Annotated in this window: 211 protein-coding genes, 1 rRNA gene and 7 pseudogenes (1 of these 219 only partly in view); 129 read left to right on the top strand and 90 right to left on the bottom strand. The window is 66.0% G+C overall.

What is annotated here, in order from left to right; all coding sequences use genetic code 11:
* The 7 genes from AC1RQK_RS07610 to AC1RQK_RS07580 form a co-directional block, all read left to right on the top strand.
* Positions 1 to 607: the 3' portion of a PelD GGDEF domain-containing protein gene (locus tag AC1RQK_RS07610; RefSeq protein WP_492808310.1), read on the top strand. It extends 839 nt beyond the left edge of the window; the window shows 607 of its 1,446 coding nt (coding positions 840-1,446); the start codon falls outside the window, past its left edge; it ends in the stop codon at positions 605 to 607.
* Entirely contained in the window at positions 600 to 1,586 is a 987-nt protein-coding gene (locus tag AC1RQK_RS07605; RefSeq protein ID WP_492808308.1) for a tetratricopeptide repeat protein, read from the top strand. The genes AC1RQK_RS07610 and AC1RQK_RS07605 overlap by 8 nt, the downstream gene beginning before the upstream one ends.
* A complete protein-coding gene (gene pelF / locus AC1RQK_RS07600; RefSeq protein ID WP_492370550.1) occupies positions 1,583 to 3,184 on the top strand; it encodes a GT4 family glycosyltransferase PelF in 1,602 nt (533 codons plus the stop codon). The genes AC1RQK_RS07605 and pelF overlap by 4 nt, the downstream gene beginning before the upstream one ends.
* 1 nt (position 3,185) lies before the next feature.
* The gene (gene pelG, locus AC1RQK_RS07595) at positions 3,186 to 4,556 is read left to right on the top strand and encodes an exopolysaccharide Pel transporter PelG (RefSeq protein WP_492370549.1); all 1,371 of its coding nucleotides are present in this window, start codon (positions 3,186 to 3,188) and stop codon (positions 4,554 to 4,556) included.
* 202 nt (positions 4,557 to 4,758) lie between these two features.
* A complete protein-coding gene (locus AC1RQK_RS07590) occupies positions 4,759 to 5,532 on the top strand; it encodes a response regulator transcription factor (RefSeq protein WP_492808306.1) in 774 nt (257 codons plus the stop codon).
* Positions 5,533 to 5,536: 4 nt separating this feature from the next.
* Positions 5,537 to 7,279 (top strand): FecR domain-containing protein, encoded by a 1,743-nt coding sequence (locus tag AC1RQK_RS07585; protein ID WP_492808304.1) that lies wholly within the window; start codon positions 5,537 to 5,539, stop codon positions 7,277 to 7,279.
* A 52-nt stretch (positions 7,280 to 7,331) separates the two neighbouring features.
* The gene (locus AC1RQK_RS07580; protein WP_492808421.1) at positions 7,332 to 9,713 is read left to right on the top strand and encodes a CHASE2 domain-containing protein; all 2,382 of its coding nucleotides are present in this window, start codon (positions 7,332 to 7,334) and stop codon (positions 9,711 to 9,713) included.
* Between the two features lie 15 nt (positions 9,714 to 9,728).
* Here the strand turns inward: AC1RQK_RS07580 and AC1RQK_RS07575 are convergent, their stop codons facing one another.
* Positions 9,729 to 9,941, bottom strand: a complete 213-nt coding sequence (locus AC1RQK_RS07575) for a hypothetical protein (RefSeq protein ID WP_492370546.1) — start codon at positions 9,939 to 9,941, stop codon at positions 9,729 to 9,731.
* Between the two features lie 229 nt (positions 9,942 to 10,170).
* On the opposite strand from AC1RQK_RS07575, the gene AC1RQK_RS07570 reads away from it, so the two are divergent.
* Positions 10,171 to 11,148 (top strand): helix-turn-helix domain-containing protein, encoded by a 978-nt coding sequence (locus AC1RQK_RS07570; protein WP_492808302.1) that lies wholly within the window; start codon positions 10,171 to 10,173, stop codon positions 11,146 to 11,148.
* A gap of 147 nt (positions 11,149 to 11,295) precedes the next feature.
* On the opposite strand, the pseudogene AC1RQK_RS07565 reads toward AC1RQK_RS07570, so the two are convergent.
* Positions 11,296 to 11,532 (bottom strand): annotated as a pseudogene (locus tag AC1RQK_RS07565) (GPW/gp25 family protein); the annotation flags it as partial.
* A gap of 71 nt (positions 11,533 to 11,603) precedes the next feature.
* On the opposite strand from AC1RQK_RS07565, the gene AC1RQK_RS07560 reads away from it, so the two are divergent.
* Positions 11,604 to 11,873: a type VI secretion lipoprotein TssJ gene (locus AC1RQK_RS07560; RefSeq protein ID WP_492370544.1), complete on the top strand. Its 270-nt coding sequence runs from the start codon at positions 11,604 to 11,606 to the stop codon at positions 11,871 to 11,873.
* Positions 11,874 to 11,981: 108 nt separating this feature from the next.
* Positions 11,982 to 13,163 carry an XAC2610-related protein gene (locus AC1RQK_RS07555; RefSeq protein ID WP_492808299.1) on the top strand — a complete coding sequence of 394 codons (1,182 nt, stop codon included), beginning with the start codon at positions 11,982 to 11,984 and terminating at the stop codon, positions 13,161 to 13,163.
* Between the two features lie 78 nt (positions 13,164 to 13,241).
* Here the strand turns inward: AC1RQK_RS07555 and AC1RQK_RS07550 are convergent, their stop codons facing one another.
* The 7 genes from AC1RQK_RS07550 to AC1RQK_RS07520 all read right to left on the bottom strand — a co-directional run bounded on the left by AC1RQK_RS07550 (position 13,242) and on the right by AC1RQK_RS07520 (position 18,900).
* Positions 13,242 to 14,687 (bottom strand): amidase, encoded by a 1,446-nt coding sequence (locus tag AC1RQK_RS07550; protein ID WP_492808419.1) that lies wholly within the window; start codon positions 14,685 to 14,687, stop codon positions 13,242 to 13,244.
* 300 nt (positions 14,688 to 14,987) lie between these two features.
* A complete protein-coding gene (locus AC1RQK_RS07545; RefSeq protein ID WP_492370542.1) occupies positions 14,988 to 15,473 on the bottom strand; it encodes a cytochrome C in 486 nt (161 codons plus the stop codon).
* 1 nt (position 15,474) lies between these two features.
* The gene (locus AC1RQK_RS07540; protein ID WP_492370541.1) at positions 15,475 to 15,930 is read right to left on the bottom strand and encodes a c-type cytochrome; all 456 of its coding nucleotides are present in this window, start codon (positions 15,928 to 15,930) and stop codon (positions 15,475 to 15,477) included.
* Positions 15,927 to 16,448 carry a methylamine dehydrogenase light chain gene (locus AC1RQK_RS07535; protein WP_492808297.1) on the bottom strand — a complete coding sequence of 174 codons (522 nt, stop codon included), beginning with the start codon at positions 16,446 to 16,448 and terminating at the stop codon, positions 15,927 to 15,929. Before AC1RQK_RS07535 ends, AC1RQK_RS07540 begins: the two co-directional genes overlap by 4 nt.
* Before the next feature lie 19 nt (positions 16,449 to 16,467).
* Complete coding sequence (mauD, locus tag AC1RQK_RS07530) at positions 16,468 to 17,055, bottom strand: methylamine dehydrogenase accessory protein MauD (protein WP_150984382.1); 588 nt, start codon at positions 17,053 to 17,055, stop codon at positions 16,468 to 16,470.
* A gap of 7 nt (positions 17,056 to 17,062) precedes the next feature.
* Positions 17,063 to 17,686 (bottom strand): MauE/DoxX family redox-associated membrane protein, encoded by a 624-nt coding sequence (locus tag AC1RQK_RS07525; protein WP_492808295.1) that lies wholly within the window; start codon positions 17,684 to 17,686, stop codon positions 17,063 to 17,065.
* Positions 17,683 to 18,900 (bottom strand): amine dehydrogenase large subunit, encoded by a 1,218-nt coding sequence (locus AC1RQK_RS07520; protein WP_492808294.1) that lies wholly within the window; start codon positions 18,898 to 18,900, stop codon positions 17,683 to 17,685. The genes AC1RQK_RS07525 and AC1RQK_RS07520 overlap by 4 nt, the downstream gene beginning before the upstream one ends.
* 445 nt (positions 18,901 to 19,345) lie before the next feature.
* Between AC1RQK_RS07520 and AC1RQK_RS07515 the strand changes: the two genes are divergently transcribed.
* Positions 19,346 to 19,522, top strand: a complete 177-nt coding sequence (locus AC1RQK_RS07515) for a hypothetical protein (protein ID WP_170301757.1) — start codon at positions 19,346 to 19,348, stop codon at positions 19,520 to 19,522.
* Between the two features lie 62 nt (positions 19,523 to 19,584).
* Here AC1RQK_RS07515 and AC1RQK_RS07510 read toward each other — a convergent pair whose 3' ends face one another.
* The 4 genes from AC1RQK_RS07510 to AC1RQK_RS07495 all read right to left on the bottom strand — a co-directional run bounded on the left by AC1RQK_RS07510 (position 19,585) and on the right by AC1RQK_RS07495 (position 23,661).
* Entirely contained in the window at positions 19,585 to 19,947 is a 363-nt protein-coding gene (locus AC1RQK_RS07510) for a translation initiation factor Sui1 (protein WP_492370536.1), read from the bottom strand.
* Positions 19,948 to 20,078: 131 nt separating this feature from the next.
* Complete coding sequence (locus AC1RQK_RS07505) at positions 20,079 to 20,945, bottom strand: isocitrate lyase/PEP mutase family protein (RefSeq protein ID WP_492808292.1); 867 nt, start codon at positions 20,943 to 20,945, stop codon at positions 20,079 to 20,081.
* 882 nt (positions 20,946 to 21,827) lie between these two features.
* A complete protein-coding gene (locus tag AC1RQK_RS07500) occupies positions 21,828 to 22,526 on the bottom strand; it encodes a YceH family protein (RefSeq protein ID WP_492370535.1) in 699 nt (232 codons plus the stop codon).
* Positions 22,527 to 22,695: 169 nt separating this feature from the next.
* Entirely contained in the window at positions 22,696 to 23,661 is a 966-nt protein-coding gene (locus AC1RQK_RS07495) for a LysR family transcriptional regulator (protein WP_492370534.1), read from the bottom strand.
* Between the two features lie 91 nt (positions 23,662 to 23,752).
* Between AC1RQK_RS07495 and AC1RQK_RS07490 the strand changes: the two genes are divergently transcribed.
* The 3 genes from AC1RQK_RS07490 to AC1RQK_RS07480 all read left to right on the top strand — a co-directional run bounded on the left by AC1RQK_RS07490 (position 23,753) and on the right by AC1RQK_RS07480 (position 27,687).
* Positions 23,753 to 24,757, top strand: a complete 1,005-nt coding sequence (locus AC1RQK_RS07490; RefSeq protein WP_492370533.1) for a Bug family tripartite tricarboxylate transporter substrate binding protein — start codon at positions 23,753 to 23,755, stop codon at positions 24,755 to 24,757.
* 7 nt (positions 24,758 to 24,764) lie between these two features.
* Positions 24,765 to 25,877 (top strand): CaiB/BaiF CoA transferase family protein, encoded by a 1,113-nt coding sequence (locus AC1RQK_RS07485; RefSeq protein ID WP_492370532.1) that lies wholly within the window; start codon positions 24,765 to 24,767, stop codon positions 25,875 to 25,877.
* Positions 25,878 to 26,073: 196 nt separating this feature from the next.
* On the top strand, positions 26,074 to 27,687 hold the full coding sequence (locus AC1RQK_RS07480; protein ID WP_492808290.1) for an alpha/beta hydrolase family protein: 1,614 nt from the start codon (positions 26,074 to 26,076) through the stop codon (positions 27,685 to 27,687).
* Between the two features lie 70 nt (positions 27,688 to 27,757).
* Here AC1RQK_RS07480 and AC1RQK_RS07475 read toward each other — a convergent pair whose 3' ends face one another.
* Positions 27,758 to 29,110, bottom strand: coding sequence for an MFS transporter (locus AC1RQK_RS07475; RefSeq protein WP_492808288.1), 1,353 nt, complete (start codon positions 29,108 to 29,110; stop codon positions 27,758 to 27,760).
* 147 nt (positions 29,111 to 29,257) lie between these two features.
* Here AC1RQK_RS07475 and cyoA point away from each other — a divergent pair, with 147 nt between their 5' ends.
* The 5 genes from cyoA (at position 29,258) to AC1RQK_RS07450 (ending at position 34,302) form a co-directional block, all read left to right on the top strand.
* Positions 29,258 to 30,337 (top strand): ubiquinol oxidase subunit II, encoded by a 1,080-nt coding sequence (cyoA, locus tag AC1RQK_RS07470; RefSeq protein ID WP_492808286.1) that lies wholly within the window; start codon positions 29,258 to 29,260, stop codon positions 30,335 to 30,337.
* A 78-nt stretch (positions 30,338 to 30,415) separates the two neighbouring features.
* Positions 30,416 to 32,419, top strand: a complete 2,004-nt coding sequence (gene cyoB / locus AC1RQK_RS07465) for a cytochrome o ubiquinol oxidase subunit I (RefSeq protein WP_492808285.1) — start codon at positions 30,416 to 30,418, stop codon at positions 32,417 to 32,419.
* Positions 32,412 to 33,068 (top strand): cytochrome o ubiquinol oxidase subunit III, encoded by a 657-nt coding sequence (gene cyoC, locus AC1RQK_RS07460; RefSeq protein WP_492370527.1) that lies wholly within the window; start codon positions 32,412 to 32,414, stop codon positions 33,066 to 33,068. The genes cyoB and cyoC overlap by 8 nt, the downstream gene beginning before the upstream one ends.
* A complete protein-coding gene (cyoD, locus tag AC1RQK_RS07455) occupies positions 33,065 to 33,478 on the top strand; it encodes a cytochrome o ubiquinol oxidase subunit IV (RefSeq protein WP_492370526.1) in 414 nt (137 codons plus the stop codon). Before cyoC ends, cyoD begins: the two co-directional genes overlap by 4 nt.
* Positions 33,475 to 34,302 carry an SURF1 family protein gene (locus tag AC1RQK_RS07450; protein ID WP_492370525.1) on the top strand — a complete coding sequence of 276 codons (828 nt, stop codon included), beginning with the start codon at positions 33,475 to 33,477 and terminating at the stop codon, positions 34,300 to 34,302. Before cyoD ends, AC1RQK_RS07450 begins: the two co-directional genes overlap by 4 nt.
* 15 nt (positions 34,303 to 34,317) lie before the next feature.
* On the opposite strand, the gene AC1RQK_RS07445 is transcribed toward AC1RQK_RS07450, so the two are convergent.
* The 6 genes from AC1RQK_RS07445 to AC1RQK_RS07420 form a co-directional block, all read right to left on the bottom strand.
* Positions 34,318 to 35,502, bottom strand: coding sequence for a dipeptidase (locus tag AC1RQK_RS07445; RefSeq protein ID WP_492808282.1), 1,185 nt, complete (start codon positions 35,500 to 35,502; stop codon positions 34,318 to 34,320).
* 156 nt (positions 35,503 to 35,658) lie between these two features.
* Positions 35,659 to 36,012, bottom strand: a complete 354-nt coding sequence (locus AC1RQK_RS07440; protein ID WP_492808280.1) for a copper-binding protein — start codon at positions 36,010 to 36,012, stop codon at positions 35,659 to 35,661.
* A 35-nt stretch (positions 36,013 to 36,047) separates the two neighbouring features.
* Positions 36,048 to 39,191: an efflux RND transporter permease subunit gene (locus AC1RQK_RS07435; protein WP_492808279.1), complete on the bottom strand. Its 3,144-nt coding sequence runs from the start codon at positions 39,189 to 39,191 to the stop codon at positions 36,048 to 36,050.
* Positions 39,188 to 40,756, bottom strand: coding sequence for an efflux RND transporter periplasmic adaptor subunit (locus AC1RQK_RS07430; protein WP_492808277.1), 1,569 nt, complete (start codon positions 40,754 to 40,756; stop codon positions 39,188 to 39,190). The genes AC1RQK_RS07435 and AC1RQK_RS07430 overlap by 4 nt, the downstream gene beginning before the upstream one ends.
* A complete protein-coding gene (locus AC1RQK_RS07425) occupies positions 40,753 to 42,054 on the bottom strand; it encodes a TolC family protein (protein WP_492808275.1) in 1,302 nt (433 codons plus the stop codon). Before AC1RQK_RS07425 ends, AC1RQK_RS07430 begins: the two co-directional genes overlap by 4 nt.
* A gap of 71 nt (positions 42,055 to 42,125) precedes the next feature.
* Entirely contained in the window at positions 42,126 to 42,656 is a 531-nt protein-coding gene (locus AC1RQK_RS07420) for a copper resistance protein (RefSeq protein ID WP_492808274.1), read from the bottom strand.
* Between the two features lie 136 nt (positions 42,657 to 42,792).
* Between AC1RQK_RS07420 and AC1RQK_RS07415 the strand changes: the two genes are divergently transcribed.
* Positions 42,793 to 44,094 (top strand): UDP-N-acetylglucosamine 1-carboxyvinyltransferase, encoded by a 1,302-nt coding sequence (locus AC1RQK_RS07415; protein ID WP_492370521.1) that lies wholly within the window; start codon positions 42,793 to 42,795, stop codon positions 44,092 to 44,094.
* Positions 44,095 to 44,166: 72 nt separating this feature from the next.
* On the opposite strand, the gene AC1RQK_RS07410 is transcribed toward AC1RQK_RS07415, so the two are convergent.
* Complete coding sequence (locus AC1RQK_RS07410) at positions 44,167 to 44,886, bottom strand: Crp/Fnr family transcriptional regulator (protein WP_492370599.1); 720 nt, start codon at positions 44,884 to 44,886, stop codon at positions 44,167 to 44,169.
* Positions 44,887 to 45,096: 210 nt separating this feature from the next.
* Positions 45,097 to 45,456 carry a hypothetical protein gene (locus tag AC1RQK_RS07405; protein ID WP_492808273.1) on the bottom strand — a complete coding sequence of 120 codons (360 nt, stop codon included), beginning with the start codon at positions 45,454 to 45,456 and terminating at the stop codon, positions 45,097 to 45,099.
* Positions 45,457 to 45,553: 97 nt separating this feature from the next.
* On the opposite strand from AC1RQK_RS07405, the gene AC1RQK_RS07400 reads away from it, so the two are divergent.
* Positions 45,554 to 45,769 (top strand): hypothetical protein, encoded by a 216-nt coding sequence (locus AC1RQK_RS07400; protein ID WP_492370519.1) that lies wholly within the window; start codon positions 45,554 to 45,556, stop codon positions 45,767 to 45,769.
* A 108-nt stretch (positions 45,770 to 45,877) separates the two neighbouring features.
* Here the strand turns inward: AC1RQK_RS07400 and AC1RQK_RS07395 are convergent.
* Positions 45,878 to 46,078, bottom strand: a pseudogene (locus AC1RQK_RS07395) (PRC-barrel domain-containing protein); the annotation flags it as partial.
* A 164-nt stretch (positions 46,079 to 46,242) separates the two neighbouring features.
* On the bottom strand, positions 46,243 to 47,538 hold the full coding sequence (locus AC1RQK_RS07390; protein WP_492370598.1) for an NRAMP family divalent metal transporter: 1,296 nt from the start codon (positions 47,536 to 47,538) through the stop codon (positions 46,243 to 46,245).
* A gap of 196 nt (positions 47,539 to 47,734) precedes the next feature.
* Here AC1RQK_RS07390 and AC1RQK_RS07385 point away from each other — a divergent pair, with 196 nt between their 5' ends.
* The 3 genes from AC1RQK_RS07385 (at position 47,735) to AC1RQK_RS07375 (ending at position 50,170) form a co-directional block, all read left to right on the top strand.
* Complete coding sequence (locus AC1RQK_RS07385) at positions 47,735 to 48,682, top strand: DnaJ C-terminal domain-containing protein (RefSeq protein WP_492370518.1); 948 nt, start codon at positions 47,735 to 47,737, stop codon at positions 48,680 to 48,682.
* Positions 48,683 to 48,686: 4 nt separating this feature from the next.
* Positions 48,687 to 49,004 carry a chaperone modulator CbpM gene (locus AC1RQK_RS07380; RefSeq protein WP_253930597.1) on the top strand — a complete coding sequence of 106 codons (318 nt, stop codon included), beginning with the start codon at positions 48,687 to 48,689 and terminating at the stop codon, positions 49,002 to 49,004.
* Between the two features lie 164 nt (positions 49,005 to 49,168).
* Complete coding sequence (locus tag AC1RQK_RS07375; RefSeq protein WP_492808270.1) at positions 49,169 to 50,170, top strand: tripartite tricarboxylate transporter substrate binding protein; 1,002 nt, start codon at positions 49,169 to 49,171, stop codon at positions 50,168 to 50,170.
* A gap of 45 nt (positions 50,171 to 50,215) precedes the next feature.
* Here AC1RQK_RS07375 and AC1RQK_RS07370 read toward each other — a convergent pair whose 3' ends face one another.
* A complete protein-coding gene (locus tag AC1RQK_RS07370) occupies positions 50,216 to 51,397 on the bottom strand; it encodes an MFS transporter (protein WP_492808269.1) in 1,182 nt (393 codons plus the stop codon).
* 213 nt (positions 51,398 to 51,610) lie between these two features.
* On the opposite strand from AC1RQK_RS07370, the gene AC1RQK_RS07365 reads away from it, so the two are divergent.
* Positions 51,611 to 52,096 carry a cupin domain-containing protein gene (locus AC1RQK_RS07365; RefSeq protein ID WP_492808268.1) on the top strand — a complete coding sequence of 162 codons (486 nt, stop codon included), beginning with the start codon at positions 51,611 to 51,613 and terminating at the stop codon, positions 52,094 to 52,096.
* On the opposite strand, the gene AC1RQK_RS07360 is transcribed toward AC1RQK_RS07365, so the two are convergent.
* Positions 52,093 to 52,593, bottom strand: coding sequence for a GAF domain-containing protein (locus AC1RQK_RS07360; protein ID WP_492808266.1), 501 nt, complete (start codon positions 52,591 to 52,593; stop codon positions 52,093 to 52,095). The genes AC1RQK_RS07365 and AC1RQK_RS07360 overlap by 4 nt on opposite strands.
* 76 nt (positions 52,594 to 52,669) lie before the next feature.
* Between AC1RQK_RS07360 and eno the strand changes: the two are divergent.
* Positions 52,670 to 52,969: pseudogene (gene eno / locus AC1RQK_RS07355) on the top strand (phosphopyruvate hydratase); the annotation flags it as partial.
* 42 nt (positions 52,970 to 53,011) lie between these two features.
* On the opposite strand, the gene msrA reads toward eno, so the two are convergent.
* The 3 genes from msrA to msrB form a co-directional block, all read right to left on the bottom strand.
* Complete coding sequence (gene msrA, locus AC1RQK_RS07350; RefSeq protein ID WP_492808264.1) at positions 53,012 to 53,752, bottom strand: peptide-methionine (S)-S-oxide reductase MsrA; 741 nt, start codon at positions 53,750 to 53,752, stop codon at positions 53,012 to 53,014.
* 88 nt (positions 53,753 to 53,840) lie between these two features.
* Positions 53,841 to 55,658 carry a cytochrome c biogenesis protein DipZ gene (locus AC1RQK_RS07345; RefSeq protein ID WP_492808262.1) on the bottom strand — a complete coding sequence of 606 codons (1,818 nt, stop codon included), beginning with the start codon at positions 55,656 to 55,658 and terminating at the stop codon, positions 53,841 to 53,843.
* 47 nt (positions 55,659 to 55,705) lie between these two features.
* A complete protein-coding gene (gene msrB / locus AC1RQK_RS07340) occupies positions 55,706 to 56,218 on the bottom strand; it encodes a peptide-methionine (R)-S-oxide reductase MsrB (protein ID WP_492808261.1) in 513 nt (170 codons plus the stop codon).
* 225 nt (positions 56,219 to 56,443) lie between these two features.
* Here msrB and AC1RQK_RS07335 point away from each other — a divergent pair, with 225 nt between their 5' ends.
* Both AC1RQK_RS07335 and AC1RQK_RS07330 read left to right on the top strand, forming a co-directional pair.
* The gene (locus AC1RQK_RS07335) at positions 56,444 to 57,166 is read left to right on the top strand and encodes a response regulator transcription factor (protein ID WP_492370597.1); all 723 of its coding nucleotides are present in this window, start codon (positions 56,444 to 56,446) and stop codon (positions 57,164 to 57,166) included.
* The gene (locus AC1RQK_RS07330; RefSeq protein ID WP_492370509.1) at positions 57,163 to 58,680 is read left to right on the top strand and encodes a sensor histidine kinase; all 1,518 of its coding nucleotides are present in this window, start codon (positions 57,163 to 57,165) and stop codon (positions 58,678 to 58,680) included. Before AC1RQK_RS07335 ends, AC1RQK_RS07330 begins: the two co-directional genes overlap by 4 nt.
* A gap of 12 nt (positions 58,681 to 58,692) precedes the next feature.
* On the opposite strand, the gene AC1RQK_RS07325 is transcribed toward AC1RQK_RS07330, so the two are convergent.
* On the bottom strand, positions 58,693 to 59,592 hold the full coding sequence (locus tag AC1RQK_RS07325) for a LysR family transcriptional regulator (protein WP_492808260.1): 900 nt from the start codon (positions 59,590 to 59,592) through the stop codon (positions 58,693 to 58,695).
* 189 nt (positions 59,593 to 59,781) lie between these two features.
* On the opposite strand from AC1RQK_RS07325, the gene AC1RQK_RS07320 reads away from it, so the two are divergent.
* Positions 59,782 to 60,234 carry a DoxX family protein gene (locus AC1RQK_RS07320; RefSeq protein WP_492370507.1) on the top strand — a complete coding sequence of 151 codons (453 nt, stop codon included), beginning with the start codon at positions 59,782 to 59,784 and terminating at the stop codon, positions 60,232 to 60,234.
* Here the strand turns inward: AC1RQK_RS07320 and AC1RQK_RS07315 are convergent.
* The 3 genes from AC1RQK_RS07315 to AC1RQK_RS07305 are packed head-to-tail and all read right to left on the bottom strand — an operon-like array spanning position 60,231 to position 63,203.
* Entirely contained in the window at positions 60,231 to 61,574 is a 1,344-nt protein-coding gene (locus tag AC1RQK_RS07315; protein WP_492808258.1) for an MFS transporter, read from the bottom strand. The two genes, AC1RQK_RS07320 and AC1RQK_RS07315, sit on opposite strands and share 4 nt — an antisense overlap.
* Positions 61,571 to 62,668, bottom strand: a complete 1,098-nt coding sequence (locus AC1RQK_RS07310) for an MBL fold metallo-hydrolase (RefSeq protein ID WP_492808256.1) — start codon at positions 62,666 to 62,668, stop codon at positions 61,571 to 61,573. The genes AC1RQK_RS07315 and AC1RQK_RS07310 overlap by 4 nt, the downstream gene beginning before the upstream one ends.
* 31 nt (positions 62,669 to 62,699) lie before the next feature.
* Entirely contained in the window at positions 62,700 to 63,203 is a 504-nt protein-coding gene (locus AC1RQK_RS07305; protein ID WP_492808254.1) for an ester cyclase, read from the bottom strand.
* Positions 63,204 to 63,615: 412 nt separating this feature from the next.
* Here AC1RQK_RS07305 and AC1RQK_RS07300 point away from each other — a divergent pair, with 412 nt between their 5' ends.
* On the top strand, positions 63,616 to 64,785 hold the full coding sequence (locus tag AC1RQK_RS07300; RefSeq protein ID WP_492808252.1) for a collagen-like triple helix repeat-containing protein: 1,170 nt from the start codon (positions 63,616 to 63,618) through the stop codon (positions 64,783 to 64,785).
* Between the two features lie 236 nt (positions 64,786 to 65,021).
* Here AC1RQK_RS07300 and AC1RQK_RS07295 read toward each other — a convergent pair whose 3' ends face one another.
* Positions 65,022 to 66,341, bottom strand: coding sequence for a DUF2325 domain-containing protein (locus AC1RQK_RS07295; protein ID WP_492370502.1), 1,320 nt, complete (start codon positions 66,339 to 66,341; stop codon positions 65,022 to 65,024).
* A gap of 223 nt (positions 66,342 to 66,564) precedes the next feature.
* Between AC1RQK_RS07295 and AC1RQK_RS07290 the strand changes: the two genes are divergently transcribed.
* The 3 genes from AC1RQK_RS07290 (at position 66,565) to AC1RQK_RS07280 (ending at position 68,026) form a co-directional block, all read left to right on the top strand.
* Positions 66,565 to 66,921, top strand: a complete 357-nt coding sequence (locus AC1RQK_RS07290; protein WP_459374363.1) for a gamma-glutamylcyclotransferase family protein — start codon at positions 66,565 to 66,567, stop codon at positions 66,919 to 66,921.
* Positions 66,922 to 67,059: 138 nt separating this feature from the next.
* Positions 67,060 to 67,488, top strand: coding sequence for a TOBE domain-containing protein (locus AC1RQK_RS07285; RefSeq protein WP_492370501.1), 429 nt, complete (start codon positions 67,060 to 67,062; stop codon positions 67,486 to 67,488).
* Between the two features lie 211 nt (positions 67,489 to 67,699).
* Positions 67,700 to 68,026: a winged helix-turn-helix domain-containing protein gene (locus AC1RQK_RS07280; RefSeq protein WP_492808417.1), complete on the top strand. Its 327-nt coding sequence runs from the start codon at positions 67,700 to 67,702 to the stop codon at positions 68,024 to 68,026.
* A 23-nt stretch (positions 68,027 to 68,049) separates the two neighbouring features.
* On the opposite strand, the gene AC1RQK_RS07275 is transcribed toward AC1RQK_RS07280, so the two are convergent.
* Positions 68,050 to 68,547 carry a hypothetical protein gene (locus tag AC1RQK_RS07275; RefSeq protein WP_492808250.1) on the bottom strand — a complete coding sequence of 166 codons (498 nt, stop codon included), beginning with the start codon at positions 68,545 to 68,547 and terminating at the stop codon, positions 68,050 to 68,052.
* A 188-nt stretch (positions 68,548 to 68,735) separates the two neighbouring features.
* Between AC1RQK_RS07275 and AC1RQK_RS07270 the strand changes: the two genes are divergently transcribed.
* From AC1RQK_RS07270 to arsH, 7 genes and pseudogenes are all read left to right on the top strand, one after another.
* Positions 68,736 to 69,239, top strand: a complete 504-nt coding sequence (locus AC1RQK_RS07270) for a GyrI-like domain-containing protein (RefSeq protein WP_492370499.1) — start codon at positions 68,736 to 68,738, stop codon at positions 69,237 to 69,239.
* Between the two features lie 31 nt (positions 69,240 to 69,270).
* Positions 69,271 to 69,666 carry a hypothetical protein gene (locus tag AC1RQK_RS07265; RefSeq protein WP_492370498.1) on the top strand — a complete coding sequence of 132 codons (396 nt, stop codon included), beginning with the start codon at positions 69,271 to 69,273 and terminating at the stop codon, positions 69,664 to 69,666.
* A gap of 147 nt (positions 69,667 to 69,813) precedes the next feature.
* Complete coding sequence (locus AC1RQK_RS07260) at positions 69,814 to 70,194, top strand: VOC family protein (protein ID WP_416051034.1); 381 nt, start codon at positions 69,814 to 69,816, stop codon at positions 70,192 to 70,194.
* A 106-nt stretch (positions 70,195 to 70,300) separates the two neighbouring features.
* Positions 70,301 to 70,654: an ArsR/SmtB family transcription factor gene (locus AC1RQK_RS07255; RefSeq protein ID WP_492370497.1), complete on the top strand. Its 354-nt coding sequence runs from the start codon at positions 70,301 to 70,303 to the stop codon at positions 70,652 to 70,654.
* Positions 70,641 to 71,736, top strand: a pseudogene (gene arsB / locus AC1RQK_RS07250) (ACR3 family arsenite efflux transporter). The gene AC1RQK_RS07255 and the pseudogene arsB overlap by 14 nt, the downstream one beginning before the upstream one ends.
* A gap of 6 nt (positions 71,737 to 71,742) precedes the next feature.
* Positions 71,743 to 72,168, top strand: coding sequence for an arsenate reductase (glutaredoxin) (gene arsC, locus AC1RQK_RS07245; RefSeq protein ID WP_492370495.1), 426 nt, complete (start codon positions 71,743 to 71,745; stop codon positions 72,166 to 72,168).
* Positions 72,165 to 72,956 (top strand): arsenical resistance protein ArsH, encoded by a 792-nt coding sequence (gene arsH / locus AC1RQK_RS07240; protein WP_492808246.1) that lies wholly within the window; start codon positions 72,165 to 72,167, stop codon positions 72,954 to 72,956. The genes arsC and arsH overlap by 4 nt, the downstream gene beginning before the upstream one ends.
* A 50-nt stretch (positions 72,957 to 73,006) precedes the next feature.
* On the opposite strand, the gene AC1RQK_RS07235 is transcribed toward arsH, so the two are convergent.
* The 7 genes from AC1RQK_RS07235 to AC1RQK_RS07205 all read right to left on the bottom strand — a co-directional run bounded on the left by AC1RQK_RS07235 (position 73,007) and on the right by AC1RQK_RS07205 (position 78,714).
* Complete coding sequence (locus tag AC1RQK_RS07235; protein ID WP_492370493.1) at positions 73,007 to 73,444, bottom strand: ester cyclase; 438 nt, start codon at positions 73,442 to 73,444, stop codon at positions 73,007 to 73,009.
* A 98-nt stretch (positions 73,445 to 73,542) separates the two neighbouring features.
* Entirely contained in the window at positions 73,543 to 74,520 is a 978-nt protein-coding gene (locus tag AC1RQK_RS07230; RefSeq protein WP_492808243.1) for a Bug family tripartite tricarboxylate transporter substrate binding protein, read from the bottom strand.
* 63 nt (positions 74,521 to 74,583) lie between these two features.
* Positions 74,584 to 75,390: an SDR family NAD(P)-dependent oxidoreductase gene (locus tag AC1RQK_RS07225; RefSeq protein ID WP_492808242.1), complete on the bottom strand. Its 807-nt coding sequence runs from the start codon at positions 75,388 to 75,390 to the stop codon at positions 74,584 to 74,586.
* Between the two features lie 224 nt (positions 75,391 to 75,614).
* A complete protein-coding gene (locus AC1RQK_RS07220; RefSeq protein WP_492808240.1) occupies positions 75,615 to 76,712 on the bottom strand; it encodes a LacI family DNA-binding transcriptional regulator in 1,098 nt (365 codons plus the stop codon).
* 92 nt (positions 76,713 to 76,804) lie between these two features.
* The gene (locus AC1RQK_RS07215; protein WP_441636324.1) at positions 76,805 to 77,425 is read right to left on the bottom strand and encodes a flavodoxin family protein; all 621 of its coding nucleotides are present in this window, start codon (positions 77,423 to 77,425) and stop codon (positions 76,805 to 76,807) included.
* A 132-nt stretch (positions 77,426 to 77,557) separates the two neighbouring features.
* Positions 77,558 to 78,085 (bottom strand): Rv1443c family protein, encoded by a 528-nt coding sequence (locus AC1RQK_RS07210; RefSeq protein ID WP_492370489.1) that lies wholly within the window; start codon positions 78,083 to 78,085, stop codon positions 77,558 to 77,560.
* An 83-nt stretch (positions 78,086 to 78,168) separates the two neighbouring features.
* Positions 78,169 to 78,714, bottom strand: coding sequence for a P-loop nucleotide/nucleoside kinase family protein (locus tag AC1RQK_RS07205; RefSeq protein ID WP_492808237.1), 546 nt, complete (start codon positions 78,712 to 78,714; stop codon positions 78,169 to 78,171).
* A gap of 344 nt (positions 78,715 to 79,058) precedes the next feature.
* Between AC1RQK_RS07205 and AC1RQK_RS07200 the strand changes: the two genes are divergently transcribed.
* The 10 genes from AC1RQK_RS07200 to AC1RQK_RS07155 all read left to right on the top strand — a co-directional run bounded on the left by AC1RQK_RS07200 (position 79,059) and on the right by AC1RQK_RS07155 (position 91,288).
* A complete protein-coding gene (locus AC1RQK_RS07200; RefSeq protein ID WP_492808236.1) occupies positions 79,059 to 80,339 on the top strand; it encodes a S1 family peptidase in 1,281 nt (426 codons plus the stop codon).
* A 125-nt stretch (positions 80,340 to 80,464) separates the two neighbouring features.
* Positions 80,465 to 82,885, top strand: a complete 2,421-nt coding sequence (locus AC1RQK_RS07195; protein WP_492370486.1) for a penicillin-binding protein 1A — start codon at positions 80,465 to 80,467, stop codon at positions 82,883 to 82,885.
* Between the two features lie 305 nt (positions 82,886 to 83,190).
* Complete coding sequence (locus AC1RQK_RS07190; RefSeq protein WP_492808235.1) at positions 83,191 to 83,859, top strand: CDP-alcohol phosphatidyltransferase family protein; 669 nt, start codon at positions 83,191 to 83,193, stop codon at positions 83,857 to 83,859.
* An 8-nt stretch (positions 83,860 to 83,867) separates the two neighbouring features.
* On the top strand, positions 83,868 to 84,710 hold the full coding sequence (locus tag AC1RQK_RS07185; RefSeq protein WP_492370484.1) for a HalD/BesD family halogenase: 843 nt from the start codon (positions 83,868 to 83,870) through the stop codon (positions 84,708 to 84,710).
* Entirely contained in the window at positions 84,707 to 85,714 is a 1,008-nt protein-coding gene (locus tag AC1RQK_RS07180) for an HpnL family protein (protein ID WP_492370483.1), read from the top strand. The genes AC1RQK_RS07185 and AC1RQK_RS07180 overlap by 4 nt, the downstream gene beginning before the upstream one ends.
* A 32-nt stretch (positions 85,715 to 85,746) precedes the next feature.
* Complete coding sequence (locus tag AC1RQK_RS07175) at positions 85,747 to 86,511, top strand: phosphocholine cytidylyltransferase family protein (protein ID WP_492370482.1); 765 nt, start codon at positions 85,747 to 85,749, stop codon at positions 86,509 to 86,511.
* Positions 86,512 to 86,564: 53 nt separating this feature from the next.
* Positions 86,565 to 88,214 carry a phosphoenolpyruvate mutase gene (gene aepX, locus AC1RQK_RS07170; RefSeq protein ID WP_492808415.1) on the top strand — a complete coding sequence of 550 codons (1,650 nt, stop codon included), beginning with the start codon at positions 86,565 to 86,567 and terminating at the stop codon, positions 88,212 to 88,214.
* A complete protein-coding gene (gene aepY, locus AC1RQK_RS07165) occupies positions 88,211 to 89,392 on the top strand; it encodes a phosphonopyruvate decarboxylase (protein ID WP_492808233.1) in 1,182 nt (393 codons plus the stop codon). The genes aepX and aepY overlap by 4 nt, the downstream gene beginning before the upstream one ends.
* Positions 89,393 to 90,457 (top strand): 2-aminoethylphosphonate aminotransferase, encoded by a 1,065-nt coding sequence (locus tag AC1RQK_RS07160; RefSeq protein ID WP_459374330.1) that lies wholly within the window; start codon positions 89,393 to 89,395, stop codon positions 90,455 to 90,457.
* Between the two features lie 318 nt (positions 90,458 to 90,775).
* Positions 90,776 to 91,288: an MlaC/ttg2D family ABC transporter substrate-binding protein gene (locus tag AC1RQK_RS07155; RefSeq protein ID WP_492370595.1), complete on the top strand. Its 513-nt coding sequence runs from the start codon at positions 90,776 to 90,778 to the stop codon at positions 91,286 to 91,288.
* A 38-nt stretch (positions 91,289 to 91,326) separates the two neighbouring features.
* On the opposite strand, the gene AC1RQK_RS07150 is transcribed toward AC1RQK_RS07155, so the two are convergent.
* The 5 genes from AC1RQK_RS07150 to AC1RQK_RS07130 form a co-directional block, all read right to left on the bottom strand.
* Positions 91,327 to 93,411: a putative bifunctional diguanylate cyclase/phosphodiesterase gene (locus AC1RQK_RS07150; protein WP_492808231.1), complete on the bottom strand. Its 2,085-nt coding sequence runs from the start codon at positions 93,409 to 93,411 to the stop codon at positions 91,327 to 91,329.
* 201 nt (positions 93,412 to 93,612) lie between these two features.
* Positions 93,613 to 94,938 carry an MFS transporter gene (locus tag AC1RQK_RS07145; RefSeq protein WP_492808229.1) on the bottom strand — a complete coding sequence of 442 codons (1,326 nt, stop codon included), beginning with the start codon at positions 94,936 to 94,938 and terminating at the stop codon, positions 93,613 to 93,615.
* A gap of 101 nt (positions 94,939 to 95,039) precedes the next feature.
* Entirely contained in the window at positions 95,040 to 95,255 is a 216-nt protein-coding gene (locus AC1RQK_RS07140) for a DUF2783 domain-containing protein (RefSeq protein WP_492370477.1), read from the bottom strand.
* A gap of 35 nt (positions 95,256 to 95,290) precedes the next feature.
* Positions 95,291 to 97,024, bottom strand: coding sequence for an FAD-dependent oxidoreductase (locus tag AC1RQK_RS07135; RefSeq protein WP_492808227.1), 1,734 nt, complete (start codon positions 97,022 to 97,024; stop codon positions 95,291 to 95,293).
* Between the two features lie 54 nt (positions 97,025 to 97,078).
* Complete coding sequence (locus AC1RQK_RS07130) at positions 97,079 to 98,038, bottom strand: MBL fold metallo-hydrolase (RefSeq protein ID WP_492370475.1); 960 nt, start codon at positions 98,036 to 98,038, stop codon at positions 97,079 to 97,081.
* 350 nt (positions 98,039 to 98,388) lie between these two features.
* Here AC1RQK_RS07130 and AC1RQK_RS07125 point away from each other — a divergent pair, with 350 nt between their 5' ends.
* Both AC1RQK_RS07125 and AC1RQK_RS07120 read left to right on the top strand, forming a co-directional pair.
* Positions 98,389 to 99,177, top strand: coding sequence for an IclR family transcriptional regulator (locus tag AC1RQK_RS07125; protein ID WP_492808225.1), 789 nt, complete (start codon positions 98,389 to 98,391; stop codon positions 99,175 to 99,177).
* A gap of 11 nt (positions 99,178 to 99,188) precedes the next feature.
* On the top strand, positions 99,189 to 100,070 hold the full coding sequence (locus tag AC1RQK_RS07120; RefSeq protein ID WP_492808223.1) for an IclR family transcriptional regulator: 882 nt from the start codon (positions 99,189 to 99,191) through the stop codon (positions 100,068 to 100,070).
* Between the two features lie 7 nt (positions 100,071 to 100,077).
* Here AC1RQK_RS07120 and AC1RQK_RS07115 read toward each other — a convergent pair whose 3' ends face one another.
* The gene (locus AC1RQK_RS07115) at positions 100,078 to 101,073 is read right to left on the bottom strand and encodes a LysR family transcriptional regulator (RefSeq protein WP_492808221.1); all 996 of its coding nucleotides are present in this window, start codon (positions 101,071 to 101,073) and stop codon (positions 100,078 to 100,080) included.
* A gap of 290 nt (positions 101,074 to 101,363) precedes the next feature.
* Between AC1RQK_RS07115 and AC1RQK_RS07110 the strand changes: the two genes are divergently transcribed.
* From AC1RQK_RS07110 to AC1RQK_RS07100, 3 genes are all read left to right on the top strand, one after another.
* Positions 101,364 to 102,401 carry an aromatic ring-hydroxylating dioxygenase subunit alpha gene (locus AC1RQK_RS07110; RefSeq protein ID WP_492808219.1) on the top strand — a complete coding sequence of 346 codons (1,038 nt, stop codon included), beginning with the start codon at positions 101,364 to 101,366 and terminating at the stop codon, positions 102,399 to 102,401.
* Positions 102,402 to 102,407: 6 nt separating this feature from the next.
* Positions 102,408 to 103,367, top strand: coding sequence for a PDR/VanB family oxidoreductase (locus AC1RQK_RS07105; protein ID WP_492370470.1), 960 nt, complete (start codon positions 102,408 to 102,410; stop codon positions 103,365 to 103,367).
* A gap of 84 nt (positions 103,368 to 103,451) precedes the next feature.
* On the top strand, positions 103,452 to 104,609 hold the full coding sequence (locus AC1RQK_RS07100; protein ID WP_492808217.1) for an ABC transporter substrate-binding protein: 1,158 nt from the start codon (positions 103,452 to 103,454) through the stop codon (positions 104,607 to 104,609).
* Between the two features lie 124 nt (positions 104,610 to 104,733).
* On the opposite strand, the gene AC1RQK_RS07095 is transcribed toward AC1RQK_RS07100, so the two are convergent.
* Entirely contained in the window at positions 104,734 to 105,576 is an 843-nt protein-coding gene (locus AC1RQK_RS07095; protein WP_492808216.1) for a transporter substrate-binding domain-containing protein, read from the bottom strand.
* A 74-nt stretch (positions 105,577 to 105,650) separates the two neighbouring features.
* Positions 105,651 to 106,670 (bottom strand): succinylglutamate desuccinylase/aspartoacylase family protein, encoded by a 1,020-nt coding sequence (locus AC1RQK_RS07090; protein WP_492370467.1) that lies wholly within the window; start codon positions 106,668 to 106,670, stop codon positions 105,651 to 105,653.
* A gap of 292 nt (positions 106,671 to 106,962) precedes the next feature.
* Here AC1RQK_RS07090 and AC1RQK_RS07085 point away from each other — a divergent pair, with 292 nt between their 5' ends.
* The 3 genes from AC1RQK_RS07085 to AC1RQK_RS07075 all read left to right on the top strand — a co-directional run bounded on the left by AC1RQK_RS07085 (position 106,963) and on the right by AC1RQK_RS07075 (position 109,378).
* The gene (locus AC1RQK_RS07085) at positions 106,963 to 107,775 is read left to right on the top strand and encodes a MetQ/NlpA family ABC transporter substrate-binding protein (RefSeq protein WP_492808214.1); all 813 of its coding nucleotides are present in this window, start codon (positions 106,963 to 106,965) and stop codon (positions 107,773 to 107,775) included.
* Between the two features lie 72 nt (positions 107,776 to 107,847).
* Complete coding sequence (locus AC1RQK_RS07080; protein WP_492808212.1) at positions 107,848 to 108,741, top strand: methionine ABC transporter ATP-binding protein; 894 nt, start codon at positions 107,848 to 107,850, stop codon at positions 108,739 to 108,741.
* The gene (locus AC1RQK_RS07075; RefSeq protein ID WP_150984309.1) at positions 108,722 to 109,378 is read left to right on the top strand and encodes a methionine ABC transporter permease; all 657 of its coding nucleotides are present in this window, start codon (positions 108,722 to 108,724) and stop codon (positions 109,376 to 109,378) included. The genes AC1RQK_RS07080 and AC1RQK_RS07075 overlap by 20 nt, the downstream gene beginning before the upstream one ends.
* Before the next feature lie 60 nt (positions 109,379 to 109,438).
* Here the strand turns inward: AC1RQK_RS07075 and AC1RQK_RS07070 are convergent, their stop codons facing one another.
* Positions 109,439 to 110,260: a class II aldolase/adducin family protein gene (locus AC1RQK_RS07070; RefSeq protein ID WP_492808210.1), complete on the bottom strand. Its 822-nt coding sequence runs from the start codon at positions 110,258 to 110,260 to the stop codon at positions 109,439 to 109,441.
* Between the two features lie 216 nt (positions 110,261 to 110,476).
* Here AC1RQK_RS07070 and AC1RQK_RS07065 point away from each other — a divergent pair, with 216 nt between their 5' ends.
* A complete protein-coding gene (locus tag AC1RQK_RS07065; RefSeq protein WP_492808209.1) occupies positions 110,477 to 111,442 on the top strand; it encodes a tripartite tricarboxylate transporter substrate binding protein in 966 nt (321 codons plus the stop codon).
* A 95-nt stretch (positions 111,443 to 111,537) separates the two neighbouring features.
* Here the strand turns inward: AC1RQK_RS07065 and AC1RQK_RS07060 are convergent, their stop codons facing one another.
* Positions 111,538 to 112,587: a DUF418 domain-containing protein gene (locus AC1RQK_RS07060; RefSeq protein ID WP_492808207.1), complete on the bottom strand. Its 1,050-nt coding sequence runs from the start codon at positions 112,585 to 112,587 to the stop codon at positions 111,538 to 111,540.
* Positions 112,584 to 113,159, bottom strand: coding sequence for a TetR/AcrR family transcriptional regulator (locus AC1RQK_RS07055; RefSeq protein WP_492370461.1), 576 nt, complete (start codon positions 113,157 to 113,159; stop codon positions 112,584 to 112,586). The genes AC1RQK_RS07060 and AC1RQK_RS07055 overlap by 4 nt, the downstream gene beginning before the upstream one ends.
* Positions 113,160 to 113,283: 124 nt before the next feature.
* Here AC1RQK_RS07055 and AC1RQK_RS07050 point away from each other — a divergent pair.
* A pseudogene (locus AC1RQK_RS07050) lies at positions 113,284 to 113,397 on the top strand (DUF2274 domain-containing protein); the annotation flags it as partial.
* Between the two features lie 5 nt (positions 113,398 to 113,402).
* On the opposite strand, the gene AC1RQK_RS07045 reads toward AC1RQK_RS07050, so the two are convergent.
* Positions 113,403 to 114,638: a multidrug effflux MFS transporter gene (locus tag AC1RQK_RS07045; RefSeq protein ID WP_492370460.1), complete on the bottom strand. Its 1,236-nt coding sequence runs from the start codon at positions 114,636 to 114,638 to the stop codon at positions 113,403 to 113,405.
* Between the two features lie 82 nt (positions 114,639 to 114,720).
* On the opposite strand from AC1RQK_RS07045, the gene AC1RQK_RS07040 reads away from it, so the two are divergent.
* Complete coding sequence (locus tag AC1RQK_RS07040) at positions 114,721 to 115,590, top strand: LysR family transcriptional regulator (RefSeq protein ID WP_492370459.1); 870 nt, start codon at positions 114,721 to 114,723, stop codon at positions 115,588 to 115,590.
* Positions 115,591 to 115,910: 320 nt separating this feature from the next.
* On the opposite strand, the gene AC1RQK_RS07035 is transcribed toward AC1RQK_RS07040, so the two are convergent.
* From AC1RQK_RS07035 to AC1RQK_RS07025, 3 genes are all read right to left on the bottom strand, one after another.
* Entirely contained in the window at positions 115,911 to 116,921 is a 1,011-nt protein-coding gene (locus AC1RQK_RS07035; RefSeq protein WP_492808205.1) for an AraC family transcriptional regulator, read from the bottom strand.
* Between the two features lie 161 nt (positions 116,922 to 117,082).
* Positions 117,083 to 118,138, bottom strand: a complete 1,056-nt coding sequence (locus tag AC1RQK_RS07030; protein WP_174427523.1) for an alkene reductase — start codon at positions 118,136 to 118,138, stop codon at positions 117,083 to 117,085.
* Positions 118,139 to 118,210: 72 nt separating this feature from the next.
* Positions 118,211 to 118,507 carry an ArsR/SmtB family transcription factor gene (locus tag AC1RQK_RS07025; protein ID WP_174427524.1) on the bottom strand — a complete coding sequence of 99 codons (297 nt, stop codon included), beginning with the start codon at positions 118,505 to 118,507 and terminating at the stop codon, positions 118,211 to 118,213.
* Positions 118,508 to 118,820: 313 nt separating this feature from the next.
* On the opposite strand from AC1RQK_RS07025, the gene AC1RQK_RS07020 reads away from it, so the two are divergent.
* The 3 genes from AC1RQK_RS07020 (at position 118,821) to AC1RQK_RS07010 (ending at position 123,121) form a co-directional block, all read left to right on the top strand.
* Complete coding sequence (locus AC1RQK_RS07020) at positions 118,821 to 119,975, top strand: MFS transporter (protein WP_492370594.1); 1,155 nt, start codon at positions 118,821 to 118,823, stop codon at positions 119,973 to 119,975.
* A 178-nt stretch (positions 119,976 to 120,153) separates the two neighbouring features.
* Complete coding sequence (locus AC1RQK_RS07015; protein WP_492808203.1) at positions 120,154 to 121,740, top strand: DUF1800 domain-containing protein; 1,587 nt, start codon at positions 120,154 to 120,156, stop codon at positions 121,738 to 121,740.
* Positions 121,741 to 121,768: 28 nt separating this feature from the next.
* Complete coding sequence (locus tag AC1RQK_RS07010) at positions 121,769 to 123,121, top strand: DUF1501 domain-containing protein (RefSeq protein WP_492808201.1); 1,353 nt, start codon at positions 121,769 to 121,771, stop codon at positions 123,119 to 123,121.
* Between the two features lie 26 nt (positions 123,122 to 123,147).
* Here AC1RQK_RS07010 and AC1RQK_RS07005 read toward each other — a convergent pair whose 3' ends face one another.
* The gene (locus AC1RQK_RS07005; RefSeq protein WP_492370455.1) at positions 123,148 to 123,732 is read right to left on the bottom strand and encodes a gamma carbonic anhydrase family protein; all 585 of its coding nucleotides are present in this window, start codon (positions 123,730 to 123,732) and stop codon (positions 123,148 to 123,150) included.
* 246 nt (positions 123,733 to 123,978) lie between these two features.
* On the opposite strand from AC1RQK_RS07005, the gene AC1RQK_RS07000 reads away from it, so the two are divergent.
* The 6 genes from AC1RQK_RS07000 (at position 123,979) to AC1RQK_RS06975 (ending at position 128,403) form a co-directional block, all read left to right on the top strand.
* Positions 123,979 to 124,707 (top strand): SAM-dependent methyltransferase, encoded by a 729-nt coding sequence (locus AC1RQK_RS07000; protein ID WP_492808199.1) that lies wholly within the window; start codon positions 123,979 to 123,981, stop codon positions 124,705 to 124,707.
* A 151-nt stretch (positions 124,708 to 124,858) separates the two neighbouring features.
* Positions 124,859 to 125,377 carry a BON domain-containing protein gene (locus AC1RQK_RS06995; RefSeq protein ID WP_492370593.1) on the top strand — a complete coding sequence of 173 codons (519 nt, stop codon included), beginning with the start codon at positions 124,859 to 124,861 and terminating at the stop codon, positions 125,375 to 125,377.
* 160 nt (positions 125,378 to 125,537) lie between these two features.
* Positions 125,538 to 126,413 carry a hypothetical protein gene (locus AC1RQK_RS06990; protein ID WP_492808198.1) on the top strand — a complete coding sequence of 292 codons (876 nt, stop codon included), beginning with the start codon at positions 125,538 to 125,540 and terminating at the stop codon, positions 126,411 to 126,413.
* A 45-nt stretch (positions 126,414 to 126,458) separates the two neighbouring features.
* On the top strand, positions 126,459 to 126,863 hold the full coding sequence (locus AC1RQK_RS06985; RefSeq protein ID WP_492370452.1) for a nuclear transport factor 2 family protein: 405 nt from the start codon (positions 126,459 to 126,461) through the stop codon (positions 126,861 to 126,863).
* Between the two features lie 224 nt (positions 126,864 to 127,087).
* Positions 127,088 to 128,017, top strand: a complete 930-nt coding sequence (locus AC1RQK_RS06980) for an alpha/beta hydrolase (protein WP_492370451.1) — start codon at positions 127,088 to 127,090, stop codon at positions 128,015 to 128,017.
* On the top strand, positions 128,014 to 128,403 hold the full coding sequence (locus AC1RQK_RS06975) for a RidA family protein (RefSeq protein ID WP_492370450.1): 390 nt from the start codon (positions 128,014 to 128,016) through the stop codon (positions 128,401 to 128,403). Before AC1RQK_RS06980 ends, AC1RQK_RS06975 begins: the two co-directional genes overlap by 4 nt.
* Positions 128,404 to 128,523: 120 nt before the next feature.
* Here AC1RQK_RS06975 and AC1RQK_RS06970 read toward each other — a convergent pair whose 3' ends face one another.
* Positions 128,524 to 129,240, bottom strand: coding sequence for an FCD domain-containing protein (locus tag AC1RQK_RS06970; RefSeq protein ID WP_492370449.1), 717 nt, complete (start codon positions 129,238 to 129,240; stop codon positions 128,524 to 128,526).
* Positions 129,241 to 129,671: 431 nt separating this feature from the next.
* Here AC1RQK_RS06970 and AC1RQK_RS06965 point away from each other — a divergent pair, with 431 nt between their 5' ends.
* From AC1RQK_RS06965 to AC1RQK_RS06890, 16 genes and pseudogenes are all read left to right on the top strand, one after another.
* Positions 129,672 to 130,661 carry a Bug family tripartite tricarboxylate transporter substrate binding protein gene (locus tag AC1RQK_RS06965; protein ID WP_492808196.1) on the top strand — a complete coding sequence of 330 codons (990 nt, stop codon included), beginning with the start codon at positions 129,672 to 129,674 and terminating at the stop codon, positions 130,659 to 130,661.
* Between the two features lie 45 nt (positions 130,662 to 130,706).
* Positions 130,707 to 131,666, top strand: coding sequence for an NAD-dependent epimerase/dehydratase family protein (locus AC1RQK_RS06960; protein WP_492808194.1), 960 nt, complete (start codon positions 130,707 to 130,709; stop codon positions 131,664 to 131,666).
* A gap of 275 nt (positions 131,667 to 131,941) precedes the next feature.
* Positions 131,942 to 133,009 carry a porin gene (locus AC1RQK_RS06955; protein WP_492808192.1) on the top strand — a complete coding sequence of 356 codons (1,068 nt, stop codon included), beginning with the start codon at positions 131,942 to 131,944 and terminating at the stop codon, positions 133,007 to 133,009.
* A 103-nt stretch (positions 133,010 to 133,112) separates the two neighbouring features.
* The gene (locus AC1RQK_RS06950; RefSeq protein ID WP_492370445.1) at positions 133,113 to 133,328 is read left to right on the top strand and encodes an EthD domain-containing protein; all 216 of its coding nucleotides are present in this window, start codon (positions 133,113 to 133,115) and stop codon (positions 133,326 to 133,328) included.
* Between the two features lie 18 nt (positions 133,329 to 133,346).
* Entirely contained in the window at positions 133,347 to 133,568 is a 222-nt protein-coding gene (locus AC1RQK_RS06945) for an SDR family oxidoreductase (RefSeq protein ID WP_492370444.1), read from the top strand.
* 134 nt (positions 133,569 to 133,702) lie between these two features.
* A complete protein-coding gene (locus AC1RQK_RS06940; RefSeq protein WP_253931624.1) occupies positions 133,703 to 134,200 on the top strand; it encodes a MarR family winged helix-turn-helix transcriptional regulator in 498 nt (165 codons plus the stop codon).
* 185 nt (positions 134,201 to 134,385) lie between these two features.
* Positions 134,386 to 134,811 carry an organic hydroperoxide resistance protein gene (locus AC1RQK_RS06935; protein ID WP_492370443.1) on the top strand — a complete coding sequence of 142 codons (426 nt, stop codon included), beginning with the start codon at positions 134,386 to 134,388 and terminating at the stop codon, positions 134,809 to 134,811.
* A gap of 145 nt (positions 134,812 to 134,956) precedes the next feature.
* A complete protein-coding gene (locus AC1RQK_RS06930; protein WP_492370442.1) occupies positions 134,957 to 135,883 on the top strand; it encodes a LysR substrate-binding domain-containing protein in 927 nt (308 codons plus the stop codon).
* A gap of 133 nt (positions 135,884 to 136,016) precedes the next feature.
* Positions 136,017 to 136,391 (top strand): CzcE family metal-binding protein, encoded by a 375-nt coding sequence (locus AC1RQK_RS06925; RefSeq protein WP_492808188.1) that lies wholly within the window; start codon positions 136,017 to 136,019, stop codon positions 136,389 to 136,391.
* A gap of 112 nt (positions 136,392 to 136,503) precedes the next feature.
* Positions 136,504 to 136,875, top strand: a complete 372-nt coding sequence (locus tag AC1RQK_RS06920; RefSeq protein ID WP_492808186.1) for a helix-turn-helix domain-containing protein — start codon at positions 136,504 to 136,506, stop codon at positions 136,873 to 136,875.
* 2 nt (positions 136,876 to 136,877) lie between these two features.
* Positions 136,878 to 137,812, top strand: a pseudogene (locus tag AC1RQK_RS06915) (HipA N-terminal domain-containing protein).
* Between the two features lie 204 nt (positions 137,813 to 138,016).
* Entirely contained in the window at positions 138,017 to 139,021 is a 1,005-nt protein-coding gene (locus tag AC1RQK_RS06910) for a tripartite tricarboxylate transporter substrate binding protein (RefSeq protein WP_492370439.1), read from the top strand.
* Between the two features lie 52 nt (positions 139,022 to 139,073).
* Positions 139,074 to 139,463, top strand: coding sequence for a Zn-ribbon domain-containing OB-fold protein (locus AC1RQK_RS06905; RefSeq protein ID WP_492370438.1), 390 nt, complete (start codon positions 139,074 to 139,076; stop codon positions 139,461 to 139,463).
* Positions 139,460 to 140,659, top strand: a complete 1,200-nt coding sequence (locus AC1RQK_RS06900) for a thiolase family protein (protein WP_492808183.1) — start codon at positions 139,460 to 139,462, stop codon at positions 140,657 to 140,659. Before AC1RQK_RS06905 ends, AC1RQK_RS06900 begins: the two co-directional genes overlap by 4 nt.
* A complete protein-coding gene (locus tag AC1RQK_RS06895; RefSeq protein ID WP_492808181.1) occupies positions 140,656 to 142,812 on the top strand; it encodes a 3-hydroxyacyl-CoA dehydrogenase NAD-binding domain-containing protein in 2,157 nt (718 codons plus the stop codon). The genes AC1RQK_RS06900 and AC1RQK_RS06895 overlap by 4 nt, the downstream gene beginning before the upstream one ends.
* A gap of 218 nt (positions 142,813 to 143,030) precedes the next feature.
* Positions 143,031 to 144,104 (top strand): FUSC family protein, encoded by a 1,074-nt coding sequence (locus AC1RQK_RS06890; RefSeq protein ID WP_492808180.1) that lies wholly within the window; start codon positions 143,031 to 143,033, stop codon positions 144,102 to 144,104.
* A 95-nt stretch (positions 144,105 to 144,199) separates the two neighbouring features.
* Here the strand turns inward: AC1RQK_RS06890 and AC1RQK_RS06885 are convergent, their stop codons facing one another.
* The gene (locus AC1RQK_RS06885) at positions 144,200 to 145,021 is read right to left on the bottom strand and encodes a CPBP family intramembrane glutamic endopeptidase (RefSeq protein WP_492808178.1); all 822 of its coding nucleotides are present in this window, start codon (positions 145,019 to 145,021) and stop codon (positions 144,200 to 144,202) included.
* 294 nt (positions 145,022 to 145,315) lie between these two features.
* Between AC1RQK_RS06885 and AC1RQK_RS06880 the strand changes: the two genes are divergently transcribed.
* Complete coding sequence (locus AC1RQK_RS06880) at positions 145,316 to 145,603, top strand: hypothetical protein (RefSeq protein WP_492808176.1); 288 nt, start codon at positions 145,316 to 145,318, stop codon at positions 145,601 to 145,603.
* A gap of 440 nt (positions 145,604 to 146,043) precedes the next feature.
* Positions 146,044 to 148,623 carry a penicillin acylase family protein gene (locus AC1RQK_RS06875; RefSeq protein WP_492808174.1) on the top strand — a complete coding sequence of 860 codons (2,580 nt, stop codon included), beginning with the start codon at positions 146,044 to 146,046 and terminating at the stop codon, positions 148,621 to 148,623.
* A 440-nt stretch (positions 148,624 to 149,063) separates the two neighbouring features.
* Here AC1RQK_RS06875 and AC1RQK_RS06870 read toward each other — a convergent pair whose 3' ends face one another.
* From AC1RQK_RS06870 to AC1RQK_RS06855, 4 genes are all read right to left on the bottom strand, one after another.
* Complete coding sequence (locus AC1RQK_RS06870; protein ID WP_492370431.1) at positions 149,064 to 150,155, bottom strand: porin; 1,092 nt, start codon at positions 150,153 to 150,155, stop codon at positions 149,064 to 149,066.
* A 166-nt stretch (positions 150,156 to 150,321) separates the two neighbouring features.
* Positions 150,322 to 151,098, bottom strand: a complete 777-nt coding sequence (locus AC1RQK_RS06865) for an enoyl-CoA hydratase (RefSeq protein ID WP_492370430.1) — start codon at positions 151,096 to 151,098, stop codon at positions 150,322 to 150,324.
* Positions 151,099 to 151,107: 9 nt separating this feature from the next.
* Positions 151,108 to 152,079 carry a Bug family tripartite tricarboxylate transporter substrate binding protein gene (locus AC1RQK_RS06860; protein ID WP_492808171.1) on the bottom strand — a complete coding sequence of 324 codons (972 nt, stop codon included), beginning with the start codon at positions 152,077 to 152,079 and terminating at the stop codon, positions 151,108 to 151,110.
* 47 nt (positions 152,080 to 152,126) lie between these two features.
* Entirely contained in the window at positions 152,127 to 153,308 is a 1,182-nt protein-coding gene (locus tag AC1RQK_RS06855; RefSeq protein ID WP_492370428.1) for a CaiB/BaiF CoA transferase family protein, read from the bottom strand.
* Between the two features lie 316 nt (positions 153,309 to 153,624).
* On the opposite strand from AC1RQK_RS06855, the gene AC1RQK_RS06850 reads away from it, so the two are divergent.
* Together AC1RQK_RS06850 and AC1RQK_RS06845 are read left to right on the top strand one after the other, a co-directional pair.
* The gene (locus tag AC1RQK_RS06850; RefSeq protein WP_492370427.1) at positions 153,625 to 154,050 is read left to right on the top strand and encodes a phasin family protein; all 426 of its coding nucleotides are present in this window, start codon (positions 153,625 to 153,627) and stop codon (positions 154,048 to 154,050) included.
* A 159-nt stretch (positions 154,051 to 154,209) separates the two neighbouring features.
* Complete coding sequence (locus AC1RQK_RS06845) at positions 154,210 to 154,356, top strand: DUF3096 domain-containing protein (protein WP_174426797.1); 147 nt, start codon at positions 154,210 to 154,212, stop codon at positions 154,354 to 154,356.
* Between the two features lie 191 nt (positions 154,357 to 154,547).
* Here AC1RQK_RS06845 and AC1RQK_RS06840 read toward each other — a convergent pair whose 3' ends face one another.
* The 6 genes from AC1RQK_RS06840 to AC1RQK_RS06815 form a co-directional block, all read right to left on the bottom strand.
* Positions 154,548 to 155,105: a phasin family protein gene (locus tag AC1RQK_RS06840; RefSeq protein WP_492370426.1), complete on the bottom strand. Its 558-nt coding sequence runs from the start codon at positions 155,103 to 155,105 to the stop codon at positions 154,548 to 154,550.
* Between the two features lie 369 nt (positions 155,106 to 155,474).
* Positions 155,475 to 155,798, bottom strand: a complete 324-nt coding sequence (locus AC1RQK_RS06835; RefSeq protein WP_492370425.1) for a putative quinol monooxygenase — start codon at positions 155,796 to 155,798, stop codon at positions 155,475 to 155,477.
* Between the two features lie 76 nt (positions 155,799 to 155,874).
* A complete protein-coding gene (locus AC1RQK_RS06830) occupies positions 155,875 to 156,624 on the bottom strand; it encodes an SDR family oxidoreductase (RefSeq protein WP_492808169.1) in 750 nt (249 codons plus the stop codon).
* 224 nt (positions 156,625 to 156,848) lie between these two features.
* A complete protein-coding gene (locus AC1RQK_RS06825) occupies positions 156,849 to 158,498 on the bottom strand; it encodes an acyl-CoA synthetase (RefSeq protein WP_492808168.1) in 1,650 nt (549 codons plus the stop codon).
* 159 nt (positions 158,499 to 158,657) lie between these two features.
* Entirely contained in the window at positions 158,658 to 159,236 is a 579-nt protein-coding gene (locus AC1RQK_RS06820) for an SH3 domain-containing protein (protein WP_492808166.1), read from the bottom strand.
* 76 nt (positions 159,237 to 159,312) lie between these two features.
* The gene (locus tag AC1RQK_RS06815; protein ID WP_006164149.1) at positions 159,313 to 159,480 is read right to left on the bottom strand and encodes a hypothetical protein; all 168 of its coding nucleotides are present in this window, start codon (positions 159,478 to 159,480) and stop codon (positions 159,313 to 159,315) included.
* A 194-nt stretch (positions 159,481 to 159,674) separates the two neighbouring features.
* Here AC1RQK_RS06815 and AC1RQK_RS06810 point away from each other — a divergent pair, with 194 nt between their 5' ends.
* Together AC1RQK_RS06810 and AC1RQK_RS06805 are read left to right on the top strand one after the other, a co-directional pair.
* The gene (locus tag AC1RQK_RS06810) at positions 159,675 to 160,229 is read left to right on the top strand and encodes a YbhB/YbcL family Raf kinase inhibitor-like protein (protein WP_492370421.1); all 555 of its coding nucleotides are present in this window, start codon (positions 159,675 to 159,677) and stop codon (positions 160,227 to 160,229) included.
* 434 nt (positions 160,230 to 160,663) lie between these two features.
* The gene (locus AC1RQK_RS06805) at positions 160,664 to 161,869 is read left to right on the top strand and encodes an NAD(P)/FAD-dependent oxidoreductase (protein ID WP_492370592.1); all 1,206 of its coding nucleotides are present in this window, start codon (positions 160,664 to 160,666) and stop codon (positions 161,867 to 161,869) included.
* A gap of 39 nt (positions 161,870 to 161,908) precedes the next feature.
* Here AC1RQK_RS06805 and AC1RQK_RS06800 read toward each other — a convergent pair whose 3' ends face one another.
* The 3 genes from AC1RQK_RS06800 to AC1RQK_RS06790 form a co-directional block, all read right to left on the bottom strand.
* Complete coding sequence (locus AC1RQK_RS06800; protein ID WP_492808164.1) at positions 161,909 to 162,448, bottom strand: RrF2 family transcriptional regulator; 540 nt, start codon at positions 162,446 to 162,448, stop codon at positions 161,909 to 161,911.
* Between the two features lie 121 nt (positions 162,449 to 162,569).
* A complete protein-coding gene (locus AC1RQK_RS06795; protein WP_492370419.1) occupies positions 162,570 to 163,364 on the bottom strand; it encodes an SDR family NAD(P)-dependent oxidoreductase in 795 nt (264 codons plus the stop codon).
* Between the two features lie 1,140 nt (positions 163,365 to 164,504).
* Positions 164,505 to 165,542: an OmpA family protein gene (locus tag AC1RQK_RS06790; RefSeq protein ID WP_492808162.1), complete on the bottom strand. Its 1,038-nt coding sequence runs from the start codon at positions 165,540 to 165,542 to the stop codon at positions 164,505 to 164,507.
* Between the two features lie 214 nt (positions 165,543 to 165,756).
* On the opposite strand from AC1RQK_RS06790, the gene purT reads away from it, so the two are divergent.
* Positions 165,757 to 166,962, top strand: coding sequence for a formate-dependent phosphoribosylglycinamide formyltransferase (gene purT / locus AC1RQK_RS06785; RefSeq protein ID WP_416050970.1), 1,206 nt, complete (start codon positions 165,757 to 165,759; stop codon positions 166,960 to 166,962).
* 44 nt (positions 166,963 to 167,006) lie between these two features.
* Here the strand turns inward: purT and AC1RQK_RS06780 are convergent, their stop codons facing one another.
* Together AC1RQK_RS06780 and AC1RQK_RS06775 are read right to left on the bottom strand one after the other, a co-directional pair.
* Positions 167,007 to 167,399: a type II toxin-antitoxin system VapC family toxin gene (locus AC1RQK_RS06780; RefSeq protein ID WP_150984262.1), complete on the bottom strand. Its 393-nt coding sequence runs from the start codon at positions 167,397 to 167,399 to the stop codon at positions 167,007 to 167,009.
* Positions 167,396 to 167,638 (bottom strand): antitoxin, encoded by a 243-nt coding sequence (locus AC1RQK_RS06775; RefSeq protein ID WP_150984261.1) that lies wholly within the window; start codon positions 167,636 to 167,638, stop codon positions 167,396 to 167,398. The genes AC1RQK_RS06780 and AC1RQK_RS06775 overlap by 4 nt, the downstream gene beginning before the upstream one ends.
* Before the next feature lie 158 nt (positions 167,639 to 167,796).
* Here AC1RQK_RS06775 and AC1RQK_RS06770 point away from each other — a divergent pair, with 158 nt between their 5' ends.
* Positions 167,797 to 168,495 carry an aspartate/glutamate racemase family protein gene (locus tag AC1RQK_RS06770; RefSeq protein ID WP_492808160.1) on the top strand — a complete coding sequence of 233 codons (699 nt, stop codon included), beginning with the start codon at positions 167,797 to 167,799 and terminating at the stop codon, positions 168,493 to 168,495.
* 67 nt (positions 168,496 to 168,562) lie between these two features.
* Entirely contained in the window at positions 168,563 to 168,943 is a 381-nt protein-coding gene (locus tag AC1RQK_RS06765) for a DUF427 domain-containing protein (RefSeq protein ID WP_492374391.1), read from the top strand.
* 62 nt (positions 168,944 to 169,005) lie between these two features.
* Here the strand turns inward: AC1RQK_RS06765 and AC1RQK_RS06760 are convergent, their stop codons facing one another.
* A complete protein-coding gene (locus AC1RQK_RS06760) occupies positions 169,006 to 169,770 on the bottom strand; it encodes a GntR family transcriptional regulator (RefSeq protein WP_492374392.1) in 765 nt (254 codons plus the stop codon).
* 237 nt (positions 169,771 to 170,007) lie between these two features.
* On the opposite strand from AC1RQK_RS06760, the gene AC1RQK_RS06755 reads away from it, so the two are divergent.
* From AC1RQK_RS06755 to AC1RQK_RS06725, 7 genes are all read left to right on the top strand, one after another.
* Positions 170,008 to 170,904, top strand: coding sequence for an isocitrate lyase/PEP mutase family protein (locus tag AC1RQK_RS06755; RefSeq protein WP_492374393.1), 897 nt, complete (start codon positions 170,008 to 170,010; stop codon positions 170,902 to 170,904).
* Between the two features lie 2 nt (positions 170,905 to 170,906).
* Positions 170,907 to 172,307, top strand: coding sequence for a 3-isopropylmalate dehydratase large subunit (leuC, locus tag AC1RQK_RS06750; protein WP_492374394.1), 1,401 nt, complete (start codon positions 170,907 to 170,909; stop codon positions 172,305 to 172,307).
* A gap of 2 nt (positions 172,308 to 172,309) precedes the next feature.
* Positions 172,310 to 172,936, top strand: coding sequence for a 3-isopropylmalate dehydratase small subunit (leuD, locus tag AC1RQK_RS06745; protein ID WP_492374429.1), 627 nt, complete (start codon positions 172,310 to 172,312; stop codon positions 172,934 to 172,936).
* Positions 172,933 to 173,559, top strand: coding sequence for a YbhB/YbcL family Raf kinase inhibitor-like protein (locus tag AC1RQK_RS06740; RefSeq protein WP_492808157.1), 627 nt, complete (start codon positions 172,933 to 172,935; stop codon positions 173,557 to 173,559). The genes leuD and AC1RQK_RS06740 overlap by 4 nt, the downstream gene beginning before the upstream one ends.
* Before the next feature lie 58 nt (positions 173,560 to 173,617).
* Positions 173,618 to 174,625 carry a Bug family tripartite tricarboxylate transporter substrate binding protein gene (locus tag AC1RQK_RS06735; protein ID WP_492808155.1) on the top strand — a complete coding sequence of 336 codons (1,008 nt, stop codon included), beginning with the start codon at positions 173,618 to 173,620 and terminating at the stop codon, positions 174,623 to 174,625.
* 72 nt (positions 174,626 to 174,697) lie between these two features.
* Positions 174,698 to 176,146, top strand: coding sequence for an MmgE/PrpD family protein (locus AC1RQK_RS06730; RefSeq protein WP_492808153.1), 1,449 nt, complete (start codon positions 174,698 to 174,700; stop codon positions 176,144 to 176,146).
* 36 nt (positions 176,147 to 176,182) lie between these two features.
* On the top strand, positions 176,183 to 177,187 hold the full coding sequence (locus tag AC1RQK_RS06725) for a Bug family tripartite tricarboxylate transporter substrate binding protein (RefSeq protein ID WP_492808151.1): 1,005 nt from the start codon (positions 176,183 to 176,185) through the stop codon (positions 177,185 to 177,187).
* Between the two features lie 19 nt (positions 177,188 to 177,206).
* Here the strand turns inward: AC1RQK_RS06725 and AC1RQK_RS06720 are convergent, their stop codons facing one another.
* Entirely contained in the window at positions 177,207 to 178,763 is a 1,557-nt protein-coding gene (locus tag AC1RQK_RS06720; RefSeq protein ID WP_492808149.1) for an MFS transporter, read from the bottom strand.
* A gap of 248 nt (positions 178,764 to 179,011) precedes the next feature.
* Between AC1RQK_RS06720 and AC1RQK_RS06715 the strand changes: the two genes are divergently transcribed.
* Positions 179,012 to 179,920, top strand: coding sequence for a LysR family transcriptional regulator (locus AC1RQK_RS06715; RefSeq protein ID WP_253932335.1), 909 nt, complete (start codon positions 179,012 to 179,014; stop codon positions 179,918 to 179,920).
* Between the two features lie 112 nt (positions 179,921 to 180,032).
* Here the strand turns inward: AC1RQK_RS06715 and AC1RQK_RS06710 are convergent, their stop codons facing one another.
* The 3 genes from AC1RQK_RS06710 to AC1RQK_RS06700 form a co-directional block, all read right to left on the bottom strand.
* Positions 180,033 to 180,833 (bottom strand): SDR family oxidoreductase, encoded by an 801-nt coding sequence (locus tag AC1RQK_RS06710; RefSeq protein WP_492808147.1) that lies wholly within the window; start codon positions 180,831 to 180,833, stop codon positions 180,033 to 180,035.
* A 191-nt stretch (positions 180,834 to 181,024) separates the two neighbouring features.
* Positions 181,025 to 182,179, bottom strand: coding sequence for a patatin-like phospholipase family protein (locus tag AC1RQK_RS06705; protein ID WP_492374401.1), 1,155 nt, complete (start codon positions 182,177 to 182,179; stop codon positions 181,025 to 181,027).
* Between the two features lie 272 nt (positions 182,180 to 182,451).
* Positions 182,452 to 183,087 carry a LysE family translocator gene (locus AC1RQK_RS06700; protein WP_492374402.1) on the bottom strand — a complete coding sequence of 212 codons (636 nt, stop codon included), beginning with the start codon at positions 183,085 to 183,087 and terminating at the stop codon, positions 182,452 to 182,454.
* Positions 183,088 to 183,214: 127 nt separating this feature from the next.
* On the opposite strand from AC1RQK_RS06700, the gene AC1RQK_RS06695 reads away from it, so the two are divergent.
* On the top strand, positions 183,215 to 183,676 hold the full coding sequence (locus AC1RQK_RS06695) for an Lrp/AsnC family transcriptional regulator (RefSeq protein ID WP_492374403.1): 462 nt from the start codon (positions 183,215 to 183,217) through the stop codon (positions 183,674 to 183,676).
* A 45-nt stretch (positions 183,677 to 183,721) separates the two neighbouring features.
* Here the strand turns inward: AC1RQK_RS06695 and AC1RQK_RS06690 are convergent, their stop codons facing one another.
* Positions 183,722 to 184,012 carry a hypothetical protein gene (locus AC1RQK_RS06690; RefSeq protein ID WP_492808144.1) on the bottom strand — a complete coding sequence of 97 codons (291 nt, stop codon included), beginning with the start codon at positions 184,010 to 184,012 and terminating at the stop codon, positions 183,722 to 183,724.
* 233 nt (positions 184,013 to 184,245) lie between these two features.
* Here AC1RQK_RS06690 and AC1RQK_RS06685 point away from each other — a divergent pair, with 233 nt between their 5' ends.
* From AC1RQK_RS06685 to yfiB, 4 genes are all read left to right on the top strand, one after another.
* Positions 184,246 to 185,202 carry an ATP adenylyltransferase family protein gene (locus tag AC1RQK_RS06685; RefSeq protein ID WP_492374405.1) on the top strand — a complete coding sequence of 319 codons (957 nt, stop codon included), beginning with the start codon at positions 184,246 to 184,248 and terminating at the stop codon, positions 185,200 to 185,202.
* A 128-nt stretch (positions 185,203 to 185,330) separates the two neighbouring features.
* Positions 185,331 to 185,960, top strand: a complete 630-nt coding sequence (gene yfiR / locus AC1RQK_RS06680; protein ID WP_492374406.1) for a regulatory sequestration protein YfiR — start codon at positions 185,331 to 185,333, stop codon at positions 185,958 to 185,960.
* The gene (gene dgcN, locus AC1RQK_RS06675) at positions 185,957 to 187,282 is read left to right on the top strand and encodes a diguanylate cyclase DgcN/YfiN (protein WP_492374407.1); all 1,326 of its coding nucleotides are present in this window, start codon (positions 185,957 to 185,959) and stop codon (positions 187,280 to 187,282) included. The genes yfiR and dgcN overlap by 4 nt, the downstream gene beginning before the upstream one ends.
* Positions 187,257 to 187,778: an outer membrane lipoprotein YfiB gene (gene yfiB, locus AC1RQK_RS06670; RefSeq protein WP_492374430.1), complete on the top strand. Its 522-nt coding sequence runs from the start codon at positions 187,257 to 187,259 to the stop codon at positions 187,776 to 187,778. Before dgcN ends, yfiB begins: the two co-directional genes overlap by 26 nt.
* A 117-nt stretch (positions 187,779 to 187,895) precedes the next feature.
* On the opposite strand, the gene AC1RQK_RS06665 is transcribed toward yfiB, so the two are convergent.
* A complete protein-coding gene (locus AC1RQK_RS06665) occupies positions 187,896 to 188,975 on the bottom strand; it encodes a Leu/Phe/Val dehydrogenase (protein WP_492808142.1) in 1,080 nt (359 codons plus the stop codon).
* Between the two features lie 361 nt (positions 188,976 to 189,336).
* On the opposite strand from AC1RQK_RS06665, the gene AC1RQK_RS06660 reads away from it, so the two are divergent.
* A complete protein-coding gene (locus AC1RQK_RS06660; RefSeq protein WP_492374409.1) occupies positions 189,337 to 189,774 on the top strand; it encodes a universal stress protein in 438 nt (145 codons plus the stop codon).
* A 107-nt stretch (positions 189,775 to 189,881) separates the two neighbouring features.
* Here AC1RQK_RS06660 and tdh read toward each other — a convergent pair whose 3' ends face one another.
* Both tdh and AC1RQK_RS06650 read right to left on the bottom strand, forming a co-directional pair.
* Complete coding sequence (gene tdh, locus AC1RQK_RS06655) at positions 189,882 to 190,937, bottom strand: L-threonine 3-dehydrogenase (RefSeq protein ID WP_492374410.1); 1,056 nt, start codon at positions 190,935 to 190,937, stop codon at positions 189,882 to 189,884.
* A gap of 57 nt (positions 190,938 to 190,994) precedes the next feature.
* Positions 190,995 to 192,197 (bottom strand): glycine C-acetyltransferase, encoded by a 1,203-nt coding sequence (locus AC1RQK_RS06650; RefSeq protein WP_441640428.1) that lies wholly within the window; start codon positions 192,195 to 192,197, stop codon positions 190,995 to 190,997.
* A 311-nt stretch (positions 192,198 to 192,508) separates the two neighbouring features.
* Between AC1RQK_RS06650 and AC1RQK_RS06645 the strand changes: the two genes are divergently transcribed.
* Genes AC1RQK_RS06645 through AC1RQK_RS06630 form a run of 4 tightly spaced genes read left to right on the top strand, consistent with a single transcriptional unit; the run spans position 192,509 to position 196,821 of the window.
* Positions 192,509 to 193,918 (top strand): ABC transporter substrate-binding protein, encoded by a 1,410-nt coding sequence (locus AC1RQK_RS06645; protein WP_492808412.1) that lies wholly within the window; start codon positions 192,509 to 192,511, stop codon positions 193,916 to 193,918.
* 50 nt (positions 193,919 to 193,968) lie between these two features.
* Positions 193,969 to 195,024, top strand: a complete 1,056-nt coding sequence (locus tag AC1RQK_RS06640) for an ABC transporter ATP-binding protein (protein WP_492808140.1) — start codon at positions 193,969 to 193,971, stop codon at positions 195,022 to 195,024.
* On the top strand, positions 195,021 to 195,953 hold the full coding sequence (locus AC1RQK_RS06635) for a carbohydrate ABC transporter permease (protein ID WP_492808138.1): 933 nt from the start codon (positions 195,021 to 195,023) through the stop codon (positions 195,951 to 195,953). Before AC1RQK_RS06640 ends, AC1RQK_RS06635 begins: the two co-directional genes overlap by 4 nt.
* A 1-nt stretch (position 195,954) precedes the next feature.
* The gene (locus AC1RQK_RS06630) at positions 195,955 to 196,821 is read left to right on the top strand and encodes a carbohydrate ABC transporter permease (protein WP_492808136.1); all 867 of its coding nucleotides are present in this window, start codon (positions 195,955 to 195,957) and stop codon (positions 196,819 to 196,821) included.
* 129 nt (positions 196,822 to 196,950) lie between these two features.
* Here the strand turns inward: AC1RQK_RS06630 and AC1RQK_RS06625 are convergent, their stop codons facing one another.
* Positions 196,951 to 197,682, bottom strand: a complete 732-nt coding sequence (locus AC1RQK_RS06625; protein ID WP_492808134.1) for a TetR/AcrR family transcriptional regulator — start codon at positions 197,680 to 197,682, stop codon at positions 196,951 to 196,953.
* A 287-nt stretch (positions 197,683 to 197,969) separates the two neighbouring features.
* Here AC1RQK_RS06625 and AC1RQK_RS06620 point away from each other — a divergent pair, with 287 nt between their 5' ends.
* The 9 genes from AC1RQK_RS06620 (at position 197,970) to AC1RQK_RS06580 (ending at position 210,615) form a co-directional block, all read left to right on the top strand.
* Positions 197,970 to 200,099, top strand: a complete 2,130-nt coding sequence (locus AC1RQK_RS06620) for a hydantoinase/oxoprolinase family protein (protein WP_492808133.1) — start codon at positions 197,970 to 197,972, stop codon at positions 200,097 to 200,099.
* Positions 200,096 to 201,829, top strand: a complete 1,734-nt coding sequence (locus AC1RQK_RS06615) for a hydantoinase B/oxoprolinase family protein (protein ID WP_492808132.1) — start codon at positions 200,096 to 200,098, stop codon at positions 201,827 to 201,829. Before AC1RQK_RS06620 ends, AC1RQK_RS06615 begins: the two co-directional genes overlap by 4 nt.
* Positions 201,830 to 201,894: 65 nt before the next feature.
* On the top strand, positions 201,895 to 202,899 hold the full coding sequence (locus AC1RQK_RS06610; RefSeq protein WP_492808130.1) for an ABC transporter substrate-binding protein: 1,005 nt from the start codon (positions 201,895 to 201,897) through the stop codon (positions 202,897 to 202,899).
* 14 nt (positions 202,900 to 202,913) lie between these two features.
* Positions 202,914 to 203,687 (top strand): ABC transporter ATP-binding protein, encoded by a 774-nt coding sequence (locus AC1RQK_RS06605; protein WP_174426758.1) that lies wholly within the window; start codon positions 202,914 to 202,916, stop codon positions 203,685 to 203,687.
* Between the two features lie 4 nt (positions 203,688 to 203,691).
* On the top strand, positions 203,692 to 204,531 hold the full coding sequence (locus AC1RQK_RS06600) for an ABC transporter permease (protein WP_174426757.1): 840 nt from the start codon (positions 203,692 to 203,694) through the stop codon (positions 204,529 to 204,531).
* Positions 204,532 to 204,639: 108 nt separating this feature from the next.
* Entirely contained in the window at positions 204,640 to 205,038 is a 399-nt protein-coding gene (locus AC1RQK_RS06595; protein ID WP_492808128.1) for a hypothetical protein, read from the top strand.
* Positions 205,039 to 205,133: 95 nt separating this feature from the next.
* Positions 205,134 to 206,207 (top strand): efflux RND transporter periplasmic adaptor subunit, encoded by a 1,074-nt coding sequence (locus tag AC1RQK_RS06590; protein WP_492808126.1) that lies wholly within the window; start codon positions 205,134 to 205,136, stop codon positions 206,205 to 206,207.
* A complete protein-coding gene (locus tag AC1RQK_RS06585) occupies positions 206,207 to 209,344 on the top strand; it encodes an efflux RND transporter permease subunit (protein ID WP_492808124.1) in 3,138 nt (1,045 codons plus the stop codon). The genes AC1RQK_RS06590 and AC1RQK_RS06585 overlap by 1 nt, the downstream gene beginning before the upstream one ends.
* 8 nt (positions 209,345 to 209,352) lie before the next feature.
* Complete coding sequence (locus tag AC1RQK_RS06580) at positions 209,353 to 210,615, top strand: TolC family protein (protein WP_492374422.1); 1,263 nt, start codon at positions 209,353 to 209,355, stop codon at positions 210,613 to 210,615.
* Between the two features lie 35 nt (positions 210,616 to 210,650).
* Here the strand turns inward: AC1RQK_RS06580 and AC1RQK_RS06575 are convergent, their stop codons facing one another.
* Positions 210,651 to 211,346, bottom strand: a complete 696-nt coding sequence (locus AC1RQK_RS06575; protein ID WP_492374423.1) for a TetR/AcrR family transcriptional regulator — start codon at positions 211,344 to 211,346, stop codon at positions 210,651 to 210,653.
* 119 nt (positions 211,347 to 211,465) lie between these two features.
* Between AC1RQK_RS06575 and AC1RQK_RS06570 the strand changes: the two genes are divergently transcribed.
* Both AC1RQK_RS06570 and AC1RQK_RS06565 read left to right on the top strand, forming a co-directional pair.
* Entirely contained in the window at positions 211,466 to 212,494 is a 1,029-nt protein-coding gene (locus tag AC1RQK_RS06570; protein WP_492374424.1) for an SDR family oxidoreductase, read from the top strand.
* A gap of 170 nt (positions 212,495 to 212,664) precedes the next feature.
* Positions 212,665 to 213,522: a D-amino acid aminotransferase gene (locus AC1RQK_RS06565; protein ID WP_492374432.1), complete on the top strand. Its 858-nt coding sequence runs from the start codon at positions 212,665 to 212,667 to the stop codon at positions 213,520 to 213,522.
* 7 nt (positions 213,523 to 213,529) lie between these two features.
* On the opposite strand, the pseudogene AC1RQK_RS06560 reads toward AC1RQK_RS06565, so the two are convergent.
* Positions 213,530 to 213,658 (bottom strand): annotated as a pseudogene (locus AC1RQK_RS06560) (ABC transporter permease); the annotation flags it as partial.
* A gap of 210 nt (positions 213,659 to 213,868) precedes the next feature.
* Between AC1RQK_RS06560 and msuE the strand changes: the two are divergent.
* The 3 genes from msuE to AC1RQK_RS06545 all read left to right on the top strand — a co-directional run bounded on the left by msuE (position 213,869) and on the right by AC1RQK_RS06545 (position 216,671).
* Positions 213,869 to 214,432: an FMN reductase gene (gene msuE, locus AC1RQK_RS06555; RefSeq protein WP_492374425.1), complete on the top strand. Its 564-nt coding sequence runs from the start codon at positions 213,869 to 213,871 to the stop codon at positions 214,430 to 214,432.
* Between the two features lie 157 nt (positions 214,433 to 214,589).
* Positions 214,590 to 215,621 (top strand): isocitrate/isopropylmalate dehydrogenase family protein, encoded by a 1,032-nt coding sequence (locus AC1RQK_RS06550; protein WP_492374426.1) that lies wholly within the window; start codon positions 214,590 to 214,592, stop codon positions 215,619 to 215,621.
* A 168-nt stretch (positions 215,622 to 215,789) separates the two neighbouring features.
* Positions 215,790 to 216,671, top strand: a complete 882-nt coding sequence (locus AC1RQK_RS06545; RefSeq protein ID WP_492808120.1) for an alpha/beta fold hydrolase — start codon at positions 215,790 to 215,792, stop codon at positions 216,669 to 216,671.
* Positions 216,672 to 216,700: 29 nt separating this feature from the next.
* Here the strand turns inward: AC1RQK_RS06545 and AC1RQK_RS06540 are convergent, their stop codons facing one another.
* A complete protein-coding gene (locus AC1RQK_RS06540; protein WP_174426746.1) occupies positions 216,701 to 217,336 on the bottom strand; it encodes a 3-oxoacid CoA-transferase subunit B in 636 nt (211 codons plus the stop codon).
* A complete protein-coding gene (locus AC1RQK_RS06535; protein ID WP_492374433.1) occupies positions 217,333 to 218,025 on the bottom strand; it encodes a 3-oxoacid CoA-transferase subunit A in 693 nt (230 codons plus the stop codon). Before AC1RQK_RS06535 ends, AC1RQK_RS06540 begins: the two co-directional genes overlap by 4 nt.
* Positions 218,026 to 218,168: 143 nt before the next feature.
* Here AC1RQK_RS06535 and AC1RQK_RS06530 point away from each other — a divergent pair, with 143 nt between their 5' ends.
* Positions 218,169 to 219,095 carry a LysR family transcriptional regulator gene (locus AC1RQK_RS06530; RefSeq protein WP_492374428.1) on the top strand — a complete coding sequence of 309 codons (927 nt, stop codon included), beginning with the start codon at positions 218,169 to 218,171 and terminating at the stop codon, positions 219,093 to 219,095.
* An 80-nt stretch (positions 219,096 to 219,175) separates the two neighbouring features.
* Here the strand turns inward: AC1RQK_RS06530 and AC1RQK_RS06525 are convergent, their stop codons facing one another.
* The gene (locus AC1RQK_RS06525) at positions 219,176 to 219,580 is read right to left on the bottom strand and encodes a ProQ/FinO family protein (RefSeq protein ID WP_174426743.1); all 405 of its coding nucleotides are present in this window, start codon (positions 219,578 to 219,580) and stop codon (positions 219,176 to 219,178) included.
* 586 nt (positions 219,581 to 220,166) lie between these two features.
* On the opposite strand from AC1RQK_RS06525, the gene AC1RQK_RS06520 reads away from it, so the two are divergent.
* Positions 220,167 to 220,617 (top strand): 16S ribosomal RNA (locus tag AC1RQK_RS06520); the annotation flags it as partial.

Here is a 220,617-nt window from a genome sequence, read left to right as displayed (position 1 = left end):
GCCGGTGCTGTCCGGGGCCGACAAGCTGGTGGGCCTGCTGGTGGTCGAGCGCATGCCGTTCCTGTCGCTCAGCTACGAGAACCTCCAGTTGCTGATGGTGCTGATGGGCTATTACGCCGATGGCGTCGAGCACGCCGTGTCCACGCGCGCCATCGCTGCCGCGATTCCCGGCTGCCCTTACGACTTCTCGCTGGACTACGCCCGCCTGTCGCGCCTGCGCCGCGACAGCGGCATCGACAGCACGATCGTGGCGCTGGTGTTCGATCTCGACGAATCGCGCGATGCGCTGTTCGACCAGGTCATCCGCAGCCGCCGCGCGCTCGACGTGGCCTGGCCGCTGACCAGCGCGCACCAGCGTGCCCTGCTTACCTTGATGCCGCTGTCGGGCAACGAGGCGGCCTCGGCCTACCTGGTGCGTATCGAAGACATGCTGCGGGCCCAGTTCGGTACCGATTTCGAAGCGGCGCGCATTGGCGTGCATACGCTGGCCGTGCCTGCCAACGCGCCGGTGGAGCCGTTGATCCGCCTGCTGCATCGCTGCCATGTGGATGTTCAGCCGGCGCCGGTACCGGTGCCGGTGGCACTAGGCGAGGTTGGCCGTGGGTAAGCTCGGCATCGGCGGCATCGCCGCGCAAATCGCCGCCCTGGCGCTGCTGGCCCGCGCCGGGAACAGCACCGCGCTGCTGCTGACCTTCCTGATGATGCAGGGGCTCGCCGCGGCGATGATCGCGATGGTGCTGTGGCGCCTGCTGCCCCGGCGCTTTCGCGTGCCGTTCGCGTGGAGCTATGGCTACCTCTTCGTATTCTGCTTCCTGGTGCCGCTGGCCGGCGGCATGATCTGCGTCGGCAGCCTGCTGATCGCGCGCTTCTTTCCGGGGCGCCGTCCCACGGCCGGCATCGGCCTGGTCGGGCTGCCGGTGTTCGTCACCCACCTGATCTCGCGCGTGACCCACGGCGGCGGCGCGCGCTTGCGCGCCCAGTTGGGCAACACGCGCGCGCCGTTGCCCGAGCGCATGACCGCGCTGGTGGCCATGCAGTCGATGCCGGCGCGCACCTCCAGCCCGGTGCTGCGCGACCTGCTGGCCGACAGCGCCGACGACGTGCGCCTGCTGGCCTACGGCATGCTGGACGGCGCGGAGAAGCAACTGACGCAGAAGATCCTTCTCGAGCTGCCGCGCCTGGAAGCCGCGCAGGACGATCGCGAGCGCGGCGAGATCAACAAGCGCCTGGCCGACCTGTACTGGGAATTGATCTACCAGAACCTGGTGCAAGGCGACGTCTATCGCTACACCGCCGACCAGGTGGAGCGCCATGCGCGCGCCGCGCTGGAGGTTGACGCCGACCAGGCCGGCTTGTGGTACATGCGTGGCCGCCTGGCCCTGACCCGCGACGAGCCCGCGCAAGCGCGCGGGTGGCTGCAGCGGGCCGAGGCGCTTGGTTTTGCGCGCGAGCGCACGCTGCCGCTGCTGGCCGAAGCCGCCTATCTGGAGCGCGACTACGCCGCCGTGCGCGCCATCTTGCTGTCATTCGACAGCCCATCGCCGCTGCCATTGGTACGGCCCCTGCTGCGTTACTGGCAATCATGAGCGATACCCCTTTGCCCCGCGCCGACTCCGCCGATGTGGCCCTGCTGCTAGAGGGCACCTTTCCGTATGTGAGCGGTGGGGTGTCGAGCTGGGTCAACCAGATGATCCGGGCGTTTCCGGACGTCCGCTTCGCCATCGTCTTCATCGGCAGCCGCCGCGAAGATTACGGCGACATGGTCTACGCGCTGCCCGACAACGTCGTGCACCTGGAAACGCATTTTCTCTACGATTTCCCGCCGCCTCCGCTGGTGCATGGCAGCGACGGCGATCCCGTCACCTTCGCCGCCTCGGCGCAGTTGCACGAGGTGCTGCGCCAGCCTGGCCGCGAGCAGGAAGCCGGCGAGCTGATCCGCGAGCTGATGCCCGAGTTGACCGATGGCGGCAGCCTGTCGGAAGACGCGTTCCTCTACAGCCGCAACGCGTGGCGGACCATCACCGAGCAGTACCGCCAGTACTGCACGGACCCGTCCTTCACCGATTACTTCTGGACCGTGCGCATCATGCATAAGCCCCTGTGGCAGCTCGCGCGCATTGCCGAGGGGCTGATCCCGGCCAAGGTCTACCACACGGTGTCCACCGGCTATGCCGGTTTCCTCGGCGCCATGCTGCACTACCGCACGGGACGCCCCTTGCTGGTGTCCGAGCACGGCATCTATACCAAGGAACGCAAGATCGACCTGTTCCAGAGCCAGTGGATCCGCGACAACCGCAACGTGTTCGAGCGCGACATCTCGCAGATCAGCTATTTCCGCGAGCTGTGGGTGCGCTTCTTTGAAACGCTGGGCCGCGTCTGCTACGACGCCGGCGACACCATCGTCGCGCTCTACGAAGGCAACCGCCTGCGCCAGGTTACGGACGGTGCCCGCGCCGAGCGGACCCGCAATATTCCCAACGGCATCAACCTGCCACGGCTGGCCGCGCTGCGCGCGCAGCGCGCACCCGGCGTGCCGCCGGTGCTGTGCCTGATCGGCCGCGTGGTGCCGATCAAGGATATCAAGACCTTTATCCGTGCCATGCTGACCGTGGTGCGGCAATACCCCGATGCCCAAGGCTGGATCGCCGGTCCGGAGGACGAAGATCCGGAATACGCGCGGGAATGCCGCAGCCTGGCCGAAAGCCTGGGCCTCGCCGACAAGGTGAAGTTCCTGGGCTTCCAGCGCATCGATGAACTGCTGCCCAAGGTGGGCGTGCTGGTGCTCAGCTCCATCAGCGAGGCATTGCCGCTGGTGGTGCTGGAAGGCTTTGCCGCCGGCGTGCCGTGCGTGACCACCGATGTCGGCTCGTGCCGGCAACTGATCTTCGGCCTGCCCGGCGAGGATGCGGCGCTGGGCGCGGCGGGCGACGTGGTGCGCATCGCCGACCCGGCCGCGCTGGCCGAGAAGGCGATCGGCCTGCTGGGCTCGCCCGACGCATGGCATGCCGCGCAGCAGGCCGGCATCCGGCGCGTGGAGCGGTATTACACGCAGGAGATGATGGTGGGTAGCTACCGTGACCTGTACACGCGCCTGATGGCGCAGCCACGGGTGGAATCGTCCGCCGGCGGATCCCCCGCCAGGGCGGCGCAGGCCGCGGGCTGCCCCATGAAGGGAGGTCGCTGAGATGGCGGGGATTGGATTCGAACTTCGCAAGATGTTGCGGCGGGACAACCTGTCGGGCATGCTCGGCGCGTACGCCTATGCGGGCATCATCAGCTCCGGGCCTTGGGTCCTGTCGATCGTCGGCATCTTGCTGATCGGTGTGCTCAGCCTGCCGTTCGTGGTGCCGGGCAGCCTGGTGACGCAGTTCCAGGTCTCGGTGACCTACCTGATTGCGGTCAGCCTGATCCTGACCGGGCCGATGCAGCTGGCCTTTACCCGCTTTACGTCGGACCGCCTGTTCGAGAAGCGCGATGGCCTGGTGCTGTCGAACTACCACGCGGTGGCCCTGCTGGTCACCGCGCTCGCGGGCACCATCGGCATCGGCTGCGCGCTCTTTGCGTTCCCGGCGCAGTCGGTGCTGTATCGGTTGTTGATGACCGCGGGCTTCGTGGTCATGAGCAATATCTGGATCGCGGTGATTTTCCTCACGGGCATGAAGCAGTACAAGGCCATCGTCTGGACCTTCCTGCTGGGCTATACGCTGACGGTGGTGGCGGCGCTGGCGCTGCGCAACTATGGCCTGGAGGGCCTGCTGCTGGGGTTTGTTGCCGGCCAGCTGTGCTTGCTGACAGCCATGGTGGTACTCATTTACCGCAACTACACCAGCCAGCGGTTCATTTCGTTCGAGGTGTTCCAGCGGCGCTATGCCTATCCGAGCCTGATGCTGATCGGGCTGCTGTACAACCTTGGCATCTGGCTCGACAAGTTCATGTTCTGGTACTCGCCGTCCACGGGGCAGCAAGTCATCGGGCCGCTGCACGCGTCGATCATCTACGACATCCCGGTGTTCCTGGCCTACCTGGCAATCATCCCGGGCATGGCGGTGTTCCTGGTGCGCATCGAGACCGACTTCGTCGAGTACTACGACGCCTTCTACAACGCCGTGCGCGGCGGCAGCTCGCTCGAGCATATCGAGGATATGCGCAACACCATGGTGCAGACGATCCGCCTGGGACTGTACGAGATCGTCAAGGTGCAGGCCATTGCGGCGCTGGTGCTGTTTGTCCTGGGCAGGTTCGTGCTGGCGGCGCTCGGCATTTCGGAGCTCTACCTGCCGCTCCTGTATGTGGACGTGATCGGCGCCAGCCTGCAGGTGGTGCTGCTGGGGGTGCTCAATATCTACTTCTACCTGGACCGCCGGCGTGAAGTGCTGCTGCTCAGCGGCTTGTTTGTGATCCTCAACCTGGTGTTCACTGCCGTGACCCTGCAACTGGGGCCGGCCTGGTATGGCTACGGATTCGCGGTATCATTGTTGATCGTCGTGGCCCTGGCGATCTACCTGCTGGACCGCAAGCTGGACCGCCTCGAGTACGAAACCTACATGCTGCAGTAAAGGCGCGCGCGCCGGCTTTTGCGCCGGCGCGCTGCAATACCCTCCCGCGCCGTCCTTGGCGCGGCGACGCCGGATTCTGTACCATTCCCCTTTTGCGTACCTGGCGCCCGGCCTGCCCGGGTTATTGCGCGTTGCCTTTGCGGCGGCGCAGGAAGCGCGCGGTGGCATCTGGAAGAGAAGACGTGGCAAGCAAGAGGTAAGTATGAGAATCGCTTCGGTGGAAGACGACAAGAGCCAGTCCGAGCTGATCCAGCAGATCCTGGTCTCGGCCGGCCATGAGTGCGAGTGCTTCGCCAGTGGCAGCACGTTCCTGCGGGCCCTGCGCGAGCAAGCGTTCGACCTGCTGGTGGTGGACTGGCAACTGCCCGATACCAGCGGGCTTGAGGTGGTGACCTGGGTGCGCCAGAACTCCGGCCGCAATCCCCCCATCCTGTTCCTGACCAGCCGCTCACAGGAAGAGGACATTGTCGCCGGGCTGGGCGCGGGCGCCGACGACTACATGATCAAGCCGATCCGCCGCGCCGAGCTGGTGGCGCGCGTATCCGCGTTGCTGCGCCGCACGTATCCGCAGGCGCAGCAGGACAGCGCGCTGATCCGGGCGGGCAACTACGCTGTCGATCCGCAGGCGCGCACCGTGACCTGCGGCGAGAGCCGGGTGGACGTGTCGCCGCGCGAGTTCGACCTGGCGTTGTTCCTGTTCCGCAACCTGGGGCGCCTGGTGTCGCGCGAGGTGGTCGAGCAAGCCGTGTGGGGCCGCGCCATCGGAATCGGCTCGCGCACGCTCGATACCCATATCTCGCGGCTGCGGATCAAGCTGGCATTGCGGCCCGAGAATGGTGTGCGCCTGACTTCCGTATATGCGCACGGTTACCGGTTCGAAGCCGCGGGCGACGGGGATATGCAGGGCCAGCAGGATTCGCAGGATTCGCAGGATTCGCAGGATTCGCAGGATCTGCAGGACAAGAAGGAAGACTGAGTTTATGAAGCGGTTCGACATGGCGGCAGGCAGGAAGGCAGGCGTTGGAGCGCACTCGCGCGCGGCATGCACGAGGGGCGCGAGGGGTGCGATGGGTGTGGCCGGCACGATCGGCATGGCCGGATTGGTTGGCGTGCTGGGTGCCGCATGGTCCGCCAGCGCTGTGGCGCAGGCTGCAGGCGCCGAGGGCGCCAACTTCATCTACCAGGTGCGCCCGGGCGACACGCTGATTGGCGTGGCGGACCGCTTCATGGCCAATCCCGCCGGCTGGCGCGAACTGCAGGCACTGAACAAGGTGGCCGATCCTTACCGGCTGCCGCCCGGCATGCGCCTGCGCATCCCGCTGGCGCGCATCCCGGTGACCGAAGGCACCGCCCGCGTGGTCTTCGTGACGGGGCAGGCGAGCGCCGATGGCCGCACGTTGCAGGCTGGCATGGAGCTGCGCGAAGGCGCCCGCATCGAGACCGGCGCCGGCGGCACCGTCACCATGGAACTGGGTGACGGCTCACGCGTGACGTTGCCGCCGGTGACAGCCGTGGAAGTCAAGCGGCTGCGCGCGTTTGCCCGCACGGGCCTGACCGATGCCGTGATCGGCATCGGCCAGGGCGAGGTGGAGTCCCGCGTGGCGCCGCGCGGCACCGGCGTAGGGCGGTTCGAGATCCGGACCCCGTCGCTGGTGACCGGTGTGCGCGGCACGCGCTTTCGCGTGGGCACCGAGGACGGCGCCAGCCAGAGCGCCGTGCTCGAAGGCCAGGTGCAGGCCCGCTCGCGCCGCGGCCAGCAAGCGGTGGTGCATTCCGGCTACGGCGTCAGCGCATCGGCCACGGGCGCCCTGACGCGGCCCGCCGCGCTGCTGCCGGCGCCGGCGCTGGTGCCGCTGCCCCAGCCGCTGCTGGCAAGCCATGCCACCGTGAGCTGGGGGGCGGTTGCACGGGCCGCCAGCTACCGCGTGGTGGTCTCGCGCGATGCAGCCCAGACGGAGTTGCTGTCCTCCCAGGCCGTAGGCGGCACGCAGGCCGCGCTGCAAGACCTGCCCGAGGGCGAGCTCTACGTGGGCGTGAGCGCGCTCGATGCCCGTCACATCGGTGGCGCGGGCGCGGTGATGCCGTTGGTGGTGCGCTTGAATCCGCCCGCGCCTTTTACGCTGGCGCCCGAGCGCGATGGCACCGCCTACGGCGAGACGCCGATGTTCACCTGGGCCGAAGTCGCAACCGCGGCGCAATATGAATTCGAAGTGGCGGCCAATGCGGATTTCACGCAAGGCCTCATGCAAGTGCGCGGTGCGGCGCCCTCGGCCAGCCAGGCGCTTGCGCCCGGCCGCTGGTGGTGGCGTGTGCGCTCGGTTGACGCCGGCGGGCAGCCGGGCCCCTGGAGTGAACCGGTGGCGTTCGCGCTCGAGCCGGCACCGCCGCAGCCGCGCCTGGAGGACGATGGCGGCGACGCCTTGCGGCTCGCATGGCCGGCCGCCGGCGCAGCCAGCGCCAATGGCGCGGCGCAAGCCTACCGCGTGCAGATGGCATCCGACGCCGCCTTTACGCAGATCGTGGCCGACGTCAGCACCGAGACCAACGCGGCCCGCCTGCCGCGGCCCGGCAGCGGCACGTATTTTGTGCGGGTGGCTCGCCAGGACGCGGCCCGCGAGCCGCATTTCTCAGCGCCCCAGCGCATCGAGGTGGTGCAGTACATCCGCGATTCGCAGGGCCAGCCCGTGAGCGCCGGCTCACGCTGGCTCAATCGTGCCAACTAGCCTGGCGCAATTCGCCGCGCGCGCGCGCTCGTTGCGCCGGGTGCCCGGACGCATGATGGCCGGCTACCAGCGCCGTACGCTGGTCGAATGGGGCCTGTTGACGGCCGCCGTGCTGGCGCTGGTGGCGGCGTGCGCCGTGCTGGGTTGGAGCGAACGCGCCGACAAGGCGGTCTACGACCTGTCGGTCGCGGCCCAGCATCACGCGCCCAGCGACGAGATCGTGATCGTCGCTATCGACGACCCCAGCATCTCCGCCATTGGCCGCTGGCCCTGGCGCCGCTGGGTGCTGGCCGACCTGATCGATCGCATTGCCGCCGACGCGCCGCGCGTGATCGGGGTTGACGTGATTCTCTCCGAGCCGGACGCCTTGCATCCCGAGGACGACCGCGCGCTGGCAGGCAGCATGGCGCGCGCCGGCAACGTCGTGCTGCCCGCGCTGGCCGAAGCGGGGCGGGGCGGCTTGCTGGTGCGCTATCCGCTGACGGGCCTGGGCAGCGAGGTGGGGCACATCAATATCGCGGTGGACCTCGACGGCATTGCCCGCCAGGTGTTCCTGCAGGAAGGGCTGCCGGGCCGCCAGCTCAACCATTTCTCGGCTGCGATGGTCGGCTTCGGCAAGCCGCCGCGGCCGGTGTCCGCCTACCGTCACGACGGTCCCGCGGATGACAGCGGCGCCGACGGCTGGACCCGGGACTACCGGTTGCGCATTCCGTTTGCCGGGCCACCGGGGACGTTCCGGCAGGTCTCGGTACTCGACGTGCTGGGCGGCACGTTGCCGCGCGACTTCTTCCGCGGCAAATCCGTGCTGGTAGGCGCCACGGCGAGCGGGCTGGGCGACGTGTTCCCCACGCCGGTATCGCGCAACGGCCATGGCATGAGCGGCGTGGAAATCATCGCCAACACCATGCAGACGCTGCAGCGCGACACGGCCATCGTCACCCTGCCGGCGCCCTGGTTCTGGCTGTGCACGTTGCTGCCGGTGTTGCTGGCGAGCCTGGCCTCGCTGATGCTGACGCCGCGCAACGCGCTGTTGGTCACGGTGGTGCTGCTGGCCGGCACGCTGGCCGCCAGCCTGCTGCTGGTCGTGTTTGGCCACTTCTGGTTCGCGCCGGCCAGCGCCGTGCTGGGTTGCAGCCTGCTCTATCCGCTGTGGAGCTGGCGGCGCCAGGAAGCGGCGCTGCAATTCCTCACCGACGAGCTCGCACAGCTCGAGCAAGAGCCCGGCCTGCTGGCCATGCCTGCAGGCGAGGGCGAGTCGGGCCGCAATTCGGGCCGCAATTCGGGCCGCAAATCGGGCCGCAACCTCGATACCCGCATGCGTGCGGTCTACCGCATGACCACGCGCCTGCGGGACTTGCGGCAATTCCTGGCGGACGGGCTCGAAGGCTTGCCCGAAGCCACCGTGATCTGCGACCCCGGCGGCCGCGTGCTGCTGGCCAATCGGCGCGGCCTGCTGCTGGCGCCGCGCACGCTCGGGTCGCTGGGCGACATGAACGCACCGCGCCCCGGCATTCGCGAACTGATCAACGAAGTATTCGTCCAGCCCAAGGCCGGGCTGGACTATTGGGACCAGTTGCGCAGCGTCTATGCCGAGGGCGAGGCCGATGCCGCGCACCCGGTGCAGGCACCGCCCGGGGTGGAGCTCGAAGCGCGCGACGAACACCCGATGCTGCTGCGCGGCGCGCCGCTGCGCAGCGACACCGGCGGTGTCGCCGGCCTGATCGTCAGCGTCATCGATATCACCCAGGTGCGTATGGCAGAGCGGCGCCGCGAGGAGTCCCTGCGCTTCATCTCGCACGACATGCGGTCCCCACAGTCCTCCATCCTTGCCCTGATCGACCTGCAGAACGAGCCTGGCCGAGGGCTGCCGGAGGCAGCCCTGCTGGCCCGCATCGGCGAGCATGCCAACCGCACGCTGGACCTCGCGGACGACTTTATCCGGCTGGCCCGTGCGGAAGCGACGCACCTCAACTTCATCGAGGTCGACCTGGCCGGCGTGGTGCTGGATGCCACCGACGAGCTATGGGCGTTGGCCAGCGCCGCACGGATCGAACTGAAGGTGGAAGTCGACGTGGAAGAGGAGCGGTCGCAACTCCTGGCCGAGCCGGTGCTGCTGGTGCGGGCGATTGCCAACCTGGTGAGCAATGCCATCAAGTTCAGTCCGCCGCAAACGACCGTGACGGTGCGCCTGTATCGCGTGCCGCAGGGGCTGGCGATCGATGTGGCGGACCAGGGCCGGGGCATCGCCGAGGAAGACCAGGGCCGCCTGTTCCAGCCCTTCGCGCGCCTGCGCGACACCGAGCAGGATGCGCCTGCCGGCAGCGGGCTGGGGCTGGTGTTCGTCAAGACCGTGGTGGAGCGTCATGGTGGAGAAATCAAGCTGACCAGCGCCGCGGGTGCCGGCGCCACCTTCACGATCTTCCTGCCCTGCTGATCCGCTCGCTGGCGCTCAGCGTGATGCGCGCGTGGCCGCTGGTTGTCCAGCGTGACCTGCTGTGGTGACGGTGGCCGTGGCGCGGCTGTCCATCTGGCGGACCTTGCGCGCCGCGCGCTGCTCGTTGTCTTCCTGCAGCGTCACGCATAGCACGGTGATGAGCGCGAACGCCACCATGCAAAGCGCGACGTAGCCCAGCAACCTGTACCGTTCGGATCGCGATCCCATATCTAAGCCTGCAATGAATAGCGCAGCATTCTATGGCGAGGCCGCGTCGGCTACTGTCAACAAATGCAAGGACGCTCACCCAAGGTCCGCCGGACCTGCTGCGCCGCGCATCGACGCTGGTCAGGCCTGGCGATACAATCAGCGCGCAGTGCCTGCACAAGAGCCCTTGCGCGCCGGGCCACGCCCACCCGCCGCCGATGGCGTCAATCGCCCCAACAGGCTGCCACCGATGCATAGCAACACCGAGCCCCTCGACACAGGCGCCAGCGGGCGCCCGGTACGCCACTTGGTCGCCACCGAGGCCGCCATGGCGGCAGCGGGCCTGGACGGCTGGCAGCAACGCTACCAGCAGCTCACGCCCGGGCATTTTCTTGCGCAAGTGCAGCAGGCTACCTATGGCGACGTCCACGTCTTCCGCGAACGCACCAACCAGGCGTTGCTGGAGGAAGGCGAGGCACGGCGCGGCTATCTTTCCATCGCCTTGCCCCACCGCGAGTGTGCCGATGGCTGGTTCTCCGGCTACCGGATGAGCGGCGACACCGTGCTGCGCGCCGGCAACGGCCAGCCGCTGGCCATGCGCACCCCGCCGTCGCTGGACCTGCTCGGCGTGACGTTGCCGCTGCCCGCGCTGCAACGCGTGATGGAGCGCGAGGGGGTTCCGGAGCTGATCGCGCGCTTGCAGCCGGCCACGGAGGTGCGGCGCGCCGCGTCCGATGATTTCCGGGCGACGATGCTGGCCGTGCTGGCTGCGTCAGCCATGCAGAGCGAAGTATTCAACCAGCGCTTTGTCGAGAGCGCCATGCGCGATGCGTTGCTGATGGCGGTGGTGTCCACGCTGACCCATGACATTGGGGATGCCCTGCTGCCTACGCCGCCTGCGCGGCGGCGGTTGGTCGCACAGGCGTATGAGATGGTGCGCGCTGCGCCCGAGGCACCCTGGAGTGTTCTGGCTCTGTGCGAACGGCTTGGGGTTTCAAGGCGCACGCTGCAATACAGCTTCAATGAAGTGACCGGGTTGGCACCGCTGGAGTTTGTTCGGGCCTTGCGGATGAATGGGGTGAGGCAGGCGTTGGGTGGACGGCAGGCGCAGGAGCCGGTGGGCGTGGTGGCGGCACGGTGGGGGTTTAACCATCTGCCGCGGTTTGCTGCGCAGTATCGGGCGTTTTTTGGGGAGTTGCCATCGGAGACCGCGGGCAGGGGGAGGTGAGTCGTTGATAGGGGTTGAGGGAGCCGGAACTGGAACTGGAACTGGAACTGGAACTGGAACCGCACGATGCCATCGGTTGTGGCGCGATTGCCTCTGACGGCCGTCATGTTCGTGGCCAGGATTCCATGACAGGCCGCTATGCCTCGGTCACTCACGGTCACGTTCGGCTTTCAGCAGCTTGAGGCGCGTCTGCCCATCGGGTGTGAAGTGGGTGCCGAATCGCACCAGCCCGGCCTGATGCAGCTGACAACTCATGGTAAAGCTGAGCAACATGCCCGGTTCGGTTTCTTCGATCGCGATGTCGATGGATTTCAGCCTCGGCTCATAGCGCAGCAGCGTCGTTTCGAACCATTCAGCCGCGAGACGGTGTGGGCTTCCTGGTATTCGGACAGGTTGATGGTGACAAGTGAACGCTCGCCGCCGAACATCAGGTCGTCCTGCGTCCCGATGCGAGCGTGAGCCTGAGCGAGCCGATGCATGCCGAGGCGGAGTATGTCGGGGTCATCGCGCTCTTCCGCAGTCCCGGCAAGGAGACGGTCTGGAAGCTGGTGGTGCCCAAGAAGCAGTGGAAGAAGACCGATCCGGTGAGGATCGAGGTGCGCGGCAGCACGCTGGAGCTGGTGGGGGCCAGCTTTGACGGTCCCGGCGCCGTGGATGGCGCTGTCATTGTGCGTTTCGCCAGCACGCTCCGCAATAGTGAGTACGTTGCACCACATGTAAGTTAAGCTGCGGCTTGCATTCCTGCAATTTCCTGACATATCGCTGTGCTACTCCCCATTCGCTATAAGGCCACTTCTGCCGCTTCCGCCGCTCTGGCCCTTGCTCTCGCGTGCATGCATTCGGCTTTCGCGACTGACTTCCTGGCGCCAGGCATTTATCGTGTCGAGCCAGACTCCTATCTGAGCCCGCCCAACAGAGTGCCGGAAGCCGAGACAAGCCGCTTCAAGGAGCGTTTCGAGCACGCCCTGCCCAAGTCGGCGGATATCACCTATGCGGTGGTGTCGCACGAACCCGGTTCGGGCGGCAACAGGGTGCACTTTCTTGTAGACAAGGACTACAGAAACTACAGGACCGACGTGACCTCCGCGAACAAGCTATGCGTGGCCTACGCCTTTCCGGGCTGGAACGACTACTCGGCATCCCAGCCGTTCTGCCGAACCAACATCAGTAACGAGTCTGAGGCACTGCTGAAACAGCGGACGGCGGCGGCGTTCACCGTGACCTGGCAGCCCAGGAAGACGTACCTGAGCACCGAGACCATTCGGCCGCAACGCAAGCCAACGGCCGACGAGGTCGGCGCTTGCGCGCTTGGCGTATGCAGCCCCGAGGCGTATGGCAAGGGGGTCAACCATTATGAGATGGCTTACTACGCGGATCGCTTTGCCCTCGACAGGGTCCGGCCTTACCAGACAATCTTGTATCTCACCAAGGCGGTGCCACTGTTTGCCCGAGCCGATCGTGAGACGATCCTGACCCGTCTCGACGCGGGGACTTATGTTCCTGTCCTCTCCACGGATGCGCAATGGTACGAAATCGAGCGCGTCGGGCGGGACGGCTCGATCACCCACGGCTGGGTCGACCGGGACGATGCTGTCGCGGTGAATTGGGTTGCGCAACGCGCCAGAACGCGCAATTTCCTGTTTCGCGTCGCATTTATCGAAGGCGAGCTCACATCCGACTCTCCGCACGCGGTCGCCATTGAAATCATCGATCGGAAATCCGGCGTTCGTACTCAGGTCATTCGTGACTTCGATTCCGATCCCGGCTTTGCGGCGCCCGCGGACGCCTTGCGCGTGGTCGACGCCAATTTCGACGGCTATCCGGACATTGCGATTTTTGGCATGTCGGGAGGCGCCGGGCCGAACAGCACCGAGAACTTCTTCTTGTTCGACGCCGCCCGGCGACGGTTCGTTTTTGATGAGACCTTGTCGGGACTGTCGCAGATCGTCACCGACTCCCGCTCGCGCAATGGGAAGCCGAATTACCAGACACGACGAACAAAGCCGGAGCGCTGATACAGCAGAGGCGGCGTGGCGCATCCCGCCTGTGGTTTGCGGGATGGCCAGTTGAATACGCAATCCTCAAGCGGTCCTTTACCCCATCATCGCCGACGGCAACCGCTTGCCCACCCAATCCCGCTCTTCTTCATAGGCCCGCGCCAGGCGCAACACCGACAAGTCGTCCCGCGGCCGCCCAATCAACTGCATCCCCATTGGCAACCCCTGCGGCCCAAATCCCACCGGCACGCTGATTGCCGGACATCCCGACAGCGTCCAGGGAAACACCACTTCCATCCAGCGGTGATAGGTATCCATCTCGCGGCCGGCGATCTGCTTCGGCCAGGGCTGGTTCACATCGAATGGGAAGACTTGCGCCGTCGGCACCGCGATGTAGTCGAACTGCTTGAACACGCCTAGCAGCGCTTGATACCAGGCGCTGCGCTCCATGCTGGCGGCGTAGACGTCGCTGGCGCTGAGCTTGAGCATGCCTTCGATCTCCCAGATCGCGGAGTCCTTGAGCTGCGCGCGCTTGGCCGGGTCCTGGTAGAAGGGCAGCATGCCGTTGCCGACCAGGAAATGACGGTGCACCAGCCAGGTCTTCCAGAGCCGTTCCGGCGAGAACGGAGGCTTGATGGCTTCCACCTGCACGCCAAAGGCCGGGAAGGCGTTGAGGGCATCCTCGCACAGCGGCAGGATGCCGGCTTCCATGGGCAGGTAGCCGTCCCAGTCGCCCAGCCATGCCACGCGCTTGCCCTTGAGGTTGGTCTTCAGCACGTCGGCCACATTGGCCGGGGTGAGCGTGGCCAGCACCGGGTCCTGCGCGAGTGCCTGCGGCGTGCGCGCATCGGGGCCGGCCTGCGTGGCCAGCAGCAGGGCCACGTCGGCGACGGTGCGTGCCATGGGCCCTTCGTAGCCGAGTTGCTGGATAAAGACTTCCGGGGCCGGGCCGTAGGGCACGCGCCCGGCGCTGGGGCGCATGCCATAGACGTTGCAGAAGCCGGCCGGGTTGCGCAGCGAGCCGCCGAAGTCGCTCCCATCCGCTACCGGCAGCATGCGCAGCGCCAGCGCGGCGGCCGCGCCGCCGCTGCTGCCGCCGACGGTGCGGCTGGCGTCATAGGGATTGCGGGTGGCGCCGTAGACAGGGTTGAAGGTTTGCGAGCCCAGGCCGAACTCCGGCGTGTTGGTCTTGCCGAGCAGCACGGCGCCGGCGGCGCGGGCGCGCTCCACGATGATGGCGTCCGTCGTGGGCACGTTGTCCCGAAAGATGGGTGAGCCGAAGGTGGTGCGGATGCCGCGCGTGAGCGCCAGGTCCTTGGGGGCTTGCGGCATGCCGTGCATCCAGCCGGCTGAGCGGCCGGCGGCGAGGGCCTGGTCGCAGGCGGTGGCTTCCTGCAGCAGCACTTCGGGCTCACGCAGCGCGACGATGGCGTTGGCGCCGGGATTCACCCGTGCGATGTGGTCCAGGTAGGCCGCCATGACTTCGCGGGCCGACAGCTTGCGGGCATGGATCTCGCGAGAGAGTTGCCAGGCCGGCATCATGACGATGGGATTCGGGCCGCCAGCCGTGGTGGCGGGGCCGGATGCGTCCGGTGCGCCGTTCTTGCCGGCGGGGGGCGCCGCGCTGGCGCTGCTGGCAGTGACGCTAGCGGCGATGCCGGCTAGCGTGGCGCCTGCCAGGTGGCCCAGCAAATGGCGCCGCGAAGGTTGTCCGGGGGCGGGGCCATTGACGGCGTTGCGCGCATTGTCGCTATCACGGTCACGGTCTGTGTTGCCTGTGGGGTTCATCGTGTCGTTCCTCGTTCCGGTTTTTTGTCTCGCGTATTTGTTTGCGTGAGTTTGTCACATTGGCCCGGGGCTCGCGCGGGCGGTCTTGTCCGGCGTCGGCGTTGCGCCACTGCCCAGGATCGCCGCGCGGTGCGCGCTCACGTCGTCGAGCGGCTGGCGGCGATAGCGGCCCACCTCCTCGGTGCTGAACGCCTGCACGTCGTTGTGGCCGGTGAGCGCGGGCATCAGCCAGTTCATCAGCCCTGCGATCTCTGCGTCGCTCAGGGCTGAGGCGGAGGTGCCCGGCACCTGGATCAGGAACGCGCGCCCGGCCGGCGTGGCAAGCAGCAAGGGCACGGTCTCGCGCATGTCGGGGATGCCGGCCGAGGGCTTGCCGCGCGCATCGGGCTGGTGGCAGCCGGAGCAGTGCAGCAGGTAGTTGTCGCGCGCGTGGCGCAGCTCGGCCTGTGCGCTTGCGGTCGTGGCCAGCGTGGCCAGCGCCAGCAGGCACAGCCCGCGCCGCGCGGCCGCGCGCAAGGTGCGTGCTCTGCGCGATGCCATGCTACTGCCCCGCCTCGCGCAGCTTGCGCACGGCGCCCGGGGTCTTGCGCTCGGCGCGTGCGCGGGCCAGCGTATCGGTGTTCACGGCCTGCTCGGGCGCGCCGTTGCTCGCCGCCAGCCACGACAGCACGGCGGCCAGCGATGCATCCGGCAGTGTGGCGAAGCTGGGCATGACGCCGTTGAACGACTGGCCCTGCGACTGGATCGGGCCAGCGAGGCCGTGGGTCAGCACATTGGCCAGGTAGTCCTGGCCCGCCGGCGTGGCGAGCCGCTCGCGCAGCGCGCCGGCCAGTGGCGGCGCCACGCCGGCGATGCCGGAGGCATCGGCATTGTGGCAAGCGGCGCAGTGCGTGCCGAACAAGGCCTTGCCCTGGTCAGCCAGCGACTCGGCAAGGGCGATGCTTGCAGGCGCCACGCATGCCAGGCACAGCGCTAGGTGTGAGAGAGACCGCTTCATTCCTGGACTCCGAGAATGATCGAGGTGGTGCAATGGAACATGGTGCTGTCGTTGCTCATGCACCAGTTCACATCGTTGTGCACGCCCAGCCGGTAGCCCGGCCGTTCGCGCTCGTTGGTGTTGCACTCGCAGCGCCCGCACGTGGTCTTGCCGCAGCAATCGTTGTAGCTGACCATGTAGTTCCTGCCGTCGGCCGGGTTGTGGCAGGTGCCGACCCACGACACGCGCGAGGGCTCGGTGCCGGGCGGGCAGGAGGTGGAAGTGCCGCCGCAGCATGCGCACAGAAAGCCATCCACCGCGCAGTACTTCCAGTAGTCGCAGGCGGTTTCGTCCTGCGCTTGCGCGCCGGCGGCCTTGCTGCTGTGTGCTCCCGCCGCGTGCGCGCTGCGGTCGAAGGGCAGCACCGGCAGCGCCATCGTCCCCACCATGACCTTGCCGAGCGTGGCCAGCACGCTGCGCCGGCCCGTGCGCTGCGCCGCGCGCCGGGTCTGGTGTTCGAAAAATCGGTCAATCCACATGGGTTTTCTCTCCCTGCCTTCAGGCACGCGTTTCCAGGAACTGCTGCACCGAGCCCACGTTAAGGTCCATCGCGGTGAACAGGCTCTCCAGCTGCTCGCGCGAATTCACCAGGCCCTTGGCGCGCAGCGTGCCGCGCTCGTCCATCAGCACGCCGTACGGCAGCTTGCCGATCTGCAGGTGCATGCCGAGCTCGGGCGATAGCACATAGGGGAAGGCTTCCAGCCCTGCCTGGCGCAGGAAGGCCAGGTGCTCGGGCTGTTCGCCGTCGGAGGCGAGCACCACGCGCAGCCAGCCAGCCTCGCTGGCCTGCATCGACTTGAGTACCGGCAGCAGCTTCTTGCAGACCGGGCAGGTCGGCGAGAGAAAGAACAGCAGCGTGCTGCGCGGCTGCGCGCCGCCCACCGCCACCGGGCCGCCGCGCACATCCTGCAAGGCAAAGGGCGGCAGCGCCTCGCCCACGCGCGGGCCGGCGTCGATCACCAGCGCGCCCATCGGCGCGACGCGCTCGAACAGGATGCCGACCTGGCGGGCCAGGGCATAGAAACCGAAGAGCAGCGCCAGCACGGCGATCCACAGCACGATATTGGCAATCACAAGGGCAGTCATGGGAGTCTCACGAGAGGGGGGAATGCGTAGGGTGGCTGGAAGCCCGGTGGCCGGTGCGGTGGGCAGCGCGGTCGGCATTGACCAGCAATTGCGTGGCGCCGAGCCAGAGCAGCAACAGCGCGAGCGCGCAGAAGCCGGCGGCGAGGGTGTCGAGCAGGTTGAACGCCCGGGGTGCCGTGCCCGCCGCCAGTCCGGCAGCAGCGATCGCGGCCAGCACCAGCACCGCGAGCAAGCCAAGGTTGCGCAGCAGCAGGCCGTGGGATAGCCGCAGGTTGTCGGCGTCGCTGCCGCAGCCGCAGCGGATGTCGCGCCGCCCGCGCAGCAGGTTGATGCCCACTGCACCGCTGGCTGCCGCCACCACGCATGCCGCCAGCAGCGCCGCGCCCGGGTGCAGCGGCGCGGCAACCAGCGCCGCCACGCTGGCCGTCTCGGCGCCCAGGTAGGCAAGCGCAACCGGGCGCGACCATGCGTCGGGCACCAGCCGATAGGCGCTGACGGCGCCCCAGAAGCCGGAGAAGTCGCGCAGCTTGGGCCACAGGGCGTGCGCCAGTACCAGTGCGGCAGCGGCGGAACATGCCGCTGCCACGACCGGATCGCGCAGCACGTCGGAGACCACGGCGGCGGCGCTCATTGATGCAGCTCCAGCTGCACCGCGTTCTCCGCCACCTGGTCCAGGCGCGCCACGGGCTTGAGGCCCCGGGCCGGGTCCAGCGACACCACGCCGGCCCTGGCGGCGTCCAGCACATACAGCGTCGGCTGCGGCCCTTGCGTGATGGTGAGCGCCAGCGCGTTCTGCCCCGGCGCGCGGGCGATGCGCTTGTGCTGCGCCAGGTCGATGGTCCAGATCTCGGCGGCGGGGGTCTTGTGCGATCCCTCCTTGCTGCGCGGATGCATGCCCAGGTACAGGCGGCCCGTGGCCGCGTGCAGCGCGAACAACTGGTAGCCGCCCGGCTTCCAGCCCGCCTTGCGGTCCGCCGCGTCCACCACGGGCCAGGGCTGCGCGAAGACTGGCGTCTCACCCGCGAGATCCGCGCTATAGACGTTGCCGTTGAAGGACACGAAGGTCAGCGTGTTGCCCACGCGCTCGCTGTGCAGGAAGACCGGATCAGCATCGGGATCGAACATGCGCGCACTGCGCTTTTGCCCGCTGGGCTGGCCGGCGGCGTCATGCGTCACCGTCAGCATCGTGCCGTCGCTGCACAGGGTGCGAAAACGCTGGCTGGACGCCTCGGTGGCAAATATGCCCCAGCAGCCCGGGGTTTGTGCCTCCGCCACGAACTTGCCAGCCTGCAGGTCGACGATGCTGACCGAGGTGGCGGGCGTGGCATTCTGCACATAAAGAAAATGGCCGTCGGCGGATACCGCGGCGATGCCCCGGTAGTTCAGGGACTGTGCGTGCTTGGGCGGGATCACGATCTCGCTGCGGTAGGCCAGCGTGGCGGTGTCATACAGGCTCACCACATCAGCCCGCTCGCCGCGCGCGAGCCGCGTGTAGAACGTGGAGATCACATACAGCGTGCGCTTGTCCGGGGACAGCACGCTCTGGCCGCCGAACGCGGTGGGCACCAGCCCGAGGTAGCGCATGCGCTTGCCGTCCACCACGTGCAGGCGCCCGTCCACCATGTGCTTGAACGCCACATCGGAGATATAGAGCCGGCCATCGTCGGCTGGCGCGAGCGGTTGCACGGAGAGGGTTTCCGGCTGCAGTTCGGCGGTGCTGGCGGCATCGCTGGCATTGGGGGCGGCGGCCGCTGGCAAGGCTAGCACGCTCAACATCGTCGCTGCGGCTACTCTGCGTACCACGCCGGGCCGTCGGGTGATGGCCCTGGTGCTTACCTCGTTCACTGGATGGCTCCTTGGGATGCGCTTTGCAATGGGGCCAGTCTACGAACGGGGGCGCGCGGGCGTTATCCGAAATCGGCAACGGCGGCACGGGGATATTCACCAATGCCGGCCGGGCTGCGCGGCACGCCGGCGTGTGCCGTCATGGCGGCTTGCGGTGCCTGGCGCTCACATGCCACGGCGGGTGCGCCTGCCGGCGGTGCGCGCCATCAGGCTTCAGGGCGAACCTGCACTGCTGCTGTGCACGCAGCGCCATGCCAGGGGGTAAACGCCAAGGCGCAGGCTTATCCGTTTTCGGAAACGGAGCAGAATGGCCAGTGGGGATGAAGAGGGCGAAGGCGGTGCAGCCGGGGCGGCAAAAGCGGCAGCAAAAGCGGCTGCGCAGCGGCGCCAGAACGGGCTGAGGCTGCCACCATGCTACGATCCGCGCCTAATACGGAGAATGAAGATGTTTTATACCTGCCAGAACCAGTCGTGCCAGACGCGTTGGGACCCCAAGGACGTCACGGTCAAGGACGAAGGCCAGGGCCCGCTGTTTCGCTGTCCGGTGTGCAACTCCCGCAACCCGGTCGTGCCCCAGCGCAAGTCCGACGGCACCATCGTCTACAAGCAGCGCACCCGCTAGGAGGCTGGCTAAGAGGCTGATCAAGGCCTTTCACGGCCTGTTGACGCGCGGCCCAGGGGCGCTTAGCCGCCGGCCCGCTTGACGGTCATCCCGCGCTGCTTGAGTTTCTCCACTACCGTGTCGCAGTGGTCGCCCTGGATTTCGATCACACCGTCCTTGACGGTGCCACCCGAGCCACAGGCGGCCTTCAGTTCCTTGCCCAATTGCGCCAGCGACAGCGCGTCCAGCGCCGCGCCGCGCACCAGCGTCACTCCCTTGCCCTTGCGGCCCTTGGTCTCCCGCGACACCCGCACGATGCCGTCGCCTTGCACGACCGGCCGCGCCTTGCCGCAGGTGCAGGCCGCCAGCGCATGGCCGCAGCCGGGGCACATGCGGCCGTGTTCGGTGGAGTAGACCAGCGAGCTGGCGGGTTTCGGGTGAGACATGACAGGCGTTCCGGGTGACGGGCTGGCTGGCGCAGCCCCGGGGCAGGCAGCGTACGACAAGCGCGCGGCGCCTGCAAGAGGGTGACGGCGCATTTCAGGTGCCGCTTGCTGCCCTCGCCAACAGCCGTGGCTCACTCACCGTAGCTCTGCCCCTGCGCGATCAGCTCCGGCGTACCGATGACGCCGTTCAGCCCGTCGAAATCCAGCATGGCATCGCGCATCGGCGCGGTGGTGCCATGTTCGAGCAGGCTGCCGTAGTAGCGCTTCATCTGCGCGCCGATGAAGCGCACCACGCCACCGGGGAAAATCACGATGCGAAAGCCCCGGCCGGCGAGTTCAGCGGCGCTCTGCACTGGCGTCTTGCCGCCTTCCACCATATTGGCCAGCAAGGGAACGCGCCCGGCAAAGTGCGCGCAGACGCGAGCCATGTCTTGCTCGGTGCGCAAGGCCTCGATAAACAGCGCGTCGACTCCGCATGCCAAATAGGCCTCGGCGCGTTCGATCGCCGCGTCCAGTCCCTCGATGGCCACCGCATCGGTGCGGGCCAGGATCAGGGTCCGCGACGAAGCGCGCGCGTCCAGCGCGGCTTTGAGCTTGCCGCACATCTCGGCTGCTGTGACAACGCGCTTGTTGTCCAGATGGCCGCAGCGCTTGGGAAAGGTCTGGTCTTCGAGCTGGATCATGGCTGCGCCGGCGCGTTCCAGCGTGCGCACGGTCCGGATCACGTTGAGCGCATTGCCGTAGCCGGTATCGGCGTCGACGATCAGCGGCAGGTCGACGCGGTCGGTGATCCTGCCGACGATATCCACCGTCTCGGTGGCGGTGGTCAGGCCCACGTCCGAGCGCCCGAGCTGCGTGTAGGCCACGGCGGCGCCAGACAGGTAGAGCGCTTCAAACCCCGCTTGCGCGGCGACCAGCGCCGAGAACGCGTCGTAGACGCCGGGCACCAGCAGCACGCGCGGTTGGCGCAGGCGCTCGGCGAGGGATGGAGTTGTCATTTTTTTTGCGGTGTGGCGGCCCATGGCCGGCGTGGAAAACGCCGGCATGGTGCTTGCCCTTCGAGGGGATGTGGTGCGGCATGATAGCGAATAACGAGCGAGCGCTCAGCCACTGGCGCGATGTGCGCCATGTCCATACATTAGGGGGCGAAAGTGTCAGAGCGAAAGATGCCCGGGCCTTCGTTGAAGGCGCTCGCAAGGCACGCAATGTCTGCATCGGGCCCGGGTGCTTGACGGTGGGGCGCTTGTGCGGCGCCCCCTTGCGCACTGTCGATGGCGCTGCCTAGCGCCCGGCAGGGCTCCCGTAAAACGCACCAGTGCGGGGATTCGAAACGATGTAGGTATTGCGTCTTGCCCAAGTCTGGGCAGCCATGAAGACTTCAGGCTCGCGCTGGCTCCAGTCACTCGTCATGAGTGGTGCAGCCTCCTGTTCCGTCGTGGCATACACAACGGCCTGGTGAAGGGCGGCCCGGCCTTGGCTTCCTGGAATGGTAATGGTGCGAATCGTCACGCGCATCGTCAAAGGCCTCAACGTGTTTGGACTGCAAAGTATGGCTGCCATTCAAGGACAGATTTGTGACAGCGTAGTGTCCTGGTCTGCCCTGGAAGGCTGCGCCATGGGAGCTTGGCGAAGCCGTGACAATCTGGTTTGCGGCCTCGCGGTGAATAGGGAGCATCCATGCCCGATCATACGCGCAAGCACTAATCGGGCCAACGACATCTGTTGTGGCGCGTCGACAGGCTGGGAACCGCGCGCGGCGGGCACCGCGGCCATTCGGTTTCAGGCTCCAGCGGGTTCGCGGACGGTCTGGGCGAAAAATAGATTACCCGGCACATTTCCACTGGCTGCAGAATGCGCTCTCCCCGCGTCTGCGCTCGCGACTAAAGCGCCGCTTTGTCGATCGCAATGCCGAGTTCGCCCGCCATGCGCTCCACCAGCGCCTGAAGCCGGTTCACCTTTTCCGCCAGTTCCTTTTGCTCGGCTTTGAGCGACTCGAATTCGGAGGGCGAGATGTTGTCGTCGGCACCGCCGCGCTCGGCGATGTCATCGACGCTGACTTCCCCGCACAGCAGGTGCATCCAGCGGTTTTCGCGTCCGCCGGGAGCACGCGGCAGCTTGACGACAAAGGGTGGCTCGGCGGCGGCCAGCTCTTCCAGGAACACCTCGACCGACGAGATGTCGGCAAAGGCGTGCAGGCGCGCGGAGTTCAGCCTCAGCTCCGCGGCCGTCTGGGGCCCGCGCAGCAGCAGCGTGGTGAGCAACGCGACCGACTGGCTCGGCACGCCCAGCACGCGTTTCATATTCTGCTCGAATCGCGGCACGCGGCTGCTGCTGCCTTCCATGGCCAGGCTCAGGCGTTTCAGGCCATCGATGGCGGTGAGGATCTCGGCCTCGGAGGCATTCATCACCGGTGAGCGCGCGGTCTTCTGGTTGCAGCCGGATGTCAGCGCGTTGAGCGATAGCGGATAGGTGTCCGGCACCGTGTGCTGCTTTTCGACCAGCACGGCCAGCACGCGCCCTTCAAGCTGCGTCAGGGAACGGATGGCCGGGCGTGCGGGGGTGTCGGGATTGGGATTCATGAGTGGTATCGCTAGGTGAAGCTGCTTGCCCCGGGCCGATGCGCGGATCCGCTGATCGTGGGCCGGCCGGGAGCGCCTTGTTTGGTGGGCATATGATATCCGGTCAGGGGGCGGGGCAATGTGAGTTTGCGCGAACCTGGCGCCCATCCGGCGCCCATCCGGCGCGCCCCTAAGGGTTGCCGGCTTGCCGCAGGGCGTTGGCGATCAAGGTGACCGCCGGCGCAACTGCTGCATCCCGTTGGGTAATGAACACCATCCGCCCGGAGGCGAACGGCGTGCGCAAGCGCACCTGGCGCACCATGGACGTCTCGCCGTAGTGACGCACGGCGCTGGCCGGCGCAACCGTCAGGAAGCCACTCGCGGCAACCATCGACAAGCTGCTGTGAAATGAGATCGATTCGATATGCGGCACGGGCGGCAACCGGCCGCTATCGAGAAACGGCTGCTCGAAGATCTCACGCGTGTGAGTGCCGCGCGGCGGCAGGATCCAAGGCCCTTCATGCAGCGCCGGCAGGCTTACCTCGCGGCGCCTGGCCAGGGGGTGGTCCCGCGCGCAGGCAATGGCCAGGTGTTCATCCCATAGCGGCGTGATGTCCAGCCGTTCCCGCGATGGCGCGGGATGATCGGTTTCCAGCCGCCCTATGACGCAGTCGAGCTCGCCACTGGCGAGCAGCCCGAGCAGGCCGCTGACGGTGTGCTCCCTAACCTGCAAGCGCGGCAGCACACCTTGCTGGCTCAGCGTGGCGACCAGCCTTGGCAGCACGTTGACCCCGACCAGCGGCAGCACGCCCATGCGCACCAGCGGGATCTCCGGCCGGGCCGCCAGGGCTTCGCTGGCCGCATCCAGGGCGCCCAGCGCAATGCGCAGGCGCTCCAGCGCGCGCTCGCCCGCCGGGCTCAGGCGGCCGCCTCGCGTAGTGCGCTCGATCAGCGTGCAGCCGAAGGCTTGCTCCAGCTCCTGCAGCATCTTGGTCACCGCCGGCTGGCTGATGTGCATGACCTCGGCGGCAGCGGTCAGGGAGCCGGTTCGCGCCACCAGGTCCAGCAGCCGCAGATGGCGGATACGCAGGCGGTCGATCCGGTTTGGATGGGCGGCGCGCGCCGCAGCCACGCGCGAAGGGGAAACCGTTGCCATAACCAATCCTGATGGATTCATAAGAACTGGATCATTGTCTCGAATGATGGCGCGGCGTGACAATCGGGCAAAACCAGAAAGGAGACCTGAGATGCCTGCATCCACCCGCCGCACGCGTCGCCTGATGCTGCGGACCCTGCTGACGTTGCCCGTTGCGGCAGCATCCGGCCTGCCGGCTTCGGCGTTTGCCGCGGACAACTACCCCAGCCGCCCGATTCGCCTGGTGGTGCCGTATGCCGCTGGCGGCGGCCCGGATATCCAGGCGCGCAAGCTGGCCGAAGTGCTGGGCAGGGAGCTTGGCCAGCCCGTCGTGGTGGAGAACAAGGTGGGCGCGGCAGGCATCCTTGCCGCCGAATCCGTGGCGCAGCAGCCGGCCGATGGCTACACCTTGCTGCTGGGCGCCTCCACCCATGTCGCGCAGAAACTCTTGCAGCCATCCGTCAAGTTCGATCCGGCGGCGTTCACCCATGTGATCCGCATCGGCGTCAGCCCCGCCGTGCTGGTGGTGGTGGCGAATTCGCCGTACCGCACCGTGGGCGAACTGGTGGCCGCCGCGCGGCGCTCGCCCGGCTCGCTGAACTATGCGTCGGGCGGCATCGGCTCGGCCGCGCATATCTGCGGCGCGGCCTTTGCATCGGCGACAGGCATCAACGTGGTCCATATCCCCTACAAGGGCTCGGTGGAGATCGTGCCGTCGCTGATCAAGGGCGACACGCAATTCGGCTTTCCGGTAGCGGCCACCGCCGTGCCGCAGATCGGCAACGGCAAGGTGCGCGCGCTCGCCGTGACCTCGGCGCAGCGGATCCCCGGGCTGCCAGACGTGCCGACCCTGAACGAGGCGCTTGGGCGCAGCGATCTCACGCTGGATTCCTGGAGTGGCATCTGGGCCCCGGCAAACCTGCCGAAGCCCTTGGTGGCGCGCTTGCATGCCGCCATGCTGAAGGCACTGGCGGATCCCGGGCTGCGCCGCTTCTATGCCGAGACGGGGGCGCTCATCGAACCGAGCCCCACGCCCGAATCCTTCACCCGCCTTGTCGCCGAGGAAACCGCCAGGATGCGGCAGGTGATCGAGAAAAACCACATCACGATCGAGTGAGCTTGCCATGCCTGTCACCGCTACCCATTCATTCACCCCGCTCGCGGGCATCCGCGTGCTCGATTTCTCGCACGTCATCGCCGGTCCCTTCGCCACCTTCCTGCTGGCGCAGCTCGGGGCCGACGTGACCAAGGTGGAAAACGCCAACGGCGGCGATGTCATGCGCCGCGCCGGACGGGGCCGCGAGGGCTTCGTGGCGCTCAACGCTGGCAAGTCGTCGCTTGCCCTCGACCTTGGCAGCGAGCAAGGGCGCCAGCATGCGCTGGAGCTCGCCACCACCTGCGATGTCTTCGTCGACAACCTGCGGCCGGGCGTGCTGGAGCGCTTCGGGCTCGGCTTCGAGGCCGTGCTTGCGCTGAATCCGCGCGTGGTCTATTGCAGCATCTCCGGCTTTGGGCGCGGCGCGCCGGCATGGCGCGGCCGGCCCGCTTATGACCACGTGGTGCAGGCCGCCACCGGCATGGCCTACATGGCGGGCAACGAGGGCGACCCGCCCATCAAGACGGGGTTCCCGGTCATCGACTCCGCCACGGGGCTGCTCGCCGCCTTCGCCATCCTTGCCGGTGTACGCGACAGCGAGCGCACCGGGCGCGGCATGCTGCTCGATATCTCCATGGCCAGCGCCGGCATGCAGCTGATGTACCCCATGGCCTGCGACGCGCTCACACGCGGGGCCACGCCGCCCCGGCAGGGCAACCAGGGTTATTCCGGCAGCCCCTCCGCCGATTTCTTCCGCACGCGCGATGGCTGGCTGGCCATCGGCGCGAACACGCCAGGCCAGTTGCTGGCATTGCTCGAAGCGCTGGGCCTTGGCCATCTGGCGCGGGATCCCGCCTTGTTCAATCCGCCGCTGGAACGCAACGGCCTGCCTGCCTTTGTGCGCTCGCTCGATCCGGGCGCGCTCAAGGCGGCGCTCGCCGCCGCGCTGGCCGATGGCCTGGCCGCGGAGCTGGAAGCGCGGCTTAGCGCGTGCGGCATTCCGGCCGCGCGCCTGCGCAACATCGCAGAGTTTGCCGCTGAATCCCGGGACAACGGCAGCCTGGAAACCATCGAGCTGCGCGATGGCGATGCCGCCGTGGTGTCGCCGGGGCTGGGCTTCCGGGTGCGCACCGGGCACTAGGCCGGGCCGCTTGGCTGCAACCGCGCGTTACCGGTCTTGACCCTCGGGATGAATGGGCATCATGACCAGTTCATCCCTTTTTCACAATACGAGATCGTGCGCTATAAGGCTGGCGGGTGGTTGATCCGTTTACCTACACTCCGCTAATTGTGTGGATCAGGCTAACTGACGTAGTCCACAGGCGGGGGGATGGAAGATGCGATTGACCATGGCGAAGGCGGGCTTTGCGGGCTTGACGTGTCTGGCGCTGAGCGCGGGGGCTTATGCGCAATCGGCGAGTTCTTGCAGCGGGGGCAGTTGTAATGGCAACGACAACTACAACTACAACAGTAGTCGCGGCCAGCTTCTCGATCACGGGACCACGCTGCGCCTGAGCGCGGCCGCGCTGGCCGGCGTTCTCAACGCGAGCGATTCAGGCCGCCAGCTATTGCAGGTCGCTGGCACCCCTGCGTGCGACCTGGAGATCGTCTATTTCCGCTACCGCACCATCGGCGGCGCCAATGAGCCCACCACCGCGAGCGGCGCGCTGATGATTCCAAGCGGCGGGCGCGCATGCAGTGGGCCACGCCCGGCGTTGATGTACGCGCATGGCACCACCACCTACCGCAAGTACAACCTTGCGGACCTGACGCAGAAGGACCCGGGCAATGGTGATGGCGCCTCGGAGGGCATCAGCGTTGCGGCCATGTATGCCGCGCAGGGCTATATCGTGGTGGCGAGCAACTATGCGGGTTACGCCGGCTCCGAGCTTTCCTATCATCCCTACCTGAATGCCCAGCAGCAATCGGCGGACATGATCGACTCGCTGCGGGCCGCACGGGTTGCGCTGGCCCGGGCGGACTCGGGCAAGGCGGCGCGGGAGAATGGCAAGCTCTTTGTCACCGGATATTCGCAGGGCGGCCACGTTGCCATGGCCACGCATCGCGCGCTTCAGGCGGCGGGCATCAACGTGACGGCGGCTTCCACAGGTTCGGGGCCCTATGCCATGGCGGCCACCGGGGACGCGCTGATCGCGGGTGAGGTGGATCTGGGTTCCACCATCTTCACGACCTTGGTGGCGACCAGCTACCAGAACGCCTACGGCAACATCTACCGCAGGCCGGGCGACCTGTTTGAGGCAACCTACGCGCGTGGCATCGAGGATCTCCTGCCGAGCGTGACACCAATCGACACGCTGATCGGCAACGGAAAATTGCCCGCCACGGCGCTCTTCAACCCCGATCCGCCGGCTGCGCAGTTTGCCTCGCTGACGCCGCCGACTTCGCCCCCGCTGGCGCCGCCTGAGCTGACGCCGATCTTTGCCCTCGGGTTTGGCAAAGGCAACCTGGTGCGCAACAGCTTCCGCCTCGGCCTGCTGGAAGACGCGCTGGTCAATCCGGATGGCGCGTTCCCGTACACCACGGTGGCGATGGCGCCGGCGGCCAACCCGGTTGCGCCGCTGCGCCAGGCGTTCAAGCGCAATGACTTGCGCAACTGGATCCCGCGTGCCCCGGTGCAGCTTTGCGGCGGTCGCTTCGACCCGACGGTGTTCTTCTTCAACGCGACCGTGCAGCAGGCTTACTGGCGCAACGCCAAGGTGCCGGTGGGGCTGACTTCGGTGCTGGATGTGGATGCGCCGGTGGCGGGGCCTGCCGATCCTTATGCGCCGATCAAGCAGGGCTTTGCGCTGGCCAAGGCAACGCTCGCCGCGCAGGCGGTGGCGGCGGGCGCGACCGATGGCGGTGCGTCGGCGGTGATCGAGGCCTACCACGGGAGCCTGGTGGCGCCGTTCTGCATGGTCGCCGCGCGCGGGTTCTTCGGGAATTTCTGAGCAAAGCGGCGCGGAAAAGACAGCGGCCAGTCATTGCGCATGACTGGCCGTTTGTTTTGTCGTGGCCGGGTCAGTCGCGCGCTTCCATCTTGCGATTGATCCACAGCGCCAGCAACGTGCACGCCACGCCGGACAGCAGGTAGCCGCTGACGGCAAACAAGCCGAACTCCGCCGACAGTCCCAACGCCACCAGCGGCGCAAAGGCGGCGCCGAACAGCCACGCAAAATCGGAAGTCAGCGCCGCGCCGGTATAGCGAAAGCGCGATCCGAAGTTTGCCGTGACAGCGCCCGCGGCCTGCCCGTACGACAAGCCCAGCAAGCCGAAGCCGATCAGGATGAACAGGTCTTGCCGCGCCGGGGTACCGTTCATCAGGTACGGCGCGAACAGGCCGAAGATGCCGATCAGGACTGCCATCAGCGCCAGCGTGGTGCGCCGCCCGATGCGGTCGGCGATCCAGCCGGAGGCGATGGTGGCCGCCATGGCGATCCCCGCGCCGATGATCTGGATGATCAGCACGTCATTGATGTCCTGCGTGGCGTGCAGCGCGACCCACGACAGCGGGAACACCGTGACCAGGTGGAACAGCGCGTAGCTGGCCAGTGCGGCGAAGGCACCGATGAACAGGTTGTAGCCCTGGGCGCGCATTATCTGCACCGGGCTGATCGGCTCCAGCTCGCCTTCTTCAAGCAACTGCGTGTACTCCTGGGTCACCACCAGCCGCAGGCGCGCGAATAGCGCGACCACGTTGATGGCGAACGCCACGTAGAACGGATAGCGCCAGCCCCAGTCCAGGAACTCATCGAAATCCAGGTTGGCGCGCAGGTAGAGGAACAGCGAGCCGGCAAGGAGAAAGCCGATCGGCGCGCCGAGCTGGCCCAGCATCGAGTACCAGCCGCGGCGGTGCGCCGGGGCGTTCAGTGCCAGCAGCGATGGCAGCCCGTCCCATGAGCCGCCCAGCGCAATGCCCTGCAGGATGCGCAGCGCCGCCAGGATGACGATGGCGTGGTTGCCGAGCGCATCGTAGCCCGGCAGGAACGCCATGCCCGCCGTGGCGGTGCCCAGCAGGAACAACGCGGCCGTCAGCTTGATGCTGCGTCCCCAGCGGTGCTGGATCGCCATGAACAAGGTGGTCCCGAATGGCCGGGCGATGAAGGCGAAGGAAAAGATGGTGAAGGAGAGCAGCAGCCCCTCCAGTTGCCTGACGAACGGGAAGAACACGCTGGGGAAGATCAGCACCGAGGCGATGCCGTAGACGAAGAAGTCGAAATACTCGGACGCTCGCCCGATGACGACGCCGGCGGCGATCTCGGCTGGCGCCACCTGCGCCCGGTGCGCCGCGTCTTGCGCGGGCGTGGGGGAAGACGGTGACGGCTGGTGCTGGTGCGCAACGCCGCTGCTGCTGCTGCTGCTGCTGCTGGACATCGTCAGGCCCTCTCGTCTCTCGTTGTTCGGGGTGGCGTTTTGTGTCACTCCTTTAAGAATGGCACTTCTTTGACTACAGTGCCATAGGAAATGTTGAGTTTCCGCGGCCAGCCCACCGGCGTAGTTCCAACGATCACTTCCACGGCTATGCAATTTCGCATTCGGATAGTGCCATCCCGCTACGCGACGCGCGGGTGTCTGTTGTTCGCTGCCATCCTGCTGCTGACGGGCTGCAATGCTGTCTTGCTAGCCCCGGCCGGGGATCTCGCGATCCGGCAGCGTGATCTAATCATCATTTCAACCGGGCTGATGCTGTTGATCATCGTGCCGGTGATCGCGCTGACGCTGCTCTTCGCCTGGCGCTACCGCGAGGCCAACAGGGAGGCCATCTACGAGCCCGACTGGGACCATTCGACCTTGCTGGAGCTGGTGATCTGGGCCGCGCCGCTCTTGATCATCATCGCCCTGGGCGCGTTGACCTGGGTCAGCACGCACAAGCTCGATCCCTACCAGTCCTTGAGCCGCATCGATGCCGGGCGCCCGGTGCCCATGGCCATGGAGCCACTCACCGTGGAGGTGGTGGCGCTGGACTGGAAGTGGCTTTTCTTCTACCCCGAGCAAGGCATCGCCACCGTCAACGAGCTGGCGGCGCCGGTGGATCAGCCGATCCGCTTCAAGATCACGGCGTCCACCGTGATGAACTCCTTCTTCATTCCTGCGCTGGCGGGGCAGGTCTATGCCATGCCGGGCATGGAGACCAAGCTGCACGCGGTGATCAACCAGCCGGGTGTCTACGAGGGCTTCTCCGCCAACTACAGCGGCGCGGGCTTCTCCGGCATGCGTTTCAAGTTCCATGGCATGAGCGCGGAGGAATTCGCGCGATGGGTGCAGCAAGCCAAGGCCGGCGGCGGGGCCCTGACGCGCGACGCTTACCTGCAGCTGGAGCAACCCAGCGAGCTTGAGCCGGTGAGGCGCTACGCCAGCGTGGCGTCGGGTTTGTACGACGCGATCCTGAACCGCTGCGTGCAAGCCAACCGGCCTTGCATCAAGGACATGGCCATGAGTGCGAGGCAAGTCCAGGGCAAGGACAAGCCGCGGACCCTCAACGTGGCGGCGCTCGAACGCGGCGCTGCTGGCGCGAGCCTGGGCGCCATCTGCACGGCAGGCGACCCTGCCGGCATTGGCAACGGTCCCCGTGTGGCGTCCGCCAGGACGTTGCCGCAATGACATTGCCCAATGATGTGGCAACAATGACCCGCTGCTCCCCGATTCCTGAAACAACGCCCTTGCGGCCCTGGTGACACAATGCCCGAGCACCTCGACCTGACGCAACTGGTATTCGGCCGCCTCACCTGGGAGGCAATCCCCTATCACGAGCCCATCCTGCTGGCGACCTTCGCGGCCGTCGCGATCGGGGGGCTGGCGCTGGTTGGCGCACTGACCTACCTGCGAGCGTGGGGCTACCTCTGGCGCGAGTGGTTCACCAGCATCGACCACAAGAAGATCGGCATCATGTATGTCGTGCTAGGCATCGTCATGCTGCTGCGCGGCTTTGCCGATGCGGTCATGATGCGGCTGCAGCAATCGGTTTCCTTTGGCGATTCGCTGGGCTACCTGCCGCCGCACCACTATGACCAGGTCTTTACCGCGCACGGCGTGATCATGATCTTCTTCGTGGCCATGCCGCTGGTCACCGGGCTCATGAATTTTGTCGTGCCGTTGCAGATCGGCGCGCGCGACGTTGCCTTTCCCTTTCTCAACAACTTCAGCTTCTGGATGACGGTTGGCGGCGCCGTGCTGGTGATGATGTCGTTGTTCGTCGGCGAGTTCGCGCGCACCGGCTGGCTGGCGTATCCACCGCTGTCGGGCGTGCTGCAGAGTCCGGACGTGGGCGTGGACTATTACATCTGGTCCTTGCAGGTTGCCGGGCTGGGCACGTTGTTATCGGGCATCAACCTGCTCGTGACCATCGTCAAGATGCGCGCGCCCGGCATGACCATGATGAAGATGCCGGTGTTCACCTGGACCGCGCTGTGCACCAACGTGCTGATCATCGCCGCTTTCCCGGTGCTCACCGCCGTGCTGGCCCTGCTGGCGCTCGACCGCTACGCAGGCACCAACTTCTTCACCAACGATCTTGGCGGCAACGCCATGATGTACGTGAACCTGATCTGGATCTGGGGCCACCCGGAGGTGTACATCCTTGTGCTGCCCGCGTTCGGCATCTTCTCGGAAGTGGTTTCCACGTTCTGCCGCAAGCGCTTGTTCGGCTACGCGTCGATGGTGTACGCCACGGTGGTGATCACGGTGCTCTCCTACCTGGTCTGGCTGCACCATTTCTTCACCATGGGCTCGGGCGCCAGCGTCAATTCGTTCTTCGGCATCACCACCATGATCATCTCGATCCCGACCGGGGCCAAGATGTTCAACTGGCTGTTCACCATGTACCACGGGCGCATCCGCTTCGAGGTGCCGATGCTCTGGACCATCGGCTTCATGGTCACCTTCGTGATCGGCGGCATGACCGGCGTGCTGCTCGCCGTGCCGCCGGCGGATTTCTCCTTGCACAACAGCCTCTTCCTGATTGCGCACTTCCATAACGTGATCATTGGCGGCGTGCTGTTCGGGTTGATGGCCGGCATCACCTACTGGTTTCCCAAGGCCTTCGGCTACCGGCTGGATCCGTTCTGGGGAAAATGCTCGTTCTGGTTCTGGCTGGTTGGCTTCTACGTTGCCTTCATGCCGCTTTATGTGCTCGGGCTGATGGGCGTGACCCGCCGCATGAGCCACTTCGAGGATGCGTCCCTGCAGATCTGGTTCCAGCTGGCGGCATTCGGCGCGTTCCTGATCGCGCTAGGCATCGGCTGCTTCCTGATCCAGCTGGTGGTCAGCTACCGCCGGCGCGAAGCCCTGCGCGACACCACGGGCGATCCGTGGGACGGCCGCACGCTGGAGTGGTCGACCTCCTCGCCACCGCCGCAATACAACTTTGCCTTTACCCCGATCATCCATGACAACGACGCGTGGTGGCAGATGAAAGAGCACCAATACCAGCGGCCACAGCAGGGCTTTATCCCGATCCACATGCCGAAGAACACCAGCGCGGGCATCATCCTGGCTGGGTTAAGCACCGTGCTCGGCTTCGCCTTGATCTGGCACATGTGGCTGTTTGTGATCGTGTCCTTCGCTGCCATCCTGGTCGTGGCGATCGGCCATACCTTCAACTACAAGCGCGATTACTACGTCCCAGCCGACGACGTCGTCCGCACCGAGGCAGAGCGCACACGCCTGCTTGCCAGCCATGGTTGATACCACCGCCCCCTACGGCCCCGGCGACGTGCGCATGCCGGACACCACGCGCCAGAGCGAGCTGCGTTTCTACGCGACCAGCGAGGTGCATGCGCAGAACGGCACGTTGCTCGGATTCTGGCTGTACCTGATGAGCGACTGCCTCATCTTCGCCAGCCTGTTTGCCGTGTACGGCGTGGTGGGGCGGCGCTACGCCGGCGGCCCCACGGGCGCCGAGCTGTTCGAGCTGCCGCTGGTGGCGCTGAACACCACCATGCTGCTTTTGTCGTCGATCACCTACGGCTTTGCCGTGCTGGAGATGCAGAAGGCGCAGGTGCGCACCACCCTGATCTGGCTCGGCATCACTGGCCTGCTGGGCGCGGCGTTCATCAGCCTGGAGCTCTACGAGTTCGCGCACCTCGTCCACGACGGCGCGGGGCCGCAGCGCAGCGCCTTTTTGTCCTCGTTCTTCACGCTGGTGGGCACCCACGGGCTGCACGTGACGGTCGGCATCGTCTGGCTCATCACGCTGATGGTGCAGGTGGGGCAGCACGGGCTGATCCCCGAGAACAAGCGCCGCCTGATGTGCCTGTCCATGTTCTGGCACTTTCTGGATGTGGTCTGGATCGGTGTGTTTACCTTCGTCTACCTGATGGGAGTGCTGCCATGAACGCGCATGACAATGCCCTTGCAGGCGATCCCCATGGCCACGGCCATGGCCATGACGACCATGGCCACGGACACGATGGCGAGGTCAGCCATAGCACCTTCAAGGGTTACATGACGGGCTTCGTGCTCGCGGTGGTCCTCACGGCGATCCCGTTCTGGCTGGTGATGGCCAAGGTTTTCGATAAATCCAGCACCACAGCGTTGTTCCTGCTGGGCTGCGCCGCGGTGCAGATCGTCGTCCACATGATATATTTCCTGCATATGAATGCGAGATCCGAGGGCGGATGGACCATGCTGGCGTTGATCTTCACGATCGTGCTGGTGGTCATCGCGCTGAGCGGCTCGCTTTGGGTAATGTTCCACCTCGACCAGAACATGATGCCAATGCACGACATGAAGAACCTGCCTTGACGGCCCGGCAGCAGGGCGTAGCCCAATCCAACCCGCCTTCCCGCAAGCGCGCCACCGGCGCGCTTGTGGCGTTTGCCCTGCTCGCCATCGTGGCGGTAGCCGGGCTGCTTTCGCTTGGCGTCTGGCAAGTCGAACGCCGCGCGTGGAAGCTCGACCTCATCGAACGCGTGAACGCGCGTGTGCATGCTCCCGCCACGGCCGCGCCCAGCGCCGATCAGTGGCCGCGGCTCACCAAGGCCGCCGACGAGTACCGCCGCGTGCGGCTCACCGGCACCTTCCTGAACGACAGCGAGACCCTGGTGCAGGCCGTCACAGAGCTGGGTGGCGGCTTCTGGGTGGTGACGCCGTTGCGCACGGCGGACGGCAATGTGGTGCTGGTCAACCGTGGCTTTGTGCCGCCTGAGCTGAGCGAGCGCGCCAAGCGCGGCGGGGGCGACCCCACCGGCGAGACCACCGTCACTGGCCTGTTGCGCTTTAGCGAGCCAGGCAACGGCTTTCTGCGCACCAACGATCCGGCGGCCGGGCGCTGGTACGCGCGCGATGTGCCGGCCATTGCTGCCGCGCGCGGCCTGCGCAACGTGGCGCCTTACTTCATCGATGCAGACGCGGCTGTGCCGCTCGGGGACGCCAGCAAGCGCACCTGGCCGGTGGGCGGGCTGACTGTAATCACGTTCAACAACAACCACCTCGTTTATGCGATCACCTGGTTTGCACTGGCGCTGATGTTTGCCGCTGGTGCCGTCTACGCCGGGCGGGAGGCGTATCGCCGGTCGCGCGCCGGCGATACGCAGGGTGAAGGCAAGCCGGGACAGCGTACGCGGTAGGCGCGCACGCCGGCGCTAGCCGACGGATGCTTCGAATACCCGGCGGTAATTGCCGCCGAGCAGCTTGCCCACTTCCTCGTGCGTGAAGCCCGCCGCCAGCAGCGCGGCGGCTAGCGCTGGCAACTGGTCGTAGGCGCGCAATACCGGCGGCGTGATGAAGCCGAGCATGTCCGTGCCCAAGCCCACATGATCCACGCCAACCACGTCGGCCATCCGCTTGAAGCCAAGCGCCATTGCGGCCAGGTCGCGGAAGGTGCCCGCGCTGGGCCAGACCCCGATCACGCCACCGGTGCCCGCGATCACGCGCGCGTGGTCGGGCGTGATCAGCCGGCTGCGCAAGCCGGGGCGCGTGGCCAGCGCGGAGTGCGAAATCACCAGTGGCTTGGTGGAGATGGCGGCGGCACGCTTGACGAGGTCATAGGTGCCGTGCGCGACATCGACGACGATGCCCAAGGCATTGCAGCGCCGCACTACATCCGCGCCGAAATCCGTCAGGCCCCCGTGCACCGGCGCCTCCGTCTGGATGTCGCCCAGCTCGTTGACGCGGTAGTGCGTGAGCTGCAGGTGCCGCAACTGGTGCATGCCGTACGCTTCGTCCACGCGCTCCAGCCTGCCTTCCAGAAAGTCCGCGCCTTCCGACGCGATGATCACGCACGGCCCGGCCGGCCCCCGTGTGGCCAGCGTAGCCGCGTCGGTCACCACTTGCATCTGCTCACGCTCCACCAGCTTGTGCGCGCGCGCGAATTCGGCCACGCCAAGCGCGTAGAGTTCGCCTTCGGACGGGGTTCGCCAGGATTCGAAGCGCGTGCGATCGGCGGACACGCGCGTGACGATGGTATCCGTCACGATTGCCAGGCAGATCACGTTCACGCCGCCCGCGCGCATCGGCGCGGCCAGCGGAAGAAAAGGCCGGTCCGCGCCGATGGCGGGATCGCGCGACACGATCACGCGCCCGGCATGGCTGTGCATGTCGATGACCAGCGCGGTAGGGGAGGGCTTCCAGGGGGAGACGTCCTGGGTGGCTTTCGTGCCGGGCGAAGCCGGCGGCTCGGTGTGGCTGGCAAAGCGTTCCGGCGCGCAGGCGGCCAGCCCGAGTGCAGCACCTGCTGCCAGGAACATGCGGCGGCTGATCATGCCTGGTGCCTGCCCGAGCCGCGCATCGGCATCGCCCGTACGGTTGGTGGTCCAGTCAATCTGCATCGTTGCTCCACGCTGCATCGTTGCTCCACGCGCTTGCGTTCGGGCCTGACCCGGGATGGCTGTCAGGCTTGGTGTGCCTGCCGGCAAGCCCCATGATATCGCGGCGCAAAGTGGAGCGCGCGCGGCAGGCCGCATTGCCCAAGCCGTAGGGGGTGCTTATTCCGGCTCGATATTCGTCACCGTTGCCACGCCGTTGACCTTGTCGAAGGTTGCACGGACCCTGCTCCCTTCTCTCAGCCTGGCCAGGCTGGCCTTGTCCTTCACGGGAAAGCTCATCGTCATGGCCGACATGCCGAGATTCTCGATGGGGCCGTGCTTGAGGGTGACCTTGCCGTTAGCCGTATCCACCTTGCGTACTTCCGCTTGGACGGGCTTCGGGGCGGACGTCGGGGCGGATGTCGACGCCGCCGGCTTCATCTGCATGCCGGCCATGTCGTCAGCCGCCCGGGCGGGCAGCGTGAAGGCGAAGGTGGCGCATACGGCTGCAAGGCCAATCAGATTGTGTTTCATGGTGAACTCCTTCTTCGATGTTCAAGGTACAAGGTTCAAGGTTTTGGGAATGTGGACTCCGCCTTTGGACGGCGAAGCAAAAAGAAAACCGCGGGAATCACGAACAGCGACAAGAGTGGCGCGGTGACCATGCCGCCGACCATGGGCGCGGCAATGCGCTGCATGACCTCGGAGCCGGTGCCGCCGGACCACATGATGGGCAGCAGGCCTGCCAGGATGACCGCCACGGTCATGGCTTTGGGGCGCACCCGCAGGACGGCGCCCTCCTGGATCGCCTCAAGCAACGCGGGCACATCGGCCTGGTCACTCTCGACTGTCTTGAGCCAGGACTGTTTCAGGTAGAGCAGCATGATCACGCCAAACTCCGCCGCCACGCCGGCCAGGGCGATGAAGCCGACGACGCTGGCCACCGACAGGTTGTGGCCGAGCAGGTATAGCAGCCAGAACCCGCCCACCAGCGCAAATGGCAGCGTCGCCATGATCAGCAACGCTTCATCGAAGCGTCCGAACGTGACGTACAACAGCAGGAATATGATGAGCAACGTGAACGGCACGACCACCTTCAGCTTTTGCGTGGCGCGCTCCAGGTACTCGAACTGCCCCGACCAGCTGACGGCGTACCCCGCAGGCAGCGGGACCGCCTTGCCGACGACAGCCTGCATCTCCTGCACGGCAGAGCGCAGGTCGCGCCCCCGGATGTCCACGTAGACCCAGCCGGAGAGCCTGGCGTTCTCGCTGCGCAGCATGGGCGGGCCTTGCGTCACCTGGATGCGGGCCACATCCGACAACAGGATCTGCTGTCCGCTGCTGGTCACAACGGGAAGCTTGCGCAATTGCTCGACCGAGTCGCGGTAGTCCCGCGGGTAGCGCACGTTGATGGGGAACCGCGCTAGTCCATCGACCACCTCGCCGATGTTGTCTCCGCCCACGGCCGATGCCACGATGCCCTGGACGTCGTCGATATTGAGGCCATACCGCCCGGCCGCCGCCCGGTCGACATCGACATCGACATAGCGCCCGCCCGTGAGGCGTTCGGCCAGTGCGGAGGTGACGCCCGGCACGGACTTCACGGCCTGCTCGATGCGGCTGACCAGCCGGTCGATCTCCTTGAGGTCGGTCCCGGCCACCTTGATGCCGACCGGGCTCTTGATGCCGGTAGCGAGCATGTCGATGCGGTTGCGTATGGGCGGCACCCAGATATTGGACAGGCCCGGCACCGTGACGGCGCGATCGAGTGCTTCCACCAGCTTGTCGGGCGTCATGCCCGTGCGCCACTGGTCGCGTGGCTTGAACTGGATGGTGGTCTCGAACATCTCCATGGGCGCCGGGTCGGTGGCGGAGTCCGCTCGTCCGGCCTTGCCGAAGACCGTGGCGACCTCCGGGACGGTCTTGATCAGGCGATCCGTTTGCTGCAGCAACTGCGCGGCCTTGCCTGCCGACAGCCCGGGCAGGGCAGACGGCATATACAGCAGGTCGCCTTCGTCGAGCGGCGGCATGAACTCGCCCCCGACCCGCAGGATCGGCCATGCGGTTGCGGCGAGCAGCACCGCGGCGACCACCAGCGTGGCCTTGGGAAAGCGCAGCACCCGAGCGAGCAATGGCTGATAGATGCGGATGAGCAACCGGTTGAGCGGATTGGACTGCTCCGGCGGAATCCGTCCGCGGATCAGAAAGCCCATCAGCACAGGAATCAGCGTCACCGCCATGCCCGCCGCCGCCGCCATGGAATAGGTCTTGGTGAAGGCCAGGGGCGCAAACAGGCGGCCTTCCTGCGCTTCCAGCGTAAACACGGGGATAAACGACAGCGTGATGATCAGCAGCGAAAAGAACAGGGCGGGGCCCACTTCCGCCGCCGAGTCGCTGATCACGCGCCATTGCTCGTCGCCGGCCAGATGCCGGCCGGGATGTTCGGCCCGCCAGTGCTCTATGTGCTTGTGCGCGTTCTCGATCATCACCACGGCCGCGTCGACCATGGCCCCTATGGCAATGGCGATGCCGCCGAGCGACATGATGTTGGCATTGACGCCCTGGTACCGCATCACCAGGAAGGCGGCGAGGATGCCAAGCGGCAGCGACACGATCGCGACCAGCGCGGAGCGCAGGTGGAACAGGAACACGAGGCAGACCACCGCCACCACGATGAACTCTTCCACCAGCTTGTGCGTGAGGTTGTCCACTGCCCGGTTGATGAGGCTCGACCGGTCATAGACCGGCACGATCTCCACGCCGGGCGGCAGGCTGGGCTTCAGCGCCGCAAGCTTCGCCTTGACCGCTTCGATGGTCTCCAGTGCATTCTTGCCGGAGCGCATGATGATGACGCCACCAGCGACTTCGCCCTGGCCGTCCAGCTCGGCAATGCCGCGCCGCATCTCCGGGCCGAGCTGGATGGTGGCCACGTCGCCAAGGCGCACGGGGATGCCTGCACTGTTGACGTTGAGCGGTATCTGCCGGAAATCGTCCAGCGTCTTCAGGTATCCGGAAGCGCGGACCATGTACTCGGCTTCCCCGAGTTCCAGCACGGAGCCGCCTGTCTCCTGGTTGGCCCCCTTCAATGCGGCCAGGATCGTCGCTTGCGGGATGTTGTAGGCGCGCAGCTTGTCAGGCATCAGGACGATCTGATACTGCTTGACCATCCCGCCGATGGATGCTACTTCGGAGACATTGGGCAGCGACTTCAGCTCGAAGCGCAGGAACCAGTCCTGCAGCGCCCGCAGCTGTGCCAGATCGTGGTGGCCGGTCTTGTCGATCAAGGCGTACTCGTAGATCCAACCCACGCCGGTCGCATCCGGCCCAAGCGCCGGCCTGGCGGCGGCAGGCAGTTTCGACTGGACCTGATTCAGGTATTCCAGCACGCGCGAACGGGCCCAGTACAGGTCGGTGCCGTCCTCGAACAAGACATAGACAAAGGAGTCGCCGAAGAACGAGTATCCCCGCACCGTCTTTGCCCCTGGCACCGACAGCATGGTCGTTGTCAGCGGATACGTGACCTGGTTCTCGACGATCTGCGGCGCTTGCCCGGGGTAGGGCGTGCGGATGATGACCTGCACGTCGGAGAGGTCAGGCAAGGCGTCCAGCGGCATGCTGCGCGCCGCCCACATGCCCCAGGCCGTCAGGATGACCGTGGCAAGCAGTACCAGGAAGCGGTTCCGGATCGACCAGCGGATGAGGTTGGCGATCATGGCTTGTCCCCCGCGCCAGCGGTGGCTGGCTGCACGGAAGACAGGACCGGCACGCCGTCATCGTTTATCCGGAAACGGAAGCGCACCTCCTGGCCCGCCTTCAGGTTTTTTGGCAGGCCCGCTGCCGGCGCTGCGAAGTCCATGGTCATGGCGCCCCACTGGAGCGTGGGGATCGGTCCGTGAGACAGCGTCAGGCCCTCCGGCGTGACGGCTTCGATACGGCCGGCGCCTTCATGCTCCGCGCCGGCTGCCGATGGTGCCAATGGTGCCAATGGTGTCGATGGCGCGGATGGCGCGGATGGCGCGCTCGCGCTCTCCATGCGTGTCGTGGTGCCGCGCAGGCTCGCCTCGGAGTCGAGCAGGAACTGGCCAGAGACCACCACCGCCTGGCCTGCCTTCAGGCCTTCGGTCACCTCGGTCTGGCCACCAGCTTCCGCGCCGGTTCTTACCTCCACCGGACTGAAGCCGCCGTTGCCGGTCGCGACCATGGCCACCGTGCGCGAGCCGGTACGGATCAGCGCTTCGGTCGGGACCAGCAACTGGTCGGCACCCGGCCTCGCGCCGAACCTGGCACTGACAAACATGCCGGGCAGCAACTGCCGGTTCTTGTTGGCGAGCTCGATGCGCACCTTGAGCGTGCGCGTGCCTGGATTCACGTCGGGCAGGATGGCGTCTATCTTGCCGGTTAGTGTCTGCCCCGGCAGTGCCGGCGCGGTAGCCGAAACCTGCTGTCCGGGCCGGGCGGCTGCAGCCTGGCTCTCCGGCAGTTCCGCCAGGACCCAGACGGTGGAGAGATCGGCCACGCGGAACAACGTCATGCCGGGCGAGACAGTCATGCCATCGCGCGCGCCGACTTCCGTGATGACTCCATCGACGGGGCTCGTGATGGTGAGCCGGGGCTGCAGCTTGCCGGTGGTCTCCACCAGCCGGATCTGGCTATCGTCCATGCCAGCCTGACGCATGCGCGCGCTGGCGGCGCCGCGCAAGTCGCCGTACAGGTTGCCGCTCATGCGCGCGACCGCAAGGTACTCCTCCTGCGCGGCGACCCACTCGGGCGCATAGAGGACGATCAACGGCTGGCCACGCTTGACGGGGTCAAGGGTGGTCCTGGCATAAGCGTGCTCGACGTAGCCCGCGGTGCGCGCCTGGACGACGGCGATACCGCGCTCGTTGATGGCCACGTTGCCCGGCACCTCCAGCACGGCATCGAGCCGGCCGGGCTTGACCTGCGCGGTCCTGATGCCCAGGTTCTGCGTGACGCGGCTGTCGATGGTGACCGCCGCGGCGCTGGTGCCGGCATCCTCAAACACCGGCACCAGCTGCATGTCCATGAAGGGGGATTTGCCGGGCTTGTCGAACCGCTGGCCGGGCACCATCGGGTCATGCCAGTACAGGATCTTCCTGCGGGCCCGAGGATCCGCGTCACCGGCCGCGGATGGGTTTCGCGCTGCCGTCGAGGGTGGCTTGCGTGCTTCGCCCCGGCTGACGCCCAGTTGATAGGTGCCATAGAGGACGCCCCCGGCGGCAGCGAGTGCCAGCAGGGAGAAGATGACTTGTTTCTTCATTTGGAATCCCTCGCGGCGGGTTCGGTCTGCGCGGTGGGTAGCGGGACGAGGAAGGCCAGGTCGGCCCAGCCCCTGGCTGTCTTCGCTTCAAGGGTCAGCCGGTCGAGCGCCGTGTCGATGACCCGGTGGTTGGCTTCGGCCACCGCCAGCAGCGATCCGGTGTTGGCCCGGTAAGCCGTCAATGCCGCGTCCGCCTGGGCGTTTGCCAGCGGCAGGATGGATTCGTCATAGCGCTTGAGCCGATCAAGGTTGCGCCGCAACTCAGAGAGTTTCGCCCCAAGCGCGGCCTTGGTATTGCGCGCAACGATCTCGGACCTGGCACGGGCTTCCTGCGCCTGCGCCAGCTTGGCCGACACTTCGCGGTCTTGCCGGCTGCCCCGGTCCCATGGCACCGGGAAGCTGACGTTCAGCGAACCCATATTGGAATAGGCGGAACCCCGTTGGCTGTACATCAGTTCGACGGTCACGTCCGGCTTGCTGGCCTCGGTTGCCGCCCGGACGTCGGCTTCGGCCAACGCGATTTCGCGCTGCGATGCCACCATTTCCGGCACCGCGTCCAGTTCGGACCCGGCCAGCGCTTGCACGCGCGGGGGAATGGCAAGGGTTGGCCTTTCCGATAGGGGGCGACTGGCTGCCTGCCCGACCCAGCGGGCGAGCGCCACCTGGGCGGCGTCGATGGCGGCCTGGTTCTCGTCGAGCCGGTCCTGCAGTTTCTGGATTTCCATCTCCGCGGCCAGTACGTCCGCCCGCGTGCCACGACCGCTGCGATAGGCGGCCTTGGCGGCCTGCAGCTCTAGTTCCAGCGGATGGCCGTGGTGCCCGAGCAGCACGCCGGCCTGTTCGGCGTACCAGCGATCGAGCCAGGCCGTGACCGCGCTGCGCTGCACATTGGCCAGGCTGACCGCGCGCCGCGCCTGCGCTGCCGCGGCTTCTGCCTCGAAGCGCTCCGCGCGGGCGCGGCGCTTGTCCGAGCGCGTGAACTCTTGCATGACGCTAATGGAGCGCATGGTCATGAAGTCGCGGGTCAGGGAGAACTGGTCCGGTCCGTTGACCGGCACATTGTTGAACCCGAGCTTGAGCACCGGGTCAGGCAACTGGCCGGCGGCCACGGCCATTTGAACAGCAGCTTCAACGCTGCCGTGGGAAGTCTCGCCATTGCCGGCGCGCGTGGTGGCCAGCGCAACGGCTTCCTCGACGGACAAGGTGGGTGCTGGCTGGGCGTGCGCAGCAAGTGGCGCGCCCAGGCCAAATGCAGGCGCGCACAGGAGCGCCTGCATGAAACGACGAAGGAAATGCATAAAGCCTCCGGGAAGCAACGACGACCCGGCCGCTCAGGCGGCAGGGCACGAAACAAGCGTGGCTTCGGAGGCTAGGTTCGGAAACAGCAGTGCAGGATCGGGATGGGCGGCGGTGGCGCGCGCGCGATGGCTTCGCCTAGCAGAACCGTGTGCCGGGTGAGTTCGGCAACGGGAGCGGGTTCAACAAGGCTGACAAGGACCGGCAGGAAGCCGGGGATCTGCGGGGTGGCGTGGTCGACCGACTTGGCGCCTAGCTGGCAATGTTCGAGGCAAAGCCCGTCATGGCTGCCGAGCGTTGTCTGTTTGGACTGCTCGGCCATTTCGGGACACGACGCCATCATGCCCGCCATGTCTACCATCTGGCCCGCCGATACAGGCGAACCGGGCGAACCAGACGAGTAACGGCTTCCCATGCAGGCGTAAGCCGCCGCTGCCAGTTGCACTGTCAGGAAGGCGGTAAGGAGGAGTCCGGTAATCCAGAACCGGCGGGGAAAGGCGCGCACGCGAAAGGTCGGTGAATTGACGACGATATTATCAGCCTTCAGCGATTTCAAACGCGCCTTTACCGTGGCACGTTGTCGCAAGGATGCGGCATCGGTCACAGCGGCGTCCTCCGTGCGCCTTGACCCGGATCCCCGGGCTTGACCGGGGCGGGTGCCGGTCGCACCGTTCGCAGTGCAAGTACAATGCTGGGCGTTGTTCCATCCTGTCCGGGCTCGTCTCGCAATATCCCATCCCATGTCCAATCTCATCGTGCACGGCGGCAAGCCGCTCCGGGGGCGTATTACCCCTTCCGCCAACAAGAATGCAGTGCTTCCTGTGCTCTGCGCCACGCTTCTGACCGATGAGCCCTTGCGCCTGCACGGCGTGCCCGACATCACCGATGTGCGCAAGATTCTCGACATCTTCCGCGCGCTGGGCAGCAAGGTGCATATGGATGACGCAAGCGGCACGCTGTCGCTGCACCATCAGGAGACCGTGTTCGACGCGGCCCGCCATCGCCTGCCGGAAGAGATGCGCTCGTCCATCATGCTGGTGCCGCCGCTGCTTGCCCGCTTCGGTGTGGCCCGGCTGGAGGACAACGTCAAGGGTTGCACGCTTGGCGTGCGCGAGATCGATCCGCACGTCGATGTCTTCCGCCGCTTTGGTGGCGAGGTGGAGCGCGCCGACGGATCGCTGCTGGTGCGCAGCGCCGGCCAGCTGACGCCCATCGACCATTGGCTCGACTATGCATCGGTCACCACCACGGAGAACTTCGTGCTGTGCGCCGCCGCCGCGGGTGGCACCTCCACGCTCACCAATGCTGCATCGGAGCCCCATGTGCAGGAATTCTGCCGCTTCATGGCGATGATGGGCGCGCGCATCGAAGGCATGGGCACCTCGCGCCTGACGGTGCATGGCGGCAACAAGCTCAAGGGGGGCGACTTTACCTTCGACGAGGATTTTCACGAGATCACCACCTTCCTGGCGCTGGGCGCCATCACCGGCGGCGATGTCGTGGTGCGCAACAGCGCGCCGGGGAATTTCCCGCTGATCGACCGCACCTTCGCCAAGTTTGGGGTGCAGATCACGCACGAAGATGGCTGGTCCCGCGCCACCAGCGCTGGCCCCCTGAAAGTGCAGACGCCGTTTACCAGCAACGTGCTGACCAAGGTCGAGGCTGCGCCGTGGCCTTACTTCCCGGTTGACCTGCTGCCCATCTTCATCGCGCTGGGCGTGCGCGCGCAGGGCAACGCCATGTTCTGGAACAAGGTGTACGACGGCGCGCTGGGCTGGACCGGCGAGCTGTCGAAGTTCGGCGCCCATGTGTTCTCGTCCGACCCGCACCGGCTCATCACCTTTGGTGGCAATCCCCTGACGCCGGCGGTGGTGGAAAGCCCGTACATCATCCGCGTGGCCATCGCCTTGCTCATGGTGGCCGCGAGCATCGACGGCCGCTCGGAGATCCGCAACGCCGCGCCCATCCGCCGGGCCCATCCGCGCTTTGTCGAGAACCTGCGCAGCCTTGGCGTCGAGGTGGAGTGGACCAGCGAGGAGTAACGGCTACCAGCTTCCGGCTACCGGCGGCTGGCAGCGACTACTAATGGCTGCCAACCGCTGGTGTGGCGAGGTTCAGGTCGCCGGCGTGGCAGGCAACAGGCGGTCGAACTCACGCTTGACCACCGCGTAGCATTCGCAAGCATGTTTTTCCAGCGCTGGCCGGTCGAGCACCGCGATATGGCCATGGCTGTATTGGATCAGGCCGGCGCTCTGGAGTTTCAAGGCCGCTTCGGTCACGCCGGAACGGCGCACGCCAAGCATGTTCGAAATCAGCTCCTGCGTCATCGTCAGTTCATTGGACGGCAGCCGGTCGATGCTCAACAGCAGCCAGCGGCAGAGTTGCTGCTCAATGGAGTGATGCCGGTTGCAAACCGCGGTCTGGGCCATCTGGGTGATCAGCGCCTGCGTGTATCGCAGCAGCAAATGCTGGATGGGGCCGCCGCGCGTGAATTCCTGCTTCAGCACTTTGGCACTCAGGCGATAGCCATGGCCGGCACTTTGCACGATGGCCCGGCTGGGCGTTGTCTCGCCGCCCATGAACAAGGCAATGCCGACAATGCCCTCATTGCCGACGACGGCGATCTCGGCGGAGGCGCCGTCCTCCATCACGTAGAGCAGGGAGACGATCGACGTGGTCGGGAAATACACATAGCCGAGCTGGTCACCCGACTCATACACCACATGGCCCAGGGGCAGCTCGGTCAGGATCAGGTGTGGTGCAAGACGCAACCACTCCCCTTCGGGCAATACGGCAAGGAGATGATTGGCCCTCGGATCGTGGGTGGATGTCATCTTTTGCCTCCCAATGCTGAGTTGGGTTATGAGGGTTATGTGCCAGGCAATTTGCGCCAGCCGCGCAAGTGAGAACCCCGGGACGATCCCGGAGCCACCTGCAAAAAAAATATAGGTCAGCAATGTGGGAGATCAAAGGCGCTGGCAGCGGGCGTCCGGGCAACGTATTCGTTGCCCGGGAGGTTTGCCGCTTGCCCGTGCCTTGCCTGGCTAGCGGATTTGCAGGGGGAAGAACAGGCTGATGCCGGGCGCCGGCTGGGGCACGTAAGCTACCGGCGGTGGCGCGTAGATATAGCGCTGGTTGTCATGGTAGTTGCCGCGATAGCCGCGATAGCCGCGATAGTTGTGATGGTCACGGGAGTGATCGTAGTGTTGGTTGCCCTGCCCGTTGCCGTTGTGTCCCTGATGGGACGAAGCATGCTGGTTGCCTTGGTTCTGGCCGAAATGGTGGTCGTCGCCGAGGGCCGGTGCCGTCGACACGACGCCGAGTGCCAGCGCCAGGCCGAATGCCGCGGCGGCCTTCATGGTCGCCGCGCGCATCCAGCGCGAGCGCGTTGTTGAGGTGTTCATCTTGCTCTCCTGTTCTTGAGCGAAAGCCCGAACCTTGCCGCGTTGCTTGTACCTGCGCCTGCCGTCCGGGCCCGGGGCTTCAGTTCTTCATCGACGCATGCTGCTGCCGGTTCCGGAAGATCAGGTCGGCATTCTTCTTTTCGATGCGATCCTGCTTCGCGACTCCCACGGACAGCACCTTTCCCCAGTCCAGATCCACATCCAGGCCGCCAAATCTGTCCGCGACGTCCGGCGCATGGCCGATCGAGCCGGCGCAAATGCAGTTGGCTTTCTCCGCTGGCGCTTCCTGGCGAGTCTTGTTCAGCCGCCGTAATCAAGGCTGGATCCAAGGCTGAATGTCGCCTGGCACCGCCCTCGCTGCGTGCTGGAAGTTCCCGCGCGCAGCGATGCGCTTTCCGCGTTCAATCCATGGCGCCTTGCGGCCCGGCCCGGCCTCTAGCACTTCTTTCTCGATGCCCAGCACAAAGCTCTTGCACTGGACGTCGAGCGTGAGCGCGGACCAGGGCACGGCGAAGAGCTTTCCGCCCATGCCGAGGAATCCGCCAAAGGACAGCACCGCATAGGCGATGCGCCCGCCCGGTACGTCCAGCATGATGTGGTCAACTTTGCCAAGCTTGTCGCCGCCGCGGCCGATGTCGCTCATAGCATCGCCAACCGGCTCATGGGTGGGATTGATCAACGACATGGATCGGCCATGGCGTCGGTACGATGGCGGACACGGAGATGTCTTTCATCGCACTTCGCTTTGCGCAAGCACTTGCTGGACAGGCGCCGCTCAAGCGTGGCTCAGGCGCGCATGGTCACCAGCATCGCGCAGACAGCCAAGGCCATCATCAGCGTGGCGAGCCACCCCAGCACCTTCAGCCTTGTGCTGACGACGAACTCGCCCATGATGTCGGTGCGCGCCGCCATCAGCATCGTCACCGCCATGATCGGCACGGAGATCACGCCGTTGATGACGGCGCTCCAGTACAACGCCTTGATCGGGTCGATCGCGGTAAAGCCCAGCGCGATGCCGATCAGGGTGGAGACGGCGATGATGCCGTAGAAGGCCTTTGCCGTCATCGGCGTGCGCTCCAGGCTGTTTTTCCATTTGAAGGCGCCCGCCATGGCATAGGCGGAGGATCCGCCCAGCACGGGAATCGCCAGCAAGCCGGTGCCGATGATGCCGGCACTGAACAGCATGAAGGCGAAATCGCCGGCAATCGGGCGCAGCGCGGTGGCTGCCTGTGCCGAGGTCTGGATATCGGTGACGCCATGCAGGTTGAGCGTCACCGCTGTCGTCAGGATGATGAAAAACGCCACCAGGTTCGAGAAACCCATGCCGACATAGGTATCGATCTTGATGCGCCGCAAATTGGATTGCGCCTGCCAGGGCGCATTGATCAGGGGCCGGGCCTGGGGGTTGGCGAGCTGATCCTCGACTTCCTGCGATGCCTGCCAGAAGAACAGGTAGGGGCTGATGGTGGTGCCGAACACCGCCACCACGGTCGTGACATACTCGGGCTTCCAGGACATATGCGGCAGCAGCGCCTTCGACAGCACCTGCGACCACGGGATATGCACGACAAACGCCGTGGCCACGTAGGCCAGCAAGGCCAGCGTGAGCCATTTCAGCAAGCGGACATAGCGCCGGTAGGGCACGAACACCTGCAGCAGCAATGAGATCATGCCGAACACCACGGCATAAAGCTGGGCCGGCCCGCCCACGATCAGCCGCAGCGCCTCGCCCATGGCCGAGACGTCGGCCGCAATATTGATCGTGTTGGCAACCAGCAAGAGGCTGACCACGGCATACAGGAGCCACGCGGGGTAATGCCTGCGGATATTGGTGGCCAGCCCATGGCCGCTCACCCGCCCGATCCTGGCGCTCACCACCTGGATGCCCACCATCAACGGGTAGGTGAGCAGCACCGTCCACAACATGTTGAAGCCAAACTGCGCGCCCGCTTGCGAATAAGTGGCGATGCCGCTGGGATCGTCGTCCGCCGCGCCGGTGATCAAGCCCGGGCCGAGCTTGCCGAGCCATGATTGTTCAGCGTCTTGCGGGGCGGATGCCACATCTTTCACCGATGCCTCCATTAGCTGGCTTGCCGCTAACATAGCAGGTTCCGCAGTTGCGCACGCCACGTTATGGATACGTGTGCGGACAGCGCGCGCAGGGCGAACCGCATCGAACCGCATGCCCGTGCCTTTGCCTATACTGAGAGCCGCAGGTCGAGCGCATCATTCGCCAAGCGCCGTGCGCGTTCCGCACGCCAGTTGCCCGGGGGCATTCATGGAGTACAAGGATTACTACGCGATGCTCGGGGTGGAGCCCACGGCCACGCAGGATGACATCAAGCGCGCCTACCGCAAGCTGGCGCGCAAGTATCACCCGGACGTCAGCAAGGAGCCGGATGCGGAGGCTCGCTTCAAGGATGTGGCCGAGGCGTATGTGGCACTGAAAGACGAGGAGAAGCGCGCCGCTTACGACGACGTGGGGGCGCGGTACAAGAGCGGCCGCGAGTTCACCCCGCCGCCGGGATGGGATAGCGGCTTCGAATACAGCGGCGGCGAGGCGGATTTCGAGCAAGACCTGGATCGCAGCGACTTCTTCGAGTCGCTCTTCGGCGCCAGGCATGCGCAGTCTCGCGGCGGGCGAGGCGCTGCCCGCATGGCAGGGGGCGATCACCATGCCAAGGTGCAGATCGATCTGCAGGACGTCTACCGGGGCGGGCGCCGCACCATCACTCTGCGCGCGCCCCAGGCAGACGCCAGTGGGCACGTGCGACTGCAGGAGCGGCAGCTGGAAGTCAATATTCCCAAGGGCATTCGCAGTGGACAGCATCTTCGGCTTGCAGGCCAGGGCGGCCCCGGACTTGGAGACGCTCCCGCCGGCGACCTCTATCTCGAAATCGAGATCGCGCCGCACCCGCTGTTCCGCGTAGTCGATCGCGACGTCTACCTCGACCTGCCCGTGGCCCCATGGGAAGCCGCCTTGGGCGCCAGCGTCGGCATACCCACGCCGGACGGCAGCGTGCAACTGAGCGTGCCGCCGGGCTCGTCGGCGGGCCGCAAGCTGCGCCTCAAGGGCAAGGGCCTTCCCAGCACGCCGCCCGGCGACTTGTACGCGGTGCTGTCGATCGTCTTGCCGCCCGCGGACACGGAAAAGGCCAATGATGCGTACCGCGAAATGGCCAAGACCTTTAGCGGCTTTGCCCCGCGCCGTTCACTGGAGGCTTGATGCGATGAGCGATCAAGGCATATCGATGCTGCATGGCGTCCTTGTCGAAGAAGAGGTGCAGTTCACGCTGGTGGAGCTGAGCGTGGCCTGTCATGCCGACATTGGACAGGTGGTGGCACTGGTGGAGGAGGGCGTGCTGACGCCGCGCGGAGAGGACGCGCCGCGCTGGCGTTTCGACGGCGCCACGCTCAAGCGTGCCCGCACGGCGCTGCGGCTCGCGCGCGACCTGGAGCTCGGGGTGGCCGGCGCGGCCGTCGTGCTCGACCTGCTGGACGAGATCGAGACGTTAAGGGCAAAGCTGCGGCGGGCGAACCTGGCTTGAAGAGGAGTGCTTCGCACTCCCAGTTAATTGATTACTTTTTCTTCTGAAAGGATAGAAAAAATAAGCTGGACGCAATCGGTCCGGCAGAGAAGAATCCGCCCACGCGGCACGTGGCGTTCAGGTTCCCGCGGCCATACCAACAGGCATCAACCGAGGAGACATGGATGTCATTTACTACATTGACCACGCGCGCGGCCAACCGCAGCAGGTTCGTACTGGCGGCGTTGGCAACCGTTTGCCTTCCCGCACCGGCCCTTGCGCAAGCCGCTCCTTACCCCTCCAAGCCGATCAGCCTCGTCGTCGGCAGTGCGCCGGGCGGCTCTGTCGATCTCTTCGCGCGTGCCATCGGCAAGCATCTGCAGGACGCATTGGGGCAACCCGTGCTGGTCGAGAACAAGCCAGCGGGTGGCGGGGTCATTGCGGGTACCTATGTCGCGAGGGCGCCGGCGGACGGCTACGCCTTGCTGATGGTGACGTCGACCTTCACGACCGGGGCGGCCATCCGGACCAACCTGCCTTATGACGCAGTGAAGAGCTTCAAGCCCGTGGGCATGCTCGCCAAAGGCCCCTTGCTGGTGACGGTGTCCGCCAATTCGCCGTTCAAGTCGGTGGCCGATCTGGTGGCCAACGCAAAGGCCAATCCGGGCAAGCTCAACTACGGGACTTCGGGGGCGGGCAGCATCAACCAGTTCGCCAGCGAACTGTTCGCGGACGCGGCCGATATCAAGCTGACCCATGTCCCATACAAGGGTATCTCGCCGGCTGTGACCGACATGGTAGGCGGCCAGATCCAGATGATGGTGGCCAGCGCGCCGTCCATCCTCTCACAGGTCAAGAGCGGGCGGGTCAGGGCGCTGGCCGTTACCACGGCCGAGCGCTCGCCCGTGGCGCCGGATCTGGTGCCGCTGGAGCAGGCCGGCTACAAAGGCAGTGCCGTGGAATTGTGGTGGGGCATACTGGCGCCTGCCGGCACGCCGCAAGCCCTGGTGGACAAGCTCAATGGTGAGATCGGCAAGATCGTCCAGTCGCAGGACATGAAGGCGTTCCTGCTCAAGGAAGGCGCGGAGCCGGCGGTGATGAAGCCGGCTGAGTTCGCCGCTTTCATTGCGTCCGAGGTGGAGCGCTGGAGGAAGGTCGCCAAGGTGGCGGACATCCGGCCCGAGTAGGCGCCGGCGCGCATCGCGGCGTTATGCCCGCCATTACGTGCGCCATTACGTACGCCATTGCGCCATGCTCGCCTGGCGTGCCTCATGCGCCTGCAGGGCAAGCGCCGCCGCAAGGCCCGCGCCGCAAAGCGCAGCCGTGAGCAAGAAGGCGCGGCCGCCCACGCTGGCAAACAGGTAGCTGCCGAGGAACACGCAGGCAGCGGTCAGCAAGCCGGCACAGGCCGAGTAGAGGCCCGTGCCGCTGGAGATGACCTGCGCCGGCACCCGGGTGCGGATGTACTGCGCCGCGCCCAGTTGCGTGAAGCCTAGCGTGGCGCCCTGCAGCAGTTGCGCCAGCATGGCCACCCCGGCGCTCTCGGCCAGGCCGATCATCGACCAGCGCAGGATGCCCGCCGCGCAGGCCAGCGCGATCAGCGCTGGCGCCGATACCCGCGCCAGCAGCCGCGAGCCGAAGGTGAACGCCGTGATCTCCGCGATCACGCCCAGCGCCCACAGGTAGCCGATGGTCGATGCCGGGAACCCCACGCTTTTCCAGTACAGCGCGCTGTAGCTGTAGAAGAAGCCGTGGCACGCTTGCGACAGCGCGGCGCTGGCCAGGAACAGCGAGAAACCGGGCAGCCGCAGCACCTGTTGCAACGGCGCTTTCACCGCATGGCGCGCCGCTAGCGTGTCGTTGGGCAGCGCCAGCGCCAGCAGGCCCTGTGCCAGGTACGCCGCCACGAACACGATCGCGATCACCTCGGTCCCCGCGCGATCCACCAGCCAGCCAAGCACGATCGACATGGCCACCACCGACATCGACCCGGCGCTGCGCAAGCGGCCAAAGTCAAAGCCATAGCGCGGCATGCCGGCCAGCGCCATGGATTCGCTCAGCGGTATCAGGCCCGCCGAGCAGGCCTTGATGGCCAGGAAGACCAGCAGCACGCCGATGAAGCCCTGCGCGCTGAACAGCAGCCCGGCGCTCAGCGCGGAACTGGCCACCAGCGCCAGCAGGATCACCTTGCGGCTGCGGTACTGGTCCGCCATGGCGCCCACGGCCGGATTGACCAGCACTGCCAGCGCGGCGCCGAGCGCCAGCACCATCCCGGTCTGCTGCTCGCTCAGGCCCTGGGCTCGGATCCAGAGGGGGAAGAAGCTGATGGTGATCGCAACCGGGGCATACAGCGCGACGTAGTAGAAATAGAACGACGCGATGGCGTTCCGGGAGGGTTGGGCGTGGGCGGTCACGGGTAAAGGCCGGGTGGCTTGGAGGGAAAGCTGCGATAGGTCGGGGGAATGCGCAGCATGCATCATCGTGCCAGAGTGGGCGCAGTGCAAGCCATTGCGCCGCCCGCCTCCCGCTTCCCGTTCGGCGATGGTCCTGTCGCAAGCATCCACGCTGACCTAGAATCGCAATAGCGGCACGGGCGAGCGGTTCTTTGAATTGGTGGGAGACTGAAAATGGCGCTTGATGGCGGGACTCCGGGCGATTCGATCCAGGTGGGTCAATTGCACATCCAATACCTGATCGATGGCGCCGCAACGGGTGGGATGGGCGTATTCGAATTGACGGTGCCGCCCGGCTCGCAGGTGCCGCCAGCGCACAGCCACACGCACAACGAAGAGTGCGTCTATGTGCTGGCGGGCAGGCTTCGGTACGCTGTCGACGGGGTGGCCCTAGACCTGGCGCCGGGAGAGTGGATGCATACCCCGCGCGGATCGGTGCATCAGTTCAGTAACCCGCACGGCGATGTGGCTCGCGCACTGGTTGTTCTCACGCCGGACATCGGGGCCCAGTACTTCCGCGACGTCGCCGATGTTGTCAATGCCGGCGCGCCACCCGACCGCGCGGCGCTGGTTGCGGTCATGTCCCGCTACGGGCTCATACCGGCGGCACCACCGGCGGCACCACCGGCGGCACCGGGTCAAGCGCAATCCATTGCCTAGGCCTGCGTCCAGCCCATCTCCACAAACACCCGGCACAGTGCTTCCATGCCCGCCGCGTCTTCGTCATCGAAGCGGGCAATCACGGGGCTGTCCACGTCCCACACGCCGATGAGCGTGCCGTCAGCAGCGATCAGCGGCACGACGATTTCCGATTCGGAGGCCGCGTCGCAGGCGATATGGCCGGCAAATGCATGCACGTCCCGCACGACCTGCGTGCTGCGAGTTTGCGCCGCAGTGCCGCAGACACCCTTGCCCAGGCCGATCCGCACGCAGGCGGGCTTGCCCTGGAATGGCCCCACTACCAGTTCGGTGCCGTCGTAGAAGTAGAAGCCCGCCCAGTTGAGATCCTTCAGCGCGTGGTAGACCAGCGCCGAAAAGTTGGCGGCCTTGGCGATGCGGTCGGTCTCGTCCGCCAGCAGGGAGCGCGCCTGTGCGGCCAGTTCTTCATATTGCGCGGCCTTGGAGAGTGGGGCGGTGTCGCTGGATAGCTGAAACATGGTGCGGGTCCGGTGGCCTTGTCATTGCGGGGTCGAAGCCGAGATCCTAATCCCAAACCGAAACCTGCGCGCGGGTGGCATTGCCAACGCCATCCTGGTCAAGCCCAACCAGATCGGCACCCTGAGCGAGATGCTCGATACCGTGGGCGTGGCGCACGCGGCCGGGTACAGGGCGGTGATGTCGCATCGCTCGGGCGAGACCGAGGACGTGAGCATCGCGGACCTTGCGGTGGCGACCCGGTGCGGCCAGATCAAGACGGGGTCCATCTCCCGCGCGGATCGCACCGCGAAGTACAACCAGTTGATCCGCATCGAGCGCACGCTGGGGGCGCAGGCGCGCTACGCCGGCAGCGCAATCCTCAAGGGCCGGGGCTGAGCGGCGGCGCTGCACCGCGCAATACGGCGCAGCGCGTGGCCATCACGAGCCCGCCACCTTCAGCAGCACCGGGTCGTTGCGATACAGGTCGGGGAACATCTGCTTCAGGTAGCCGATCTTGGGCATGTCGTTGATGACGATGTACGGGTGCGAAGGATGGAGGGTCAGGAAATTCTGGTGATAGCTCTCCGCCGGGTAGAAGGCTTTGTAGTCCTCGATGCGGGTAACGATGGGTGCCTTGAACGCGTTGGCTTTGCCCAGTTGCGCGATATAGGCCTGCGCCACGCTGCGCTGCTCGGCGTTGAGCGGGAACACCGCCGAGCGGTACTGCGTGCCGTGGTCCGGGCCCTGGAAGTTGAGCTGCGTAGGGTTGTGCGCGACCGAGAAGAAGATCTGCAGCAGGCGGCCGTAGCTGATCTGAGCCGGGTCGAACGTGACCTGCACCGATTCCGCATGGCCGGTGCCGCCGCCGCTGACGGTCTCGTACTGGGCAGTGCTGGCTGCGCCGCCGGCATAGCCGGACGTGACCTGCTTCACGCCGCGCACGTGCTGGAACACGCCTTGCACGCCCCAGAAGCAGCCGCCGGCGAACACGGCCGTTTCCGTTGGCGCCGCGCTGGCTTTTTCATCGAGCGCGGGCGGCGGGATCTTGACGGCGTCTTCAGCCGAGTTGGCCACGCGCTGCCAGGCCAGCAGGCTTGCCGCCAGCATGACGAGGCCAGCGACTTTTGCGGCGGACGAGCGCGTCCACCAGGAGAAACCGGTTGATGTTTGCGTGGTCATGATTGCCTGTCCTTGAACGTTGCAGTGTCGTAATTAATGCGTGGAATATGGGTGGAATATGGGTGGAATAGGGCGGCTTGCGCGCGCATCAACCGAAGGTAAAGGCATAAGCCTCCACGCCGGGGTCCAGGAATTCGATCGTGAACGTGCGGTCGGCCACCTTGCCCGTCTGCCGTACCAGCTGGTATAGCCGCTGCTCGGTCACCGTGCCGCTGCCATCCGCCGCCACATCGGTGCCGCGCGCGCCGCCTGGCGCGGCGCCGTCCACGCTCACCCGGAACCGCACCGGCTTGCCGTCCTTGCCCGGCCCCAGCACCAGATGCAGGTCGCGTGCGTGAAAGCGGTAGACGATCCGCCCGGAAGCGCCGGCCAGCGTGGCGTGCTCCGCACCCACCTGCCAAGTGCCGGCCAGGCCCCAGTCGTTGAGCGCAGGGCTGGCGGGCGCGGTATAAGTGTGCGCCTTGTCTTGCGCCTCGCCGCCGGGCGAGGCGAAGTTTTGCGCCCGCTCATAGCCAAGGTAGGTTTCGCCGGACTGGATTTCCGCTTTGTCGGCAGCCATCTGCACGCCTTGTACGCTTTGCGCATCGGCATGGCTGACGCCCATCGCCACTTTCGCCGCATCGGCATGGCCCGCTTGCGCCAGCAGTTGCTGGATCACCTGCTCGGATTTCGCGTACTCGCCCTCGCCGAAGTGGTGAAAGCGGATCTGCCCCTGCGCGTCGATGAAATAGTGGGCCGGCCAGTACTGGTTGTTGAAGGCGCGCCAGATCGCGTAGTTGTTGTCGACCGCCACGGGATAGTCGATGCCGAGGTCGCGCGTGGCCTTCTTCACGTTGTCGAGGTTGCGCTCGAAGGCAAACTCCGGCGCATGCACGCCGATCACCACCAGCCCCTGGTCGCGGTACTTCTGCGCCCAGGCCTTCACGTAGGGCAGGGTGCGCAGGCAGTTGATGCACGAGTAGGTCCAGAAATCGACCAGCACCACCTTGCCGCGCAGCGCCTCGGCCGTGAGCGGCGGCGAGTTCAGCCACGCCACGGCGCCGCCCAGCCCGGGCAGCTGGCCTTCCACGGGGAGTGCCGCGGCGGCGCTCTCGCTGGTCTTGCCGGTCTTGAGGCTGGTGGCGCGCATCATCGCGCCGGACGACGTGGCCATGGCCGCGCCATTGCCGGCTTCGGCCTGTTTAGCGGAAAGCTTGTCGACCAGCTGCTGCTCGATGCCGCCCGTGGCCACGGTCGAGACGCGGGCCAGCACACCGGTGTCCAGCCCCAGCCCGATGGCAACCACGCCGAGCAACATGGCCGCGCCAAGGCCGCGCCGGACCCATTCCCCCGCGCCCAGCGAGCGCTTCATCGCGGTAAAGACCCGGCCGCCGATCAGCAAGGCCACCGCCAGCGACGTGGCCGCGCCCCCCGCGTAGGCCACTAGCAGCAGCGTGGTGCCGACGCTGGCGCCGCGCAGCGCCGCACCGGTCAGCACAAGGCCGAGGATCGGGCCAGCGCAAGGCGCCCACAGCAGGCCGGTGGCAATGCCGAGCAGGAACGAGGAACCCGGCCGGACCTGCCCGCCATCGGCCTGCGCAAACGCGGAGAGCCGGCTGCCCGCGCTTACCAGCGGCTGCATCAGCCGCTCGGCCAGGCGCGGCAGCAGCAGCGTCAGGCCGAACACGGCCAGCAAGGCAATGGCCAGCCAGCGTCCGTACTGGTTGGCCTGGGTCACCCAGCCGCCGCCCACCGCCGCCAGCGTTGCCACCGCCGCGAAGGTCAGCGCCATGCCGGCCAGCAGCGGCAGGCCGCTGCGCACAAAGGGCTGGTCGGCCCGCGAGAACACGAAGGGCAGCACGGGCAGGATGCACGGGCTGAGGATGGTGAGCGCGCCACCAAGGTAGGCGAGGATAAGAAGGAACATGGAATGCTTCACTCTGGTTGTTGTCGGCGTTGGAGGCCCGCGCGGGCTCAGGCGGCTTGCGGCTTGAACGTCATCGCCACGCCGTTCATGCAGTAGCGCAGCCCGGTCGGCTTGGGGCCGTCGTCGAACACATGGCCCAGGTGGCCGCCGCAGCGCCGGCAATGCACCTCCGTGCGCGATATGCCGAAGGACCGATCCTCGTTCGTGCGCACGGCGTTGTCCAGCGGCGCCCAGAAGCTGGGCCAGCCGGTGCGGCTGTCGAACTTGGTGCGCGACGAGAACAGGTCGAGCTGGCATCCGGCGCAGGCGAAGATGCCGGCGCGATGCTCATCGTTCAGCGGGCTGCTGTAGGGCCGCTCCGTGCCTTCCTGGCGCAGCACGTTGTACTGGCTTGCGCTGAGCATCTGGCGCCACTGGGCGTCGGAGCGTACTACCTCGAAGGTTTCGGCGGGCTTGCCCGCGTTCGCCGTGCCGGCGGCCAGCGCGCGCCAGCCGCTAACGGCCGCGAGCGCCGCCACGGCGGCACCGCCCGATACCAAAAAGCGCCTTCTGCTTCCCATGATGTGCTCCTTGCCTCAATGTATCGATCGCTGCGACCGACTTGCCGTCGATCGCTGCCATGGATCGTTGGCCGCATCGTATGGCTGGCACCATCCCGGAGTCCTCACCAAAGGTTAAATTAAATGTGATAACTCGCCGCCTCAAAATTTTGCACAATAGCCAGGCCGGCGCTTTTCCTGTGCCCCCCTGTCACGCGCGAGCCGGCTCGCGCCTCTAGGCTGAACATGGATCACCCCAAGCGCATCCTGATCGTCGAAGACGACGTCGACATCGCCAACGTACTGAGCCTGCACCTGCGCGACGAGCGCTATGAAGTCGTGCACAGCGCCGACGGCAACGAAGGCCTGCGGCTGCTGGCGCAGGGCAACTGGGACGCGCTGATCCTCGACCTGATGCTGCCCGGCGTGGACGGGCTGGAGATCTGCCGGCGCGCCCGCGCCATGACGCGCTACACGCCGATCATCATCACCAGCGCGCGCGCAAGCGAAGTCCACCGCATCCTTGGCCTGGAACTTGGCGCCGACGACTACCTGGCCAAGCCGTTCTCGGTGCTCGAGCTGGTGGCCCGCGTGAAGGCGCTGCTGCGCCGCGTGGATGCGATGGCCAAGGACTTGCGGATCGATGCGGGCAGCCTGGAGCTGGGCGGCCTGTCGATCGATCCGCTCACGCGCGAGGCCAGCGTGGACGGCCGGCGCATCGAGCTCACCCCGCGCGAGTTCGACCTGCTGTATTTCTTCGCCAGGCATCCCGGCAAGGTCTTCTCCCGCATGGACCTGCTCAACGCCGTCTGGGGCTATCAGCACGAGGGCTACGAACATACCGTCAACACCCATATCAACCGGCTGCGCACCAAGATTGAGGCCGACCCGGCACAGCCCAGCCGCATCCTGACCGTATGGGGGCATGGCTACAAGCTCGCGGCGGGAGCCCAAGGAGGCGCGCCGTGAGCCTTGACCTTGGACTGAACCTGAGCCGCCGCCTGACCCTGACGCAGCGGCTGTCCCTGGTGTTTTCCGTGCTGCTGCTGGCCTGCTGCGGCGCCTCCGCGTGGCTGCAGGTCCGCTCCAACGACATGCGCGAGAAGGAGGTCATCCAGGACCTGTCGCGCGGGCTGGCCGGCCATATTGCGCGCAATGCGTCGCTGATGGACGCCAACGGGCTCAAGCCGGATGCGTTGCGCCGCCTGTTCGGCCAGTTGATGGTGGTGAACCCGAGCGTGGAGGTGTACCTGCTGGACAGCCAGGGCCGGATCCAGGGGCACGATGCGCCGGCCGGGCACCTGCAGCGCCAGCAGGTAGACCTCAAGCCGGTGCAGCGCCTGCTGGCCGGCGAGCCGCTGCCTATCCTTGGGGACGATCCGCGCAGCGCGGGCGGGCGCAAGGTGTTCAGCGCCGCGCCGCTGCGCGTGGGCGGTGCCGAGCCCGCCGGCTACATCTACGTGGTGCTGCTGGGCGAGGCGCATGACGAACTGGCGGCGCGCGCCTCCGCCAACTCGGTGCTGCGCACCACGCTGTGGTCGATGGGGCTGGTGGCGCTGCTGGGATTGCTGGCCGGGTTGATGGCGTTTGGCCTCATCACGCGGCCGCTGCGCCGCCTGACCGAGGCGATGCGGCGGTTTGATGCCGATGGTGCGCCCGAGACGCAGCCGCGCGTGCCGCGCTCGCCGTGCGGCAATGCGCGCGATGAAATCGTCGCGCTGGAAGCGGCCTTCGCGCAAATGGCGGACCGCATCGCCGAGCAATGGCGCGCGCTGACCAAGCAGGACCAGGAGCGGCGCGAGCTGGTTGCCAATATTTCCCATGACCTGCGCACGCCGCTGACCTCGCTGCACGGCTACCTGGAAACGCTGTCGCTCAAGGCCGATACGCTTAGCGAGGCCGAGCGCCAGCGCTACCTGGCCATCGCGCTGGCGCAAAGCGTCAAGGTGGGGCGGCTGGCGCAATCGCTCTTTGAGTTGGCGCGGCTGGAGCACGGCATTGTGCAGCCGGCGCTGGAGGATTTTTCGCTGGTGGACCTGGTGCAGGACGTGTTCCAGAAGTTCGAGCTGCCGGCCGAGGCGCGCCATGTGCGGCTGCGCGCCGGCATCCCGCAGCGCCTGCCCGCCGTCACGGCCGATCTCGGCATGATCGAGCGCGTGCTGACCAACCTGCTGGACAACGCGATCCGCCATACACCCGCCGAAGGCGCCATCGATGTCGATCTCGCCCTGCGCGACGGCAAGGTGGCGGTCACCGTCAGCGATACCGGCCCCGGCATTCCGGCGGAACTGCGCGAGAGCCTGTTCCAGCGGCCGTTCAGCGCCGGCGGCGCGCATCGCGGCGGCGGGCTGGGGCTGCTGATCGTGCAGCGCATGCTGCAGCTGCATCACAGCCAGATCCGGCTGGTGGAGCGCGCCGGCAGCGGTACGGTGTTCAGCTTTGAGTTGCCGGTGTCCAGCGTCGCTGCCGGCAATGCCCGCTAGCGGCGGGCAGGTTCAGCCCGCTGCCTGGCCGGAGAAGCGTTCGATCAGCCATGCGGCAGCGGGGCCGGGTGGCGTGTCGGTCCGGTAGATCGCATCGAAGGGGTAGAAGTTGCCGTGATTGTCGGGCAGGTCGAGCAGCACCAGACGGCCCGCGTCTAGGTCTTCCTGCACCATGGGCATCGGCATATTGCCCCAGCCTATGCCTTCTCGCAGCAGCATGTGCTTGGCGCCAAGATCGGCCAGCCGCCAGGTATGCGTGCTGACCACCGCGAAATCCATGCCGCGCGTCAACGCCGAGCGGTCCGACAGCACCAGTTGCACATGATGGCGCGCGGCGCCCGGTGGATTCGGGTTGCCGCTGGCCAGCGGATGGCCCGGCGCCGCAACCGGCCATAGCATCACATTGCCGATCCGGATGCGCTCGATTCCCGCTACGCCCGAGCTGAGCGGCCCGCTAACGCCAATGGTGGCGGCGCGGTCCAGCACCATCTGCGTCACGGCGCCAAGTGCCTCCATGTGCAGGTGCAGCGCTACCGTGGGAAATGTCTCTCGAAAGGCCTTCAGCGCGTCCACCACCCGGGATGCCGGCAGCATCACGTCCAGCGTCAGGTGGACCTCGGCCTCCAGGCCTTGCAGCAAGCCCTTGACCTTCGCGCGCAGCCCGTCGATGCCCATGGTGACTGTGCGCGCCTCGGCCAGCACGGTGCGGCCCGCCTCGGTCAGTTGCGGTTTTTTGGTGGTCTTGCGGTCGAACAGCGCCACGCCGAGCTGATTCTCCAGGTTGGCGATCGTATAGCTGATGACCGAGGTCGCCCGGCTGAGCTTGCGGGCCGCGCCGGCAAAGCTGCCGACGTCCACCACGGTCAGGAACACCTTCAGTTGATCCAGCGTGGGCGTACCGGGATTTGGCATCTTATCGATTTTATCGAACGTTTCGATCCATATTATCCCAGTTTCGCGGACGTAAAAATCCGCCTACATTTAGGCCCATCGGTTGCAGTACCCGATTCAGACCCTGAACCCGAACCTGAACCCGAACCCTGATCCCCTGACTCAACCGGCCTGCCATGACCGTGCGGCCGTATCAAATGGAGAACCACCATGTCCCAAGCCGCCCAACTCAACGCCCAGGCCAACTCCCAGGCCAACTCCCGTGCCGACACACCCGCCGCAGCCGGCGTGGCAGTGCTGGGCCGTGTTCTGATCAGCGCCATCTTCTTACTCTCCGGCGCGTCCAAGCTGGCCGCGCCGGCCGCCATGATCGGCTACATTCAGTCGGTCGGCCTGCCGCTGCCGCAGGTGGCGCTGGCCATTGCCATCGTCGTGGAAGTGGTGGGCGGCATCGCCTTGGTGTTGGGATACCGCACCCGCCTGGTGGCTGCCATCCTGGCTGTCTTTAGCGTGGCGACCGCGCTGGCCTTCCATGCCAACCTGGCGGACCAGAACCAGTTCATCCACTTCTTCAAGAACATTGCGATGGCCGGCGGCCTGCTGCAGATCGTGGTCTACGGTGCAGGCCGCTTCAGCCTGGATGCTCGCCGCGGGAACGCTTAACGCGCGGGGCGGGTTTCAAGCGCAGCCATGCGCATGGGAAACGCCAGCACGAAGAGCAGCGCGGCCAGCACCAGGGCCGCGCTGAGGATGTACAGGCTATCCGTGAAGCCGCCGGTGGCCGCCTTGATGGTGCCCACCATGACCGGCGCCACCAGGCCCGCGCTACTGCCGATCGTGCTGATCATGGCGATGCCGGCAGCCGCGCCCCGGTCCGCGAGGATGCTGCCCGGCACGGACCAGAGAATCGTGAAGGCGCTGGAGATGCCCGCCGACGACAGCGCCAGGCACAGCACCGCCGCCAGCGGGTTGTGCATGAACAGCGTGGTGAGCGACAAGCCCAGCGCGCCAACCAGCGCCGCCACGGCAAAATGCCAGCGCCGCTCCCCCGTGCGGTCTGAATGGCGCCCCACGACGATGGACGCCACAATCCCGGTGACCGCCGGCACCACCGCGTAAAACCCCACTTGCAGCACGCTCAGCCCCATCATCTTCAACAGCGTGGGCTGCCAGAACGACAAAGCATAGATGCCCAGGATGGCGAGAAACGAGATCAGGCCGAGCATCCACACGCGCCGGTCGCGCATCGCGGCGCCAAAGCCGTGGGTCGCGCGGATGCCGTTGGCGGCCTGGTCCTCCTCCAGCAGCCGGGCGACGCGTTGCCGCTCAGGGGCGCTGAGCCACCGTGCCTGCGCAGGGCCGTCCGACAGGATGAAGAAGGCCAGGATGCCCAGCAGCGCGCTCGGTATCCCCTCCAGCAGGAACAGCCACTGCCATCCCTGCAAGGACCACGCGCCATTGAGGAACGTCATCACCAGGCCCGCCAGCGGCCCGGCCACGATTGGCGCGGCGCCATAAGCCATGAAAAACAGCGCCGTCACCTGTGCCCGGCGGCGCGACGGGTACCAGAGCGTGAAGTAGAACAGCACCCCCGGCGCGAACCCGGCCTCCAGCACCCCGATCAGGAACCGCAACGCATAGAACTGTGTGGGCGTGCTCACGAAGATCATGGCCGCGCACGCCAGTCCCCACAGCCCCATGATGCGCAGCAGCGTGGCCCGCACGCCGATCTTTGCCAGCATCAGGTTGCTGGGCACCTCGAACAGCGCATAGCCGAGAAAGAAGATGCTCGCGCCCAGGCCAAAGACGGCATCGCCAAAGCCGAGGTCCTCGCGCATCTGCAGCTGCGCATAGCCAACGTTGGTCCGGTCCAGGTAATTGAAGACATAGCACACGCATAGCAGCGGCAGCAGCCGCCATGTGATCTTGCGGAACAGTTCGGCGTCGCTGGCCGGATCGGCGGCGGCCGTGCCGGCGGGCTTGGTGAGGGTGGCGGTGTTCATTGCGCGGGCCCCCGGTCTGCCCGCGTGCTGGTCGGGTGGCCGAACTCGGTCTCGCCCCACAAGTGGCTGGATGGCGCGCCTGGGAACAGCCAGTACGGCGTGCACTCGGACGACGGCACGACGTTGCAAAACGGATGCGCTTCGGAGGCGCCCGCGATGGTTTTCTCCAGCACCATGGACAGGTACTGGTCGTTGCTGCCCTCCTGCGTATTGCCATTCAGGATCACCTCGGCGCCGGTGGCGCGCGCAAAGCGCCGGATGCCGTTGTGGCGCGAGTGCTCCGGCGACCAGCTGTCCGCGCTGACACCGTTCTCGCTACTCACGCGGATGCCGTCGGGCGTGCGATAGACCAGCGAGTGATTGCCTTCGGTGTGCCCCGGCGTGTGCACCAGCGCCAGGCCGTGGCCCAGGTGCACGCTGCCGTCGAAAGCGACGATGCGCTCCCGCGGCACGTCCGCGAGGCCATTGGGGCAGTACCAGTCGGCCTGCACCGGCAGCAGGCCGTGCACGCTGGCCAGTTCCTGCCGGTGCACCAGAAGCCTCGCGTTGGGCAGCAATCCGCGGCTCGCGCCGCTGCCGAGCCAGCGGCGCACGTCCTGCGTGTGCAGGTGATCGTAGGTGATGTAGTCGATCTGCTCGGGCGCCACGCCGCAGCGTGCCAGTGCTTGCAGCACCGTGCCGTAGACGGGGGCGATGGTGCTGTGCAGGAACCGCGGCGTCTGCGCGCTCATGCGTTTGAAGTAGGGCGTCTCGGCGCCGGCCTCGAAGTCCGCGGGGGTGAACAGCAGCGTGCGCAGGCACCCCGCGAAGTCCTCGTACTGGATCAGCGCCATGCGCGACAGCAGGTGGATCAGGTGCGGCTTGAGCATCTGCTGCGAGTACACGCCGTTAAAGGCATACCAGGCGGGGTAGGGAACCCGCAGCAGGTTGAAGCTGCGCGCGAACCGGACCGGCGGTGCTTCCAGGAACTGCTCGCGGAAGCGCGCTGCGCCGCGGCGCAGCGCGCGCAGGCGGTCCTGTGGCGCGCTGGCGCTGCGGGCGCCGTCAAAGTCGGAGATCGGCAGCAGGCCTGTCGGATCGGGTTCGCGTTTCATGGGTTGTCTCCTGTGGTTCTTGTTTTTCTTTTTATGCGGCTTCGGCCTGGCGCGCTTCTGGCTGGCCCAGCAGGCTGCCGATCAGCTGGGGCAGCATGTCCGGCGGCGTGCCGGCAAGCAACTGGCGCAGCATCGTCAGCGTGTCGAAATACACGCGCTCGCAAACCAGGCGCTCGCCCTCGAAGATGAACAGCGCGATCATGCGGCAGCGAAACGCATTGCCCGTCGGCGGCAAGCCGCGCAACGGGCCACGGTGCGTGCCCAGCAGCCAGAACTCCACGATCACGGCATCGTCCGTGTGGCGCAACTGGATGATCTCGTGGCGCTGGTCGGGGAAGGCCAGGCGGCTGTCGATGTAGTACTGGCGCACGGTGTCGATGCCGTCATGCACTTCGCCACTGGGAATCAGCTCGTAGTGCGGGTGCGGGAAGGTGGCGAGCACGGCGTCGAAATCCTGCCGGGTTTCATCGGCGAAGTGGTCAAGCACCAGGCGCTCGCGGCGCGCCTTGAGATCGGGGGAGAGGGGTGTGGTCATGCTGAAAGCTCCGTGGCGGGCAATCTGCGGAACACTGCGGCCGATGCCGCAGTCCGTTGCCTGGAGCGATTATCTGCAGCGTGCCGGCGCAAGACTGTCGCCGCTTGGCAGTTGCCGATCCGGATAAACCCCGGGTTTGGCGCGCGCGTGCCAGGCGCCCATTTCTTCTGTTTGATTGACGGTGGAGCCGGGGGGCGTTACGTAACGCGTAACGGAACGGCCACGCGCAGGGCGCGCTTCAAACGCACGATCCCGGCTTCATCCATTTCCCGTAAAGCCAATCCACAAGCGGGTTCCAGGGCTATGGGCACGGTCGCGAACGGCGCGGGAAAAAGCGCCTTTCATCTCGGGCATAACTATTGCTCCAGGCCACTATTTGACGATTCAACGCAATAACCAGAGAGGTCTGACCGTGCGCAATCAGCAATATTTCGTTGGTATCACATTGGGCGCGTTGGTGCTGCTTGGCGGCTGTGCCAACGGATCCGACGGCGCCATGGGCAAGACAGGCGCCACAGGCCCGACGGGCAATACGGGAGCGGCTGGCAATGCCGGTGTCACGGGGGCGGCCGGTAGCGCAGGTGCCAAGGGCGATGCCGGGGCTACCGGCGCCACGGGGACCAACGGATCGGTGGGCGCAGCGGGAGCTACAGGCGCCACCGGCGCCACTGGCACGAACGGAGCGGGCGGCGCTACGGGAGCCACAGGGGCAACTGGCACGACGGGTGCCAACGGCCCCTCGGGCGCCACTGGCGCTACCGGGCCTGCGGGGTCCACGGGCGCCACCGGCGGCACGGGGCTCACCGGCGCGACTGGCCCCTCGGCACTGAATCAGCTCGGCATGGCAATCAGCGGCGTGGGCAGTGCCGTCGGCGCGGTGGGCACCGGCCCGCTGGCTGCCGTCACCACGCCTGTGGGATCCATCGTCAGCCAGGTTGGCCAGATCGTGGGTGGCGCGGGACCACAGGCCATCACCAATCCGGTGACACAGATCACTGGCACGCTAGGCCAGGCGATCGTGCCGCTGACCTCCACGCTGACCGGCGCCACGCAGACCCTGGGCGCAGCGACCGGGCTGGGTTCCGTCGTCGACAATTTGCTGCGCACGGTTGGCGGTACGGTGGGCACCGTTGGCACTACGGTCACGCAGACCAACGCGCCGGTGGTATCCGGCCTGGGGGGCATCGTGACGTCCACCGGCAATACGGTCTCCGCGCTGGGCGGACTGGTCAACGCCCCCACGGGTGGCACTGGCACTGGCAATAACCCGCTGGCTCCGGTCACGAACCTGCTTGGCGGGCTGACGGGTGGCCTGGCACCGGGCAATACGCCGGCGTCGGGCCTGCTCGCGCCAGTGACCAGCCTGCTCAACAACACCCTCGGCACAGTGACGCATGCCACGGGCAGTGGCGGCGGCGCGCTGCCTGGTGCCTTGCCTGGCTCGCTGACCAGTGCATTGGCTCCGGTCACCAACGTGCTGACAGGCGCCACTGGTGCAACTGGCGCGGCGGGCGGTGGCAACGCGGGCACGGGTGGCCTGCTCGGCGGACTGCTTGGCGGGTTGGGTGGCACCAAGCCCTGATACTTGCCGACAAAGCCGGATCTGCCTTGCCGTGCTTCCCGCTCCCGCGTGGGGGAGCGGGTGAGCGCTCGTTACGCCTGCGTGCTGGAAAACACCAAAGGCTTCGCTTCAAGTGGCTCCTAGCTAAGCCACCCCTCTCCCCGGCCCTCTCCCCCTGAGGGGCGAGGGAGAGACATCCGTCGTCATGGCGCGCGGCGTTTGCCCGTTCGGCGGCTTCGGCTAAAGCTCCAGGTTTGTCAGCCCCCCGAAGCCGATACCATGGCGCCGGCTTCTTGCCACGCCGTTGTGCTGACGCGCGTGGTCAGCTCGACAAAGCTGGCCACGCTGGCGGTTCGCAAGGGATAGTAGGCCACCTGATGGCGCTCGCAGACGCGCTTGAGCATGCTCATGGAGTCATGGTCGATGCAGTCGACGGGAAACACCACCATGTCCGCGCGGGCCACGGTTGCCGCCAGCAGGCCCTTCCTGTCCTCGATGCCGCCGTCGTGCAGCACGAGCTGGCCGCCGGTGGATTCCACCAGCGATTTCAGGGTGTGGTTGGAGCCAGGGCGTCCGCCGACATAGACAATGCGTTTTCCCTGTAGCTGGCGCAGCCCGGCGTGGCGCTCCTCCCCTTGTGCCGCGGCGGGGAGCACGGCGCGTTCCATGGCTTCGGATTCGGCGCGGCTGATCTTCAGCTGGGCCAGTGCGTCGTCAAGCTGCGCGCGCACCGCTTGCATCTGCTCGTGTTCGCGCATGGCGCGTTGCTCCGCGGCTTCGCGGCGGCTTGCCTGCAGTGCGAGTTCCGCGTCGCGTGCCGCCAAGCTCTCTCGCAGCATCTGCAATGCCGTATCCGTATCCGTGTCGCGCGGCCCCGCTTGCCGGTCCGCGCGCACGTTCAGCTGGCTGAGCTGATCGCTCATCTGGCGGATCGCCATTTCATGCCGTGTGCTCAACGTCTGCAGGCGCTCCTGCTGGCGCTCGAGCTTGTCCCGCAGCGTGGCGTTTTCTTCTTCCAGCGCGATCAGCCGGCGGATGTCGGCGCGATTCGCCGCACCCACCAGGTGCGACAGCATGTGCACCTCGCCAAACGCCGCCTGGCGAACCGCGGTGCTGGCTTCAGGGTGCGTCATCACCGCCCAGTAAGCCGGCGGGATGTCGCCGCTGCTGACGGCGTCGTCCCAGAGCTTGCGCACGGCATCCGCATCCTTGGCTGCGCCGAAACGCTTCAATGTGCTCGCGTAGCGCTCATCGAGCGCTTTCTGGAACGCCTTGCAACCCTCGCCGCCCGCGCTGGAAAGCTTGACCGCTTCGTGGTGGATTTCGAGGTCGGTGGCGCGTTGCCGGTCCAGCGTGGTGAAGCGCGGTACCAGCTTGCGCAGCTCGCTGGTGGTCATGCAGGTGCCGATCACCGAGCAGTGCAGGTGCGAGTCCAGTTCGGCAAGGCGCGTGCGCCGCCGGACTGCGCGGCCCTGCGGTTCGGCTGGCGAGCGGCAACCGGAGGCCGGTGGCTGCTCGTGGCCAAGCGCGGCCCCAATGCCATTGGCGCGAGCAAGGCGAAACGGTGGCGTGTGCATGCGGACCTCGCGTGGGAGAAGACGGACAGGGTGGCGCGTTGCCATGCCTCGAGGAGGGGCAACGTCGGGATTCCCGTTTGGTCAGCGAAATATATCATTGAATATAACGGGTGTGCGGCGGCGCAGGCGCGTAAGGCACCAAGGCACCAAGGCCGCGCTGCCGGCAACCACCGGGTATGCCCTAGAATTGCAGCGCCAGACAGGCAGATCAAAAGGAGCGGCAATGATGGTGGATGCGAAAGATACGGCTGTACTGCTTTTTTCCTACGGGACGCTGCAAGACAAGGCGGTGCAGATCGCCAACTTCGGCCGCGAACTGGCTGGTCGCCATGACGCCATCCCCGGCTACTCGCAATCGATGGTCGCCATCGATGACCCTGCCGTGGTTGCTACCAGCGGAAAGACGCATCATCCGATTGTCCAGCCCAGCCCGGATCCCAACGATGAGGTGGCCGGCATGGTCTTCGAGATCACCGCGCAGGAATTGGCATCCGCCGATGCCTATGAAGTCTCGGACTACAAGCGCGTCGCGGTGACGCTGAAATCGGGCGTTCAGGCGTGGGTCTACGTCCGGGCCTGAGCCAGAGTGGTTATCAGGAAGGACGGCATGGCGAAGGGATGTGAACGCGCTATGATCTGCCGATCAGCCACCCGGGCGCCACAGGCCGGGACCCATGCGGCCGGGCGATGGCCGCGGACATGACGAGGCGAGGACAAGATGAATACCAGCGCAAGAAACCAATTGAGCGGCAAGGTCAGCGCAGTCCACAAAGGCGCGGTGAACGACGAAATCGAGCTGGAGATTGCCGGCGGCGTGCGGATCGTGGCGACCATCACCGCCGAGAGCACGAAGCGTCTCGGACTGGCTGTCGGCAAGGAAGCCGTTGCGCTGATCAAGGCATCGTCCGTGATCGTGGGTGTGCCCGACCCGGACATCCTGCTCTCCGCGCGCAACCAGCTTGCCGGCACGGTATCGGGCATCAAGATCGGGGCGGTGAATGCGGAGGTTTCCATCGGCCTGGCGCAGGGCGGCGAGATCGTGGCCATCATCACCAATGACAGCGTGACCAGCCTCGGACTGGTGCAAGGTGGCGCGGCCGTCGCCATCTTCAAGGCCTCCAGCGTCTTGCTGGCTGCGCGCGCATAAGCCTGCCGCGCAATGGTGCCTATTGGGCGGCAGGCGCCGCGAACACTTGTAACGCTTTGCGGATCGTATGGTGCTACCCGCATAGGCGCTAGCGCTATTGCAAAGCGCGCATATTCCGCTGGGGATCCCGCCGGGGTACCATGCCGCCATGGTCAAACTTGCTCGCTCCCGAACCTCGGTCAGCCCGGATACGCCGCAGGCGCTGTTTCGCATGCGCGTGATGCTGGGCGATACCATCGCCATTGGCCCCGGCAAGATCGCGCTGTTGGAAGCGATCCGCGAATGCGGCTCCATTTCCGCCGCGGCGAAACACCTCGACATGTCCTACAAGCGGGCCTGGGATCTGCTCAACGAAATCAACCGCTCGATGGCCAGGCCGGCAGTGGATTCCGAGCATGGCGGCGCGCAGGGCGGCGGCACCGTGCTCACGCCGGTGGGCGAGGAAGCGATCCGGCTCTACCGCGCCGCGGAGCTACGCGCGGCCAAGGCCTGCGAGGCCGAGATCAACGGCCTGATCAAGCTGCTGGCCAAGCCTTGAGCTTGCGGCCCAAGTCCTGAGCCCTAATCCGGCCACTGCCGGACCTCGATGCCACTGACCGCCAGCGCCTGGCGCGGGCCAAGCTTGAGGTCGCGCAATGACACCAGGTGCAGGCCGCCAAGGTCGGGATCGAATGCCATGCCGTCCTTTTCCACCACCAGGATCACGCCGCTGCCCACGGCCGTGTTGTACAGCTCGTGCCAGGTGAACAGGCATCGGTAGCCGTCTTTCGCGACCACGGCGACCACGCTCTGCTTGCGCCGCCCGATGGGCAGCGCCTGCATGCCGGCGAGGTCAAGCAACTGCGTCACGCGCACGCCGCGCCAGTGCCGCACTTCGCGGACATGGCGCCCCGAATAGCATTGGATGGTTGCCGGCCCGCCCACCACATCAGCGCATCCCGCCAGGGCTGCCGCGTCCAGGCTGAGCGTTTGCGCCAGCCCAGAAATCGTCAGTGCATCGGACTGGTATTGCCGCACCTTGCTCTCGTCGCCAGTTCTGGCGGGCAGCGCTTCATTCACGGAACTCTCTCCTTAGGTGGGCAGGGCGCCTGTTTTGACCCGCGTTATATACATCGCTATATTTCGCTAACCGAGGCATGGTACGAGGTTCGAATAGGCGTATCAAGTGCCGGCGGCGTTTGCGCTATGCTTGGCGCCGCGCACGCCGCACATCTCCCATGGACTGCTGTTTCTCCGAGCCCCAACGCATGCAAGAACCGAACTCCACCGCTCTGCCCACCCCACGTTTTGAAGCCGGCCGCACATTCTGGATAGCGGGCCTCGGCGGGCGCTTCACGCTGGAAACGAACGGCGGCATCCCCGCGCTTTGGGAAGCGTTCGGCCCCTCCATTGGCGAAGTCCCTGGCCAGGTGGGCGGTTTGACCTACGGCCTGTGCTGCAATCCCAGGGACGATGGCAGCTTCGAGTATGTGGCTGGCGTGGAAGTGAGCAGCCCGGACGGACTGCCGTCATCGTTTCGCTGCATCAAGGTCGAGCCGCAGCGCTACGCCGTATTCGTGCATGCAGGCGATGTCTCGACGCTGCATGAGACGTTTCACCGCATCTGGCATCAATGGCTGCCCGCGTCCGGGTTCCAGGCCGGGCATGCGCCTGAGTTTGAGCGCTACAGCGTGGACTTCGATCCGGTGGCGGGAACGGGCACCGTGGAAATCTGGCTGCCGGTCAGGGGTGGGGCGGACGCGGCGGCCTGAGGCGGTACCCGTCACGGGCGCGAACACCACCATGCATATAAAGACCGTCAACGCATTGATCCTCGCATTGTTTTCCGCGAGCAGTTTTTCCACCACGCCGTGCCCGCCCGATGCGCCGTGCGGCCCGTTGCCGCCGGAATTCAAGGTGGCGATGTACGCCTCCATCGTTGCCTTCCCGATGGCTTGCGCGAAGCTGGATCCCGCGAACGCGCCGCGCTACGAGGCAGCCTTGTCGGCGGAGCTTGGCAAGCTGGGTGCCGACGATCAGGCGGCCATGGATGAGGCAAGACGCGATCCTGCCTTGCCCGCAATGCTGATCTCCGCGTCAAAGGCGCTTGAGGCGGAGCAATCGCCCGCGCGGCTTCTGCGCAAATGCAGCCGTGCGCTCCAGCGCACCGAGGCGGCGGAGCCGGCAAGCCCGAAGTGAGCGCAGGCAGGATTGCGCGCCGTGCTTTGTTACCTCGCCCGCCTTGAGTCCCCCGCCGCGATGAACAATACTGGCCCGTAGGCCGCTGCGGCGCGAGCGGGCCGGTTTTGTTTCCGCATGCGCGGAAGTGATTTCAAGGAGTAAGCCATGTTGCGCGACAGTCATGCATTCAGCGGATTCTCCGTCGACGACATCGCCAAGGCCACGAATTTCTATGGCGGTACGCTGGGGCTGGAAGTGTCCGCGAGCGGGGGCTTGCTGACCCTGTATATCGCCGGCGGCAACAACGTGCTGCTTTATCCCAAGCCGAACCACGTGCCTGCGACGTTCACGGTGCTGAATTTCCCGGTGAAGAGCGTGGACAAGGCCGTGGAGGCACTCGGCAAGCTCGGCGTGCGCTTCGAGACCTACGACCTGCCCGGGCTGAAGACCGACGAGCGGGGCATCTGCCGCAGCGAGGGCGGCCCCGTCATCGCCTGGTTCAAGGACCCGGCCGGCAATATTCTCTCTGTGCTTGAAGCGACATAGGCTGTTTTGGCCGGGCACCGGGCGGCTCGCGGGCCGCCTAATGTGCCTATCCGCATTATTTTAATGATTGTTGAAATATTGAAATGATGGCGTTATGATCCGGGGCATGAACCCGAACCTGGTCGTACGCGCCCTTGGCGCCCTTGCCCACGAATCCCGTCTTGCCATCTTCCGCGCGCTGGTGGTGGCAGGCCCCAGGGGCATCGCCGCCGGCGACATCGCCCAACAGGTCGGCATTTCGCCCTCCAGCCTCTCGTTTCACCTGAAGGACCTGTCCCACGCGGAACTGGTGGCTTCCCGCCAGGACGGCCGCTTCGTGATCTATTCGGCCAACTTCGCCGCCATGAGCGGCCTCGTTGCCTTCCTGACCGAGAACTGCTGTGGCGGGGCGCCATGCGAGGTGCCCGCCGCGCCGGCGTGCTGCGACGCCAAGCCGGAGGCCTCCGATGCGGCACGCTGAATCCGCGCGGCTCGCTGTGGCGGATGCGCCCGCCCAGGCCATTGGTTTTTTCGAGCGCTACCTGACGCTGTGGGTGGCGTTGTGTATCGTCGCGGGGATCGTGCTGGGGCAGGCCATGCCCGGCTTTTTCGCCGCCGTGGCCAGCATGGAGGTGGCGCAGGTCAACCTGCCGGTGGGCGCGCTGATCTGGGTGATGATTATCCCGATGCTGATCCGGATCGATTTCGGGGCGATGGGCCAGGTGGCCGGCGTTTGGCGTGGCATTGGCGTGACGCTGTTCGTGAACTGGCTGGTGAAGCCGTTCTCGATGGCGCTGCTGGGCTGGCTGTTCGTGCGGCACGTCTTTGCCGGATGGCTGCCCGCCGGACAGCTCGACAGCTACGTCGCCGGGTTGATCCTGCTGGCGGCACGCGCCGTGCACGGCGATGGTGTTCGTGTGGTCGCAGCTCTGCAAGGGCGATCCGTATTTCACGCTGTCGCAGGTCGCGTTGAACGATGCCATCATGGTGGTCGCCTTCGCGCCGGTGGTGGCGCTGCTGCTGGGCCTGTCGTCCATCGCGGTGCCGTGGGACACCCTGGTCACCTCCGTCGCGCTCTACATCATCGTTCCCGTGGCCGTGGCGCAGGTCATCCGCCGGGCGCTTCTCGCACGAGGAGACGCGGCGTATCAGCGGGCGGTGGCGGCGCTCGGCCCTTACGCCATCTGCGCGCTGCTGGCCACGCTGGTGCTGCTGTTCGGCTTCCAGGGGCAGGCCATCGTCAACCAACCCCTGGTGATCGCGATGCTGGCCGTGCCGATCCTGATCCAGGTGTTCCTCAACTCGGGGCTGGCCTATCTGCTCAATCGCAAGCTTGGCGTCGCGCATTGCGTGGCCGGCCCGTCCAGCCTGATCGGCGCGAGCAATTTCTTCGAGCTGGCCGTTGCCACGGCCATCAGCCTGTTTGGCTTCCAGTCGGGCGCGGCGCTCGCTACCGTGGTGGGCGTGCTGATCGAGGTACCCGTCATGTTGCTGGTGGTGCGCATCGTCAACCGCTCGCAGCCCTGGTACGAAGCCGGCATCCAGAAGCATCCATCAAGGTAGTCAAGCATGCACGTCCAGATCTATCACAACCCCGACTGCGGCACGTCGCGCAATACGCTCGCGATGATTCGCAACGCCGGGATCGAGCCCGAAGTCATCGCGTACCTCGCGCAACCGCCGGAGCGCGCGGTGCTCAAGGCGATGATTGCCAGTGCCGGGCTGACGGTACGCGAAGCGCTTCGTGAGAAGGGGACACCCTACGCCGAACTCGGCCTGGGCGATCCGGCGCTCACTGACGACCAGTTGCTCGACGCCATGCAGGCGCACCCGATCCTGATCAACCGGCCGTTTGTGGTGACGCCGCTCGGCGTGCGGCTGTGCCGGCCATCCGAACTGGTGCTGGACATCCTGCCATCGCCGCAGCGCGGTGCCTTTGCCAAGGAAGACGGCGAGCGCGTGATCGATGCCGACGGCCGGAGGGTCGGCCGATGACGGATGCGTTGCGTAACGTCGCGCTGCCGCTGCTGGACATACCCACCGAGCAAAAGCTGGAGCCGCGCAGCGTCTCAACGCATGCGCCGCGCATTCTCCTGCTCTACGGCTCGCTACGCCCGAACTCCTATAGCCGCCTGCTTACGCTCGAAGCCGAGCGGATCCTTCGGCACCTCGGCGCGCAAACCAAGGTCTTCGATCCGCATGGCCTTCCCATCACGGACAGTGTGCCGGCGGATCATCCGAAGGTGGCCGAGCTGCGCGCGCTGTCCGCATGGTCGGAGGGCCAGGTCTGGTGCAGCCCCGAGCGGCACGGCACGCTGACCGCGGTGTTCAAGAACCAGATCGACTGGTTGCCGCTGGAGATTGGCGGCATTCGTCCCACGCAGGGCCGCACGCTGGCCGTCATGCAGGTTTGCGGCGGCTCGCAGTCCTTCAATGCCGTCAATGCGTTGCGTGTGCTCGGGCGCTGGATGCGCATGGTGACGATCCCGAACCAGTCATCCGTGCCGAAGGCCTACCAGGAATTCGACACGGATGGCCGCATGGCACCTTCCGCGTTCTATGACCGCGTGGTCGACGTGATGGAGGAACTGGTCAAGTTCACCTTGCTCGTGCGTGACCGTTCCGCTTACCTGACGGACCGGTACAGCGAGCGCAAGGAGAGCGCGCCGCCGGTTGCGGCGGCGCTTGCCCAGGCCGCGATGGATCACGAGCGCGCTGCGCAAGCGCTGGGAAGCAACGATAGCAACGATAGCAACGACGGCAGCGACAGCGAAGTCGAGTAGCGTCGCCGATGTGGCTGCTGCGCGGGAAACATGGCCTGAGGCGCCATGCGCTAGGCGGCGACCAGCCCGAGCGAGCGCAGCTTTGCCCCCTGGTCGAAGTACGGCCGCTCGCAAACGATCTTGTCGCTGTCGGGCGCGAACTCGAACGACGCGGCCATGCGCACGCGAAACGCGCGGCCCGTGGGCGGGTAGACGGTGCCGTTCGCCTTCAAGGGCCCAAGGTGGGTGCCGGTGAGCCAGAACTCCACCAGCACCGTGTCGCCGGCCGCGGCGATGCTGATGATCTCGTTGGCCTGGTCGGGGAAGGGCGTGCGCGAAGACGCGAAGTAGCCGCGCACCGCTTGCTCGCCGTCGAAGACCGCGCCGCCTCCGTGCATCTCGTAGCGCGGATGGGCAAAGGTGGCGATGACGGCGTCCCATTCCTGGGTGCACTCCAGGGCCATATGGTCGCGTACGGTCTGGATGCGGGCGAGAGACAGACTATCCATGTTCAGGGCTCCGTGATTTGGGTTCTGTGGTTTTGGGGTTTGCAGGTTTGTCGAGTGATTGATGCATTGAAGCGTGCATTGACGCGTGCATAAGGCGCTTAGTCCTGCGTCACGCCGGCGTTTTTTGCCACTTCCTTCCACGCCGGGATATCGCGTGCATTCAGCTTGCCGAGTTCCTCGCCGCTCATCGGCGTGGCCGCGATGCCCATCTCCAGCAGGCGGGCCTTGATCTCCGGCGTGGCCAGCGCCTGGTTCAAGGCGTCCGACAGCTTCTGTACGATCGGCCTGGGCGTGCCAGCGGGCACATACAGGCCCCAGCGGAATACGCGGTCAAAATCGATGCCTTCGTCGACATAGCTCTTCACCCCGGGCAGGCTCGGCGAGCGCGAGGTGCAGGTGCCGATCGCCTTGACCTTGCCGGACTTGACGAAGGGCGTGCCCGAAGTCATGTCCACATAGCCCAGCTTGATATGCCCGGCAACGATGTCGTTGAGCACCTGCGGCACGGTCTTGTAGGGGATATGCGTCATCGAGGCGCCGGCCAGTTGCTTGAGCACCTCGCCGCAGAATTGCCCCGTGGAGCCGGAGCCCCAACTGGCGTACTGCACTTCGTTGGGATGGCTCCTGGTGTACGCCACCAGCTCCTTGATGTCGTTCGCGGGAAAATTATTGCTGGCCACCAGCAGGATGGCGGCCGTGCCGACCTGGCCGATGGCGGTGAAGTCCTTCACCGGGTCATACGGCAGCTTGGTGTAGACCGCGGCGTTCAGCATATGCGTGGTGGCGCCGCCGAGCGTGAAGGTGTAGCCGTCGGGCGCCGCGCGCGCGACCGCTTGCGTGCCGATGATGCCGGAGGCGCCACCCTTGTTCTCCACCACGATGGGCTGCTTCAGGATGGCCGACATGCGCTGCGCGAGCACGCGGCCAAGGATGTCGCCGCCGGAGCCGGCCGAGATCGGCAGCAACAGGCGGATGGGGTGGGAGGGATAGTCGGCGGGGGATTCACTGGCCTGCGCTGCGATTGCGGGCGCGGCAAGCGCGACGACGAGCGTGGCGGCGGCTAGGTGGCGGGGCATGGGGCGTCTCCTGATTCATTGTTATGTGCCGCGGCGCGGCCTTTGATTCGCTGTCTGTTTCCGTCAAAGCCCCAGTCCGCCATCTACCACCATCTCCAGCCCCGTCACATAACGCGACTCATCGGAGGCAAGGAACAACGCCGCGTAGGCGATATCCCACGGCGTGCCTTGCCGGCCCATGGGGCAGCGGCTGTTGCGAAACTCGCGCGCGGCCTGCACGGCGGCTTCGTCGCCATCGGTCAGGTGGGCCGCATGCGGCGTATCGATCAGGCCGGGCAGGATCACGTTGCAGCGCACCTGGTCCGCGGCGTAGCGGCGCGCGAGGATCCGCGTCATGTGGTTGAGCGCGGCCTTCGATGCGTTGTAGGAGAGAAAGGGCATCGGGCCCCATTTGCGGCTGGCGATCGACGAGATGTTGATGATCGAGCCGCCGCCCTGCGCGATCATGTGCGGCATTGCCTTCTGGCAGGCGAGCATGGCGCCTTTGAGGTTGATGTCGAACACCCGGTCCCAGGATTGCTCCGTGATGTCCTCGAGTTCGCCGATTTCCTCGATGCCCACATTGTTGTGCAGCACGTCGATGCGCCCAAAGCGCTCGCGGCAAGCCTCCACCATGGCCGCCAGCCGCGCGCCGTCGCGTACGTCGGCCTCGAAGGCGCTGGCGCTTCCGCCCGCATCCTCGATCTGGCTCGCGGTCCTGCGGGCCAGCGCCAGGTCGCGGTCCACGCACAGCACCCGCGCGCCTTCGCGGGCGTAGACGATGGCGGCCGCTGCGCCGTTGCTGGTCTCGGCGCCGATCGATCCCGCGCCTACGACGATGGCTGCCTTGCCGGCAAGCCGGCTCATTCCTTTGCGATTGCTGTCCGGCATGCTATGGCTGTCTCCGTGGTGATCTTATGGTGATCTTTGGGTGATCGTTCTTATGGTCCCCGCTACGAGGGATGGGAAAAATATAGCATGGAATTGAAACGTTTCATATAAAGGGTAAACGACCGGCTGCAAGGGGCATGAGCTTGGGGAGGGGATGCTGCAAGGGCGGCATTGCGCCGCCCGGCAGGTGCTTGCGCGATGGGTCTGGCGATAACGCTGCAGTCTTAGCTGGCGAGGCTCTTCGCTCGGCCTCGCGCCGGTTTTCTGCCTGCCCCCGTGTCGACGGCGGCGCAGGACTCGCGCAGGATCAGATCGCAGGTCAGCATCAGGTGCCCGGTTGCGCCAGGGCTGCCTTGCGGATCGATGCCGGGCTCCATCTCGGCAAGGAGCAGGCGGGCGGCATGGCGCCCCAGGTCCTGCAGGTTCCAGGTGAGCGTGGTCAGCTCGGGTGTGTGCACCTGGGCCAGTTCGGTATCGCCCACGCACACCACCGACAGGTCGCCTGGAATGTCCCTGCCGGTCTGGCGTGCCGCCTTGAGCGCGCCGGCGAGCAGGGTGGTGCCCAGCCCAAAGATGGCGGTCGGCGGCGCGGCCTGCTGGAACAGCGCCAGGCATTGCGAAAAGGCGACGTCCATCGAGCTGGTGTCGATGCGCACAAGCTCCAGCGCATCGCCGATGCCGCGCGCGGCGGCAGCCGTTTCGAAGGCGTGCCAGCGCTCGCGCGCGGGGCGCAGGTGCGAGCTGGGGAAGAGCAGGGCAATGCGGCGGTGGCCAAGATCGAGCAGATAGTTGGCGGTCTTCAGCGCGCCGCTGAAGTGGTCCACCTTGACGCTGGGCCGATCCGGGGCGATATCGCGGTCCAGGATCACCAGCGGCACATCCACCTGCGCGATCTGCTGCTGCAGCTTTCCGGAGCTCTCGGAGCCGGGCGCGAACAGCACGCCGTCAACGCCGACGCGGGTCACGTCCAGCAGCAGCTCGCATTCGCGTTCGGTGTCGTTATGGGTGTCGACCAGCAGCAAGGTGTAGCCGGCTTCGCGCAGCACATGTTCGGCCGCGCGCACGATCACGCCGTAGAAGCGGTTGGTGATGTCCGGCACCAGGCAGGCCACCAGGCGCGAGCGCCGCGAGCGCAGGCTGCGGGCCGCGGCGTTGGTGACATAGCCGATCTTGCGCGCCACCTCGAACACGTGGGTGACGGTCTCGGCGGACGGGCCGCCTCGCCCCGCCATCACGTTGGAGGCGGTGCCAACCGAGACGCCCGCTTGCTCGGCCAGGTCCTTCAGGGTCGGCTTGCGCTGCGCTGCGGCTTTTTTCTGCATGGCACTCCACGGATATCGTCGTTTCCTGTGGCATGCAGTGTAGCACGCTATGAAACGTTTCAATCACATGGAGCGCATGGGTGCGCAAGCCCTCAGGCGGCCTTCTTCAGCGACGCCAATGCCGCGCGGCCAGCCGCCAGTTGCTGCGCCACTTCCGCCACGCGCGCACCCAGATGCTCGGCCGTGCGCAGGTCTGCCAGCGGCGGCACCACATCAGCGCTTTCGTCCGCATTCGACTGCGCTGCCGCACCCAGGAAGAAGCCGTGGCGATTGAGCGAATCCTCGGTCGACTTCGAGTTGTTGTGGCCCGGGGGCAGGCCAAGGTTGACCCAGTGCATGCCGTGTTGCGCGGAGAAGATTGCGATCTGCTGCAGCGTGGCAAGCTTGTCGCCCGAACGCGAGGCCGAGTTGGTGAAGCCTGCCGCCACCTTGTTGGCCCATTTGCCGCCCTTGGCGAACACGTTGCGCGAGGTGGCGTCCATAAAGCCTTTGAACTGCGCCGACGCGCTGCCCATGTAGGTGGGCGCGCCGAAGATGATGCCGTCCACGTTTTCGAGCGTGTCCCAGTGCTGGTCGATGTCGTCGACGCTGATCAACAGGCTCTCCACGCCATCGACGCTGGCGGCGCCGCGTGCAACGGCCTGTGCCTGCCTGGCGGTGTGGCCGTAGCCGCTGTGGTAGACGATAGCGATTTGGGTAGCGTTGGGGTTCATGATGCGGTGCCTCGAAAAATTGGAAATATTTGAATTTGGCTCGCATCGCGTGGATCACTGGATCTGCTTGATTGCTGGGCCGGTGAAGCAAGTCTAGGCGCCGGCCAATCGCGTTGGTGACTGAAATCTCAATTATTCATTGAAATATTTTGAATTATCGGGCGAGGCGGGAGATTCGGTTCGCCTGGCATTTCGTGCCCACCGTGCCAGGCGCCGATGCCGGTGGCGAAACAGCCATTTCACGACGGCTGCCATCGCGCAGCCACCGCCTGGCAGCCAGGCCGCGGGTCCGCGCAAGGCAAAGGTGAGCCGGTCGCGCACCTCGCAGCCGCCGGGGGTGTCTCGAACCGTTCGTTCGTGCACCCAACTGCGCATGCTCAGCATCCGCGACGTTTCCTTGAAGCGGTAGCCCGGCCCTACCTCCGCCAGCATGATGTCGTCCGCGTCCACGGGAAACACGCCGAACGCCAGTAGCCAGCTGCGGCCAAGCCGCTCGCCAAGCGGCAGCTCGCTGATCGCCTTGCCGCGCATGGCGGGCGGCGCCGTCATGCGCAGCCAGGGAAACAGCTCGTCGTTGATGCCTTCAGACGTGGTCGCGCGCTGCCATGCCTGGCAGGCACTGATCGGCAGGGTGGATGCAAGCTCGAACATCAGGGACATGGCGGATTTCGATTAGCGGGTGAGCGTGTTCGCCATGATAGCGAGCCGAGCCATGCGCTCCGCTGCCTCCCCGGCTTTGCCTGTCAGGTTGTCGCCGCGCTGGCCTCGCATGGCACATGCCGAATCACGTTGAAACCCTCGTCCGCCGAGGGCGCCACGAAGTAACGCGTGATGGCATCGAACTGCGCATCAGTCGTCTCGAACGGATGCGTGCCGCTGGCGTTGCGCGCGCGCAGGCGGGCCTTGCACACGGCGTCAGGCACGTCGAGGTAGTGGAGTTGATGCGCCACGCCCGCCTGCTCGAAGATGGCCCTGGCCCAGGTTCGGGTGGCCGGCGTGTTGGCAGGGAAATCAAGCACGACCGACATGCCCGCCAGCAGCAGCGCGTCGATGTGGCTGGCCATGGCGTCACGCAATCTTCCGGCACAGCGGGCATAGTCGGCGACCTCCCGGATCTCGCCGGGATACAGGCGTGGCAGCCAGTCGTCCTCGCTGATCCGCACGGCGGCTGGCCGGGCAGCGAGCTGCCTGGCCAGTGTCGATTTGCCGGAGCCGATCTTGCCGCAGACCATATAGAGGACGGCGGGTGCTGCTGCTTGTGCTGCTGCTGCGGGGCGGGCTGGCTGCATCTTCAGGCTCCTTGGTGTTTGCAGGCCCCAAGGAGGCGGGCACAAAAAACCCGCCTCGTTGGGCGGGTCGCTTTGTGTGCTCAGTCCACGTGCGCTAACCCACCATCCCAGGGACGGTGCGAATAATCGACGGGTTTTGCGCGCGGGTCATGGCGCAGATGTTAGCGGATTGCCGGCTTGCCCGCAATCGCGTTCGCGCGGCGCCGCCGCCCTTGTCCTATCGGTCCGGCCATTGCAGAATACGGCCACACCAGAACAGATATACCTTCTACCGCCGCCGCGCGTTTGCGCGCAGCCGGTCCGCCTCGCCACGCGGACAGGCAACCCCTCCCGGCTTCCTGCTCATGACAACGTCACCGCAACCGATGCGCCGCTTCGCCCTGATCGCTACTCCAGTCTTCCTGGCGCTCGCCGCCGCCAATGCCAGCGCGCTCGATGCCCCGCAGCTGCTCGCCAAGCTCACGCCAAGCATCTATGCCGTGCGGGCAATGGGCGCCAACAATGCGCCGCTGGCGTCGGGCTCCGCCGTGGTGATCGGCCCGGGACAACTGGTCACGGCTTGCCACGTGCTGGCCGGTGCGCGCGCGATTGCCGTGCGGCGCGACAACGTGAGCTACGACGCCACGCTGGACGCGCCGGACGTGGATCGCGACCTGTGCCTGCTGCGGGTGGCGAACTTCAATGCGCCGGCCGTCAGCGTGTCGGCGGCGGCGGCACCGTCGTTCGGGCAGAAGGTGCTTGCGGCAGCCAGCCCGGAGGCCACGGGCGTGGTCGTGCTGGACGGCAGCGTGTCCGGGTTGCGCGCGGGCTTGGACGGCAAGCTGGACCGCATCGAGCTCACGCTTGATTTCCCGGCGGCGGCCAGCGGTGGCGGCCTGTTCGATGAGACGGGCCGGCTCGTGGGCATCCTGTCGGCACGGCGCGCGCCCGGCGAAAAGCTCAAGGCGTTGCCCGCCAGCTGGATCGCTCAGATCAAGGCGCGCGGCGCGGCGGCGATGGCCAGCTATCGCTCGTCCGCGCCTGCGCCAGTGGCTGCAGCGCCGGTGGTGGACGAGGCCGGCGCTGCCCCGGCTGGCGGCGAGTCGCCCCGTGTTGGCGAGGTCTGGCGCTACGAGCTGGTCGACAAGCTGACGCGCAAGCGGCGCGATGTGGTCTACCGTGTCGACCGCGTCGAAGGTGAGCGCATCACGTTCAACCAGGGCGCCCGTGTCGAGACGCTGGACGGCCGCGTCGAGCGGATCAGCACGCCCAGCGGCGGCGAGTTCGATGGCGCATCGCCGCCGCGCGGCTGGGTGCCGGAAGACGTCAAGCCGGGCGCCCGATGGAAAACCAGTTACAAGCAGGCCGGCACCGACTTGCGCACGGAACTCACCGGCGAGGTGACCGGGGAGTCCACCATCACGGTGCCCGCCGGCAGCTTCCGCGTCTTGCGCCTGGCCTACAAGGGCTATGTGGCGCGACCGTTCTACGGCGTCTCGTATGGCGCACCATCCTCCGTGCCTTACACGGCGGTGGCGTGGTATGCCCCGGAGCTCAAGCGCGTGGTGCGATTCGATGCCAGCTTCGCGTCCAAGTACGAGCGCCTGGACGAGAGCCTGGTGCTGAAGGAGCACCGCTTCGACTGAAGTGGGCCCGATCCGGCCTTGATTCCCAGGCGCGGGACGATATGCCGGGGTGCGGCAAGCGATTTTGGTAGGATGCAGGCCTTTCTTCGTGCCGGAATGTGACTCCGCCCCATGCTGCTTGCTTCATGAATCTGGCCCAGATCAAAACCCTGGCCGCCGAGCGGCTTGCCCGCCTGCGGCGCCCCACGCGCCGCGGCGTGGCCAAGGCGGTGGCCGCCGTGCCGGTGCTGTTCCTGCTCTATGTGCTGGTGCTGATTCCGTTCACCCCGGGCATCAGCGATATCCGCAAGGCCAAGTCCGACCAGCCCGCGCAGATCCTCTCTGCCGATGGCAAGCCGCTGGCCGTGTTCAAGTGGGCCAACCGCGAATGGGTCCGCCTGGCCGATATCTCGCCCAATGTGACGACCGCGCTGATCGCCACCGAGGATCACCGCTTTTACCAGCACTTCGGCCTGGACTGGCGCCGCATGGGCTCGGCCGCGCTGCATACCTTCTCCGGCGACCGGCAAGGTGGCTCCACCATCACGCAGCAGCTGGCCCGCAATCTCTATCCCGACGAGATTGGCCGCGCGCCTACGCTCACGCGCAAGCTCAAGGAAGCCATCACGGCGCTGAAGATCGAGGCGCTCTACACCAAGGACGAGATTCTCGAGACCTATCTCAACACCGTGCCGTTCCTGTACAACGCTTACGGCATCGAGATGGCGGCACGTACCTACTTCGATAAATCCGCGGGCCGGCTGGACGTGCTGGAAAGCGCCACGCTGATCGGCATGCTCAAGGGCAACAGCTACTACAACCCGGTCATCAACCCCGAGCGCGCCGTGCAGCGGCGCAATACCGTGCTGGCGCAGATGGTCAAGTACCAGAAGCTGGAGCCGGCGAAGTACGAGTTGCTGAAGAAGCGCCCGCTGCGCATCGACTTCGAGCGGCAGACCGAGCCGCCCGGTCCGGCGCCGCATTTCGCCCAGCAGTTGCGCAAATGGCTGATCGCCTGGGCGGACCGCAACGACTACAACATCTACACCGACGGGCTGGTGGTGCGCACCACCATCGATTCACGCCTGCAGGCGCTGGCCAACCAGGCGGTGGCGCGCCAGGGCAACCAGCTGCAAGGGATTGCCGACGCGGCGTGGGCGCCGCGCTCCGGCTGGGCGGCCAACAAGGACCTGGTACAGGCCTTTGTGCGCGAGACGCCGGCGTACCGCGCGGCCAGGGAAGCGGGGCAGACGCCCGAGGCGGCCATGAAGCAGCTGCTGGCGGACACCGCTTTCATGCAGGCGCTGCGCCAGTCCAAGACCCGCATCCAGGCCGGCTTCCTCGCGCTGGACCCGCGCACCGGCGAGATCAAGGCATGGGTAGGCAGTCGCGACTTCACCCTGGATGCCTTCGACCACGTCCAGCAGGCGCAGCGCCAGCCGGGTTCCACGTTCAAGCCGTTCGTGTATGGCGCTGCGTTCGAGCAAGGTGCCAAGCCCGACGACACCTTCGTCGACCAGGCTGTGGAAATCCCGCTCGCCGGCGGCGAGGTCTGGCGGCCCTCCGACGATGGCCCCCCGAGCGGGCGCGCCATGAGCCTGCGCGATGGCCTGGTGTATTCCAAGAACACCATCACCGCGCAACTGATGCAGAGCGTTGGCCCGGCCAAGGTGGCCAAGCTGGCGCGCGCCATGGGCGTGCGGCAAAGCCGGCTCGATCCCGTGCCCTCGCTGGCGCTGGGCACCAGCCCGGTCACCTTGAAGGAAATGGTCAGCGCCTACGGCACCATCGCCAATCAGGGCGCCTACCTGGAGCCGGTGATGGTATCGCGCATCGAAGACCGCAAGGGCGAGGTGCTGGAGACGTTCCGTCCCGCGTCACCCGAGCAGGCACTGCCGGTTGCCACCGTGCAGACGCTGCTCGGCGTGATGCGCGGCGTGATCGACCGCGGCACCGGCGCGAGCATTCGCACGCGCTTCGGCATTCGCGCGGACGTCGCCGGCAAGACCGGCACCACGCAGGACAACGCCGATGGCTGGTTCATCCTGATGCATCCGCAACTGGTTGCCGGCGCCTGGGTTGGGTTCAACGACAGCCGGGTGACGCTGCGCAGCGACTACTGGGGCCAGGGCGCGCACAGCGCGCTGCCGATGGTGGGTGACTTTTTCCAGCGTTCGCTCCGGTCCCGCATGATCGATGCGAACGTCCGCTTCGTGGAGCAAAAGGAGACTGGCCTCTTTGAAGCCTTGGGCTGGACGATACGCGGCTGGTACCAGCGGTGGTTCGGGCCGGCGGCCAAGCCGGAAGCCCCGCCCGCGCCCAAGCGGGCCGCGCGCCCCGCACCGGAGCCGGCGGCGGCTGCCGAGCCAGACACCAGCGTGGCGGCATCGGCGGTGCCGCCCGCGTTGCCGGGCGTGAGCAGCCCGGCCGTTGAGCAAGGCGCCGTCGATGTGGCACCGGCCAGTGCGCCGGCGCAGGTGCCGGCCAGCGCGCCGCCAGCCGCGGCGGCGCCATCCTTCACGCAAGACGATGCCAGGGCACGGGCCAGCGAAGGTAGCCAGCCCTGACCGGGCCGGGCCCGACGCGACGCTGACCGCCGCAACCCCGGGCTCCCCTGCGCCAGGTTCGGCCTGCCGGTATGCGGAAGGTAAAACGCGTCTGCGATGGCGTGGAGGCCACTTCCAGGTCGCCGCCGTGCACGCGCGCTTACCGTTGCGGGTCACATCGCTTAACATAGCGGTTTGACTGGCGTATGCCCCCAAAAGCGGCCCGGCCGGCCTTTCGGCGTTGCGCCCGCGCAATGCAAGGTGCGCAAACCAGCGCTAGTATGCGAGCCGTGCGGCAGCTTTCCTGCCGGTGGACCTTTTTCCAGATGAACAAAAATCCAAAGAATTCTCGTGGCGAGCCTCCCGCTCCGCGTACCTGGGACGCCCGTCTGGCGCGCGCGCTTGTCCGCCCGCTCAAGGACTCCTGGATCACTCCGAACCACTTGACCACCCTGCGGCTCGTGATCGGCCTTGCCGGGGTAGCGTGCCTGATGCAGGGCGGTTTCGCGTGGACCAACGCCGGTGCGCTCCTGATCGTGGTGTCCAACTTCGTTGACCACACTGACGGAGAGTTGGCGAGAATTAGCGGTAAATCGAGCAAGATAGGCCATTTTTATGACCTGGCGAGCGATGCGCTGATTACCGTCCTGCTCTTCGTGGGCATGGGCGCAGCCATTTCCGGGCAGGCCGCGGCAGATACGATGTCGCCGGTGCTGCAAGGCACGCTGGCAGGCGTGGCGGTGGCGCTGATCTTCTTCCTGCGCATGCGGATCGAGTCGCGTGTGGGGAAAAGCGGGACGAAGCAAGCCTCTGCCGGCGGTTTCGAGACAGAAGACGTGCTTTACCTGCTTCCGCTCGTTACGCTGACCAGCGGCATCGCGCCCTTCCTGATGGCGGCGTCGATCGGCGCTCCCCTGTTCGCGGCCTGGGTCATCATCGATTACTGGCGTGTGATGCGGCGGCCCCTGCCGGCCACGGCTTCGACGGAGATCTGAGAAACCCGATGAGCGAGCAAGCCAACGACATCACGCTGGACGACCCGTCCCCCGCTTCAGTTCCCTCCCGCCAAAGGCCGGCCGCGGAACCCGCCCCCGGCGCCATGCTGCCCAACCCCGATGCCTGCGTGGCCGAGCGCACCGCCCGGCTCGACAGCAAGCAGCTGCGCGCCGATTTCGTGCGCCAGGGCGCTTTCCTGCACCTGGAGGATTTCCTGGCGCCGGAAGTCACCGCGCAACTGGTGGCCAGCGCCCGCGCGCTGGTGCCGCAGATCAACCGCAATTACCTGCCCGGCCACAAGCAGGGCGGCAGCGTCAGCCGGCACACCATCGACGAGCTCGCGCCGTTTATCGCCGAGCTGTACCGGTCGAAGGCGCTGATCGGCTGGCTGGAGCAGATGTGCGGCGAGAAGCTGCTGCTCTCCCCCGACTCCGATCCCCATGCCTACGCGCTGTATTACTACACGCGCCAGGGTGACCACATTGGCTGGCACTACGACACCTCTTATTACGACGGCCGCCGCTACACGCTGCTGCTGGGCGTGATCGAGGAATCGTCATGCCGCCTGGACTACGAACTGCACACGCGCGACGCGCAAGTGCCCGATGAGCCCGGCTCGGTGCAGACCACGCCCGGCGGGCTGGTGTTCTTCGATGGCGACAAGCTGCGCCACCGCATCACGCCGGCCGGCGCCAACGAAATGCGCGTGTCGCTGACGTTCGAATACGTGACCGATCCGGGCATGCGTCCGTGGCTGCGCTTCATCTCCAATATGAAGGATGCGGTCGCCTATTTCGGCTTCCGGCAAGTGTTCAAGAGACTGGTGCCGGGCCAGAAGCCCCGCCCATGACCCGTGCTGCCATGCTTTTCCTGTCGATCGGCGCGGCGCTCTTTGTCGCGCTGCTCGCCTGGCAGGGATTCGGCTCAGTCGCGTCGACGTTCATGTCGGCCGGCTGGGGCCTGGTGCTGGTCGCCGCGTTCCACCTGCTGCCGCTGGTGCTGGACGCCGGCGCCATCTACGTGTTGTTCGACCGCCGGGCCGGCCACGGCACCATGCGCGACGCGCTGCTGGCGCGCTGGGCCGGCGAGTCCGTCAACAGCCTGCTGCCGGCGGGGCAGATCGGCGGCCCGGTCCTGATGGTGCGCTACCTGGCGCAGCGCGGCACGCGCATGCGCGACGCCGCCGCGGCCATCACGGTGAGCACCACCATGCAGGCGCTGGCGCAGATGGTGTTCGCCTTTATCGGCCTGGCGCTGTTTGGCCTGTATGGCGGCCACGACGCGCTTGCGGACCTGCGCACGCCGACCCTGGTCGCTACCGCCGTGCTTGCGCTGTGCATAGCGGGCTTCTACGTGGTGCAGAAGCGTGGCCTGTTCGGCCGGGTGCTGCGCCTGCTGTCGAAGGTATTCGGCAAGCGCGACTGGTCGGGGTTGACCATGCGCGCCGATGCCGTGGACGCGGCCGTGCAAGGCATGTACCGCGACCGCCGCAAGGTGGCGTCCACCTTCGCGCTGAGCCTGGTGGGCTGGCTGGTCGGCACGGGCGAGGTCTGGCTGGCCCTGCATTTCCTCGGGCATCCCGTCAGCTGGCTCGACGCCTTGCTGCTGGAGAGCGTGGGGCAGGCTATCCGTGGCGCGGCGTTTGCCATTCCCGGCTCGCTGGGCGCGCAGGAAGGCGGCTACCTGCTGCTGGCGCCCATCGTCGGCCTGCCGCCCGATGCGGCGCTGGCACTGTCCCTGGCAAAGCGCGCCCGCGAGATCGGGCTCGGCGCGCCGGGGCTGCTGTATTTACATTTGAGTGAACGAAAATTCCAACGGCGGCGTGCAGCAGGTGTGCAGCAGGCCGCCGATTGATCGATGGCAATTTGCATGGGTGCGGAGAACGAATGCGAGCAATCATCCTTGCCGCGGGCCTAGGCCTGCGACTTCAGCAACAACCCGGGGCGCAATTCCCCAAATGCCTGCTGCGTTTTGAGGGCATCACCCTGCTGGAGCGGCATCTGCGCATGCTCGACGCGGCCGGGGTGGACGAGATCGTGCTGGCGCTGGGCTTTCAGCCGGAACACGTCGAGGCCGAACTGGTGCGGCTGGGGCGCGACCCCTATCCGGAGATCGTGCTGAACCCGCGTTACGACCTGGGCAGCGTGCTGACCGTGCACACGGTGGCCGATGCGCTCACGCGCGGTGGCGACGTGCTGCTGATGGATGCGGACGTGCTCTACGACGAGCGCATCCTCAGCGCGCTGGTGGCGGGCACCACCACCAACCGCCTCTTGATCGACCGCGATTTCGAAGCCGGCGACGAACCCGTCAAGCTGTGCCTGAAGGACGGTGTGCCGGTGGAGCTGCGCAAGCAGCTCGCGGTTGGCCTGGAGTACGACACCATTGGCGAGTCGGTCGGTTTCTTCCGCTTTCAAGAGCAAACCGCGCGCCGCCTGGCGCAGATCGTCCAGGGCTATGTCGACAGCGGCCGCTCGAACATGCCGCACGAAGAAGCGGTGCGCGACCTGCTGCTCGAAGGCGGCCACGTATTCGATGTCGCCGATGTGAGCGGCGCACCGTGGATCGAGATCGATTTCCCGAACGACGTGGCGCGCGCGCGCGACGAAGTCCTGCCCGAACTTCAGCCGATTGTGGGAGTAGCACAGTGAACGCGATTGACCCGATTTTCTCGACTGCCTCGCGCAGCGCCCGGCTGCGCCAGATGATTGTCGGCAACGAGCTGGAATTCATGATGGAAGCCCATAACGGGCTGTCCGCGCGCATCGTGCGCGAGGCCGGTTTCAAGGCCATCTGGGGTTCGGGCCTGGCGATCTCCGCCCAGTACGGCGTGCGCGACAACAACGAAGCCAGCTGGACCCAGGTGGTCGACACGCTGGAGTTCATGGCCGACGCCAGCGACCTGCCGATCCTGCTGGACGGCGACACCGGCTACGGCAACTTCAACAATGTGCGCCGCCTGGTGCGCAAGCTCGAGCAGCGCGGCATTGCCGGCGTGTGCATCGAGGACAAGCAGTTTCCCAAGACCAACAGCTTCATCGACGGCGAGCGCCAGCCGCTGGCCGAGATCGATGAGTTCTGCGGCAAGATCAAGGCCGGCAAGGATTCGCAGTCGGACGACAACTTCTCCATCGTCGCCCGCGTGGAAGCCCTGATCGCAGGCTGGGGCATGGACGAAGCCCTGCGCCGCGCCGAGGCCTATCGCCAGGCCGGCGCCGACGCCATCCTGATCCACAGCAAGCTGTCGCGCCCGGACGAGATCCTGCAGTTCGCGCGCGAGTGGGCGGGCCGAGGCCCGCTGGTGATCGTGCCGACCAAGTACTACAGCACCCCGACCGAAGCCTTCCGCAAGGCCGGCATCAGCGTGGTGATCTGGGCCAACCACCTGATCCGCGTGGCGGCATCCTCGATGCAGGCCGTGGCCAAGGAAATCCACGACAGCGAGACGCTGGTCAACGTGGAAGACCGCATCGCCACCGTCAACGAGATCTTCCGCCTGCAGGACGCCGACGAATACTCGACCGCCGAGAAGATCTACCTGTCCGGCTCGCAAGCGCCGGGCGCGGCGGTGGTGCTGGCGGCTGGCCGCGGCACCGGCCTGGAGCCCCTCACCGAGGACCGTCCCAAGGTCATGCTGCCCGTGGCCGGCAAGCCGCTGCTGCGCTGGCTGGTGGACGCGTTCAAGAAGCAGTCGATCAACGACATCACCGTGGTGGGCGGCTACCAGGCCAAGGCCATCGACACGGCCGGCATCAAGCTGGTGGTCAACGAGCAGTACGCCCAGACCGGCGAGCTGGCCTCGCTGGCATGCGCCGTCGACGGCTTGCAGACGGATGCCGTGATCGCCTATGGCGACCTGCTGTTCCGCAGCTATATCCTGCGCGACCTGCTGGAGAGCGACGCGCTGTTCAGCGTGGTGGTGGACTCGTCGCTGACCACGGAGTCGAACCAGAGCGTGCGCGATTTCGCCTATTGCTCCGCGCCCGATGACCGCGACCTGTTCGGCCAGAAGATCCTGCTGCGCCATGTGTCGAGCAAGGGCCAGGAGCCGGGCGCCGCCCAGGCCCAGGCGCCGCACGGCCGCTGGATCGGCCTGCTGAACGTGCGCGGCGAGGGCCGCGTGCGCCTGCAGAAGCTGGTGGCCGAACTGCGCAAGCGCGACGACTTCAACACGCTGGACATGCCCGCGCTGCTCAACGCGCTGGTAGAAGCCGGCGAAGAGATCGAAGTGAAGTATGTGCATGGCCACTGGCGCGGCGTGAACGACCTCGACGACTTCCGCCGCGCGGGCGATTTCGCGCATACGCAGACCCCGTTCGCGGTCGGCGGCACGGACGCAGAGGAAGCCCGATGATCGAAGCGGCACAGTTTGTCGAGGCCGCGCGCGTGCGCGGCTTCGACTGGTATGCCGGGGTGCCCTGCTCGTATCTCACGCCGTTCATCAACTACGTGATGCAGGATCCGTCGCTGCACTACGTGTCAGCGGCAAACGAAGGCGATGCGGTGGCGCTGATCGCCGGCGTGACGCTTGGCGCGCAGGGTGGCCGCCGTGGCGTCACCATGATGCAGAACTCCGGCCTGGGCAATGCGGTCAGCCCGTTGACCTCGCTCACGTGGACGTTTCGCCTGCCGCAGTTGCTGATCGTGACCTGGCGCGGGCAGCCGGGCGTGGCTGACGAACCGCAGCACGCGCTGATGGGCCCGGTCACCCCGGCGATGCTCGACACCATGGAAATCCCGTGGGAAACCTTTCCGACCGACCCGGCCGAGGTTGGCCCGGCGCTGGATCGCGCGGTGGCGCATATGGATGCCACCGGCCGTCCGTACGCGCTGGTGATGCAAAAGGGCAGCGTCGCGCCGTATGCGCTCAAGCAGCAGGAGCGGCCCATCCCGCGCCCGAAGTGCACGCCGCAGTCGGGGGGGCAGGGTGCTTCGCGCGATGGCCTGCCTACGCGCCGCGACGCGCTGCAACGCGTGATCGCGCATACGCCGATGGACAATACCGTGGTGCTGGCATCGACCGGCTTCTGCGGGCGTGAGCTGTATGCGCTCGACGACCGCGCCAACCAGCTCTACATGGTGGGTTCGATGGGCTGCCTCACGCCCTTCGCGCTGGGCCTTGCGCTCGCGCGTCCGGACCTCAACGTGGTCGCCGTGGACGGCGACGGCGCGGCGCTCATGCGCATGGGCGTGTTCGCCACGCTCGGCGCCTATGGCCCGGGCAACCTCACGCATGTGCTGCTCGACAACGGCGCCCATGACTCCACCGGCGGACAGGCGACCGTCTCGCATCATGTCTCGTTTGCTGGCGTGGCGTCCGCCTGCGGCTATGCGTCGGCGGCCGAAGGCGACCAGCTCGACCTGCTCGACCAGACGCTCACGGCCGCGCCTGCGAGCGCCGCCGGCCCGCGCTTTGTCGCGCTGACGATCAGCGCCGGCACGCCGGATGGCTTGCCGCGCCCGACCATTACCCCGGTCGATGTGAAGACGCGCCTGGCGCGACACATCGGTGCCGACCAAGGAGGGAAGTAAATGCTGCTACTCAATCCGGGCCCCGTTACCCTGTCGGAACGTGTTCGCCAAAGCTTGCTGCAGCCCGACCTGTGCCACCGCGAAAGCGAGTTCTTCGACCTGCAGGACGAAGCCCGCGCACGCCTGCTGGACATCTACGAACTGGATCCCGCCGAGTGGGCCGCGGTCCTGATGACCGGCTCCGGCACGGCGGCCGTTGAGAGCATGATCGCCGCGCTGGTGCCCGAGCAAGGCAAGCTGCTGATCGTCCAGAACGGCGTGTACGGCGAGCGCATCACGCAGATCGCCACGCAGTACCGCATCGCCCATGAGGTCGTTGCGCACGACTGGATGCAGGCGCCCGATCTTGCCCGCATTGCCGCCGCGCTCGACGCCGACCGCGCGATCACGCACGTGGCGGTGATCCATCATGAAACCACCACCGGCCGCCTGAATGATCTCCAGGCACTGGACGCACTGTGCCGCGCGCGGGATGTGCGCCTGCTGGTGGATGGCGTGAGCAGCTTCGGCGCCGAGGCGATCGATTTCGGCGGCAGCATTGCCGCGGTGGCGGCCACGGCCAACAAGTGCCTGCATGGCGTGCCGGGCGCATCGTTCGTCATTGTGCGGCGCAGCGCGCTGGAGCAAGCCGCCAGCCGGACGTACTACCTGGACCTGGGACGGCTCGCGCGCTTGCAGGACCAGCGCAATACACCGTTCACGCCGTCGGTGCATGCCTATTACGCACTGGTGGAAGCGCTGCGCGAACTGGCAGACGAGGGTGGCTGGCGCGCCCGCCATGCGCGCTATGCGGCCCTTGCGGAACGCGCGCGTGCCGGGCTTGAGGCCCTGGGCATGCCGGCCCTGTGGCCGTCGGACCAGTCTTCGGTGGTGCTGCGGGCCTACCGCTTGCCGGCCGGTTTGTCGTATCCCCAGCTGCACGACGGCCTGAAGGAACGCGGGTTTGTCATCTATGCGGGGCAGGGCGGGCTGTCGGCCGAGTTGTTCCGCATTTCCACGATGGGCAATATCCAGATGGATGACATCGAGCGCTTGCTGCAGGGTTTCAAGGCGCTGACGCAGTAATTGCCTGTTGGCCGGTGCGCGGTGCGTGCCGGCCACTGTCGTTTTCGTCATTTTATTTTTGGCGGCAAAGCACTAGCATTAGGCAAGAGATGCGGGTACCCCGGGCCCCGGGCGAGCGCATCTTGTTCGTGGAGGATCATTGCGATGCCTCGCCGTTTGCGCCTTCGCTTTGCCCGTACGGGATGCAACGCCGCCGTGCTCACGGTTTCCGCCGGCTTTGCCTTTGTCCTTGGCGCATCCTTGCCTATCACCGCGCCGGCAGCGACACCTGGCGAGAGTCCCGCAGCCGTGAGCGTTGACCGCTCCTCACCGGACCGCATGGTCCGCGCCGCCGTCGAAGGCGTACTCACCACCATCCAGGCCAACCCCGACACCCGCAACGGAGATCTGGACAAGATCACGGCCGTGGTGCGCCGGCAGTTCCTGCCTTATACCGACTTCCAGCGCACTACCCGGCTTGCGGTCGGCAGCGCCTGGCGCAGTGCAACACCTGAGCAGCAGAAGCAGCTTTACGAGCAATTCCAGACACTGCTGGTGCGCAGCTACGCCTTGTCCCTTTCACAAGTGCGCGAGCAGACGCTGAAGTTTCGCTACAAGGCGCCGCGGACCGCGGGAAAGGATGTGGTGGTGGAGACCAGCGTGCTGAACAACGGGGATGTGGTGCAGATCGATTATCGGCTGCAGAAGGGCGCGGCGGGGTGGTCGATTTACGATATCAATATGAGCGGGGCTTGGCTGATTGAGGTTTATCGCAAGCAGTTTGCGGATATTGTGGCTAAGGGGGGGATTGAGGGGTTGGTCAAGTATTTGGCTAGTCATAATGCGGCGTGAGGTACCCCGCGTCATTGAATGACCCTATGGAGCCTTCTTCATCTGGCATCCGATAGCAGACTGTCGTTGGACAGCGATTCAATCAGGTTCTCCGCGGACATCGGTCGTCCGAGCAGGAATCCTTGCAGCGAATTGCATCCAAGCCGCGTCAGGAACTCCTGCTGCTTCGCCGTTTCGACCCCTTCCGCAACGATATTCAAATTCAGCGTGCGCCCCAGCGCCACAATGGCCGAGACAATCGCCGCATCCTCGGTATCGCGTGACAGGTCCCGGATGAACCCGCGATCGATCTTCAGCTCGCTCGCAGGCAGCCGCTTGAGATACAGCAGGCTCGAGTAGCCGGTGCCGAAGTCGTCGATCGAGATGCGCACGCCCATGTCGTGGAGCTGCTGCAGGATCTGCAGGCTGGCGTCCGCGTCGCGCATGGCCGTGGATTCGGTGACCTCCAGCGTCAGGCAGCACGGCTCCAGCGCATGCCGGGCCAGGGTGTCGCGCACGGTCGCGATCAGGCTGGCGTGCCGGAACTGCAGCGCCGAGAGATTGACCGCCATGGTCCACTCGGGGCGGCCCTCGTTGCGCCACGCCCGCATCTGCCGGCAGGCTTCGTCCAGGATCCAGTCCCCGATCGGCACGATCAGGCCGGTTTTTTCCGCGAGGGGGATGAACTGGTCCGGGGCGATCAGGCCACGCGTGGGATGCACCCAGCGCACCAGGGCTTCCACGCCGACTATCGGGCCGTTGGGGGCGGTGAGCTTGGGCTGGTACTGCAGGATCAGCTCACGGCGCTCCAGCGCCATGCGCATGTCCTGCACAAGTTGAAGCTGCTCGTGCACGTTGGCGTTCATCGATGCTTCGAAGAAGCAGATGGTGTTGCGGCCCAGCGCTTTGGCGTGATACATCGCCGCGTCGGCGTTGGTCAGCAAGTCGTGCTGGAGTTCGCCATCGCCAGGGTACATGGCAATGCCGATGCTGGTGGAGACGCGCAACTCGCGGCCGGCTACCTGGAAGGGCTCGCGGATGGCGCTCAGCACCTTCTCGGCAAGGGTGGCGGCATCCGCCGGCTCGCTGACGCTGGCCAGCAGCACGAACTCGTCGCCGCCCAGCCGTGCGATGGTGTCTTGCGAGCGGACATTGGCGCCGATGCGCCGCGCGACTTCCACCAGCAACTGATCACCAATGGGATGGCCGTAGGCGTCGTTGACCGCCTTGAAGCCGTCCAGGTCCATGAACATCAGGGCGAAGCGGCTCTTCTCCCGCGTGGCCCCCTGGATGGCCTGCTCGAGCCGGTCTTCCAGCAGCACGCGGTTGGGGAGCTTGGTGAGGTTGTCGTGCAGCGCCAGGTAGGTCAGCTCCTGGTTGGCTTCGGCGAGCGAGATGGCCAGCATGGAGGTGCGGGCTTCCAGGCGCATGTCGAGCACCGAGGTGATCAGGGCAATCGCCAGTACGGCCAGCGTGACGATGATGATCACCACGGCCAGCCAGCCGGTGTCCATGCCGTCGCGCGCCGCGCTGCAGACGGCGCCGATCGGAAATTCCGCAGCCGCCATGCCGGTGTAGTGCATCCCGGCGATGGCCAAGCCCATCACCACCGATGCGCCCGCCCGCAAGGGCCGCACCCAGACGGACTCGCGCCGCAGGTTGAACGCGATCCACAGCGCCGTGCCCGATGCCGCGACCGCAATGACCACGGACAGGACGAACAACGATGGGATGTAGTGGATGCCCGGCACCATGCGCAGTGCAGCCATGCCGGTGTAGTGCATGCCGGCAACGCCGCTGCCGATCAACAAGGCGCCGCCTGCCAGGCGCCGCCACGGCAAGGTTTCCCGGCCCACCAGCCAGAGCGCGAGCGCGGATGACGCGATGGCGATCAGCAGCGAGGCTACGGTGATGGGCAGGTCGTAGCCCAGCGGAATCGGCAGGTGGAACGCCAGCATGGCGATGAAGTGCATCGACCAGATGCCGGTGCCCATGGCGCAGGCGCCGCCCGCCAGCCACCAGTGGGCCGCGCGCCCTTGCGCGGTGGCAATGCGCCCGGCCATGTCCAGGGCAGTGTAGGAGGCCAGCATCGCCACAAGCAGTGAGAACAGCACAAGCAAACTGTTGTAGCTACCGGCGTGCATGGAAGACCTTTCTGGATGTTGACTTGGAACTACCTGGAGGCCGCCCGGCGCGCACGCGCCAAGCGAGCGCGCTTAGGAAAGCGCCAGTACGCCCCTCATATCGACAAGATGGGGGGCAAGTTTAGTCGAAACCCCAAAAAGATGGGCGCCCCGGGGGCCAACCGGCCCCCGGGCTAATGCTGGCCAGCCGCTGGCCGGCAATCAGTGCCGTGGCTCGGCCTTCGGCACGCCCGCCCACATGGCGACGCCGCTGGCCAGCAGCAACCCCGCGAGCAGGTACAGCGCGTTGTCCATGCTGCCTGTGTGCGTCTTGATCTGCCCGATCACCCACGGGCTGACGATGCCGCTGGTAATGCCGATGCTGCTGATAAAGGCAATGCCGGTGGCGGCGGTGTGGGCTGGCAGGTGGCTTGGCGGCAAGGACCAGAAGATCGGTAGCGCGGCAAAGATCAGCACGCACGCGGCGCACAGCAACGCGAGCATCGCCGCGAAGCTGGGCAGGTGCAGGGTCAGCAGCGCCAGTGCCAGCGCGCCGCCTACCGTGCAGGCTACGAAAGGGCGACGCCGCTCGCCGTGCCGGTCGGAGTGGCGGGCAATCAGGATCAGGCCGACGGCGCCGACGGCGTTCGGGATGACGGAGTAAAGACTGATGGACATCACATCGGTGATGCCGAAGTCCCGGATCATCAGGGGCATCCAGAAACTCAGCGTCAGCGAGCCGCAGGTCAGCGCGAAGTAAATGAAGGCAAAGAGGTAGATGCGCGGGTTGCGCAACGCCTCGATGAGCGCGCCAAACGAGTGCGCGCGCGTGGCTTGTCCGGCTGGCCCGTTATGCGCGGCGAGCAATGCCTTCTCCGGGTCAGTGAGCCAGCGCGCCTGCTGCGGGCCATCGACCAGGAACACCGAGGCGGCGAGCCCGAGCACGATGGCGGGCGCACCCTCGATGGCAAACATCCACTTCCAGCCATAGAGGCCGAGCACGCCGGCCATGTCGCGCATGATCCAGCCCGACACCAGCCCGCCCAGCACGCCGGCCACGGCAACGCCCGCGAAGAAGATGGCCATCACGGCCGCGCGCCGCCGCGCCGGGAACCAGTATGTCAGGTAGAGCACGATGCCGGGGAAGAAGCCGGCTTCGAACACGCCCAGCAGGAAGCGCAGCGTATAGAAGTGCGTGGGCGTTGACACCCACATCATGCCGACCGATGCCAGGCCCCACAGCAACATGATGCGGGTGAAGGTGCTGCGGGCGCCAAAGCGGGCCAGCAGCATGTTGCTAGGCACCTCGCACAGCACGTAGCCCACGTAGAACACTGCGGCGCCCAGCCCGTACATCGCATCGCTGAAGCCCAGGTCCTGCTTCATCTGCAACTGGGCAAAGCCGATATTGATGCGGTCCAGGAAGGAGATGACGTAGCAGACAAAGAGGAAAGGAATGATGCGCAGCCAGATCTTTCGATAGAGCGCGTCTTCGTCGCGGGCAGCACAAGCCGGGGGCGCAATGGCCCCTGCAGAGGGATAGGTCATGGATTGTCTCCGGGAACGCGGGCCCGGCTGGGCCCTGGATGCCGACGTCTGGCGCGTATTGGCAATGAGTGGAAGCGGGCAGCGGGCCGCGCCCGCTGCAATCAGGCTTGCGCGCTGATCTCCTCGCCCGCGCCCTGCCGCGCGAGCTGCAGGGCGGCGGCGAGCGTGTCGTGGTCGCCGATATGATTGGCGAGCAACAGGATCAGTTGCGCATTGGCCGCCTGGCTCTGGCCGTCGTCGAGATTGCGATGCATGTCGATCAGGGCTTCGTAGAAGTCGTCGGCGCGCGCCAGGTTGGGTTGGGTGTTGAGTGCCATTGCTGTCTCTCTGACTCGGAATGTCCCAGTGGGATTCATGCGGGCATCGGGGCGGCCGCCTTCGCTGCCGGAGCGCGGGCTAGCGTGCCCTGCGCGTTACCGGTCGCGCGTGACATGGCCTGCTGGACGGCGGCGATGTCGACCTGCCGCCAGCGCGCGCAGACATGCTGGTCGGGGCGGATCAGGTACAGCGTGCCGGGCCGCGCGTCGTAGCGCTGTGCCGCGAGTCCCTCGGCGTCATGCCACACCGATATGCCGGGCGATGCTGCGGACGGTGCATCCGCACTGACCACAACCAGCCTGAGCGGCAGCGTGCCTTGCTGCAGCCGTTGCAAGGCGGCCAGGCTGTCGGCGTCGGGTGTGCCGAACAGCAACGCGGTGAATTGCCCGCCTAGTTGCGCCAGCAGCCATCCTTGGCCTTGCGTACCGCGGACCGGTGCATCCACGCAGGCCGTGCCCGGCTCCATGGTGCCGGCAAAGTCGCCGGTGTCAGGCGTATTGAGCGTCGAATCGCGCAGCACCGATGGCAATGACAGCCGCCCGCTATTCACCAGCTGCCGGGCGAACGCATGCTTCTTCGAAAGTGCCAGCACGGCATCGCGAAACACCTTGCTGACCGCACTCTTCGGCGTGATGAAATCCGTCGAGCGCGTCGAGTTGCGGATGTTCTCGTCGGCGGCGTATTCGCGCTCGCTCGCGTAGGTGTCGAGCAGGCTGTCCGGCGCGCGGCCCTGGATCACGTACGCCAGCTTCCACGCAAGGTTCTCCGCGTCCTGCACGCCGCTGTTGGCGCCGCGCGCGCCGAATGGCGAGACGCCATGCGCGGAGTCGCCGGCAAACAGCACGTTGCCATGGCGGAAGCTGTCCATGCGCAGGCAGGAGAAGGTATAGACGCTGACCCATTCCAGCTCGAACTTCGCGTCCGGCCCGAGCAGCGCCTGCACGCGCGGAATCACGCGCTCCGGCGTTTTCTCCAGCACGGGATCGGCGTCCCAGCCGAGCTGGAAGTCGATGCGCCAGACATTGTCGGGCTGGCGGTGCAGCAGCACCGACTGGTTCGGATGGAAAGGCGGGTCGAACCAGAACCAGCGCTCCGTGGGGAATTCGGCTTCCATCTTCACGTCAGCGATCAGGAAGCGATCCTTGAACGTGCGGCCCTTGCTGTCCAGGCCCAGCAGGTTGCGCAGCGGGCTGCGCGAGCCATCGGCCGCCACCACGTAGCGTCCGGTGAGCGCATAGGGGCCGTCCGGCGTGTCGACGGTCAGCACCACGGTCGCGTCCGGCGTGCCGGCGTGACGCTGATCGATGCCCGTCACCTTATGCTTCCAGCGGATCTCCAGGTTCGGCAACTGGCGCGCGCGGTCGAGCAGGAAGCCTTCGACGTAATACTGCTGCAGGTTGATGAAGGCCGGCCGTTGATGGCCGGCCTCCGGCAGCAGGTCGAAGGTGTAGACCTGCTCGTCGCGCACGAAGACCTTGCCGACGTGCCAGCGCACGCCCTTGTCCACCATGGGTTCGCCGCAGCCGAGCCGGTCGAAGACATCCAGCGTGCGCTTGGCAAAGCAGATCGCGCGGGATCCGCTCGACAGCGTGCAGTCATCGTCCACCAGCACGACCGGCACGCCGTGCTGGGCCAGGTCGATCGCGGTGGCCAGGCCGACGGGCCCGGCGCCGACGACGATCACCGGGTGCGGCTTGCCTGCTTGCGCCTGCCTTTGCTCGGGGCAGGGCTGGTACTCAAATGACTGGTTCTGGTAATCGTTGCTCATGCTTGTGTCTCCATCCACTCTGTACGGCCATTCCATCTATGCGGCGATTGGCCTTCAGTTTTGCAGCGCGGCCCACATTTCCTTGTCGCGCTGCGCGGTCCAGATGCGCGGATGCTGGATGCCGCTGGCCTCATCGAAGGCGCGCGACACGTCGAACGGCAGGCAGTGCTCGTAAATGAAGACGTGGCCGAATTTCGGGTCCATCGATTTGCGCGTATGGGCCATCGCGCTCTTCAGGTCCAGGCGGTCCACCACGGCTTGCTTGCCAGCCTGGAACAGCGTGGTGACGAAATCCTTGGTGTACTCGATGCCCTTCTTGACCTCTTGCGGATTGGTCAGGGCCGGGCCGCGGCCGGGGACGAGCTTCTCGGCGCCCAGCGCCTGCAGGGCGTCGAGCGTGGCGGGCCATTGCTCGAGTTGCGCGTCGCCGCAGTAGCAGGCCGCGTCGTACTCCACCAGGTCGCCGGAGAACAGCACCTTCTGCGACGGCAGCCAGACCACGGTATCGCCCTTGGTGTGGCCCGAGCCCAGATGGGCGATGCGCACTTCGAGCTTGCCGAGGTACAGGGTGATTTCTTTCTCGAACACCAGCGTCGGCCAGGTCAGGCCCGGCACGGTTTCCACGCCGGCGAACAGGCGCGGGAAGCGTTCGATCTCCGACTTCATGTCGGCCTCGCCGCGCTCCACGATCATCTCGTAGGTGCCGCGGCTGGCGATGATCTGCTGCGCGCCTTCGGCGAAATAGGCCGAAGCACCCAGCACGCGCACCGCGTGGTAGTGCGAGAGCACGACGTACTTGATGGGCTTGTCCGTCACCGAGCGGATCCTGGCGATCAGGTCTTGCGCCATGGCGGGCGTGGCGGTGGTGTCGACGATCAGCACGCCGTCGTCGCCAATGATCACGCCGGAGTTGGGGTCGCCCTCGGCGGTGTACGCGTACGCGTTCTCGGAGAGCTGGGTGAAGGTGACTTTCTTGGCTTCCAGGTCGGCCTGGGATGCGAATGCCTTGCTCATGCTTGCCTCATCTCTTTGTCTTGCGTGGGGAAAAGACGAGACAGCAGGCGCCGGAGCGGATCACTGCATAGCGGGGACTGTCTCGCCCCGTATTCACTCTATAGCTGCACCGGTATCGGGGTAAGGCCATCTTAGGAATCTCAGTGAAATTAGTCAATAACAAATCGTATTGTTTTTGACTAACTTGCGTGGCGAGGCGGGTAAGGCACAAGCAAGACGCAGAAATCCGAGGGGAAACCCTTGGTCTCGCCAGGTGGATGGCGTCGGGTCGATTACTATCTGGGTTTTCAAGCGGGGGCCGAATGCCACGACCAGCACGATCAGCACGATCAGCGCGATCCGAGGACCATATGGCGGACGCCGGCGGCGAGGAGAAGGCGCAGCGCGGCATCCAGAGCGTGGAAGTCGGCGGCCGCTTCCTGCGCGCGCTGGCCGATGTCCGTGCGCCGATGGCCCTGGCCGAGCTTGCGGCCAGCGCGCAGATTGCGCCCGCGCAAGCACACACTTACCTGGTCAGCCTGGTGCGGCTTGGCCTGATCAAGCGCGACCACCTGTCCGGGCGCTACGAGCCAGGCCCGCTGGCGCTGCAGCTCGGCATGCTGTATCTGGATCACGATCCGGCCTACCGGGCGGCGGTGCCGCTGGTGGCCGCGCTGGCTGGCTCGTGCGGGTTCAGTGTGGCGATCTGCGCCGACGGCCCGCAGGGCCCCACCATCGTGCGCTATGCGCACGCGGGCTCGCCCTTGCACGTGAACCTGCACGTTGGCACGGTGATGTCGCTGTCGGCAACGGCGACCGGCCGCGTGTTCTGCGCGTTTCTCCCGCCCGGCCAGTGGCAGGCGATCTGGGCGCAACAGCACGCGGGCGACACGCCTGCCGTGGACGCCACCGCGTTCGCTGCGGATCTTGCCGCCATCCGCGAGCGCGGCATCGAGCGCAGCATCGACGCGCCAAGCCCCGCCGTCAGCAGTCTGTGCGTGCCGGTGCTGGACGCCAGCGGGCGGCTGCGCCTGGCGCTGACCGTGGTGGGATCGACCGGCGCCATCGATGTGGGCTGGCGCGGCCCCGTGGCTGTCGCATTGCTAGACACCGCCGCCGCCATCCGTGACGCGATCGCCGCCACTACCGAAGCCGAATGACACCCGCCCCCATGCCAATCGACGACATCCTGGGCGAAGCCGCCAAGCCGCAACGCGGCATCCAGTCGCTGGACAACACCGGCCAGTTGCTTGCCGCGCTGGTCGCGGCCGGGCGGCCGCTGCCCTTGCGCGACCTTGCACGCGCGGCCGGCATGCCGCCCGCTAAAGCGTTCCCGCATCTGGTCAGCCTGCAGAAGATCGGCTTGCTGGCGCGCGACGCGGCGGGCAATTTCCTGTCCGGCTCGCTGGGCCTTGAACTCGGGCTGATCGCCTTGCAGCGGCTCTCGCCAACCCGCGAGGCCGAGCCGGAAGTGATCGAACTGGCGGGCGCGACCAGCCTGAGCGTGGCAATGGCAGTGCTTGGCCCGCTGGGGCCGACCGTGGTCCGCCTGGAGGAAGCCGCGCGGCCGCAGCACGTCAGCCTGCGGGTCGGCACTGTGCTGTCGCTGGTCAATACGGCGATCGGCCGGCTGTTCGCGGCGCACCTGCCGGAGCCTGTGCTGATTGGCCTGCTGGGCCAGGACGCGCTGCGGCTCGCAGGTGTACGGAAATCGGAAGTCGTCGAAGCGGACGGCGGCGCGGGCGAAGCGCTTGCGCCAGCGTACGCGGCCCGGCTGGCGCAAATCCGCGCGCAGCGGATCGACAATGCGCTGAGCCGGCCCGTGCCCGGCATCGACACTCTTGCGGCGGCCGTGTTCGACCACACCGGCAGCATTGCGCTCGTCATCGCCCTGATTGGCACATCGGGCAGCTTCGACAGCGGTACGGATAGCGCAACGGCCGGGACCCTGTTGCAGGCGGCGCGGCGATTGTCGTGGCGGTTCGGCGCGATGGAGCCGATGGAGCCGATGGAGCCGATGGAGCCGGTAGAGGCAGCCGCCGCGAACGGATAGCCGCCGCTTACTTTCCTTTTGCCACGCGCCGGGGCCGCTTGGGTTGCGGCGCAGGCGCCGCCGCCGCCGCCTCATCCTCGCCATCGTCGACCCGTGGATAGTGTTCGAAGGTCCGCTTCACCAGCTCGCGCAGCCAGATGATTGCCGGGTCATGGTGGAAACGCGGATGCCAATGCTGCTTGATGGCGAATTCCGGCAGTGCCACCGGCGGCTGCATCACGCGCACCGTGCCGTAGCGGGCAAAGACGTTGGCGAGCTCCAGCGGTACCGTGGCGATCAGGTCCGGCTGCTGCTCCATCAGCAGCGGCACTACCAGGAAGTGCGGCGTCGACAGGTAGATATTGCGCTGGATGCCATGGTCGTCAAACGCGCTGTCATACGCCGCGCTGGCGCGCCCGGACAGCGTGACCACAATCTGCGGCATGCGCTGGAACTGCTCGAGCGTCAGGGCGTCGCCAACCTCCTGGTTGCGCGCGCTCACGATGGTCACGAACGAGTGCATGAACAAGCGCTGCTGGAACAAGCCTTCCGGCGCGGCGCGAATCGATCCCAGAGCCAGGTCGGCCTCGCCCGTGCCGAGCATGCCCTCGATCTGCTGTAGTGGAACCTGCAACGTGCGCAGCTTGCAGTGCGGTGCCTCGCGGCGCAGCCTGCTGATCAGCGGCGGCAGGAAGACCAGCTCGCCCATGTCGGTCATGCACAGGTTGAACGTGCGCCGTGCCGCGAGCGGATCGAAGCGGGACTGCGATAGAACTTGCTGCCGCACAGTGGCCATCACGCCCACAATGGCCTCGGTCAGCTCCTGCGCCTTGTGCGTGGGCATCATGCCTGCTGGTGTCTTGACGAGCAACTGGTCGTCGAAGAAGGCGCGCAGCCGGTTCAACGCGTGGCTCATCGCGCTTTGCGTCAGGGCCAGCTCTTGCGCGGCCTTGGTCACGCTGCGCTCGCGCAGCATCGCATCGAACACCGTAAGGAGGTTGAGGTCCAGCTCATCTGCATGCATGGCGTACATTCTCGCTATTAGGTGGATGACGTTGACGCATGTTTCCTCCAAATCTATTCTGCAGTCAAGGACCCCGGAGATGGGTCGCCGCACTGGAGACAAGACATGACACCCCACGCTCGCACGCGACGCCACCTGCGTCCCGGCCTGCAAGGCGCATTGCCGCCATCCTGACTCCCCGCTTTTTTTTAACGCCCGCGACACGCATCGCTTGCAAGCAATGCGTGCATGGCAACGTGCGCCCTGAATCTGCGCGCCGGGCGCAAAGTGAACGCTCCAAGGAACCCCGCATGTTCATCAAAAACACCTGGTATGTAGCCGGCTGGGATAAGGAAATCCCTGGCGAAGGCATGTTCTCCCGCACCATCATCGGCGTGCCTGTCGTGATGTACCGCAAGGAAGACGGCAGCATCGTCGCGCTGGAGGATCGCTGTTGCCATCGTGGCGCGCCGCTGTCGGTCGGGCGCAGGGAAGGCGATTGCATCCGCTGCATGTATCACGGCCTGAAGTTCGACAGCGCGGGTAGATGCATCGAGGCGCCCGCGCAGGAGCGCATTCCGCCGCAGGCCAAGGTGCGCAAGTTCCCCATCGTCGAGCAACACCGCTGGGTGTGGATCTGGATGGGAGACCCGGACAATTCCGATCCATCGCTGATCCCGGATACGCAGTGGCTGGACCATCCGGAATGGCGCAGCCTGGACGGCTACATCCACTACGACGTGAATTACCTGCTGATCTGCGACAACCTGCTGGACTTCTCGCACCTGCCGTTCGTTCACCCCACCACCCTGGGCGGCAGCGAGGACTATGCCGCGGTGCGGCCCAAGGTGGAGCGTATCGATGGCGGCGTGCGGATCACGCGCTGGGCCATCAATACCGAAGCGCCCGCCTTCGCCAAGGCCGTCAAGGATTATCCGGGGAAGGTCGATCGCTGGAACATCTACAACTTCACGATCCCCGCCATCCTGTTAATGGATTCCGGCATGTCTCCCACCGGCACGGGCGCGCCGGCGGGCATGCGCGTCGATGCCGCCGAATTCCGTGGCTGCCAGGCCATCACCCCCGAGACGGAAAACTCCACGCACTACTTCTTCGCCCATCCGCACAACTTTGCCATCGACAAGCCGGAAGTCACCGCGTCGATTCACCAAAGCGTGGTCACCGCGTTCGACGAAGACCGCGAGATCATCTCGGCGCAGCAGCGAAGCCTTGAGCTTGAGCCCAGCTTCAAGATGATGCCGTTTTCCATCGACGCCGCGCTTTCGCAATTCCGTTGGGCGGTGAACCAGAAGCTCGAAGAGGAAGCGGCGGCGTCCGCGCAGAGGTAGCCCGGCATGCTCGAACTGATCGTATCCAGGGTGACCGCGGAGGCCGAGGGCATACTCGGCATCGAGCTGCGGCGCCCCTGCGGCGGCGCCTTGCCGGCGTTCACCGCGGGCGCGCACATCGATGTGCACCTTCCCGGCAATATCGTCAGGCAATACTCGCTGTGCAACGACTCCGCGGAAACCGACCGCTACTGCCTTGGCGTGGGGCTCGCGCCGTCGTCGCGCGGGGGCTCGCAGTATGTCCACGAAGGACTCAAGGAGGGCGACGCGCTCGCCGTGAGCGCGCCGCGTTCGCTCTTCGGCATCGACGCGGCTGCCTCGGCGCATCTGTTCATCGCCGGCGGCATCGGCATTACGCCGATTCTCAGCATGATCCGTTGGTGCGAGGCCAACGGCCGGCCGTGGAAACTGCTCTACTGCATGCGCTCGCGCCAGCGCGCGGCCTACCTGGATACGTTGTCGCGCTACGGGGAAAGGGTGCAACTGCATGTCGATGACGAGAGCCAGGGTGCGCTGGCGGACCTTGCCTCTTTTCTTGGCGGGCTGCACGAGGGCGGTCACGTGTATTGCTGTGGGCCTTCGCCACTGATGGATGCGGTGGCTGCCAAGGCGGAGGCGGCAGGTGTGCCACGCGCTGCCACGCACTTCGAGCGCTTCAGCGCGGCTCCGCAGCAGGCCAGCGCCGATGCCGATGCCGACGAGGCTTTCACGGTTGTCCTGCACCGGCACGGCGGCCGTTTCACCGTGCCCGCCGGTTCCACCATTCTCGAAACGCTTGAGCACAACGGTTTGCCGTTGCCGTTTTCCTGCCGCGAGGGGCTGTGCCGCAGTTGCGAGGTGCCCCTGCTGTCCGGCAACGCGGACCACAGGGACTACGTGCTGAGCGACGCAGAGCGCGAGGCCAACACCGCCATCATGATCTGCGTTTCCCGGGCGCTGACTCCCGAGCTGGAACTGGATATCTGAGCACGCCGCGCAGCCCCGCCGCCTGGAAAAAGCACCACAACACGCGCCACCCAGATGGCCGCGATCATCCAAGGAGACAAGACCATGTTCCATCCCACTCGCTCAGTACTGGCTGCCGTGCTCGCCATGGCCGGCCTGGCAGCAACCCCCGCGCGTGCCGATATCAACGTCGGCGTCACCCTGTCGCTGACCGGTCCGGCGGCGTCGCTCGGCATGCCGGCAAAGCGCGCGATCGACCTTCTGCCAAAGGAGGTCGCCGGGCAGAAGCTGAACTTCATCCTCCTCGATGACACCTCGGATCCGAGCGTCAGCGTGCGTAACTTTCGCCGCCTGGTGGATGAGCACAAGGTGGATGTGGTGATGGGCTCCTCGGTTACGCCGTCGACCATTGCGCTGGTCGACGTTGCCGCCGAGACCAAGGTGGCGTTGATCAGCCTGGCCGCCAGCGCCAGGATCGTCGAGCCGCAGGACGAGAAACGACGGTGGGCATTCAAGGCGATCCAGAATGAGAACCTGATGATCGGCGCCACGCTTGACCATATGCAACAGGCCGGGACGAAGACGCTGGCATTCATGGGCTTCTCGGATGCCTATGGCGACGCGTGGCTGTCCGCACTCCAGCCGCTGGCGGACAAGGCCGGCATCAAGCTTGTGGCGACGGAGCGCTATGTCCGCACGGACACCAGCGTCGTTGCGCAGACACTGAAGATCATCGCCGCGAAGCCGGACGCCGTCCTTGTCGCCGCATCCGGCACACCCGGCGCCCTGCCGCAGAAAACGCTCACCGAGCGCGGGTACAAAGGAAGCGTCTACCAGACCTACGGCATTGCCAACCGGGACTTCCTGCGCGTTGCCGGAAAGGATGCGGAGGGCGCAATCTTCGCGGTTGGGCCGGTGCTGGTCGCGGACCAGCTTGAACCAGGCAGCCCGATGCGACCCGTGGCGCAGGATTTCGTCAAGCGCTACGAGGCTGCGTACGGCCCTAACTCAGCCTCGATTTTCTCGGCTAATGTCTGGGATGCGGGCCTGGTGCTGCGCGCGGCGATTCCCGCCGCCCTTGGCAAGGGCAAACCGGGCACCGAGGCGTTCCGCATTGCGCTGCGCGACGCGCTGGAGAGCACCAGCGGCGTCGTGACGACCCAAGGCGTGACGACGATGTCCCGGACCGACCATGTTGGCTACGACAAGCGGGCCGCGGTGCTGGTCCAGATCCAGAATGGCGTATGGAAATACCTGAAGTAGATCGTTGCCAAAGTGGCTGTTTCAACATGAAGCGAAGCGGTTCTGGCAAGGCGCGCGGGCGCAGACAGTACAAGCGGTACGGCCAAGGCCGCGCAACGACGCCAGAATCTCTTTGAAACGGCCTCTAAGGCTTGCCGCTGAACTTGCGGTGCAATTGCGCCAGCAGCGGCGAGCGCGGCAGCAGATCAGCCTTGCTCTCCAGTTCGATCAGCCGGCCGGAGCGGTGCAGGTCTTGGATGATGCGGTCCACCGCCGCCGCCGTGTCTTTCTCGCCCTTGCGCACCCAGGCCACCTGCGGGGCGGGATCGACCTCGTCGGGCAGCACCGCGTAGTCGCGCCATTCCGGATCGCGCGCCACCAGCGTGTTCAGTGTCACGCTCTCATGCACGGCTGCCACGCATGAGGCGCCGCCGCGCAGCGCCAGCAGCGATTCGGACATGCCTTTGAAGCCTTTGAGCTCGGCGCCGTATTGCGCGCTCAGCGGCTTGGCATAGCTGCTGCCCTGCGAAAGGCAGACCGGCTTGCCGCGCAGATCCTCCCAGCGCCTGATGCCGCTGCGCTTGAGAAAGACCGCGGTGCCGCCGTTGCGATAGTACGGCGTGGGTGCGTAATCCATCTGCGTGGCACGCTCTGGCGTGAGCAGCATGCTGGCAACCAGCAGGTCCACCTTGCCTTGCTGCAGGAACTGTACGCGGTTGGCTGGCAGCACGGGTACCAGTTCGGCTTGCACGCCCAGGTCCCTGGCGATCTGCCTGGCCAGATCCGGGTTGAAGCCGATCATCTCGCCGCTGGCCGGATCGATCGAGCCGAAGCCGCCCGTGCCGTTGACGATGACGCCGATGCTGACTTTATTGCGCTGGTGGATGCGATCCAGCGTGGGGTCGGCGTGGGCGGCGGCGCTGCCGAGCAGGGTGGTGAGCACTAGCGCAAGGAGGGTGCGGCGTGGTGAGTCAGATAGCCTGGACATGGGAATGCATACTGGTGAGGTGTAGAGCGACGGCGTGATGCCGGCATGCGCGCCTTGTGCGGAGCAAGCGCTTGTCAATCGTCGGCCAGCTGGAACAGGCAATCGCCGCGCTGCGTGAGCGCGGGCACGCGCTTGCAGATCACCTGCCCGCTTGCCGGGAAGCGGGCGATCGCCGGCTCGCGCGCGAGGCTGTGCGGCGTATGCAGCAGCGCCGCAGGCTGGCCGGCGACCACGCGATCGCCAAGCTGCACCAGTGGCTCGAAGATGCCGTCTTCCCGCGCGTAAACATAATGGCGCTCCCGGTCCACGCGCAGCAGGCGGGTGGTGTGCGGCGCCGCGGCAGGCACCAGCGGGCCGCGCACAACGCCAAGGTGCCCGAGCAGATGCAGCAGGCCTTGCCACGCATCTTGCAGGGCCACGGCATCCACCATGCCCGCGCCGCCGAGTTCGGTCAGTAGTGCCAGCACGCCCTGGCGGCGCGCCGCCGCCAGCAAGCCGACCGGGTTGGGAACCTCATTGATGAAGGTGTGCGGCAGGCCGAAGGCATGCACCGCGTCGAGCAGTCGCGCCTTGGCGGCAGCGTCTTGCGCAGCCTGGGCAAACAAGGTGGCGCCGTGGTATTGCAGTGAACTGCCGCCGGAGTGCAGGTCGATAGCCAGGCTCACGCGCGTGAGCAGCGAACGCTCGATATAGTCGGCGATGACTTGCGTCGGCGTGCCGCGCGCATCGCCAGGAAAGCTGCGGTTGAGATTGCCGCCGTCCAGCGGCGATGCGCGCAGGCCCGCTTGCGCGGCCGGATAGTTGGCCATCGGCAGCAGGATCACCTGGCCCTGCACCATCTCCGGCGTGAGCGCGCGGATCAGCCGCGAGACCAGGATCTGGCCTTCGTATTCGTCGCCGTGGTTGCCTGCCATCACCAGCACGGCGGGGCCTTCGCCGTTGCGTACCGAGGCGATCGGGATGGGCAGCCAGCCATAGGCGGAGCGATGCGCGGAGTGCGGCAGGCGCAGGTAGCCGGTGTGCTTGCCCGGCGCGCCGAAATCGACTTCGCTGTGGATGGGGGAGGCGGGCGCGTGCCCCGGGGAGGAAGCCATGGAGAAGCCTTCGGGTGATGGCCGCGCGAGCCGTGCAGCTCGCGCGGCGTACGGAAACACGTCACTGTACGCAGCCGGCCCGGCGTGCGGAAGGAACAATTCGGCGCATGGATATGCGTACGGCGCGCGCACGCTTTGACTTCCGGTCGCCACGGCTGCCATGCTGGCAGGTTTTCCGGATTTGCTACTGCGGTTTTATTCTTGGACCGGCATGCCGTCGCTTACCTAGACTGGTTGCCTGGCATCTCGCCAGCTCAATCAATGCCAGCAACGTCTTCAAGGTGAACGGCTTATGAACCTGCGTGCAATTTTCTCCACGGTCCTCGCCGCCACGACGGCGCTCGCCATCGGCTCGGCCCCGGCGCTGGCCGCCGACAAGCCCATCAAGGTCGGCGTGCGCGGCGGCGTGGACGAAGAGATATGGGAAGTGGTGACCAAGGTGGCCAGGAAGCAGGGCCTCAACGTGGAGCCGATCGTGATTACCGGCACCGCCAGCCCCAACGAGGCGCTGAACAATGGCGATCTCGACGCCAACGCGTTCCAGCACAAGCCGTTCCTGCGTGACCAGATCAACCAGCGCGGCTACAAGATCGTGGCGGTGGCGGATACGCTGATCTCGCCGATCGCCTTTTACTCGCGCAAATACAAGTCGCTGGAGTCGCTGCCGCAGGGCGCGCGGCTGGGCATTCCCAATGATCCGAGCAACCAGACCCGGGCGCTGGTGATCCTGCGCGATCATGGCCTGATCAAGCTGCGCGAGGGTTTCGACCCATACACCGGCACGGCCACGCTGGGCGATATCACCGCCAACCCGAAGAAGCTGGACCTGGTGGAAAGCGCCTCGGTGGTGCTGGCGCGCTCGCTGCCGGACGTGGATGCCGCCGCCGTGGTCAACACCTTTGCCTACCAGGCTGGGCTGATCGCCACACGCGATGGCATTGCGGTGGAGAAGAAGGAGCACAACCCGTACGTAAACGTGATCGCCGTGCGCGAGCGTGACAAGGCCGCGCCGTGGGTGGCACCGCTGATCAAGGCGTACCAGTCGGACGAGGTGCGCAAGTTCATCCTGACCAAGTACCAGGGCTCGGTGATCCCGGCGTTCTGATGTGGCGGATGTCGTTGTTCACGCTGTTCATGTCGTTCATGTCGTCCATGTAGTTCCCGGAGGATTTTCATCGTGTCACAGGCGCCCCCGCTGCAATCAAGTCCGCCGCACATCGTCTTCGAGCAGCTTGGCAAGCACTACCCGGGCGCGCCCGCGGCCGCTTTGCAGGAAGTGTCGTTCACGGTGGCGCGCGCGGAGGTCTTCGGCATCATCGGGCGTAGCGGCGCGGGCAAGTCCACGCTGTTGCGCACCATCAACATGCTGGAGCGCCCCAGCGCTGGGCGGGTGCGCGTGGATGGCGTGGACGTGGGCACGCTGGATGAAGATGGCCTGGTGGCGCTGCGCCGGCGCATCGGCATGATCTTCCAGCATTTCAATTTACTGTCGGCCAAGACCGTGTTCGAGAACGTGGCCTTGCCGTTGCGCGTGGCCGGCGTGCCGCGCGCGGAGATTGTGCCGCGCGTGATGGCGTTGCTGGAACTGGTGGGCCTGGCCGACAAGGCGCAGGTTTATCCGGCCACGCTGTCCGGCGGGCAGAAGCAGCGCGTGGGCATTGCGCGCGCGCTGGTGCACCGCCCGGAGATCCTGCTGTGCGACGAGGCTACCTCGGCGCTGGACCCGGAGACCACCGAATCGATCCTGGCCCTGCTGCGGGATATCAACCGCACGCTTGGACTGACCGTGGTGCTGATCACGCACGACATGGCGGTGATCCGCCAGGCTTGCGACCGCGTGCTGGTGCTCGATCAAGGCCGTGCGGTGGAACTAGGCACGGTGTGGCAGGTGTTTGCCGAGCCGCAGGCCGCCGCCACGCTGGCGCTGCTGCGCCCGCTGCGGCTGGATTTGCCAGTGCCGGCCGGCGGCGAGTTTGCCAATGCCATGCATGCCGCCAATGCGGCCAACGCGTCGTACGCGCGTGCGCGCGCCAATATCGAGATACAGGCTTATGTTCCCGCCAATGGCTGACAAGTACGTGAAGGCGCTGGGCGAGACCTTGCTGATGGTGAGCGCCGCCTGCCTGGTGGTGTTCGTGTGCGGCATGGCGCTGGCCATCGTGCTGACGTTGAGCGCGCCGGGCGGCTTGCGCCCGCGTCCGCGGCTGCACCGTACGCTGTCGGCGCTGGTCAACACCTTCCGCTCGATCCCGTTCATCATCCTGCTGGTGGCGATGCTGCCCGTGACGCGGCTGATCGTCGGCACCACCATGGGCACGTGGGCGGCGGTGGTGCCGCTGAGCGTGCACCTGATTCCCTTCTTTGCGCGCATTGCGCAGGTCAGCCTGAACGAGATCGATCCGGGCCTGATCGAGGCCGCGCGCGCCATGGGCTGCCGGCGCTGGCACATCGTGCGCCACGTGCTGCTGCCCGAAGCGCTGCCCGGCATCGTTGGCGGCGCAACCGTCAGCGTGATCGCCATGATCGGCTCGTCGGCCATGGCCGGCGCGGTGGGCGCCGGCGGCCTGGGCGACCTGGCCATCCGCTACGGCTACGAGCGTTACGAGACCGCGGTGATGTTCAACGTGATCGTGATCCTGGTCGCGCTGGTCACGCTGGTGCAGTTCGGCGGCGAGCGGCTGGCGCGGCGCTTCGACCACCGGCGCTGAGCCGGCCACGGAGCGCGTGTCGTTACCGCCGTACTGACGGTTACTGGGGACGACTGCCGGTCACTGGCGATACGACGGATCGCTGCGATCGAGCTGCCGCAGCAGGGCGGCCCAGTGCTTGCGCGTGACGGGGCCGCCGGCATTGCTCACCACCAGCTCCGCCACCTTGCGCGCCACGGCATCCGGCGCGATCACCAGGGGCGCACCGCCGGACTGCGCGGCCAGCTGCGCTACGCAGGCGCGCTCCAGCATATGCAGTTCCTGGAAGGCTTGCGCAATGGTGGGCGCGCAGGTCAGCAGGCCGTGGTTGCGCAGGATGAAGATGTCGCGCTCGCCTAGGTCCGCCACCAGCCGGGAGCGTTCGTCCAGGTCGATGGCGATGCCTTCGTAGTCGTGATAGGCCACCCTGTCGAAGAAGCGCATGGCGTGCTGCGAAATCATGAGCAGGCCATCGCGCTGTGCCGACACGCCGATGCCGGCGGCGGTGTGGGTGTGGAGCACGCAGCCCACGTCGTGGCGCGCGGCGTGGATGGCGCTATGGATCACGTAGCCGGCCGGGTTGATGCCAAGGCCGGTGTCGTCGCGCAGGATTTCGCCATCGATATCGACCTTGACCAGGTTGGACGCGGTGATCTCTTCGAAGGTCAGGCCATAGGCGTTGATCAGGAAATGCGCATCCGGGCCCGGCACGCGCGCGGAGAAGTGCGTGTAGATGTGATCGGTCCAGCGGAACTGCGCCGCCAGCCGGTAGGCCGCCGCCAGCTCCACGCGCACGGCCCACTCGGCGGGCGAGACCTCGGTCTGGACGGCGGGGAAGTGCAGGGAGGGGAGGGAGAGGCTCGGGTCCGACAAGGCAAGCAGCGGTTCGGTGAGGGCGTTCATGCGGCGCTCCGGAAGAAGGGGGGAGCGGAATATCATACGGCTGCCTCTCGGGCTTGCCAACGCCGCAATCGGCATATGGAAATGCACGGGCGATATGCAGCAACGCGGCGGCGATGCGCCATCCCGTAGAATTCCCCCTGCGCGGTCGTGCCGATGCACCGCGCATCATGCACGCACCTAGCACAGCACATAAAACCAATAAAGCAGGAGAGCCCCTTGAAGCAGCCCTTTGCCCTCATCGCCGTCGCAGCAGCATTGACGATGGCCGCCACCTTCGCCCACGCCGCTTATCCCGAGCGGCCCATCAAGCTGATCGTGCCCTTCCCGCCGGGGCAGGCCACCGACATCTTTGCGCGCGCGCTGGCCGAGCGGCTGGGCAAGCAGCTTGGCCAGCCGGTGGTGGTGGACAATCGTGCCGGGGCGGGCAGCAACCTCGGCATGGAGATCGCCTCCCATGCCGCGCCCGATGGCTACACCCTGGTGATGGCCGGCAGCGCGATGGCAATCAACCAGACGCTGTACAAGAAGCTGAACTACAACCCGCGCCAGGATCTCCAGCCGATCTCCGGCGTGTTCTCAGTGCCGCTGGTGTTCCTCGCCACGCCGGCTTCCGGCATCGTCTCGCTGCGCGACCTGATCGCCAAGGCCAAGGCCGCGCCAGGCAAATACAGCTACGCCAGCGCGGGCGTGGGGGGGACCCAGCATCTGTCGGCCGAAATGCTCAAGGCCCAGGCGGGCATCTTCATGGTGCACATCCCCTACAAGGGCAGCGGCCCGGCGCAGTCCGACTTTCTCGGCAACCAGATCCCGCTGATGGTGGATTCGGTGACGGCGGCGCTGCCCCTGATCCAGTCGAAGAAGGCCGTGCCGCTGGCGGTCACGGTGGCCAAGCGCACGCCGCAGCTGCCGTCGGTGCCCACGGTGCGCGAGCAAGGCGTTCCCGGCTTCGAAGCGCTGGGCTGGGCCATCCTGATGGCGCCCAAGGGCCTGCCACCCGCGCTCGTGAGCCAGCTCAACGCGGAAACGGTGAAGGCGCTGCAGTCGCCCGAGCTGTCGAAGTTCATCACCGACCGCGGCTCGGAGCCGATGCCGATGAGCCCGGAGGAAACCGGCAAGTTCGTCGACAGCGAGATCCACAAGTGGGGCGCGGTGGTGAAACGTTCGGGCGCGCAGGCTGATTAAGTGCGGCTAACAAAACCATGTCATCGCCACATGCCTGTTGAGCGTAGCCATGAGGCGATGGCGCAGCGGCTTGCAAGTGACCGGAATCCATGCGTCTAACGCACGGCTGTCAGCCATCGCATCAGGCGTTCGACAGGGCCTTGCCTCATCTTGAAGCTCCAAACCCAGGCCACGATTGTTGCAAATGCCAGAAAAGCTGATGCGGCCAGCGCGGCGTCGGTCAGAGTACAGTTGCCATCCAGCGCCCCAAGTGTTTCCAGCAGGCCCATGCCGATGAAAATGTGTGCCAGATAGATGCTGAGGGTCATGCGCCCGGCGGGTAGCACGAATCTCAACGGCCGACCGGGCCACTGGCTGGAAATTCGCAGGCAAACGCCAATGGCAGCGCTGGCGGAGCCAATGCCCATGAGCAGATATAGCGGGCCCGGTGGCATAGGTGTGGTGCCTAGCAGCCAGGCAAAGGCGCTGTCCTGGCACAGGTGTGAGATTACACCAGCCAGCAAGGCCATCGACAATCCGGCTCCTGCCAACGCCCATTGCGTACTGGCGCATTGCAGTGGTAAATGTGCCAGCAACATGCCATATAGAAACAGCGCCAACCATGGCAGCACCGGATGGAATCCGTTGAACAGCAGGTTACGAGCGAAGCCGGCCGGCGTCCACAGGTCGGTGTAGTGTAACGCTGCCCATTCCCAACCTTGACTGTAGTCGGAGTTCAGCAAAGCCCACAATGAAACAGTTGCCACGGCCAACATGGTGGCGAGCAACGGCGCTGTTCTAGCTCGCAGCAACGGCAATACCAGCAGGAAATACATTGCGTAGTAGTGGATGATGTCGGCGGGAAATATCAGCAGATTAAGTAATCCTGCACATAGCAGGAATAGCGAACGGCGTAGCGTCCATATGCGTGCCGTTGTCGACTCCAGATTGCGTGTGGCTAGCACCAAGCCCAAGCCAGCCAGGACGACAAAGGTGGCTGACGCCTTGCCTTCAAGGAAGCCCAATAGTCCGTCCAGCCACGCCGGCCCACGGGCGGCAGGCTGCATCGCTAACCGGAAGTTGACCAGTATCATTCCGGCCAGCGCCAGATAGCGAGCCAGATCCAGACCATCCAGGCGCGGTTTTGCAGGGGGAGCAGACGTCATGTTCCAAGCAAGCCGTGCAGGAGTCCTGGATGGAGCGCATCCATTGCCTGGACAGAGGGATTGTCTTGATAGCCGGCGGTTTCTGCCTGCGCCATCAACGCCTGGCGCAAGGCATCGTTCTCAACGATATCTAGCATCGCCTGTGCCACTAGCCGCGCGGGCGCAGTCGGTTTGAACACGCCGCGCTTCGTGGCACGTTCGATGGCATTTGTCAGGGTATCGAGCAACTGCCTGCGATTGTTCTCGAACGCAGGCATAAGAGCAGGACTTCGCGCGATTTCCGCCAGGCATTCAACGCCCAGTATCGCCCATTCGCGCTGCCGGCAAAGCGCCCAGTATGCTGCAAGGAACTGCTTTACCTGTTCCGTTGATGGATTGGTGGTTCTTTCGAGTGTGCGTAGCAGCGGCGCTAGTTCGGCCTGCTCCTGATTTGCAACTTCGGCAATAAGAGCCTGTTTGCCGGGAAAGTAGTTGTACAGGTTGCCCAGGCTGACTGACGCAGCCAAAGCTATATCGCGCATGCTGGTCGCGTGAAAGCCTTTGTCTATGAAGCAGTCGATGGCGGCCTGCATGATGACGGTACGACGATCCGTCTGATGTCTATTTTGGCTCACAACGGAATAATATGAACGAACGTTTGTTCATTTTACGCATCGTGCTGGTAGCAAGGCAAGCAGAAAGCTGATCGATGCCTGCTACGCACTGGACCACACGCAGACCTACGGCGAAGCCGTCGATGTGACGAAACTGAGCCCCCACATGCTGGAGGCGTTCATGGCTGGGGATCGGGGATTCAAGAGGCGTACCTGATGGCCTCAGACCACGCCCGTCCGGCGTCCAGGCCGTGGCAGACAGGTGGACAGCGCGATCAGGCCGAGCACCAGCACCGCGCCGCTCAGCACGCCAAGGCCGGTGCCGAAGGCCGCGCTGACACCCATTGCCACCAGCGCGGCGCTGCCGATCTGACAGAACCCTACCAGTCCCGACGCGGTGGCCGCATACCCGTGCTCGCTTGCAATGGCCCCGGACACCGCCAGCGACAGCGACGAACCATTGGCGAGACTGACCAGGCACATCGGTAGCACCACTGCGGTCGCGCCATGGAGCCCCAGTGCCGCCACGGCCAGGAATGCCACACCGCCAAGCACGAAGCACATGATGCCGGCAGCGAGGATGCGGTCGTAGAGCCAGCGATCAAGCAACCGCTTGGCCAGCAGGTTGGCACCGATGATGCCGGCCGTCAGCGGCAGGTACAGCCAGCCGCTTTGTTCCTCACTCAAGCCTTGGCGCGCGAAAAGAAACGGCGATTGGGTCAAGTAGACGAACCAAGCGCAATAGATCGCGCAGACCACCAATGTATAGCGGCGAAAAGTTCGGTCGCGCAGGACATGACTGAAGCCGGCAAAGGGAGAGGTCCGGGTGCGGGCAGCAATGGGTAGCGTTTCCGGTAACAGCGTCATCACCATCAGTAGTGCCACGACACCGAACGCGGCGACGAACAAGAAGTCTGACCGCCAGCCGAAGGCCGCTGCCAGGTGCCCGCCTATGGCCGGTGCCAGGGCTGGCGACAGCGACACCAGCGGGTAGATCACCGCATAGACCTTGGCAGAGGTGCGCCTGTCGCAAGTGTCGGCGATCAGGGCGCGGCCAACGACAAGGCCTGCAGCCGCGCCGACCGCTTCAAGCATGCGCCACGCCAGGAACCCGTTGTAGGTGGCCGAGGTGGCACAGCCCACCGAGCCGACGATGTAGAAGGCGATGCCGGTCAGCAGTACGGGCTTGCGGCCATTGCGGTCCGACAGTGGCCCGTAGGCCAACTGGGCAATTGCTAGTGCCAGCAGGTAGAACGAGATTGTCTGCGGCATCTGCCAGTCGGCGACGCCGAATTCCGTGGTCATGCTCGGCATGGCGGGCAGATAAACGTCCGAAGCAATCAGGCCGAAGGCACTCAGCATGGCGACGGTCAGAATGAACGGTAAGCGAGGCATGGCAGCTCCCGGCAGCCAGGCGGGCCGGCTGCGCGTCAAAGGTTCAGAAGGAATGGGCGCCATGTTACGGAGATGCCTTCCATGTGAAAATGCACGAAACAGCAGCCTATGGCTGCATATTTGCAGTATTGACAATGGAGTAGTGATGAACTGGGACGACGTGCGGATATTCCTGGCCATTCAGCGCGCCAGCACCTTGCGCGGGGCTGCGCAGCAACTGGCCATCGACCAGACCACGGTGGGTCGGCGTCTGAGCGGATTGGAGCAGGCGCTGGGCAGCCGGCTGTTCCTGCGCACCACGGGCGGCTTGGTGCTGACCGACACCGGCCAGCAAGTGCTGCGCATAGCCGAGGACATGGAACGCATGGCCGTCTCCTTCGAGCGCCGCAGCGAAGGTGCCGACGCGCGCGTGGCCGGAGAGGTGCGCGTGACCACCACCGACGCGTTGGCGGTGGACTTCGTGGTTCCGGCCATTGAACGCCTGCGCGCCAGCCATCCCGAGGTGCGGGTGATCCTGAGCACCACGACGCGGCTGCTCGACCTGGCGCGGCGGGAGGCCGACATTGCTGTACGTACCCTGCGGCCGGAGCAACCGGACTTGATCGTCCGCCAACTCGGCTGCTGGGAAGTTGGCCTGTACGCAACCCGAGGCTATCTGGCCAAGCATGGTGAACCGCAGCCCGGAAAAGGCTTTGCGAGCCACGACATTGCGCTCTACCAGGAGGGTGTGACCGGCCGGCAGGACGACACGCTGGTGGGTGAATCCAGGGCACAGGGTCGCGTGGTTGCCGAGCTGGATTCGAGCCTGATGCTCACGACCTTCGTGCGCGCCGGCTTGGCGATAGGCGAGTTACCCGAGTACCTGGCCCGGCGCGATCCCGCGCTGGTGCGGCTATGGCCGGAGTGCCGGCGGGCCAAGCCCTACGAGGCGTGGCTGGTGTTGCACCAAGACTTGGCGCGCACGGCCAGAGTGCGTGTCGTCGTGGAGGCGATCACATCGGCTTTCGCCGATTGAACGTCAGGCATGGGCGAGCCACGTATTCGCTTTTGGGGAGCGATGGTCGAGAGGCTGATATGACTCCCCGTGTCAATCGGGATTGGTTTGGTTCAGTTGACAGTTTCATGTAGTTTCTCCCACCCAATTCCTTGAGGGCGGCGTCCACATAAGCCACTCTAAGCGCGTGGCGTAAGGAAAAGAATGGCCGGGCGCCGCATGGCGGCTCCGGCCGTTCTTTTGAGTCCGGGGGGGGGGGGCCGTCCGCTATGCCCGCCTGCTCTTTAACGCCGCGCAGATCGTCTCGTGGGTCTTCTCATCCTGTTGGTAGTTCCGCAGCGCTATAGCGCACGCACGGGAATACACAACTCGCAGGTCAGTGAACCCGTTCGCGCGTCCAGCGCCGACACTGCCGAGAACCGTTCGAAGCACGGACGCTCGTCGCATTGCAGACCGCTGGACGGCAGCCATTCGCGGGTCAGCCAGGTCCATGCCTGGGCGATGGTGGCAGGGGCGCCGCTGAATTGCGCCACGGCGTAACGTCCGCCCGGCAGGACGGAGATGCTGGCCTGGCCGCTGGGCTGGAAGGTCTCAGGTATCTCCACGCAGGCGTCGTAACGGCACTTGTCCGGCGGCGTGATGCCGGGGGCGTCGTGCCCGATGCCGTAACACGTTTGCCCGGCCAGGCCGTTGGCGTGCATCCATGGCGCGACAGCTTCACGCCAGAAGGTGCCGATGGCCGGACCGTAGGGGCCGATGTGGCGTTGGTAGGCGACACGTGCTTCGGGTAGATCGATGACGCGGACTTCCATATTGCTCTCTCCATCTGTTTGGCAGGAGAGGCCATGGTCGATGAAAGCACCGCCATCCACCTGATCGGCATTGCGCAGGACCTGATCCGGATTGCTATGGCGGTTGGCCAGGCGCGCGCGCGCCGCCGCGGCCTGCGTGGCCCGGTGTTCGGCTGCGCCGGCGCGCCAGGCAGAGGGCGTGCAGCCAAACTTGAGCTTGAAGGCGCGCGCGAATGCCTCGCCGGAGCCGAATCCGGTGGCTAGTGCTATTTCCAGCACCGAGGCGCCGGGTTTGCAAGCCAGCTGAAATGCGGCGGACTCGAGCCGGCGCCGGCGTGCGTAGTCGCCCAGCGTCTCGCCCATCCAGGCCGCGAACAAGCGATGAAAATGGAAGCGGGAAAAGTTCGCGACGTCCGCCAGTTGGGCCAGGTCGAGCGGTGTGTCCAGATGCTGGTCGATATAGTCGAGCACGCGGTTCATGCGCCGCGTGTACTCCGCGCGATGGATGCGCAGTTGCGATGGGTCTGACTGCGGGCCTTCTGCTTGGTCGGTGGGTGCCATGGCTGCGGATTATGGCATGACGGCGACAAGCGCAAACCGTCCCGACCAACGGAAAACGCCCCGCGCTGGGCGGGGCGTTCAACCGTTCAACCGTTCGACTAATCGACCAGTTCGCCCGGCCGCGCGCGCTCATGCAAGCCAGCGCGGGCCGGCAGCCGTGCTCAGGCAAGCGCGGGGTAGTCGATATATCCTTCTGCGCCCGAGTGGTAGTAAGTCTCCGGCTGCGGCGCGTTCAGCGGCGCGTCGATCTGCAGGCGGCGCGGCAGGTCCGGGTTGGCGATGAACAGCTGGCCAAAGGCCACCGCGTCGGCTTCACCGGCTTGCAGCACGTGCTCGGCGGTTTCCTTGGTCATCTTCTCGTTGGCGATATAGGTGCCGCCAAATGCCTTCTTCAGCGCGGGGCCGAGGCGGGGCTCGCCCAGCGCTTCACGTGAGCAGATGAAGGCAATGCCGCGCTTGCCGAGTTCGCGCGCCACGTAGCCGAAGGTGGCCGGCAGGTCCGAGTCGCCCATGTCGTGCGCATCGGCACGCGGTGCCAGGTGAACGCCCACGCGCGATGCGCCCCACACGTCGATGCAGGCGTCGGTCACTTCCAGCAGCAGGCGGGCGCGGTTTTCGAGCGAGCCGCCGTAGGCGTCGGTGCGCTTGTTGGTGCTGTCCTGCAGGAACTGGTCGAGCAGGTAGCCGTTGGCGCCGTGCACTTCCACGCCGTCGAAGCCGGCGGCCTTGGCATTCTCGGCGCCGTGGCGGTAGGCCGCGACGATGCCGGGGATTTCATCGGTTTCCAGCGCGCGCGGCGTGACAAACGCGCGCTTGGGGCGCACCAGGCTGACATTGCCCGCGGCGGCAATGGCGCTGGGCGCCACCGGTAGTTCGCCGTCCAGGAAGACCGGATCGGAAATACGGCCCACGTGCCACAGCTGCAGGAAGATGCGGCCGCCGGCGGCGTGCACGGCATCGGTCACCACCTTCCAGCCAGCGACTTGCTCGTCGGACCAGATGCCCGGGGTGTCGGCATAGCCCACGCCTTGCGGGGTGACAGAAGTGGCTTCGCTGAGGATCAGGCCTGCGGAGGCGCGCTGCACGTAGTACTCGGCCATCAGGGCGTTGGGCACGCGGCCGCCGCCCACTGCGCGCGAGCGCGTCAGCGGCGCCATGATGACGCGGTTGGGGAGGTCGAGGTCGCCGATGCGGATGGGGTCGAAGAGAGAGGTCATGTCAGTTTGTCTGGGTGTCGAGGAGAGTGGCGCACCGTGGGTGCGTAAGTAGGCGCTCGCGCGCCGCGGGTATCAAAGATCGCTGTGCATGTGATCGAGAAAGGCCTGGATGGTCTGCTCGTCACGCTTGAAAAAAATCCATTGGCCAACCCGCTTGGAAGTCACCAGCCCGGCGCGTTGCAACGTGGCGAGATGTGCCGACACGGTGGATTGCGACAGTCCGGTGCGCGCGTCGATCAGGCCCGCGCAGACGCCCAGCTCGAGCGGATAGTCCTGCACGGCGAAATTCTCCTGCGGGGCTTTCAGCCAGGCGAGGATGCTGCGCCGTACGGGATTGGCCAGGGCCTTGTGGATGGCGTCGATGTCCATTGCGTGGGTTTGTCCGGTATCGGAGGCGCGGGCTGTTTCGCGTTTTGGCGAAACATATATCCGCTTCTCACAAAATTAATATCGCGACTATACGATATACGTCGCGGCTCTGCTGGAGTGGTCTTTGCGCCACCTGGTAGTGCCTACTCGACGTATGGTTATTTCTATCTGGTTGCTTAAAGAAACCAATGTGACTTAGACTCCGTTCAGTTTCTTTATAAAACCAAATGGATCCATGATGACGCCTAACCCAGCCACCGCCGCCACCCTGGCCACCGCACCGTTGGCGCAGACCTCGGACGCGCCGTCTGCCATGCCGTCGTCGCTGGTCTGGCTGTTCGCATTGGCGTGTGGGCTCAGCGTGGCCAACGTCTACTACGCGCAGCCCTTGCTGGATGCGATGGCGCGCGAGTTCGGCTTCGGCTATGGCTCGGTCGGCATCGTCGTCACGGCCACGCAGGTGGGCTGCGCGCTGGCGCTGCTGCTGCTGGTGCCGGTGGGCGACCTGGTGGACCGGCGCCGCCTGATCCTGCTGCAGTTGCTGTTGCTCGCCGTCGCCCTGGCGCTTGTGGCGGCGGCTTCGACGCGCACGGCATTGCTGGCAGGCATGCTCGCCGTGGGTCTGCTGGGCACGGCGATGACCCAGGGACTGATTGCGTTCGCGGCCACGCTCGCCGCGCCGGCCGAGCGCGGGCGCGTGGTGGGCGCCGCGCAGGGCGGCGTGGTGATCGGCTTGCTGATGGCGCGGGCTATGGCGGGCGCGCTGGCGGATCTAGCCGGCTGGCGCGCGGTGTACGTGGTCTCGGGCGTGCTGGCGTTGCTGATGATCGCGCTACTGGCGCGCCGTTTGCCGCGGCAGGCCAGCGCGCCGGTGAAGATGCGCTACATCAGCCTGCTCGCGTCGATGTTCATGCTGCTGGCGCAGGAGCGCGCGCTGCAGGTCCGTGGCGTGCTCGCCATGCTGATGTTCGCCGCGTTCAGCGTGTTCTGGACCGCGCTGGTGCTGCCGCTGAGCGCGCCGCCGTATTCGATGTCGCATACCGCTATCGGTGCCTTTGGGCTGGTTGGCGCCGTGGGCGCGCTGGCGGCCGCGCGTGCCGGGCGCCTCGCGGATCGCGGGCTGGGACAGTGGACCACCGGCATCGCGCTGGTGCTGCTGGTGGCGTGCTGGGCGCCGCTGGCTTTTGCGCCGGAGTCGCTGTGGCTACTGGTGGCGGGCATCATCGTGCTGGACCTGGCCGGGCAGGCCATCCATGTCACCAACCAGAGCATGGTGTTTCGGGTGCGGCCGGAAGCGCACAGCCGGCTGGTGGGCTGCTACATGTTGTTCTATGCGCTCGGCAGCGGTGCCGGGTCCATCGCCTCGACGCATGTCTATGCGCGCGCAGGATGGTCCGGCGTTTGCATGCTGGGCGCGGCGATCAGTGCGGCCGCGCTGGTATTCTGGGGTGTGACCTTACGCCGGTAACGCGGCGATAAAGCAGCGATAAAGCAGCGATAAAGCAGCGATAAAGCGGCGATAAAGCGGCGGGAACTTTCATTTTGCTTACTGGTTCAGACTGGTTATCGGATGAATCCACGTCAACCAAAACCCGTCCGCCAGCGTAAGAGCGGTGTCACCCCTTGGGGTTCGAGACAGGCCAACCATGTCCTTGAGCATTTCACGCCTGCTGTCACGCCTGATGTCGGCTTGCCTCCTGAGTGCGGCCGCAGGCCTGCTGGGTGCTTGCGCGCAAGGCGGCGGCGCGCCGGAGGGTACAACCGGTGCGGCCCTGAAGCCGGCCGACCTGCACTGGCTCAACACCGTTACCTTCGGCGCCAACCAGTCCAGCATCGAGCGCCTGCGCAAGCTGGGGCGCGAGCGCTATCTCGAAGAACAACTCAAGGCGCCCGGCACCGATACGGGCGAGCTTGCCACCACCATCGGGGCGCTGAGCATTGCCCAGCAAAGTGGTGAGCAAAGGCTGCGCAGCGTGCGCGCCGAGCAGCAGCGCATCAACACCCTTACCGACGAAGACGAAAAACAGAAGGCGCGCGACGCGCTCAACCGCAGCGGCAACGACGTGGTGCTCGACACCAGCCGCCGCCATCTGCTGCGCGCCCTCTACTCGCCCGCGCAGCTGCGCGAGCAGATGACGTGGTTCTGGATGAACCACTTCAGCGTGTACTCCGGCAAGGGCTCGGTGCGTTGGGTACTGGCCGACTACGAGGACAAGGCGGTGCGCCCGCATGCGCTGGGCAAGTTCCGCGACCTGCTGATGGCGACCGTGACATCGCCCGCCATGCTGGAGTACCTGGACAACGCGCAGAGCGCGGTCAACCGCATCAACGAAAACTATGCGCGCGAGCTGATGGAGCTGCACACGCTGGGCGTGGCCGGCGGCCCGAGCGGCTCGCGCTATACGCAGCAGGATGTGCAGGAACTGGCCCGCGTGCTCACCGGCCTGGGCATCAACGCCAGCGGCGAGCCGCCCAAGCTAGCACCGCAAAAGCAGGCGCTTTACCGCGCGGGCGGGTTGTTCGAGTTCAACCCGAACCGGCACGACTTCGGGCCCAAGACCTTGCTTGGCCATCGTATCGAGCCGAGCGGTTTCCACGAGGTGGAGCAGGCCGTGGAGATTCTCAGCCGCGATCCGGCCACCGCGCGCTTCATCTCCTACAAGCTCGCCGCGCACTTCGTCGGCGATACGCCGCCGCCGTCGCTCGTCAATCGCATGGCAGGCACCTTCACGCAGACCGATGGCGATATCGCGGCGGTGCTGCGCACGCTGTTCCTGTCGCCTGAGCTGAACACCACGCTGGCCTCCGGCACGCGCAAGTTCAAGGACCCGATGCAGTTCGTGGCTTCGTCGCTGCGGCTGGCATATGACGGCCGCACGGTGGCCAACCTGCGCCCCGCCATCGGCTGGCTTAACCAGCTTGGCGAGCCGCTCTATGGCCGCATCACGCCGGACGGTTTCCCGGCAGCGGAGAGCGCATGGGCCAGTTCCGGGCAGATGGTCAAGCGCTTCGAGATCGCGCGCGCCATTGGCTCGGGGCAGGCCGGGCTGTTCTCCAAGGATGATGGCAAGCCGGCCGAGCGCACCGGCTTTCCTTTGCTGACCAACCGCGTGTTCTTCGACAGCATCGAATCCACGCTCGGCCCCGCCACGCGCACCGCGATGACGCAGGCGACGTCGCAGGCGGAGTGGAACACCATCTTGCTGTCGTCGCCCGAATGGATGCAGGACTGAGCAGTCCGCCCTGAACAAGGAGTACCCCATGCAACGACGTGACTGGCTAAAGGGCGCGGGGCTTGCCGGACTCGCGGCATTGGCGCCCGGCATCGTCTCGCGTGCCTACGCGCTGCCGCAGCAGGCCGATGCGCGTTTCCTGCTGGTGTTCCTGCGTGGTGGCTACGATGCCACCAACGTGCTGGTGCCTGCGGGCAGCGATTTCTACTACGCATCGCGCCCGACCATCGCCATTGCCAGGCCGGTGGCGCAGGGCGCTCCGGCCGATCCGCGCGCCGCGCTGTCGCTGGCGGCGGCCTTCGATGGCGGCGCGGGCAGGGGCATCGATGCGTGGGCGCTGCACCCCGCGCTCAAGGACAGCCTGCTGCCGCTGTGGCAGAAGCAGCAGCTTGCGTTCGTGCCGTTTGCCGGCACCGATGACCTCTCGCGCAGCCACTTCGAGACGCAGGACGGGGTCGAGGCCGGGCTGCCGCTCGCCGGCAACGGCAAGGGCAGCGGGCACATCGATGCCTCGCTGCGCGGCTCCGGCTTTCTTAACCGGCTGGCCGAATCCATGGGCGGGCGCGCCGCGCCCGTCGCCTTTACCGACGGCCTGCCGATGGTGCTGAGCGGCGCGCTCACCGTGCCCAATGTCTCGCTCAAGGGTACCGGACGCACGCCCTTCGACGAGCGCCAGACCCGCGTGCTTGCGCAGATGTATCGCGGCACCCGCTTCGAGTCGCTGATCAACGAGGGCTTCGAACTGCGCCAGACCGTGGCGCAGGAGGCCGAGGCCATGCAACGCCGCAACACAATGATGGCCGCGAACCTGCCCGCGCAGGCCGAGCCTGACATGGCGGGCCGCATGCAGGAGATGCAGGCGGCCAACCGCCGCGCGCTCAGCGCCAAGGGCTTCGAGGTGGAAGCGCGTCGCATGGCGGGGCTGATGCGTGAGCGCTTCAATCTTGGCTTTATCGATGTCGGTGGCTGGGATACGCACGTGAACCAGGGCGGCGCACAGGGACAGCTGGCCAACCTGCTCGATAACCTCGGGCGCGGCATCTCCGGATTCGCGGACGAGATCGGGCCGGCGTGGAGCAAGACCACCGTGGTGGTGGTCTCCGAATTCGGCCGCACCTTCCGCGAGAATGGCACGCGCGGCACCGACCACGGTCACGGCACGGCGTACTGGGTGGCCGGCGGCGCCGTGCGTGGCGGGCGCATTGCCGGCGAGCAAGTGGCGGTGGAGCAGCGCACGCTGAACCAGAATCGCGACTGGCCGGTGCTCAATGAATACCGCGCGATGCTGGGCGGGCTCTTCAAGCGCCTGTACGGGCTGGACGATGCGCGCCTGGCACATGTGTTTCCCGATGCGCGGGCAGTGGATATCGGGCTGGTCTAGCTCGCGGCGATCGTGGAGAGTTTGTGTCAAACGTCGGTCGCCCCCAGCTCCGCCTGCAGCCGCTCCATCTCTCGCATCATCTGCGCCGAAAACGCCGGCCCTTCCCACGCCCGATAATTCTGCTCCGCATAGGCCAGCGCGTTCTTGTAATACAAGAACGCATTGAGCCGGTTGCGCACATAGTTGTTCTGCGTGCGCGTGACCTTGCCCGGGCTGCCCATCACGATGGAGTTGGGCGGAATCACGGTGCCTTCCTTGAGGAAAGCGTGCCCGGCAATGATGCAGTTGTCGCCGATCACGCAGCCGTCCATGATTGTGGCGTTGATGCCGATCAGGCAGTTGTCGCCGATCGTGCAGCCGTGGATGGTGCAGTGGTGGGTGATCGAGCAGTGGCTGCCGATGATGGTCGGCGTGCGATCGCCGATATGCAGCATCGCGAAGTCCTGGATATTGGTGTAGGCGCCGATCACGATTTCCCGACTCTCGGCGCGCGCTGCCACATTGATCCAGATCGATGCGCCCTCGTGCACGGTGATCTTGCCGTAGAGGTAGGCCGATTCGTGCACGTAGGCGGTGGGGTGCAAGCTCACATCGGGGCCGATGAATGCCATCGCTGTCTCCTTGGGTTATTTTTGGATTGCGCAGATTGTACGTCGATGCGTTGATGCGCCGGGGTGCGTTCCATCTGCCGCGTCGACGCCTTCGCGACGGGTTCGTTTCCGTTTTTGTATTCAACCTTGAGCTGGTAGGTTTCATCCCAGCATAAGTTGTCATCTTGTCGCGCAGGGACCGGCCCTTTAGGCTGTTCAGGGTCATCTCCCTGCAACAAGACAGAGCGAACGAAAAGGAACGCTTCCATGAGCCCCAATAAAACCGCCGCCGCTGATCCCGCAGCCAAATTCGACCCCGGCCGCGCTGGCGAGTACGAAAAGCAAAGCCGCATCGCGCTGGCTGGCTACGACGCCTGCCATGAACTGTCCGCCTGCATGCTGGCGGCAACGCTCGGCACCGGGCGCGCGGCCGAGGTGCTGGTGGTCGGCGCCGGCGGCACGGCACAGGAGATCGTTTGCGCGGCCAGGCTGGAGCCGGCGTGGCGCTTCACGGCGGTCGATCCGTCGGCGCCGATGCTGGACCTTGCCATGGCGCGCGTCGCCCAGGCCGGGCTGGCCGAGCGCACGCATGCCGTGCCGGGCGTGGTGGAGGACCTGCCCGCCACGCCGCGTTTCGACGCCGCCACGTTGATCGGCGTGCTGCATCACCTGCCGGGGGACGACGCCAAGCGCGATATCTTGCGCGCCATCGCAGCCCGCCTGAAACCGGGCGCGCCGCTGATCCTCGCCGGCAATTACCGCGCCTATGCCAGCGAGCCGCTGCTGCTGGCTGCGTGGGGCGAGCGCTGGCGCATGCAAGGCGCCAGCGCCGACGAGGTCCAGGCCAAGCTGGGCAAGATCCTGCAAGGCGCGGACCCGCCGCACTCGGAGGCTGCCGTGCAGGCGCTGCTGGCCGAGGCGGGCTTTGCCGCGCCGCAACGCTTCTTCGGCAGCCTGTTCTGGGGCGCGTGGCTGGCGCGCAAGCAGGGCAGCTGAGCCTGGACGCTCGCGCATGGCCGGGCTTTGCGCGCAGGCCAGCCGGTTCTATCCTACGCAGACGAGAGCCGCCCTCAAGGAGCTTGCCATGCCCGTCCGCTCTTTGTCCTTGCCCGTGCTGATCGCCATGGCGGCGCTGGCCGGCACCGCCATGCTGGCATGGCCGGCGCGCGGCGCCGACAGCGACCAGGAAAACCGTGGCCACGATCCCTTCTTCCAGATCTCGTCGCGCATCGCCAGTTGCCCGGAGCCGCTCGGGCCTCGCGTGGACGAAGCACAATGGCGGCGCGACGCCCATCACCGGATCGAGGACGGCAACCACTGCTATGTCGAAGGCCGCTGCCGTCTCGGCAATGCCTACCAGTACGAGAAGGAAATCGTGGAAAGTACGCAGCGCCGCCTGCAGTCGCTGTCGATCACGCTGCCGGGCTGGCGGGAATCCTCGCTGTGGCTCACCGTGCGGGGCCGCTGGCTGCTGGTGCAGGGCTGCGTGGGGCGGGGTTTCCCCGGGCAGCCCTTCGTGGCCGCATTGCGCGAAGTTGCCGACGTGGAGATCGTGGTCGACCAGATCACGGCGGATCCGGCGCGCGGCGTGCCTTACCCCGTATTCGGTGGCCGTCCCGGCCCGGCGGCGGCCGTTCCGCCTCAATCCGGCCGAGAGCCGAATTAGGCATTTTCTTCCTGGGCTTGGATTCTTTGGTGCTGGCGCCAATCCGGGTTGTGGGGCGTCATGCCAAGTGCTACCTTCTGGGCGTGCTGGCGGCCCGTCCGGGTTGAGACCCCGACCCATGGGGAAGCGCCAGCGGCAGGTTTTTTGCTCGGGACACGACATGACTGCTCACCCTCACGGGCCGAAGCCCGCCTTCAGGCGGCTGGGTGCGGTGCTGCTTCCATTGCTGCTATGCGGGCTCGCCGATGAAGCCCTGGCGCAGCAAGGCCCCGCCGATAACCCGGCGCAGGGCGTGCCCGGCACCATCTGCGACGCGCCCTGGTTCCAGTCCGGCGCGCGGGCGCAGATGGAGGCCAGTGGCGACATGCCGATGTCGATCACCATGACCATCCGGAACCCGACGCTCACGGATAATGGCTGCAGCGCCTGGCTGTCGATTCACTCGAAGTCGGCGCTGGCGGCCATGATGGGCCCGCCGGTCGTCATGGACCAGGTCCACAAGATGACATTCGACCGCGGCGCGGCGGCCGGCTCGGTCGGCAGCGTGAGCAGCCAGCGCGCCACCATCAATGCGCAGGCGCGCTACACGCGGCTGTTCGGACAGGCATCGTTCCAGGGCAAAGGCGTGCTCAGCTACGCGGGCCTTGCGATACGGGAGGGCGTGGTGCTGCCGGGCGAGACGCTCAGTTCCAGCCTGGATCTCGAGATCCACAGCCTGGCAACGGACGAGATGGTCACGACCATTCGCGCGCCATCGGCCTCGGTCTCGGTTGGCGAGCGGCGTGTCGGCCGTGCGCAATCCATCGAGACCATGCTGGGCCGCCGCGAATGCATGCCGATCACTTACGAAAAGCGCACCTCGCTGGGGCCATTGATGATGGGCGACGACCTCATCCAGACCGAGCCCGCGATCATGAACGTCACCGACTGGTACTGCCCGACGGAAGCGTTCGTGCTGCGCACGGAGGTGCGGCAAAAAGGCAAGGTCGAGAGAATCGACACGACTGCCATTGGCATGGACGACGACGCGCAGTGAGGCAGGATGCAGAGCGCTGGCGGGAACACCAAGGAGCACCACGACATGAACAACGAGAACCAAGAGATCGATTTGCTGCCCTTGCTCCGGCAACTCGAAACCGAACTGCACCGTCCCGCCGCGCGCGGCGATCGCCATCGGCTGGACGCGCTGCTGCACGACGACTTCCTGGAGTTTGGCCGCTCGGGTGGCATTTATACCAAGGCCGACACGCTGGACGAGCTGCCCACCGAAGCCGCCTCGGGCACGATCTGGGCGCAGGATTTCTCGCTGCGCTCGCTTGCGCCGGGCGTGGCCATGCTGAACTACCGCTCTGCCTGCCAGCAGCCGGACAGCCGGCTGGAGCGGCACACCCTGCGCACCTCGATCTGGACGCTGACTGACAAGGGTTGGCAGATGTCGTTTCACCAGGGCACGCCGACGGAGAGCTTCGCGGCAAAGCCCGTGTAATCGAGCAGCTGCATAGCGGCTCCTGCTCCTGGCCGCCACCACATTCATACCGATCCCGGCAGCACAGCGCGCCTGCGGCCCTCTGTGTGCTGAATTGTACGTGTCGCAATAATTTATAAATAATTGCGATTTGTGTTTGTTGACTTGCTATGCATATTTAAATACATTGTCGAGCACGCGGGCGCGCCCGCCATGGAGAAGGCAGGCCGCGCTTTGCAGCCCGCATGACACCCAAGCAAGAACACGCGGCGAGACATGCCGATTCGACCGAGACCAGATTGAATACTTCAGACCCAACTTCCCATGAACCGCAGGCGCAACTGCCCACTGAGGCGGCCCGCACATACGAGCAGACCGTGTTGGACTGGTCCCAGGATCTGCCCGGCGGCATTACGGCGGCGCGTGACCTGCGCTATGGACCGGACCGCCAGCACAGCTATGACGTGTTTACCGCCAACACCTTGCGCAATGCGCCCGTGCTTGTGTTCTGGCACGGTGGGGGATGGACGAATGGCTATAAGGAGTACGTCTCCTTCCTGGCGTCCAACGTGATCCGCCTGGGCATGGTCCTGGTTGCGCCGACCTATCGGCTGGCGCCGGCGCATCGTTTGCCCGCGGCATTTGACGACGCCGTGGCGCTCCTGGCGGAATTGCCCCGACGGATTGGGGCGCTCGGTGGGGACGCCAGCCGGCTTTACCTGGCCGGGCATTCCGCCGGGGGCGGGATCGCGGCAATGGCGGCGCTGCGTACACCGGCCTTGCGCGCGGCCGGTGTCGGGCCCGAGGCGATCCGAGGTTGCCTGCCGATCAGCGGCATCATGGATCTCCATCATCCGAGCCCGCTGCCGCAAAGCCTGGAGGACCGGGTCTATACCATGCTGCTGGAAGCGCCCGATCTTGACGCTGTTATGAGCCCATTGTGCTGGGCCGCAGGCAACACCGTCCCCATGATCCTGAGTTACGGCGAGCACGATAGCGAGCGCGTGGTTCTCTCTAACCGCCGCCTGCGCGCCATGCTGGCTTGCCAGGCCGGCCCGGTCGCATGCCATGTGCAACAAGGGGAGGATCACTTCCGAACGCACACTGCGCTGAAGGATCCTTCGCACCCGTGGTTCGCGCGGCTTTCCGCGCTCGTCGAGGAGACGTCACAATGAAAGAGGTGATCGATATCGGCCTGCCCGTACCGGGCCAGCCCTTCTCTTGGGCAACCAAGGCGGCGGGGCTGCTGTTCACGGCGCATGGCCCGGTTCGCCGCGATGGCTCGGTCGATACCGGGGACATCGCGATTCAGGCGCGGCTCACTTTCGAAAACCTGCGGATGGCAGCCGAGGCGGCGGGCGCGGATCTGTCGTGTGTTGCCCAGGTGCTGGTCACGCTGGTGGATGCCGGCGATGTGCCCGTTGTCGATGCCGTGTATCGGGAGTTCTTTGCCGCGCCCTATCCAAACCGCTCGACCGTGATTGCAAAGGCGCTGGTGGTGCCTGGCATGCGCATTGAGATCGTTGCCTATGTTTCGCTGACTTCCGTGCAAGCTGGCTAAGTCGGCGAACCATGTACGTGAACGAGCGAACACGCAAGTTCGCTGAATGCAGGTGCGCGGAAACACCGGGCGCTGCCCACAATTGGGGCAGCGCATTTCCGCGTTGACCGGTGGCGCGGGCTACTCCGCGAAGCGTTTGCTGAGTACGTCGGCCGTGCGCATCAGGTGCTGGCGCAGCAGCTTGGAGGCCTTCGCGGTGTCGCGGGCGAGGACGGCTTCCATCAGGTCCAGGTGTTCCTTGAGGACATCGTTGGCCAGCTCTTTGCTGGAGCGCGGATAAGCCAGGCGGATACGGCGATACCGCTCCGAATGATCCACCAGTTGTTCGTCGATGCGCAGCAGCCATCTCGAAGTGGCCGCGGAGACCAGCGCGAAATGAAAGCGGCGATGCGCCGATTCCCATAGTTCGACGGCGACAGTATCTGAAGCATCCGTCGGGAGCCGGGCCTTGGTCAGCTTGTAGTAGGCGGCCATGATGTTTGCACCCCAATCGTCGTCGCCGTGCGCGATGGCATCTTCCAGCAGCAACAACTCAATCGACGTGCGCGCGCTCATCAGGTCGAGCAGGTCGCTCCTGGACAGCGGCGAAACGCTGAACCCACGCTGGCCTTCGTTGCTGACGAGTCCTTCGCCGCAGAGCAGCATCAGTGCCTCGCGAATCGGGCTGACACCCAGTTCGTAGCGCTGTTGCAGCGCCTGGAGGCGAAGCTTTTCCCCGGGGGCCAGGCCGCCCGCGATGATGTCCGCGCGCAGCAGTTGATACGCCCGCTCGGAGATGGTCTGCGCTGGAGCGGGTTCGGTGTTCTGCAGCTTACGCAGCAAGTCTGTAGTCCGCATGATCCCTCTTCTATGGTGAATCTCGGCGGGTTTCGGGAAAAACTCAGGAGCGCAGAATTATATACCTGGGATCATCTTTCATAAATTATCGGAGTTCAACGAAATTGTGAGCTAAAGGGATTGCCGCAGCCAGATACGGCTGTGTGCCTGCAACGCTGGTAAACGAAGCGGCACTCAGCGATCCGCTGCCCTCCGTACCTCCCTCCCCATTTCCTTCCGACGCTCGGCATGATTTGTTCGCCCCGGCGTTGTTTAGGGTTTGTACCAACGCTTATTTGATCGAGAAAAATTTATAATTTTTCACATTCCTTATGTGAACATATGTTTCATATATGAACAGATGGGGCGTGGCAAAGAGGGCCTCATGGCGCATGAGGCTGCGTGATCAAGAGTGCATATGTGCAGGTCTAAATAACTTCCAGAGGGTTGTCATGAAGCATTTCGAAAGGCGCAAGGTGTTGGTTGCCATCGCAGCCGTTGTCTCCGTCCTGGCCACCGGTGCCACCTGGGCACAGGGCGGCTATCCGACCAAGCCCGTCACCCTCGTCGTGGCCTATCCGGCGGGCGGCGACACGGACGTGCTGGCACGCCTGTTTGCCGAGAAGCTCACCGGCCGCCTGGGGCAGCCAGTGGTGGTGGAGAACCGCTCAGGCGCGGGTGGGACGATCGGCACGGCATACGTGGCGAAGGCGGCGGCCGACGGCTACACGCTGCTGTTTGCGCCGAACACCATCTCCATCTCGCCGCACGTGCTGCGCCCGGGCACTGGCGCGTCGTACGACCCGCAAAAAGACCTGACGCCAATCGCGCTGCTCGGGACCCAGTCGTTGTTCGTGATCGTGAACAAGGCCGCCGGCGTGAACAAGATGGAGGACCTTGTGGCGCACGCGAAGTCGGGCAGCCTGCAGAGCTATGCCAGCCCCGGCAATGGTTCGCCGATGCAGATCCTTGCCGAGCTCTTCAACAAGTCGGCGGGCGTGAAGATCATGCAGGTACCTTATCGCGGCAGCGCACCAGCGGTCGTTGATCTGCTTGGCGGCCAGGTCCCGATGATGTACTCGACGCTGGGACCGGTTGCGCAATATTTTCCCTCCGGAAAGCTGATGCCTCTTGCCGTGGCCGACCAGAAGCGCTCGCCGTTTGCGCCCAACGTGCCGACGCTTGCCGAGTTGGGATACAAGGACGCCGAGGTCGGGGCCTGGCAAGCCGTGGTCGGACCGAAGGGGATGCCGGCAGAGCTTGTGCGCACGCTGAACGGCCACTTCAACGAAATCCTGAAGATGCCCGATGTGGTTGCCCGCATGGCCACCATTGCCGTGACGGCCCAGGGTAGCGACCCGGCCACGCTGGGCAAGCTCATTGCCTCGGACTATGCGCGCTACGGCAAGCTGGTCAAGGAATTCGGCATCCAGGCGGATTAGTCTTCCGGCAATCAGCGAATCTGCGTTGGGCGCGGAGAACTCAATATGACTACCTTGATAACCGGTGCCGGCCTGATCGGCCGACTGACCGCCAGCCAGCTGCAAGCCCAGGGGGAACCCGTCTTGCTGGTGGACGTAAAGCATCCGGCGCCACAAGACCTGGGCACGCTGCCACTTGAGCTTTGCGACGTCACGGATTTCAACAGGCTCAGCCAGTTGGCAGACGAACACGGTGTCACCGCGATCGTGCACACCGCGGCGCTGCTGTCCACGGCAATCCGCAAGGACCCGCTGGCCGGAATCCGCGTCAATACAATCGGTACCGCCAACGTGCTGGAGCTGGCGAGGCAGCGCAAGCTCGGTCGTGTGGTCATCGCCAGTTCCACGACCGTCATGTACTCGGCGTTCGCCTCGCTGCCGGCTACGCCCATCGTCGAGGATTTCCCGTATCGCATCGTGAGTGAGCGGCCGGCCAGCATCTATGCCGCCACCAAGATCGCGAGTGAGCACCTGGCGCTAGCGTACGCGTCGCTGTACGGCGTGAGCGTTGTCGTGCTGCGCTACGGCGCGGTGCTCGGCGCAGGGGGGGATGCGGTGACCAGTGTGCCCGGAAGGCTGCTGACCAGTTTGCTGCAGGCAGGCCGCCTGGATGAAACCGCGCACCTGGACGATCCGATCCTTCTCTGGAACGGCCGTGAGGAGTTCATCGATGCACGCGATTGCGCCGCGGCTAACCTTGCCGCGCTGCGGGCGCAGGCGCCGCAACAGCGCGTGTACAACATTGCGACCGGCGATTGGTTCTCGGTCACCGAATTCATCGATGTGGTCCGCCAGTGCTACCCGGCGCTGCGGGTAGCGGAGTTGCGTCTGCCGGAGGGCGGCTTTGCCGCTTTCCCCCATGTGCGGCCCGCGCCGTCAGACGTTAGCGCGGCAAGGCGCGAACTCGGATTTCATGCGGCTCACTCACTGGCCGACTCGGTCGGGCATTTCTCCGACTTGCTGTGATCTAGCCAGACCATCCGGGCGGGCTGCGCCGCTACGCAGCCGTCCCTGAAATCGCATTGCACCTGTTTTCCCCCGTCGTTTCGCTCGGGGTGGGTTTTGTGCGCGCTGGATCCTGATTTGTATGAAGTCATGGAATTTGTAAATTTCTTGCGTGATTGCTGATGCTGCCCGCGCAGTAGGGGCAGCTTCGCGAGCAGGGCGAGTCCGAGAGAGCGGGGAAAGTCCGTCTCTCTTGGAATCAAAACGATTCGATTCGAACGGCTGGAGGGAAGGGAATGAAGCGGGCATTGATGGTGTTTGGCGCGGTGGGAGCAATCGGCGCAACGGGAGGAATGAGCGGGGCCTGGGCGCAGTCGTCCAGCGTGACCCTCTATGGCGTGACGGACATGGGCGTTGTCCGTGAAAGCGGCGCCGCTGCCGGTTCCGTGACCAAGGTCACCAGCGGGATGATGGCGGGATCCCGTGTTGGTATGCGCGGGCGGGAAGAGCTGGGGGGCGGATTGGCCGCCTTCTTCACGCTTGAGGCGGGCATCCTGATGGACACCGGCGCTTCGGGGCAGGGCGGCCTGTTGTTCGGCCGCCAGTCCTACCTGGGACTGGACTCGCGCTATGGTCGGCTGACCCTGGGGCGCCAGTACACGACGCTGGCCTACGCCCAGGTCGAAATGGATCCCTTCGTCACGGGCCTGGCCGGCACTTCCGCCAACCTGATTTCGGCTGGTGGGCGTGGCGGCAGCAACCGTTTCGACAATGCCGTGAAATACAACCTGCCTGGCTCGCTCGCGGGCCTCGAAGGCGAAGTGTCGTACAGCTTTGGCGAGGTTGCCGGAAGCACCAATACCAACAGCCAGCTTGGCGCGTCTCTCGGCTATACGCGTGGCCCGTTCAAGGCGAAACTGGCTTACGCCGATGCCCAGGATGCCAACGGACCGGGCAAGAATGCCCGCGAGGTCTTCTTTGGCGCGAAGTACGATTTCGGCATCGCAACGGGGTACTTCAACTATGTCGTCAATCGCGGCGCGATCGTTCCTGGCACGCCCAACTACAAGTCGGAGGATGTGCTGGTCGGGGCTTCCGTGCCGATTGGATCGGGCCGCGCCATCCTCTCCTACATCTACAAGAACGATCGCACGGCGGCGAACAACGATGCCCAGCAGTTCGCCGTGGGCTATGTCTACGACCTGTCCAAGCGGACCAGCATCTACACGTCATACGCGCATATCCGGAACAATGCGCCGAACACCGCAGCGACCGGTTTCTATCGTGTCTGGAATGCGAATGATGTTGGCAATGCCGGCGCCGGCAACAGCGCGGTGAGCATTGGCATGAACCACATTTTTTGATTTGCGGCGCTGGGTGCCAATGGCTAGGGCTGGCAACCCTGCGCTGGCGGCCAGCGCGGCCGCAGGATGCCGCCGCCAGAGCGAGTTTCGTTGAGGAGAGACCGTGATCGTACGTTGTGCATGCTTGCAGGGCGATGTCGACCCGGAGAACCGTATGGCTTTCGATCGGTTCATGGCGTCCGAATTGCGGCCTCTGATGAAGCGCTTTCCTGGCGTTATCTCCGTGCGCATCATGCGTGCCGAGCGCATCGAGGACGGCGGACCTCCGATCTATATGACATTCGAATCTGTCTATCCATCGATCGAGGTCATGGAGTAGCGCGCGAAGAAGATTGCCGTGAACTCGATCGCTCCCGGATTCACCGATACGCCGATGTCGCGCAGGATGCCCGCCGACCAATATGCTTCCGCAGTGGCGCTGGAGCCAGGCGGCGCGGCAGCAAAGCCGGATGATATCGCTAAGGCGATTGCGTTTTTCGCCTCTGACAATACCAGCTTCATTACAGGCCAGACGCTGTTCGTCGACGGTGGAAAGTCGCTCGGCGGGCTGGGCATCTGAAGGCTTCCCTGATTTCGGTCAAGCCGGAAGTGGCCACGCAGGATGTCCTGTGCGAAAAGCGTGATTGAAAGTGATGCAATGTGCTCATTAAAAATAGCTTGCAATTAAATCGTGCGCTATGTATATTTCAGCCCATGGACACGAAACGCACCTCCCGGACCAAGCAGGCGGCACACGACGCCACGGCAAATGCCGCGTCGGCGTTGCTTCTGGACCAGCAGTTCTGCTTTTCCGTGTACGCCACGTCGCTTGCGCTGAACAAGCTGTACCGCAAGTTGCTGGCGCCGCTGGGCCTGACATATCCGCAGTATCTGGTGATGATGGTGCTGTGGGAAGCCGATGGCCTGACCGTGTCGGAAATCGGCGGCCGCCTGCATCTGGATTCGGCCACGCTGACCCCGCTGCTCAAGCGCATGGAAGCGCAGCAACTGCTGCGGCGTGAACGTGCCGTTGCCGACGAGCGTCAGGTCATTGTCACGCTGACCGCCGAAGGCCATGCGCTCAAGGAGCCGGCGCAGGCGGTGCCCCGCGCGGTGCTGTGTGCCTCGGGCTGCAGCGTCGATCAGGTGGTGGCCGTGAAGGCGGAGCTGGACCAGTTGCGCGAGCGGTTTGCCGTAGCGGCCGGCGGCTAAGGATCAAGGCGCCGGCGTGATGGGAGCGGCGGCTGATGGTGGGCTGAACAACTTGACAGCCCGTTTTGATTGTTTAATATATAGCGTGCTATTTAATAGCTAGCTATTAAATATGGAAAGCGAACAGGCTTTCTCCAACCCAAGGCTCGATGAGCCAGTTTTATCAACTAGCCAGGAGTGTCATCATGTCGATCGAAAAAGTCCTCTACCGTGCTTCCGCCACCGCAACCGGAGGCCGTGACGGCCGCGCCGTGTCGTCCGATGGCGCCCTGGATATCAAGCTGGCCACCCCGCGCGAGCTGGGTGGCGCGGGTGGTGCCGGCACCAACCCGGAACAACTGTTCGCGGCTGGCTACTCGGCTTGCTTCCTCGGCGCGCTGAAGTTCGTGGCGGCGCGTGACAAGGTGGCACTGCCTGCCGACACCGCCATCACCGGCCAGGTCGGCATCGGCGCCATTCCCACCGGGTTTGGCATCGAGGTGGACCTGAACATCGCGCTGCCCGGCCTGGACCGCGCCGTCGCGCAAGACCTGGTCGACAAGGCACACGTGGTCTGCCCGTACTCGAATGCCACGCGTGGCAATATCGACGTGCGCCTGACGCTGGTCTAAGCGTAGATCCGGATCCCGAGGGTCCCCGGGCCGGCCCCGCGCAATGTTCTAAAATGAGCATCCCTTGCGCGGGGCCGGCTGCTTTGTCTCGCGTGCCGCCTCAAGTGGCAACCAGCGAAACAAGAAGACGGACCCCGGAGACACAGTGCGCTACGAACTCACCGACCTGCGCCTGTTCCAGGCGATTGCCGAAGCACAAAGCCTTTCCAGCGGTGCTTCCGCTATCCACATCACGGCATCCGCCGCCAGCTACCGCCTCAAGAATCTCGAACACGCGATGGGCACGGCCCTGTTCGTGCGCAGCGCGCGCGGCATGGAACTCACCCCTGCCGGCGAGACCTTGCTGGTGCACGTGCGCGAACTGCTGCGCGGCGTGGAGCGCATGCATGGCGAGGTCGGGCGCTTTTCCGCCGGACTCAAGGGCCATATACGGCTGCTGGCCAACAGCAGCTCGCTCAACGGTTTTATCATCCCCAGCGTGAGCCGCTTCCTGGCGGCCAACCCGGACGTCAACATCGACCTGGAAGAGCGCGCCAGCCAGGCGATTCCCTCCGCCGTGGCCGCGCAGGAGGCCGATATCGGCATTCTGGCTGGCGACATCGATGCCAGCGACGTGCGCGCTGTGCGCTACGCGGTGGACGAACTGATCCTGGCGGTGCCCAACGGCCACCCGCTGGCGCGCCAGGCCGAGTTGCGCTTCGGCGCCGCGCTGGATTTCGATTTCGTCTGCATGAGCCGCGGCAGCAGCAACTTCCTCTTCCTGCGCGACATGGCGCAGCGCGCCGGCAAAAGCCCCAACGTGCGGCTGCACGCCCACAGCTTCGAGGCTGCGTTGTCGCTGGTCGAAGCCGGCGTGGGCGTGGCGCTGGTACCGCGCAGCGTGGCCGCGGCGGCCCTGCGCGAAGCCCGGATAGCCGGCGTGCGGCTGGCGGAAACCTGGGCCCGACGCGAGCTGAACCTGATCGTGCGCGCCGAAGGCAAGCTGCCGTCCTTCACGGCGGCGTTCGTGCAATTCCTGCTCAATGATCCGCGTGTTGCCGCCACGCGCGAGGATGGCGCCCCGGTCGCGTAGTTGCCGGCGTCACCACTGAGTATGAAAAAAGCGACTGAATGCACGATGAATATATCATTTTTAGAATAGATTCATCGTCGCTACACTTTCCTCGTGTACCCAGATCTGACAAGGGTAGGCACAAGGAAAAACGATGAACAAGAAGCAAACGCTCGCCGCCGCTCTGGCACTCTCCCTCCTCGGCATCGCCTCTGCGAGTCCCTCCGCCTGGAGCGCCACGGCGCCCACGCCGGCCACCAAAGCCGCCCGTGTCGCCGCCCTGTTCGGCAGTCCCGCCGACGTGAGCACGACGACCCGCACGGTCACGCTGGTCCCGGGCATGAACTACGTGAACGTGGCATCCGGCGAATCGGTGGCCTTCCGCGCCGGCGACAAGACTGTTGGCTGGACGTTCCTGGAGGCCATTGGCGGGACCTCGGTCGATATGAGGACCATCTTCCCTGAGGTGGCGCAGGCCAAGGGGATCCGGGTGTACATCGCGCCGAGCCAGTTGTTTACCGGAGGATGAGCTTGGATGGAATACAGTACATAGATTGTATTTTCAATTTACATTGTTTAACCTGTATTCTGTTTTAACAAGCTATAGTTTGTTGGGTAAATAACATGTGCCGGAGATCGCCATGGACTATCCCATCAAAGCCATCAGCCAGCTACGTCCCATCCTGCAAGGCTTTCGCAAGGCCAGTCACCCGACGCAGGCGGAGGTTGCCGCCAAGCTGGGCATCACGCAGCAGTCCTACGCCCAACTGGAGGCCAACCCCGCCGCGGCCAGTATTGAGCGTCTCTACCGGACCCTGCAAGTTCTTGGGGTGGAACTGGTATTGAGTCCGGTAGCCTCACAGGCTGCCATGCGTCCCAGCGCCTATCAGTCGGCGCCGGGACAAGGCACCGCGGCGACTGCATTGGTGGCGCAAGATAGCGCCGCCTGCGCCAAGCCCAAGCGCGCGAAGGCGACCGCGCCCACCGCGCCGAAGCGGCGCGAGGCTTGGTAGGCATGGGATGCCGCTCACACAAGCAAAGGCTGCAGATCTGGATGAACGGCGTCCCGGTCGGCATCTGGGAGCGCGCAGGTGGAGTCGCTGACCTACTTTGACGAGTGGATCGAGGACAAGCAAGGGCGCCCGCTTTCCCTGTCCCTCCCATTCCTGCCGGCCAATGCGTCCTACAAGGGCCGCATCGTCACCGATTTCTTCGACAATCTGCTGCCGGACAGCGATGCCATCCGGCGTCGCCTCGCGCAACGCTACCGGACCGGCGGCGTCACGCCGTTCGAACTGCTAGCCGTGCTGGGGCGCGATTGCGTTGGCGCGCTGCAGTTGCTGGAGGAGGGGGATGCGCCAGTCGACCTGACGACGATCAACGGCAGGCCATTGTCTGAAGCGCAGGTCGCACGCGTGCTTCGCGACACCACGAGCGCCGCGCCACTGGGTGCTTACGATGGCGACGACGAGCTACGCCTATCGATTGCGGGAGCGCAAGGACAGGCGCAACTTCTTCAAGGCGCAACTGGTGTTCTGGCTACTTGCCGCGACAGACGGCCATGCGAAGAATTTCAGCATTGCGCTACTGCCGCGCGGCAGTTACCAGTCCACGCCGCTCTACGATGTGCTTTCGGCTCACCCAATCATCGGGCCCGGCCGCAACCAGGTCGCGCCGCAGAAAGCGAAGCTGGCCATGGCGGTTCGCGGTAACGAGAACGACTACCTGATCGGGCAGATACGCCGCAGGCACTGGCTTGCACAAGGCCGGCAGGTCGGCTTGAGCACGCAGAGCGTCGAAGCGCTTATCCAGGAACTGATCGCCGCAACGGACCTGGTGCTGTCCACGGCCGCGGCCAGCCTGCCTGCAGGTTTCCCCGCCGACCTGGCCGACGCAATTCTCGACGGCGTACGGCGGCAGTCCCGCAAGCTGGCCGGAATGCGGGCATAGCGGAGCAACTGCCAAGCGCCCGCCGGCTTTGATAACCACCCCCCCGAGCGTTCCAATTCCACGAACCGGTGATTCGAATCTTTCGGATGGCCGGGCTCCGGCCACAAAAATATACTGGCCGGCAGCCCCAAGCCATCGATGGCGGCGTTCTCCGCCTCTTGTCGACCAGGCGGCGGCACACAAGAACGAAAGACCGGAGACACCGTGAAATCCATCCAGGCCCGCCTGCGCCTGCTCGCCTTGTGCGGCAGCGCCCTTAGTTCCCTGATTTCCCTGACAGCCTGCGCGCCCGCGCTGGCCCAACCGGACCCGTATCCCAGCAAGCCTGTCACCATCGTGGTGGCATTCGCGCCCGGCGGCATGACCGATATCGTGGGGCGTTTGCTGGCGGCCGAACTGTCGCAGGCGTTCAAGCAGAGCTTTGTGGTGGAGAACCGTCCCGGCGCTGCCGGGCAGATCGCTACCGAGTATGTGGCGCGCAAGCCCAACGATGGTTACACGCTGCTGCTTAGTGCGACCGGCCATGTGATCGGGCCGGCCGTGCAGAAGAACGTGCGCTACCAGCCGGTGAAGGATTTCGAGCCGATCGCATTGATCGCCAAGGCGCCGAACATGCTGGTGGTGAACCCATCGGTGCCGGCCAGGACGTTGCCGGAGTTCATCAAGTGGGCTAAATCGCAGCCCAGCGTGCCGTATGGCTCGGCCGGGGTCGGCGGCTCCACGCACCTTGCCGGCGAGCTGTTCAGGCAGGTGGCGGGCGTGCCGCTGGTGCATGTGCCGTACAAGGGCGCGTCGCCGTCGACCAACGATGTGGTGGCGGGGCAGATTCCGATGGTGTTCCAGGATTCCATGAGCGTGTCGGCGTTTATCGCGGCCGGCAAGCTGCGTCCGATCGCGGTCACCAGCGCGGAGCGCAGCAAGCTGTTTCCCGATCTGCCGACCATTGCCGAAGCCGGTTTCAAGAACTATGACCTCTACACCTGGCTGGGTCTGTACGCGCCGGCCGGCACGTCGCCGGAGATCGTGGCGCGGCTGAACCAGGAGGCCAACCGCATCATGAGCTCGCCGGAGATGGCGGCCAAGCTGCGCAAGCAAAGCGCCGAAGCCGCGGGCACGCTGGGGCCGGCGGCATTCCGAAAGTACGTCGAGGCCGAGGTGGCCAAGTGGCAGCGCACTGTCCAGGTTACCGGCGTGAAGGTGGACGAGTAAGTGGGCGGCCAGGTGAACGAGCCGGTGAACGAGCAAGGGCGGAGCCATACCGATGCATGACGAATCATCCACGCAGGATGCCCAGGGCGCGGACGCCTTCTACTTTGGGCAACTGGCCCAGGGCCGCTTCGTCATTCCCCGCTGTGCGGATTGTGGCCGGTGGCACTTCTTTCCACGCGTGCTTTGCCCGCACTGCGGCTCGGATACGCTGCAATGGCTTGCGCCCTCGGGCCGCGGCACCGTGTACTCCACCACCACGGTGCGCCGTAGGGAGGGCGACTACAACGTCTGCCTGGTCGACCTGGACGAAGGGCCAAGGATGATGAGCCGCATCACCGGCGTCGCGCCGGATGCGGTCCGCATCGGCATGCGCGTGCAGGTGCAGATCGCGCACGAAGAAGCCGGGCCGTTGCTCGTATTCACTCCGGGAGAGACGCAATGATGGGTAGCACCAGAGGCACATCCGGCTCGCAGCGCGGCGCCATCGCCATCCTCGGCACCGGGCTGGCCGGCCTGGGCCACGCCGGCGGGCGTACCGAGCAGGAGATCATCGCGCAGGCAGCGCATGCCGCGGTGAAGGCCAGCGGACTGCGCATGCAGGAGATCGACGGCATCATCACCTCCAGCCTCACCTCGCCGTGGTGGGTGATGCGCATGGCCGAGTACCTCGGCATCCGGCCGAGATTCTCCGATAGCACGATGTTTGGCGGCTCGTCGTTTATCGCCGACCTGAAGATTGCCGCCATGGCGATCGAGGCGGGCGAATGCGACAACGTACTGATCTGCTACGGCAGCACGCCACGCAGCGTGCCGAGCAGCTCGCGCCAGAACCAGATGCGGGCCGAGCTTGACCCGCAGCCCTACGAGCACCCGTACAAGCCCTTCAACCCGCCCAGCAGCTATGCGCTGGCCGCGGCGCGCCACATGCACCAGTACGGCACCACGCGCACGCAACTGGCTGAGGTGGCCGTGGCCGCGCGCAGGTGGGCGCAGCTCAATCCCCATGCGTTCTCGCGCGACCCGCTCACGGTGGATGACGTCATCAACGCGAAGATGATCTCGGACCCGCTCACGGTGCGTGATTGCTGCCTGGTCACCGATGGCGCCGGCGCCTTCGTGGTCACGCGGGCTGACCGCGCGCGCGGCCTGCACGCCAGCCCGGTGTATGTGCTGGGTTGCGGCCATGCTCACTGGCACCGGCAGATTTCCTGCATGGACGATGTGACGGTCACGCCCGCCGTGGAGTCCGGGCGCAGGGCATTCACCGAGGCGGGCCTGACGCCGGACGATATCGACGTGGTGGAGCTCTACGATGCGTTCACCATCAACCCGATCCTGTTCCTGGAGGATCTCGGCTTCTGCGCCAAGGGCGAGGGCGGCGCCTTCGTGTCCGGTGGGCGCATCGAGCCGGGCGGCGCGTTCCCGATGAACACCAATGGCGGCGGGCTGTCCTGCCTCCACCCGGGCATGTACAGCATCTTCCTGGTGATCGAGGCCGTCACGCAGCTGCGCCGCGAGGCGGGCGCCCGCCAGGTCAAGGACGCGGACATTGCGCTGGTGCATGGCAATGGCGGCGTGCTGTCCAGCCAGGCTACGGCCATTCTCTCCACCTCGCTTTGCGCCCGAGCAATCCCATGACTTCCCATTCTTCGGCATCCGCCTTTACCTCGCTTACCGCTACGGTGCCTACGGTGCCTACGGTGCCTACGGTGCAATACGGCCGCCAGGGCCGCATCGCCATCCTGTTGCTCGACAACCCGCCCGTGAACGGCCTGGGGGACACCGTGCGCCTTGGTCTGTTCGACGGCATCGCCCAGGCCACGCAAGACGCTGCTGTGACGGCAATCGTGATCCTCGGCGCCGGCAAGGTGTTCTGCGGCGGCGCGGATATCCGCCAGTTCAATACGCCGGCTGCCAGCGCGCAGCCCACCTTGCGCCAGGTGATCGCGCGCATCGAGCAGTCGGCCAAGCCGGTGGTTGCCGCCATCCATGGCGTGGCGCTGGGCGGTGGCATGGAACTGGCGCTCGGTTGCCACTACCGCATCGTCAGCGCCGATGCCAGCCTGGGGCTGCCGGAGGTCAACCTCGGGCTGGTGCCGGGCGGCGGCGGCACGCAGCGCCTGCCGCGCCTGATTGGCGTACCGGCGGCGCTGGCGCTGATCCAGGGCGGCAAGCCCGTGCGTGGTGACAAGGCGGTGGCGCTCGGCATGGCCGATGCACTGATCGACGGCGAGCCGCTGGCCGCGGCCGTGGCCTTCGCCGAGCGCGTGGCGGGTTTGCCGGGCGCCCATCCTGTGATCGCGCGCAAGCCTTGTGCCGATGCCGCTGGCGTGGACTTCGCAGTGCGCAGCGCGGCGGTTAACGCCAAGGCGCGCAATGCGCTGGCGCAACGCGCCGCCATTGCGTGCGTGGAAGCCGCCACGCGCCTGCCGATCGACGCCGGTCTCGACGACGAACGTGTCCGCTTCGACCAGCTCGTGGCAGGCACGGAATCGAAGGCGCTGCGCCACCTCTTCTTCGCCGAGCGCGAGGCGCCCAAGGTGGCAGCACTGCCGGCAGGCGCATCGCTGCGCACGGTGGCGCGGGTGGGCATTCTCGGCGCCGGCACCATGGGCGCCGGCATCGCCATGGCCTTTGCCAACGCCGGCATTCCGGTGACCTTGCTGGAGCAGCAGCAGGCCGCGCTGGATCGGGGGCTGGCCATGATCCGCCGCAACTACGAGATCACGGCCGCCAAGGGCAAGCTCACGGCGCAGGATATTGCGCAGCGGATGGCATGCATCACGCCCACGCTGGCCGATGCCGACCTGGCGGACGCCGACCTGGTCATCGAAGCGGTCTTCGAGGACATGGCGGTCAAGGAAGCCGTGTTCGCCTGGCTCGACGCGTTATGCAAGCCCGGCGCCATCCTCGCCACCAATACCTCGCGCCTGAGCATCGACGTCATCGCTGCGTCCACTTCGCGCCCGCAAGATGTGATCGGCCTGCACTTCTTCAGCCCGGCCAATGTCATGAAGCTGCTGGAAGTGGTGCAGGGCGAGCGCACCGCGCCGGAGGTCATCGCCACCTGCATGAAGATGGCCCAGGCCATCGGCAAGATCCCGGTGCTGGTGCGCGTGTGCGAAGGTTTTGTCGGCAACCGCATGCTCACGCCATACTGGCGCGAGGCCGGCTTCCTGCTGGAGGAGGGCGCATCGCCGCAACAGGTGGACGGCGCGCTCACGCGCTTTGGCATGGCCATGGGCCCGCTGGCCATGGCCGATCTTGCCGGCATGGATATCAACTGGGCCACGCGCAAGCGGCTCGCGCCGACGCGGCCCGCGCACCTGCGCTACTCCAAGGTGGCCGATCGCATCTGCGAGCAAGGCCGCTTCGGCCAGAAGACCAATGCGGGCTACTACCGCTACGAAGCCGGCAGCCGCGCGCCGCTACCCGATCCGGCGGTCGACGCGCTGATCCGCGCTTGCGCGGCGCAAGCCGGCATCGAACGCCGCGAGGTGAGTGGCGAGGAGATCGTCGAGCGCTGCATGCTCGCGCTGGCGAACGAGGGCGCGCGCATCCTGGAGGAGGGCATCGCGCAGCGTGCCGCGGATATCGACGTGGTGTACGTGCATGGCTACGGCTTTCCTGCCTGGCGCGGCGGGCCGATGTTCCATGCCGAGACCATCGGCCTGGGCCGCACGCTCGACAAGATCCGGGCGTTGAATGCCATCCACGGCGAGCACTGGACGCCGGCGCCACTGCTGGTGCGGCTGGTGGCGCAGGGGCGCGAGACCTTCGCCGCAGGCTGAGATGGCGCAAGGCGCGTGCCTGTGTGCCCGGGCACCGGTTGCCTTACGGTGGAAGGCGGAGGACACTAGCGTAGTTTTTGCTGGTGCCAGCCGGGCGGTTGCGCCCAGCCTTTCATTGTTGTCAGCCTGGATGCACTGATCCGCATGTCGTTCAACCCCTTCTTCCCATACCTGCTGCAGCGCATGGACGAAGGCATCGCGCAAGCCGGCGGGCCAGCATGACCAGCATGCTGCTTTCCCGTGTCCATCCGTGGCTGCGCCGTGTGCTGCGCCCGGTGCTGGATCCGGCGCGGCGCTACCGCCATGCCAAGGTGATTCATGCAGCCAGGGTAGCGCTTGGCCTGCTGACGTCCATCGCGCTGACCACCGGCATCCACCTGCCCCATGGCGAATGGGCATCGATCACGCTGCTGGTGGTCATCGGCGGCCTGCAGCACCACGGCAATATCCGCAAGAAGGCGGCCGAGCGTGCGCTCGGCACGCTGATCGGCGCGGGCGCGGGGCTGGTGATCATCCTGCAGCAATCGTATTTGCACGCGCCCTTGCTCAGCTACGCGCTGATCGTGATCGCTTGCGCCGTCTGTGCGTATCACGCGATCGGCAAGGGTGGCTACGTGGCGCTGCTCTCCGCCATTACCATCTTTATCGTCGCCGGCCATGGCGAGAACGCCATTGCGGACGGCCTCTGGCGCGCGGCGGATGTGCTGATCGGCATCGCGATCGCACTGCTGTTCTCCTTCGCGCTGCCCCTGCACGCCACCTATACGTGGCGCTACAAGCTGGCCGAGGCCCTGCGCAGTTGCGCCAGGATGCATGCGGCCATCGTCAACGACGCGGGCTTCGACCGGGCCGTGCTGCAGCGGGCCATGGTGCTGCAAGGCAGCTTGCTGGTGCAGCTGCGATCGCTGATGCCGTCGGTGGCCAAGGAGATCAATGTATCGATGGAGCAGCTCGAAGCCATCCAGCATGGCATGCGCGTGTGCATCAGCTTGCTGGAAGTGCTCGCGGCCACGCGCCCGCGCGTTGACGACGAAGAGGCCAAGGCATTCGTGCGCGACCATCTTGCCGAAGAAAACCGCCGCATCAGCGCCATGCTGATCGGCATGGCGCGCGCGTTGACCCATGGCGTGGTGGCGCGCCTAGCGCCGCGTGGTACTTGTTCGCTTGCGCGAATTGCGGGCACCGTTGCGCCGCAATGGGCTGGCTATGTCTCGCTGACGCTGCGCTTGTCCGGCGAGTTCGACGATCTCAGGCAGCGTCTGGCGGCCATCGCGGATCGATGGAATATTTAAGCCTGCTTTGGTGTTCACCGGTGGCCTCGACGCCGGTGATGAGGTTTGCCCGGGGCACCGGCCTCGTGGATTGCCAGCAGGGAGAAATCGGGATGTCAGGATTGGCCTTCGGTCGCACCCACGCCACGCGGGTACCAGAGCAGCCGGCGTAGCATCCAGGCCCCGGCCAGCCCCAATGGAACGGCTAACGCCCACACGCCGACCGGCGCTTCCAGCGCCGTGCTTTCCGGCGCCATCGCGGCTGAGATCATGACGCCGGTGTTCAGGCCCGCATGCAGGACAATGCCAGGCCAGAGCGAACGCGTGCGGCAATAGAGCGCCGCCGCGAACAGCCCGATGGCGAACGCAATCACGAACTGGTAGATATTCAGGTGCGCCACGCCGAAGACGAAGGCCGAATACACGGTGGCATCGGCACGCACGTACCGACGGAGCATGCCGCGCAGCAGGATGCCGCGGAAGAACATCTCCTCCACGAACGGCGCGATCACGCACACCAGCACCCAGATGCCAATGCCCCCGCTCGTCATCTCCGTGATCATGCGCGCATCATCGGCGGAAAATGGGAACAGCGCCTCTATGCCGACCATGGCCAGTCCGTCCAGCAGCAGGATCAGCGGCACCATCAGCAGGATCGGCGGGCCCAACAGGCCCAGCGTGGCCGCCACGCTGGCGCTGCCCTCGTGGAACAGCTTGCGATAGCTCAACCCGCTGGCATGCAGCAAGGTGCTGAACACCAGCCCATAGCAGGCCACGCGAATGAGACTGGCGGCGGCCATTGGCTGCATGCCGCTGCGCAGCAAGGCCGGGCGCAGCAACATGGTCAATATCACCTCGACAAACCAGGCCACGAAGGTGAGCGCGAGCGCCCACTGGAAGGTAATCGGTTGGGTCTGGTCTGGCCGGTTGGGATTCATGGATCGCGAGATCTTTCGGGGCGAAGGGCTTGTTGTAGACGGCCGTCTCCATTAACGGCAGCGGCATCGCGATTCTGTAGAGTCGGCCCCTCGAAAATGACGTGAAAGGCAGGCGCAATAGCCGGGCCAGCACGCCACGGGGCGTGCATTGTGGCTTTTCACCCTCGCACCTGCCAGGTACTAACAATTGATTACAACCGAGGGAGGCCCGTCGCACTATGCTCCCCGAGCCCCAAAAGACTGCGGCCGCCAATACAGCGGCATGCCGTACAACATAACAAGCAGGAAAATCGCATGAACCAGATCTACTCGTTTGCCCTGATGGCGATTGCCACGCTGGCGGCGACCTCGGGAGCCGCCCAGGCGCAGCATGTTGTCGGGGGGATGGGCGAGGAAGTGAGGATCGGTGCTTTCGGTGGCCGCGCCGACAATCACCTGGGCGGCCGCAGCCTGCCCGACAGCCATGGGCTCAATGCAGCAGGCCGGGACAGGAACCGCACGCGAGCCGTCAACCGACAAGCAGTGCGCGCCAGTGGCGCACGCGGAAGAACGCCTTCACTTCCCGGCAGAAATTTGCCCTAGGGGTCAGAGGCACCATCTTCCCGCCGCTCCGGAGCCCGAGCGCACACCTTGGTGGGCGAGTCGGGATGACTTCGCAAGCATTCCGCCAGGCGCGCCAGGGTACTGCCGCTTCAACGATGCAAATTACCGTCTGTCACCGATCCTGGACGTGACGCTGACTGCATTTCATGGGCGAGGACGTTCCATTCCGACTCGTTCCTTCCGGACTGGGATACGTCCCTGAAAAAGCGGTTCCACGAGAGCGAAGCCGCTTAATCCTGTTCCCGCCTCCACAACTCGGCTAGTTTCCGCCCGGTTGCCAAGCGTCGCTTACCAGCGATTCGCTGCTGCCTATACGCGACATCGATGCATGGGCAGATGCGTCTTTATTAATTGACCGCCCGGTCGGTTTATTTTAGGATGTGCCGGCGCCATGAAGAAAAAAAGACCCCGGAGACATCATGACCCTGCGCCCCCGCCTTGCCCGCCTTGCATCGACTGCCGTCATCCTCGCCCTCGGCGGCATCGCGGATATTCCCATTGGTCTTGCGACGGCGCATGCGGCCTCGTCCCATGCCGCGCAGCAGGTCGTGATCAAGCGGGACGAGTATGGCGTGCCGCATATCTACGCGGATACCGCCTACAAACTTTTCTATGGCTATGCCTATGCCGTCGCGCAAGACCGGCTGTTCCAGATGGAGATGGCAAAGCGCAGCACGCAAGGAACGGTGGCCGAGGTGCTGGGCGAGAAGTTCGTCAAGTTCGACCTGGCAACGCGCGGCAATTACTGGCCCGCGGCGATCGAGCAACAAATCGCGGCCTTGCCGAAGAGGGAGCGTGACATCCTCGATGGCTATGCCGCCGGGATGAATGCGTGGATCGCGCAAGTCCGTGCGCGGCCTGACACCTTGATGCCAAAGCAGTTCAACGATGCGGGCTTCAAGCCGTCAGACTGGAGCGCATTCGACGTGGCGATGGTGTTCGTCGGTACCATGGCGAACCGCTTCTCCGACAGCACCAGCGAGGTGGACAACCTGGCGTTGCTTACTGCCCTGAAAGACCGGTATGGTGAAGCGCGTGGCATGGATCTGTTCACGCAGTTGAAGTGGCTCGTCAATCCAAAGGCGGTCACCACCATCGCGGCCGGCGAGCGTACTTACCCGATACGGCTCGGCGCCCCGGCAGGCACCGGCGAACTTGCCTACGCATTGCCACGCTACGACGGACCGCCGCCGATGGCGGAGCGGCCCGCGCGCGGCGACGACGGCATGCTGCTCGCGCTCGACACGCAGGCCAACCGCGACACCGTGTTCGCCCAGTATGCGCAGAGCGGCGCCAACGGCCCTGCCGGCTTCCCGACCACCAGCAATATGTGGGTGATCGGCAAGCAGCGTGCGCGCGGCGCTAAGGCGATCATGCTCAATGGGCCACAGTTTGGCTGGTTCAACCCGGGTTACACCTACGGTATCGGCCTGCATGGCGCGGGCTTCGATATCGTCGGCAATACGCCGTTTGCCTACCCTTGCATCCTGTTTGGCCACAACGGCAAGATCTCATGGGGATCGACCGCCGGCTTCGGCGACGACATCGACATGTTCGCCGAGCGCGTCGACCCCGCTCGGCCTGATTTCTACTGGCACAACGGCAAGTGGGTGCAGATGCAAAAGCGCGCCGAGATCATCCACGTCAAGGATGGCGCGCCCGTGATACTCGACGTCTACCGCACCGTGCACGGCATCGTCATGCAGCGGGACGACGCCACGCACACTGCCTATGCCAAGGCACGCGCCTGGAGCGGAAAGGAAGTGCAGTCGCTCCTGGCGTGGACCCATCAGGCGCAGGCGCATGACTGGAAGAGTTGGACGGCCCAGGCTGCACGACAGGCCCTGACCATCAATTGGTACTACGCGGACCGCCAGGGCAATATCGGATACGCACACACCGGCGCCTATCCACATCGTCGGACAGGCCATGACCCGCGCCTGCCCGTGCCCGGTACCGGGGAATGGGACTGGCGCGGCGTGCTGCCGTTCTCCACCAACCCGCAGGTCTACAACCCGCGCTCCGGCTATATCGCCAACTGGAACAACTCGCCTGAGAAGGGCTACCCGGCCTCTGATCTGTTTGCCTTCCTGTGGGGTGCAGCGGACCGCAATGTCGAAATCCAGCATCGCATCGAGGCGCACGCGACGCTTGACAGCGACGATGCCTGGCAGATCCTGAAGGACACCAGCCGCTCGGACCTGAACGTGCGGCACTTCCTGCCATTCATCCGCAATGCCGCGGCGGCGCTGCCTGCCGATGATCCGCGCCGCCGCCTCGCCGATACGCTGGCGGGTTGGAGTGGCATCAACGACGACCCGCGCGACACCGGAACGTATGCCCAGCCCGGCTCAGCCATCATGAACGCCTGGCTCACGTCGATGCTGGCAAGGACCGTCGTCAAGGCGGTTCCCGCGCCCTTCGACAAGTGGTACATGGCCAGCGGCTATGAGACGACGCAGGATGGGCCCACCGGCTCGCTGAACCTCAGCACGGGCAGCAAGGTTCTTTATGAGGCGTTGCTGGGATCTCGCTCGGCCATTGCCCAGCGCGTGGACCTGTTTGGCGGCGCTGCGCCAGACGATGTCATTCGCGCCGCACTGGGCGACACCTGGACATCGCTGTCGGCCAAGTACGGGGACGATATCGCCCGCTGGCAACCGCCAGCCGTGATGCTCACCTTCCGCGCGAACAACTTCTTCGGCATTCCGCAGGCGGATGCGGCCGAAGCCATCCGTGTGCCGGAGTACCAGAATCGCGGGACGGAGAATGACCTGATCGTGTTCGGCAGTGCCGCCGCTGCCGGCAAGACGCAGGCATGGGATGTGGTGGCACCGGGGCAGAGCGGGTTCGTCGCGCCAGATGGCACCCGCTCACCGCACTACAGCGACCAGCTCGCCCTCTATACGGGCTTTGGCCGCAAGCCGCTGCGCCTGGAGGCGGGCGAAGTCGCGCGCCATACGCGCAGCGAGGAAAGGGTCACGGTCGCACCGCGATAGCTCGTGGCTGGCGGCCTCAGGCTGACCGCCGGCGCCGGACCCGGTGGCGATGCGATCGATCTGGCCTCGTCATGCCGATACGCTCGCCACCCGCCAGGATTCAGGGATGACCGCTGTGTCTCTTCGCCAGCGGCAGCATTGGCTGCGCGCCGCTGGCCGGCCCGAGCTTCGCCTTTCTCTTGTCGGCCATGGCCTTGTCGATCACCTTCTGCTGCGCCAGGTCGTGAAACGCGTGGGCACGAAGGGGAAGTCACAGGACGGGCAGGAAGTTGAGTCACGCCGGCGGGCAGCCACACATCATCCGCACCGTGCCAAAACTTGGGTATGTGCTTGATCAAGACAAGAGGCAACCATGAAATGGGAGCCCTCACTGTCGGTCATGCGCCCGGCGGCGAACAGACCGGCGATGCCGACACAGCCCCCGCTGCAGGAAAAACGGCTCAGAACCGATGCCGCACGCCCACAATCGCCCCCACCTGGCTCTGCCCGGCCCCGACTTGTTCCGTGGTATTCACCAGCGTCGTCGCATTGGCATTCAGCGACGGCCCGAACCCGGACAATCCCATCGCAGACCCATCACGGTTCTTCGCGTAAGCGAGGATTGTGTAGAGATCGGTGCGCTTGGACAGCGCGTACGTGCCGGATAACACAAAGCTCAGCGGATCGGCCGAGGAGTTGCGCACGTCGGTGTAGTACGCAGCGCCGGTCAGCGAAATGGCTGGCGTGGCCTGGTACTGCACGCCGGCCCAGTAGAGGTTGGTGCGCAGGGAACTGGTGGTGAAGTCGCCACGGTAGTAGCGGTAGCCCGCCAGCACCTTGACCGACGAGAAGGCATAGGCTGCGGCCACGGCGGCGCGGCGCTCGCGGTTGTCCTGCAGCGTGACCGTGCTGCCGCGGACTTCGTCGTAGGCCACGCGCGTGGACAGGCGGCCGCTGGTGTAGCCCAGGCTGGCGCTCCATTCCCGTCCTGCCTTGGATGCGCCTGCGATTTCGCCGCCGGCGGTGCTGTCGTAGCCGGTGCTGTAGAGCAGGCCGTAGTAGATGCCGCCAGTGGTGCCGGTGAACTTGATGGCATTGTCGGCGCGGCCTGACATCCATTTGTCGTGCATCAGCAGGGAGTAGCGGGTCGAGATGACCATGGGGTCGAACGCCGACGAGAGATCGTACAGCAGCGTTTGTTGGCGGCCGAGGGTCAGCGTGCCGTACTGGGCCTGCAGGCCGGCGAAGGCCTGGCGGCCGAACAGGCGGCCGCCCTGGTTGACCTTGCCAGTGTCGAGGTCGAAGCCGTTCTCCAGTACGAATACGCCCTTGAGGCCGTTGCCCAGGTCCTCCGTGCCACGCAGGCCGAAGCGCGAGGTGGAGAGGTTGCCGGTGGACATGCGCACCGTGGAGTCGCTGCCGCCAGTGGCGTTGGGCACGTGGCTCAGGTATTCGATGCCGGCATCGACCACGCCGTAAAGCGTGATACTGCCTTGCGCCATTGCGGCGCCGGGAATGAGCGGCAACAGCGCCAGCCATGCACGAGATTTCATTGCGTTGATTTCCTTATGATTTGCGACGCCCCATGGGCTCGGGCATCGCAGCGGCGTCAATGTAGCGTCATAAGGACAATGCAAAAAAGGGAGTTCCCGGAACAGACTGTTCCTGCCGGCGAACAGTCCGTCCCGGCTCCCTTGGCCCCTTTTTCCCGCGTACCGCTTAGCGCTTGCGCTGCAAGAACTCGTTCATGTACCGCTGCGGCTCCCCGGTCTCGAAGGCACTGCCAAACTCCGCCACGCTGTTGTTGATGGCCACATCCAGCGGCGCCTCTTCCCACTCGCGTAACAGCCGCTTCTGCTGGCGCACCACGGCAGGGCCGAAGCCGGCCAGCAGCGTGGCGAGGCGTTCGACCTCGGCGTCCAGTTCGGCTAGCGGCACCACCTTGCTCACCAGGCCCCAGGCCAGCGCTTCGCGCGCGTCGGAGATCTCGCCGGTCAGCAGCATCCATGCGGCGCGGGCGTTGCCGATCAGGCGGGGCATCAGCGCAGCGTGGATGACCGACGGAATGCCGACCTTGACCTCGGGCATGCCGACGTGGGTGTTGTCCGCGGCGACGCGGATGTCGCAGGCCAGCGCGAGTTCCAGGCCGCCGCCCAGGCACCAGCCGGGCATGCGCGCGATCACCGGCACGGGGAAGTGGCGCAGCGCGTCGCACAGGCCGCGCAGGCCACTGATGAAGCGCTGCGCGCTGTCGCGGGTCAGGGCGGCCATCTCCTTGATGTCGGCGCCGCCGATAAAGCCTTTTTCTCCGGCGCCTTGCACGATCAGCACGCGGATCTCGTCCCGGGCCGCGAGCTCGGCCACGGCCTGGGTCAGTGCGGCGATGACCGGCGTGCTCAGGATATTGAGCGAGCCGGCCTCGCGGATGGTGAGGGTGGCGATGCCGAGCGCATTGATCTCGATGCCGGCGTATGGCTTGTTATCTGCTTGGCTCATGACGTGGTCTCACTGCAGTTTTGTGAAATGGATTTCTTCGACGACCTTCTTCCAGTGCGCGTTCTGGCCGCGGATCAGCTCGGCGAATGCCTTGCGCGTCATCGGTGCTGGAATGGCGCCTTGCTTCTCGATGGCGGTGATGACTTCGGGATCGGCCAGCACCTGCCGCACTGCGTCGTTGAGTTTGTCCAGGATAGCCGCCGGCGTGCCGGCGGGCGCGCCCAGTCCGAACCAGGAGGGATTGTTCATGGCCGGCAGGCCGGCCTCGGCATAGGTTGGCACATTGGGCAGTACCTTCAGCCGCTGCCTGGCAGCCACCGCCAGCGGGCGCAGGCGGTTGCCCTGGATCAGGCTGGAGGAGGAGGGAATGTTGTCGAACACCACCTGGATCTGGCCTGCCACCGCATCGTTGAGCGCGGGGCCCAGGCCCTTGTAGGGCACGTGGAGCATCCTGGTGCCAGTCTCGTTCATGAACAGCTCGCCGTTCATATGGCTCAGGCCGCCATTGCCCGACGATCCGAACGAGTACTTGCCCGGGTTGGCCTTGAGCAGCTTGATGAAGGCGGGCAGGTCGCTGGCCGGGAAGGCCGGGTTGACCACCAGGACGTTGGGCACGTCGGCGAGGTTGCTGATGGGTTCGAAATCCCTGACGGGGTCGTAGGCTGTCTTGGCGTACACGTTGGGGTTGACCGCGTGCGAGCTTTCCACTTCCATGACCAGCGTATAGCCGTCCGCAGGCTGCTTGGCCGCATAGGCGCTGCCTACGGCGCCGCCCGCGCCAGGGCGGTTTTCCACCACGACGGGCTGCTTGAGCACGACGCCGAGCCGGGTGCCGACGATGCGCGCGATGATGTCGGTGGTGCCGCCGGCCGCGTAGGGCACGATCAGCTTGATGGGTTTGCCGGGGTAGGCCGAGGCGTACGCGCCGCTGGCAAGGCTCAGGCCAGCGAGCAGGGTGGTGGCGATGATGCGTTTGTTCAAGCGATGTCTCCGGATGGGTTCTTTTTAGGTGTCGGTGCGCGCCGGCACTAGCTGCCGTTGCGCCGGCCGTGCTCATCGAGCAGCGGCGGCGGCGCCAGTGCTCGCGCACCGCTGCCGGCCAGCATGGGGTTGCGGATCATCGGCACGCGGCCAAGCACCGGGTGCTCGGCTTGCTGCACCAGTTGGCGGTGCGCGACCTGCGGATGCGCAAACACTTCTGCCATGGAGTGGATCGGGCCCCATGGCACGCCGGCCGCGTCGAAGGCTTGCGTCCAGCTCTGCCGGTCGCGGGTGGGGAACACGTCGGTGAGCAGCTTGCGCAGCGCCGGCAGGTTGGCGATGCGCCCCGAGTTGCTGGCGTAGCGTGGGTCCGTTGCCAGCGCGCCGAGGCTGGCCACTTCGCAGAAGCGCGCGAACTGCGCGTCGTTGCCGATGGCGAGGATCAGGTGGCCATCCGCGCAGCGGAAGACTTCGTACGGCGCGCAGTTGGGATGCGCATTGCCGCTGCGTTGCGGCGCCTTGCCGGACACCAGGTAGTTGGAGGCCTGGTTGGCATTGAGCGCGACTGCCACGTCGAGCAGGGCGATATCCAGGTATTCGCCTTCGCCGGTGGCGTGACGGCGCAGCAAGGCCGCCAGCACCGCCGAGGTGGCATACATGCCGGTGGTCAGGTCCACCACCGCCACGCCCGTGCGCAGCGGGCCTGCGCCAGGCTCGCCGTCGGGGTGCCCGGTGTAGCTCATCAGCCCGCCCATGCCCTGGAACACATAGTCGTAGCCGGGCTTGTCCGCCATCGGGCCGCTCTGGCCAAAGCCGGTGATCGACAGGTAGACCAGCCGCGGGTTGAGCGCCTTGAGCGTTTCATAGTCCAGGCCGTAGCGGCGCAGCGTGCCAACCTTGTAGTTCTCCACCAGCACATCGGCTTGCAGCGCAAGCTCGCGGATCTGCGCGGCGCCTTCGGGGGTGGCGTAGTCGATGGCCACGGATTGCTTGCCGCGGTTGCAGCAGATGAAGTAGGCGGAGAGGCCAGCCTCGCTATTGCCGCCCGCGCTGCCTTCGGGCGCGTGCAAGTAGGGCGGGCCCCAGCCGCGCGTGTCGTCGCCGTGACCGGGGCGTTCTACCTTGGTGACTTCGGCGCCCAGGTCGGCCAGGTTCTGCGTGCACCACGGGCCGGCCAGTATCCGGGACAAATCCAGCACCTTGATGCCGGCCAGGGCCTGATGAAGCATGGGGTCTCCGCAAGACAATTCGTTATGGTGCGGGCGAGTGTATCGGCGGCCCCCGGGGCGGGCCAGTTCATAGTTTTCAAGGAAGCGTTCGCCGAATTCGAACGGCCCGGTGAAGCCATGGTGAGGGCCGGGGCGGCCTGAAGTGAATTCCGCAGCGCTCGGCTGCAGACGGTGGCGCATTCCCCTCCTAGCGGCGTGCGGTACGCGCTACACTTGAGCTACTGCGCCCGCGATCGAGAAGTGGATCGGGCAGAAGCATCCGGATCCCGGCGCGGCCAGTTTCCTGCTTCACCTACCCCCAGCGAGGAGATGCATCATGTCGATACCGTCCAATCCGTTCACCGATTTCAGCAAGTTGCTTGAGCAGTACAAGCTCCCCGGGGTCGATATGACCTCGGTAATCGAAGCGCGGCGCAAGGATATCGAAGCCATCACGGAGGCCAACAAGGTGGCCTACGAAGGCATGCAGGCACTGGTGCAGAAGCAAACGGAGATCCTGAGCAAGACCATGCAGGAGATCCAGTCGGCGGCGCAAAAGATGACCACCGGCGGCAACCCGGCCGAGGCCATGGCCAAGCAGGGCGAGTTCGTTCAGCAGGGCCTGCAGAAGGCGTTCAACAATATGCGTGAACTGGCGGAAATGGCGCAGAAATCGCAGGCCGAGGCGCTGGCCGTGATTACCAAGCGCGCGGAGCAGAATATCGAAGAGGCGAAAAACCTGATGAAGCCGAAGGGCAAGTAAGCGCGAGCAAGCGCAAGTCCGCACAAGCGACAAGCCTGTTGCGGACAGCCTCGCCAAGCCAGGATCGCTCCAGATCCTGGCTTGGCGGGCCGCGCCACGGCGTCATGCCAGCGCGTCCATCGCAGTGCATGGATTGCACTGCTGTGAAAGGGATCCATCATGATCGCCATCACGAACGCCAGCCCACTGATCTCGCTGATCGCGGGCATCCTGATCCTGATCATGCCGCGGCTGCTGAACTACATCGTGGCAATCTACCTGATCATCATCGGCTTGCTAGGGCTGTTCGGCGGGCACCTGCACTAAGAGCGCCGTTTCAAAGAGATCCTGGCGTCGTTGCGCGGCCTTGGTCGATCTACTTGTAGGGTCTGCGGCCGCGCGCCTGGCCAGAACCGCTTCGCTTCATTCTGAAACGGCCTCCAAGGCGCCGGGCGTAGCCGAAGGCAATGCGCGCATCTCCCGCGCAGCACGGGAAGGCCGCGCTGCGCGGGCGTGCTTTACGCCTTGACAGCGCGGCGTGCGCTTTGCTGGGCTGCGCCAGTCGCTGCCGCGGTCGATGCTTCGATGTTGGACTTCACCGTTTCAACCGCTTGCTTCGAGGCCTTCTGCACCGATTCGTAGGTGTTGTTGGCGGCGGCAACCGTCTGCTGCAGCAGGGCGGTGATCGCCTCCGATCCGGCCGGCGCATTCTTTACGAACGTATCGACGAAGGTTTGCACGCTGCGGTAGTGCTGTTCGTATTGCGCTTCCACCGTCTTGGTGAGCTCGGCCTGCGTGGCCGAGGCAATCTCGTACACGTGGCGGGCATACGCCAGCGCCTTGTCGGCTGCCGGCTGCGCGAACTTACCCTGCGCGCTGAAGACATCCTTCAGGTCGCCACCGGACAAGGCCGCCTGCACGGTCTCCTGGCTTTCGGCCAGGCTCGACTTCACGGCTTGCAGGTTCAGCTCGGCCAGTTTCTGGAAACCGTCGAAAGCCGTATTCGTCAGCGCGAACAAGTTGGCGAAATGGGCTTTCTGGGCTTCAGCGAACTGGTCGGACGAAAAAACGAACATGCGTGTTCTCCTGTGTATCGCCCGGCAGCCAGGCCGACATGCAAGGGATGTGCCGTCGCGGCAAGCGGGTCGAATATGAGATTCGGAAAGGCGGCGGCATCACTGATTTGCGCAGTGCACCATCCAAGGGCAGATTCTAGAGCCCTCTATTTGGATAGCCCCTAGGGAGATACCCGAACAAACACGGTATCCCGCTTGTTGCTGTGCAGCAAGGTCGACATGCGCGTACCCAACTGTGTGGGGGTGCCTCCCGGCGTACCCCGTACGCAATCCAGATGACGATCCGGGGCGGGCGCAAAGAGCGCATCCTCCACTTCCGGATGACCGTCTTCCCGCTCCCGCGATGAGGGCAACGTCAACTGCCCGAGCTTATGCCGCCGGCTTCTCGAACGCGCGCAGCGGCTTGAGGAATTCCAGCGTGCGCTCGCGCTTGAGCAGCCTCGGCAATGCCTGCTCATAGGCTTGCCGATAGGGCCGGCTCAAGTGATATGTCTGGAAATATGCTGGGCTGCAAGCCCAGGTCTCGTAGAGCACCAGCGTATCGTGGTCTTCGACCGAGCGATGCAGGTAGGTGTTGACGAAATCCGGCTCCTTGGCCATTTGTTCCAGCACTTGCAGCAAGCTGGATTCGAGTTCGTCGCGATGCTCCGGCTTACCCGGCAGGTGGACGATAAAGGCGATGCTTTCGCTCATGGTGTTCAGTGCTCCTTGCTGATGCTTAGTCAGACAATTCAGCTAAGCCAGTTAAGCCAGTTAGGCCGCTCAAACCTCACAACTGGCTCATGCCGCCATCGACGATGATCTCCGTGCCGACGATGAACGCCGACTCGGTGGCCGAGAGATGCAGCACCGTTGCCGCGATTTCCTTCGCCTCGCCAAAGCGGCCGAGCGGGACCTGGCTCTTGATCTGGGCGGCTGTGTTGGCGAGGGTGTCGGCGTCCAGGCCGAGCTTGCCGTAGAGCGGCGTGCTCACAGGGCCCGGGCTGAGCACATTGACGCGGACTCCGCGCGGCAGCAGCTCGGCGGAGAGCGTCTTGGCCAGCGAGATGAGGCCGGCCTTGCTGGCCGCGTAGACCGCAGATGACGGCATGCCGATGTGCGCGTTGATGGAGCCGTTGAGCACAATCGATGCGCCTGGATTGAACAGCGGCGCCAGTGCCTGGATCTGGAAGAAGGGGCCCTTCACATTGGTATTGAAGGTCTGGTCCCACATCGATTCCTCGACATCCGACAACGGTGCGAACCTGGCGACGCCCGCGTTGATGAACACGGCATCGAGCTTGATGCCTTCATCGGTGAGGCGTTTTGCCAGCGCGCGGGCGGCGTCCACGGTGCCGGCGTCATTCTGGATGGCTAGCGCGTTGGCGCCCAGCGTGGGCTTGGCGGCCTCCAGCGTCGCGGTGTCCCGGCCCGTCACGATGACGCGCGCGCCCTCGGCGGCGAATGCCTGCGCGGTAGCCAGGCCCATGCCACTGTTGCCGCCAGTGACCAGTACGGTTTTGCCTTCGAAGCGATTCATGGTGTTCTCCTGAGAACGTGGTGTGGTGATGTGAATGGAGTATGGACAGCGCGGGACAATAAGCCATGCGAAAGAGTTAGCAATCTTGTTCGATAAGATTGGACGTCTTTGGCGGCCTGTCAAAAAGCGCTGCCAACCACACGCGGACTCGGGGGAAAGGAAAAAAGGGCGCTGCCAGGCAGCGCCCCCCATGTTTTGCCGCGTCAGCAGCCGTGCCGGCAACGTTACGCCTGCGTCTCGCGCTGCCGCGCCACTTCCTGGTTGCGCAGGATAAAGCGCTGGACCTTGCCGCTCGGCGTCTTCGGCAACTCGGGAACGAACTCGATTTCGCGGGGATAGGCGTGGGCCGCGAGGCGATTGCGCACGTGCAGGCGCAGTTCTTCGGCCAGCTCCGGGCTCGCCTTGTATTGGGGGCCGAGCACGACAAAGGCCTTGATCAGTTCGGTGCGTTCCGGATCGGGTTTGCCGATGACCGCGGTCTCGACCACCGCCGGATGCTCGATCAGCGCGCTCTCTACATCGAACGGGCCGACGCGGTAGCCGGAGGTGGTGATGACATCGTCGGCGCGGCCGATAAAGCTGATGCTGCCATCGGGGTTCAGCTCCGCGGTGTCGCCGGTCAGGTAATACTGGCCGACGAAGGCGCCGGTGGGCGTGCCGTGGTAGCCGGCGAACCAGGCCATCGGCGATTGCTGCATATCCAGCGCGAGCGTGCCAGGCTGGCCGGCCGGCAACTCGCGTGCGTTGTCGTCCAGCACCACCACGCGATGGCCCGGGCTGGCGAAGCCGGCCGCGCCCAGGTGCACCGGATGGCGCAGCGCGTGGTGATTGCACAGCACCATGCCGAGCTCGGTCTGGCCGTAGTGATCGTGGATGGTGACGCAGAGCTGGTCGGCGAACCAGCGGATCACTTCCGGATTGAGCGGCTCGCCCGCGCTGCTGACCGCGCGCAGCTTGCCGCGCAGCGGCCCGGCCACGGCCTGGCCCGCCGCGATCAGCAGGCGATAGGCGGTGGGCGAGCCGGCCAGGTTGGTGATGCCGTACTTGTCGATCATCCGGCATGTGCTCTCGATGCTGAACGGGCCGTCGTAGAACGTGGTGGGATGCCCCAGGGCCAGAGGCCCGGTCACCGCGTAGTACAAGCCATAGGCCCAGCCAGGATCGGCGAGGTTCCAGAAGGCATCCTCGGGGCGCAGGTCGACCGCGTCGCGCATATAGCCCGCGAACGCGGCCACGGCCTTGAGCGGCACCAGCAGCGGCTTGGCGGGGCCGGTGGTGCCGGAAGTGAACATCATCAGGAACGGATCGTCGCCGGTGCGCATGACCGGATCGAACCGGGCCGGTTGGCGGTCAAGCTCCGCCCAGAAGCTGAAATCTCCGCGCGCGATGCCGCGGCCTTTGGCGCCGCCAACGGTGAGTACGTCGGGGCAGTTCTCTACCTCATCGAGCTTGCCGCGATTGGTGCCGTCGGTGACCACCAGCCGGGCGCCTGAGGTTTGCAGCCGATGCTCGATGGCCTTGGGGCCAAAGGCTGTGAACAACGGCTGGTAGACCGCACCGGCGCGCCAGGTGCCCAGGATGGTGACAAGCAGCTCCGGCGTGCGCGGCAGCAGGCCAGCCACACGGTCGCCGGGGCCGATGCCCTGCGCCGCGAGGAAGTTGGCGAACTGCGCGGAGAGCTTCTGCAACTGGCTGAAGGTATAGGTCTCGCTGGTGCCGTCGCGGCTCTCCCAGAACAGCGCGATGCGCCCGGGCAGTGCATGGCGGTCGCAGCATTCGATGCAGGCGTTGATGGCATCGAGCTTGCCGCTCAGGCGCTCCGAGAGCGATGCCTCATAGGAAAAGCCGGCGATGGCCTCGGCGTAGTCGCGCATGGTGGTCTCCTGGTTTTCTTGTATGAATCGCAGCCGTCCGTATGGACAGCGGGTGCGCAAAATTCTGGGCCACACCGGCGTGCCCGGCAATGGCCAAAATTTCCAGGGTGGCTGAACCCGTTTGCCAGTGTGCGTCGCGAGGGCCGTTTGGGCGCGATGCTATCGGCCGCCGTGGCCACCATGGCCGCCGCCGCCACCGCCGTGACCACCGTGACCACCGTGGCCACCACCACCGCCGTGGCCACCACCACCGCCGTGACCGCCGCGACCACCGTGGCCACCGCCACCGCCGTGACCCGGCGGACGGCTGGGCGGATAACCACCAGGCGGGCGCACATGTACTGGCGGATAGCCCGGTCCCGGCCCATATGGCGGACGCTGCGCCCAGCGTCCCTGGTCGTGGTACCAAGGCCGCCCGCGATAGTAGTTACCCCAGTAGGAGCCGATGGAGAATGTGATGATGGGAAGGCCAATCACGGTGCCGTAGTTCAGCACAGGAACACTGCCGCCCTGATAGGCGTACCCAAGCTGCCCGGCATAGACCCAGCCACGCAGGTTAGGCAGCGCCACGTCGCACCATGTGTACTGGCTGACGCACCCCATCACCGTGAGCGGCACGCCGCCGGACAACTGCGCCACCACCGGGTAATCCGGTGCGGGTCCGGCACGCAGGTTAACGGGGGCGGTGGTAAAGGCTTGGGCAGGCTGCGCAAGCGCCACACCGGGCGCGGCCAGCAATGCGGTGATTCCTGCTAGAACGCACTTAACAGCCACTCGGCGCATCAAGGCCTCCGCGGCCGCTGTTGATTGCGGTTTACCCCACCACGTGCCAAGGCGAGACGGAGAACGCCACCATCAGAACGGAAACGATGGCGGGTGCACCGTATTTGATCGCGAGCGATTGGGAGAGTGTGCCGAGCAAGACATAGAGGCACACCAAGCCGATCGCGCACATGAACACAAGGCTTTGATAATCTTGCATAGATGTCTCCTTTAGTCGTTATATTTTTAACGTTATTTCTAATGACATCGTCCGTACTTAGGTACTTAGCAACAGCCTTGAGCACGATCAAGCCCATATTAAGTCTGGTCAATCGTGAATGCCAGAGGGTATACGCGCACCTTCCTTTGCGTGTGCCGAATACATTCCACTCATTCCATCGGAGCGAGACACAAATGAATCTCATCAGAACACGCTTCGCGTCGCTGGCTGGCGCACTGGTTTTGGGCTGCATTGGCACGGCATATGCGGCAGGCATGCAAGTGTCGTCCGCATCGTTCGCGGATGGGGCGACGATCCCTACGCTGCACGGCAACAATACGTCCGATTGCGGCGGCAAAGGCGTGTCGCCGCAGGTGTCGTGGTCGAATCTTCCCGCCGGCACCAAGTCCATCGCGGTGCTGCTACTGGATCCTGACGGCAATATGGGATTAGGCAATTCGCATTGGGTTGCCTACAACATCGCCGCCGATCGCGGTCAGTTGAAGGAAGGCGAGGGACAGGCCGATGGCCATGGCATCACCGTTGGCAAGAATGTCCGGGGCGAGCCGATTTATCGAGGACCTTGTCCGCAAGCTGGTGATGCGCCGCATCATTATGTGTTGACCGTCATCGCCACAGACCTTGCGCCAACCGCGCTGCCGCCCGGCCTGAACAGGGACGAACTGATGCAGGCGCTAAAAGGCCATGCGCTTGGCGGCCAAAGCGTCATTGGAAGATATGCGCGCTAAAAAGGTGGCGTATCTCATTGAGCGCACCTTTCATGAACAGGAGGCTACGGGCATCAGGCCATCAACAATAACGCTCGGAAATAGCCCGCGGCAATTGCCACAAAAGCAATACACCATGACCCGCCACGCTGGCGTTGCGCGAGTGTTGCCCGCGCGGTGCCCGCCATCACAGGGCTGCAACCAACGCCAACACCGCCACCACCACTAACGCGCCAACGTGATGTCGAACATCACGCAATGATGCTTGGCGCGCTCGATCCCCTCGCTATGATTTCGTGCTGCTGCTGCGGGCAAGGCGCATCGTCGCCGCGTGCGGCGAACTCGCCGTTGGCAACGCGTGCCGTAAAAAATCCCTTTAGTTATGATCCGGCGCGTCGCACGGCGTGCCAGGCCCGGCAGCATGAACGCTTGCGTAAATTCAGAGGAGTTGCATGGTGGCCAAACGTATCCTGATAGTTGGCGCCGGTTTCGCCGGTATGTGGAGTGCCCTGAGCGCGGCGCGCCTGATCGATCTGCATGGCCAGAAGGATGTGGAGATCGCACTGATCGCGCCTCAGCCGGAACTGCATGTGCGTCCGCGCTTCTATGAGGCAGGCGCTGCGCGGATGAAGGCGCCGCTGCGCGACATCTTCAATGCGGTTGGCGTCAGGTTCATCCAGGGCACCGTCGAGCGGATCCATGCGGACCGCAATGAAGTCGAGGTGGTTGGCGTCGATCAAGCGAGGTCCACGCTGTCCTATGACCGCCTCGTGCTCGCTACGGGCAGCCGCCTGGTCCGCCCGCAGATCCCGGGCTTGGACAAGCATGTGTTCAGCGTGGACCAGATCGATGAGGCGGCCGAGCTGGAGGCGCATATCAAGCGCCTTGCCGATCATCCGGCATCGGCCGCGCGCAATACCATTGTGGTGGCCGGTGGCGGCTTCACCGGCATCGAGACCGCGGCCGAAATGCCGGCGCGCCTGCGCGAAGCGCTGGGCGAGGACGCCGTGGTGAACGTCATCGTGGTCGATCGCAATGACGAGGTGGCCGCCGAGCTCGGCGCCGGCCCGCGTCCCGTCATCACGCAAGCGCTTGAAGAGCTTGGCGTGACCTGGCGGCTAGGCGCGTCGGTGGCGTCGGTCGACGAGAACGGCCTGACCACGGCGGACGGCGAGCGCATCGATGCCAAGACGGTGATCTGGACGGCCGGCGTGCGCGCCAGCGCGCTCACGCAGCAGATTCCCGCGCAGCGCGATGCATTCGGCCGCTTGCATGTGGACAGCAACCTGCGCGTCAAGGGCGTGGATGCCGTGTTCGCCACCGGTGATGTCGCTTATGCCGCCACGGACGATGACGGCAACTATGCCGCGATGTCGTGCCAGCACGCGATGAACCTTGGCCGCTCGGCGGGGCACAACGTTGCCGCGGATCTGCTCGGCCTCGCACCGATCCCCTACCGCCAGCCGCGGTACGTCACCTGCCTGGACCTGGGCCCGTGGGGCGCGGTCTACACCGAGGGCTGGGAGCGTGAAGTCAAGCTCGTTGGCGCGGACGCCAAGGCGCTGAAGGGCCGGATTAATTCCGAATGGATCTATCCACCCAGCGCCGATCGCGCGCAGGCACTGGCCGCGGCCAATCCCGATCGCACCGTGGTAGCGTAAATCCGCTGCGTTGGCTGGCCGGAATCGCGCTCGCCGAGCCTAGTCTTTGTCTGCCGTATCGCGCTCGCCGCGCCGGTGGGTGGCGCGGTCGGCGAGCCATCGCACTACGTGCGGGCCGAAGTTGGCTGGCGCCTTGACGAGGGTCCGCTCGGCGAGATCCGCGAGCGTGTGATTGGCCAGTTCCTGCCGCATGGCCTTTTGTGCCGCCTGCATGACGGCATCGATGGAGCAGGTGCCACGGGTGGCCCAGGCGGGCGGCGATGCATCGAACAGCGCGCAGCGCTCGCGGATCTCGCGGCAGTCGAACAGCGCCTTGTCGCCGTCGATAGCTTGCACGACATCCATGACCGTGATCTTTGCCGCCGGCCGCGCCAGCGAGAAGCCGCCGCGAATGCCTTCAGTGGCCACGACCAGGTTGGCCTTGGCCAGCTTGGTGAACAATTTGGCGAGGTATTCGGCAGGGACGCCCTGCAGCTCGGCCAGGTCGCGCACGCTGGCTTCCTTGACGCTTGCCGTCGGGGCGGCGAGGAACAGGAGGCAGTGCAGTCCGTATTCGACGCCCGTGCTGATGTGGGACATGGCTTAACTAAGATAGATTGAATCGTAGTTCAGCCTATGCAGATTCAGTGCGAAGCGCAAGCGTCGGGAACGGCCAGCAGGCGCGGCCGCATGGCCACGCAAGGAAGGCTGCGCACAGGACTCAGGCGATCGTATCCACGACCCCGCCGTCCACGCGCAATGCGGCGCCGGTGGTGGCCGAGGCTTGCGGGGAGCAGGCATAGACGATCATGTTGGCGACTTCTTCGACGCTGGCGGCACGCTGGATGATCGAGGTGGAACGGTGTGTTTTGACGAAGTCCGCAGCCACGGTTTCGGCGGATTGCCCCGAGCTTGCAATGGCATCCTTGAGCATGTCGGTGACGCCCTCTGACAGCGTGGGGCCTGGCAGCACCGCATTGACGGTCACACCGGTACCGGCAAGCCGCTTGGCCAGCCCGCGCGAGACCGCGAGTTGCGCGGTCTTGGAAAAGCCGTAGTGGATCATGTCGGCGGGGATGTTCAGTGCCGATTCCGACGAGACGAACACGATCCGTCCCCATTTACGCTCGGCCATGGAGGGCGCATAGGCCCGCGACAGCCGCACGCCCGACATGACGTTGGTTTCGAAGAAGCGGGTCCATTCGCTGTCGGGCGTCTCAAAGAAGTCCTGCGGCTGGAAGATGCCAAGGTTATTCACCAGCACATCCACCCGGGGATGCGCCGTCACCAGGCGGGCGCAGACCTCGGGGTCGGCAAGGTCGCCGACGAAACCCGTCACGTCAGCGCCGGCAACAGCGGCGCGCAACGCTTGCAGGGCCTTGTCCACCGTGGCCTCGCTGCGCCCGTTGACGATGACGCTGGCACCCGCGCCAGCGAGTCCCTTGGCCGTTGCGAAGCCGATGCCGGCGGTGGATCCTGAAACAAGGGCGATCTTGCCCGTGAGATCAATTTTCATGGCCATTCCTGGTTATGGCTGGTTAGCCCGGTAGGGAGGCCTGCCGAGCGCAGGCCGACTGACCTAGTGTATTGGCTCCATGGATTTCGGCAAGGCCCGTCGCTTAGAGGCCATTTCCAAAAGATGCTGGCGTCGTTGCGCGGCCTTGGCCGATCCACTTGTACTTGAGGTAAGGGGGTAAGGGGGGCGATGTTGGTTTTTGGACCCAACAGCCATACGACATCCCCCTGCGGGGGCTGCCGGTCACTCTTCTTTGCGTCGGCAAAGAAGACTAACGAGAAGAAAGCCGACCCTGCCGGGAGCAGAGCAATAAGGCTCTCGAATATCGGTGGTTTCGTCGTATGGCCCTGAGTGCCGACGGGCTTCTGCCGGTACCGGCTTGACTGACCACGAACCTGCCGGCCTCCGGGATTCGTGGTGCGGCCCCCGGTAGCAGACATCACTTGCTTCAAGCCGTCTGTCGCTCGCGCAGTGGCCGGCCACGAAGTTGCAGGCGCACCGGTTCCGTCGTGGGCGCGGTGGCACCGGGTTGATATGCTCAAAACCCTGACCACCGCGCCCGCCCCACCACGAAACCATTGACGGGCGATGTGTCGTGGCGGTCCGCACCGGTAACGGCAGATTGGCGAATGGGCAAGGATTCCGCTACCGGGGGCCGCACTACGAATCCCGGAAATGGGCAGCGTCGTGGTCAGTCAATCCGGTACCGGCAGATGCCAATAGAACCGCTGGCCATACGACGAAACCAGCACCCTGCGCACCCGCGATTGCTCTGCGCCCGGCAGGGTCGGCTTTCTTCTCGTTAGTCTTCTTTGCCGACGCAAAGAAGAGTGACCGGCAGCCCCCGCAGGGGGATGTCGTATGGCTGTTGGGTCCAATAACCAACGCCGCCCCGAAACGTAACGACACCCCCCAAAGCCCCCTTTTGCCGGGGCTTGGATTGCGGCCGTGCTCCCGCACGATGAAGGCGCTGCCGCGACGCTGCCATCCGGCAAGAATCCCCCGGGTGCAGAAGTTGCGATCGGCGATCCACAGTTCGGCCGGCTGGGCCGATGCGAGCAAAGTCTCCACATTGACTCTGGTTTCTGTTCGAGAACACGGAGGGTGTCCTAATTTTCGTCACCTTGAAAGGGGTGCCTCTCAGGTGGCCACGCGTACCAGTTCCACGCGCCGGTTCTTGCCGCGGCCTTCCTCGCTGGCATTGTCGGCAATCGGCTTGCTGGCGCCAAAGCCCTCGGCACGCACGCGGGACTTGTCGACGCCCTTGGCAATCAGTGCGGCGGCTACGGCTTCGGCGCGCTTCTTGGACAATTGCTGATTGTGTTTTTCATCGCCGACATTGTCGGTATGCCCATCGATCGACAGCTTCAGCGTAGGCGCCTTGTCCAGGAGCTTGCCGATTTCGTCGATGACCGGCTGGTCGTCCTGGCGGATGGCCGCCTTGTCGGTATCGAAATTCAGGTAGAGCGCGATATGGCCCTTTTCATCGAGTGCCTTTTGCATGTCGTCGGCCTTGACCAGGCCCACCACGGTCTTCATCTGGCCTTCCGTGACCGTGATGATCTGGGTGTAGCCGCCACCGACAAACAGGCCGATCCAGACGTTGCCTTCCGGCTTGCGGATCAGGTAGTAGTCATAGCTGTCGGGGCTCATCGCCACGCGCATCTTGTTGACGATCAGGTCGCCCAGGTCGTTGTTGTTCTGGGCCAGCATGGCGGGGTTGGTCGGCAGCATGGCGCTGACCTTGACGCTGCCCAGCGCCTTGATGACCGCTTCGTAATTGCGTTGCGCGGCGAGGTCGGAAAGCTTCGCGTCCGAGTTCATGAAATGCCGGTTTTCGTAGCGTCCTTCGACCGGCAGGAGCTGGCTGCCGGCGATCACGTAGATGCGGTCGAATTCGGAGCTTTTGACAAACTTGTGGCCGTCGATCAGCCCGCTTGGCCAGTCGATATAGGGGAAGGGCGGCAGCTCGGCAGTGGACATCGGCACGCTTGCGATATCGAACCTGGCGGCGGCCGGAACTGCGGCTGATGCGGTGGCAGGAGCCGGTGACGTGGCCGCGGGAGCCGCGGCCTGATCGCTGGCCGGCGCAGTTGTATCGTGTTTTTTCTTGCAGCCCGACAGCGCGAGTACGCCGACGAATGCAACGGTACAGCCGACTTTCAACCATGCTTGCATATTGTCCGATCCGTGTATGTTCAAGTCGATGAAGCCCGACTCATCGGTAAATTCGCTGAGCCGGATTCTACGCGGGGTTGGTGTCAATGCCGCGCCGATGTGGCGAAAGCCTCACCGGCCTCGCATGCCTCCCGGGCCGGCTTGCCGGCCTGCCTGGGCGCGCTCTTTCGGTCCACGTACAATCGCTGTTTTTACTTGATCCCAAGGGTCCCACATGACCACTATCGGCACCCCTCTCTCGCCTGGCGCGACCAAAGTCATGCTGCTGGGCTCCGGCGAGCTCGGCAAGGAAGTCCTGATCGCGCTGCAACGCCTCGGCGTTGAAACGATTGCGGTGGACCGCTATGCCGATGCGCCCGGCCAGCAGGTGGCGCACCATGCGCGCACTATTTCCATGAGCGACCCGGACCAGCTCAAGGCGCTGATCGAGGCCGAGAAGCCGGACCTGGTGGTGCCGGAGATCGAGGCCATTGCCACGCAGATGCTGGAGACGCTGGAAGCCGCCGGCGTGGTGCGCGTCATCCCCACGGCGCGCGCGGCGCGCCTGACCATGGACCGCGAAGGCATCCGCCGCCTGGCCGCGGAGACGCTCGGCGTGCCCACCAGCCCCTACAAGTTCTGCGACTCGCTGGAAGAGCTGCAGGCCGCCATCGATAGCGGCATCGGCTACCCGTGCGTGGTCAAACCGGTGATGAGCAGCTCCGGCAAGGGCCAGAGCAAGATCGACGGCCCCGCGGACGTCAAGGCCGCATGGGACTACGCCATGGCCGGTGGCCGTGTCAGCCACGGCCGCGTGATCGTGGAAGGCTTCATCGACTTCGACTACGAAATCACGCTGCTGACGGTGCGCGCGATCGGCGCCGACGGCCAGGTGGAAACGCAGTTCTGCGAGCCGATCGGCCACGTGCAGGTCAGCGGGGATTACGTGGAAAGCTGGCAGCCGCATCCGATGCATCCGGCCGCGCTGCAAAAATCCCAGCAGATTGCGCAGGCCGTCACCGCCAACCTGGGTGGGCAAGGCCTGTTCGGCGTGGAACTGTTCGTCAAGGGTGAGCAGGTCTGGTTCAGCGAAGTCAGCCCGCGTCCGCATGACACCGGCATGGTGACCATGATCACCCAGTGGCAGAACGAGTTCGAGCTGCACGCGCGCGCCATTCTCGGCCTGCCGGTCAGCACCGCGCTCAAGAGCCCGGGCGCCAGTGCGGTGATCTATGGCGGCGTGGATGCCAAGGGCGTAGTGTTCGACGGCGTGGATGAGGCGCTGCGCGTGCCGCAGACCGAGCTGCGCTTGTTTGGCAAGCCAGAGAGCTTCACCAAGCGCCGCATGGGCGTGGCGCTGGCGTACGACGCCGATGTGGAAGCGGCCCGCGTGCGCGCCAAGGATGCGGCGGGACGTGTGAAGCCGCGCGTGGCAGGCTGAGCGTATTGCGCGAGGAGGGAGAGAGCCCGCGCGCGCGCTCGGTATCAGCCCTCCCAATCTTCGACGCGCAGGCCAGGTACGCGTTGAAACTCGCGGGTGTTGTGGGTGACAAGTGTCAGGGCTCGGGCGCGGGCCTGGCCCGCAATCAGTACATCGTAAGGGCCAATTGGTGTACCGGCTGTGGCTAGCGCCGCTCGCAACTCACCGGCGTGACGCGCATCTTCGCGGTCGAAATCCAGCACCTCGAATTGCAACCCTTCGACCCGAGCGAGGTTTTCCGTGGCGCGTTGGCTCTTGAACGCGCCATAGAATAGCTCGTGCGCCACAATGGCCGGGATGCCGAAATCTTGCGGCTGGTGTTGCCGCAATCGATTCAGAAAGCCTGCGTGACCTCTCAGGAGTGCAATGACGGCATTGCTGTCGAGCAGGAATTTCACTTAAAAAAATCCAGTTCTGGCCGGCTCTGATCTGCGGGCTGTTCGCTTGCCGCCTGCGCGAAGTCTTCGTCCAGCGGGCCGACGATGGGATCCAGCCACGCCCAATCGCTGGCAATAGGCTCCAGGATGACGGCGTTGCCATGGCGGCGAATGCGCACCTCGCTTGCCTCGAAACGGAAGTCTTTCGGCAAGCGTACGGCTTGTGATCGCCCAGACCAGAAGATTTTCGCGGTATCCATGCCGCACTCCTGTTGAGTGAGATATGCCAAAAGTATATGCCGGAGTGCCGAGGCGTTCAATAGCGATTAGTGATTTATGATGCCTATTGATTGGCCTCTACCAGCCGAATTCGTTCAGACACTGCATTCCCCGATCACATCGCATGGAGCCAACCGTCATGACCCTGCATATTGGCATTGTTGCCTGCTCCGCCGAAGGCGCCGCGCTTTGCTACCGGACCATCTGCATGGAGGGCGCGCGGCTGCTCGGGCCGCATGCGCATCCCGAGATATCCATGCACACCCCGTCGCTTGCCGAGTACGTCAAGCACCTGGATCGCGGCGACTGGCAGGCCGTAGGTGAGTTGATGCTCACCTCTGCCAGGAAGCTCGCTGGCATGGGCGCGGATTTCCTGATCTGTCCCGACAACACCATTCACCAGGCGCTGCCGTACGTGGTGGCGCGTTCGCCGCGGCCCTGGCTGCATATTGCCGAGGTGGTCGCCGAGAGCGCGGCGGCGCGCGGCTTCACCCGCCTGGGCCTGACGGGAACGCGCTGGCTTGTCGACAGTGAGGTCTACCCCGAAAAGCTTGCCGCGCGCGGGCTCGGCTTCATGCGGCCGGACCCCGCCGAGCGCGATGAAATCAATCGCATCATCATGGACGAACTGGTGGGCGGCATCGCCACCCCGGAAGCACTCACTTACTTCCAGCGGGTTATCGGGCGGATGAAGTCACAGGGTTGCGATGCGGTTGTGCTCGGCTGCACGGAAATCCCGCTGATCGTAAACGATGCCAACTCGCCACTGCCGACGCTGGATTCCACGCGGCTGCTGGCGCAGGCGGCACTGCGCAGGGCGGTGCAAGGCGCATCTTGATGCCGGGCAAGCTGGCGCGTTCACGCGTAGTATTGGCGGGCCCTGCAACACATCAGGAAGCCCAGCCATGACCAGCAAGCCCATCAAGATCCCGGGGCCCGATCATCCGATCGTGATCGAGGCAAACCCCGCGCGCGTCGTCGTGGCGCTCGGCGGCGTCGTCATTGCCGACACCCGCAGCGCGCTCACGCTGCGCGAGGCATCCTACCCGGCGGTGCAGTACATTCCGCGCAAGGATGTCGATATGTCACTGCTGGCCCGCACGGACCACGCCACCTACTGCCCGTACAAAGGCGAGTGCGCTTACTACAGCATCCCCGCGGGCGGTGAGCGATCGGTCAATGCGGTGTGGACTTACGAGGCGCCGTATGCCGCCGTCGAGGCCATCAAGGACCACGTGGCTTTCTACCCCAGCCGTGTCGATGCCATCGAGCAGCAGCAGGGCTAGCCAGTGAACGCCAGGGCCGCGCGCCTGGCCAGAACCGCTTCGCTTCATGTTGAAACGGCCTCTTAGCCGCGTGGCACGTCATGGACGAACTGCCCGGCGCTTAGCGTGTTGACCTTGTCGCCCGAGATATCCATCAGGATGCGGCTGCGTTCCGGGGACATATACACCGTGATGTACTGGACCGGCCGCGACTCCGGGTCATGCAGCAGGCGCACCAGCTTGAGCAGCGGCGCGCCAACCTCCGTGCGCAGCCAGCCCGCGTAGGCGGGGTCGGCCGCCTGGGCCGTGATTTCCTGCACCACGCGGCCGAATTTCACCCCCTGCGCCATCAGGATCTCGTAGAGCGCGTGCTTGCGCAGCGCCGCTGCCGACACGCGCTTGCCCAGCGCGGCGGGAACCCATGCATCCGTCAGCATCACCGGCGTGCCCTTGATGCTGCGCAGGCGCAGCGCGTGCACGGCTTGTTCGCCCGGGGTGAGTTGCAGCAGTTGGGCAATGTCCGCCGGCGGCACGGCAGTGGTCACCTCAAGGACCTCGACGTCCGTCTCCAGTGCTGCTTTGCGCAGGCCGTCGATCACGCTAAGGCTCGGGCTGCTGCGCCCCGCCGGCATGTCCGCTCGCACAAAGGTGCCAAGGCCATGGCGCCGCTCCACCAGCCCCAGCGCCGCCAGCTCGGATAGCGCCCGCCGCACCGTGATGCGCGAGACGCCAAAGCGCTCGCACAGTGCTTCTTCTTTCGGCAAAGCCCCCGTTTCCGCATAGACGCCGCGCGTGATTTCATCGCGCAGCACGAGAAAGAGCTGCCGGTGCAGTGAGGTACCGGGCATATGGCCCAGCGTAGAAGGGGAGTCGGTCGTGCGCGGCATGAGGTGACGGTTTAGTGGCGTGGGCAGCATAGCACAACGGTCCAGCGGCGAATTTCCCGATTCTTGACGGAACCGGTAAGTTGTATCTAGAATATAAACACATAAACACAGGGTGACGGTAGACAACCCGTTCCCCTCCGCGCTGATGCTCACTCCGTACGCATTCCGTCACCCACCGCAAGCACACAGGACCCGTCCATGACCCTCGCAGCTATCCTTCGCCAGCGCCTGCAGGTGCCCGGCATGATCATCGCGCCCGGCGCTTACGACGCCATCGGCGCGCGCCTGATCGAGCAGGCCGGCTTCTCCGCTTGCTACATGACTGGCGCCGGCACGTCGGCGGCGCGCGGCTTCCCCGATTTCGGCCTGCTGACGATGAGTGAGATGGTTGAAAACGCCGCGGTGATGGCGCGCTCCGTGTCGATCCCGCTGATTGCCGACGCCGACACCGGCTACGGCAATCAGCTCAACGTCACCCGCACCGTGCGCGAGTACGAGGCCCGTGGCGTGGCGGCGATCCATATCGAGGACCAGGTTGCGCCCAAGCGTTGCGGCCATCTGGATGGCAAGGAGGTGGTTTCGCGCGTGGAGTTCGTCTCCAAGATCCGCGCGGCGGTGCAGGCGCGCCGCATGCCGGATTTCGTCATCATCGCGCGCACCGATGCGCGCGCCATGCTCGGGCTGGAAGAGGCTATCTGGCGCGCCAACGCCGCACTGGAAGCTGGCGCGGACCTGGCCTTCGTGGAAGCCACGCAGACCATCGAGGAAGTCGCGGCAGTGCCGCGGCTGGTGCGCGGCCCTTGCCTGCTGAACGTGGTGCCCGGCGGCCGCACGCCGATCTTCGACCTGCGCGAGGCCGAGGCCATGGGCTATAAGCTGGCCATCCTGCCGGGCCTGATGCTCAAGGCCGCGATCCAGGCGGGCGACGAAGCGCTGGCCGAGCTCAAGGCCACCTTTACCGCGCCAGGCGTGTCGGCCAGCGTGGGGCAGACCTTCCGGCGCTTCGGCGCTGATGAATGGGATAGCCTGCGCCAGCGCTTCAATGCCGGCGAGCGCGCCACCAACCCCGACGCGCCGGCAAGCGCAAAGGCTTGACGATGGCGCGCACTCTCTTTGACAAGCTCTGGGACGCGCATGTGGTGCGCGAACTCGGCGATGGCTGGGCGCTGCTGCACATCGACCGTCACTTGCTGCACGATCTTTCCGGCCCGCCGGCGCTGGCCGAGGTGGCGGCACGCGGCTTGCCGCTACATGATCCGGCGCTGGTGTTCTCCACGCCGGACCACGCCGTCTCCAGCCAGCCCGGGCGCGATGGCAATACCCATGTGCCGGGCGGGCGCCTGTGGTCTGCGCTGCGCGAGCGCTCGGCCGCGGCGGGTGTGACGATGTTCGACCTTGGCCAGCCGGGGCAGGGCATCGTCCACGTGATGGGCCCAGAGCTTGGCATCGTGTTGCCCGGCCTGACGGTCATCTGCGGCGACAGCCATACCTGTACCAATGGCGGCCTGGGCGCGATGGCCTTCGGCGTGGGCTCGTCCGAGAGCACGCACGCGCTTGCCACGCAGACGCTGCGCCAGCAAAAGCCGCGGCGCATGCGCATCCGATGCGACGGCGTGCTGGCCGAGGGCATCACCGCGAAGGATCTGGCGCTGCATATCATCGGCCGGCTCGGCGCGGCGGCTGGCGGCGGCTATGCCATCGAGTTTGCCGGCACGGCCATCGAAGCGCTGGAAGTGGAAGGGCGCCTGACGCTGTGCAACCTGAGCGTGGAACTGGGCGCGCGCTTTGGCATGGTGGCGCCCGATGCGCGCACCATCGAATGGCTGCGCGGCCGCCCGTATGCGCCCACCGGCGCGCAGTTCGACGTCGCGGCCGAGTACTGGCGCACGCTCGCCACCGATGCCGGTGCCGCGTTCGATCGCGAAGAGGTGATCGACGCCGCCGCCGTGGCGCCCACCATCACGTGGGGCACCAGCCCCGAGCACGCGATGGCGATCGACGGGCACATCCCCGATCCGGCCGCCGCCAGCGACCAGGCGGCCAGTGCCGCCATTGGCGCCGCGCTGGATTACATGGGCCTGGCACCCAATGCCCCCATCGCCGGTACGCCGGTGGACTGGGTCTTTATCGGCTCCTGCGCGAACTCGCGCCTGTCCGACCTGCGCGCAGCGGCCGCCGTGGCGCGCGGGCGGCGTGTGGCCCCGGGCGTGACCGCCTGGGTGGTGCCGGGCTCGGAGAACGTCAAGCGCGCGGCCGAGGCCGAGGGGCTGCGCGCCGTGTTCGAGGATGCGGGCTTTGCCTGGCGCGAGCCCGGCTGCAGCATGTGCGTGGCCGCCAACGGCGAGCAGGTGCCGCCCGGGCAGCGCTCGGTCTCCACCTCCAACCGCAATTTTGTCGGGCGTCAGGGGCCAGGCGCCCGCACCCATCTTGCCAGCCCCGCGATGGCCGCCGCCGCTGCGGTCACAGGCTGCATTGCCGACGTACGGAAACTCACATGACCATGCAACCCTTTACGGTCGTAACGGGCGCTGCCGTGCCGCTGTTGCGCGCCAACATCGACACCGACGTGATCATCCGCATCGAGCGGCTCACCGCGTTGCCGCGCGAGCAACTCGGCCCCTACGCGCTGGAAGCGCTGCGCTACCGCGCCGATGGCAGCGAGGACCCGGGCTGCGTGTTCAACCAGCCGGCGTTTCGCGGCGCGCCGGTACTGCTGGCCGGCGCCAACTTTGGCTGCGGATCCTCGCGCGAGGGCGCGGTGTGGGCGCTGATGGGCCTGGGCGTGCGCTGCGTGATCGCGCCGAGCTATGGCGATATCTTTTACAACAACTGCTTCCAGAATGGCGTGCTGCCGATCCAGCTCACCGCCGAAACGGTGCAAGCGCTGGCCGCGCAATGCGCAAGCGGCGCGCCGGTGCGGGTGGACCTGGCGAGCGCCACGCTGACCGCGCCCGATGGCGCGATCGTCGCGTTTCCCGTCGACCGGCTGCGTCGTGAAGCCCTGCTGCACGGGCTGGACGATATCGGCCTTACGCTCAAGGACGACGCGCTGATCCGTGCCTGGCAGCAAGCCGATCGCACCCGCCGGCCCTGGGCCTGGACGGTGCGCCGGCAAGACGTGGCATGAACGCCCGGTTGCAGCATCCACTGTTGCTGCGCGCAGCCGGCCTGCTGCTGCGCGGACGCCACGCGGGCGATGGCAGCCTGGCTTGCAGCGACGCCGTGCTGGGCGCATTGCCCCACACGCTGGCGCTGCACAGCGCGTCGTTTGCCGATCACGGCGCGATGCCCGTGCGCCACGCGGGTGCGAGCGTGGGCGCCAACTGCTCGCCTGCGCTGGCCTGGACGGGATTGCCGGCAACGGCCACGCACTGGCTGTTGATGGTCGAGGATCCGGATGTGCCGCTGGCTTCCGCCATCGTGCACGCGCTTGCCTGGGGCCCGGCCTCGGTCGGCGCGCTGGCCGAAGGCGCGCTGTCGCGCGCGCCGCTGCCGGGCGGCGTGACGCTGGCCGTCAACGGGCTGGGCCATGCAGCTTACGACGGCCCCCGGCCCCTGCCGGGACACGGGCCACATCGCTACGTGTTCCAGCTGTTCGCGCTTGCCGCCGAGCCGCCAGCCGGTCTTGCGCGCGAAGCGCTGATGGCGTGGCTGCGCGCGCATGCCATCGCGCAGGGCCGGCTCGATGGCGTGTTCCAGCGCGACTGGCGTGGCCGGCCGCTGACTCCAGCGAGCGTCGCGCCGGCTTGAGTGCTCGCACGGCTAGCCGGAAACACCACGGGTTACCACTAAAAAATACGGAGACAACATGCCATCCCTGATCCAACGACAAACCAGGCGCCGAGCCGTCGGCCCGCTCGCCATCGGCGCGACACTGCTGTCGGCCGGCACGCTAGCCGCCGCCAGCCCTACTGCCAGCCTCGGCGCATGGCGCCCGGACCGTCCGGTCACACTGGTGGTCCCCTATAGCGCCGGCGGTGGTACGGACGCCACCGCGCGCGCGGTGTCCAAGCCGCTTGGCGTGCTCTGGGGCCAGCCGGTGGTGGTGGAGAACCTGCCGGGCGCCGACGGCCTGATTGGCACGCGGCGCGTGATGGAGGCGAAGCCCGATGGTTATACCCTGCTGCTGCAGGTGCCGGCAATCGTGGCCACCAGGTACACGCCCGGGTTCAAGGGTGTCGACCCGTTGGCGCGGCTCGACCCCATCACGGCGATTTCGCAGTCGCCCGCCGCAGTGGTAGCCAGCGCCAAGCTGCCCGTGAAGACGTTCGCGGAACTCGTGCAGTACTGCAAGACCGTAGCCAAGACCTGTTCGCTTGGCACCGGCGAAAGTCTAGCGCGCATCTCCGGCAAGCAACTGGCGGCGGAGGCGGGCTTGCCTAACCTCATTGTCGTCAACTACCGTGGCACTGGCGCCATCGTCACGGACCTGATCGCCAACAACGTCAACCTGGCGTTCACCGGCATCACTGCCGCGCTGCCGCACTACAAGGCGGGCACGCTGAAGATCCTTGCCACGCAGGGGCGCAAGCGCGCCGCCGCGCTGCCTGATGTGCCTACCACGGCCGAGGCCGGTTACCCGCAGTTCCAGTCGGTCACCTGGTATGGCCTGTTCGCGCCCAAGGGCACCCCGGCGGCGATCACGCAGGGCATTGTCGCCGCGCTGCGCGAGGCCGTGAAGGATCCGGAGGTGCAACGGACCGTCGCCGCCGCGGGCGCCGAGCTGGTGGTGAATTCGCCTGCCGAGTTTGCCGCGCAGGTACGCCAGGAAAGCGAGCGCCTGGGGGTGCTGGTCAAGCAGTATCCATTCGAGTAGGGGGACCTGACTGCCAGCCGACTGCGCCAGTCTCCACGTAGCCTCACGTAACGCCACATAGACAGACACACCATGCAAAACCAGGATCAGAATCAGAACGCCGCACCCATGCCGCCAACCGATCCCGACGGGCCCACCGGCAGGCTCGCCCAATGGCTGGCCGCCTTCCGGCTGGAGCAAGCCAGCGCCACCGCGCGCGAGCGCGCCAAGGCGCTCACGCTGGACGGCATCGGCTGTGCCATCGTCGGCGCGCAATTGCCGTGGTCGCGCACCGCCGCCAACATCGTCCGCCAGATGGAGGGGCAGGGGGACCGCACCATCGTCGGCTGGGGGGCGCGCACCAGCGCGCCGGGCGCCGCGCTGCTCAATGGCACCTTTATCCAGGGGTTTGAGCTTGACGACTACCATCCGCTCGGGCCGCTGCACAGCGCCTCGCTCGTGCTGCCCGCGCTGTGGGCCGCATCCGAAGGCGAGAGCCGCGTGTGCGGGCGGCGCTTCCTGGAGGCGGCCATGGCCGGCTATGAGGTGGGCCCGCGCGTGGGCATGGCCCTGCACGGCGCGCAGATGTTGTCGCGCGGCTGGCATTCCGGATCGGTGTTCGGCACGCATGCAGCCGCCGCCGCGGTGGGCAAGCTGCTGGGGCTCGACGCCGCGCGTTTTGAGGATGCGCTGGGGTTGGCCGGCACGCAGTCGGCCGGGTTGATGGCGGCGCAGTACGAGGCCATGTGCAAGCGCATGCACCACGGCTTCGCCGCGCGCAATGGGCTCTACGCGGCGGTGCTGGCGGCGGGCGGCTACACCGGCATCAAGCGCGTGTTCGAGCGCGAGTACGGCGGCTTTCTCTCGACGTTCGGCGAAGGGCATGCGCCGGACGCCGCGCAGATCACCGATGGCCTGGGCGAGCGTTGGGAAGTCGAGCGCATCGTCATCAAGCCGTACGCGGCCATGGGTGGCATCCACGCGCCGCTCGATGCGCTGTTCGACGTGGGCGCGCAGCGCGCGCTCAAGGCACGGGAGATCGCCGCTATCGAGGTGGATGTGTCGCATGCCGTCTATCACCATGGCTGGTGGGTGCCGCAGCGGCCGCTGACGCCAATCGGCGCGCAGATGAACATCGGCTACGCGCTTGCGGTAGCGGTGCTGGACGGCGCGGCGCTGGTGCCGCAGTTCGCGCCGGCGCGCATCGATGCCGACGATGTCTGGGCGCTGCTGCCGCGTATCGCCGTGCGCCACGATCCCGCCTTCGACGCAGGCGGGCAACGGGCACGCGGGCGCGTGCGTCTGGCCGTGACCTTCACCGACGCTCAGCGCATCGAGGTCAATCGTACGGCATCGCGCGCCATCGAAGCGCCGCAATCGAGCGACGAAGTGGCCGCGAAGTACAGGGCCCTGACGGACGGGTTGATTGCGCCGCAGCGGCAGCAAGCCATCGAGCGCATGGTGCGGGATCTTGAGCAGCTCGACGATGTGCGCGACTTGCTCGCCCTGCTTGCGCCGCCGGTGGGCTGCGCGTTCGACTGAGTGCCTGCCGTCAACAAAGAACACCAGGAGTGAGACATGACCCAACGAATCCCCCGGCGTGCCGTGCTGGCCCGGATGGCAGCATGCGCGATGCTGGCCCTATCCAGCCTTTCGGCCGTTGCGCAGGCGCACTGGCCGGACAAGCCGATCCGCCTGGTGCTGCCATTCTCGGCCGGCGGCCCGGGCGACATCACCACGCGGCTGATCGCGCAGGCGCTTGGCCGGCAGCTGGGCCAGACCGTGATTGTGGACAACAAGCCGGGCGCCGGCGGCATCATCGGCGCGGAGTTTGTCGCCAAGAGCCCGCCCGATGGCTATACGCTGCTGATCGCCGGCAATGGCGCGGTCGCCAACGCGTTGTTGCGCGCGAAGATGCCCTACGCCGACGGCGACCTCGTTCCTGTGGTCAGCACCAATGCGGCGCCGTCGGTGATGGTGGTGGGCGCCGGTGCCTCGCGCAAGGACATCAAGGACATCAAGGACCTGAAGGCGCTGCAGGCCTACGGCAAGGCCAAGGGTGGCATCACGTTCGGCACCGCCGGCGCCGGCAGCACCGGGCATTTCGCGGCGGAGATGGTGGAGACCGCGCTCGGCGTGCCAGTGACACTGGTGCACTACAAGAGCGGCTCGGAAACGCTTAACGCGGTCATTGGCGGGCAGATCGACCTGGCGTCCGAAGCCCCGGTTGGCGTGCTCGGCTTCCTGCGCGGCGGCAAGCTGCGCGCGCTGGCGGTGACCGACGACAAGCGCGCGCAGGCGTTGCCGGACGTGCCCACCACGGCGGAGCAAGGCTTTGCAGGCATCCGCATGGAGCACTGGGGCGGCATCTATGCGCCCAAGGGCACGCCGGCGCCGATCCTGGACCGCATCGCGCAAGCCACGCAGGCCGCGTTCCAGAGCGATGACGGCCTGCGCGCGCAGTTCGAGACCTATGGCTACCGCCCCGTGTCGGGCACGCGGATGGAGTTCACGCGTTTTGTGCAGGACGAGAAGCAGCGCCTTGGCAAGATCGTGCACGACGCGCACATGACGATCGATTGAGTGGTTGGCACGGCGCGCTTTAGCGGCGCGCCGGCACTTCCACACGCACCGCCTGGTGCGCCGGCGATTCGTCCTTCATCAGCAGGCGCACCAGGACGGCGCTGAGCAGTGCAACCCCGGCGGCCACGCAAAGAATCCAGGCGAAGCCATCCGCGAAGGCGGTGCGCGCAAGCGGTTCCAGCACGCTGCGCAGCGGGGCTTGCACATCGGCCATCGCGCCGTGCAGGTCGCCGGCAACCACGCGCGGGATGATGTGTGCGGCCAGGCCGGGCACTATCCCCGAGCTTTCCTCATGCGCATGCAGCGCCGTGTCGAATGTGGCCTGGGTACGGTAGGCGAGCAGGCCCCCGAGCAAGCCGAAGGACAGCACGATCGCGCTGAACCGCGTGGTGGTGCTGATGCCGGACGCCATGCCGGAGCGCTCGCGCGGCATGCAGGCCATGATGTTCTTCTGCGTATCGCCGTTGAGCAGGCCCGCGCCGCTGCCGGTGACAGCAATGGCCAGCGCGAAAGGCAGGTAGGACATGGTGACGGCCGCCCACGCGCTCAGCAGGTTGCCGAGGCCGACCAGCACGAGCCCGAACACCAGCATCGACGGCGCGTCCAGCCGTCCCGACAGCCGCACGCCGATGCGCGGAAAGATCAGCATGGTCAGCGCAAACGGCAGCATGGCGGCACCTGAGGCGATCGCCGAGAACCCGAGGCCCGTTTGCAGATATAGCGGGATCAAGGTCATCATCACCTGGGCGCAGGCGGCATAGGCGGCCATGCCGAGCAACGCGCCGATCAGGCGCGGATTGCGCAACAGCGTGAGATCCACCATGGGCCGGCGCTGGATGCGCTCCACGCCGATAAACAGCGCGAAGAGCACGGCGCCGCCGGCCAGCCGCATCTGGGTGTGCGTATCGCCCCAGCCAATGCGGTTGGCCTCGATCAGGGCCCAGATCATCAGGAACAGGCTGCCGCAAAAGCATAGCCCGCCCCACAGGTCGATGCGCGCCGCGCCCGTGTCGCGCGACTCCGCGATATGCCGCAGCACCATGGCGCCCAGCACGATGCCGACCGGCAGGTTCAGCAGGAACACCCAGCGCCATCCCAACGCCTGGCTGATGACGCCGCCAAGGCCGGGCGCTACCAGCATGGCCACACCCATGCACGCGCCCCAGAAGGCCCACGCCCGGGCGCGCTCGCGCTCATCGTGAAAGGCGTGCGCGATGGTCGCCAGCGCGGAGGTTAGCAGCATGGCCGCGCCCACGCCCTTGACGGCGCGCGCCAGGTTCAGCGCCAGGCTGCTCCCCGCCAGGCCGCAGCCCAGCGAGGCCAGCATGAAGACCGCCAGGCCGGTCAGCAGCATGCGCTTGCGGCCGAACTTGTCGGCCAGGCTGCCCGCGGGCAGCAGGCCGCCGGCAAAGGTCAGCATGTAGGCGCTGACCACCCACTCGATATCGGAGAACGTGGCATGCAGGTCGCTCGCGATGCGCGGCAGCGTGACAGCCACGATGTTGGTGTCCAGGACGATCAGCGCGCAGGCGCCCGAGGCGGTCAGCAGCGCGGCGCGCGAGTTCATGCCGCTCATGCCGGCTCCCGCTCATACTGCCCTGCCGGCGATATTGCCTGAGATGAAATAAATCCGGATGTGCCGTGCCCGGCGGGCTGTGGGTGCCGCTTTGTCTTGTGCCGCATGTCGTCGCTTCCTGTCGCATTCCTTGATTGGATGCGGGCTAGGATACGGCGGGCAGGGCCGCGCGTTGTTGCGCCGGCCGTGCTATTTTGTTGCCTGTTAGCTAACAATCAGAAAGTACTCGGAAGGAAAACAGCAAACCGATGGAACTGCGCCACTTTCGCTACTTCATCGCGGTAGCCCAGGACTTGCACTTCACCCGGGCCGCTGCGCGGCTCGGCATTTCCACGCCGACGCTCACCCGCCAGATCCAGGAGATGGAAGCCAGCCTTGGCATTCGCCTGTTCGAGCGCAACCAGCGCTCGGTGGCGTTGACACCGGCCGGCGAGGTGCTGCTGGCGGAAGCGCAAGCCGTGGTGGCGCAGTTCGAGGCCGCACAACTGCGCGCGCAGCGCGAGGCGCGTGGCGAGACCGGCAAGATCCATGTGGGTTATGTCGCCTCGGCGGCCTACTCGGGCGTGCTCCAGCGGCAAGTCGCGGCATTCCGCAAGGCCTGCCCCGATGTGCAGCTGCTGGTGCGCGAGGCGCCCATGGGCACGCTGCCTGAGCAGGTCAGGGATGGGCAGGTCGACATCGCCTATATCCGCTCCCCGATGAACCTGCCCGAGGGCGTGGACGCGCTGCCGCTGGCGCCCGAAGGCTTTATCCTCGCGCTGCACAGCGACTCATGGCTGTGCGGCCTGGCCGAGATCCAGCCCGCGCATCTCAAGGCGGAGACATTCATTCTTCCCGAACAGGTTTCGGGCACGCTGTCCACCGCCGAGCAGGGTGGCTTCGTGCCCAGGCTGGGCCCGCAGCCGGGCGGGCTGGTGGCGGTGCTGACGCTGGTGTCGCTGGGCGAAGGCGTGGCGATTGTCCCGAACGCCGTGGCCGGCCACATCAGCCTGCCCAGCCTTGTCTACCGGGATATCGCGGGCCTGGAGGTGACGTCGTATCTGTCGCTGATGTCGCGCCAGTACGAGAAGGCCGCGACCATTCGACGCTATATCGAACTGGTGTCGCGGCCCGCGGTTACCTCAGGCCGAAAAAGCCGAGTACAAACAGGACAATGACCACCGCGCCTACCAACCAGACGATGCTGTTCATGACACGCTCCTTGTGCAGACTGTAGCCTGACAATCGCACACGTGGCGGGGCGCGTCTGTACGGTAGCGTTCAGCGGCGTCAGACCACCATGGGCGTGGTGGCGCCATCGACCGACAGGATGGCGCCCGAGATATAGCTGGCGCGGGGCGAGGCGAGGAACAGCACGGCGTCCGCTACGTCCTCCGGCGTGGCCAGGCGGCCCAGGCCAGTGCGCGCGTTGGCGCGTGCCAATGCCTGCTCCACGGTCGTGCCGCCGATGCGCGCATCCACTTCCATGCCTTGCTGCAGGCGTTCGGTATGCGTGGCCGACGGGTTGACGGCGTTCACGCGCACACCTTGCTTGCCGTAGGCATTGGCCAGGCCGGCGCTGGCCAGCATCAGCGCCGCGTTGGCCGCGCCGCCCGCCAGGTGGGCGGGGTTGGCCAGCTTGCCGCCCATGCCCACGATATTGACGATGGCGCCGCGCCCCTGCTGCGCCATGCGCTTGACCACGGGGTCGATCACGTTGATGTAGCTGAAGTACTTGGCGGCCATGGCGTCCTGCCACAGCTGCGGGGTCAGCTCGTCCGGCGGGCGGCGCTTGGCGGCACCGGCGGAGGTCACCAGGATGTCGATGGCACCAAGCGCGGCCACTGCCTCCTCTACCGCGCGCGCGGCCGCGGCGATATCGGTCAGGTCGGCGGACACCGCGACCACGTCCTTGGCGTATTCGCCTTCGCCTTCGGCCAGGCTGGCGCAGGCCTTGGCCAGGTTCTCGGCGCTGCGCGAAACGATGGCTACGCGCGCACCCTCGCGCAGGAAGCCGGCCGCGCAGGCCAGGCCAATGCCGCGGCTGCCGCCGGTGATGAGCACGCGTTGATTGCGAAGTTCGAGATCCATGGTGATGTGTCCTGGCTGGTCAGGGAGCGCGCGGGCGTCGATTGATCAATCAATCAACGGCGGATCCGCGTGCGTGGCGGGGCGGCTGTCAGGCCGGTGAGACAACAGGGGTGCCATCTTAGCGCGCCCGCGCCAGCCTTGCTGGCGAGCGCTCAATCCCGGGACGTCGTGCCAGCGCGGCGTCAACGCACCTACGCCGGTGTCAGCGCCACATGCACCGCGATGCCCTCGATCGGGTCGAGCACGCCGCGCCAGGGCGCGGCTGCGATGGCTTGCTTGCCGTGGACATAGCCAGCGTTCCAGCGCGCGTCGATGCCGGCGGCGCTGAAGTCGATATCCTTGGTCAGGTCTTCGCCGTCGAACGACGGCGCATTGAGTTCGACCACGTGCATGGTGGTATGGCAGCCCCAGCCCAGCAACGCCTCGACCGCGGGCGTGCTGCGCTCCGCCTGGGGAATGTGCTTGGCCAGTTCGCGGATCACATGCCGCAGCCGGTGCAATTGCCTCTGGTGCTCCAGCTGGGTTTCGGCGCGGCTTGAGTACTGGATATCCCGCTGCCGTCCCATGGCTTGCCAGATGGTGTCGGGCTCCGGGCCTTGCAGGGGCCACAGCTGCACGGCGAAGATCACCGAGCTGCGGCGAGGGTGGTCGTCGAGCACGGCTTCGATCGGCGTGTTGGAGCAGATGCCGCCGTCCCAAAACGCTTCGCCGTCGATCCGGATCGCCGGGAAGCCCGGCGGCAGCGCCGCGGATGCCAGCAGATGCTCCACGCTCAGCGCGGTGTCCCGGTTGGTGTAGTAGCACATCCTGCCGCTGCGGACATTGACCATGCCGACGGTGAGCCGCGTGTGCTTCTCGCTGAGGTAAGCGAAATCCACTAGCGAGAGCAGGGTGTCGCGCAGTGGCGAGACCGAATAGAAGCCGGCCCGCTCCACCCCGAGCGGCACGCGCGTGCCGAACCAGGCCGCCGGGTTTGGCGTGAAGAAGCCAGGGATGCCCTGGGTGAGGGTTGCAAGGTTCGACATCGTGCCGTCGCCGCCCGAGAGCAGGCGGGCTAGTTCGAGCGGCCCGTGGCGGCCCACCTGCTCCCAGAACTGCCGCAGGCGCGGCAAGCGATCCGCTGGCCGGTTGCCTGCCACGATCGAGCCGTTGATGGCGCCGATGGAGGTGCCGATGGCCCAGTCGGGCTCGACCCCTGCCTCGTGCAGCGCCTGGTAGACCCCGGCCTGGAAGGCGCCCAGCGCGCCCCCGCCCTGCAGGACGAAGACCACTTGCTGATCGATGGGCCGACTGGCCGCGCCAGGCGCGTCGGTCGGGGCTGCGGCGGGTTGCGTCTTGCTATCCATGGTGTTCCGGCTCCCGGGTTGTCAGGGGGCGGCCGCGTTTGCCGGTGTTCGCGGCATGAGCGGCCGCCGGACCTGGACGGGATCGTCGTCGACCGCAATGATGACGGGCTTGTCCATGGCCCCCTTGCCGCTTGGTGTGCATCGGCGGCCCTTCAAGCAGACTCAAGGTGCCTGGCCGCCTAGTAAGGCTAGCACCTCGCGCTGTTCTTGCCAGAGCCGTGTTGCCGGTGGGCAAAAGGCGTCACACGCGTGGAGATGCTGTCGTCCTGTGCTTAGCTTTGCTCGAAGGAGATCCGCGCGGCAAAGGCCAGCAGCGCGGCTGAGAAGGACCAGCGCTGGACCGTCTGCGCGCGCGGGCTCCGGCGTAGCCAGCCGGTCAGGCGCAGCGCGCCGAACACGCACGCCAGGTCGAAGGCCACGCCGGTCAGCACCAGCACCACGCCGAGCTCAAGCACTTGCGACCACACCGGCGCGCCATGCGGATCCACGAACTGTGGCAACAGCACGGAACAAAAGAGCAGGGCCTTGGGATTCAGGATGCTGCTGAGCGCGCCCTTGGCAACGGAGGCGCGCAGCCGCACCGGCGGTGCGGCCGCGCCGGTGCCGGCGTGCATCCCGAAGGCCGGGCTGCGGAAGATCTGGACGGCCACATAGGCCAGGTATAGGCCGCCCGCGACGCGGATGCCCTGGTAAAGCCAGGGCGCCGCGCGCAGCAGCGCGGCCACGCCGCATGCCGAGAGCGTGACATGCGCGGCGCGTGCCATGGCGAGTCCGGCGACGGTGGCCAGGCCATGGCGCACGCCCCGGCCGGTGCTGGTTTGCAGCACCAGTGCCATGTCAGGCCCGGGTAAGGCATAGACCACGGCCAGGGCGCCGATGAAGGTAACGAGCAAATGTAGGGAGACCATGATGCATGCGGTGACGAGGGCAACATCATGACCCAGGGGTATGAGGGAATTCTGGCGATTTTATGGATGAAACCCATATAATTTGGGGGAATCCGCTAATTTTTTCTGGTTTATTGAGGGCTTGCTTTTGGATCTCGACAAAATCGATCGCGCCATCCTGATGGCGCTGCAGGCGGACGGACGCGCCACCAACGCCAGCGTGGCGGAATCCGTGGGGCTGAGCGAGACACCGTGCGCGCGCCGGCTCAAGCGGCTGGAGGCCGACGGCTATATCGAGGCCTATCGCGCGGTGCTGTCCCGCCAGGCCCTGGGGCTTGGCCTGATGGCGTTCACGCAGGTCCGCTTTGGCGTGCACAGCCGTGAGCTCTCCGACCGCTTCGAGCGGGAGATCCAGGCCATCCCGCGCATCGTCTCGTGCCATAACGTGTCGGGCAGCGCCGATTACCTGCTCCTGGTGGTCGCGCGCGACCTGGAGGATTACGGCATCTTCATGCGCGATGTACTGCGCACATTGCCCGGCGTGACGGCGGTGGAATCCATGCTGTCGCTGGGCGAGGTCAAGCGCAATGCCGGCTTGCCGTTGCTATGACGTGACGACGTGATGGCGTTGCAAGGCTTGTCGCCGCATACGGCTTCAGTCGTCGCGGTTCGCGGCCAGGGACAGCTCACGCGCCACAAAGAAGCATAAAAACGCGATGGCCGTGCACAGGATCGCCACGGTGAAGGCCAGTTGCTTGCCGTGCCACAGATCCGAAAACCACTGCGAGAACTCGGCCGCCAGTACAGCAGCCTTGCCGCCGATACGTTCGAGCTGGAAATCATATTGCCGCTTCCACCCGGGGCCGTAGGCCAGGTCGCCGGCCTCGTCGCTCGCGGCGCACAGATAGATCAGGACGCCTGCGATCCAGCCTGCAGCGAGGATCACGGCGCCCAGCAGGTAAATGCGAGCGGGGAGGGACCAGCGCTTGCCCGGTGCGTGCCGTTGTTCCGCGCGTTGCTCATTGGTGTCCTCTGTGGTGGCCCCTGTGGTTTCCTCTGTTTCCCCAGGTGGCTTCCACGCATTGTAATAAAGGGAGTGTCACTTCCTGCCTGCCCTGCCTCCGAGGGATAAGATCGATCAGCCCCCCGGCTTTAGTCACTCACCCCTTGGGCCAGACCATGCCACATCGATCTCTCCAGCCCGGCACGCTGTGGCCGGCCATCCTGCGCCAGACGGAGCACGCCCTGCGATGTGGCGCGCTGCGTCCTATCGAGACCTTCCAGGCGGGCATCGACGATGGCGGCGTGCGTTTCCTGGTGCGCCAGGTTTCCAGCCTTGCGCGCAAGGACCGCGACAGGGACCAGAGCCAGGCGCGGCAGAAGGACAACGCCGTTCCCGGCAACCAGGCGGGCACCGACCCGTTCCTTCCCTACGACCCGGACCTGTTTGTCGCCGACATCTCCGAGACCCATCTTGCGCTGCTGAACAAGTTCAACGTCCTGGACCATCACCTGCTGATCGTTACCCGCCGCTTCGAGCCGCAGGACGCGCTGCTCAACCTGGCGGATTTCGAGGCGCTGCTTGCCTGCATGGCCGAGTTCGATGGCCTTGGCTTCTATAACGGGGGTGCGGCGGCCGGCGCAAGCCAGCGCCACAAGCACCTGCAACTGGTGCCGCTGCCGCTTGCCAGCGAAGGCCCGGCGTTGCCCATCGCGCCGCTGCTTGCGGCCGCGCGCATCGATGGCGCCGTCGGCATCGTGCCGGGGTTGGCGTTTTCGCATGCGTTCGCGCCGCTGGCTTTGCCGGCGGCCCGCGGGCCGGATCTGGCGCGCACCGCACTTGCGCGCTATCGCGCGCTGCTGGCAGCGGCTGGCGTGCGGGTGATCGATGTGGATGGAGAACCGCAGCCGTTGGCGCCATACAACCTGCTCGTCACGCCGCTTGGGATGCTGATCGTGCCAAGGTCGGCGGAGTCCGTCGAGGGCATCTCGGTCAATACGCTCGGGTTTGCAGGATCGTTCTTTGTGCGGAACGAGGCACAGATGCGCACCATCGAGCGGCTCGGCCCCATGGCGATGCTGCGGCAAGTCGCGGGCCTGGCTTCGGCGTCACCGGCGGCGCCGGGCCAGAAATAAGGGGTAAATATAAAAGCGGGCGCGCCGTTAAAGGGTTTGGGCTAGCAAGGATTCCAGTGGCGCTCGCGCCGGGCCGGAATCCCTGCTTGATCGTGCTAGCCAGGTCAGGCCACATCGCTCGCTGCGCGATGCGGCGTTCCCCAAATGCGTTACTTGGTAGGCCTCACCACTTGCCTCTTCAAACGGCTACCGCCCCAGCCAGTCCGAGCCGCGGCCGCAAGCATTCGCGCCTGCCGCGCTTGCTGCCGGCCCTGCTTGCCGCCATCCTCTGCGCGCAGTCGCAGCACACCGCTGCGGACACGGCCCCCCCGCGTTCCGAGGCGGTGGCGCGGGTGGTGTTCAGCCTGCTTGGCTATGCGCGCTGGCCAACCGAGCGGGAAGTCCTGCGCCTGTGCGTGGACGGCTCGGCCCGCTACGGCGCCAAGCTTGCGGAGGGCGGCGTCCTGGCAACCGGCCGCTCCGTGCAATCCAGGCGCATCGACCTGCAGGATGGCGTGTCCACCGCGGGCTGCGATTCCGTCTACCTCGGGCCCATGACGGATGCCCGGCGCAAGAAGCTGTCGACGGAGCTGATCGGGCGCCCGGTCCTTGTCATCACGGAAGAAGACTACGAGTGCGAGATCGGCAGCATGTTCTGCCTCAACGTGGTCGATGGCCACGTCTCGTTCCGCGTCAACCTGGATGCCGTTGCCCGCAGCGGCATCCATATCCATCCGGCCGTATTGCAGCTTGGCCGCCGCCGGGGGCCATCGCCATGAAGCTGCCATTGCGGCCCGACGCGACGAGATCGCGTCCGACGCTGTACAACGCGCTGCGCCGTATTCATCTCAGCGTGGCGTTGATCGCCGTGTGCACGGCGGGCATCTCGCTGACCGCGCTCGGGCTGGCCGCGCTGCGCGTCTATGCCGACCACAACCTGCGCCTGGTTGCCCGCTCCGTGGCGTACACGCTGGAAGCGCCGGTGGTGTTCCGCGACCAGGCGGCCGCCAACGAGGCGCTGGTGGCAATCGCCGCGACGGAGGTGGCCCAGGCCCGCGTCTATGACAAGGACAACCGCCTGCTGGCCGAGTGGCAGCGCCCGGCCGACGAGCGGTTTCCCGGCCTGCAGCGCCTGGCCAGCCGCGTGATGGCGCTGGGCCCGGTGGAGCAGGAGATCCTGCATGAAACGCAGGCGGTGGGCACCGTCCGCCTGACCGCCTACACCGGCAACCTCTTGCGCTTTGTGCTCAGCGGGCTGCTGGGGCTGCTGGCTTGCCTGCTGCTTACCGCGGTCAGCGCGCACTACATGTCGAGCCGCATGCTGGTCCATATCATCGAGCCGGTGCGCAACCTCATGCGCGTGGCCCATGCCGTGCGCTCAGAGCGCGCTTTCGACCAGCGCACGCCGCCGGCGCATATTGCCGAGCTCAACGCGCTCGGGGAGGATTTCAACGGCCTGCTCGACGAACTGGAGACCTGGCAGAACCAGCTCCAGCACGAGAACAGGTCGCTGGCGCACCGCGCCAGCCACGACAGCCTGACCGGCCTGCTCAATCGGGCGGCGTTCGAGGATGCGCTGCATCGGGCCGTGCGCTTTGCCGGCACCTCCAAGGCTTACGCCGGCGTGCTCTACCTGGACAGCGACGCGTTCAAGAAGATCAACGACAACTTTGGCCATGCCGCCGGGGACGAGGTGTTGTCCGACATTGCCCGGCGCATCCGCTCCTGCGTGCGCGAGGGCGACCTGGTGGCCAGGCTCGGCGGCGATGAATTCGCAGTACTGCTCACCTCGCTGCGCAAGCCTGCCGATCTCATCCAGGTCGCGGAGCATATCCTGCTTCGCATGAAGGACCCTGTGCAACTGTCGAGCGGCACCAGGATCGAAGCGTCGCTTAGCATCGGGTTGTCCGTGTTTCCGCTTCATGCGCAGACCGCCGCCACCTTGATGCAGACCGCGGACGAGGCCATGTACGAGGCCAAGCGCAGGTCGGGAGGTGGTTGGGAGAGCGCGCAGCCGCGGCTGGGGCGGCCCGAATTCGCCTTCGGGCCCGAGCGCCAGGACAACGAGAAAAATGATGGGGACATGGATCGTGCTATCTAACCTGCGAATCACTGGCAGCCGGGGCCTGGCTGCCGCCGCGGTGGCCATCACCGTTGCCCTGGCCGCCTGCCAGACGGCGCCCGCTTCCAAGCTCGCCCCTGCGCAAGTCCAGGCGTTGCAGTCGCAGGGGTTCACGCTCACCGAGAACGGCTGGGAGCTCGGCTTGTCCGAGAAGGTGCTTTTCGGCCTGAACGAGGATGTGATCAGCACAGACCGGCAAGAGGCCGTGCAGCGTATCGGCCTGGCGCTGTCAGGCGCGGGCATCGATCAGGTGCGGCTGGACGGGCACACTGACGATTCCGGCTCGGCTGACTATAACCAGCAGCTATCGGTCCGGCGCGCGGAGGCGGTGGCGAAGGTGCTCGCCACGTCGGGATTCCAGCCCGAGAACATCCAGGTGCGCGGACTGGGCAAGAGCAAGCCGGTGGCGGACAACCGCACCGCTGCCGGCCGCTCGGAGAACCGGCGCGTGGCCATCGTGATCACGATCGAGTAGTTGCCGGTGACCTCCACAAAGCGGCAAGCTCAAGCACGGGCTCCAGGATGACGGCGCGATCCCGGCTCCCGGCCGGGTCCGCACCGTTGCCAGCGCGGACCCTCAACACCGCCAAGGCTAGCGGACGCCCTGCGCCAGCTTCTCCTGCGCCCAGTTGACTGCCTCGCGCGCGGGCGTAATCCCGCTCTTCTCCACGCGCTGGGCCAGTGCGAACACGCGCTCGCGGATATGCGCCACTTCGGCCAGCACCGCGGCTTCCTCCGCGCCGCCGAGATACTCGCGGGCACAACTGATGATGCCGCCCGCGTTGATCAGGAAATCCGGCGCGTAGAAGATGCCGCGGCGTTGCAGCGTGTCGCCCTCGTCCAGCGACGCGAGCTGGTTATTGGCGCCGCCCGCGACGATCTTGAACTGGCAGCCCTCGGCCACCGCCGGGGTGATCACCGCGCCGAGCGCGCAGGGCGCGAACACATCGGCGGCCACGCTGGTGATGGCCGTGGTGGAAACCACCTGCGCGCCGAATTGCTCGCGCGCCTGCTCGGCCTTGGCGCCGTGGATATCGGCCACGATCAGCCGCGCGCCGGCCGCATGCAGCTGGCGGCACAGGTCCCAGCCCACCGAGCCAAGGCCCTGCACGGCAACGGACACGCCTTGCAGGCTGTTATGGTCCAGCACGTAGCGCACGGCGGCCTCGATGCCGACGAACACGCCATAAGCGGTCTTGGGCGACGGGTTGCCACCGAAGGTGCCCTCGCGCGGCATGCCGCTGATGTAGCGGGTCTGCGTGCGGGCGGCGATCATGTCTTCCACCGTGGTGCCGACGTCTTCGGCGGTGATGTAGCGGCCACCCAGCGATTCGACCATGCGGCCGAAGGCGCGGAACAGCTTGGTGCGATCGGTTTGTGCCGGGGTACGCAGGATCACGGCTTTGCCGCCGCCGAAGGGCAGGTCGGCCAGTGCGTTCTTGTAGGCCATGCCTTGCGACAGGCGCAGGGCGTCGGTCAGGGCGTCGCTCTCGGCGGGATAGGCCCAGTAGCGGCAGCCGCCAAACGCGGGGCCAAGGCTGGTGCTGTAGATGGCGATGATGGCCTGCAGGCCGGACTCGGGATCGGTGGCGAGCGTGACGCGCTCGTGGGATGGGCCTTCGCCAGTGCCGAACAGGCGGCCGGCGGCCTCTGCGTTGATGCGTTCAGTCAAAGCGTCTTCTCCATGAAGATTGGGAGCGCAAAGGGATACCTTCGCTTTCCGGGTGCACCGCATTGGGTTGCAAGGCAGTGCAGTTGCGACGGCAGCCGTCGAGGGCTGCCGTTTCGATAAGGCCGGACTGCCATTGTGTGGCTGCCCGGCCTCGGGTAAACGCTTGGTGCCGCGTCGTGGCGCGGAACCGGTGCTGGATCTTACCGGCAAATCGCGGGGAGATGAAGGGCGCGCGCGGTGTGTGCGGTGTATGAGCGGTACCGGCACATCTATACTTGGAGCAAGGTAATCCTCAACCCGAGCGAAGCGTGAGAGGGCGCCTGTGCGGTGGCCTGCGCCCTTCGCGTGCCAGGAGGGCACCATGTTCCAGCATCTGCTGCTGCCCGTCGACGGCTCACCCCTGTCCGAAGCCGCTTTCAGCAAGGCCCTGGTGTTCGCCCGCGAGGCGCGAGCCCGGGTCACGGTGATCCGGGTGATCCCGGACTTCCATGTCTACACCTACCAGGTGGAATTGCTGGCCGACACCCGTACGCGGTTCGTGCAGGAAGCCACCCGCAGTTCGGCGGACTACCTGAAAACCCTGGCCGCCGAAGCCGAGGCGGCGGACGTGTCTTGCGAGACCCTTTGCGTCATACATGACCACCCCTATGAGGCCATCATCCAGGCCGCGCAGGAAAAGGAGTGCGACCTGATCGTGATGGCCTCGCACGGGCGGCGCGGTTTGCAGGGCGTGCTGATCGGCAGCGAGACCAACAAGGTGCTGACGCATAGCAATATCCCTGTGCTGGTGTATCGCTAGCGGCTCACCGCAAGTGGCTTGCGTTGTGCGGCGCCAGCCACCTGCGGCGAGGCGGCGCCCGGGCAAGACATGCATGGGCTACCAGCATGCGCTACCAGCATGCGCTTCTAGCCCGCGGCAGTCGCCGCCTTGTCCGGGCGCGTCCATTCCAGCACCACCTTGCCGCTGTTGCCCGACAGCATGGCCGCAAAGCCGGCCTCGAAGTCGCTCACGCTGAAGCGATGCGTGATCATCGGCGTCAGGTCCAGCCCGCTTTGCAGCATGGCAACCATCTTGTACCAGGTCTCGAACATCTCGCGGCCGTAGATGCCCTTGATCTCCAGCCCCTTGAAAATCACCTGGTTCCAGTCTATCGCCATCTTCGATGGCGGAATGCCGAGCATGGCAATCTTGCCGCCGTGGTTCATGTGCTCGAGCATGGTCGCAAAGGCGGTTGGCACACCGGACATTTCCATGCCCACGTCGAAGCCTTCCGTCATGTGCAACTCGGCAGCCACGTCTTTCAGGTTCTCGTGCTGCACGTTGACGGCGCGCGTGGCGCCCATCTTGCGCGCCAGCGCGAGCCGGTATTCGTTGACGTCGGTGATCACCACATTGCGCGCGCCTACGTGCCGAGCGATGGCGGCAGCCATGATGCCGATGGGGCCGGCGCCGGTGATCAGCACGTCCTCGCCCACCAGGTTGAAAGACAGCGCGGTGTGCGTCGCGTTGCCAAAGGGGTCGAAGATGGCGGCGATCTCGTCCGGGATATCGTCGGGAATGCGGAACGCGTTGAAGGCCGGAATCACCAGGTACTCGGCAAAGGCGCCGGCGCGGTTCACGCCCACGCCTACCGAGTTGCGGCACAGGTGGCGGCGCCCGGCGCGGCAGTTGCGGCAGAAGCCGCAGGTGATATGCCCCTCGCCGGAAACGCGGTCGCCAATGGCCAGCCCGCGCACTTCCTGCCCGATGGCGACGATCTCGCCCACATACTCGTGCCCCACCTGCATCGGCACGGGGATGGTGTTCTGCGCCCACTCGTCCCATTTCCAGATATGGATGTCGGTGCCGCAGATGGCCGTCTGGCGGATGCGGATCATCACATCGTTGTGGCCGACTTCCGGCTCGGGGACGTCGGTCAGCGTCAGGCCGGGCGCGCGTTCGAGTTTGGCGAGGGCTTTCATGAGGGAGCCTCCTGCTTGCTGCGTGGATGAAGCGCTTGGGTGATGCTTTAGTGTCGCTCAGGCGATGGCGCCGAACTTGCGGCCTACCTTGGCAAACGCGGCCACGGCCCGCTCGATCTGCTCGGCCGTATGCGCTGCGCTCATCTGCGTGCGGATCCGTGCCCGGCCCTTGGGCACCACCGGGAAGGAGAAGCCCACCACGTACACATGCTCCGCCAGCAACGCATCCGCCATGCCGGATGCCAGCGCGGCATCGCCCAGCATCACCGGGATGATGGGATGCTGGCCCGGCACCAGCGTAAAGCCCAGCGCCGTCATCTCGCGGCGGAAATGCTCGCCGTTCTCCCGCACGCGCGCGCGCAATGCCGCGCCTTCTTCGCTGGCCAGCAGCTCCAGCACTTTCAGCGTGGCGGCGCAGATGCTCGGCGCCAGCGAGTTGGAAAAAAGATAAGGCCGCGAGCGCTGCCGCAGCAACTCCACGATTTCCCGGTGCGCCGCCACATAGCCACCGGAGGCGCCGCCCAGCGCCTTGCCCAGCGTGCCGGTGATGATATCCACGCGGCCCTCCACGCCACACAGCTCCGGCGTGCCACGCCCGTGCTCGCCCACGAAGCCCACCGCGTGCGAATCGTCGACCATCACCAGCGCCCCGTAGCGGTCCGCCAGGTCGCAGATGGATTTGAGGTCCGCGATGATGCCGTCCATCGAGAACACGCCGTCGGTGGCGATCAGCTTGAAGCGCGCGCCGGCGGCATCCGCCTCCTGCAGCCGGGTCTCCAGGTCGGCCATGTCGTTGTTGCGGTAGCGGTAGCGCCTGGCCTTGCACAGGCGCACGCCGTCGATGATGCTGGCGTGGTTGAGCTCGTCGCTGATGACGGCGTCCTGGTCGTCGAGCAAGGTCTCGAACAGGCCGCCGTTGGCGTCGAAGCAACTGGAGTAGAGGATGCTGTCGCCGGTGTGGAGGAACTTGGCGAGTACGGCTTCGAGGGTCTTGTGCACGGACTGGGTGCCGCAAATGAAGCGGACCGAGGCCATGCCGAAACCGTCTTGCTCCAGGCCGCGCCGGGCGGCTTCGATCAGGCGGTGGTCATCTGCCAGGCCCAGGTAGTTGTTGGCGCAGAAGTTCAGTACGTGCTCGCCGCCCGCCAGCCGGATATCGGCAGCCTGCGGGCTGGCGATGACGCGCTCGGATTTATGGAAGCCGTCGGCGCGAATGGTGCTCAAGGTGTCGCGAAGGTGGGAGAGATAGCGGTCGCGCATGGGAGGTCCCCGGCTAGGTTGTTGGGCGGCGTGGCTTGCGCCAGCCTCCATGGTATGGCGAAAGCCGGGAAAATACCGCTTTTGCCGTGCGCGTGTTTTGTGCTGCGCTGCGCAAGCGGTGGCTGGCGCAGCGCGACCGATGCTGCTATGCGGCAGCCGCCGCGCCGGTCCCTGGATCGGATCGAAAACGCAATGAAATCAAGCCTTTGTCTCTTTGCCTTAGGGTTGGCAACTCCTATCCTTAAGTGAGGTTGCGCATGTCGCCGCGATCGGCGCGCATGCCGGCTACCGGCTTGCTGGCGGAGGCGGCCATGAACGAAGACGTACGGATTGCTCCTATCGAGCGAATCATCTATTCGCGCCGGCACGGATCCACCGGCAACCTTGTTCGCCACAACGCGCGGCGCCGCCGCCTGATCCAGGCCGCCGCGGCTACCGCGCTTGCCGCGGGGCTCGGCCCCTTGGTGCTGCCACGTCGGGCACAGGCAGCCAAGCACACCTTGAAGATCCTCCAGTGGAACCACTTCGTGCCGGGCTATGACAAGTGGTTCGACAACACCTACGTGAAGGAATGGGGCCAGCGCAACGATACCGAGGTCATCGTCGATCACGTGGGGATCCCCGCGCTGGCCACGCGGGCCGCCGCCGAGGTATCCGCCCAGAAGGGGCACGACCTGTTCATGTTCCTGTCGCCTGCGCCAGTGTACGAGGAGCAGGTCATCGACCACCGCGAGATTTACGAGGAATGCCAGCGCAAGCATGGCAAGCCGGTCGAACTGGCGATCAAGAGTACGTATAACCCGAAGACGAAGAAGTACTTCGGCTTCTCCGACAGCTTCGTGCCGGACCCGATCAATTTCCGCAGGGACCTGTGGGACGAGATCGGCATGGCACCGCCGGACAGCTGGGACGACGTGCTGAGCGCGGGCAGCAAGATCAAGCGCAAACGCAACGTGCCGGTGGGCATTGGCTTGTCGGCTGAACTCGATACCGCGATGGCGATGCGCACCATCCTCTTCGCATTCGGCGGCTCGGTCCAGGATGAGCGCCATACCGTCGTGCTGAATTCGAAGAACACACTGGAGGCGGTCAAGTTCGTCAAGGCCCTGTACCAGGAAACCATGACGCCGGAGGTGCTGGCGTGGGATCCGTCCTCCAACAACCGCGCCATGCTGGCGGGCAAGATCTCGCTTTGCCTGAACGCTATTTCCATCACGCGCGAAGGCGAGAACAAGAACATTCCAGTCACGCCCGATATCTGGCTGACCCAGGCCCTGCGTGGCCCGGTGCGCCGCATCGGCATGGAGCACGTGATGGACTGCTACGTGATCTGGAAATTCGCCGAGAACATAGCGGGTGCCAAGAAGTTCCTGCTGGACTATATCGACAACTTCCACCAGGCCTTTCTCGGCAGCGAGTTCTACAACTTCCCCTGCTTCCCGAGCACGGTCCCGGACCTGCAGAAGCTGATCGCCGATGATCCCAAGGCCCGCCCGCGCGACAAGTACAAGGTGCTGGGCAGCCTGATGAACCAGGCCACCAACGTCGGCTACCCCGGCTATGCCAATGCGGCCATCGACGAGATCTTCAATACCTGGGTGCTCAACACCATGTTCGCCAAGGCCGCCACCGGCGATGAAACGCCGGAGAATGCCATCCGCGCTGCGCAAGCCACGTGCAGGCGGATCTTCGCCAAGTGGCGGGAAAAAGGACTCGTATGAGCCGCCCCCGCCGGACCGCAGGCATCGGGATGGGCGTGGGCCGATAAGTCATGGCCACGGTGGAAACCCGCTCACTCACCAAGCGCTTCGACGGCACCAATGCGGTCGACGGCATCGACCTGGCCGTGCACGAAGCTGAGTTCCTGGTGCTGCTGGGCCCGTCCGGCTCGGGCAAGACCACCTTGCTGCGCCTGATTGCCGGGCTGGAAGCACCCACCTTCGGCGATATCCTGGTGGGCGGCCGTGTCGTCACCGGGCTGCCGCCGCGCGCGCACAACATGGCGATGGTGTTCCAGAGCTACGCGCTCTATCCGCACTTGAGCGTGGCCGGCAACATCGCCTTCCCGCTGGAGGCGCAGCACATGCCGCGCGAGGCGATCGCGAGCAAGGTGAGCTGGGCCGCGGCGCTGTTCGGCATCGGCCACCTGCTGGCGCGCAAGCCGCGCCAGCTCTCCGGCGGCGAGCGCCAGCGGGTGGCGCTGGCGCGCGCCGTGGTGCGCGATCCGGTGGCCTTCCTGCTGGACGAGCCGCTCTCCAATCTCGACGCCAAGCTCAGGACCTCCGCGCGCGAGGAATTGCAGCAGCTTCAGCGGCGCCTGGCGACCACCACGATCTACGTCACGCACGACCAGGTCGAGGCGCTGGCGCTCGGTGACCGGGTCGCCATTCTCGACCACGGCCGCGTGCACCAGCTCGGCACCCCGCAGCAAGTGTACGAGCAGCCGGCAGATACCTTCGTGGCCACCTTCATCGGCTCGCCGCCGATGAACCTGGTCCAGACGGAGGCGATGGTGACGGGCTTCCGGCCGGAGCACTTCCTGCCGCGCGGGGTCTACGGCGGCGATGAAGTGCTGGAACCCTTCTCCTTCCATATCACCCGCATCGAGAATCTCGGGTCCGACCGGCTGGTGTATGGCCTGCTGGAGCCACCGCTGCCGCCGGCCAAGGTTATCTCGCGGATTCCCTGCACCGTCACTTTCCCGCTGGAGACAGGCGTGCGCTACCCGTTCGCGGTGCGGCGTGCCGACCTGAGGCGCTTTGATCCGCGTTCCGGCGCCAGCCTCGGTGCGCCGTCGTCCGTGGCGCCGTCCGTGAGGCCGGCATGAGCACCCGGGCTCCCGCCGCGCTAGCGCCACAGGCCGGTGCCTGGCATGCGTTGGAGGGCGAGCGCTGGCTCGGCGCCTTGATGCTGGCGCCGGCACTCATCTATATCGCGTTGCTGCTCGGCTTTCCCTTCCTGCTGTCGATCTACTACAGCCTGTCCGACATCACCGTGGGCAGCCGCGCCATGCATTTCGTTGGCCTGGAGAATTTCCGGCGCATCGTGCAGAACCCCACCTTCTGGCGCTCGCTTGGCAATGCGCTGGTGTTCACGCTGGTGTCGCAGGCGCTGGTGGTGGTCCTGGCCAAGATCCTGGCGCTGGCACTGTTGCGTGATTTTCGCGGCAAATGGCTGGTGCGGCTGCTGATCCTGCTGCCGTGGGTGGCGCCGATCTCGCTGGGTTCGATCGGCTGGCTGTGGATATTCGATCCGGTCTACAGCATCATCAACTGGACGCTGCGCGCGCTCGGCCTGTTCGGCCCGCATACCTGGCCGATCTGGCTGGGCCAGCCGGACCTGGCCATGGCGTCGGTGATCCTGGTGGATGTCTGGCGCCTGCTGCCGCTGGCCACGGTCATTATCCTGGCCGGCCTGCACGGCATCCCGCAGGATATCCACGACGCCGCCGCCATGGACGGCGCCGGCTTCTGGCGCCACCTGTTGCGCATCAATATCCCGCTGGTGATGCCGATCATGCTGGTGGCGTTGTTGTTCGGCATCGTGTTTACGCTCACCGACATGATCATCATCTTCGTGCTGACCCGTGGCGGGCCTTACGACACCACGCAGGTGCTGGCCAGCCTGGCATTTTTCACCGGCATCCAGGGCGGCGACCTGGCCGAGGGCGCGGCGATTTCGCTGTTCCTGTTCCCGCTGCTGGTAGCGGTGGTGGCCCTGCTGCTGACCATCGCCAACCGCGCGGAGGTAGCCTGACATGCATGCCGATGCCAGTCACTGGAAGCGCCGAGGCGCGCGCTGGGGCGCACGCTTCGGCCATGTCGCCATCCTTGCCGTCTTCGCGGGGTTCTGCGCCTTTCCCTTCTACTGGATGCTGATCACCACCTTCAAGGATGTCCATGACCTGATCAACACAGCCAACAACCCCTTCCTGTTCAACCAGCCGCCCACCCTGGACAACCTGCGCGTGCTGTTCCTGGAGACACGGTACCTGCGCTGGATCGCCAATACGCTGCTGGTGGGGGCGATGGTGGTGGCCATCACCCTGCTGCTGGCGGTGCCCGCCGGCTACAGCCTGGCCCGGCTGGCAGGCAGCCGCGGGCGGCAGCTGGCGATCGCCATCTTCCTGACCTACCTGATCCCGCCCACCATCCTGTTCATCCCCTTCTCCCGCATCATCGGCGCGCTTGGCCTGCAGGATTCGCTGTGGTCGCTGGTGCTGGTGTACCCGAGTTTCACGGTGCCGTTCTGCACCTGGCTGATGATGGGCTTCTTCAAGGCGGTGCCGCGCGATATCGAAGAGGCGGCGATGATGGACGGGCTGAGCCGCTTCGGCGCCTTCCTGAAGGTGGTGGTGCCGCTGTCGTCGGCCGGCATCCTGACCGTAGTCATATTCACGCTGACGCTGGTGATGCAGGAATTCGTCTATGCCCTCACCTTTATCACCAGTTCGTCGCAGTATACCGTCAGCGTTGGCGTGCCGACCTTCCTGGTGCGCGGGGATGTCTATTTCTGGGGCTCCCTGATGGGTGCATGCCTGGTCGTCAGCGTGCCGGTAGCAGTGCTCTACAACCTGTTCGTCGACCGCTTTGTCGCGGGTTTTACCGTGGGTGCGGTGAAGTGATCGGGTTTGGCGGTGGCCGGATCCGTGCCGACAGCGAAGCGATCCGGGCAGCGTCGAGCGCGGATCGTCGGCCAGCGCAGATGCCATCAGAGCTAGCCGCCGGCCAACGGGGCGGCCCGGCAATGCGTGCTACGGCAGCGCTGCCGCGCCTTGCGTGCGCACCGTCGCCTGCTCCGCGCGCGGCTGTTCCTTGTCCCGCGTCGCTGCGGCGCCAAAATTGCACAGGTAGCTCATCACCATGTCTGGCACATGCTGCAGCCTCGACGCCACGCGATCCGGGGCGGCGAGGTCCACGCCAAGCACGAACGACAGCGTGTAGCGGTTCGAGATGAAGTAAGACCCCAGGCCCGAGATCGAAACATATAGATCCACCCAGTCTGCATCCGGCCTGAACACGCCTTGTTCCTTCCCGCGCTCCAGAATCTCCGCCAGCGCGCTCTTCAGCGGATTGAACATGGCAGGAATCACCTTGGACTTGCGGATGTGCGCTGCCTTGTGCAGGTTCTCCGTGCCCAGCAGCAGGATGAATTCCGGTTGCTCGATGAAATGCTGGATGGTGTGCATCACCAGCGCACGCATATCGTCGACGGGGCTCTTTCCCGTCAGGCCGAGTTCGTTCTGTCGCTCGCGCATGGCAGCGTAGGCGCGCTCCATGACTTCGATGAACAGCGCTTCCTTGCTGTCGAAGTAGTGGTAGACCAGGTTCTTGCTGATCTTGCTGCGGGCCACGATGCTGTCCACGCGGGCGCCGTCAAAGCCCTTGGCGGCGAATTCCTTCGACGCCATCTGGAGGATCTTCTCGCGCGTGGCCTGGGCGTCGCGCGGCTTTGGCTTGCGCACGGTCTTGGCGGTCACTGGCATACGAATGTTCCTCGATAAATTTGTCATGGCATTGTCATGGCGGGCGGCACCGTGCCAGTGCACCCGCTAACCAGATGGTTAGTGTACACCCCCTGAAGCGCACTGCAAGAAGGCTGCCAGCCAAGCGCTGGCGCCATTCTGGTGCTCCGTGAAAACCCGGTTGACAAGCAAAATCCCGTCTTCTATTGTGCTGACTAGTTAGTTAGCAGATTGGTCGGTGCGCGTTCCGGGGCAACGGAATGCGCGGCACGCGCAAGTCGCCCGTGCCTCACATCCTTGGAGTTGACATGGTTCATGCGGGAAGCAATGCGGGCGTCCGGGTCGGGTGCGATATCGGGGGCACGTTCACGGACATCGTCCTGGCAATGCCGGACGGGCGGCTGTTCGTCAACAAGACATCAACCACGCCGCACGACCTGGGCGAGGCCATCGTCACTGGCCTGAAGTCGCTGATCGGGCAGGCCGGGATTGCCCCGGGCGACATCACGGAAATTGTCCACGGCACCACCACGGCGTCCAACACCATCTTGCAGAAGGTGGGCGCACGCACCGGCGTGCTGACCACGGCGGGCTTTCGCGACGTGCTGGAGATCGGCCGCATCCGCACCCCCACCATGTTCGACCTGGGCTGGCAGAAGCCGCAGCCGCTGGCGGCGCGTCGCTATCGCCGCGGGCTGAACGAGCGCATCGACGCGCGCGGCAACATCATCGTGCCGCTCAACGTGGACGAGGTACTGACCGTGGCGCGCGGGCTGGTGGAAGAGGGCGTGGAAGCGCTGGCCATCTGCTTTATCAACAGCTATATCAACCCGGTGCATGAGCTGGAGGCGAAGGCGCAACTGGAGCGGGAGTTTCCGCGCCTGCTGGTGACCGCATCGTGCGATGTGCTGCCGGAAATCAAGGAGTACGAGCGCACCAGCACCACGGTGGTCAATGCCTACATCCTGCCTGCCATGCGCACCTACCTGCGGCGCCTGAAGGATGACTTGGCCCGCATGGGGGTGTCGGCGTCGCTGCAGGTGATGGCGTCCAACGGCGGCATGATGGGCGTGGGCAGCGCGAGCGAGAAGCCGGTGTTTGCCGTGGCTTCCGGGCCGGCCGGCGGCGTGGCGGGCGCGGCGCAGATCGGCGCGCTGGGTGGCGGGCGCGACCTGATCGTGTTCGACATGGGCGGCACAACGGCCAAGGCGTCGATCATCACCGACGGCACGCCGTCGCTGACCACCGAGTATGAGTTCCGCGACGGCATCAGCGCCCCGAGCCGCTTTGTCAAAGGCGGGGGCTATGTACTGAAGGTACCGGCCATCGATATCGCGGAGGTGGGTGCGGGCGGCGGCTCGCTGGCATGGATGGATGCCGGTGGCCTGCTGTGCGTGGGCCCTGAATCGGCCGGCGCCAACCCGGGGCCCGCGTGCTACGGGCGCGGCAACGATCGGCCCACGGTGACCGACGCCAACATGGTGCTTGGCTACCTGAATCCCGAATCGCTGGCGGGCGGCAGCCTCAAGGTGGACCCGGAGCAATCGCGCCGTGCCATCGACGCGCATATCGGCGCGCCGCTCAAGCTCGATACGCTGGCCGCCGCGCACGGCATTCGCCATGTGGCCAATGTGAGCATGGCGCGCGCGCTGCGTGCCGTGACGGTGGAGCGTGGGCGCGACCCGCGCGACATGACCATGATCGCCTTCGGCGGCGGGGGGCCGCTGCACGCGGTGGACGTGGCTATGCTGCTGGGCATCAAGCGGGTGATCGCACCGGTGATGGCGGGCGTGTTCTGCTCGGCCGGCATGCTGTGCGCGGATGCCGAGCATAACTTCGTCAAGGCCATCCTGCGGCCGCTGGCGGATTGCGATGGCGCCGGCATTGGCGTGGTGATCGACGAACTGCGCCAGCAAGGCCTGGCCATCCTCGCGCTGGAAGGCTATCCGGAGGCTGCGGTCGAGATGGCGGTGGGCATCGACCTGCGCTACCTCGGCCAGAGCTCGGAGCTGACCATCCCGCTGCCCGGCGGTGAAACCGGCAAGGCGCCGGACGCTGCCGCGCTTGCGCAGCTTATCGAGGACTTCGGCGTCCAGTACCAGCAAACCTTCGGCTACCGCAACGACGAGCCGCTGGAGCTGGTCAACGTGCGCCTGAGCGCCTATGGCCGCAGCGACCAGCGGCTGGATTTCAACGCGATCCAGGTGGATGCCAGTGCGCTGCATGGTGTTGCCGGCACGCGCCAGGTGAGTTTCGGGCGCGACCAGGCGCCGCGCGAGACCTTGCTGATCCCGCGCTCGGCCATGACGGATGCGCCGCGCCAGGGCCCGCTCATCATTGAGTCGTACGACACCACCATCGTCGTGCCGCCGGGCGCCTCGGCGCGCGCGGACAAGATCGGCAACATCATCATCGATATCGCCCAGGAGGCAGCATGAGCACGCAGTTTGACCCGGTGACCTTCGCGGTCGTCAAGAACGCGATGGACTCCATCGTCGACGAAGTGGCCTACACGGTCATTCGCACGGCGCGCTCGGAGATCGTCAAGGACGTGATGGACTACTCGGCCGCGATCTGCGACCGGCACGGCCGCATGGTGGCGCAGGCCAAGACCATCGCGCTGCACCTGGGGGCGATCCCCGAGGCCATGGAAGCCGTGCAGGCGCGCTATGGCAACGCGCTGAACCCGGGCGACGCGGTGATCGTCAACGATCCCTACCAGGGCGGCATGCACCTGCCGGACATCTTCATGTTCGTGCCGTTCTTCTACGGAGGCGAGCTGGAAGGCTATTGCGTGGTGATCTGCCACCACACCGACGTGGGCGGCCGCGTGCCGGGCTCCAACGCCAGCGACTCCACCGAGATCTACCAGGAAGGGCTGCGCATCCCGGTACTCAAGCTCTATGAGGCCGGCAAGGTCAACGACACGCTGGAACGCATCATCGCGCAGAACGTGCGCCTGCCCGAGCGCGTGCTGGGCGACCTGAAGGCGCAGTACGCCGCAACCCAGGTAGGCGTGCGCGAACTCACCGCGCTGTTCGACCGCTACGGCCGCGACGACACGCGCGCCTACCTGAACGAGCTGCTGGACTATGCCGAACGCCTCACGCGCGAAGAGATCCGCAAATGGCCCAAAGGCACCTTCCGCTTCACCGACTACATCGACGACGATGGCTTGTCGCCGGAGCCGATCCCCATCCAGGTGGCACTGACGGTGCATGACGATTACGTCAGCGCGGACTACACGGGATCGTCGCCCCAGGTGCGCGCGGCCATCAACTCCACGCTGTCATACACAAAGTCCTGCACCTACCTGAGCGTGCGCTGCGCGTTGAAGGGCGATGTGCCGAACAATGCCGGCGTGTTCCGCTGTATCGAGGTGCGCGTGCCGGAAGGCTCCGTGCTCAATCCCCTGCCACCGAGCGCGGTGGCAGCGCGCGCGCTGACGGGCTACCGCGTGTTCGATGCGATGCTCGGCGCGCTGGCGCAAGTGGTGCCGGACCGTATTCCCGCAGCCGGCGAAGGCGGCAACACGGTGGTGTGCCTGTCCGGCATCAGCGATGAGAACAAGCCTTACATCATTGTGGACATGATCTGCGGCGCATGGGGCGCGCGCCCGGCCAGCGATGGCATCGAGGCCATCACCAATGCCTCGCAGAACCTGTCGAACACGCCGGTGGAAACGCTGGAGGCGCAGCACCCCGTGCGCGTGGAAGCCTACGAGCTGGTGGAGGATTCCTGCGGCGCGGGCGAGTTTCGCGGCGGTCTGGGCATTCGCCGCAGCTATCGCGTGCTGGCGCCCAACGCGCTGCTGCAATTGCGTGCTGACCGCATGAAGTTCTCGCCCTATGGCCTGGCCGGTGGCGGCCCCGCCAGTCCGGCGCGCAACCTGCTGCAGCAACGCCATGCGGTCACGGACCTGCCGAGCAAGGTTGGCATGACGATCGCGCGCAACGATGTGGTGACGCATATCCAGCCCGGCGGCGGCGGCTTCGGCGATCCGCTGGCGCGTGACTTCGAGCGCATCCGGCAGGACGTATGGAACCACAAGCTCACCGCTGCCTATGTGCTCGAGCATTACAAGGTGGTGGTGAACCCCGCCACCGGCGAGATCGATGTGCCATCCACCGCGGCATTGCGCGCGAAGCTGCTGGCCAAGGCGGCGTAGTATTTCCGGACGGCTGGCAGCCGTCCGCTTACGCATACCCACAGACACCCCAAGAGGAAATCGAGATGCGTTTTTCTGTCATGAAACTGGCCTGGCGCGCCTATGCCGCCGCGACAACGTGGATGCTGTTCGCCGGCGCGGCCTCAGCGCAGGCGCCTGCCCAGAAGCTGCTGGTGCGGATGGACTACTCGCCATGGGGCATGCATGCCGCCATGCACCTGGCCAAGCAGAAGGGCTGGTTCCAGGAGGCCGGGCTCGACGTGGAAGTGCAGGACGGCACCGGCACCATCAACACCCTGCAACTGCTCGCCGCGGGCCAGGCCGATGTGGGCCAGGTGCAGCTTGGCACCATGGCCGTGGCCAAGGAAAACGGGCTGGACCTGATGTCCATCGCCGGCTTCGCCCGCAAGGGCGACCTGGCGGTGATGGTCGATGAAAAGCTGGGCGTCAAATCCGTGCAGGACCTGCTCGGCAAGAAGCTGGTGTGCTTCACCACCAGTCCGTGGGCACCATTTATCGATCCCTACTTCAAGGCCAACAAGATCGCCAAGGGCAAGGCCACCATCGTGATGGTGTCGCCCGCGGCCATGATCTCCACCTACGCCTCGGGCAACAGCGACGGCTTCCTGTCGCAAGCGCCGTTCGGCCAGCCGATGGTGTCCAAGGTACGCCCCGCCAAGGCGCTGCTGTTGTCCGACAGCGGCATCAATTTCCCCAGCTACGGGCTGGTGGTCACGCCGCAGCGGCTGGCCGAGAAGGGCGCCGCGCTGAAGAAGTTTGCCCAGGTGCAGGTGCGCGCGTGGGAGTACATCTATGCGGGCCACGCCGATGAAGGCGTGGCCGCCATCCTGGCGCAGCGCCCCAACGCCAAGCTCGACCCGCAGATCCTGCTGGCGCAGATCCAGGCTTACCGTACGTTCTTCGACAGTCCCACGCAGAAGAGCCTGCCGATCGGCAAGCAGAGCGACGCCGACTGGGCGGCCGCCATCCAGTCGATGGAGCAGGCCGGCATGATCAAGCCCGGGCGCAAGCCGGCCGACTACTACACCAACGCCATGCTGGCGAACTAGGCCGGGAGACGCACATGTCGGCATTCCTGCAGATCGGGCAACTCAACAAGGTCTACCATTCCCAGCGCGAACCGCTGTACGCGTTGAAGGACGTCAGTCTCGATATCGAGCAAGGAGAATTCGTCAGCATCGTCGGCCCCAGCGGCTGCGGCAAAAGCACGCTGCTCAAGTGCGTGGCCGGGCTGGAACCCATCTCCAGCGGCCACCTGGCGCTGCAGGGCGACCCCATCGTGGGCCCGCCGGCCAACATGGGCGTGGTGTTCCAGCGCGACCTGCTGCTGGACTGGCGCACCATCCTGGACAACGTGCTGATTGCCGCCGAGTTCCACGACCTGGATCGCGCGGACTTCGAGGAGCGCGCGCGTTCCGTGCTCAACCTGTTCGGCCTTGGCGCGTTCGCGCACCGCTATCCGTGGGAGCTGTCCGGCGGCATGCGCCAGCGCGCCTCGATCTGCCGCGCGCTGCTGGTGGACCCGCAGTTGCTGCTGATGGACGAGCCCTTCGGCGCGCTCGATCCTTTCACGCGGGACGATCTCAACGAGGAGCTGCAGCGCACCTGGCTGGCCACCGGCAAGACCGTGCTGTTCATCACGCATTCGATCTCCGAAGCCGTGTACCTGAGCGACCGCGTGGTGGTGATGTCGCGCAACCCGGGCGGCATCGCGGCGGTGATTCCGATCGAGCTGGAACGGCCACGCGGGCTGGCGGTGCGGGAGACGGAGGCCTTTGCTGGCTACGTGTCGCAGATCCGCCAGATTTTCCGTGAGCTTGGTATCTACAGGGGATGATGTGATGAAGTTGCTATGGAAGCGTTCCGAGAACAGCCGGCTGGCCATCCTGACCATCGTGGTGCTGTTGCTGATCTGGGAGGGCGCGGTGCGGGCCTTTGGCGTACGCGAGTTCCTGCTGCCGCCGCCCAGCAAGATCTTTACCGAGTTCCTGGCGCAGCCGGGTTTCCTGCTGATGCAGAGCCTGGACACGCTGCAGACCACGCTGGCGGGCTTTGTCCTCGCCGTGGTGCTGGGCGTGGGCTCGGCCATCGGCATCGTGTATTCCCGTTTCCTGGATCGCACGCTTTACTCCCTGATGGTGGCGCTCAACGCCGTGCCCAAGGTGGCGCTGGCGCCGCTGTTCGTGATCTGGCTGGGTACCGGTTCCGCGCCCAAGATCGCCATTGCCATGCTGATCGCGATCTTCCCGATCTTGATCGACACGGTGCTCGGCCTCAAATCCATCGACCCGGAAATGCTCAACATGGCGCGCGCCAACCAGGCGTCGCGCAGCAAGGTGCTGTGGAAGATCCGCTTTCCCAACGCCCTGCCCAGCATCTTCGCGGGGATGAAGGTGGGCGTGTCGTTCGCGCTGGTGGGCACCATTGTCGGCGAGTTCGTGGCGGGCGAGACCGGGCTTGGCCACGTCATCCTGGTGGCGCAAGGCAGCTTCGACACGCCGACCGTGTTCGTGGCGCTGGCGCTGCTGTGCGCGCTGGGCGTGATCCTCTTCAAGGCGCTGGAGTGGGCCGAGGAGCGGATGCTGCCGTGGCACGCGTCGCAGCGCGGCAGGCCGGGACAAAGCCATGTGCCCGCGCCGGGTACGGAGCGGTTGACGCAACTGGTGCAAGCCAAACGCTGAGGGGGCGGGCGGCGCGGATGGTCCGTTCACAAGCTGCGCCGCCGCCTCAAACTCGGCTACAATCGCGCCATGTTTCGCGCAGACCGCCCCTCCTTCTTGCGGGGAGCCTTGCTGCTGTTGCTGTTTGCAATGCAGTTCCTCACCCCGCTTCTGCACGGCCATCTCGGAACCCCGAAACTCCATGGCCTGCATGTGCACACGGCGCTCCAAGGTGCGGTTAATTCTTATTCTCCTTCCGCTTCATCCCCTTTGCCCGCGGGTTCCGCCGCGCTGATCGCGGTCGAGCCGCTTGAGGTCGATGTGCAGACCGCCATCGGCCCCATTGCCTTTTCCCTCCACGTGCAGGCCGCCGATGTGCTGATCGGCCTGGTCTTCGCGTTCCTGCTGTTTGCCGCGCGGCCGCTGCCGGTGTTCCGGCGCCTGCCGTGGCGCCAGCGCACGCCGCCCCGATGGCGTGGCAGCGACAGCAGGCCACCCCCCGCGCAGGCCCCTCCCCTCGCTTCCTGATTCCCCTGCCGGCCACGCCGGCGGAGCACGCTCGCGCGCCTGATCGAGGCTGATCATGTCGTGCCGGGCGCTTCCATCCTGCTTTGGAGTCAGGCATGTTTTCCCGTCGAGTTGTTTTCGTTGGCGCGCTGGTCGCGTCGACGCTGTTCCCCATTGGCATGGCCCGCGCGCAGGTACTGGCGCTGTCTGATGCCCAGGCCCGCGCGCTCGGCGTGCGGTTTGATCCGGTCGCCGGTGCCGCGCAACTGGAGACCGGCGCCAGCGCTCGCGTGGTGCTCAAGCCCGATGCGCAGTACGTGGTTGCCGCGCCTTATGCCGGCATGGTCTCGCGCGTGCTGGTGTCGATCAGCCAGGCGGTGCGCGCCGGCCAGCCGCTGGCCACCTTTGCCAGCCCGCAACTGTTCGAGGCCGGGCGTGCGCTGTCGGAAGCGCGCTCGCAGGCCAACCTGGCCCGCCTGGCGCTGGCGCGGGACCGTGGCTTGCACGACGACGGCATCATCCCGGGCAGCCGCTGGCAAGCTACGCAGGCACGCGCGGCGGAAGGCGCGGCGATGGTGCGCGCCCGCGAGGCCGAGATGGCTGCCGCGGGCATCGTGTTCGCCGGCGGCTCGGGTGAGCCGCAACTGGTGGCCGGCCGTGCCGGGCTCATTGCCGAGGTCAACGCCGTGCCTGGCACGCGCGTGGAAGGCGCCGCGCCGTTGTTCCGCATCGTGGACCCCACCGCGCTGGAGCTTGATCTGCTGGTCGGCCGCGATGCGCCGGCTCCCACCGTCGGCGAACGTGTGGAGGTGCGCCAGCGCGGCGCCACCGGCACGGTGGCCGGCGTGGTGCCGGCAAGCGACGGCACCGCCGCCGTGCGCGTGCGCGCGGTGCTGGACAAGCGCGGTAGCCTGCAGGCTGGCGAGAGCGTGAATGTGATCGTGCACTTGCGTAGCACGCCCGACGCCACTGGCGCGGGCCGCGTGCGGGTGCCGGCCATGGCGCTGACGTATTGGCGCGGCACGCCGGGCGTGTTCGTGGCGACCAAGACCGGCGTGCGCTACCAGACCGTGGTGGTCGAAGCCGTGGACGATGCCGCCGCGACCGTGCGCGGCCCGCTGCCCGCCGGCACGCGCGTGGCGGTGGCCGGCGTGGGCGCGCTCAAGGGCATGCTCGCGGGAGGCCAGTGATGCTTGCCGGCCTGATTGAATTCTCCCTGCGCCAAAGGGCGCTGGTGCTGATTGCCGCCTGCGTGCTGGCTGTGGCCGGAGCGTGGGCTTACTTGAAGTTGCCCATCGATGCCTTTCCGGACATCTCGCCCACCCAGGTCAAGGTCATCCTGAAGATCCCCGGCATGACGCCGGAGGAAGTCGAGCAGCGCGTCTCCACGCCGATCGAGCAAGAACTGCTGGGCATCCCGCACAAGACCATCGTCCGCTCGGTGTCCAAGTACGGCATCAGCGACGTGACGGTCGATTTCGAGGAGGGCGTGGACAGTTACTGGGCCCGCCAGCAGGTGTCCGAGCGGCTCGCCGGCCTGCTGCGCGACCTGCCGCCCAACGCCATCGGCGGGCTGGCGCCGATCACCACGCCGCTGGGCGAGATGTTCATGTTCACGGTGGAGGGCGATGCCTTCTCGCTGGCTGAACGGCGCCGCGTGCTGGACTGGGTGCTGCGCCCGGCCTTGCGCACGGTGCCCGGCGTGGCGGATGTCAACGCGCTGGGCGGCGAGGTGCGCAGCTACGAGGTCATCCCCGACCCGGCGCGGCTGCGCGCCCGCGCCGTTACGGTGGAGCAATTGCGCCAGGCGCTCGACGCCAACAACCGCAACGACGGCGCGGGCCGGGTGGAGCAGGGCGACGAGAACTGGGTGGTGCGCGTGGAGGGCGGCGTGCGCGGCGTGGAAGACTTGCGCCAGGTAGCCGTTGCCGCGCCGGGCGGGCGCAACGGCATGCCGCTGGTGACGGTGGGCGACGTGGCCACCGTCAGGCTCGGCGTGGCCACGCGCAACGGCGCGGTCAGCAAGGATGGGCGTGGCGAAGCGGTGCAGGGGCTGGTGCTGGCCCTGCGCGGCGCCGATGCCCGCCAGCTGGTCGCCGACGTGCAGGCCAGGCTGGATGCGCTGGCGCCGCAACTGCCCAAGGGCATGTCCACGCACGTGTTCTACAACCGGGGTGAACTGGTCACGCGTGCCGCCAATACCGTGGTGCGGGCCCTGATCGAGGCCAGCCTGCTGGTGGTGGTGACGCTGTACCTGTTTCTTGGCGGCCTGCGCGCGGCGCTGGTGGTGGCGGCAACCCTGCCGCTGTCGATGCTGGCGACCTTCCTGCTGATGCGCTACGTGGGGCTGACCGCCAACCTGATGAGCCTGGGCGGCCTGGCGATTGCGCTGGGCATGCTGGTGGACGCGGCGGTGGTGGTGGTGGAGAACATCGAATCCGCCTTGGCGAAGGCGCACGAACGCAAGTCCGACCCATCGCTGCGCGGCGCGGTGATCCGCCATGCCGTCGCCAGCGTGGCGGTGCCGATGCTGGCCGGGGTGTCGATCATCGCGATCGTGTTCCTGCCGCTGCTGTCGCTGCAAGGCCTGGAGGGCAAGCTGTTTGGCCCGGTGGCGCTGACCATCGTGCTGGCGCTGGCGTCGTCGGTGGCGATCGCGTTCACCGTGGTGCCGGCGCTGGCGTCGCTGCTGCTGCGCGCGCATGCGGACGAGACCCCGTACCTGATGCGCAAGGTGGCACGCGGCTTTGCCCGGCTGCAGGACTGGAGCGGGCGGCATCCGCGCGCGGTCTTTGCCTCGGCGGGCGTGGCGCTGGCCGTGGCGGTGGCGCTCTACCTGTCGGTGGGCAAGACCTTCATGCCCACCATGGACGAGGGCGACATGATCGTGCAGCTGCAGAAGGCGCCGTCGGTCTCGCTGGCCACCTCGGTGGGCCTGGACCTGCGGGTGCAGCAGGCGCTGCTGGCCGAGGTGCCGGAGATCCGCTCGATCGTGGCGCGCTCCGGCTCGGACGATCTCGGCCTCGATCCGATGGGGCTGAACGAGACCGACACCTTCCTCGTGCTGCAGCCAAAGGACCAGTGGCGCGGCAGCATGGAAGACATCGCCATCGCCATTCGCCGCGTCATGGAGCGTTTCCCGGGCGTGGTGTATGGCTTCACGCAGCCTATCGAGATGCGCGTCTCGGAGATGCTGACCGGCACGCGCGGCGACGTGGCCATCAAGGTGTTCGGCGCTGATCTGGGCGCCATCGACACGGCGGCGCAGGCCATCGCCGCGCGCGTGCGCAAGATCCCTGGCGCGGCCGAAGTGATCGCGCCCAGCAACGAGGGCGTGCAGTACCTCACGCTTGCGCTGGACCGCGCCGCCGTCGGCCGCGCGGGGCTCTCCGGCGATGCGCTGCAAGCGTTGCTGCGCGCGCAGGTGGAGGGCGAGCGGATCGGCATCGTGCCAGAGGGCACCGTGCGCACGCCGCTGATCCTGCGTGGCAGCGATAGCCTGCGGCAGACCCCGGAGACCTTCACCAGCCTGCAGGTGACAGCGCCGGACGGCACGTCCTGGCCGCTCACCTCCCTGGCACAGGTGCGGCGCGTGGAAGGGCCGGTGCGCATCAACCACGAAGACGGTGGGCGCTTTGCGGTGATCCAGGTCAGCGTGGAAGGACGCGACCTGACCGGTTTCGTGCAGGAGGCACAAACGGCCGTGGCGGGCCTGTCAGGACTGCCCAAGGGATTGCGCGTGGCCTGGGGCGGCCAGTTCGAAAACCAGCAGCGCGCCGCCGCGCGCCTTGCGCTGGTGGTGCCGCTGGCGCTGGGTGCCATCTTTCTGCTGCTGATGCTGACCTTCCGCTCGATCCGCCAGGCGGCGCTCGTCATCGCCAATATTCCGTTCGCGCTGGTGGGCGGCATCGCCGCGCTGCGGGTGGCGGGCGAGTACCTGTCGGTGCCGGCCTCGGTGGGGTTCATCGCGCTGCTGGGCATTGCCGTGCTGAACGGCGTGGTGCTGGTTTCGCATTTCAATACCTTGCTGGACGAAGGGCGGCCAATGGCCGAGGCGGTGCGCACCGGCGTGCGCGACCGCTTGCGGCCGGTCCTGATGACCGCCTGCATCACGGCGCTGGGGATGATCCCTCTGCTGCTCGCCACCGGGCCCGGCTCTGAGATCCAGCGCCCGCTGGCCATCGTTGTCTCGGGTGGCCTGGTCAGCTCCACCGCACTGACCTTGTTGCTGTTGCCGCTGTTGTTCGAGCGCTTTGGCGTGGCGCGGTCGCGCGAGGACAAGCAAGGCCGCATGGCACAAGGAGAAGCACAAGGAGAAGCGCAATGAGAGGCGCAATGAGCAAGATGGCAGCCGCGGCTGTCATGATCGCGGCCACCGGGATGCCGGGTGCCGTGTGGGCGCAAGCAGCCATGCCGGCGCAGGCCGGCGTGCTGCCCCTTGAGTCCGCCGTGCGCGACGCCGTTGGCCAGTCGCCGGACGTGCAGATGGCCGAGGCTCGCCGCGATGCGGTGCTGGCCCGGGCGGACGGCATCCGTGCCGGCACCGCCGAGGCCGTGGTGCGGGCCATCGGGCAGCGCCGCCAGGTGCGCGAGCCGTCCGACCGGTTTGCCGAAGGGCAACTGGCACTGGAGCGCCCGCTGCGGCTTTGGGGCAAGGCCGACGCCGATGGCGAGCTGGCCGATGCCACGGCGCAGTCAGGCCAGCTCGCCGTGATGGATGCGCGCCATGAAGTCTCGCGGCAGATCCTGTCGCTGTGGTTCGGGGCGCTGCGCGCGCAACAGGCGCGGCTGGCGGCGCAGGGCAACGACAGCCTGGCGGGCGAGCTGGCGGCCGTGACCGCACGCCGGGTGCAGGCCGGCGATGCGGCGCCCATGGACCATGAGCTCTTGCTGGCCGAGCGCGCTCGCACCGCTGCCGCGCTGGCCAGCGCGCGCGCAGCGGAAGCGGCGGCGGCGGCCGAACTGCGGGCGCGCTTCCCGGGCCTGGGCGTGCCCGGCGGCCTGCCGGCGGATGTGCGCCTGCAGGCGTTGCCGGACGACCCCGCCGATGCGCTGCGCAGCCGCTATGTGGAGGACAGCCACGAGTTTCGCCTCGCCCAGTCGCAGGAAACGCAAGCTCAGCGGCAGGCCCGGCGCACCGACCTGGAGCGCAAACCGGACCCGACCGTGGGCGTGTTCTTCACGGTGGAGCGCGGCGGCGCGGAGCGGATTGCGGGCGTGAGCATCAGCATGCCGCTTGGCTCCGCGCACCGGCGTTCGGCGGCGGTGGCGGCAGCGGCCGACGCGCAGGCTGCCGCCCGCAGCCGGGTGGCGGTGGAGCGCAGGATCGGCGCCGAGTTCGAGGTGCTGTACCGCGGCCTGGAAGGCAAGCGCGCCGCAGCCGTGGCGCAGGCCGAAGCGCTCGCGCTACAGCGCAGTGCCGCGGCACGCACCGGCCGGGCCTACAAGGCGGGGGAAACCGGCCTGAGCGAACTGCTGATGGTCCGGCGTGCCCTGGCCGATACCACGCTGGCCGAACGTGTGGCCCTGGTCGATGCGCTGGAGGCCGACAGCCGGTTGCGGCTGGACCTGCACCGGATGTGGGATTTCGATGATTGAGCCAGTGCCCGGGTGCGGTGCGCCCGGGCGTCCGGCTACCGGCTTGCGCGGCCGCCCCGCTTTGCCGGATGACTGGCATCGGCTGCTTCGCCAGCCGCCTGCGCGCTCGCCAGCAGGCCGCGCAGGAACAGCATCAGCATCCGGCCGGTCGGGTCGGCGCTCGTCGTGCCCCGTTGCAGCGCGAGGCCATGGGCGAGCGCCATGAAACCCGCGGCCAGCTCTTCCGGCTGGGCTGGCGGCACGCGGCCCAGATGGCGGAACAGGCGCTCGATCAGGCCGCCGAGTTCGCCGCGATGCGTCTCGCAGACCGCACGGTAAACGCTGGCAAACGACGGGCTGCGATTGGCGTGCATCTGCAGCTCGATCGATAGCATGGCCCAGTCGGCATCCGCATGGAGCGCCGCGGCCCAGGCATCCAGGCCCGCGAGCACCTCTGCGCCGGTGTGCTCCGCCGTGTCGAACACCGCTGCCAGCTGCTTTGCCTCGGCCTCCATATGGCCGCGCAGCAGATCTAGCAGCAGCGCCTCCTTGTCCGGGAAGTTCGAATAGAACGCCCCCTGCGAGTACCCAGCTTCCTCCGCGATATCCCGGATCGACGTGCCGCCGAAGCCGCGCTGCATAAACAAACTGCGCGCGGCCTCAAGCAGGCGCTCGCGGGTTTGCGCCTGGCTTTGCTCGCGGCTCAGGCGCTTGCGCGGGACGGGTTGCTTTGTTGGCGTGGCATTGGGCATGGCATTGGTCGTGGCGACAGGGATTGCCGTATCGATTGCATTTGGGATTTCAGCTGCTATCATAACGGATATCAATTGATATCTGAATTTCATATGATCTTCGAGATAAGGGCCTGTCCATGAACTTGCAAACCGCTTTCGTGACCGGTGCCACCGGTCTGCTCGGCAACAATCTTGTCCGCGAACTGCAGGGCCGCGGTGTCGCGGTCAAGGCGCTGGTGCGCTCGGCGCAGAAGGCCAGGCAGCAATTCGGCGATCTCGCGGGTGTGGAGTTCGTGGTTGGCGACATGGCCGATGTCAAGGCGTTCGCCCCGGCCATGCACGGCTGTGATGTGGTTTTCCATACCGCCGCGTTCTTCCGCGACAACTACAAGGGTGGCAGTCACTGGGAAACGCTCAGGCGCATCAATGTCGACGGCACGGCCGCCCTGATCGCGCAGGCCTACTCGGCAGGCGTGCGCCGCTTCGTGCAGACCTCGTCCATCGCCGTGCTCAACGGCGCGCCGGGTTCGGTGATCGATGAAACGCATGTGCGCGAACCTGCCGACGCCGATGACTACTATCGCAGCAAGATCCTGGGCGATCGCGCTGTCCTGGCTTTCCTCGAGAATGCCCCCGAGATGCATGCCACGTTCGTGCTGCCCGGCTGGATGTGGGGGCCGGGCGATATCGGGCCGACGTCAGCCGGACAAGTCGCGCTCGATACGGCGATGCGCCGATTGCCGGGCCTGGTGCCAGGGAGCTTTTCCGTGGTCGACGCCCGCGATGTCGCACAGGCGCATATCGCCGCGGCGCTGCGCGGGCGGCGCGGCGAGCGCTATCTCGCGGCGGGCCGTCATATGACCATGCGCGAGCTGATCCCGCTGATCGGACGCACCGCGGGGGTGGCAACGCCCAAGCGCGCGCTGCCTGTGCCGTTGTTGTTTGCGCTGGCCTGCGTGCAGGAAATCTACGCCCGGATCACCGGCAAGCCGATCCTGCTCAGCCTTGCAACCGTGCGGCTGATGGTGAAGGAAGCGGACCGGACCCGCTTTAGCCATGCCAAAAGCGAGGGCGAGCTAGGCTTGGGCTTCCGGCCCGTGGATCACACGGTTCGCGATGTCATTGCCTGGTATCGGGCGCACGGATGGCTGCCGGCCTCGGCATGAGGGCCGGGGGCGCAAGCTGAACGCCATGGCGGCGGGGCCGGGTGGCGGAGCAGGCCAAGGTCATGCCGATTTTGCATAGGCTGCCCCCGCGCCTTGTGGAAGAATGCATGCATTCATCCAGTGCGCACCCGTACTGCAACCCAGGCCCCGCCAGCCTTACCCTACCCACCATGAACGAAGAAATCGTCTATCTCAACGGCGAGCTCACGCCCTTGTCCGAAGCCCGCGTCCCCGTGCTGGATCGCGGCTTTATCTTTGGCGATGGCGTGTATGAAGTGGTCCCCATCTATGCCGGCAAGCCGTTCCGCCTGCCGCAGCACCTGGCGCGGCTGGCGCGCAGCCTGGACACCATCGGCATCCCCAACCCGCACACCGATGCGCAGTGGATGGCGCTGATCGACCGCGTGGTGCAGGCCAACGGCCTCGCCGACCAGATGGTGTACATCCAGGTCACGCGCGGCGTGGCGCGGCGCACCCATGCCTTCCCCAAGACGGTGACGCCGACGGTGCTCATCATGACCAACCCGATGTCGCTGCCCTCGGCGGCCATGCGCGAGAAGGGCGTGGCCTGCGTGACAGCGCAGGACAAGCGCTGGCTGCACTGCCAGGTGAAATCCACCTCGCTGCTGGGCAATGTGCTGGCGGCGCAGAACGCGGTGGAGAACGACGCCACCGAGACCATCCAGTTCCGCGATGGGATGCTGACCGAGGCCTCCGCGTCCAACGTCTGGGTGGTCAGCAAGGGCCGGGTCTCGGCGCCGCCGAAGGACAACCTGATCCTGGAAGGGATCCGCTACGGCTGGATGGAGGAGCTGTGCGCGGCGCTGGATATCTCGCTGGAAGCGCGCCGCATTTCGCAGGACGAGGTGATGGGCGCGGATGAGGTGTTGCTGACCTCGGCCAGCAAGGAGATCCTGCCGGTGGTCACCATCGATGGCAAGACTATCGGCGATGGCGCGCCCGGCCCGGTGTTCAAGAAGCTGTACGCCGCATACCAGGACGCCAAGGCGGCCACGGCGGCGGCGTGATCAACGCCTAAGCAGCGCTGCTGCCCGTGCCGAAGGCGCCGATCAGCAGCAGGCCGACCACGATGTCCGCATGGTTCAGCAGGTTGTACGCCTCCCAGGTGTAGTAACCGATGCCGTACTGGCTGGCGATCATCTCGGTGTAGAAACGGGCCCTTGCCGCAGGGAACGAATGATTCCGACTATGCAACTGAGAATTTCGCCACGCATGCCATGGCGGCCGCCCGTTTATGCATAGTTGAAATTCGTCGTTCAGCGGGCGGCGCGGCTGCGCTATGGTGAAGAACTTGCAAGCGGCCGCCGTGAACAATGGCGAGGGCGGCCTTCAATCCAAAGGAGGTTCTCCCCCATGGCTAGACCGCTGAACGTGGTTGCCGTCAACGGCAGCGCGCAGCAGCCTTCGCGCACGCTGGCGCTGGTGCAGGCGTTGCTTGATGAACTGGCGGGCAGGCTGCTGTTGCAGACCCGGATCGTCAACCTCGGCGATATCGCCCGCCCGCTAGGCGCGGCGCTGTCGCGCGCTGAACTGCCTGCGGAGATTGAAAGCGAGATCGCCGCGATCGAGTCCGCCGATCTGCTGGTGGTGGCCGCGCCGGTCTATCGGGGCTCTTATCCCGGCCATTTCAAGCATCTCTTCGACCTGGTCGGGCAGGATGCGCTGATCGACAAGCCGGTGCTGCTGGCGGCCACCGGCGGCAGCGACCGGCACGCGCTGGTGCTGGAGCATCAGCTACGGCCGCTGTTCGGCTTCCTGCAGGCGCTGACGCTGCCGATCGGCGTGTATGGCAGCCCGGGGGACTTCCAGAACTACCAGGTCAGCAGCGCGGCGCTGGCGGAGCGCATCCGGCTCGCGGCGGACCGCGCGGCGCCGCTGTTCGGCGCGAGCCGGCTACCGCTGCAGCGTGCGGCGTGACGACAAGCGGCCCTAGGCTATAGCTATAGCTCGTTCCACAGGATTCCCTTCCGGCAGCGCGATCCCGCTGGGCTGACATGATCCGCGCTAGACAGAAATGCGCCCGCGTTGCATGCTCTGCGAACGCGGACATTCAACCTGTCGAGAGGAATCGCATATGGAACAGCCAGCACGCAATCAGATCCCCGCCACCCTGATCCCGGGCGACGGCATCGGCCCGGAGGTGGTGCAAGCCACCGTCAAGGTGCTGGACGCGCTGGGCGCGCCGTTTTCCTGGGATGTGCAGCAGGCTGGCATGGCGGGCATCGACCAGGGCGGTGATCCGCTGCCGCAGGCCACCCTCGAGAGCATCCGCCGCACAGGCCTGGCGCTTAAGGGCCCGCTGACCACGCCGGTGGGCGGGGGCTTTCGCTCTGTCAATGTGCGGCTGCGCGAAGCCTTCAACCTCTTTGCCAACGTACGGCCCGCGCGCACGCTGGTGCCGGGCCGCTTCGAGGATATCGACCTGGTGCTGGTGCGCGAGAACGTGGGCGGCTTCTATGTCGCGCACGATTACTACATCGCCGTGGGCGATGACCCGCACGCGGTGGCTGTGTCCACTGGCACCAATACGCGCGACGCCTGCCGGCGTATCGCCCGTTTTGCGTTCGAGTATGCGGTCAAGAACCAGCGCAAGAAGATCACCGTGGTGCACAAGGCCAATATCCTGAAGGCACTGACCGGCATCTTCCTGGAGGCCGCGCGCGAGGTGGCGCAGGACTATGTGGGCCGCGTGGAGATGGATGATCGCATCGTCGATGCCTGCGCCATGCAGCTCGTGCTCAATCCCTGGCAGTTCGACATGTTGCTCTGTACCAACCTGTTCGGCGACATCCTGTCCGACCAGATCGCTGGCCTTGTGGGCGGGCTGGGCATGGCGCCGGGCGCCAATATCGGCGAGACGGCAGCCATCTTCGAAGCCGTGCACGGCTCCGCGCCGGACATCGCCGGCAAGGGCATCGCCAACCCGATCTCGCTGATGCTGGCCGCCGGCCTGATGCTCGAGCATGTGGGCCGCCAGGACCTGGCGGTGCGGCTGCGCCAAGCGATCGACCTGGCGCTCAACCAGGATCAGGTGAGAACCGGCGACCTCAAGGGCTCGGCCTCGACCTTGCAGTTCGCCGAGGCGGTGATCAAGCGGCTGGGGTAACCGCGCGGCGGGCTTCCCGGCCTGTGCCGGGCGGCGTACTGCTACCCCTGCCATCCCCCACAGCGGCAGGGCGGAGCAACCCCGATAGCCTGAACGCGCCCACTTGCGTACCATGTCTGCGCCGCAACCGTCACTCCCGACACGGCCGGCGTTAACCGAGGGCTTGGCATGCAGACATCGGAACCCTACGTCCACTTTCGTCTCGATTCGAATGACGATCACAAGATCGAGGTCCACCGCTGGCAGGGCGGCGCCGCGCCGCGTGCCGTGGTCCAGATCGCGCATGGCATGGGCGAGCATGCGCGGCGTTACCGGCCCTTGGCCGACGCGCTGGTGCGCGCGGGCTATGTGGTCTACGCCAGCGAGCATCGCGGACACGGCGCCGATGCAGCCGCGCAGGACAAGCTTGGCGACTTCGGCCCGCGTGGCTTCGCCGCGCTGGCGGACGATATGGCCGTGCTCAGCCGGCACGCGCGCTCGCAGCATCCCGGGGTGCCGCTGATCCTGTTTGGCCACAGCATGGGCTCGTTCGCGGCGCAGTGCTACCTGGTTGAGCACAGCGCGCTGCTCGACGGCGTATCGCTGTCGGGCACCACTGCGGTGGACCTGATGCTGGCAGCAGCGCAGGCGGGATTCAAGCTGGAAGACATGAATGCCGGGGTGCCGGATAGCCGCACGCCATTCGACTGGCTCAGCCGTGACCCCGCCCAGGTGGATGCGTATATCGCCGATCCGTTGTGCGGGTTCACCGTGACGCCGGCTTCGCGCGCCTCGATGTTCACCGAGTGCGCGCGCCTGGCAGAGCCAGATACGCTGCGCCGCATCCGTCCGGCGTTGCCGATGTACCTGTTCACCGGCGATTCTGATCCGGTCAACAATCATCTGGCATGGTTCGAGCCGCTGGTTAGCCGTTACCGCGCGGCAGGGCAGGCCGATGTGTCGTCCCACGTGTTCGGCGGGGCGCGGCATGAGACGTTGAACGAGACCAACCGCGAGGAAGTGGTCGCGGTGTTCGTCGCGTGGATCGAGCGGGTGGTGTCAAGCCGCTGAAATGCCGATTCGCTGATTCGCCGATGGCGCTAGGCTAGCAGCCGCGCCTCGGTCAGCGCCTGCAACTCGCCGAGGGTCATGCCCTCGGCCATGGCCTCCACCAGCAAGCCGTCGGGCGTCACGCGCATCACCGCCAGGTCGGTATAGATGCGGCTGACCACACCGCTTGCCGTCAACGGCAGTGTGCAGCGGTGCAACAGGCGCGGGCGAGCGTCGCGCGTGGTGTGTTCCATCAGCACCCAGACCTCGCGCGCGCCGAAGGCCAGTTCCATGGCGCCTCCCACAGCGGGCGGCGTATTCGGGTCGCCGCGGCTCCAGTTGGCCAGGTCGCCGTTCTCCGCCACTTCGTAGGCGCCAAGGATGGCGAGGTCCAGGTGGCCGCCGCGCATCATCGCGAAGCTCAGCGCGGAATCGAAGATGGCCGCGCCAGGCTGCAATGTCACCGGCTGCTTGCTGGCATTGATCAGGTCCGGGTTCTCCTGGCCCAGTGGCGGGCGTGGCCCGAGATGCAGGATGCCGTTTTCGCTATGCAGGAAGACCTCGCGCTCCCGCGGGATCATGTCGCCGACCAGCGTCGGCAGGCCGATGCCCAGGTTGACGTAGGCACCCGGCCGGATGTCCTGCGCCGCGCGCCGGGCGATCTGTTCCCTGTTCCATCGCTTCATGGCTGGCTCCCGGCTTGCTGTTTGTTGGCGTTAGCGGTGACGACGCGGTGGACAAAGATGCCGGGCGTCACGATATGTTCGGGGTTCATCGCGCCGGCCTCGACCATCGCCTCCACCTCCGCCACCACCACGCGCGCGGCCGTGGCCATGATGGGGTTGAAGTTGCGGCCCGCCAGGTGATAGTCCAGGTTGCCAAGGCGATCCGCATGACGTCCGCGAATCAGCGCAAAGTCCGCATGCAGCGGCAGCTCCAGCACGTGCAGCGCACCGTTGATCTCCCGCGTGTCCTTGCCTTGGGCAAGGATCGTCCCGGCAGTGATGGGGCAGTAGAACCCGCCCAGCCCGGCTCCGGCGCAACGAATGCGCTCTACCAGCGTGCCCTGCGCCACCAGTTCCAGCTCGACCTCGCCGCGCCGGTAAGCGTCGCGGAACGCCGTGGCGCCCGCTGTCAGCGGGTAGGAGCAGACCAGCTTGCGCATGCGCCCGGCTTCGATCAGGCTCGCCACGCCTTCGCCGTCGTAGCCGGCGTTGTTGGAGATCACCGTGAGATCCCGCGCGCCATGCGCCAGCACCGCCGCGATCAGGCCGTCGGGCAGGCCCGCGCTGCCGAAGCCGCCCACCATCACGGTGGCGCCGTCGCGCAGGTCAGCGATGGCCTCTGCGCAGCTTGCTACCCGTTTGTTGACCAATCCCATGCCCGACTTGCTCCCGATGCGTGCCGCGGCGTCGTCGCCGCCAAGTCGTGCATCATGCGGCGCAGGCTTCGATAGGTTCAAGTGCGCAAAGCTTAATTGTTGATAAGCTGTGCTTATATTGAAAGCGGGCCATCGCGATGAACCTCGAACTCCGACACTACCGATACTTTGCCGCGCTGGCCGAGGAGCTGCACTTTGGCCGCGCGGCTGAGCGCCTGGGCATATCGCAGCCGGCGCTGAGCCAGCAGTTCCGGTGGATCGAGCAAGAGGCGGGCGCGCCGCTGCTCTCGCGCAGCAAGCGCCGGATTGCGCTGACCGATGTGGGTGCGGTCTTTTACGAGGAAGCGATGGGTGTGCTGCGCCAGGTCCAGCATGCCGGGCTGGTCACGGCCAGCGCCAGCCGGGGTGATGTCGGCGGCGCTGCCATCGGGTATGTGGCGTCAGCCGCGTTGTCAGGATTATTGCCAAGGCTCGTCTATCGTTTTCGCCAGGATCATCCGGCCGTGCGGCTTGCCATGCGGGAGATGGACATGCCGGCCCAGCTCGAAGCGGTGGCACGCGGCGAACTCGATATCGGTTTTATCCGGCCACCGTTGCGGTCCTTGCCGGAAGGGCTGGCCTTGTTCGACATCGCGTCCGAAGCCGTTGTGGCGGCCTTGCACGCCACCCATACGCTGGCTGGCCGCGCTCGCGTCGACGTAGCCATGCTGCGCGACGAGATCTTTATCTGCACGCATACCGAGCACGGTACCGGCTTCTACGCCATCACGCTCGCCATCTGTGGCAATGCTGGCTTCCAGCCGCGCGTGGAGGCTTTGTCGACCCAGATGGCCACCATCATCAGCATGGTGGCGGCCGGGTTTGGCGTGGCGCTGATCCCCGCCTCGATGCGCGCGTTCGCCCCGCCCGACGTGGTCTTCAAGCCGCTGGCCCGCAACGACGTGGCGTCGCAACTGGCCGTGGTCCATCGCAAGAACGAGCGCTCGCCCACGGTGCTTAGGCTGATCGAGCGCTGCCGTGAAGCGAAGGGGGCAGAGCGGCCGCCAGAGTCAATCGTGCGGTAAGCCTTATAGCCTTATAGCCTTATAGCCTTATAGCCTTATAGCCTTATGCCTGTCCGTATCTGCCGCGCCACCGCCGCCGCTTATTTCTTGAAGCGCGTTGCTTCCGCTTGCGTGACAGAGCCCGCATCGGCGCCGTTGAGGTCTACTCGCGCAGCGCCTTCCGTAAGACATGCCTTGTAACGGGTCCCACGGCACCAGGTCTTGATGGCTTCGCGCAACTCCGCCTCTTGCAAGCCCAGCTCGCTAGCGTAGCCAAGCAGATCGTCAAAGATGCCGACTTTCAACGCTCTCTTCGGCGCGGGGTTCTTAGGGAAGGCGAGGGGGAAGCGCTTTTGAAGCCGCCCGATGTTCCGTACAACAGGATCCACCGGTTTCGACTGGGCCGCTTGCGCGGATGGGCGGGCGCGTGTGGGCTTGGCCGCCGGCTTGGGTTTGGCCTGTTGCGCCAGCTGCGCTTTCAGCGCAGCAAGTTGTTCGAATCCCATAGTGTTCTGTTGTGAAGAGGTGAGGAGTGAACGCGAATTTTAGCGGAAGCCGGTCAGCCCCGAGGTTTGATGCTAAATTGTGCGTCGTGAGGCGCTTTTTACGTGTCGACGAAATTTTCCAGAAAAGACTTGCCAGCACCGTGCCGACAGCTTAGTATTCGCCCCCTTCCGCAGTACAACACTCAGCCGCAAGGCAGACGGGCGAAGGTTGCGGGGGATGGCAGGAAAGGTGAGAAGAGCGCGTAGCGAATCCAGCCTGAGCAAGAAAAGATTAAAAAAGTATTGATGAAACGCAGATAATTCTTTATAGTCTCGTTTCTCTGCTGCAGCAAACGCAGCGACGCGGTAAGCAAAGCGAACCGCGGCCAGTTCTTTAACAAACAAACAACCGATAAGTGTGGGCGCTTGATAGCGGATGCGGAAGACTTCGGTCTTTTAGCTTACAAGTTATAAAGTGCTCGCACAGTAAAACATGTTGGTTATGTCCGGGGTGCAAATCGCGGACGTAGCCAGTCAGTTTTCTGAGAGTGAGCGACCGCTCGAAAGAGCGAGATCCATAGGGAAACCGAAGGATCACACAGGTATTAAACTGAAGAGTTTGATCCTGGCTCAGATTGAACGCTGGCGGCATGCCTTACACATGCAAGTCGAACGGCAGCACGGGAGCAATCCTGGTGGCGAGTGGCGAACGGGTGAGTAATACATCGGAACGTGCCCTGTCGTGGGGGATAACTAGTCGAAAGATTAGCTAATACCGCATACGACCTGAGGGTGAAAGCGGGGGACCGTAAGGCCTCGCGCGATAGGAGCGGCCGATGTCTGATTAGCTAGTTGGTGGGGTAAAGGCCCACCAAGGCGACGATCAGTAGCTGGTCTGAGAGGACGATCAGCCACACTGGGACTGAGACACGGCCCAGACTCCTACGGGAGGCAGCAGTGGGGAATTTTGGACAATGGGGGCAACCCTGATCCAGCAATGCCGCGTGTGTGAAGAAGGCCTTCGGGTTGTAAAGCACTTTTGTCCGGAAAGAAATCCC

This window comes from Cupriavidus sp. GW822-FHT02D05 (assembly GCF_058802485.1).
The sequence above is the reverse complement of the archived record's forward strand: the minus strand, read 5'-3'. Positions and strand labels throughout refer to the sequence as shown.

What these genes read in the sequence shown, in the direction of transcription:
- pelF (WP_492370550.1), top strand. Translation starts at nt 1,583, where the DNA reads ATGAGCGATACCCCTTTGCCCCGCGCCGACTCCGCCGATGTGGCCCTG.
- pelG (WP_492370549.1), top strand. Translation starts at nt 3,186, where the DNA reads ATGGCGGGGATTGGATTCGAACTTCGCAAGATGTTGCGGCGGGACAAC.
- AC1RQK_RS07590 (WP_492808306.1), top strand. Translation starts at nt 4,759, where the DNA reads ATGAGAATCGCTTCGGTGGAAGACGACAAGAGCCAGTCCGAGCTGATC.
- AC1RQK_RS07585 (WP_492808304.1), top strand. Translation starts at nt 5,537, where the DNA reads ATGAAGCGGTTCGACATGGCGGCAGGCAGGAAGGCAGGCGTTGGAGCG.
- AC1RQK_RS07580 (WP_492808421.1), top strand. Translation starts at nt 7,332, where the DNA reads ATGATGGCCGGCTACCAGCGCCGTACGCTGGTCGAATGGGGCCTGTTG.
- AC1RQK_RS07575 (WP_492370546.1), bottom strand. Translation starts at nt 9,941, where the DNA reads ATGGGATCGCGATCCGAACGGTACAGGTTGCTGGGCTACGTCGCGCTT.
- AC1RQK_RS07570 (WP_492808302.1), top strand. Translation starts at nt 10,171, where the DNA reads ATGCATAGCAACACCGAGCCCCTCGACACAGGCGCCAGCGGGCGCCCG.
- AC1RQK_RS07555 (WP_492808299.1), top strand. Translation starts at nt 11,982, where the DNA reads ATGCATTCGGCTTTCGCGACTGACTTCCTGGCGCCAGGCATTTATCGT.
- AC1RQK_RS07550 (WP_492808419.1), bottom strand. Translation starts at nt 14,687, where the DNA reads ATGATGCCGGCCTGGCAACTCTCTCGCGAGATCCATGCCCGCAAGCTG.
- AC1RQK_RS07545 (WP_492370542.1), bottom strand. Translation starts at nt 15,473, where the DNA reads ATGGCATCGCGCAGAGCACGCACCTTGCGCGCGGCCGCGCGGCGCGGG.
- AC1RQK_RS07540 (WP_492370541.1), bottom strand. Translation starts at nt 15,930, where the DNA reads ATGAAGCGGTCTCTCTCACACCTAGCGCTGTGCCTGGCATGCGTGGCG.
- AC1RQK_RS07535 (WP_492808297.1), bottom strand. Translation starts at nt 16,448, where the DNA reads ATGTGGATTGACCGATTTTTCGAACACCAGACCCGGCGCGCGGCGCAG.
- mauD (WP_150984382.1), bottom strand. Translation starts at nt 17,055, where the DNA reads ATGACTGCCCTTGTGATTGCCAATATCGTGCTGTGGATCGCCGTGCTG.
- AC1RQK_RS07525 (WP_492808295.1), bottom strand. Translation starts at nt 17,686, where the DNA reads ATGAGCGCCGCCGCCGTGGTCTCCGACGTGCTGCGCGATCCGGTCGTG.
- AC1RQK_RS07515 (WP_170301757.1), top strand. Translation starts at nt 19,346, where the DNA reads ATGTTTTATACCTGCCAGAACCAGTCGTGCCAGACGCGTTGGGACCCC.
- AC1RQK_RS07510 (WP_492370536.1), bottom strand. Translation starts at nt 19,947, where the DNA reads ATGTCTCACCCGAAACCCGCCAGCTCGCTGGTCTACTCCACCGAACAC.
- AC1RQK_RS07505 (WP_492808292.1), bottom strand. Translation starts at nt 20,945, where the DNA reads ATGACAACTCCATCCCTCGCCGAGCGCCTGCGCCAACCGCGCGTGCTG.
- AC1RQK_RS07500 (WP_492370535.1), bottom strand. Translation starts at nt 22,526, where the DNA reads ATGAATCCCAATCCCGACACCCCCGCACGCCCGGCCATCCGTTCCCTG.
- AC1RQK_RS07495 (WP_492370534.1), bottom strand. Translation starts at nt 23,661, where the DNA reads ATGGCAACGGTTTCCCCTTCGCGCGTGGCTGCGGCGCGCGCCGCCCAT.
- AC1RQK_RS07490 (WP_492370533.1), top strand. Translation starts at nt 23,753, where the DNA reads ATGCCTGCATCCACCCGCCGCACGCGTCGCCTGATGCTGCGGACCCTG.
- AC1RQK_RS07485 (WP_492370532.1), top strand. Translation starts at nt 24,765, where the DNA reads ATGCCTGTCACCGCTACCCATTCATTCACCCCGCTCGCGGGCATCCGC.
- AC1RQK_RS07480 (WP_492808290.1), top strand. Translation starts at nt 26,074, where the DNA reads ATGCGATTGACCATGGCGAAGGCGGGCTTTGCGGGCTTGACGTGTCTG.
- AC1RQK_RS07475 (WP_492808288.1), bottom strand. Translation starts at nt 29,110, where the DNA reads ATGTCCAGCAGCAGCAGCAGCAGCAGCAGCGGCGTTGCGCACCAGCAC.
- cyoA (WP_492808286.1), top strand. Translation starts at nt 29,258, where the DNA reads ATGCAATTTCGCATTCGGATAGTGCCATCCCGCTACGCGACGCGCGGG.
- cyoB (WP_492808285.1), top strand. Translation starts at nt 30,416, where the DNA reads ATGCCCGAGCACCTCGACCTGACGCAACTGGTATTCGGCCGCCTCACC.
- cyoC (WP_492370527.1), top strand. Translation starts at nt 32,412, where the DNA reads ATGGTTGATACCACCGCCCCCTACGGCCCCGGCGACGTGCGCATGCCG.
- cyoD (WP_492370526.1), top strand. Translation starts at nt 33,065, where the DNA reads ATGAACGCGCATGACAATGCCCTTGCAGGCGATCCCCATGGCCACGGC.
- AC1RQK_RS07445 (WP_492808282.1), bottom strand. Translation starts at nt 35,502, where the DNA reads ATGCAGATTGACTGGACCACCAACCGTACGGGCGATGCCGATGCGCGG.
- AC1RQK_RS07440 (WP_492808280.1), bottom strand. Translation starts at nt 36,012, where the DNA reads ATGAAACACAATCTGATTGGCCTTGCAGCCGTATGCGCCACCTTCGCC.
- AC1RQK_RS07435 (WP_492808279.1), bottom strand. Translation starts at nt 39,191, where the DNA reads ATGATCGCCAACCTCATCCGCTGGTCGATCCGGAACCGCTTCCTGGTA.
- AC1RQK_RS07430 (WP_492808277.1), bottom strand. Translation starts at nt 40,756, where the DNA reads ATGAAGAAACAAGTCATCTTCTCCCTGCTGGCACTCGCTGCCGCCGGG.
- AC1RQK_RS07425 (WP_492808275.1), bottom strand. Translation starts at nt 42,054, where the DNA reads ATGCATTTCCTTCGTCGTTTCATGCAGGCGCTCCTGTGCGCGCCTGCA.
- AC1RQK_RS07415 (WP_492370521.1), top strand. Translation starts at nt 42,793, where the DNA reads ATGTCCAATCTCATCGTGCACGGCGGCAAGCCGCTCCGGGGGCGTATT.
- AC1RQK_RS07410 (WP_492370599.1), bottom strand. Translation starts at nt 44,886, where the DNA reads ATGACATCCACCCACGATCCGAGGGCCAATCATCTCCTTGCCGTATTG.
- AC1RQK_RS07405 (WP_492808273.1), bottom strand. Translation starts at nt 45,456, where the DNA reads ATGAACACCTCAACAACGCGCTCGCGCTGGATGCGCGCGGCGACCATG.
- AC1RQK_RS07400 (WP_492370519.1), top strand. Translation starts at nt 45,554, where the DNA reads ATGCTGCTGCCGGTTCCGGAAGATCAGGTCGGCATTCTTCTTTTCGAT.
- AC1RQK_RS07390 (WP_492370598.1), bottom strand. Translation starts at nt 47,538, where the DNA reads ATGGAGGCATCGGTGAAAGATGTGGCATCCGCCCCGCAAGACGCTGAA.
- AC1RQK_RS07385 (WP_492370518.1), top strand. Translation starts at nt 47,735, where the DNA reads ATGGAGTACAAGGATTACTACGCGATGCTCGGGGTGGAGCCCACGGCC.
- AC1RQK_RS07380 (WP_253930597.1), top strand. Translation starts at nt 48,687, where the DNA reads ATGAGCGATCAAGGCATATCGATGCTGCATGGCGTCCTTGTCGAAGAA.
- AC1RQK_RS07375 (WP_492808270.1), top strand. Translation starts at nt 49,169, where the DNA reads ATGTCATTTACTACATTGACCACGCGCGCGGCCAACCGCAGCAGGTTC.
- AC1RQK_RS07365 (WP_492808268.1), top strand. Translation starts at nt 51,611, where the DNA reads ATGGCGCTTGATGGCGGGACTCCGGGCGATTCGATCCAGGTGGGTCAA.
- AC1RQK_RS07360 (WP_492808266.1), bottom strand. Translation starts at nt 52,593, where the DNA reads ATGTTTCAGCTATCCAGCGACACCGCCCCACTCTCCAAGGCCGCGCAA.
- msrA (WP_492808264.1), bottom strand. Translation starts at nt 53,752, where the DNA reads ATGACCACGCAAACATCAACCGGTTTCTCCTGGTGGACGCGCTCGTCC.
- AC1RQK_RS07345 (WP_492808262.1), bottom strand. Translation starts at nt 55,658, where the DNA reads ATGTTCCTTCTTATCCTCGCCTACCTTGGTGGCGCGCTCACCATCCTC.
- msrB (WP_492808261.1), bottom strand. Translation starts at nt 56,218, where the DNA reads ATGGGAAGCAGAAGGCGCTTTTTGGTATCGGGCGGTGCCGCCGTGGCG.
- AC1RQK_RS07335 (WP_492370597.1), top strand. Translation starts at nt 56,444, where the DNA reads ATGGATCACCCCAAGCGCATCCTGATCGTCGAAGACGACGTCGACATC.
- AC1RQK_RS07325 (WP_492808260.1), bottom strand. Translation starts at nt 59,592, where the DNA reads ATGCCAAATCCCGGTACGCCCACGCTGGATCAACTGAAGGTGTTCCTG.
- AC1RQK_RS07320 (WP_492370507.1), top strand. Translation starts at nt 59,782, where the DNA reads ATGTCCCAAGCCGCCCAACTCAACGCCCAGGCCAACTCCCAGGCCAAC.
- AC1RQK_RS07315 (WP_492808258.1), bottom strand. Translation starts at nt 61,574, where the DNA reads ATGAACACCGCCACCCTCACCAAGCCCGCCGGCACGGCCGCCGCCGAT.
- AC1RQK_RS07310 (WP_492808256.1), bottom strand. Translation starts at nt 62,668, where the DNA reads ATGAAACGCGAACCCGATCCGACAGGCCTGCTGCCGATCTCCGACTTT.
- AC1RQK_RS07305 (WP_492808254.1), bottom strand. Translation starts at nt 63,203, where the DNA reads ATGACCACACCCCTCTCCCCCGATCTCAAGGCGCGCCGCGAGCGCCTG.
- AC1RQK_RS07295 (WP_492370502.1), bottom strand. Translation starts at nt 66,341, where the DNA reads ATGCACACGCCACCGTTTCGCCTTGCTCGCGCCAATGGCATTGGGGCC.
- AC1RQK_RS07290 (WP_459374363.1), top strand. Translation starts at nt 66,565, where the DNA reads ATGATGGTGGATGCGAAAGATACGGCTGTACTGCTTTTTTCCTACGGG.
- AC1RQK_RS07285 (WP_492370501.1), top strand. Translation starts at nt 67,060, where the DNA reads ATGAATACCAGCGCAAGAAACCAATTGAGCGGCAAGGTCAGCGCAGTC.
- AC1RQK_RS07280 (WP_492808417.1), top strand. Translation starts at nt 67,700, where the DNA reads ATGCGCGTGATGCTGGGCGATACCATCGCCATTGGCCCCGGCAAGATC.
- AC1RQK_RS07270 (WP_492370499.1), top strand. Translation starts at nt 68,736, where the DNA reads ATGCAAGAACCGAACTCCACCGCTCTGCCCACCCCACGTTTTGAAGCC.
- AC1RQK_RS07265 (WP_492370498.1), top strand. Translation starts at nt 69,271, where the DNA reads ATGCATATAAAGACCGTCAACGCATTGATCCTCGCATTGTTTTCCGCG.
- AC1RQK_RS07260 (WP_416051034.1), top strand. Translation starts at nt 69,814, where the DNA reads ATGTTGCGCGACAGTCATGCATTCAGCGGATTCTCCGTCGACGACATC.
- AC1RQK_RS07255 (WP_492370497.1), top strand. Translation starts at nt 70,301, where the DNA reads ATGAACCCGAACCTGGTCGTACGCGCCCTTGGCGCCCTTGCCCACGAA.
- arsC (WP_492370495.1), top strand. Translation starts at nt 71,743, where the DNA reads ATGCACGTCCAGATCTATCACAACCCCGACTGCGGCACGTCGCGCAAT.
- arsH (WP_492808246.1), top strand. Translation starts at nt 72,165, where the DNA reads ATGACGGATGCGTTGCGTAACGTCGCGCTGCCGCTGCTGGACATACCC.
- AC1RQK_RS07235 (WP_492370493.1), bottom strand. Translation starts at nt 73,444, where the DNA reads ATGGATAGTCTGTCTCTCGCCCGCATCCAGACCGTACGCGACCATATG.
- AC1RQK_RS07230 (WP_492808243.1), bottom strand. Translation starts at nt 74,520, where the DNA reads ATGCCCCGCCACCTAGCCGCCGCCACGCTCGTCGTCGCGCTTGCCGCG.
- AC1RQK_RS07225 (WP_492808242.1), bottom strand. Translation starts at nt 75,390, where the DNA reads ATGCCGGACAGCAATCGCAAAGGAATGAGCCGGCTTGCCGGCAAGGCA.
- AC1RQK_RS07220 (WP_492808240.1), bottom strand. Translation starts at nt 76,712, where the DNA reads ATGCAGAAAAAAGCCGCAGCGCAGCGCAAGCCGACCCTGAAGGACCTG.
- AC1RQK_RS07215 (WP_441636324.1), bottom strand. Translation starts at nt 77,425, where the DNA reads ATGAACCCCAACGCTACCCAAATCGCTATCGTCTACCACAGCGGCTAC.
- AC1RQK_RS07210 (WP_492370489.1), bottom strand. Translation starts at nt 78,085, where the DNA reads ATGTCCCTGATGTTCGAGCTTGCATCCACCCTGCCGATCAGTGCCTGC.
- AC1RQK_RS07205 (WP_492808237.1), bottom strand. Translation starts at nt 78,714, where the DNA reads ATGCAGCCAGCCCGCCCCGCAGCAGCAGCACAAGCAGCAGCACCCGCC.
- AC1RQK_RS07200 (WP_492808236.1), top strand. Translation starts at nt 79,059, where the DNA reads ATGACAACGTCACCGCAACCGATGCGCCGCTTCGCCCTGATCGCTACT.
- AC1RQK_RS07195 (WP_492370486.1), top strand. Translation starts at nt 80,465, where the DNA reads ATGAATCTGGCCCAGATCAAAACCCTGGCCGCCGAGCGGCTTGCCCGC.
- AC1RQK_RS07190 (WP_492808235.1), top strand. Translation starts at nt 83,191, where the DNA reads ATGAACAAAAATCCAAAGAATTCTCGTGGCGAGCCTCCCGCTCCGCGT.
- AC1RQK_RS07185 (WP_492370484.1), top strand. Translation starts at nt 83,868, where the DNA reads ATGAGCGAGCAAGCCAACGACATCACGCTGGACGACCCGTCCCCCGCT.
- AC1RQK_RS07180 (WP_492370483.1), top strand. Translation starts at nt 84,707, where the DNA reads ATGACCCGTGCTGCCATGCTTTTCCTGTCGATCGGCGCGGCGCTCTTT.
- AC1RQK_RS07175 (WP_492370482.1), top strand. Translation starts at nt 85,747, where the DNA reads ATGCGAGCAATCATCCTTGCCGCGGGCCTAGGCCTGCGACTTCAGCAA.
- aepX (WP_492808415.1), top strand. Translation starts at nt 86,565, where the DNA reads ATGATTGTCGGCAACGAGCTGGAATTCATGATGGAAGCCCATAACGGG.
- aepY (WP_492808233.1), top strand. Translation starts at nt 88,211, where the DNA reads ATGATCGAAGCGGCACAGTTTGTCGAGGCCGCGCGCGTGCGCGGCTTC.
- AC1RQK_RS07160 (WP_459374330.1), top strand. Translation starts at nt 89,393, where the DNA reads ATGCTGCTACTCAATCCGGGCCCCGTTACCCTGTCGGAACGTGTTCGC.
- AC1RQK_RS07155 (WP_492370595.1), top strand. Translation starts at nt 90,776, where the DNA reads ATGGTCCGCGCCGCCGTCGAAGGCGTACTCACCACCATCCAGGCCAAC.
- AC1RQK_RS07150 (WP_492808231.1), bottom strand. Translation starts at nt 93,411, where the DNA reads ATGCACGCCGGTAGCTACAACAGTTTGCTTGTGCTGTTCTCACTGCTT.
- AC1RQK_RS07145 (WP_492808229.1), bottom strand. Translation starts at nt 94,938, where the DNA reads ATGACCTATCCCTCTGCAGGGGCCATTGCGCCCCCGGCTTGTGCTGCC.
- AC1RQK_RS07140 (WP_492370477.1), bottom strand. Translation starts at nt 95,255, where the DNA reads ATGGCACTCAACACCCAACCCAACCTGGCGCGCGCCGACGACTTCTAC.
- AC1RQK_RS07135 (WP_492808227.1), bottom strand. Translation starts at nt 97,024, where the DNA reads ATGAGCAACGATTACCAGAACCAGTCATTTGAGTACCAGCCCTGCCCC.
- AC1RQK_RS07130 (WP_492370475.1), bottom strand. Translation starts at nt 98,038, where the DNA reads ATGAGCAAGGCATTCGCATCCCAGGCCGACCTGGAAGCCAAGAAAGTC.
- AC1RQK_RS07125 (WP_492808225.1), top strand. Translation starts at nt 98,389, where the DNA reads ATGGCGGACGCCGGCGGCGAGGAGAAGGCGCAGCGCGGCATCCAGAGC.
- AC1RQK_RS07120 (WP_492808223.1), top strand. Translation starts at nt 99,189, where the DNA reads ATGCCAATCGACGACATCCTGGGCGAAGCCGCCAAGCCGCAACGCGGC.
- AC1RQK_RS07115 (WP_492808221.1), bottom strand. Translation starts at nt 101,073, where the DNA reads ATGCATGCAGATGAGCTGGACCTCAACCTCCTTACGGTGTTCGATGCG.
- AC1RQK_RS07110 (WP_492808219.1), top strand. Translation starts at nt 101,364, where the DNA reads ATGTTCATCAAAAACACCTGGTATGTAGCCGGCTGGGATAAGGAAATC.
- AC1RQK_RS07105 (WP_492370470.1), top strand. Translation starts at nt 102,408, where the DNA reads ATGCTCGAACTGATCGTATCCAGGGTGACCGCGGAGGCCGAGGGCATA.
- AC1RQK_RS07100 (WP_492808217.1), top strand. Translation starts at nt 103,452, where the DNA reads ATGTTCCATCCCACTCGCTCAGTACTGGCTGCCGTGCTCGCCATGGCC.
- AC1RQK_RS07095 (WP_492808216.1), bottom strand. Translation starts at nt 105,576, where the DNA reads ATGTCCAGGCTATCTGACTCACCACGCCGCACCCTCCTTGCGCTAGTG.
- AC1RQK_RS07090 (WP_492370467.1), bottom strand. Translation starts at nt 106,670, where the DNA reads ATGGCTTCCTCCCCGGGGCACGCGCCCGCCTCCCCCATCCACAGCGAA.
- AC1RQK_RS07085 (WP_492808214.1), top strand. Translation starts at nt 106,963, where the DNA reads ATGAACCTGCGTGCAATTTTCTCCACGGTCCTCGCCGCCACGACGGCG.
- AC1RQK_RS07075 (WP_150984309.1), top strand. Translation starts at nt 108,722, where the DNA reads ATGTTCCCGCCAATGGCTGACAAGTACGTGAAGGCGCTGGGCGAGACC.
- AC1RQK_RS07070 (WP_492808210.1), bottom strand. Translation starts at nt 110,260, where the DNA reads ATGAACGCCCTCACCGAACCGCTGCTTGCCTTGTCGGACCCGAGCCTC.
- AC1RQK_RS07060 (WP_492808207.1), bottom strand. Translation starts at nt 112,587, where the DNA reads ATGACGTCTGCTCCCCCTGCAAAACCGCGCCTGGATGGTCTGGATCTG.
- AC1RQK_RS07055 (WP_492370461.1), bottom strand. Translation starts at nt 113,159, where the DNA reads ATGCAGGCCGCCATCGACTGCTTCATAGACAAAGGCTTTCACGCGACC.
- AC1RQK_RS07045 (WP_492370460.1), bottom strand. Translation starts at nt 114,638, where the DNA reads ATGGCGCCCATTCCTTCTGAACCTTTGACGCGCAGCCGGCCCGCCTGG.
- AC1RQK_RS07040 (WP_492370459.1), top strand. Translation starts at nt 114,721, where the DNA reads ATGAACTGGGACGACGTGCGGATATTCCTGGCCATTCAGCGCGCCAGC.
- AC1RQK_RS07035 (WP_492808205.1), bottom strand. Translation starts at nt 116,921, where the DNA reads ATGGCACCCACCGACCAAGCAGAAGGCCCGCAGTCAGACCCATCGCAA.
- AC1RQK_RS07030 (WP_174427523.1), bottom strand. Translation starts at nt 118,138, where the DNA reads ATGACCTCTCTCTTCGACCCCATCCGCATCGGCGACCTCGACCTCCCC.
- AC1RQK_RS07025 (WP_174427524.1), bottom strand. Translation starts at nt 118,507, where the DNA reads ATGGACATCGACGCCATCCACAAGGCCCTGGCCAATCCCGTACGGCGC.
- AC1RQK_RS07020 (WP_492370594.1), top strand. Translation starts at nt 118,821, where the DNA reads ATGCCGTCGTCGCTGGTCTGGCTGTTCGCATTGGCGTGTGGGCTCAGC.
- AC1RQK_RS07015 (WP_492808203.1), top strand. Translation starts at nt 120,154, where the DNA reads ATGTCCTTGAGCATTTCACGCCTGCTGTCACGCCTGATGTCGGCTTGC.
- AC1RQK_RS07010 (WP_492808201.1), top strand. Translation starts at nt 121,769, where the DNA reads ATGCAACGACGTGACTGGCTAAAGGGCGCGGGGCTTGCCGGACTCGCG.
- AC1RQK_RS07005 (WP_492370455.1), bottom strand. Translation starts at nt 123,732, where the DNA reads ATGGCATTCATCGGCCCCGATGTGAGCTTGCACCCCACCGCCTACGTG.
- AC1RQK_RS07000 (WP_492808199.1), top strand. Translation starts at nt 123,979, where the DNA reads ATGAGCCCCAATAAAACCGCCGCCGCTGATCCCGCAGCCAAATTCGAC.
- AC1RQK_RS06995 (WP_492370593.1), top strand. Translation starts at nt 124,859, where the DNA reads ATGCTGGCATGGCCGGCGCGCGGCGCCGACAGCGACCAGGAAAACCGT.
- AC1RQK_RS06990 (WP_492808198.1), top strand. Translation starts at nt 125,538, where the DNA reads ATGACTGCTCACCCTCACGGGCCGAAGCCCGCCTTCAGGCGGCTGGGT.
- AC1RQK_RS06985 (WP_492370452.1), top strand. Translation starts at nt 126,459, where the DNA reads ATGAACAACGAGAACCAAGAGATCGATTTGCTGCCCTTGCTCCGGCAA.
- AC1RQK_RS06980 (WP_492370451.1), top strand. Translation starts at nt 127,088, where the DNA reads ATGACACCCAAGCAAGAACACGCGGCGAGACATGCCGATTCGACCGAG.
- AC1RQK_RS06975 (WP_492370450.1), top strand. Translation starts at nt 128,014, where the DNA reads ATGAAAGAGGTGATCGATATCGGCCTGCCCGTACCGGGCCAGCCCTTC.
- AC1RQK_RS06970 (WP_492370449.1), bottom strand. Translation starts at nt 129,240, where the DNA reads ATGCGGACTACAGACTTGCTGCGTAAGCTGCAGAACACCGAACCCGCT.
- AC1RQK_RS06965 (WP_492808196.1), top strand. Translation starts at nt 129,672, where the DNA reads ATGAAGCATTTCGAAAGGCGCAAGGTGTTGGTTGCCATCGCAGCCGTT.
- AC1RQK_RS06960 (WP_492808194.1), top strand. Translation starts at nt 130,707, where the DNA reads ATGACTACCTTGATAACCGGTGCCGGCCTGATCGGCCGACTGACCGCC.
- AC1RQK_RS06955 (WP_492808192.1), top strand. Translation starts at nt 131,942, where the DNA reads ATGAAGCGGGCATTGATGGTGTTTGGCGCGGTGGGAGCAATCGGCGCA.
- AC1RQK_RS06940 (WP_253931624.1), top strand. Translation starts at nt 133,703, where the DNA reads ATGGACACGAAACGCACCTCCCGGACCAAGCAGGCGGCACACGACGCC.
- AC1RQK_RS06935 (WP_492370443.1), top strand. Translation starts at nt 134,386, where the DNA reads ATGTCGATCGAAAAAGTCCTCTACCGTGCTTCCGCCACCGCAACCGGA.
- AC1RQK_RS06925 (WP_492808188.1), top strand. Translation starts at nt 136,017, where the DNA reads ATGAACAAGAAGCAAACGCTCGCCGCCGCTCTGGCACTCTCCCTCCTC.
- AC1RQK_RS06920 (WP_492808186.1), top strand. Translation starts at nt 136,504, where the DNA reads ATGGACTATCCCATCAAAGCCATCAGCCAGCTACGTCCCATCCTGCAA.
- AC1RQK_RS06905 (WP_492370438.1), top strand. Translation starts at nt 139,074, where the DNA reads ATGCATGACGAATCATCCACGCAGGATGCCCAGGGCGCGGACGCCTTC.
- AC1RQK_RS06900 (WP_492808183.1), top strand. Translation starts at nt 139,460, where the DNA reads ATGATGGGTAGCACCAGAGGCACATCCGGCTCGCAGCGCGGCGCCATC.
- AC1RQK_RS06895 (WP_492808181.1), top strand. Translation starts at nt 140,656, where the DNA reads ATGACTTCCCATTCTTCGGCATCCGCCTTTACCTCGCTTACCGCTACG.
- AC1RQK_RS06890 (WP_492808180.1), top strand. Translation starts at nt 143,031, where the DNA reads ATGACCAGCATGCTGCTTTCCCGTGTCCATCCGTGGCTGCGCCGTGTG.
- AC1RQK_RS06885 (WP_492808178.1), bottom strand. Translation starts at nt 145,021, where the DNA reads ATGAATCCCAACCGGCCAGACCAGACCCAACCGATTACCTTCCAGTGG.
- AC1RQK_RS06880 (WP_492808176.1), top strand. Translation starts at nt 145,316, where the DNA reads ATGAACCAGATCTACTCGTTTGCCCTGATGGCGATTGCCACGCTGGCG.
- AC1RQK_RS06875 (WP_492808174.1), top strand. Translation starts at nt 146,044, where the DNA reads ATGACCCTGCGCCCCCGCCTTGCCCGCCTTGCATCGACTGCCGTCATC.
- AC1RQK_RS06870 (WP_492370431.1), bottom strand. Translation starts at nt 150,155, where the DNA reads ATGAAATCTCGTGCATGGCTGGCGCTGTTGCCGCTCATTCCCGGCGCC.
- AC1RQK_RS06865 (WP_492370430.1), bottom strand. Translation starts at nt 151,098, where the DNA reads ATGAGCCAAGCAGATAACAAGCCATACGCCGGCATCGAGATCAATGCG.
- AC1RQK_RS06855 (WP_492370428.1), bottom strand. Translation starts at nt 153,308, where the DNA reads ATGCTTCATCAGGCCCTGGCCGGCATCAAGGTGCTGGATTTGTCCCGG.
- AC1RQK_RS06850 (WP_492370427.1), top strand. Translation starts at nt 153,625, where the DNA reads ATGTCGATACCGTCCAATCCGTTCACCGATTTCAGCAAGTTGCTTGAG.
- AC1RQK_RS06845 (WP_174426797.1), top strand. Translation starts at nt 154,210, where the DNA reads ATGATCGCCATCACGAACGCCAGCCCACTGATCTCGCTGATCGCGGGC.
- AC1RQK_RS06840 (WP_492370426.1), bottom strand. Translation starts at nt 155,105, where the DNA reads ATGTTCGTTTTTTCGTCCGACCAGTTCGCTGAAGCCCAGAAAGCCCAT.
- AC1RQK_RS06835 (WP_492370425.1), bottom strand. Translation starts at nt 155,798, where the DNA reads ATGAGCGAAAGCATCGCCTTTATCGTCCACCTGCCGGGTAAGCCGGAG.
- AC1RQK_RS06830 (WP_492808169.1), bottom strand. Translation starts at nt 156,624, where the DNA reads ATGAATCGCTTCGAAGGCAAAACCGTACTGGTCACTGGCGGCAACAGT.
- AC1RQK_RS06825 (WP_492808168.1), bottom strand. Translation starts at nt 158,498, where the DNA reads ATGCGCGACTACGCCGAGGCCATCGCCGGCTTTTCCTATGAGGCATCG.
- AC1RQK_RS06815 (WP_006164149.1), bottom strand. Translation starts at nt 159,480, where the DNA reads ATGCAAGATTATCAAAGCCTTGTGTTCATGTGCGCGATCGGCTTGGTG.
- AC1RQK_RS06810 (WP_492370421.1), top strand. Translation starts at nt 159,675, where the DNA reads ATGAATCTCATCAGAACACGCTTCGCGTCGCTGGCTGGCGCACTGGTT.
- AC1RQK_RS06800 (WP_492808164.1), bottom strand. Translation starts at nt 162,448, where the DNA reads ATGTCCCACATCAGCACGGGCGTCGAATACGGACTGCACTGCCTCCTG.
- AC1RQK_RS06795 (WP_492370419.1), bottom strand. Translation starts at nt 163,364, where the DNA reads ATGAAAATTGATCTCACGGGCAAGATCGCCCTTGTTTCAGGATCCACC.
- AC1RQK_RS06790 (WP_492808162.1), bottom strand. Translation starts at nt 165,542, where the DNA reads ATGCAAGCATGGTTGAAAGTCGGCTGTACCGTTGCATTCGTCGGCGTA.
- purT (WP_416050970.1), top strand. Translation starts at nt 165,757, where the DNA reads ATGACCACTATCGGCACCCCTCTCTCGCCTGGCGCGACCAAAGTCATG.
- AC1RQK_RS06775 (WP_150984261.1), bottom strand. Translation starts at nt 167,638, where the DNA reads ATGGATACCGCGAAAATCTTCTGGTCTGGGCGATCACAAGCCGTACGC.
- AC1RQK_RS06770 (WP_492808160.1), top strand. Translation starts at nt 167,797, where the DNA reads ATGACCCTGCATATTGGCATTGTTGCCTGCTCCGCCGAAGGCGCCGCG.
- AC1RQK_RS06765 (WP_492374391.1), top strand. Translation starts at nt 168,563, where the DNA reads ATGACCAGCAAGCCCATCAAGATCCCGGGGCCCGATCATCCGATCGTG.
- AC1RQK_RS06760 (WP_492374392.1), bottom strand. Translation starts at nt 169,770, where the DNA reads ATGCCCGGTACCTCACTGCACCGGCAGCTCTTTCTCGTGCTGCGCGAT.
- AC1RQK_RS06755 (WP_492374393.1), top strand. Translation starts at nt 170,008, where the DNA reads ATGACCCTCGCAGCTATCCTTCGCCAGCGCCTGCAGGTGCCCGGCATG.
- leuC (WP_492374394.1), top strand. Translation starts at nt 170,907, where the DNA reads ATGGCGCGCACTCTCTTTGACAAGCTCTGGGACGCGCATGTGGTGCGC.
- leuD (WP_492374429.1), top strand. Translation starts at nt 172,310, where the DNA reads ATGCAACCCTTTACGGTCGTAACGGGCGCTGCCGTGCCGCTGTTGCGC.
- AC1RQK_RS06740 (WP_492808157.1), top strand. Translation starts at nt 172,933, where the DNA reads ATGAACGCCCGGTTGCAGCATCCACTGTTGCTGCGCGCAGCCGGCCTG.
- AC1RQK_RS06735 (WP_492808155.1), top strand. Translation starts at nt 173,618, where the DNA reads ATGCCATCCCTGATCCAACGACAAACCAGGCGCCGAGCCGTCGGCCCG.
- AC1RQK_RS06730 (WP_492808153.1), top strand. Translation starts at nt 174,698, where the DNA reads ATGCAAAACCAGGATCAGAATCAGAACGCCGCACCCATGCCGCCAACC.
- AC1RQK_RS06725 (WP_492808151.1), top strand. Translation starts at nt 176,183, where the DNA reads ATGACCCAACGAATCCCCCGGCGTGCCGTGCTGGCCCGGATGGCAGCA.
- AC1RQK_RS06720 (WP_492808149.1), bottom strand. Translation starts at nt 178,763, where the DNA reads ATGAGCGGCATGAACTCGCGCGCCGCGCTGCTGACCGCCTCGGGCGCC.
- AC1RQK_RS06715 (WP_253932335.1), top strand. Translation starts at nt 179,012, where the DNA reads ATGGAACTGCGCCACTTTCGCTACTTCATCGCGGTAGCCCAGGACTTG.
- AC1RQK_RS06710 (WP_492808147.1), bottom strand. Translation starts at nt 180,833, where the DNA reads ATGGATCTCGAACTTCGCAATCAACGCGTGCTCATCACCGGCGGCAGC.
- AC1RQK_RS06705 (WP_492374401.1), bottom strand. Translation starts at nt 182,179, where the DNA reads ATGGATAGCAAGACGCAACCCGCCGCAGCCCCGACCGACGCGCCTGGC.
- AC1RQK_RS06700 (WP_492374402.1), bottom strand. Translation starts at nt 183,087, where the DNA reads ATGGTCTCCCTACATTTGCTCGTTACCTTCATCGGCGCCCTGGCCGTG.
- AC1RQK_RS06685 (WP_492374405.1), top strand. Translation starts at nt 184,246, where the DNA reads ATGCCACATCGATCTCTCCAGCCCGGCACGCTGTGGCCGGCCATCCTG.
- yfiR (WP_492374406.1), top strand. Translation starts at nt 185,331, where the DNA reads ATGCGGCGTTCCCCAAATGCGTTACTTGGTAGGCCTCACCACTTGCCT.
- dgcN (WP_492374407.1), top strand. Translation starts at nt 185,957, where the DNA reads ATGAAGCTGCCATTGCGGCCCGACGCGACGAGATCGCGTCCGACGCTG.
- yfiB (WP_492374430.1), top strand. Translation starts at nt 187,257, where the DNA reads ATGGGGACATGGATCGTGCTATCTAACCTGCGAATCACTGGCAGCCGG.
- AC1RQK_RS06660 (WP_492374409.1), top strand. Translation starts at nt 189,337, where the DNA reads ATGTTCCAGCATCTGCTGCTGCCCGTCGACGGCTCACCCCTGTCCGAA.
- tdh (WP_492374410.1), bottom strand. Translation starts at nt 190,937, where the DNA reads ATGAAAGCCCTCGCCAAACTCGAACGCGCGCCCGGCCTGACGCTGACC.
- AC1RQK_RS06650 (WP_441640428.1), bottom strand. Translation starts at nt 192,197, where the DNA reads ATGCGCGACCGCTATCTCTCCCACCTTCGCGACACCTTGAGCACCATT.
- AC1RQK_RS06645 (WP_492808412.1), top strand. Translation starts at nt 192,509, where the DNA reads ATGAACGAAGACGTACGGATTGCTCCTATCGAGCGAATCATCTATTCG.
- AC1RQK_RS06640 (WP_492808140.1), top strand. Translation starts at nt 193,969, where the DNA reads ATGGCCACGGTGGAAACCCGCTCACTCACCAAGCGCTTCGACGGCACC.
- AC1RQK_RS06635 (WP_492808138.1), top strand. Translation starts at nt 195,021, where the DNA reads ATGAGCACCCGGGCTCCCGCCGCGCTAGCGCCACAGGCCGGTGCCTGG.
- AC1RQK_RS06630 (WP_492808136.1), top strand. Translation starts at nt 195,955, where the DNA reads ATGCATGCCGATGCCAGTCACTGGAAGCGCCGAGGCGCGCGCTGGGGC.
- AC1RQK_RS06625 (WP_492808134.1), bottom strand. Translation starts at nt 197,682, where the DNA reads ATGCCAGTGACCGCCAAGACCGTGCGCAAGCCAAAGCCGCGCGACGCC.
- AC1RQK_RS06620 (WP_492808133.1), top strand. Translation starts at nt 197,970, where the DNA reads ATGGTTCATGCGGGAAGCAATGCGGGCGTCCGGGTCGGGTGCGATATC.
- AC1RQK_RS06615 (WP_492808132.1), top strand. Translation starts at nt 200,096, where the DNA reads ATGAGCACGCAGTTTGACCCGGTGACCTTCGCGGTCGTCAAGAACGCG.
- AC1RQK_RS06610 (WP_492808130.1), top strand. Translation starts at nt 201,895, where the DNA reads ATGCGTTTTTCTGTCATGAAACTGGCCTGGCGCGCCTATGCCGCCGCG.
- AC1RQK_RS06605 (WP_174426758.1), top strand. Translation starts at nt 202,914, where the DNA reads ATGTCGGCATTCCTGCAGATCGGGCAACTCAACAAGGTCTACCATTCC.
- AC1RQK_RS06600 (WP_174426757.1), top strand. Translation starts at nt 203,692, where the DNA reads ATGAAGTTGCTATGGAAGCGTTCCGAGAACAGCCGGCTGGCCATCCTG.
- AC1RQK_RS06590 (WP_492808126.1), top strand. Translation starts at nt 205,134, where the DNA reads ATGTTTTCCCGTCGAGTTGTTTTCGTTGGCGCGCTGGTCGCGTCGACG.
- AC1RQK_RS06585 (WP_492808124.1), top strand. Translation starts at nt 206,207, where the DNA reads ATGCTTGCCGGCCTGATTGAATTCTCCCTGCGCCAAAGGGCGCTGGTG.
- AC1RQK_RS06580 (WP_492374422.1), top strand. Translation starts at nt 209,353, where the DNA reads ATGAGCAAGATGGCAGCCGCGGCTGTCATGATCGCGGCCACCGGGATG.
- AC1RQK_RS06575 (WP_492374423.1), bottom strand. Translation starts at nt 211,346, where the DNA reads ATGCCCAATGCCACGCCAACAAAGCAACCCGTCCCGCGCAAGCGCCTG.
- AC1RQK_RS06570 (WP_492374424.1), top strand. Translation starts at nt 211,466, where the DNA reads ATGAACTTGCAAACCGCTTTCGTGACCGGTGCCACCGGTCTGCTCGGC.
- AC1RQK_RS06565 (WP_492374432.1), top strand. Translation starts at nt 212,665, where the DNA reads ATGAACGAAGAAATCGTCTATCTCAACGGCGAGCTCACGCCCTTGTCC.
- msuE (WP_492374425.1), top strand. Translation starts at nt 213,869, where the DNA reads ATGGCTAGACCGCTGAACGTGGTTGCCGTCAACGGCAGCGCGCAGCAG.
- AC1RQK_RS06550 (WP_492374426.1), top strand. Translation starts at nt 214,590, where the DNA reads ATGGAACAGCCAGCACGCAATCAGATCCCCGCCACCCTGATCCCGGGC.
- AC1RQK_RS06545 (WP_492808120.1), top strand. Translation starts at nt 215,790, where the DNA reads ATGCAGACATCGGAACCCTACGTCCACTTTCGTCTCGATTCGAATGAC.
- AC1RQK_RS06540 (WP_174426746.1), bottom strand. Translation starts at nt 217,336, where the DNA reads ATGAAGCGATGGAACAGGGAACAGATCGCCCGGCGCGCGGCGCAGGAC.
- AC1RQK_RS06530 (WP_492374428.1), top strand. Translation starts at nt 218,169, where the DNA reads ATGAACCTCGAACTCCGACACTACCGATACTTTGCCGCGCTGGCCGAG.
- AC1RQK_RS06525 (WP_174426743.1), bottom strand. Translation starts at nt 219,580, where the DNA reads ATGGGATTCGAACAACTTGCTGCGCTGAAAGCGCAGCTGGCGCAACAG.